The following is a 230,686-nucleotide window of genomic DNA, read 5'->3' on the forward strand; positions in this document are numbered from 1 at the left end:
CTACTTTACAAGTTTTTAACATAATTTTTAATTCTAAAGTGAAAGTCAGATTGCGAATGTAATATAAATCAAATATCAGCTTTTCCTTCGGCGTCATATCGTAACCGCCGTTCACTTGAGCCCAGCCGCTCAATCCCGGTTTAACAGCCAGACGCTGTGTAAAGCCTGGAATCTCATTCTGGAATTTTTCCGTAAATACGGGCCGTTCCGGACGAGGGCCAATCATACTCATATCGCCTTTCAGCACATTAAACAGCTGAGGAAGCTCGTCAATTCTCGTTCTTCTGATAAAAGCTCCGATCCTTGTCACCCGCGGATCTTGCTTCTGTGCCCAAACCGCTCCAGACTTCTCGGCATCTATTTTCATGGAACGAAGCTTATAAAGCTTAAATGGTTTCCCGCCTTTCCCTACGCGTTCCTGCGTATAAATGGCAGGCCCCGGCGTCTCCAAACAAATCAAAATTGAAAATACCGCAATCATTGGCAGCGCAATCGCCAACCCAATGAGCGCAAACCAAATATCCATTACGCGCTTTATTGCCAAATAACGAGCCGTCTTTTCAGATAATGTAAAAGAATGTATTTGCTGAACTGAGAATTCACGACTCACATTCATGCTTTTCTCTGCACTCACTGACACACACCTCACGATTTGTTTGGGATGTTATGATGACCTATGCCAGTCAGTTTAGCAGACGGATGTTAATTGGATGTAAATGGTATGTTAAGAAGTGTGAATTTGTTATTTTTTCTGACATTTATCCGTAAACTTTTTATTGTTTTAGACACTTTTTTTAAAAATTAAGCATAATGTTAAAAAAAGAGACAAATCATTTTACTGATTTGTCTCTTTTCGTTGTGAAGCACTTAATATTGAAAATAAAACTTTGATTTAGAGGTTAACAGCTTGTATTGAACCTCAACCATTTTACTAAAGAATAACATGGATTTTCGTTCCACATTCCTTGTGTCCAAGACAATTGCTTGGTTATCCACTTTTGCACTGATTTTATTTTGAGAAGTGTTTATCGCAAATTCAATTAATCGCTCTTTCTTTACATGAGCTAGCTGTTCAAGCAAACTCTGCACGTTTACCGTCAATTTTGTGCAATTAGGCTCTAACTCTATACGTTTTACCGGTAATGAGATTTCAGACTGTCCGGTATTCACAATCATTTTTGAATGATTTGGCAAACAGATTTGCTTATCTTTAAAAATAAATGATAAATCTTTTGATTCAGTTTCATATGAAAGTTCTGCTTCTGTATAGGCATGTTTCTTTATATCAATCGAAAGATTATCGTAGTTCATTGTGAAATATGGTCTTGCACTGAAGACAAACAACGCATTATGCCCTAAATACATCGTGTTTGTTGAATACTTATACGCAGCACGATTGTTTCCGATTCTCGCCCTTAATTTATAGCCATCTATTGACGATTCAATAAAGAAATCCCAAACGCCTAAATCTTCTTCTGCAGATGCCAGTTCATCAAACTTGCACTCAAATGTAAATGTTGAATTTTCATACTTAGCCGGCGCAATATATTTTTCCGCCTTTGTATCGCGATGAACAAATATTCCTGTCAGAGATTGATTTTGATTCGTTTCATCATCCAACAATTTGTGTTTAATGGTTCCTTGAATGCTGAGGCTGTGATCGCTAAATTCAATATTCTGCAGATAATGTTCAAGCTTATTTTTATAATTTACTTTTAATAACTCTTCAGAAATTGGATAGCGTTCTAAGCTCGGATAACGTGCAATTAAATCCCCATTATTTACAACACAGAACTTTTTAATGTCTTGTTCTTCACGCTCATACTGGGTTAACCCCTGCAAATCATTATTCCGAATAAACAGCAGCCGCAATTTGATATGCGGAAGCACAAATTGGTCAGCCTCTTCAGGTACTGCATGAATAAATGAGGACAAATATTTAAACCATTCAGCTCTTTCTTCATCTGTCTTCATTTTTATTGTGACATTTTTTGTCCGCGAAAAATCGAAATGCCTGTTTAAAAATACTGCCATCAGTTTCGTTTTTCTTGCTTCTTCCAGATCACTAGCCTTGATAGCAGAGATAATATCTTCCATTGCTCCATAAAAGTTCTCTGGGGGAACATAAGCAACACTCATATGTTCACCGTCTCTTTTGACCAGATAGTAATAATCATAGTCAGCTGAAACAGAAATCTTCTTTGCTTTTAAATAAGCGTTCATTGTGAAGACTTGATCTTCCGCTGCTTTTATGTGAGTAGGGAAGATGATTTGATTTTCTTTTAAAAGTGAGGCTTTAAACAGTTTTTGGGGTCCCAATGTGAAAACAATTTTGGAATCAACCAAATCAACATCTGGGTTTGTTTGCTTAAACATTGATTTGGGAACACCTCGGCCGTTTATCCCTTTTAACTTACCTAAAGTAATATCTGAATCATTCTCTTTTGAGAAATTGTACCATCTTAACAATGCTTCATTGCCTAGATAGTCATCGGAATCAACAAACAGGATGTATTCACCTTTGGCAATTTTTATTGCATCATTCCGCGGCGCACCTGGACCGCCTGAATTTACGGTTCTTTCAACAACAACAATATTGTCATATTTCTTTTTATAGCGATTCAAAATGTCTAAAGATGAATCCGTAGATTTATCATCGACACATATAATCTCATAATCCTCTTTTGGCATCGTTTGGTTAACTAAGCTATCAAGACATTCGGAAATAAGATCTTCTGAATTATATACAGGGATAACAATGCTTATTTTCATCGATTACCTCACTACCCTAATGGATCGGTTATATTTTTGCCTGATAATTATATCAAAAACATCTGTCAATAAGAATAGGCCTAACCTTAAATTTTGTTAAACTTTTACATAGCATATGTGGTTTAAAATTTTTCTCATTTTATCGTATAAAAAAGCTTGCCGGCAATTCCTGATGGGTTCTGCCGGCAAGCCGCTGTTGATGTCTACTAATTTAATCCCCTAATAATATCCAATGATTCCTTCATATATTGCTTGAGCTGCTTTTTCTTGATACAAAGCACTCTTTAACTTACTTGCGTCGTTCGCATTCGAAATGAACGCCAGCTCTGCTAAACTGCTCGGCATCGTTGATTCTCTGATGACATGGAAATTCCCGATTTTCACGCCGCGGTTTTGAGTATTGAGTGCTTTATAGAGTCTGTTTTGTATTTCTGTCGCAAGCCGTTTGCTGTTTTCTGACTCATATTTTGTATAATAGTAGGTTTCAGTACCGGTTGCTGCTGGGCTCGCTGAATTGGCGTGAATACTCACAAACAGGTTTGCATTATTGCTTTTTGCTTTTGCAACCCGCTCTGAAAGCTCTAAGAAAACATCTGTAGATCTGGCCATAATCGGAATGGCTCCACCATTGGAAAGTTTGCTGTTTACAAGCTTAGCAACGGCAAGGTTAACATCTTTCTCTTTTAAACCATTACCGACCGCGCCGCTGTCATAACCACCGTGTCCTGCATCCACAAATACCTTTTTGCCTACAATTACATTTTTAAGTTGGTTCACGACATTTGTTGTCACTGAAATAGTTCCCCCAAGAACTGTGAAGGTATTCTTGCTATTTGATCCGATGACTGTTCTTGTCGCAGTCGGCAATGAACCGGCGTCAGTAAATAGCATTGGGCGATTTTGCTTCGCCGCCAGCACAGAACCCGCTAAAGCATCTGCATATTGATAGCCATTGCTGACAAATGCAGCTTTTGATGAAGAATAATACTTTTTCGCTATGTTGGCAGCCACTTCAAAACGGCTGTTCCCGCCGATTCTTGTTGGTGATGGCAACTGGCTGTAAACGCTTTTTGAGACACTGATTTCTCCCCCGACCACAATAGTCGATGTTGTTCCTTTGCTGTTCATCGCATTTTTCGTTGGTTCGGGAATAGAGCTTGCAGTAGTCAGTAAAATTGGAATACCATTACGAGCAGCATAAGAACCGATCGCCAGACTGTCAGCATATGCCGTGCCATTTGCGATTACCGCTTTTGAATTTGAAGACAATTTTTTAGAAATATTTTGGGCAACTTCATAGCGGCTTCTTCCGCCGATTCGTTCCACATTGGAAATACCCAATTTTTTAATGTCACTTACAACGTTGTTAGAAACACTTATTGTTCCGCCAATGACGATAACCTTGCTCGGTTTAAGCTGGCTGATTCTGTCTTTCGTCGGCGTAGTCAGTTTAGATGATTCCGTCAATAAAATCGGGGCATTGTATTTATAAGCTAGAGGAGCAGCAGTTAATACATCTGCATAAGCTGTTCCGTTTGCCACAACAACCGTGCCCGCACTGCTCCAGCCTTGTTTTGAAACATTCACAGCAACCTCATATCTGCTTGCTCCATCCAGCCTTGTAACAGAGTTTGCCGCAAACGCATTTGGTACAAATAACACGACTCCTAGTATCAGCATAGGTATGCTTTTAAGAAAGATCCGCAAAGATAGTCCCTCCAAAGATTCATAATGATTCATAAATCAAATAACGAACAAAGGAGGCATATCGCCTCCTTTGACTCTAACAATCTTTTAATAGCTTGATAGAGTTGTTCCCGGATAGTAAAAACTTAAAATTGTTGTATAAGATTGTCCGGCAGCTGCTCTGGCATTGGCTCCGTACTGACTCATGCCTATGCCGTGTCCGTATCCTTTACCGCTAATGAGAAAGGCGTTTGTATTGCTTGAGACAGAAGCATATGTACTCTTCATATTGGAAGCGCCAAGCATCGTTCTCAGCTCTGTTGCAGGTACAGTAATTGTTGCTGTTTTTTCACTGAGGCTTCCATTTGACAGGATATAGCCATTTGATTTTTCTTTCACGAAATATGAGAATGTGACGCTTGCTGTTTCCGGCCGCTGACCGGCAGTTTTCTCCGTGCTGAATTTCACACTGGATATTTTCGTGATTTTGATAGACTCGGCATTGCTGTATTTATTTTTAATAAACCAGCTTTTCAAACCGCTCAAATATGATGAGTTTGTTTCATTTTTAGAGCTCCACCATGAATCCGGGCTTTTCAGATTCAGACTGCTCTTATCAAGCTGGGTTTTATTTAAAGACAGAGACCAGCTGATTTGCGGGTCGTACGTATCTTTTTTGGCGATTAAATAAGGAAGCTGGCTGCTCCACACCTCACCGCTCGCTTCTGTGTAGCCGCCGTTGCTTGAGGAATACGTAGCAGAAATCAAATTCCCATTGTATTTCAAAACTTTTCCTTTTGTAGCTTCGACCACTTCTGAAGTTTTTGAATTCCAGTCATATCCGCCATATACCTGAAAAGCGGTGGTGTCTTGTACTTCTTTTCCGGCCGAACTGATGGAATAAGTTCTCGCTGCGACAGCTTGGGCTTTAAGCGCTTCTTTCTGCCAGCTGGCCGGCATTTCATGAGGAACAACACCCTTTAAATAATCTTCAAAGGGGATATTCACATTGATTGGCCGAACATATTTGCCTGACTCTATTGTAAATTTCATGTTTCCGAGATATGGCGTTCCGTTCAAACTGATAGAATTTGTAGTTGCATATTTTTTAGGCTGTGCTGTAAAAGACGTTCCAAGCGACTTGATTGCAGTACTGTTTTTATAAAGCACTAGGTTTCCGCCGGTTAACTTGACTGTATATCCAGTTCCTGCAAAAGTATCTGCCAGTTTGTTCTTTAGCGTATCACTGATGGAAATGCTTCCTCCAAGCAGCGCAAATGACTGAGTTCCTTTTGACGCTACTACATCAGCGACTGGTGACGGCAGGCTGCCTGATTCAACCAGCAGTAAAGGGCTTCCCTGCTTTGCTGCAAGCACAGATCCCGTCAATGCATCCGCGAATGTTTGGCCGTTTGACATAAATACCTTTGTTGCTTTCATATTTAATTCTTTAACGATATTGGCAGATACCTCATATCGGGAAACGCCGCCAATCCGTTTCACAGTTGCCTTCTTTTTTAATGCAGCTTCCACACCAGTGCTGACACTCAACGGACCGCCGACAATTGTAACCTTGCTTGGAATTTTGTAATCACTGCGGATGTTATTGTCTCCCGCAAGTAAAATCGGATAACCGTTCATTGCAGCATATGGCGCGATTGACAGGGCATCCGTAAAGACCATGCCTGTGGCCACTACTGCCTGGCTGTAATTCCCCATCCGATCGGCTATGTTTTTAGAAACCTCGTAACGGGTTGCTCCGCCAATCCGATCGATAGAACCATATTTTTTTAATGTATTTTCTACATTTTTAGAAACACTGATTGTCCCGCCAATGATGAGAATATTGTCAGGATTTAATTTTGCAATTTCGCTTTCTGTTTTTGGTGTTAGCGAATCTGCGTCTGTTAATAAAATCGGTGCATCGTACTTTTTGGCAAGCGGGGTTGCTGAGAGCGCATCGGCAAAAGCGTCCCGATTCACAATGACCACAGTCGTTGGATTTGTCCATCCGGCAGAGGCGACATTATTGGCAACATCAAAACGGGTTGCTCCTCCATATCGCTCCGTATCCGCAATTCTTGAGCCGGGAATTTCATATCCGCCTGTGATATCGACATCCAAACTTGATTTGCTGCCTACATAATTACTCAGCTTAACCGAAATGGTTTTATCAGCGGCTTTCGCAGTCTGCATAAACGCCGGACATGCTACAGCCGCCGCAGTGACTGACGATAGAAGCAAGAGCTTCATTTTTTTCAAAACATGGAACCCCCTAAGAGTTTTTTATTACTTTGTCTCAAGATCCTTAAGCATTAAAGCGCCATTTGAATCTTTTGTATATTTGACAACAACTTTTTGCCCTTCTGAAATGCTGTTCATTTTGTCCTGAAGGTCTGAACCAACCTGAATCGACGTCTCTTTATCATCAATAGTGACTGCAATTGTATGGCTGTCTGCCAAACCGGCAAAAGTGCCTTCCTTCGTTACTGTCTCTTCTGCAGCTGCATCCTGGCTGTCTGAATTTGTTTCTGCTCCTGATGAGTTCTGAGCTGTGCCGCACGCAGACAAAAGAAGCAGCATTGAGAACATTAAAATAGCAATTTTTTTCATTCCTATATCACCTCTCCACTTTTTATCGACAATTTTAAGCTTATTTTAAGATTTCTTTCAAAACAACGAAAAATTTTTGCGGATTTTCTTAAAATACCGAAACATTTGTTACAAGGAGCCGTCTATTGTAAAGAATCAGACAAATTTTAGTTGTTTTCAAATATTAAGAAACTTATAATCGTACTAGATTACAAAAAAGCGAGGACTTTATTATGAGAGCTGAAAAAAGAAAGAAAAAAAGAAAGGCATTACTTGTCATTTTAGCCATTGTGGCCGTATTTGTACTCGGAACTGGCGGCTATGCATACTACTTATGGCATAAAGCAGCATCAACCGTGGCAAGTATTCATGAAAGCATTGATAAATCGAAAAAGAGGGATAAAGAGGTCAGTATCAATAAAAAAGATCCTTTTTCCGTCTTAATCATGGGTGTGGATGAACGCGACGGCGATAAGGGCCGTGCCGATACGCTCATTTATATGACCGTTAACCCAAAAACGAATACAACCGACATGGTCAGCATTCCGCGTGACACGTATACAAAAATTATCGGAAAAGGCACAATGGATAAAATCAACCATTCATACGCTTTCGGCGGCACGCAGATGACGGTAGACACTGTTGAGAACTTCCTCGATGTCCCGGTTGATTATTTTGTGAAAGTGAACATGGAAAGCTTTAGAGACGTTGTTGATACACTTGGCGGCATTACAGTTAACAGCACATTCGCGTTCAGTTATGACGGTTATTCGTTCGGCAAAGGAGAAATCACGCTGAACGGAAAAGAAGCGCTCGCTTATACCCGGATGAGAAAAGAAGATCCGAGAGGCGACTTCGGACGCCAGGACCGCCAGCGCCAAGTCATCCAAGGTATTATTAATAAAGGCGCTAATATTTCTTCCATCACGAAATTCGGAGATATGTTTAAAGTTGTTGAAGATAATGTGAAAACGAACTTGACCTTCGATAACATGTGGGATATCCAGTCCGATTACAAAGGTGCGCGAAAACATATTAAACAGCACGAACTAAAAGGTACAGGCACGAAAATCAATGGAATTTACTACTACCAAGCTGATGAAAGCGCCCTTTCCGATATTACAAAAGAGCTGAAGGACAGCCTCGAAAAGTAAAACAAAAAGAAGCTTCGCACAATGTGCAAAGCTTCTTTTTTATTTGCCTGTAAATGAATCCGGTTGTTCTTTCCGGTACCCATAATGAAACAGCAATTCTTCCACAATCCGGCGGGAAGCCTCTCCATCTCCATACGGATTAGAAGCCTGGGACATTTTCTTGTACTCATCAGGATCAGTTAACAGCTGTTTTGCCAGCTGATAAATGTTTTCCTCATCCGTCCCTGCAAGTTTCAGCGTTCCCGCTTCCACTCCTTCAGGCCGTTCCGTCGTATCACGCAGAACAAGAACCGGTTTCCCGAGAGATGGGGCTTCCTCCTGCACGCCGCCCGAATCTGTCAATATAAAATGCGATTTCGCTGCAAAGTTATGGAAATCAATCACCTCTAAAGGTTCAATCAGATGCACTCTGTCAGAATCACCAAAATGCTTCTGAGCCGCTTCCCGGACAACAGGATTCAGGTGCACAGGGTAAACGACTTGTACATCTTCAAATTCCTCTACAATTCTGCGGATGGCCTTGAACATGTTTTCCATTGGCTCACCCAAATTTTCCCGGCGGTGAGCGGTCAAGAGAATCATTTTATCCTCACCCACCTGATCGAGAACAGGATGTGAGTAACCATCCCTAACCGTTGTGTTGAGTGCGTCAATCGCTGTATTGCCCGTTACAAAAATAGAGTCGGCCTTTTTGTTTTCTTTTAATAAATTGTCTTTCGCCTGGCCTGTCGGAGCAAAATGCAAATCAGCAATCGCCCCTGTCATCTGTCGATTGAGCTCTTCCGGAAACGGGGAATACTTATTCCCTGTACGGAGCCCCGCCTCCACATGACCGACAGCAATTTGATGGTAAAAAGCGGCTAGGCTTCCGGCAAACGTCGTCGTCGTATCACCATGGACAAGCACAATATCGGGTTTGATATCTTTAAACAACTCATCCAATCTTACAAGTGCGTTAGACGTAATCTCTGCCAGTGTCTGCCGCTCCTTCATAATGTTCAAATCGAAGTCAGGCTTGATGTGAAACGCATCTAACACCTGATCGAGCATCTGTCTGTGCTGTGCAGTTACCGTTACATAGGAATCTATTTCAGGATATTTTTTCAATTCAAGCACAAGCGGTGCCATCTTGATCGCTTCAGGCCTGGTTCCGAAAACGGTCATCACTTTTAGTTTTTTCATATTTGTCACCTGGTTTCTTTGTTTAACGGGCTGTTAGATAGAATTTCGATTGGTCCGATTGTATAAATAGATCTACTTTCTTCTTTATTTTAAAGCACCATAGCTTTTTTTCAATATTTTTACTGCAAAAGTACACACTGACATCCTTTTTCGGAACCAATGTGGTTTTATAAGAATTAATGGATAAAACAATATTGGTGTTTTGTAAATAAGCCGGAGCAAACTTTTGCTGAACGAGATTCCGATCAACCTGTATCACTGTCCCATCAGCTGAACTGATTTGATTTTTTATTGGTATTAAAAACTCTTGGTTATTGCATTCGAGCAATAATAAAGATTGCTTCGGGAAAAACAATTGGCTTCCAGGAAATACGAACGTTAAATGCTGGTCCGAATCATTATCTCTGAATTCGACTTTCAGAACTTCCTGCTTTCTGATATCCACCGACAAATTATCATAGGTTTTAGTAAAGTACGGCCGTGCGCTGAAAGCATATTCCCCGTTATTCCCAATATATTTAGCATGTTTGGAATAAGGATACGGTTCTCTGCTGCTGCCAATTCGGACGCGTTTTTTATAGCCGTCTATCCCCGATTCAATAAAGAAATCCCAAACACCAATATCTTCTTCATGAATAGCCAAATCAGTAAACTTCGTGAGAAATTCAAATTCTCCGTCCTTGGAATACACTGGAGAAATGATTTTTTCAGTTTTTCTATCACGGTGCACCCAAATGCCGTATAAAGTTTGCATAGCTTGATGCTCTGGTTGTAAAGCCGTGTGGGTAACCGACCCTCTTAATGTGAAAGTGTTGTCCTTCATTTGAAATTCGCTCACGTAATGACTGATTTTGTTTCTGTCATCAACAATCCGTTCATTCTCTGCCAAATGATATGAGATAAGGCTGGGATAGTTTGCTATGATATGACCATTTTTAACTGACGTATATTGGGCCATATTTTCTTTATCAGCTTCAAACTGCTTTAAGCCCTTTAGGTCATTATGGCGTACAAAGTGTAATTTTAACCGCGTATGAGAATGAACAAGTTTATCAATTTCCCGTGGTATATTTTGTTCAACAAAATGATGCAGCTCTGTCATCCATGTTTGCTGCTCCCGTTCGTCCTCGATTGTTACGGTAAAGTCCGTTGTTCTGGAAAAATCAAAATGACGATTCAAAAATTTCGCCATAAACTTCATTTTGCGATTATGTGAAAGACGGCTATTACGAATCATATCTATGATTACCTTCATTGCGCCATAGTAGCTTTGGGGCGCAACCAACGTATGCAAACGTCATATGCTCGCCGTCATGCTGTACAGCATAGTAATAATCATAATCGGCCAAGACAGAAATTTTGTCCGCTTCTAAATAAGCCTGCATGACAAATACCTGATCCTCTGTAGCCTGTATATTAGAGGGGAAATATATGTCATGCATTCTAAGCAGTGAAACTTTAAAAAGTTTTGTCGGTCCTATTGAGTAAACAAGCGGAGATTTTACAAGATCCGCCTCAGGTTTCGTTTCCTTAAAAATAGCTTGCGGGACCGATCTGCCGTTTACACCGACCATTTTCCCAAGCACAATATCTGAATCATGCTGTTTTGCAAATTGATACATTCTCTCGAACGCTTCGATTCCTACATAATCATCGGAATCAATAAAAAAAATGTATTCACCGTTCGCAGCACGTATCGCTTGGTTTCGCGGCTCCCCCGGCCCTCCCGAATTTTTTTCTCGTTCTATAATCGTTATATTAGAATACTGTTCACTGTACTTTTTTAATATTGAAACCGTGCCATCCTGTGAACAATCATCTACACAAATAATTTCGTACTCATTATTCGGCATGGTTTGTTGAACCAGACTATCCAGGCAGCGGGAGATAAAATGTTCTGAGTTGTATGTGGGTACTGCTGCAGTGATTTTCACCATGACACCTCTATCCTTATCCGCTTCTATTTCATTCGCAAAAGCTCATATAATGAACAAAAATGGTGCAAAAACGTACTATTTCGTTATTTCAAATACTTCTTCCCATCTTTCAAATAATCGGGCTTCACTATATTCAGTATCCATTAAGTTCTTTGCGTTTTTTCCATATTGAATGGCTCTCTCAGGGTTGTCGTACAAATAAATGATACTTTCAGCAAGCATGTCAATATTATCAGGTTCTACAAGCATTCCCGTTTCGTGTTCTTTTATGAGCTCCCTCGGGCTGTATTTCACATCAAAACTGATAACAGGGGTTGCGCACGAAAACGATTCACAAATCGCGAGACTAAACCCCTCAAATTTTGATGTTAATAATGTAGCAAGCGCCTGCTGATAAAATGGAGCGGGATTTGCGACATACCCTTTTAAATGTACATTATCTAACTTAAGATCATCGATCAATTGCTGGTATTCCTCATAGCTGGGACCGCTGCCATATATATTCAGGACAATATCCGGCCGGGATTTTTTTACGATTCCCATTGCTTTTATGACCTTATCGATCCCTTTTTCCTCATGATATCTGGCCACCATGACAAACTCGTTTTTCTTTTTTTCATACGTTTGTAATTTTTCAAGCCTTCTTGGTGCATGAGGAATAACAAAAATATTATTGTTCGACTCAAAATCCTTCATGATATCTTCTTTTTGTTCATTCGTTAATACGATCAGCCCGTCATAATCCTTAATATGCTCCATCGCATATTGATGATTGTTTCGAACTTTGCTGCCTAACGTATAAGGATAATCTAAATGATTTGAGTGAACACAGTAAAATCGTTTTGCCAATCCTGCACGCATTTCATTTACTTTTGAAGCACTTCCGACTCCATCACAGATGATAATAGGGTCCTTTTCTTTCTCACATAACGTTTCAAGCCAATGTGTATGAAACTGGTGCTTGTTTTTGAAAAATACAGCTTCCTTTTCATCACGGCCAAACAGCATAACTCCTTGACTGGCTCCTGTTTTAAAATGGTACCATTCTGTTAAATAACAGAAACCGTCGGGTGCTGTGTAGTGAATTTGATTGATTTTTCCGCTTCTTGTATCGAAAATCACAGTTTTATTTACATAACCGCCATGAAAGAATTCTCGCTTTGTCATTTGCATATTTTCATTGAAATGATCTACATATAAAAGATTATCCGACTCATCCCATTTTTTCTTTTTTATATATAAGCCATTCTTGAAGTATTCCGTTTCTAATTTTTCCTCATTATGATACGCAGCATATGGTTCTTCAAAGCGATTACGATTTTGATCATAGTAACTTTGCTGCACTTCTCCAATTTTTATATGCTTATGCTGATTTTTATAGTCATCATAAATATTGAGGATATTTACATCAGCATGCAGCCTTCCAGCGCTCTTCAACACTTGCTCAATTTGATCATAATTTTCTTTATAATCAAGTGTAACCAAATCGATTTTATGGCCGCGCTCCGCAAATGTAAAAGATCTTGACATCATAGAGCTTGTAATGCCGCCTTTTTCAATGTCTATTTCATATATAAGTGAAAAGATCCTTCTCATCTTCAAGCTCCTTCTTCTGGTAAAACCTTGTCTGCTATTTTTTTACAAACAGCCGTTTCATTAATTTTCTCCGAAATCCCTCGGCAGTCTGAACACGCAAATAATTATTTTCTTTTTCTAAAGTAACTTGCCAGCCTGAAATACTTTGTTCTGATAATGGAATTTCCTTTGAATCGGTTATTCGCACACCTGATGCAAAGAAGCTATTATCCCACTCGGAACAGAGATACAATTCAATGGTGGACAACTGATCTAATACAGAGTGAACACGAAGTGTACCGCTTACGGTAAATATTAGTTCTTCCTCGCTGTTTACTTTTGCGTTAAACGTGCTTTCAGTGCCGCTCTTTTTATTTTTTAACTTCCAATACATTTTATGGCGGCCAACAGAATGGGGAGGAATGCAGCCTTTAAATTCAACCTTGGCTGACAAATATAAATTGGATTTTGATTGCCATTCTGCCATTAACAGCTCAACATTCATATCCTTCAATTGATTATTAAATGGCACCTGATCTATTAGTTTGTCCACAAAACGCTTGCGGGTAAACGGCTCTTCAGAAACGTAATAAATATTTGTGCGAGGCCCCGTATTTTTAATTATGTCATGATATCTCTTCAAGGAAGGAACCACGAAAGCATCAAGGTGGCCTATTTCCTTTTCAGGGTTCTCCAACATCTCATTCGTCTCTATAAAACCTAGATACATGGAAGAATATTCAACTGAAAGAGATTTTAATGTAGTATATAACTCAACTTCAGAAGTCATAAATAAATAATCCGCTTCCTTTATCAAGCGGCTCAGAAAATAACGGGCAAGTTCATTTTCTGAATACAATACACTGACTATATTCTCTTTTTCGTCAAAAATGACAATTTTTTCAGTTGTTCCATCATTCTTATACCATTTTGTCATATAACAAGTGCCATCTGCCCTTAAATAAAGATGCTGCTTCGGTTTGTTAGTGTCCAGATCCATGTACATTAAGCTGTGTACATATCCAGACAAATCATATTCTTCCCTTTTAAATCTTTGCCTGCTTTCATTAAAGTAATCAATGACAGCAAGTTCTCCTGATGCTGTAAACCTTTGATATTTAATATAACGTCCATTATTGTAATAACGATAAATTGGCTTATTTGGTTCTTGAATATATGTTAAACCGTCTTGTTCAATCGGATGCTTGATTTTATCTTTCTGAGGTTCAGAACCTTTAAAGTAGCTGTACATATTAATAACAGCAGTATCTTTAAAAGAAGAAGGCCCATTGGGCTCATGATGTAAAGTGACAATTTCCATTGGATAATTCCAATCGATCGTATTGATACTAAACTTTTTTGCAGCATTCAGCTCTTGACAAACAAATGCTAATTTTGGAGTAGAAACCTTAATCGTCATCATCTATTTATTACCTTTCGAATAAATTCGTACAGTCACATTTTCAGAACTACATTATATCACTTTTGCTGAGCAGGCTCTAGAGATGAAGAAGCTGTTATGTTTCTTGAAATACCGGATCAGGTGAAACTGTTTTATCTATCAATTAATGATATTTTTTTGTATTTCCTCGACCCCAAAGTCACTGAATTGACTCTTGTTTAATATTGGTTTTTCTTATATGATTAAATGTGTTTAACAGAATGAAAATAGGGTATTGATGAGAAAAGAAACTCAAACATTTTAAATACTCAGCATTCAAAAGAGTGACCCTAAATCTGTTCTTAAGGAAGGTGCTTTGAAATTGAAAAAAGTACGTAAAGCCATAATCCCTGCCGCAGGTCTCGGAACGAGATTCTTGCCGGCTACGAAAGCAATGCCGAAAGAAATGCTTCCTATCGTTGATAAACCTACCATTCAATACATAATTGAAGAAGCTGTTGAAGCCGGTATTGAAGATATTATTATCGTAACAGGAAAAAGCAAGCGTGCGATTGAGGATCATTTTGATTACTCTCCTGAGCTTGAAAGAAACCTAGAAGAAAAAGGAAAAACTGAGCTGCTTGAAAAAGTGAAAAAGGCTTCTAACCTTGCTGACATTCACTATATCCGCCAAAAAGAACCTAAAGGTCTCGGACATGCTGTCTGGTGCGCGCGCAACTTTATCGGCGATGAGCCGTTTGCGGTACTGCTTGGGGACGATATTGTTCAGGCTGAAACACCAGGGTTGCGCCAATTAATGGATGAATATGAAAAAACACTTTCTTCTATTATCGGTGTTCAGCAGGTGCCTGAAGAAGAAACACACCGCTACGGCATTATTGACCCGCTGACAAGTGAAGGCCGCCGTTATCAGGTGAAAAACTTCGTTGAAAAACCGCCTAAAGGCACAGCACCTTCTAATCTTGCCATCTTAGGCCGTTACGTATTCACGCCTGAGATCTTCATGTATTTAGAAGAGCAGCAGGTTGGCGCCGGCGGAGAAATTCAGCTCACAGATGCCATTCAAAAACTGAATGAAATTCAAAGAGTGTTTGCTTACGACTTTGAAGGCAAGCGTTATGATGTTGGTGAAAAGCTCGGCTTTATCACAACAACTCTAGAATTTGCGATGCAGGATAAAGAGCTTCGCGATCAGCTCGTTCCATTTATGGAAGGTTTACTAAACAAAGAAGAAATCTAAACAAAAAGGCTATTGGACATTCATCCAATAGCCTTTTTTTATTTCAACATCAAAGTCAGTGTATGCTCTTCATTATCAACTGCAAAAACCTGATCATCTGTATTCACAAGAAAACGCTTCTTACTGCTGTCATACAATACATAGCTATCACTTAAGGATAGTGACGCCGGGTTGATAGGAGAAATGTTATGAAAAATAAGCTCTGTTGCTTTATCATTCTCCAGCACATAGCTGATTTTTTCATAATCAAAATCTAACGTTTTTCTGCCGTCAGCCGTATCCCCTTCAGTATATCCATTCAATTTGGATTGAATGCTGGTTCTGCTGTCTCCCAGGAATTTCAGAAAGTATTCATAGGAAGATGCTGCGTTTTGCGAGACATAAGACGTAAATGCAGCAGCATGCAATTCAGCATGTTTCATGTTAGTTGCAACAGCGCTCTTTTTCACAAAATAAGACTGTCCGTTAAACTTTATTTTCGCTGCTTGTTTGCCTTTTGCAGCTACTGTCACCTCGGTACCGAATGGCAGTGTAACGTCAGCTTTCTGTTTCAAATCCTGGTCCTTATAAACAAACGCTTTTTCATCTGCTATAAACCCTTGCTTATTGACTGCAGTTAATTGTTCCTCTGTCTTGCCCTTTGCATCGCCATGATGGTTCTTCACTTCATTTTGCGGAATAGCGCCAAACGAAGCAATTGTACGAAGCGGGGCATTAAAGAACATCGTTCCTGCCATGAATACAGTCAGGATAGACAAAATAGCAATTTGAACCGCATTAGCCAATGATTTCGGCTTTTTCTTCTTATTGCGGAAACGGGCAAACACTTCAGGATCTTCTTTCTTCCTCTCTTCCGTCTGCTCTTTTTTATATGCCTCTTTTTCTTTTTTAGACAGCTTATTAAACCAGTCGATAAACGCTTTATACTCTTTCACAACCGTTTTTGTTTCATCAAACATACGAAGCTCGCCATAGTGCATCCAAGCAACACGGTCACACATCTTTTCAATCTGACCGATTGAGTGGCTGACAAAGAAAATCGTTTTTCCTTGCTTTTTAAACTCATTTATTCTGTCTACACACTTCTGATAAAACGTTTGGTCCCCCACAGAAAGCGCTTCGTCAATAATTAAAATGTCAGGGTCAATATGCACGGAAATCGCAAAACCGAGACGTGATTTCATCCCGCTGGAATAGTTTTTAACCGGCTGATTAATAAAATCGCCAATCTCTGCAAACTCAACGATACTGTCATACATATCATCAATTTCTTTATTGGTTAACCCCATCATCAAACACTTGAGCCGGACATTGTCCCGGCCCGTTAATTGGTTATTTAAACCGGCAGCAATCGCAATCAGCGACGGCTGGCCGTTCATTTCAATTTCACCGCTGGTCGGCGGAATAATTTTAGCCAGCAGGTTAGACATGGTTGATTTCCCTGATCCGTTTATCCCTACAAAGCCGATTGTCTCTCCCTCATACACGTCAAAGGAGACATTCCGCACAGCAAAAAAACCATTATCCTTAGCCGGAAAAAACAACCCTTTAATCTTGTCCGATTGTTTTTTATACAAATGATATTGCTTTGAAACATTTCGAAACGAAACTTTTAGTTTCATCGTACAATCTCCTTACGTATTAAAGAAAGTCAACAAACTTGTCTCTGAATTTCATATGCAGAATAGAACCCACTAATAATAAAAGGAATGTGAACAGCCAGAAATACAGCGTGTATTTCATATCTTGGAAAAACCATTTTCCGTCTAAGAAGCTGTTCCTAAATCCTTCTATCAGATAAAAAATCGGATTCAGCTTAAGCACAGGCAGAAGATTCGGGTGATTTTTCCCGAGCTGCTCTGAGATATTCCAAAAAATCGGAAGTAAAAAGAACAATAATCTGGTTACGGCCTGCAGCAGAAATTGATAATCTCTGACAAGCACACTGATTGTAGAGTTAAACAAACTAAATGAAAACATAAACACAATCATGCAGATTAAATAGTAAATATATTGTATCCAATGCAAGCTAGGGTAAACACCGCTTGCTAAAAGGACAATGACATAAACACCCATCATTACAAAATAACTAAATAAATTTGAAGCAATCACGACAGAAGGCAGTGAACTAATCGGAAAATTCATTTTCGCAACCATATTGATCCGTTTAAATACACTGTTTGATCCATCCAGAATCGTCGGGCTAATAAAAAACCACGGGATCAAACCAGCCAGCATCCAAACAATAAAAGGCACTTCTCCAATACCTGTTATGACTGGCTTGCTGTTACGAATCCCCATACCAAATACAAACCAATACGCCAGCATTTGAATGAGAGGATTGAGAAACTGCCATAATACGCCAAGATAATTCATCTGATACTGAGACTTTGTCTCATACGAAGCTAAGCGCAAAATTAAAGGAAACGATGTCACTTGCTCTTTTACGATTCTTACTAATGCATTCATTGTTTATCTTCCTTAGACTTAAATGATTTTTTGGATCTTTCGGTTAAAGAAATTTGAAAGCACCGGTGAATATTGTAACAGATATTCATTCATTTTTCATGTAATAGTCGACAGACCCACTTGTTAATTTAAAAATCCAATATACAACTAATATAAAAAGAATAGTTCTAAAAAAAGATAAGATAACAACAACCTTATTTTAGAACTATTCATGTAATTAATTTTTCATTTGGTCTTCTGATGTGATTTTTAATAATCTGTTAAAAAATTCTCTGTAGTAATCTGATTCATAATGAGAATAAGATAAACCATAAGGATATCTTTCATCTCCTATAAACTTTGTATCAGACAAATCTATTACCTTTGCTGAAGGGGCAATAGACAGGAAATAATTATCTAATTTATCCCAAAAGTAATTATTTCTCCTTATCATTGGAATATCATCAAATGTTTTTATTTTACCATCCATTCCATAATATGTTTCGGTAAATCTGCCCTTATTCAATATAATTTTATCTTCAGGAATAATGGTTTTTAACTTATCAAGAAATTTACCAATATTTTTCTTCCAAAGCTCAAAATACTTCTGATTTTCATGATGATTTATGATGTGTATGTTATCCCAATTTGATAAGAACTTACTTACTTCAATAAAATAGTTACAAGTCACATAATTATTTTCCTGAGTTCTAATGACCGGCTTACTCGCGTCGCAATAAAAATCAATAATAATGTAATCCGGTTTTGCTTCTTTCAACTTTACAAAGAAGTCTTTTTTAAAATCCGTTTCTACCCATGGCCGATCACTTTCTTTAACATCATTATATTGATTAAAATCTATATCTACAGGATCAGACATCAAACTGATGACTGATGAATGGAATTGTGTATAACAACATTTATAAAATTTTTTGTAATCAGGGTTAAAAAATGATGACGAATTGAATGCATTTCTGCTAAAACAAGTACCTAAAACAGCTATATTAAGTGTATCTGCATCTTTATTTGAGTCAAAAAGCATATACAAAGATAATCGATTTCCACCATTTTTAAAGAACTTCACTTTATATCCATCAGCTATATTAAAATAATCAGTCTCAATATTTTCATTACAGCTAATATAAACATAGTCTTTACTATCAATTAAAATGAACACGTCCCATACACTCGCATGATCTTTTCTTAGCAATTTTAACAAATTTTCTTTGTCTATCTCACAAAAAAATCGATCACCGTTATTTAGAAGACTGTATTCTTGAGAAAAATAATATTCGAAACCATTTCCTTTTTTCTCTCTTTTTCTAAAAACTACTTTACATTGTGAATTTATCTTAGTATTTATCTTAATATAAAGCCTTACAATCTTGTCATTTTCTTCAAATGAGGTTAATTGAGCAATATTTGTATCTTTTCGATATGTGTGCAGAGATAATGAGTTGCTTCCTGTTTTGTTTAATTTGACATAATGAAATGGGTGGCTTCTCAGTGCACTTAATTTATCAAGAGAACTTGGCAATTCTTTATCAACTAAACAAGAAAGCAAAATAGATTCAGAATTATTGTCTAATTTGATATAAAAATCCCAAATGTTTGAATCGTCAACAATAATATTATCCGGAAGATTATATAAATCAAGGTCAACCTCAAAGTGGTCATCAGCTTGAGACAGTTTTCCAAGTTCTATTTGTTCTTCATGAAACTGATAAAGGGTTCCATGTGGCCTACGTGAAAGAACGAATAATAAATCGTTGTTTTCAAATAATTTATGCTTCTCTCCCTTTATTTGAAGTTTCAAATGAAACTTGTCAGGTGAATTACCCTCTTCAATACTAAATATACTAAATTTTGCATTGTCAGGCTGTACTGTAATGACTAATTTATTATTCACTAATGAGCAGGCCCCAAAATACAAAGAATCTGGTTGCTTTATTTCTTGTTTGTGTTGACCATCGAGACAGCTAATTAGTAATTGGGCATCTTGGTTTAATACTGTCAATTCCCACTCATTAGAGAAGGCGAGTTTTTTCGACTTTATTATATGAGCAAATTTCACTTCACATAAGAAATAACCTTCCTTATGCATATAAGAATAAGGAAGCTTTATCTGAATAGGCTGCTCAAAGGCTATGTTATTAGTCTTTAATGTTAAAGCCAGGCCCTCAAATTCCTCGATTCTGTGTGTATGACCAAAGATTATCCACCCATCATTTTTAAGATTTACAGAAATGTTCATTATCTCAATTTTCACGATGAATCCTCCGTATACTATTTATTTAAAGACTGAGTTTTTTAACTGGTCCAAAAAATTGGTATAGTAATCCATTGTATAATGAACATAAAATTTGCCCCATGGATGGTTTTCATATGAATTATATTTTTTATTTTCGAATAAACTTATTGCCTCTACATCACTGAAGCTGTCTAACACGTACGCATCAAATTTGCTCCAAACACTATTATAATAATCAACATCAATTATCTTGATGTTTCCTCCATTAATAAGCAACTTTTTCTTATCTTCTTTATCAAAAAAATGATGAACATTTCTTGCACTATTTAAGATAATTTTGATATCGGGACAATTTAATTTCACATAGTTATAAAAAAGATTAAACTTTTGTTTCCATAGTGAAAAATACTTTTCAAAATGATCTTCAATATTAAAGCTTTGCTTTTTATTTTGAATTGAAAGTTTATAATAATTTGTTTTAGGAAGTGTCCACCTGTTATTTGTAATATACTGATTGCTAGAAATTTCTACGTAACCAAAATGCACATCTGCAAAAAAATCTAAAATTAATATATCTGGCTGAACAGATTTAATCTCGGTTAGAAAGCTATTCTCAAAATCCGTCTTTAAAGTGTTTTTTTCATGATTAGACATGTTCTCATTATCAATAACAATGTAGTTAGGTTTACTCATTGTTGAAATAATGGACGATTGGTTTTGGGTCAATACACAATCAAAAAAATTTTTATAATCAGCATTAAATTGAGAGTTAAAATTATCCCGTGTAACACAACTACCGTAAACCGCTACTTTTTTCATTTCTTTATTCCCTCTTTAATATTAGTTCCTAGACTAATAATTTGTTGATAAACACGTTTACAGTTTTCTTTATCCGTATACTTATAAAATTGATTTACTCTATCAATATATTTGGCATCCATTATACAATCGTTTTCCATACAATTTATCAGCTTATCAACTAAAGTATCTTTATCAGCAATTACTTCTCCAAACCCCATTGAATTGTAATCAAAATACCCTTTTTCCAAGTGATTTTTTTCGTATTGGAAGTAAAAAACAGGTTTTTTAAGATAAGCAAAGTCAAATGCAACGGATGAATAATCTGTAACTAAAATCGCACTATTATTGAAATGATCTCGATAACTTTCATTAATGTCCGCAATCCTCACTGAACTATTTTTGTTGAAATCTTTCAACTGCTGAACAATATTTGGATGCGGGAAGAATACGATCTCGTATCCTTTTTCATTAGCCTCATTAATAAGTTTAGCATCATTTAATAAATTATTAAGTTCATTAAAATAAACTGAGTTTTTAAAGAGTGGTGAGTAATCTCTTTTCCCTGTTTGCGGATTTATTTTTCCTACTAAATGATTTCTCCATGTTGGCATAATTAATATCTTTTTATGATTATGATTAACAAGCTTATCAAATCTAGGAAATCCAGTTAGAATTACTTCTCTTTTTGAATAATTATAATGACCATTAATTATAGACTCATACTCAGGTTGAGCGGCTGTTATAAATAGTCTAATATTTTTCTTATACTTATTAAGCCATCCCGAAATATCATCTTTCGTAATTCCATGTTGCAGAAAAACAAAGTTAAATTTAAATAAGTCCTTATAATATTTCCTCATATTCACAAACGGGTTGACTACATAATCATCTGCATGTGAAGAGATAATTTCATCGGCAAGTAAATGTAAAAATTTGTGCTTAGGTGACCCGTATGCAACAACTGGTCCTATTTTTTTCAGCCTGTTATAATCTGGACTATCTTTACTGATAATAAAATATTTTTTGATGCCGTCATTCTGCTGCATTGCATATTCAAATAATGCTTCAGCATTATCATCTGCCTTGTTGATTCTATCCATAAAAAGCCATACTCTTTTATTTTTCTTTATTTTATAGAGGTGTTCCATAATCTTTCTTACATTTGATGCTTTCTCAGCACCTATTTTATTAAAGGTCTTAAAACGTCTTTGAGCCCGCTTTTCTTTTGCTCTAATAATCTGATTTTTATCTTTTAGAACTACTAAATTATTAAGTTTATGATCGAAATAAATCCCTATACCATTTTTGGTATAGAAATCAACTATATGTTTATCCAGCGGGAATAATCGTCCAAAGTTAATTTTTACTTTTATTAGTTTTCCATTTGATGAAATCATCATTTCAATATTCGAGTTATTTGCAAGCTCACCAACTGGGATATCAACCTTAAAGCCCAGGTACTCTTTAACTGGCTTATTTAAGCAATATAAGTTGTGTACTGTTCTATCAATTTTTTCGGCATGATATATTTTGTCATTGACACATGCTTTCACTTCTAATTCTGCGGCATCAAATAATGAACCAAAATTACCTTCAAGGGTTAAAATCCCCTTTTCAATGCTTAATAGCTCCATTGTTATAGCTTCATATCTCATAGAATTAATTAATTTCTCTTTAAAATATAAATTCACATTACGATTCAAAAAGATCTTTTTAAATACATTTTTTTTATTTCGATATTTCAATTTGATTAAAAAATATTTTCTGTGCAAGTTTAGAGATTTTTGTTCAAAGATTATGTCGTCATCTATAAATGCAAGTATTCTTTCTAGCAAGTCAAAAAACTCTTCAACTTCCTTATCCGTCAAAACATCAGTTCTGTCTTCTATATTTATTCGCCACTGCAAGTCATAGGCAATCATATACTGAATGTATCTTGGAACGTATCCTAATGTTGTAATACTATGATTAATTAATTCTCGAGAGAAATTCTTCAAATAATCTACATACCATTTTTTATCATTTTTACCTGTTTGAGTTGCAGATGACGCATCTTCTCTTCGTCGATAATTATATTGTCCTTCTGACACAATACCGTATACTTGGCGCTTCAGTATAATTTTAGTCAGCCATTCACTATCTTCAGCGTAGGCCATATCTTCATTAAAAAAGTGATTTTTAACAGCTTCTTTTTTCACGAATGAACTTGGTGCTGATAATTGAATTCCTGTATGTTCTTTCAAGATATGAACTAGCCTAGTTTTATCAAATTTATAATTTAATAAGTGTGGACCACTTGTTTTACCAAACATCATCATTGGAATAGAAACTACATCGACTTTAGAATAATTCTTTTCAAAAAAATCATATACTTTTAAAAGGGTTGAAGGGGACAATGTATCATCAGGATCTAAGAAATTAATATATTTACCTTTGGCATATTTTAAACCCTCATTACGCGCACTACTTGCTCCGCCATTCTCCTTATCGATAAAGACTATATTTTCTGGATACGCTTCTTTATACTTTAAGCAAATTTCCCCTGATGCATCAACACTTCCATCGTTGACTAAAATCAACTGTATATGATGCTCAAAATCAAGTGCCTGATCAATTATGCTTGTTATTGCTTCATCTAAAAATTCTTCAACATTGTAGATTGCCATTATAATAGAAAAGAAAAAATTCTTTTGTTCCAAGTTTTCATTCTCCTTTTGAATTTTGTTTTATAGAAAAGTATTAGATTCGTATTAACCTCTTAAATAATTTATTTAAAACATTGACTTTTTGGAGATAAACATAATGATTATCTTTTTCAACTATAAACCTAAAAAAAATAACTCCTAAAGGAATTTTTAATTGGTAAGAAGAATATTTTCTATCTCTAACAGTAGTTTTCCAAATAACAATATTTTTTTGTGTTTGTTCGTTTAACTTGGCCCTTATGAATTTTTTTCCATAAGAGATGTAAACATTATTTTCATCTTTAATTGCAGATTCTTCATTACTCAAACTCACAGTTAGCTCAATAGAAAATTTATTGACTCTCCATGAAGTAATTACAACTTTTTCGTTTTCAATTTTTCCTATTTGAATAAGTTTATTAACAGGATAACCCCATCGTTTAAATGAAATCAGATACTCTTTTAAGTATGTTTTCATTTTTTGGTTGATAATTAACTTTTCATCCATATATTTTAAAATTTTATATAATTCTCTGAAGAATTCCAGCTGTTCTGTCTCATCTAGTACTTCATAAATCAAGTTATTGTTTTTTTGAATAATAAATAACTTTACATGATTTAGAATTAAGCATTGAATATAAGGTATTACCTCACCGTATTCCTCTAATGATCTTTTGATCATTTCCTCATAACCATTTTTAAGTAAAAAAGTATACCTATTTTTTTTATACCATGAAGTGTCTACGAGAGAATTTTCCTCTTTTCTTTTTCTATAGAAATACTTAGCATCAGGAATAAGACCATATTTTTGTTCTTTAATTAAAAAAGTATTAATAAATAAAACATCTTCCCAAAAATCCATCTGTTCATTAAAAGAAATTCCTAAACGATCTATTGCTTTTTTCCGAAAAAATGTTCCACCAATGTGATAGTGAACAGAAGAGTAATTCTCAGTTATGTTTACAATGTTTTTATTACTTTTAAATCTATAATTAAGTGAATGCTCTCCATTTTTATTGTCAAAGAAAAATAGCGGCAGCACCGCTAAATTAATATCGGTATGTTTTTTAAAAAACTTTAATACTTCTGCAATAGCATTTGGTGAAATTTTGTCGTCTGAATCAATAAAGGCTATAAATTCACTATTTTCACAAAATTTTAATCCATTATTTCTTGCTAAACTGACATTTGGTGTATCTTGATAAATAATTTTTATATTATTCGGAAATGCTGTTGCATATTTTTCACATATGTTTTTCGAATTGTCGATACTATTATTTTCAATTAATATAATTTCGATGTTTTCTTCAAAATTAAAAGTTTGATCAATGATACTGTCAATGGCTTCACTTAGATATAATCCCGAATTATAAACAGGCATTACAATTGAAAACAACATTTCAAGTACTCCTTTAAAAGAAAATGTTTTTATCCAAGTATTTCTTCAACAACTTTTTTAGATGAATCACCTTTTTCCAAATAACAAAATTGATCATAAAACGAAGTAAGGTTTTCATCCTGCTTATAGTGCTTTGTTTTGTGTATAGCTTCAATTACTTTTTCTGTTGTTTTAAGAAGAGGTCCCGGAGCACATTTTTCAAAATCATAGTAAAAGCCTCTAAGTTTATCTCTATAAAATTCAATATCAGGAACATAAAAAAGGATCGGCCTATTTAAACCGGCAAAATCAAAAAACACCGAAGAATAATCTGTTATTAATATATCTGATATTAAATATAGCTCTCTAATATCATTATGATTTGAAAAATCATAAGCAAAACCCTTGTACGCAGTTAAGTTAATATTCTCAGATACAAGATAGTGCATCCTTAAAATAAGAATATATTCATCACTTAATTGGTCTTTAAGACTTTCTAAATCTAAAACCATATTAAATTTATATTTACCTTTAGCATAAAATGAGTTATCTCTCCAAGTTGGGGCATACAAAATAATTTTCTTATCTCTATCAATACCTAATCTGTCTTTTATTTTTAGCATTTCTTCATATTTATTTTCTTTATGTAAAAAGTCATTCCTCGGATAGCCAGATTCAATAAAGGTTCTTTTAAACTGAAAAGCACTTCTAAAAATCTCCGTAGAGTATGCATTAGGGGAAATGAGATAATCCCATTTACTAGCTTCTTTCAGGAAGTTTTTTTTATATTGTTCAGTCGTCGTGCCGGGCATATGTACTTCGTCCATGTCATTTGCAAGTTTTTTTAGGGGAGTTCCGTGCCAAGTCTGCACATATGTGGTTTTTCTCGGTTTTGGGATCCATAACGGCAAGCGGCTGTTTGTTATCCAATATTTCGCTGTAGCCATATACCATAGCCATTTGAGAGAGAATCTTTTTAAATATTTCACATCTAAATTATCAAATAAATCTTTGTTTCTTTTATCTATACTCCAGATTAATCGGTAATCATATTTATCTTTATTTTCCTCAAGATACTCAAAAATTGCTCGTGGATTACAGCTGAATTGTTTGCCGGAATAGCTTTCGAAGATGATTAATTTTTCATTCCTGGGCAAAAGCCCAATTATTCTAAAAGCAATTGAGTATACTCTGACCAATAGACTTCTATATTTCATTAAAATCTTTGATTTCATCTTAGACTCCTTAAATGTTCGAACAATTAAATACTTATCTCAGCAAACAAGAAAAAAAGAAGCAACTGAATTACTTCAAGCCTCTTTAAGTTAGTGCTTCTATAAACTAGCCATGTCTTTTTTGATTTTGGTAGTTGAAATGCCTTCTGTTCTCGGAAGGTAAATGACCTCACAATATTCCTTTAAGAAGTCAAACTTCCCTTTCCAATCATCGCCGATCACAAATGTATCTATATCGTACTTTTGAATATCTGAGATTTTTTGTTCCCAGTTTTTTTCGGGAATCACTTCATCCACAAAATCAATTGTTTCTAAAATGAATTTTCGATGTTCATAGGAATGATGCGATTTTTTTTGTTTTTGAAGATTAAATTCATCTGTAGATAATCCTACGATTAAGTAATCACCCAGATTTTTTGCTCTTTGCAGCAGCTTCATGTGTCCATAATGAAATAAATCAAATGTTCCGTACGTTATCACTTTCTTCATCAGATAACATCACCTTCCAACCGTTTTCAACTGAGAGTACCAGAAAAAAACCACAAACCTTAACAGATTGTTTATAATTTCGACACATTTTTTACGTACCATTAATATTGAACAATAATAGCATAAGTTCCTATAAAAGTTAAGGCTCTTTAAAAATGTCAATCATCAGCATTTTTTGGTATCATCGTTGTATTGATGTATAATTTTTACAGATCTAATGTCTTATCCATACCCATTATAACAAGTTTTCTTTTTCGAAAAAATCGGATCTTTTGTCGCGTTTTTAAGTGAAACGATTTTCTTTCTGCTGCGTCATTTATTTTGTACGCCCTCCTCATATTAATTCATCGTCAAAACGTGAAGGAATTGTAATGTGAATGTTAAAAGTTCCTAAAGATTTTTGTGGTAAGATAGAGTAAAATGTTTTCAGACAAAGAGTCTTTAATCAAACTATACGAATGACACGTGTTTTTTATAGACATATAGATGAAAAGGAGGGTTGATACGATGCAAACGAAACCCATTAATCAATTAGATTTTGTAGACGGTGAACTGACTTCATTTGTATCACATTTAGAAACGTCATTTTTGGATCAGAATAAAGGTGCGTTCATCGTAACAGCGAATCCTGAAATCGGATTTGAAGCGATGCAAAATCCGCGTTATGAAGCGGTTCTTTCATCTGCTGATTTTATTTTGCCGGATGGCATTGGTGTTGTGTTGGTTTCCAAGCTAATTGGTAAGCCGCTTCAATCCAGAATCGCCGGTTATGATTTGTTTACGTCTTTGCTTGAGAAGGCTGATCAAAAGAAAAAACGGGTTTTCTTTTACGGTGCAGCTAAGCATGTGATTGCTCAGACAATCGAGCGAGTCGAACGTGATTATCCTGGGATTGAAATTGCCGGATATTCTGACGGTTATGTGAAAAATCAACGTGAGGTGGCAGACAAGATCGCAGCCTCAAATCCTGACATGGTATTTGTTGCTTTAGGTTATCCTAATCAGGAGTTCTTTATCCATAAATACCGACATCTATTCCCTCAGGCTGTTTCTGTAGGGCTGGGCGGAAGCTTTGATGTGTTCAGCGGCAATGTCAAAAGAGCGCCCTCATTTTTTATCCGTTTTCACCTTGAATGGATGTACAGGCTGATCACAAACCCTGCGCGCTGGAGAAGAATGCTTAGCATTCCTAAGTATGTTACAGCCGTGCTGAAACATGAACGAACTTCAGCAAAGCCGCAATATACGGGACAGGTCAAAGATCAATCACGCCATCTGTAATGGGCCTTAAAGGAGCTATGGTATGTAATGAAATGCATGAATCTTTCACTGTGCCTGCCGACAATCCGTGGCAGCCGTTTTGAGCTGATGACAGATTGAAATCCTGGTTTGCGTTTTTTTACTATGTGTTCATCAAAGTCATCGGCGCATTGCTGTTTTGGGTCAAACCGGGAAGTCAAGTGACCCTTCTTGTTTCCTTTCCTGATAATGCCCGGGCAATATTAAAGGAATATCAGATGGGACACTACTCATTTCCCATTCATGTACTTCTGACCCAGCATGCCAAATCGCTGGAAACAGAATTTCCTGAGCTTACTGTTTCAGTTATTAACGAAAAACACCCGCTTCATATATATAAAGCGGTCTTTTCTATGCTGAGCAGTAAAGCTGTGATTGTTGATAACTATTTTGTTTTGACAACCGTTTTGACCTGCAGACCTGATATCGAGTGTATCCAAGTTTGGCATGCGAATGGAGCGTTTAAACGATTTGGGTTAAAGGATATCAACACACAGAATCGTTCGCGGGCTGACGTGAGACGCTTTCGCAAAGTATATGCTTCATTTGACCGGATTGTCGTCGGTTCTGAACATATGGCTGACATATTCAAGGAATTCTTCGATATAAAAGGTGATAAATTTCTTCGGTTTGGCGTGCCTTTAACCGATGCTTACTATGAGGTGAAGGAAAACAGCAATGACCTTAAAAGCAAATATCACCTGCCGGCAGAGAAAAAAATCATCCTGTATGCGCCAACCTTTAGGGATCATCAGTTTGAAAGCTTTTCGCTGCCGTTTTCAGAAAAACAGCTGCAGCATGATTTAAAAGGAGAATATTTACTTGCAGTAAAACTTCATCCTGTTATGAAGCAATCTGCTCAATTGCATGGGGATAGTGCGTGGATAAAAGACGTATCAGATCTCCCGCTTGCAGACCTTTTAAAAATGAGTGATCTGTTAATATCAGATTATTCTTCTGTCCCTTTTGAATTTGCTTTGCTGGACAAACCCATTTTGTTTTATACGTATGATATGGAGGCTTACAACAGAACCCGCGGTTTAATCCGTCATTATACAGAGGTAATCCCCGGGGTTCCTTGCCGTGATTCAGGAATGCTCTTGGACCAGCTGAAAGATATGAACAGGCTTCAAGCTGAAGTGGAGCGCTTTTCACGTGAATGGAATCTGTACTCGAGAGGGAATGCCAGCAAGCTGCTTTTAAGCTATGTAAATGAGAAATCAAGCTGATCTTTATATATAATAGAGATCGGTATTGCAAATAATATGAAAACCTTTTATAAAACATTATGAGTTGTAGTAAGGAAGGAGTCATTTTATGATTTATGCTGAGATTCTAGCCGGTGGAAAAGGTTCCCGCATGGGGAACGTCAATATGCCAAAACAGTTTTTGCCGTTAAATAAACGCCCAATTATCATTCATACGGTTGAAAAGTTTTTATTAAATGACCGTTTCGATAAGATTTTAATCGTCTCCCCTAAAGAGTGGATTAACCATACAAAAGACATTTTAAAGAAATTTATCGGGCAGGATGATCGCCTGATTGTCGTTGAAGGCGGCAGCGACCGTAATGAATCTATTATGAGCGGCATCCGCTATATTGAAAAAGAATTCGGTATTCAGGATGATGACGTGATCATCACTCACGATTCTGTGCGTCCGTTTCTCACTCATCGCATTATCGATGAAAACATTGATGCTGTTCTTCAATACGGCGCGGTTGATACTGTTATCTCAGCCATTGATACAATTATTGCTTCAGAAGACCAGGAATTTATTTCTGATATCCCTGTCCGCGATAACATGTATCAGGGGCAAACACCGCAAAGCTTCCGGATCAGCAAATTGGTCGAGCTTTATAATAAACTGTCCGATGAGCAAAAAGCTGTCCTTACTGACGCTTGCAAGATCTGCTCGTTAGCAGGTGAAAAAGTGAAGCTGGTCCGCGGTGAAGTCTTTAACATTAAAGTAACGACACCATATGACTTAAAAGTGGCTAATGCCATTTTACAGGAGCGAATTTCACAATGATTAATCAAACATATCGTTTAGTTTCTGCCCGACAATTTGAAGTGACATATAAAGATAAAGTTGTCCATTCAGATAAGGTCGTCGTCCGTCCTACCCATTTATCCATCTGTGCTGCAGACCAGCGTTATTATACTGGCTCACGCGGCAAAGAAGCGATGGACAAAAAACTGCCGATGGCTCTGATCCATGAAGGGATCGGAAAAGTCATGTTTGATCCGACAGGCACATTTAAAGTCGGAACCCGGGTTGTTATGGTGCCAAATACACCGGTTGAAGAGCATGAAGTCATCGCGGAGAATTACCTGCGGTCCAGCAGATTCCGTTCAAGCGGTTATGATGGATTTATGCAGGATTATATGTTCATGGCGCCTGATCGGCTTGTTGAGCTTCCAGACAGCATTAATCCGCATGTCGCAGCCTTCACTGAGCTTATTACAATTGCAGTTCACGCGCTTTCCCGCTTTGAGCGCATGGCGCATAAGAAGCGTGACACATTCGGTGTCTGGGGGGACGGAAATCTCGGATTTATCATGACGCTTCTACTGAAGAAAAAATATCCAGACAGCAAGGTGTTTATTTTCGGAAAAACACCTTACAAGCTTGATCATTTTTCTTTTGTTGATGCAGCTTATCAAATTAACGACATTCCTGAAGATGTCAGAATCGATCATGCCTTTGAATGCGTGGGCGGACGCGGCAGTGAAAGCGCAATTGAACAGATCATTGCCCATGTCCATCCTGAAGCGTGTGTAGCGCTCCTAGGCGTGTCTGAATACCCTGTTGAAATTGAAACAAGAATGGTGCTTGAAAAAGGGATTACGCTGATCGGCAGCAGCCGGAGCGGACGCGAGGATTTTGCCCGTACTGTAGACTTTTTAGCTCAATACCCTGAAGTCGTTGATTATTTAGAAACATTAGTTGGCGGACGCTTCCCGGTACGCAGTATTGAGGAAATTACAAACGCGTTTGAAGCAGATTTGACTTCATCTTGGGGAAAAACTGTTATTGAATGGGAAATTTAAACAGTGAAAACATTCCTTACGCGAATTGTAAAAGGAGTATTCGGCACTGCTTATAAACTATTGAGCGCTTTATTACCAGTACAGCACAACAAAATTGTCATAGCTTCCTATCGTGAGGATCATTTAAGTGATAATTTTAAAGGTGTCTATGAAAAGCTGAAGCAAGACCCGTCTCTTCGCATCACCCTGCTGTTCCGCAAGATGGATAAGGGGCTGATCGGACGAGCTGCATATTTGCTTCATCTTTTCAGCTCGTTATATCACCTTGCAACATGCCGCGTGCTTTTGTTGGATGATTATTATTTTCCTTTGTATGTTGTGCCAAAACGAAAGGAAACTGTTGCCATCCAGCTTTGGCATGCTTGCGGCGCGTTTAAAAAATTTGGCTACAGCATTGTGAACAAGCCGTTCGGCCCTTCTTCTGATTATTTGAAGATTGTTCCCGTGCATTCAAACTATGATTATGCCATTGTCAGTGCACCCGCTGCCGTTCCGCATTTCGCCGAAGCCTTTCAAATAGAGCAAAAGCAGATTTTGCCGCTCGGCATTCCAAGAACGGATTATTTTTATCATAAGGAACATATTCGCACTGTACTGGATGAGTTTCATCGGGTTTATCCTGAACTGAAGCATAAAAAAAAGCTTTTGTATGCTCCTACTTTTCGAGGCAGCGGACATCATCAAGAGGGTGACGCTATACCGCTTGATCTGCTACAATTAAAATCGGCGCTAAACCATAAAGATTATGTCGTGATCCTCCATCTTCATCCGTATATGCGCAAACATGCGCAAACGGAAGAGGATGATTTTGTGCTGGATTTAACTGATTCGTACTCTTTGTACGATTTGATGGCAATCTCTGATGGGCTGATAACCGATTATTCTTCAGTTATTTTCGAGTACAGCCTGCTGAAACGTCCGATGTATTTTTACTGCCCGGATTTAGAAGACTACTTGGAAGAACGTGATTTCTACTACCCGTTTGAATCGTTTGTACCCGGGCCGATTTCGAAAGACGTTCCATCGCTTGTACACGATATCGAGAGTGATCACGAGGCTGATACGAAACGTATTGAAGATTTTTCACAGGCATTTATCACCCATCAGGACGGCAAATCTTCAGAGCGGGTGGCCGATTTTATTTCATCATTTTTAACATCTGGTGCCGATTAGGAGAAAGTGAGGTACAAAGTGAAGCTGGCAAGAAAGATTAAGAACAGACTTTTCAGATCAAAAAAGAAAACGCAAAAAGAAAATGCAGCTGTCATTGTCCATCCAGCTGATAACAGGGTTTTTTCTCTATTTGATAAAACGAAGCGAATTGAAGAAAACCAGCAAGTCCCTGTCAGAAAGATTTCTGAGTTTTCTTGGAATGGGTCAATTCTAAAAATTGCGGGTTATATGTATATCAAGGGCCTGCCGCTTCAAAAAGAGGATCAGGTTCGAAAACGTTTATTATTGGTGAACAACGGTGTTTTATTTACAGCTGTTTCACTGCGGGATGTTCCGGTAGATAAGCTGTCAATTGATACTTCAAATGTGCCTGGAGCCTATAAGTGGGCAGGATTTTCACAGCAGATTAACTTTTCTAAGCTGATGAATGACAAGCCTCTTCCGCAGGGCGAGTATAAGCTGTTTCTCGAGATTGAAGCTGTAGATGACCAAAATGTAAAACATCAGGAAGTGCATACAGTTGGAAATGTCAGTAATTTCCTCTCTAATGATGTGTATGCCACAAAAATGGAATTTCATTCTGCTAAAAAGCTGATGAAGTTCAATTTGATCGTTAATTATGATGAGGGCGAAAAGACGATTAATTTGTCTTGCAACAAACTGCAGGAAATTGATCCAAGCCTTTTGGAGCTGGATACTGGAAAAGAGGCAAACCGCTTTTTGCGCAAGCTGAATACAAGCTTATTCCATTTTGCTTATGATGTATTCCGCCTGCTTCCAATTAAGTCTAATAAAATTGTCTTTGCTTCTGACAGCCGGCTTGATATGACAGGAAACTTCGAATTTGTTTATGAAGAGCTGCTGAAACGTGAAGAAAATTTTGATTTCAAATTTTTCTTAAAGAGCAGCATTCGAGATAGAAAAAGCCTGTCTGAACTGATGTCGATGGCTTATCATTTTGCGACAAGCAAAATCATTTTTATAGATGATTTTTATCCGATTATTTATCCGTTAAAAATCCGTAAAAATGCGGACCTTGTCCAGCTGTGGCATGCTGTCGGCGCCTTTAAGACATTCGGCTACAGCCGAATCGGTCTGCCGGGAGGACCGTCACCGCATTCGAAAAACCATAGAAACTACACGAAGGTTATTGTCAGCTCTGAAAATATACGGAAGCACTACGCAGAGGGCTTTGGGGTAGACATTGAGAACGTCATTGCTACGGGCGTACCGCGAACAGACTTTTTCTTTGATGAAGCGAAGAAGGCATTTGTAAAAGAACGCCTTTACACGGAATATCCGTTTCTAAAGGACAAAAAGGTCATTCTTTTTGCTCCAACCTTCCGCGGAAACGGTCAGCAATCAGCTCATTATCCTTTTGAAGTGCTTGATTTTGACCGTCTGTATCGTGAGTTAAAGGATGAATATATCTTCTTATTCAAAATTCATCCATTCGTACGAAACGATGCCAATATACCTTATCAGTACAGCGATTTCTTTTATGATTTCTCTTCGTTCAGGGAAATTAACGAGCTATTGCTCGTAACAGATATTCTGATAACGGATTACTCTTCTGTTTGCTTTGAGTATGCTTTATTAAATAAACCAATGATCTTCTTCAGCTATGATGTAGATGATTATATTCGCAAACGTGATTTCTATTACGATTACTTTGACTTTATTCCTGGCCCTCTTGCGAAAACGTCTGAGCAAATGATTTCGATCATTAAAGAAGAGAAGTATAACTTTGAGCAAATTGATTCATTTGTTCATTATTTCTTCGATGATCTTGATGGAAAAGCAAGTGAGCGAGTCGTCGATCAAATTGTTTTCCCTCAGGAAGAAGAGCCATCAGAGGATAAAGTTCTTAAAAGATAAATCAAAAACACCTTTTGCAGCCGCAAAAGGTGTTTTTTTTATTGATATTCCGGAACATCAAAGTAAAGTGTATAGCCGTCCAGCAATGAATACAGGCTGTACATGCGGTTTACTTGTTTGTACGCCCAGCCGATGTCTGTTGCGTATTGGTGTGTCGCTGTAGCTGACCATCTCATTTTGTACAGTGTGTCTTGATTGTAAGCTGTGTTGTGGATATACGATGAGCCTATGAATTTAGCTCCGCCGATAATGGCCGCTTCAGGTGTGAACCAGCCCTGCTCGTACGCATATTTGGCTCCGTAGTAATTCGGGTTGCTGTCGTATGCTCCAATTCCATACATGTTGTATACGGTTTTTCCGTTATAGGTTAAGCCATTGGCTAAGGCAGATGTCCCATTTCCTGTTTCAAGAAGTGCGTGTGAGATTAAATACAGTTCGTTGATGCTATATTGATTGGCGGCATCGATAAATGCCTTTGCTCTCCCTGTCAGGATGCCTTTACCCGCAAGCACTTTCTGATTGACCTCAGTAACGCTGAGGCCCGCTGTCTGTGACAGCTTGAGAAATTGGAAGTAGTATTTGCTGTCTCTGGAAAAGTTATTTGGATCCACATATTGAACTACTTCATCACTGCTTGCGTTTCGCCAGCCCAAATTGATCTTAGCCCAGCCGTTTATCTGTCCGATGATTTTCACTTTATCGCCTTTTTTAAATTGGCCGATCACGTTTGTCGGGCTGACTTCCGGCGTTGACCGGATATTTAGTACATCAGCCGTAACGGTTGATGTTGCTGTATTAATGTACGTGAGCGATACGTAAGCCGCTCCGTCTGTTTGCGGACTTACTGTCATTTGTTTTTGGACCATATCACGAAGCGAGAGATTGTAGTTTGTTTTCATGATTTGCGGGCCGTTTTTGATCTTCACGATAGATGATGTCCATCCGTATAATTGTTTTAGCTTCGTTGATGCCGCAGCAGCTGTATCATTGCCTGTGAACTGCTCATTTACGCTGATTTTATAAAGCGTATTGCTTTTCGTTGTGTAGCTCGGGGTTACACTTTTCGATTTAAGATAGGTTAACCCATTGTTCAATGCTGTTTTGCTGCTGAGCTCTGTTGTCACGATTTTGTATTGTGTATATGCAGTCTGGCCTGTTTTTGATGTTGTGACTGCGATTTTATTCTGTTTGAAAAATGTTAAAACGCGGTCAATCTCTTCTTGGCTGATGATAGCTTCAGTTGTGATTTGATAGCTGCTCGCAGCTGTCTGACCGGTTTTCTGGCTTGCTGCTGATATATGATTCGATTTGAAAAACGTGAGCGCCTGATTGACTTTCGTTTGGTCAAGCAGAGATTCGGTTGTGATTTTAAACGTGTCAGCTATTTGTTTTTTGACGGATTTCGCAGAAGCACTCAGCTGATTTTTCTTTAATATGTTCAAACCCTTTGTGACTTTTGCTTGATCTGATGTTTCTTCTGAGATGAGCTGATATTGATTTTCTGCTGTTGATCCAGCTGCTGTTTTTGCAGCTTTTACTTTTTTCTGAGCAAAGAAGGCTGCTGCTTTATTTGCTTGCTGCTCGCCTAAAATCTTTGCCGACGTGATTTGATAAGCTGCAGACGTTGTCGTTTTTTTGACGCTGGATGACGTGTAATGCCATTTTTTCTTTTTAAAGAAGGTGTCTACTTTTTGAAGCTGCTGTTTTGTTATACCCTTCATATTCACGGTATATGATGTGCTTTTTCCAACCTGTTGATAACTGCCGGATACGCCGGTGTTTTTCTTGATTTGGCTGATGGCGTCCTTAACTGTATTCAGCCCTTTGAAATAAGCTGATTGGACATTGTATGACTCAACGGTTGTTTTTTGATTGATGGACTTGTAGCTGCCTGTGATGCCAGTGCTCTGTTTCAGCTGCTGCAATAGAGTCTTGGCATTCGCTTCACCTGAAATGGCGGCAGTTGTGAACGTATAATAGGCTTGTCCTTTCACCGTTTCCTTTAATGATGCCTGCAGCCCCGATTCCTTTTGAAAGGCGTTTTTGATCTGCGCTGCTCTGCTGTCTCCCACGATTGTGCCAGACTGTATTGTTGTGACAGACACCGTGTGTGTGATGGGCTGATACGAGCTTTTAATCCCCGTTTGCTTAGCAAGGCTCTGGATAAGCGCCTTGACTTTGGTCTCATCAGCAATATCTGATGTCATGACATTCATATAGGGCTGAGCTGCTCCGTAAGTTTTTACAGCGCCAGCCACTCCCGTCTCCTGTTTCAGCTTTGCTAGGATAGTGTTGGCCTGTTTTTCTCCGGAGATGGCACCTGACGAGATGGTGACATATGGCTGTTTGCTTCCAACAGGACTTGACGTTCCTGTAATCGATGTCTGTTTGGCGAGTCCGCTCAGTATTGCTTTCGCTTCTGATTCGCTATGAAAGCCTGAGGCGGAAATTTGGTAGGTCGTTGTTGTGCCTGAAGCCTGGTAGGATGCATCCCAGCCAGTATCTTTTTCCAGTTTGGCGACAGCTTGTGAGGCTTGGCTTTCTGTACTGAACGTATTCGACGGCTCTACTTTATATAGTGAGTAGTCGGTATACGCGGCTGCCTGGGCAGAACCAGATATGGCAAAAAAGGCAAGGGACGCGGCGGATAGAAGCATAGGTGCGATTAGTCTCTTTTTCATTCCTTCTCCTCTTTCTTATTCTATAAGTATATAAAACTAGTTTATTTATCGGCACGCACTTGCTTCATTTATAGGTGAATCACTTCCATTTTCTAATAAAAAAACTTAATCTCGAAGTGAGATTAAGTTTAAATATGAGACACGATAAGGGTACAAGTTCCTTTTATCGTAAAATCGGGCATTTGAGCCGGCAAAATAAAGTGATCGCCTTTTTTGAGCGGACATGTTTTGTCCTCATACATGAGCAAACCGCTTCCTTCTATCACGCTGCAAATCAGAAAGGATTCATCCTGAGCCATTTCAGCTTCGCCATTGATGTCCCATTTATACACCGAAAAATATTCCCCTTGGACAAACGTTTTAATGGTTATGCCTTTTCTTGATTCGGTCGATTCATCTATATACCCGTCCACATGGGGAACGGTGGCCGCATTGACCGCTTTGGCAAAATGAAGCTCTCTTGGCTTCCCGTTGTCATCAACCCGGTCATAATCGTACACCCGGTATGTGGCATCTGAATTTTGCTGAGTCTCTAAAACAAGGGCCCCCTTGCACAATGCATGCAGCGTTCCGCTCGGCACATAATAGAAATCACCCGGTTTAATTTTGATTCTTCGCAGCAGGCCCTCCCAGTCACCGCTGTTGATCATTGTGACAAGTTCGGTTTTTGAGCGGGCCGTATGCCCGTAAATGATTTCTGCGTTTTCCTTACAGTCGATAATGTACCAGCATTCCGTCTTGCCGAGTTCTCCCTCTTCGTTTTCTCCGGCATAGTAATCATCAGGGTGAACTTTAATTGACGTACCTTCCTTCACATCCAGCAGCTTTGTCAGAAGCGGGAACCGATCCCCCTCTACACCGCCGAATACTTCACGGTGCTCTTCCCAAAGCTCGATCAATGTCTTTCCTTTATACGGGCCATTTGCAACAGTGCTCGGTCCTTTTGGATGAGCGGAAATGGCCCAGCATTCCCCCGTTGATTCTGAAGGAATACTGTATCCAAATCTATCTCGTAAAGCGGTTCCGCCCCAGATTTTTTCTTTAAACACAGGCGTTAGAAAAATCGGTGATTGCGTCATGATCCGTACCCCTCCCCTGTAAATAACTGATCATCATTTTCCCGGTGCGCCCCTCTTACAAACGCCCGTATAAGCTGTCTTTTTCCGATGACAACATATGTACAAAGCATATCTTTTCATTACCCCTTCAAAGAAAACGCTTCCTATCTATTATATCACGTCGAAAAGAAGCTTTGTTTCAGCCTTTTCCTTGATAAGAATAATTCTCCTTTTTTGATACAAATTAATAAAAACCGTCAATCTGTTTACTAAGGAGAGAAACTATGCAAATCGACTCTGATCTCCAGAACAATTTAGACACACTGAAAAAAACATTGGGACAAAACGACGATATGATGTTTTATACATTTGCTTTCGGAGATAGCAGACAAAAGGCGTGTTTACTGTATATTGACGGTCTGACAGAGAATAAAATGCTGGCGCAATACGTCATTTCTCCTTTACAAAAAGAGGCGTTAGCCCATAAGGAAAGCTCGATTGAAGACTTATCCGCCTTTTTTTTCGGCTTTCACCACAGCGTTGTTTCTACAATGAAAGAAATAGAGCAGCTCGTTTTTTCAGGGCAAGCCATTTTGCTCGCTGATGGCTATCGCGGGGGATTAGCTTTCGACACAAAGTCAGTCGCAACACGCAGTCTTGATGAACCCTCCTCCGAAGTCGTGGAATGCGGCCCTAAAATAGGATTTATTGAAAAACTGCGGACAAACACGGCGCTTTTACGTCTCGTCATCAAAGAAATGACACTCGGAAAAAGGACCAAAAAGAAAATCGCTGTCGCTTATATTCAGGATATCGCCCCAGATTATGTCGTCAAAGAAGTGTTTAAAAGGCTGAAATCAGTCAATATAGATAATTTGCCGGAATCGGGGACGCTTGAACAGCTGATTGAAGACGAACCATTTTCAATTTTCCCCACGATTTTAAGCACAGAACGACCAGATCGTGTAGAGGCTGCTCTATTAGAAGGACGAGTGTCCATACTAGTGGATGATACGCCGTTTGCTTTGATTGTACCGGCTACGGTTGACGAATTTATTCATTCGCCCGATGATTACAGCCAGCGCTGGATCCCAATGTCACTTGTACGCCTTCTTCGTTATTCCAGCATCCTGATCACCATTTATTTGCCCGGTCTGTATATTTCTCTCGTTTCTTTTCACACCGGGCTATTGCCGACTAGAATGGCCATTTCCATTGCAGGCAGCAGGCTTAACGTACCGTTCCCGCCTTTTATAGAGGCCTTTATCATGATCTTTACGATCGATTTGATTCGAGAAGCCGGATTAAGGCTGCCTAAGCCGATTGGACAGACAATTGGCCTTATCGGCGGGGTCGTCATCGGACAGGCAGCTGTTCAGGCGCAAATTGTCAGTGCGCTTATGGTCATTGTCGTTTCTGTCACAGCACTGGCATCCTTTACCGTTCCTTCATACGCCTATAACTTTCCGCTGCGGATCATTCGGATCGGGGTTATGATAAGTGCAACAGCGCTTGGCATGTATGGTGTTATAATGGTTTATCTGTTTGTGATTGGCCATCTCATGCGCCTGAAAAGCTTTGGACAGGATTACATTATCCCGATCATGGCGCAGCCTGGACAGGATTTGAAAGACACAGTCATCCGTATTCCCACGATGTTTTTAAAAAGAAGACCGACACGAAACGATCCTGAAGATAACATCAGACAAAGGTGATGGCTATGAGGAAATCAGAGCATAAACTGACATTTATGCAGACGCTCATTATGATCAGCAGCACACTGATCGGTGCCGGGGTCCTAACCCTTCCCCGCTCAGCTGCCGAAACCGGCAGTCCGAGCGGATGGCTTATGATACTGCTGCAGGGCGTTATTTTTATTATCATCGTTCTGCTTTTTTTGCCTTTCCTTCAAAAAAACAGCGAAAAAACTCTTTTTAAGCTCAACAGCATTGTAGCTGGAACATTCATCGGCTTTCTATTGAATCTATATATCTGTCTATATTTCATTGGGATTGTTTGCTTTCAAGCTCGGATTTTGGGAGAGATTGTCGGATTCTTTTTGTTGAAAAATACGCCAATGGCAGTTGTGGTGTTTATATTTCTTGCAGTTGCCATCTATCATGTGGGCGGAGGCGTTTATTCAATTGCAAAGGTATACGCTTATATTTTTCCTATAACCCTTATTATTTTTATGATGCTTCTGATGTTCAGCTTTCGCTTGTTCCAGTTCGATTTTATCCGGCCTGTTTTTGAGGGAGGCTATCAAAGTTTTTTCTCTTTATTCCCAAAAACACTTTTATATTTCTCAGGATTTGAAATCATCTTTTATCTCGTCCCATTTATGAGAGATCCGAAGCAAGCGAAAAAGGCTGTTGCTTTTGGGATCGGGACTTCTACAGTGTTCTACAGCATTACTTTGTTCATTGTGATTGGCTGTATGACTGTGGCTGAGGCAAAAACGGTGACATGGCCGACCATTTCCCTCATCCACGCATTAGAGGTTCCGGGTATTTTTATTGAACGATTTGATCTGTTTTTACAGCTGACCTGGACAGCTCAGCAATTTGCCTGTATGCTCGGATCCTTCAAAGGCGCCCATATCGGGTTAACGGAAATCTTTCATCTAAAAAATAAAAACAATGCTTGGCTGCTGACTGCAATGCTGGTTGCGACGTTTTTCATAACGATGTATCCCAAGGACTTGAATGACGTGTTTTATTACGGGACGCTTCTTGGATATGCTTTCTTAATTGTGATTGCAATTCCATTCTTCGTCTGGCTTTTAAGCTGGGTACAGAAAAAATTGGGAGGAGTCAGCTGCAATGAAAACAGCAACAAAACTCGCAGTCATGTTTCTTATGCTGCTGGTCCTCTGCGGGTGCTGGGATGTCAAAGATATCGAGCAACTATCCTTCGCCAGAGGGCTGGCGATCGATGAGACAGATGATCACCAGTACAAACTGACGTATCAAAACCTTCTTCCCCAAAGCGAAGACAGCCAAGCATCCGGAAAACCCGAATTTGTCAATGTGACGTCCCACGGGAAAACGATTCTGGAAGCAGTCAGTGATGTATCCATCAAGGACCCTCCTGTTTATAGCGATCATTTAAAAGTCATTCTTCTGGGAGAAAAACTGATGAGGAATCAAAATGTAGACCAAGTCCTCAACCACTTTATCCGGGATGATGAGCTGCGGCGAAGCAGCTATTTGATGGCAGCCAGAGGGAATGTAGCTGATGTTTTCACAAAAGGAAACCCCAATCAGCAGCAGCCGATGCCCTCAGAAAAACTGATTGATTTGACAACTCACAGCGGATATAACGGTAAGATTATGATACCGCTGCGCATCGGCAGAGCATCTATATACTCTCAGAACGGGTACAGTTATCTTATTCAAGCCGTGAAAAACCAAAAGGGAAAAGCCAAGTATGACGGAGCAGGCATTATCAAAAGGGGCAGCAATAAACTCGTTGGGTTTCTTTCAGCTGATGAAACCCAAACACTGACATGGGTCATGGGGACGATCCAAGGCGGTGTCATGCCAACGACAGATAAAGGACATCCGATTACGTTTGAAATTAAAAAGTCGAAAACGAAAATTAAGCCGGTCATTGAAAACGGAAAGCCGGTCTTTCATATTTCTGTTAAAACGAAGGGCATCCTGACAGAAGACCAAAACCCGAATGAAAACTCGTTCAGCAAAAGTTATTTGCACAGGCTGGAAAACATTTTTGAAAAAAAGCTTGAACGAGATGTAAAGCAGGTGATGGATAAACTGCAGCACGAGTATAAAACCGATCCGGTCTTTTTATCAGACCACATAAGGATTCAACACCCTGACTACTGGAATAAAGTAAAAGGGCATTGGGATGAAATATTTTCTGAGGCTGATTTTAAGTACGATATTTCTTTTAAAATCATTAACTTTGGCACGGTGGGAAAGTAAGCAATCAAAAGGGTGCGCATGATCGCGCACCCTTTTTTATGTTCCGACAGTCTGCTGTTTTCCGGCTGATCCTCCCTGTCCGTTTTTGTCCCGTAAATCCTGCTCAATTTCTTCAAGGCTTTTTCCCTTTGTCTCTGTCACTTTAAATCGGACAAATAAGAACGCCATGATACCGATCGCGGCATAAATCAGGAATAAATAACTGATTCCGATCGCTTCCATTAATATTGGATAGGTTAGTGAAACAATCAGTGTCCCAACGTGCAACATTAAGGTCGAAACACCGGTCCCGATTCCTCTGACATGAAGCGGGAACAATTCAGGAAGCATCACCCATACAACCGGTCCCCAGCTGACCGCAAAGACAACGATAAACACGCCTAAACAAATGACGGTCGTCCATGAGGCAGCCGGAGTGTTATCGAAAAAGAGATTTACTAAAGCGAGAACGATCAAGCTGATCACCATTCCCGCATTCCCGAATAGCAGTAAAGGCTTTCTTCCAATCTTGTCGATGATTTTAATCGCTACTAATGTCATGACAACATTGACTGTGCCGATTCCGACCGTTCCTAAAATTGAAGCGGAGTTTCCGAATCCGACGTTTGTAAAGGTTTTTGGCGCATAGTAGATGATCGTATTCGTTCCGATAAATTGCTGCAAAAATGCCAATCCCAAACCGGCAATCAGGGCTGGGCGCACCCATGGATCGAACAGCTCCTTCAGGCCGCCTTCATCCTGCTTTTCCGCTTCTTTTATATCATGTATTTCCTGATCAATATCTGTTGTGCCACGCAACTTTTCAAGAATTTTCTTCGCTTTGTTTTCTTCGCCATTCGTGAACAGCCACCGCGGGCTCTCCGGCATAAACAAAATGCCAATGAGCAGGAGCAGTGACGGTACAGCAGCCAATCCAAGCATCCAGCGCCACGCTTCAGCATCGGCAAATATGTAATTGACAATATAAGAAAGAAGGATGCCGACCGTGATCATCAGCTGATTCAGTGATGACAGCGCCCCGCGCTTATGCTTTGGCGCCAGTTCAGATAAATAAAGCGGCACGATTGTTGTAGATGTTCCGACTGCAAGTCCCAAAATGATGCGAAACAGCACCATGACTCCCGTATTTGGGGCCAGTGCCACACCAAGACCGCCTATACAAAACAACAGCGCGGCCGTCATAATTGCTTTTTTTCTTCCGAAACGGTCAGTCAGCTTGCCGGCCGCTCCCGAGCCTAGTATCGCCCCAACCAGTAAGGAGCTGACAACAAGACCTTCTGTAAACGCATTCAATCCTAACTCCTTTTTCATAAATAAAATAGCTCCGGAAATCACTCCGGTATCATAGCCATATAACGCGCCTCCAAGAGCTCCGAAAAAATAAAGCCATATATTTGACTGCTTTTTCATAAAAATGACTCCCTTTCTCCATCAGCTGCAATGACATTGTCTGTGGGATTTTTTTAGAAATCTTTTAGCCTCTTTTTCTGGTCATTAAACCTTTTTATTTTGTTGATCATGAGTTTTCCAATCATTTACTTATATTTTTTCAATGTCGCCGAAACATTTTACCTGCTGCGGCGTCCAATATAAGGTGATTCAGCACATCATCGTTATCAATTTTCAAAAACAAGAACTTATAAATATAGGAATATTTATCGAAAAATGTCTTTCGAGTAGTTGCCCCATGGCAAATAGAATGGTACGCTTCAAATATTAAAGAAACGTGAGGTATTGATATATGGAAGAACGATCACAGCGCAGAAAGAAAAAGAGAAAACTAAAAAAATGGGTGAAAGTTGTTGCCGGATTAATGGCTTTTTTAGTCATTGCGGCAGGCTCTGTCGGCGCCTATGCTTTTGTAAAGCTGAACAATGCTTCTAAGGAAGCTCACGTCAGCCTTGCACGCGGAGAACAATCTGTAAAACGGATCAAAGAATTTGATCCTGGAAAAGATTCTTTTTCTGTATTGCTCTTAGGAATTGATGCCAGGGAGAAAAACGGCGAGACCGTCGATCAGGCAAGAAGTGACGCGAATGTGCTGGTTACATTTAATCGGAAAGAAAAAACAGCTAAAATGCTGAGCATTCCGCGTGACGCCTATGTAAACATTCCAGGCCACGGGTATGATAAATTCACACATGCTCACGCTTACGGCGGTGTTGACTTGACTGTGAAAACAGTTGAAGAAATGCTGGATATTCCCGTCGATTATGTCGTAGAAAGCAATTTCACGGCTTTTGAAGACGTCGTAAACGAATTAAATGGCGTCAAAGTAACAGTAAAAAGCGATAAAGTCATTCAGCAAATCAAAAAAGATACAAAAGGTAAAGTCGTTCTTCAAAAAGGAACACATACGCTTGATGGGGAAGAAGCGCTCGCTTACGTAAGAACACGTAAAGCGGACAGTGACCTTTTACGCGGGCAAAGACAAATGGAAGTGCTGAGCGCCATTATAGATAAATCAAAATCATTAAGCTCAATTCCGGCTTATGATGATATTGTGGATACGATGGGGCAAAATTTAAAAATGAACTTATCCCTTAAAGATGCCATCGGCCTGTTCCCGTTCATCACTTCATTGAAATCAGTTGAGTCTATTCAGCTGACGGGTTATGATTATGAACCTGCCGGAGTCTATTATTTCAAATTGAATCAGCAAAAGCTGCAGGAAGTTAAAAAAGAGCTGCAAAACGATTTAGGTGTATAATGAACGGGATGGCGATTACGCCATCCCGTTTTACATATTTCCTTGTTGAAAATTATCAAAGTAACGTTTAGCCTTAATTTATATGGATTATGTTTCACAGGCAAGCTGAACATACTACACGAAGCAGCTTCATTTTTAAGGAGGTTCCCCTACATATGAAATGTATTGCGATTGATCTAGACGGAACATTACTGAATAAAGAAAGCGTCATTTCTGCGGAAAACAGAGAGGCGATCAAGCGGGCCGTTGATGCCGGCATCCTCGTCACCATTTGCACGGGAAGAGCGACATTTGATGTAAAAGCGCTGCTGGATGACTTGGACATCCCTATCATTGCAGCTAATGGCGGTACGATCCACGACACGGGTTACCGTTTGATCAGCCGGACATTAATGGATCAGGAAGCCGGTAAAGCGATTGCTGATTACTTACTTTCAAAAAACATTTACTTTGAGGTATATACAGATGACCATCTGCTATCTCCTTTTGACGGCGAAGCTAAGCTGCACGCGGAGCTTGACATTCTAAAGAGCGCAAACCCAAACAAGCAGACGGATGACTTGTGGCAAGGAGCCATGACTCAATTCAAACAGTTTGGCATTAAACCAATTCCTCATATCGAATCGGTTTTTGACGGCGGTGAAAACATTTATAAGCTTCTTTGCTTCTCCTTTGATATGGACAAGCTGAAACAAGCGAAGGAAGAACTGAAGCATCATAAAAAACTGGCGCAAACCTCTTCAGGAAAACATATTATCGAAATCCTGCCGGCCTCGTCAGGAAAAGGACGCGCGTTAACAAAGCTGGCGGACATATACGGAATTGAAACACAGGATATCTATGCGATCGGCGATAGTCCAAACGATTTGTCCATGTTTGAAGTCGCCGGACACCGTATCGCCATGGAAAATGCGATTGATGAATTAAAAGAAAAAAGCACCTTTGTCACAAAAAGCAATGATGAAAATGGTGTGGCCTACTTTATAGACCAGCTTCTTTCAGGACAATATGCATAAAGAAAAGACTCCAGAGATGGTCTTACCCCTGTCAAGTAGACAGCCATAAAAAGCCTAAGCAACCAGTGTGTTACGGTATTCTACCGGAGCACACTGGTTTAATTTTTTCTGGAATCGTTCGTGATTATAGAACTGGATGTAATCTTTAATGCTTTTGTGGAGCTCTTTTTCAGTTTGGCATGAAGAAAAGTATGTATTCTCTGTTTTGAGGTGCGAGAAAAATGATTCGATACAGGCGTTATCCAGGCAGTTTCCCTTACGGGAATGGCTGCCCTTCAAACCAACGGTTTCAAGTCGCTTTTGATATGCTTTTGTTGTGTATTGGAATCCTTGATCAGAGTGGAGAATGGCCCCTTGGACATCCCGTTGAGCTGTTAAACTTTCCACTGTTTTCATCACCAGTTCAAGATCATTTCGCTTTGACAGTTTCCATGCGACAACCTCATTGTTGTAAAGATCTTGTACTGCAGAAAGATAATAGAATCGTTGTCCGCAAGCAATATAGGTAATATCGGTTACATATAACTGATTAGGCTGATTGGTTTGAAATTCTCGGTTAAGCCGGTTTGGCAGGACAACCGATGCCTTTCTTCCAAAATAACGACGCTTTTTTCGAATAATCGAGTGGATGTTCATCTCTCTCATCAATCTGTAAACACGCTTATGGTTGACGCAGAAACCTTCTTTCTTTAAAGCGACAGTAATCCGAGGATAGCCATAGAAAGGGCGTGAATGATGAATCGCCATGATGTGCTCTTTTATGATCTGATCTCTCTGTTGCCTTGCCATTCGAAACCTTTGAGCCTTGCGCCATTTATAGTACCCTGACCGTGACACTTTGGCGATACATACCAGCCATGTAATCGGATAACGGTCCTTCAATTCGTGAACAGCTTCAAATCGTGCTGCCTTCAAAATCCGTCCTCCCCATGCAGATTTGGATAGCGCTTTTTTAGGTATTCGACCTGTGCCTTTAAATAATCTCGTTCTTCCTCAACACTTTTAAACGTTGTTTTAGGGCGTCCAATAAAAGGATTGTCTGACTTTGTATCTTTTCCCCTTTGATCATCAAAAGACTTGCCTTCCCGATATGTTTTCACCCAATTTTTGAGCTGGGTTGAACTTCGAAGCCCTAATTCTTCAGCTAACGTGTTATAGCTTTTGTTTCCTTCCTCGTACATTTTGACAGCTTTCATCTTAAATTCTTTCGTATAGTGCTGAAAGTGTTGCCCTTTTCTCGCCATAAAAAATCCCCTCCACGTATAGTGTAACAGCCACTTTTGAAAAGCGGGCTTTTTACACTGTCTACTTAGAGGGGATAATATCAAGATTGGAGTCTTTTTCTTTTATTGCACCCGTATACTTCCTGCGTATTTATCCTTCCAATATGTGCTCGTGTTCATATTGGTGATGGTCACGCCGTTTGATAATGTGACATGAACAACTTGTCCGTTTCCGATATAGATGGAGGGATTTAAGCTTGTTGATTGAAAGAACACAATGTCTCCCGGCTTCAGGTCCGCCTTCTCAATCTTAGTTCCGGCATTGTACTGGCTTGTTGCGTATCGAGGCAGTGAAATACCAGCTGCTTTCTGGTAGACATATTGGACAAATCCAGCTGTATCAAATCCTGTCTCAGGTGTTACTCCGCCCTGTTTGTAAGGCACTTCTCCGACATAAAGCGTCGCTTCGGAAACAATCGGATTTTCTTTCGGGATTGTCAGGTTGTCAAATCGGCGAATACCCGTCATCTTCGATTTCCAGTAATCCTCTGACAAATAGGAAATGGTTACTTTTTCTGACCGGCTTGCCTGGATGAACCTGCCTGCGCCCGCATAAATGCCTGCATGTGAAATTCCCGTTTTATACGTATTGCTGAAATAGACGACATCACCAGGCTTTATGTTCTGAGGGGCTACCTTCTCGCCCACTGCCCACTGCTGTTCTGCTGATCGCGGCAGATAAATGCCAAGTGCCTGTTGAAACACATATTGCACAAGCCCCGAGCAATCAAAGCCCTCTGACGGCGTGCTTCCGCCAAACACATATGGGACACCGATATATTTTTCGGCCTCCTGAACGACAGGAACATCAGCCGTTGCCGGATCGGCAGCGATTCGTCTCGCCCCGATATAAGTTCCGCTCCAATAGCTGCTTTTTTTGTAATTGGTGATGATAACCCCTTTTGACTGTGTACTGTGAACCATTTGGCCGTCTCCGATATAAAGGGCGTCATGTGTCGGAACAGTGCCGGTGCTTCCCTCTTTCTTGAAAAACAAAATATCACCCGGCTTCAGGTTTTCCGGCTTTACAGCTGTTCCGATTTTATACTGGTCGTTTACAGATCTCGGCAGATGAATATCAGCCTTACTGAACACATATTGTATCAATCCTGATGGATCGAAACCCTCTTTCGGCGTTTCCCCGCCATATTTATACTGATATCCAAGCAGGTTTTTTGCTTCGCTGACAATCAATTCTGATGATGTATCAGCTTCCGCAATCTCCGCTTTTGTCATAATTGGAACCAAAAAACAAATGATAACCGCCACAAGCAAAAACTTCTTCCAGTTTGCCAGTGTGTTCACTTTTATTATCTCCTCCTCTTTTTGCAGTTTTAACATCGGTATTTTTTTGAATATGTTAAGAGACTTTTTAATATTTTTACAGAATGAATATGCTGGGCAAATAAAAAGAGAGTGTCTCCTCAGACACTCTCTTTTTTGAATTATTTATTGGCGTTTACCGGTTCTTCCTGCTGTTGGATTTTATTCATTTCCATATCAATCTTCTGTTTTTCCTGATCTGTCAGCTGATCATTGAATTTAAAAGCTGACATAAACATGAACACGATGGCTACGGCAACAAACGGCCAGATGGCTTTGACAAATTTCATCTTTATCACTCCGATTATTTAGATTTTAGTTTGTCACTATGATCAATATCAAACGTCAGTTTTCCGTCTTCTACTTTCCAAGCGAAATTAGAGTCTTTCGTCAGTTCGCGAATAATGGTTTTCTTTTTAAGGCTGTCTTTTTTCACAGGCACAGGTGTCGCTTCATGGATATCGATCGGTGTCACTTCAAAGCGTCCTGTTCCATTTTTCTTCAGGTGATACTGAACCAGTGCACTGTCTCTTGTTCTCGTCCAGCCCTGGTCAAAGACAAAGTTGCCGAGGCTGTAGAAAATGACGGTTCCGTTATATACTTCAATCGGTTCTAAGACGTGCGGGTGATGGCCGACGATGATGTCAGCTCCCGCATCAGACATGGCTCTTGCAAGCTGGCGCTGGCGGTCATTTGGATCATTGTCATACTCTTGTCCCCAGTGTGACTGCACAACAACAATGTCCGCATGTTTTTTCGCTTCTGAAATCATAGGGATGAAGATTTCAGGATCTGCGGGCAGCACGCCCGGCGTATTCTTTTTAGCCGCGAAACCTTTCCCGGACACATCGGTAAAGCCAAGCGTCGCAATCGTTACCCCGTTGACTTTCTGGTACGAAATTTTCTTTTTCGCATCACTTAAGCTGTATCCCGCTCCAACGATATCAAGATTTTGCTTCGCAAATTCTCCAAGCGTATCTTTCATGCCCTGAACGCCGTAATCCATTGCGTGGTTGTTGGCGCTGTTGAGAACCGTGAAATTCATATCCTTCAAGACTTTCACTGATTCCTTATTCGTCTGCAGATGAATCTCTTTATCTGCTTGTTTATAATTCTTTTGATAGGTTACCGGGTTTTCAAAGTTTCCTGCTACATAATCCGAGGCTCTAAAGATCGGTTCAACATATTGAAAAATACTGTCTGCCCCTTTTTGCTCCGTTACTTTTTCAACATAGCGTCCCATCATAATATCGCCTACAAATGAGGCTGAGAGTACGTCGTCAGAATACGTTTTGACCTTCGGCGTTTCCGCTTTTCCCGCCCACATGAAAGCGAACATAAGGACAAAAACGATCGGAATGGCAATAAATACGTGCTTATTGGTTTTCTTTTTTTGCTGTTTTGTCAGCTTTAGCAGCTTTTCATGAAAGCTCAGTTCTTTTTTCATCGTTTGACACACCTTACATTAAATTAAGTAGTAAACAAACATGATAGCAAAGGTCGCTCCGCTCAATAGCAGCGTGCTTCCGAACGTAATGGTTAAACCTTGTTTCTGAATGGTATTGGCAATTAAACCTGGCACGATGATGCCGATTCCTCGAAATTCTGCGATTTCAAATGGTACAATCGGGTATAGAAAATCAAACGCGATTTTTAGGACGATCCCTGTTATCAGCATGGCAGCGAATTTTCTGCGTCCGTACAAAATCATAAATTTGGATAAACCGTATTTCACAATAACATAAGTGAGCAAGCTCACTAGCAAAACAAGTAAAATAAAGACCGGCTGATTAAACACAAGTCCTAAATATCCCGGTACAACAAGTCCTGCCGGCACGATCCCTGTTTTTTCCGCAAAAATTAAACTGAGTAGTACACCTAAAATTAGTGCGATGTATAAATCTGATCCGAACATGTTTGCATTTCCCCCTAGCTTACGAGCTGCTTTACCTTGTATTCGTGGATTTTTTCAATTAAAGGCTCTGCGGCACCATGAATATTGCCGACCCCATATATGACACGGTTGTGCATTCTTTTCTTTAACAATTCCATAATTTCATCTGTTGACTTATACTCTAGATCATGCAGTTTGTCTGCAGGAATTTTGCCTTCTTCGTAGGCTTTTACGATCGGTTCTGTTGTTTCACCGATTAAGATCAGTTCACTTGCTTCAATATAAGGCAATACGTCATTTGCGAATTGCTGTGTCCGATCGACACGGTCTGCGCGGCAGTTCATGATGATGATCGGATCATCGGTCGGGTAACCGATTTCTTTTACACGTTTCCATATATTCAAAGTAGAAGAAGCGTCGTTTGCGGCAAACCCATTAACAAAGTGCCCAGGCTCGCTCGGACTGATCAGCGGAAGAATTCTCATTGCTCCCGGATCTGGCGGCGCATTCAGCATTCCCTTAAATGCTGTTTCTTCGTCAATGCCGAGTGCTTGAGCCACACCCAGCGCCAAAGAAGCGTTATCAGGGAATACCATGTATTCAAATTTACGTAAATACTCATCTGTAATTTTTGAGTTATCAGCAATGATGACTTTTGTGTTTCGTTCTTTTGCTTTTTGTTTAAAGAACTCGGTATATTCACTATCTGTAATGACAAGATGGCCATTATAAGGAATTGTAGCGGTAAACGCTTCTGCAATTTCATCAAGCGTCGGCCCCATGACATCCATATGGTCTTCTAAAACATTCACAATGACGCCGATATTGGCCTGCAGAAGTTCTTCCTGAAAGATGATTTGATAATCTGGGTTAACAGCCATGCATTCACTGACAATCGCGTTAGCCCCTCTTTCTACTGTTTCTCTCATGACTTCTTTTTGCTCTCCGATATTCGGCCCCTGAGGTTTCCGTTTAATCGGCTTTTCCTCCGGTGTGTCCCAGTAAATCATTCTTGCATCTGTTCCTGTTGTTTTTCCAACAGTCTTGTAACCGGCTTCTATTAATATTCCGGTTGTCAGCCTTGTCACAGTCGATTTTCCGCGGATGCCGTTAATATTCACCCGAACAGGGAGGGCATCAATGTTTTTCTGATGTCGTCGTTTTTCTAATATTCCGATGACCAGTATGACAGCACAGGCTATAATGAGTAACCACATTGCTTTTCGACATCTCCTTCTATATTGTTGTAAATTCATTCATCAGTATATAGAATCACTATGAATTCTCAATCGGCATTATGTAACATAATCTTCCCTAATCGACTAAGCCAAACTTCTCTTTTGAAAGAGATTTTATACCTACAAACTGTTTTCTATTTTTGGAAAACAGCAGGACTTATACCTTATCACTTTTAAAAAAAATCAAAGAGAATGCGCTTTCATTTTTCTCCTGATATCCTTCTGGACGTATAGTCACACCCTGCTGTTTGTATTTAATATGCATTTCAAATCAATCTTTTTTTCAGCCTGTGTTATCAAGCATTTCCTGCTATCATGCGTGTTTCCGGTTCTTATGAACACAAAATAATTTTATCCTGTCTTAAGGACAAGGTCATAATGTCATCCTTTCTGCATGGAATAAGCAATATTAGGCCCATTCCAAAATGACTAAGGAGGTTCGAGATGAAAACGCTAAACATACGAGTCCGAATTCTCTAACATAATTAAACATTTTCTGGGATGATAGTCTTTTCTGTTTCTCACCATTTACAGGTCTAAACGCATGACTTTGAAACAATTTTAATAAAACTTAATATTTGTTCAAGAAATCTTCATCCATATTTGTGAAGACTTTGTCAAAAAAAGAGTGAAAACCTTAATTTTTTCAATTATATATACAATTTACAATTAGATTTCTTTTGATATTTTTATTGCTAACTTCGGATTGTTCATGATATTAAAGATGTCGCCGGAGCGGCGGGCGTTTCAGTTGCGACGGTTTCCCGCGTCCTGAATGATAACGGCTATGTACACGAAGAAACGCGAACGCGTGTCATAGCGGCGATGGCGAAGCTGAACTATTACCCGAATGAAGTCGCCAGATCTCTATATAAAAGAGAATCCCGACTGATCGGACTTTTGCTCCCGGATATCACAAACCCTTTCTTCCCTCAGCTTGCCCGCGGTGCGGAGGATGAATTGAACCGGGAAGGCTATCGCCTTATTTTCGGCAACAGTGACGAGGAATTGAAAAAAGAACTTGAATACCTTCAAACCTTTAAGCAAAATCATGTCGCAGGCATTATTGCCGCAACGAATTACCCGGATCTCGAGGAATACAGCGGCATGAATTATCCAGTTGTTTTTCTGGACAGAACACTTGAAGGGGCTCCTTCTGTGTCCAGTGACGGCTATACAGGAGGAAAGTTAGCCGCCCAGGCTATCATTCACGGAAAAAGCCAGCGCATTACGCTCTTGAGAGGACCCGCTCACCTGCCGACTGCTCAAGACCGCTTTAATGGCGCTTTGGAAATCTTAAAGCAGGCTGAAGTTGAGTTTCAGGTCATTGAGACCGCTTCATTTTCTATTAAAGATGCACAATCGATGGCGAAGGAGCTGTTTGCCGCTTATCCAGCGACAGATGGTGTAATTGCGAGTAATGATATTCAAGCCGCTGCCGTTTTACATGAAGCATTGCGGCGCGGAAAAAACGTGCCGGAGGACATTCAAATTATCGGCTATGATGACATTCCGCAAAGCGGACTTCTGTTCCCGCCACTTTCTACAATTAAACAGCCCGCATATGATATGGGGAAAGAAGCTGCCAAACTGCTTTTGGGTATCATCAAAAAACAGCCGCTGGCAGAAACGGCAATTCAAATGCCTGTCACCTATATAGGAAGAAAGACGACAAGAAAGGAAGATTAAGATGCGTAATATTTGTGTGATTGGTAGCTGTTCTATGGATTTAGTGGTCACCTCGGACAAACGCCCAAAAGCCGGTGAAACGGTTCTTGGCAAGTCATTTCAGACTGTGCCGGGCGGCAAAGGAGCAAATCAGGCCGTTGCCGCAGCCAGACTTGGGGCGCAAGTGTTTATGGTCGGCAAGGTTGGAGACGATCATTATGGAACAGCTATTTTGAATAATCTCAAAGCTAACGGCGTTCGCACTGACTATATGGAACCGGTTACACATACGGAAAGCGGAACCGCTCATATTGTGCTTGCTGAAGGCGACAACAGCATTGTCGTTGTCAAAGGCGCGAACGATGACATCACCCCAGCGTATGCGTTAAAAGCGCTTGAACAGATTGAAAAGGTCGATATGGTGCTGATTCAGCAGGAAATCCCAGAAGAAACGGTTGATGAGGTGTGCAAATACTGCCATTCTCTCGATATCCCGATCATGCTAAACCCGGCACCGGCCCGCCCGCTCAAGCAGGAAACCATTGATCACGCCACCTATCTGACGCCGAATGAACATGAGGCTTCGATTTTATTCCCTGAGCTTACCATTTCTGAAGCTCTGGCGATTTATCCGGCAAAGCTCTTTATTACGGAAGGAAAACAAGGCGTCCGCTATTCAGCTGGCAGCAAAGAAGTGCTCATCCCGTCCTTCCCTGTTGAGCCCGTTGATACAACCGGAGCCGGTGATACGTTTAACGCAGCATTTGCCGTGGCCCTGGCTGAGGGAAAAGACATTGAAGCCGCATTGCGGTTTGCCAATCGTGCCGCTTCCCTTTCTGTCTGCTCCTTCAGTGCCCAAGGCGGAATGCCGACAAGAAATAAAGTAGAGGAGCTGCTGTCATGAAAAAACACGGTATACTGAACAGCCATCTTGCCAAGATTTTAGCCGACCTTGGCCACACTGATAAAATTGTCATCGCGGATGCCGGACTGCCGGTTCCTGACGGCGTTTTGAAAATTGATCTTTCACTGAAGCCGGGCCTTCCGGCTTTCCAAGATACAGCGGCAGTGCTCGCTGACGAGATGGTCATCGAAAAAGTCATTGCTGCAGCTGAAATAAAAGCATCCAATCAGGAGAATGCGAGATTTCTAGAAAATCTTTTCTCTGAACAAAAGATTGAATACCTTTCTCACGAGGAATTTAAGCTGCTGACAAAAGAAGCAAAGGCAGTCATAAGAACAGGAGAATTCACACCATATGCCAACTGCATCCTGCAGGCGGGTGTGCTTTTCTAGAAAGGAGGACGAAACATGCAGATTGAAATGAAAGACATTCATAAAGCATTCGGAAAAAACCAGGTGCTGTCAGGCGTTTCCTTTCAGCTCATGCCTGGCGAGGTTCACGCGTTAATGGGAGAAAACGGCGCCGGCAAGTCCACGCTTATGAACATTTTAACAGGCCTGCACAAAGCAGATAAAGGTCAAATCAGCATAAACGGAAACGAAACGTATTTTTCCAATCCAAAAGAATCGGAACAGCATGGAATAGCCTTTATCCATCAGGAATTGAATATCTGGCCGGAAATGACCGTTCTTGAGAATCTATTTATCGGTAAAGAGATATCCTCCAAGCTGGGCGTCTTACAAACAAGAAAAATGAAAGCGCTAGCAAAAGAGCAATTTGACAAACTCTCCGTCTCTCTTTCTCTTGATCAAGAAGCCGGCGAATGTTCCGTCGGACAGCAGCAAATGATCGAAATCGCAAAGGCGCTTATGACAAATGCCGAGGTCATCATTATGGATGAACCGACCGCAGCGTTGACTGAACGTGAAATCAGCAAGCTCTTTGAGATTATTACAGCGTTAAAAAAGAACGGCGTCTCCATTGTCTATATTTCGCATCGCATGGAAGAAATTTTTGCAATTTGCGACAGAATTACCATCATGCGTGACGGAAAAACGGTAGATACAACAAACATCTCAGAAACTGATTTTGATGACGTCGTCAAAAAAATGGTTGGACGCGAGCTGACTGAACGATATCCAAAACGCACTCCTTCTCTCGGTGACAAAGTATTCGAGGTGAAAAATGCCTCCGTAAAAGGGAGTTTTGAGGATGTCAGCTTCTATGTGCGTTCCGGTGAGATCGTCGGTGTTTCAGGATTAATGGGAGCCGGCCGGACAGAAATGATGAAAGCGCTGTTCGGCGTTGACAGGCTGGACACGGGTGAGATATGGATCGCTGGGAAAAAAACGGCTATTAAGAACCCGCAGGAAGCCGTGAAAAAAGGTCTCGGCTTTATTACAGAGAATCGCAAGGATGAAGGGCTCCTGCTCGACACCTCGATCCGCGAAAATATTGCCCTGCCCAATCTGTCCAGCTTCTCACCAAAGGGGCTCATTGATCACAAGCGGGAGGCTGAGTTTGTCGATCTGTTAATTAAACGCCTCACTATCAAAACAGCATCACCGGAAACGCACGCACGCCATTTGTCAGGTGGAAACCAGCAAAAAGTGGTGATAGCCAAGTGGATCGGCATCGGACCGAAAGTGCTTATCTTGGATGAGCCAACCAGAGGTGTGGATGTTGGCGCCAAACGAGAGATTTATACGCTGATGAATGAGCTGACCGAACGCGGCGTCGCTATCATCATGGTGTCATCAGAGCTGCCTGAAATTCTGGGAATGAGCGATCGGATTATCGTTGTCCATGAAGGCAGAATCAGCGGAGAAATCCATGCGCGAGAAGCAACACAAGAACGAATTATGACACTTGCCACGGGAGGGCGGTAATATGAAAACGGAACAACTGCAAACAGAACAAAAACGGATTCACTTCGACGGAGTCATGCAAAAACTCGGCCCGTTTCTTGGTTTATTTATTCTCGTTATCATTGTATCTATTTTAAATCCAAGCTTTCTTGAACCGCTGAATATTTTAAACCTGCTTCGACAGGTCGCCATTAACGGATTAATCGCGTTCGGGATGACCTTTGTCATTTTGACAGGCGGCATTGATCTTTCTGTCGGCGCTATTCTTGCCCTGTCAAGTGCTTTAGTTGCGGGAATGATTGTATCCGGTGTTGATCCGGTTCTCGCGATCATCCTTGGCTGTATCATTGGTGCCGTACTAGGCATGATCAACGGATTATTGATTACTAAAGGAAAAATGGCGCCCTTTATCGCCACGCTTGCGACCATGACTGTGTTTCGCGGACTGACGCTAGTGTATACAGATGGAAATCCGATTACCGGACTTGGCACAAACTACGCTTTTCAGATGTTCGGACGCGGTTACTTTTTAGGCATTCCTGTACCGGCGATTACGATGGTTCTTGCCTTTGTCATCCTTTGGGTGCTTCTTCATAAAACACCATTCGGCCGCCGAACGTACGCTATCGGCGGCAACGAAAAAGCCGCTCTCATTTCAGGCATCAAAGTGACGCGCGTGAAAGTGATGATCTATTCTTTAGCCGGGCTTTTATCCGCTCTTGCAGGTGCCATATTGACTTCCCGCCTGCATTCGGCCCAGCCGACTGCGGGGGAATCGTACGAACTTGATGCTATCGCGGCAGTCGTCTTAGGCGGAACAAGTCTTTCCGGCGGCCGAGGACGCATTGTTGGCACGTTAATCGGGGTGCTGATCATCGGCACACTTAATAACGGGCTTAATCTGCTTGGCGTCTCATCATTTTATCAGCTGGTTGTCAAAGGGATTGTCATCTTAATTGCGGTATTGTTAGACCGCAAGAAGTCAGCATAGGAGGGTTTTCACATGAAAAAGGCTGTATCCGTCATTTTAACGTTATCATTATTTTTGTTAACCGCCTGTTCGCTTGAGCCGCCCCAATGGGCAAAGCCGTCAAACTCGGGGAACAAAAAGGAATTCACCATTGGCTTGTCCGTCTCAACGCTTAATAATCCTTTTTTTGTCTCATTAAAAAAGGGTATCGAAAAAGAAGCTGAAAAACGTGGAATGAAAGTGATCATTGTTGATGCACAAAATGATTCATCGAAACAGACGAGTGACGTGGAAGATTTAATTCAGCAAGGTGTTGATGCATTATTAATCAACCCGACTGATTCTTCGGCGATCTCAACGGCAGTAGAATCTGCAAACGCAGTCGGTGTGCCCGTCGTAACAATCGATCGATCTGCCGAACAAGGAAAAGTTGAAACCTTGCTTCCGATAATGTAAAAGGCGGTGAAATGGCCGCGGCGTTTATTGCCGACAAACTTGGAAAAGGAGCAAAGGTGGCAGAGCTTGAAGGCGTCCCCGGCGCATCTGCCACACGGGAACGCGGCTCAGGATTCCATAACATCGCAGACCAAAAGCTCCATGTTGTCACAAAACAATCAGCTGACTTTGACCGCACGAAAGGCCTGACTGTCATGGAAAACCTGCTGCAGGGACATCCTGATATCCAAGCTGTTTTTGCTCACAACGATGAAATGGCGCTCGGTGCTCTCGAGGCAATTAACAGCTCGGGGAAAGACATATTGGTGATCGGTTTTGACGGCAATAAAGACGCGCTCGCTTCCATTAAAGACGGAAAGCTGTCAGCAACCGTCGCTCAACAGCCTGAGTTAATCGGTAAACTGGCTACAGAAGCAGCAGATGATATTTTGCACGAAAAAAAAGTGCAAAAAACAATATCCGCGCCTCTCAAACTAGAAACAAAAAAATAATTGTCTGATATTTAGGAACCTGCGATAACGTGAATAGAGATATAGAATGAATTATTTCTCTTACGTGAGGAGAGGAACGGCATGAACAAACCAACAAAACTATTTTCAACATTAGCACTTGCGGCTGGAATGACTGCGGCTACGGCAGGCGGCGCTGGAACGATCTATGCCCAACAGCCAGAAACAACGGTAAGCATTGATGGTTTATACAGTTATCCGAATGATTCTTATTTGGTATCAGCAGAGGCTCTAAATGTCAGAACGAAGCCTTCCGCATCAAGCCAGAAAGCCGATACGCTGCACTTAGGAGATAGCCTAAAGCTGATTTCCTTCTCAAATGCTGACTGGGCAAAGGTTCATTATAAAAACGGAAAAACAGGCTTTGTCTCCACTCATTATATTGTAAAAGCAGCAACAACAGTAAAAACCAAAACAAAAACGAAAGTATACACATCCGCTGACGGAAAGAGCATTAAGACTCTTCCAGCAGACACAAGCGTTTCTTTTTTAGGCTGGAGTAAAACGAATAAAGGCGGTTTTGATTTTGATTGGGTATTCGTTGATTACGGCGGTGCGACAGGTTATATGAAAACAAAGGATTTACACATGACAAAATAACTGAGAGGGATTCCGCATTTATGCGGAATCCCTTTTATTATGAATTGATTTGTCACATTCCCAAGATATTTCTCAGGAAATATTGTCGTATGCTGTGTCGAAACCTTACATGATCATCAACATTTTTGTTCACGCTAAAAAGCGGAGGTGTAAATATGGATCAATTTGAAGCAGCATATGAATCGTATAAAGCCCGGCAAACAACTGTCGATCAAGAAAATGTTCCATCTGGAAAAGAAGAAATTATTGCGGTTAGAAGAAATGAGGAAGACAATATTATCGCAGTGAAAACCAATACAGGAAGAGAGCTCGACTATCCTACTGCGCTGTCAGAAGCAAAATCAGGAAAACTCGCTCATGTTGATGTCTTCCATAAATACGGGCGTGACATTTTGCGAAGTGAACCGGACGGCATCAAGGAAAATAACCTGTCTGAGCTGCCGGATTTTTAAACAAATACAGCCCTGCCGTATGTTCGACAGGGCTGTATTTTAAACAAAAGGCTGCTGGATGTATTCGGCTAACCGTTTTGCACTGTGAGAAATATCCCCTGCAGCTGCATAATTCACGCCATAGAACACATATGGAGGCAGATACTTCATGCCGATCAGATTACTCGTGGCCTGAAATGGTTTCAATAGCTCACTGATCGAGTAATGATTTGCTCCGCCCGCTTGATATTTTTCCGCTTCGCTCCCTGTTGATACAGCCAGCATCAGCTCCTTGCCATGCAAGGCATTTCCTTCTGAACCAAAAGCCCAGCCGTAAGTCAGCACAAGATCCTGCCATTTTTTCAAGAGCGGCGGAGAGCTGTACCAATATAGCGGGAATTGAAAGACAATCCGATCGTATTCCTCGCACAGCTGCTGTTCCTTCGCAACATCTATTTCTTCATCCGGGTATTCCTTATAAAGATCACGTACTGTGATATTGTCGTGTTTACTCAATTCCTCAGCCCACGCCTTATTGACAACTGAGGTCTCCATATGAGGATGAACTGCCAAAACCAATATTTTCATCAGACCACACCTTTACTGTTTTGATGTTATTTTATCTAAAATCAGGAAAAGAGCCAAATAAAAAGAAAGCCCTGTAAAAGGGGCTTTCTTTTTTTCTTTTATTCAGGGCTTCCTTCAGTTGTTTCGATATCTTTCGCAAAATCAGGGTTATCCAGATTCGCATTAAAGAAATCCGCTGTGTTCGGAAGTCTGAGATTCATGTTCATTTTTTGAGAAATCGTAACCGTGCAATCCTCAAGCACATAGTCAAAAACGTGTCCGCCTGAATTGCGTCCTTCGTCAATGAAGTGCAGGTGATAGCCTGAAACGGCGATTCCGTTTGCATAAGCTGGTGTCAAGAAACCTACGATTGTTCCTCTCACGTTGTCGAAGTTGAAAATCGGCTGTGTTTTGACCGCTTCAACCATTGGCACGTAAGGTTTTTCTTGAAGTTCTACCGTTCTTGTCTGCACCTTTTTAAACAATCCGTCAATACGAATTGCATAAAATAAGTTTCTGCTTGGCAGCATGCTGTTGATCTCTTTTTCAAAGTCTTCGCGTGTCATTTTCACATCAATTTTGTGCGTCATGTCCGGTGTAAAGAACGTAAATGAACAGAACGGTGAACGGTCTCCTTTTTGGACCGGTGTCGCGGTTCCGTCTGAGCGAAGACGGTAAAATTCGCCGTCAAACCCAATCAGCTCTCCGTCAAGCTTGTTAAAGGTTCCGATACCGAAGTCTCCATATTTCGGAATCTCTGACAGTTCAAAATCTCCGTCATATACTCCGTCTAATAGAGAAGTCATTGTTGATACTTGATAAATCTGGCTCACAGGCTGATCTTTTTGACCACGGCTGAGCACTTGAATGTTGCTTTCTCGTTTCATATTTCCCTTCACTCCTTTTATTTAGTGCTGTTCATAAAACAGTGTCGTGATGCGCAGAGTGCTAGAGAGCTTTCGTTTTCATGAGTTCCCCGAATTCTTTCGGAAGCTTGTCACTTGCTAAATTAATGTTATCACTGTAGTCAACCGGGACATCGATGATGACAGGACCTTCAGCGTTCATGCCTTGACGCAGAACATCTGCCAGCTGGTCTGGTGATTCTACGCGCAAGCCAGTTGCTCCGAAGCTTTCCGCATATTTCACGATATCGATATTTCCGAAATCGACCGCAGATGTACGGTTATATTTTTTCAATTGCTGGAATGCAACCATGTCATATGTGCTGTCGTTCCATACAATGTGTACAATTGGTGCTTTTAGTCGTACCGCTGTCTCTAATTCCATTGCTGAGAATAAGAAACCGCCGTCACCTGAGACAGAAACCACTTTTTCTCCCGGTTTCACCAATGAAGCGCCGATTGCCCAAGGAAGCGCAACGCCGAGTGTTTGCATACCGTTACTGATCATTAATGTTAACGGCTCGTAGCTGCGGAAATAACGTGACATCCAAATGGCGTGCGAACCGATATCGCAAGTTACTGTAACATGATCATCGACTGCATTACGCAACTCTTTAACGATTTCAAGAGGGTGCGCTCTGTCTGATTTCCAATCTGCAGGCACCTGCTCATCTTTATGCATATATTGTTTTAAATCAGAAAGGATTTTCTGCTCACGCTCTGCAAATTCTACTTTCACAGCATCGTGTTCGATATGATTGATCGCGGACGGAATATCACCGATCAATTCAAGATCAGGCTGGTAAGCATGATCAATGTCAGCGATAATCTCGTCTAAATGGATAATTGTCCGGTCTCCATTGACGTTCCAGAATTTCGGATCATATTCAATCGGGTCATAGCCGATCGTCAGAACAACATCCGCCTGCTCTAGCAGTAAATCGCCAGGCTGGTTGCGGAACAAACCGATGCGGCCAAAATACTGATCCTCTAAATCTCTAGAAAGGGTACCGGCAGCCTGATATGTTTCAACAAATGGAAGCTGAACCTTTTTCAAAAGCTTGCGAACCGCTTTAATCGCTTCCGGTCTTCCGCCTTTCATGCCGACTAATATGACAGGAAGTTTTGCTGTTTGGATTTTTGCTATGGCCGCACTGATTGCATCATCTGCTGCAGGACCGAGTTTTGGCGCTGCAACAGCACGCACGTTTTTCGTATTTGTGACTTCATTCACAACATCTTGCGGAAAGCTCACAAAAGCGGCCCCAGCCTGCCCTGCTGACGCTATCCTAAATGCATTTGTAACAGCTTCCGGTATATTTTTTACATCTTGAACTTCTACACTGTATTTTGTAATCGGCTGGAATAGCGCCGCATTATCCAAAGATTGATGTGTCCGTTTTAAACGATCTGCACGGATCACGTTTCCAGCAAGCGCAACGACAGGGTCTCCTTCAGTGTTCGCTGTCAGCAGGCCTGTTGCCAAGTTAGAGGCACCCGGTCCTGATGTGACTAACACGACTCCCGGTTTTCCAGTTAAACGGCCGACTGCTTGGGCCATGAATGCTGCGTTTTGTTCGTGCCGGGCAACGATAATTTCAGGTCCTTTATCTTGTAAAGCGTCAAATACCGCATCAATTTTTGCACCTGGAATGCCAAATACATGTGTGACACCTTGCTCCACTAAGCAATCAACAACAAGCTCCGCCCCTCTGTTTTTCACAAGGGATTTTTGTTCTTTTGTTGCTTTTGTCAACACCCTCACTCCTTATTATGCATTTTAAACGTAAAATTTTAAATATCTTGTGATAAGTTTCACTATACACTCTTTGGAAATTGACCTCCAATATCGATTCGCCTTATGATTAATATGTAATACGAATTATTAACCTATGGAAAGGAATGCATATTGAATGGAGCTTCGCCATCTTCAATACTTTATCGCAGTAGCCGAAGAGCTTCATTTCGGAAAGGCTGCCCGGCGGCTGAACATGACGCAGCCTCCTCTCAGCCAGCAGATCAAACAGCTGGAGGAAGAAGTCGGAGTTACGCTTCTGAAAAGGACAAAACGATTTGTCGAGCTTACCGCAGCAGGAGAAATCTTTTTAAATCATTGCCGGATGGCATTGATGCAAATCGGACAAGGAATTGAACTGGCACAGCGGACGGCCCGCGGCGAGCAAGGCCTTCTCGTAATTGGTTTTGTCGGATCAGCTACATATGAATTTCTGCCGCCGATTGTCCGGGAATATCGTAAAAAATTCCCATCTGTGAAAATAGAACTGCGTGAAATATCCTCGTCTAGGCAGCAGGAGGAGCTACTAAAGGGCAACATTGATATTGGTATACTTCATCCTCCCTTACAGCATACAGCTTTACATATCGAAACCGCCCAAAGCAGCCCTTGTGTTTTAGCTTTGCCTAAGCAACACCCATTGACTTCTAAGGAATCAATTACGATTGAGGATTTAAGAGATGAACCAATTATTACTGTTGCTAAAGAAGCATGGCCTACTCTATACATGGATTTTATTCAGTTCTGTGAACAAGCAGGCTTCAGACCCAACATTGTCCAGGAAGCCACAGAATATCAAATGGTGATTGGTTTAGTCAGTGCCGGAATTGGTATGACATTTGTTCCTTCCTCAGCCAAAAAATTATTTAATTTGGATGTTACTTATCGAAAAATGGACCAAATACAGCTTAATGCCGAATGGGTTATCGCTTACCGCAAAGACAATCATAATCCGCTTATAAAGCATTTTATTCATATTTCAAATTGTCAGCAGACAAGAACTAAAGAGAGTGATGCAGGTACATGAACGATACTTGCAATCTCTTTTTTCTTTTGGGTTTCTTATGGAAATTTTATTAATTTAATATAATCGCTTAGTACAACTTTATATCAGTATACGTATACATACAGTACAAATAGTTGGCAAGGACATTAGTAAGCGCAGGACATTAGTTTGATTTTAAAAATGAAAGATAGAGAGGTGAAGTAAATTATTGAGTTCACCGGCATATTCACATTGCTCGCTTTTTTCGTAACAATGATTTTTATTTTCTGGAGACCAAAAGGACTAAATGAAGCTATCCCCGCCACATTTGGCGCTTTAATGGTTTTATTGTGCGGAAGTGTGTCATTGGCAGACTTAGGGGAAATCGGAACAAAAGTCACGGGTGCATCGGTTACAATCCTTGCCACTATGATTATGGCCATTGCACTAGAAAGCTTTGGTTTCTTTTATTGGGTGGCTGCAAAACTGCTCCAACAATCCAAGGGTTCAGGCATCAAGCTTTTTTGGCTAACCAATTTGCTCTGCTTTCTCATGACCATTTTCCTGAATAATGATGGGAGCATTTTGATCACAACTCCAATCCTTTTGCTTGTACTAAAATATTTAGGTTTAAAAAAACATCAAAAAGCCCCATATTTATTAAGCGGTGTTTTAATAGCCACAGCCTCTAGCGCACCGATTGGCGTAAGTAATATTGTTAATTTAATTTCTCTCAAAATCATTGGAATGGATCTATATCTTCACACCGCCATGATGTTTGTCCCTAGTATGATGGGACTCATTTTTATGACTTGTCTACTGTTTATGTTCTTTTATAAACGTCTTCCCAAAAGCCTGCCAGATATACCGGGCCATTTTCAGTCTCTGCGGCATAGAAGGTACCATCCTCTTCATTCGCCATCAGCTCCTTTACCAGAACGAAATCAAACAAAAATCATGTTGTTTGTGCTTGCATTTGTTTTTCTCGTCAGGATGAGTCTATTTGCAGCATCATATACCGGTATTTCTGTTCCTCTAGTCGCTGTCATCGGATCTTTTATCCTGTTAAGCTGGAGATGGATTTCAAAACCTCCCCAAGAGACTTGTTATATAAATCGCCTTGGCACATTTTTATATTCGCTTTTACTATGTATGTCTTAATTTATGGTCTGCATAATATTGGATTCACAGAGTTACTTGTGAATTATTTTGAACCTGTGGTTTCTGGAAGCCTCGCCCATGCAACTTTCGCATCAGGTATCTCTACTTCTGTTTTTTCTAATCTCTTTAACAACCATCCAGCATTAATGATCAGTACTTTTACCTTAACTGAAATGACCCTGAATCCTTCAACAACAAAAATCATCTACTTGGCAAATATTATCGGCAGTGATATCGGTTCATTATTATTACCTATGGGAACCTTAGCAACGCTTATTTGGATGCATATATTAAAACAGCATGATGAAAGTATTTCATGGGGCGAATATATAAAAACGACCATTATCATCATTCCGCTGACTGTTCTTTTTACGTTAACATGTTTATATTTTTGGATCAGTTGGTTATTTCTTTAGCACAGTATGAAACGAAAAACTGCCTTCTGCTATTCAAGAGGGCAGTTTGTATACACTAGGGAAGATGCATTGTCTTTAGATGATTTAACTTCCAAATGACTGGCTCTCCACTTGCGTTAATAAGCTCAATGATATTATTAGAGACATCCTTTAATAGACCAACTTTTTCTGGCACCTCTCCCATATCAAATATGACCAATTCACCAATATTTTTTTGATCTGCTCCTCAAAATTACGCACAAGAGGAACTTTGGAAGGCACGACAGGCAATTGTGAGTTGTCAAGAGTATACGGTGTTTGTTCAGTTGAATAAGGGGTAAACCATTTTAAATGATGCATAGATATAAAAAGTATTTTAAATACAGGTGAGAAAAATACAATATAATCGTTTAAAACATTTGTAACATACCCATGGATCGATCGATCCCCAGTTACATAAACTTCAATAAACTGGCCTTTGACCTTGTTTAATGTATTTCTATATGAAAAAGCTTGAGTTTCTGCCTCTATCATTGGATCTTCCGGATTGATCAAAAATGGCTTCTCAGTACTGGTCATTATTTTCGCCTTGTTTATTTGATGAAGATGCAACAAGGGAATATAAAGATAATTGCAGCCATCAAAAATAACAAAAATATCCTGTCCGATATCTATGAGGGTGCCGACAAACCTTGTATCTCCTGAAATGACAACCTCAACATCTGTGTTAAGGAATTGATTCAAACCTTTCACGATTCTCCTCCTTTAACTGAAAAAGGGCATCACTTAATCTGATGCTCCTCCATTATCTATTAAAATTTACGTTTCCAGTGATAGTCTATCGTTCTGACAAACGTTTCATAGCTATAATCTTCCTTTTGTTTTCCTGAACTTTTTAAGGAACTTGAATAACCTGATGATCTTGATGATTGATAATCTGATGATCTTAGTGATCGTTTAGATGATTTTGATGAACTCTTTGAATCTGATGAGCTGTATGATTTTGATGATTGATAATCTGATGATTTTAGTGATCGTTTAGATGATTTTGATGAGCTATATGATTTTGAAGAAATGAATGAATTGCTGTCCTTATCATTATTGTCTTCCTGGCTTTGTTCATTTTTTTGATCCTCTTTTTTGTACGACCCTTTTGGGCCTAAGCTGATGCTTTTTATGTGAAAAGGATAGATGCGAAGCACCTCTTGATTTTTCACTATAGTATAATGGCCGTCGGCATTATCTACAAGGATACCCTCAATGGCTTCCGGACCTCCACGATATACAGTAACAATTTTATCTTTCATTGAATGCAAAAAGTTATAATAAGATATTTCATCATTTGAATGATACTTCATTCTCCTCTTGCTCATTCAAGTTCCTCCTAGTCACTTATACATAGATGATAAACATATTGCATATATACGTGTCACGTTTATTTGTTGAACTAATTCAATAGCCTAATTGTCGCTTTTTCAGCAGAATACCTATTTTCACACATTCATAAAATACTTAAATTATTTTTGAGGTATTGTGAACGGTTTTTAATATATTCACAAATCACATCTGGCTCACGGTCAAAACGCTCAACATCATTCTTTTTATATGGGTCCATCAAGATAAAAGGCCTAATCCGCTCATACATCGCCATGATTTTCGGTTCCATATATTCTATCGTAAAAAGAGATTGGAGCGTTTTTTCTAACAAGCGCTTGTAGGACTTGCGAAACTCGGATTCATCCAATATCCGGGCGGTTAGTGTATTAAATCCTTGAATTCTTACATAATCGGCAGCCATCCGATCTCCATGGATATCCCTGCCCCAGGTCGCATCATAATCCCAAGGAATCACCTCAAATAATCCGGTTTCCCCGCTTCTGTATAATGCGTAGTTGTGGACAAACCCGTCATAGTTCGAGGTGAATACAATACCGGCAAGCCAGCGCAAATACTTATCGACATCCACGTGTTTTGTCACTTCTGACTTAAACTGAGCTTTAGGGACAGTATTAATTTTAAAAATCATATCCTGTAAATAAAAATCATCTTCCACAGTCCCTGTCTTCTTTTCATATCCAAGCTCCAGCGACGTCTTCGTTTCCTTTTCCAAATCGCTCATCAGAGAAAAGTTAGCATCATCATCCACCGCGTAAAAAATCGCGCCATCAGCCAGCTTCCTTTTCGCCAAATAATATTCATCTACGGATTCAAGTTCAAGATAAACCCCTTCATTCTTCCCGTTCACCTTTACAAACACAAACTCTGCCTTTGGAGACAGTGTCCCTAGCTCCGAGAAAAAATCCAGAGACAATTTGTTTCTCATCAAGGAAGGGTCTTTATACTCCGCATTTAAGTGAATCTCTCGCGCGCCGCGGAATGTTTTCGGCTGATAAAAGGAAATATGGTATGACTTCTTTTTGAAGTCTCTGATATGTGATCCCCGATAAGCGATATCAATATCCAGCCTTTTTTGATTTACCTTCATCACAGCTGGCACCGAATCATCGTCCCATATATCCTTTTTTAATTCACGCAAATCTTTTGGATGAACAAACAGCTGATAAAGCGGTAAATTGGATTGATTCTTCATCCATAATCCTCCTTACAAATATTAGGCTTTTATTTTTATAAGATCTCAGCGGAACACTTATACACTTTTTAAAACCGCGCGTACTATGAGGGTAGTAAGGATCTTCATCCTTAACATCATTTTTAAAAGGAGGATTTCAAATTGGGCCACTATTCCCATTCTGACATCAAAGAAGCGGTGAAATCCGCAAAAAAAGAAGGTTTAAAGGATTATTTATACCAAGAGCCTCATGGAAAAAAACGCAGTCATAAAAAGTCGCACCGCACTCACAAAAAATCTCGCAGCCATAAAAAATCATACTGCTCTCACAAAAAATCTCGCAGTCACAAAAAATCATTCTGTTCTCACAAAAAATCTCGCAGCCACAAAAAATCATACTGCTCTCACAAGAAATCTCGCAGCCACAAAAAATCGTACCGTTCTCACAAAAAATCTCGCAGCTATAAAAAATCTTACCGTTCTTACAAAAAATCTCGCAGCTACAAAAAGTCATACTGTTCTCACAAGAAAAAATCTCGCAGCTATAAAAAGTCATGCCGCACACACAAAAAATCTTATCGTTCCCATAAGAAATACTACAAAAAACCGTACCACCACTGCGACGACTACAAAAGACACGATGATTATGACAGCAAAAAAGAATACTGGAAAGATGGCAATTGCTGGGTAGTCAAAAAGAAATACAAATAATCTAAGTTTTCATTGTTTCAATAGGCTGCCGGCGGAGGTACGGAAGCCTATTTTTTATTTGCCCTGTATTAGATATATGTCATGACATAACATATGCAACCCGCATCATTTGGTTTCCTTTAAACCATTTCGTTATAATCAAGGTATCCTAACGATAAAGGCGGTTGTTGCTATGTACATATTTCAAGCTGATCAGCTTAGTGCCAAAGACACATACAAGCTATTGTCAGGTACCGTTATTCCCCGCCCCATTGCATTTGTGACAACACTTTCTTCAGAAGGAGCGGTCAATGCCGCGCCTTTCAGTTTTTATAACGTCGTCAGCTCAGATCCTCCGCTTCTCAGTATTTCTGTTAACAGGACGGAAGGACGCCAAAAAGATACAGCGCGAAACGCAGTGGAGAACGGAGAATTTGTCGTTCATGTCAGTGATGAAGCCACCATTGAAGATATCAATGAAACAGCTGCAAGCTTAAGGCCAGATGAAAGCGAGCTTACACGCACCTCGCTTCATCCTGTTGAAAGCAAAGCTGTTTCAGTTCCCGGCATTAAGGAAGCCCGCGTTCGCTTTGAGTGCAAATTAGAGCGCCATATTACCTTTGACAATGATCAAGGCGTCACTACAGCAGATCTGCTCATCGGAAGAGTTGTCTGCTTCCACCTAGATGAAAAGGTGTATGATGCAGAAAAGGGATATATTTTAACGGATGAATTAAAACCTGCCTCACGATTGGCGGGAAATCACTATGCCAAACTGGGGGAAGAATTCACACTGATTCGTCCCAGCTGAAGAGAAGGACTATTTAAATAGAAGAAACTAGTCAAAAAGACCTTATGATTACAAAATATCGCCTGTTAATACTGAAAAAATATCAAAAAAAAAGAACACCCAGAGTAAGCTCGGGGTGTTCTTTTTGAAACGTTTTTTCTTTTTCTTCGTATAAAGGTAGATTAGGAGGAATTGGAATGACAAACTTTTGGATTTTAATGCTGATCGCTATTACCATCAGTCTCGCCTCTCAATTTTTTATAAAGAAAATATACGGTATTGATAAATCCGGCTGGCGATATAAGCATGTCAGCAATACACACAAATGGATCGAAATCACTTTACTTATTTTGTTTGTGGTTTCACTCTCCTTTTTTCCAGTTGAATATTTGCTTCTTTTATTTTTTATTGTGATTGACTCAATACGAATTTTTATGGAGTGGCATTATAGACCTGAAGATAAACAGTATATGTACCACATTGTAGAGGTCTCCCTTATGTTTATGCTTTTGATTTATATTTGTACCCTATAGTTATTTAAATCCCCACAGCCGCTCCGTCTCCCCGAGGATCGGCTCCGCCTTGGAGAAAGCCTTCTTCATCAACTTTGATTGCAGCCGCGTGTCCCATCAGCGGATCATAGTCACCGACAACCTCCACGAGATGCCCGCTGTCTTTCAGTTTTTGGATTGTTTTGTCTGTGAATCTGCCCTCGACTCTGAGACCTTCGTATTCCTCTCCCCACGTTCTGCCCCATACCCAGCGCGGTTCGCTGATTGCCTGTTGTGGATGCATTTCGTAGTCCAGCATTCGGGTAATGATGGCCGTCTGGGTCTGCGGCTGGCCTTCGCCGCCTTGTGTGCCGTACAGAATTTTTGGCTTTCCGCCTTTACAGACCATAGCCGGCATCAGCGTATGGAAGGTGCGCTTTCTCGGTTCAAGCGTGTTGACATGATTTTCATCCAGTGAGAAAAATGATCCGCGGTTTTGCAGTAATATGCCTGTATCACCCGCAGTGACTGCCGAGCCAAATTCAAAGTACAGGCTTTGAATGAATGACACTGCGTTGCCATCCGCATCGATTACGGCCGCATATGCCGTATCACTTCCCACCGGCCTGCTTTCTGCCAGTTCTGCCAAATAGCCGATTTCTCCCGCCAATCGTTTTGCATAATTTTTATCCAAAAGCCTTTCAAGCGGAATGTCAGCAAACGCAGGGTCAGTCAAAAAGGCATTCCGATCTACAAAACTCTTTTTCAGCGCCTCCACAAGCACATGATAATACTCAAATGAACCGTGCTCGATTTGGGTGAAATCATAGTTTTCCAAAATGTTCAGTGTTAATAAACCGGTAAATCCCTGAGAATTCGGCGGCGCCTGATACACACTGTATCCTCGATAATCACTTGATACAGGCGCTACCCACTCACCCCGATGCGCTTTAAAATCATCGATTGTCATGTAACTGCCGTTATTCTGTAAATGTGAGACAATCCGCTGAGCGAGATCTCCTTCATAAAATGCGCTTCTTCCTTTTTCAGCAATCAAGTTCAGACTGTCTGCAAGCTCTTTTTGCACAAACCGCTCTCCCGGGACAGGTGCTTTGCCCCTTCTCGTGAAGATATCAGCCGTATAAGGCGTGGAAGCCAGCAATTCAATATTCTTTTCTGTGTGATGACACTGATCAGCTGATACAGGAAACCCATTTTGGGCATAATCGCGTGCGGGCTCCAATACATCTGCAAGAGACAGACACCCGTACTCCTTCAGGACCGCATCCCAGCTATCAACCATTCCCGGTACGGTAATGGCACTGTCAATTCCCCGAAGCGGAATCGCTCTTTTTCCCTTATATACATCTCTCGTTACGTTTTTTCCTGAACGGCCGCTGCCATTGTAGACTTTTACTGCCTTTGTTTCCTGGTGAAAGGTCAGCCAAAAGGAATCCCCGCCAAGTCCGGTCATATGCGGGTACACAACCGCAAGACAAGCACTCACCGCAACAGCGGCGTCAAACGCGTTGCCTCCCTTATCCAGTATGCGGTTTCCGGCTTGAGAAGCGAGGTAATGCGGACTGACGACCATTTGCTTTGTACCGATGACAGATTTGTTCATCACAAGTCCCCTTTTTTAAGAAATTTTCTTCAGTATAGGGAGCCTGATTTTTCACATCTACTGATCCGGCAGAAAAACTGACGAACTTTCTTCTTTTCGCAAATAATAAGATATTTTTGCATTCATTTCGAAAACAAATAAAAAATTATTATTTCGATACGTAACTTTTATGATAAAATGATTGCTAAAAGGCTACGAAAGCAGGTGGAGCAATTGAGTCATGAATATCAAATCCCCAACCTTGTACTTGATGAGACTGATAAACAAATTCTCACGATTTTGCATGAAGAAGGCAGAATTTCTTATACGGATCTTGGCAAAAGAGTCGATTTGTCACGGGTCGCCGTTCAGGCCCGTATCAACCAATTAATTGAAGCCGGTGTTATTGAAAAATTCACCGCTGTCATCAATCCCGCTAAAATCGGCATTCATGTTTCCGTGTTTTTCAATGTCGAGGTAGAACCGCAATTTTTAGAAGAGGTCGCTCTTAAGCTTGAGGAAGAGCCTGCGGTCACCAGCCTTTATCACATGACAGGCCCGAGCAAGCTGCATATGCATGGGATCTTTGCCAACGATCAAGAAATGGAAGAATTTTTAACAAAACGGCTGTATCCATTGCGAGGCGTCGTCAGTGTTGATTGCCAGATGCTGATCAAACGATACAAAAGCCGTATGGGAATGAAGCTGTAAAGGAGAGAAACGAATGAAAAACCATCCTTATCGGGATATGACGGCCGCAATGATTCGCACCGGCATATTAGGTTTCGGCGGCGGACCTTCCGTGATTCCGCTGATCCGCCATGAAGCGGTCAATAAATATAAATGGATTGACGATGATGAATTCGGAGAAATATTAGCAATAGCTAATGCGCTTCCCGGACCGATTGCCACCAAAATGGCTGCTTATCTGGGCTTTAAGCTAAAAGGCACATTAGGTGCAATTGTGGCGACCCTCGCCCACATTCTGCCTACATGTTTTGCGATGGTGGGCTTGTTTGCGGCTGTAAATGTATTAAGCCATTCAGCAATTGTTGCAGGTATGATTGGTGCCGTCACGCCGGTAATTGCGGTAATGCTCGGAATCATGGCGTACGAGTTTGGCCAAAAAGCGCTTAAAGGTTTCGGCTGGGTCACCGGCATCCTGTTTTTTATCATCGCTTTTATCGGCCTGCAAACTTTACAGATTAATCCCGGCCTTGTCATTATCATTTTCTTAGCGTACGGGGCGTTTCATTTTAAACTGAAAAACAAAATCACAAATAAACATTCAAAAGATAAAGGAATGTCAGCCTCATGATATCGATCTATTTATTTATGGCGTTTTTTATCGCAAACCTACTGGGATATGGCGGCGGACCTGCGTCTATCCCGCTAATGTTTGAAGAAGTCGTAAACAGATACAGCTGGCTCTCAAACGATCAATTCTCAAATATGCTCGCACTTGCGAACTCATTGCCGGGCCCGATCGCCACGAAAATCGCTGCGTATGTCGGCTACAGCGCAGGCGGGTGGCCCGGCTTCCTAATTGCCCTGATCGCAACCGTCGTACCGTCGGCGCTCGCATTGATCGTCCTGCTGCGCATCATCCAGCGCTTCCGCCAATCACCTGTCATCAAAGGCATGACGCTGTCCGTCCAGCCTGTCATCGCGGTCATGATGCTCATTCTTACCTGGCAAATCGGCGCAGACGGCATCAAAGCGATCGGCTGGGTCCAATCGATCGTGATTGCGGGAATTTCGCTCCTTGCCATGACAAAATTCAAAATGCATCCGGCATTTTTGATTATCGCGGCGTTTTTATATGGGGGCCTTGTGATCCCTCATTTATAGAAAAAAGCACCTTGACAGGTGCTTTTTTTATTTTGGCCCAGAAATGCCGTTTGATATGACAGCTGTTTCTTCTCCTGCGTCACTCTTGATGATGTGCTTGACTTGCAGCGTGGTTCCTGCCATTCTTACATATTGCTTCAACTGGGACGAATTGGTTTCAACTTGTATCCAAACAGGAGGCTGGACCTTCCAAAATAAAAAGAATGCAAGAATCAGCATGCCAGCAACGACCGACAGCAAAAACTTCATATCGCATCGCTTCTTTTCAGTAAGCGGCTCGCAGCGGATAGCGCCTGATGATCACGAAGAATATCGCCTGGACGATTGCCTTCTCCCAGCACATAGCCTTTAAAGGGCATTCCCATAAAATGAAAAATATGTTCGAATTGCTGAATCAGCGGCAGCCCTTTTATTTTTGGATTGTCTCCGCCCACTGCTATTACATATGCCTGTTTCACTGACATTTGCTGTTTAAAATCAGGAAATCTCGGATCTCTCAATGTCTGTGACCAGCGATCAATAAACAGCTTTAATGTCCCTGACATGCCAAACCAATAAATTGGGGTGGCGAATACAAGAATATGGCACTGCAATATCCGTTCAATGATAGAATCGTAGTCATCTTGAACAGGACGAAAGCCGCCTTGGGCGTGACGCAGATCTTCAATTGGCCGAATTCGATATTTCTGCAAATAAATGTGCTCCGCATCGAATCCTTGAACAGCCTTCTCCGCAAGAACATCCGTATTTCCGCCAGACCGAGTTCCGCCGTTAATAACCGCAATTTTCATGATGCATCTGCTCCTTTGTTTACGAATGATTTTCTTCATTTTATAATGGATTCATCAATCAATACAGATGATTATTTCGATTAATCCAATCGCTAAAACCGATTTAGAAAGGAAGAGAACAAGTGGAATTGAAGCAGCTGATCACCTTTATTACGGCGGCAGAACATGTAAACTTCACCTTAACCGCCAAAATGCTTAATTATGCACAATCAAGCGTTACCTCTCAGATCAAATCACTTGAAGAAGAAATTGGGACGCCTTTATTTGAACGGCTCGGCAAGCGGCTTATCTTGACAGAAGCAGGAAAAACGTTCAAATCTTATGCACAGAAGATCATTGCGTTAACAGAAGAAGCGAAAATGGCCGCAAATCAAGTAAGAGAAACAACCGGAACCTTAAAAATCGGGGCGACGGAAAGCCAGTGCACATACCGCCTGCCCCCTATCATAAAAGAATTTAAACAGGCTTTTCCCCAAGTAAAGCTCATATTCAAACCATATATCTCCAATGAACAAGCGAAAGAACAGCTCTTACAGGGCCAGCTTGATATCACCTTCATCTTGGATGTAAACCGGATGGAAGACGCACTGCACGTTGAATCTTTGATTCAGGATGAGATCAAAATGGTGGCTGCTAATGACCATCCTTTTCCTGCGGATTTACCAGTAACATTGAAGGATCTTCAAAACGAAACTCTTCTGCTGACAGAGGACGGCTGCTCGTACCGCACGCTCTTTGAGAACAATTTGCATGACTCCGGTGTCTATCCTAACAAATTGGAATTCGTCAGCATAGAAGCCATCAAACAATGCGTAATGGCCGGACTTGGGATTGGAATCTTGCCTGAAATGACAGTAAAAGATGATATTGCAGCAGGCCGGATGAAAGAACTCAATTGGCAGAGCGATTGCCCCGTTTTCACTCAATTAGCATGGCATAAGGACAAGTGGATGTCTGCGCCATTAAAGGCTTTTATTGATTTGACACGGAAAACATTCAAATAAAACCTCTCCACAAGGACGACAAGGTTTTTGAGACCAGGAAAGCACACACATACAAAAAAACACTTGATGACTTAGAGCACCAAGTGTTACATGTGATTTTTCTGATAAAACGTTCGCAAAACATGCGTCTCAAGGTCAGCCAGGCGGACAGGGATCGGCAGCCTGCTTTCTTGATTGATCAAGCTCATCGTGATCTGATAGCTGCTGTCTAAATCAATATAATTACCGCAAGACAAGAAAATAGGCTTCACGTCCCGCCGCGTTCGCAGCGCCCGTCCATATACCTCGCCGTCAATGATAATATCGGTGTATGCGCCTACTTCATTTTCAGGCGTCACGAAATCGCAGCCTTTGATTTTGAGATAGGTTTTCGCAATCCCAATCGTCGGCTTACCCAGAAAAAAAGCCGCATGGGTGGCAACGCCCATATGATTGTAATGCAGATATCCGTTGCCATCAAACAAGAAGACATCCGGCTCCGTCTCCAGCTTTTTCGCCGCCTCGATGATCAAAGGTAGCTCGCGAAACGCAAGAAAACCGGAAACATACGGCACGCTGATTCTCCCCATGCTGTGCACTTTTTCAATGACTTCTTTTGTATCAGCGTCAATCACGATAATACTGCACACTCCGTATGGTTCTCCGTTCTGCTCCCAATAGGCGAGATCGACGCCTGCGCAGGTGTTGATGGAGTCTAGGTTGATGGAGGTGGATAGGTTGATACGATTTTTAAGGGATTGTTGTGTTTGAACAAAATCCGATTCATCTTTTAGATGAAAATCGTGAATTTGATGTATTTCCATTTTACTTGTTTCCCTCTCTTCGCGCTCAATTGTCCTGCATGTCGAATCTAGCAATGACACCAAATTATATCATTGAAAAAAGCAGATAGTATAATCTGCTTTTTTATTAATATTCATTTTTCATTTCTTTCATAAAAATATAATCCAATTGTTTAATTAATTCTTTAAGTTCAGTACACATAATATCCTCTAAAGGAATTTCCCAATCTTCGTTTTTTATCAGTTCAATCCCATAGCTTCCGGCTGGATCACCTTCTGGGTACCACCCTACGTCAAGCAGCAAATTTTTTGTCTTATGAGAAATCTGCAGGAGATCTTGATTAAAGTCAAATAACCAAGCATCGTCATTTGCCTCTAGCGTCTTAGATCAGTATCCTTTAATGTAATATAATCAACAGTCCAATCAGCCGGTATCTTTAGCCTTAAAAAATTGGGAATCTGTTGGCTTAGTGGCTGCAAACCCTCTAAAACCCCGCTTCCCACACTCCAGATTTGATATTCTAACTCTTCTAATAATTGTTCTATCTCATTAAAAGACTCATCTTCATAAATCTTATCTGTTTTTAAGCCAGCTACTTTGATATGGTATTGATTATTTTCATATACTGCCTTCATAACAGCATTACGTTTTTCATTTTGTAGTATTAGTAATTCACATTTTTCTTGCATTCTTTTTTCTGAACATAAATTGTTCTGTACTACAGACCAGCCATTGCAGATTTTTAATGGCTGCAGTTGAGAAATATGGTCTCTTTCCATCCCGCTTCTCCTTGCACTCCATATTGTTATACTATCTATAAAAAAACATGCCGATGACAACACGGCAAGTTTTTAACTATAGCAATTCTAATACATCAGTAAACAAGGCATCTCCTAATATTAATCTCCTGTTGAAAGGCTGTATATGCGGCAATTCACTCCACTCATACACAGTATCGTAGTAATCATATAAATAACTGAGTTCAATAAACCCTTTCTCTTGCATTATTTTATTAATATAGTTCGTTCCCTGAATGAATTCTAAAGATTCAGCGGTGCCTACAATATCATAAACGCCATCGATTAAATCGTGTCTTAGGGAATAACTATAATCTAATACATAAACAGGAACCAATTTAGATACTTTCATATTGATTTGCTGTTCTAAATGAAAACCATTTTCCCCAGAAAGATCTTGCAAGTGGATATTGATTTCTCCTGAAGGATTGTTTAAATCTCTAACTTCAATTTTTTTCAAACCTTTTATTTGATTAAATTCATCAGGTACTTTTATTTTCCCTGCGCATTTGTTCTTGTACCATTCGTCTAATTCCCTATTCACAAATAGACGATGAAGCACTTCACCGATTTCAGGGTATTCATTAATAAATCTGATTCCATGTTCCATAAATAGTAACCATTCCATCCTTTAATCAAGAAAATCTAAACTTCATTCCACCAAGTAGTTGTTACTTGTTTTAAATGATATTCAATATATAAAATCACTTTTTTATAGTCATCTGATGAAAATTCTTTAATAGGATCTTCCCAATCATTATCTTTGACTAGTAAAACCAGATAATTACCTTCAGGAGAAATGTCAGGAACCCAGCCTAAATCAAGCGTTATTGAGGATTGTTCATGATAAAGCTGCAACAAACTGTCTGTGAACATAAACCAGGAATCATCATTCGGTTCTAAAGTTCTTGGATCTATTTCAACAAAATGATTATAATTTACTTTCCAACCTTGTGTTATTCTTAAGGGATGTATATTAGCTTTTGGAACATCTAATTTAATATGTTTTCTCATTTATATAACCTCTTTAGAGAGCCGTTATTCTTAAAGTCTGTTTTTAGATAACTTGTCAACCAACTATTTGAGTGGGAGACCTGAAAGGTGAAAATGTAGATTATGGATAATATTTACTTAGCTGTACAAACTTCATTTTACAAGGCTGCCTCTTGCATCTATATTCATCTTACTAATTATCTTATAGATCAGTTTCAATGCAAAAATTTTAAGTATAAAAAACCTCGAGAGGCAAGCGCCAATCGAGGGAAGGTTAGTTTTTTCTACTTACTTGTAAAAGGATTAAAACTGATATTCTTCCAGAAAAACGTTATGAGAACATTAGCTGCATCTCATATTATCTTTCCTCTCTGCACAAGTGATTATATTCACCAAATTTAGGGAAATCATCCCAGTTGCTCTTAAGGTTGTCGCTAGTCTCACGCTCTTCGACCGAACCGGTCTTGAAATCTGTCTTCTCCATTGCTATATGACCATCTTCGCGAAAGCCTAAAATCAAACTGCTAACTTCATTATCAGTTGCATCATCATATTCCCAATACATTGCTGTTCTTAAGAAGATTTTACCATCACTTATAACTTCAAAATCATAATTCAGATACTTACGAGTCAAGTCATCATAAAAACCCACTGAAACCCATTCATTTGTTACATTTACAACATATTTAGGTTTTTCGCCTTCGGTTAATACCGCAGTATATGGTTCATGTTTTTGGTGATGTAAGTATGCGGTACAATCATCAAGAATATTCCAAGGCTGTTTTTTTATGTCCGACCATTCATCACAATAATAAACTTTCATAGTCAATTATACACCTTCCCATTTATATCCCTAATAATAATCCTATTTTTTGTTGCTTCATCAAGAATTTTTTGTGGAATAGCTTTATTTTGAACAGGTACTTCTAATATCAATTCACCTTTCAGTCGTCCGCCTTTAAGAGCTTTTGGATTAAAAGGACCATTTGATATTTTAGACCCTGAAGAATATTTTTTAGTAATCTCGTTCAAGTAACTCAGTGCTGTCTTTTCTTGAACGTCACTAAGTTGAGTATACTTCCTGGAAACTATCTCCTTATTTGGAGAATATGAATCAACTACGTACTTTTTGCCGCCTGCTTCTTTTGCTTCTAGCTCTACTTCATTATAAGGGTAACGGGGGCGATTTTCCTTATTGAAATTATTTCCTGCTTCCCACCGTTCTTTAAGCCAAGACGGTAATGGATTCTTATTAGATGACTTACCCGTACCCTTAATACCTTTACCACTATTAACCATCTTCACAATCCCAAGATCCTTAACAGCCGTCTTTTCCACATCTACACGTACTGTCGGGATTCCGAATGTGAAGCCCTCCGGAGTTACTGGGCGTTCTGCGTACACGCGGACGTTTGTTGGGACTTTGAATTGTTTTACTTTCTCTAGTGTTTTGTTTGCTTTTTGGACTTTTGAATGGGTTGCAAGCGGGATGCCTTTATCAATATGTTTCGCCAATGCACCGGCTCCAACCAAGCTCAATGCCGCTTCGAGCGCCCCTTGCTTCCGCTTCTCCTCAGACACTTTGTTTCCGAACATATCCCGGCCTGTGACGGCTTCTGAGAATCCGTTTGACGCTACAAGGCCGTATGCACCCATTTCTGTCATTTTGAGAATGTCTAAGGATTTGCCTGTTTTGTAGGCATCTAAAGCGTGTTCAGCCGCGATAGCAGCTTTTCCGGTTTTGTAGATGGCTTTTCCGCCTTTGAAGGCGCGGCCTGCCCAGCCGACGACTGGTATAAATCCGGCTGCGGCCATAGCTCCTGCTGTCACACGTTCTGCGGTGGAGAGTTTTTCTCCGGTAACCGGATCAACGCCTTCAGTTGCTCTTTTATAATCATAATAGCCAGTGACTTCTCCAGTAAAGTTGCAAACTCCATCCCATGTTTTTTCGTACCATGGTTTGTTTGCTTCTTCCTCGGCTTTTTCCTGGAGACGTCTTGCTTCTGCTTGCTGGGATTTTGCATCAATATAGGTTGTTCCTTGATTTTCTACTTCAATCACGCTTTTGTAAACTTCATTGCTGTGGAAGGCTTTTTTGTCATAGTACATAGGGGATGCGCTCTTCCCATTGCTGGTGGCCTGCATGAGAATAGAATATTTGGTGAGCACTGCGTTGTCCAGAGATTCTAAATTTTGATATTCAGTGGTCAGGGATTCATCAAGCTTATCGACAGCTGTGATCGTGTCACGTCTGACTTTTTGGGCATCGCCCATCTTATCTGCATACTCGTCAAGCGTGTACATGTCGAGATCAATAATATCGCTGATGCCTGACAAAATAGAATCGATTTCTTCTTTATGAGCGGAGACTATCTCTGAGGCTTTCAGGTCTCCATTGGGCAGCTCATGATCCAAAAATGAAGTTTCCACATATGAATCATTCAGTTCTTGATCTTTAATATCGCCTGAAATGCCGTTTAAAAATGCAATTTGAGCAGAGACAAGCGTCAGCCAGCTTTCGACGATTTCCGCCTGTCCCTGAAAGAAATCTTTAATATTGTCCGCACCTTTTCCTTTAAAATTATCGCCTAAATCTGCAACTCCCTGAAACGCTTTTTTCAGCGTATTCAGCTGCTCCTCAAGCGTCTCATATTGCTTTTTTCTGCTCTTCGCTTCTTCGATTAAAGATTTTGATTCAAATACTTTACTCATCGCACTGCCCTTTCTGTTCTATTTTACCGCTATCGCCTCGTCCTGCTCTTTAAGTGAATCTACGTTATCCTTTGTATCCTCGATATTTTTCTGTACCGCTTTTTTGTAATCTCCGAGCATGGTTTTGATGTTCTCCTCACGCTCATGATATTTTTTCGTATAATCGAGTTTATTTTTTCCATTGGACCCCGCGGCGCCGATTGATACGTCAGCAAGCGCATCTTTGACAGACTCTAATGTTTTGATTACAGCATCGTATTTCAATTTAATTTCTGACATAAAAAAGATCACCACAATTTAATAGATTTAATTTGATTAACAGCATCCTCCAAGAATTCTTCACCCTTAGCAAGAGTATGACCAGCAAAATTCGCTAGCTTTAATTCTTTGTCATAGAGAAATTTCATAGATTCCAACTGAATAATCTCCATCTGAATCGAAGCCATATACTCGTTATATTTATCATTCACAATCTTAGATGCTTCCGATTTCGCCTCTTCTCTTCCCTTGTCGAAATCATCGGCTTTTGTTCCCGTCCAATGCTTGCCCAATTCCGGTTTTACAATTTCTTTGATTTCAGTGATTGCCTCTTCTTGCAGCGTGTCTATGTCCTTTTTTGCTTTTTTCAGCTTTTCGATCTTGTCTTCCACGTCGGAAATTTTTCCGTTGAGCGAACTTTTGATATCCGCCAGCATACTTTCATAACCCATCTGAATCACCTCTTAATACTCAAAAAGTCGTATGGAGGGGCTGATGAAGATAGACTTTTCCATACTTTATTTCCATATATCATATTTTAAAATAGCCAGAAGGCGGCTTAAATAGGGTAAATGGCTTAATTTAGGCATATAACGCTCTTGAAATGTAGGTATTTGATCTTGTTTTTGTTCGTTATACAGTTAATAAAAGCGTTTTATCAAATAGAAATACCTAATGTCATAGTTATAAAGGCACTTGAAAGAGGCAGATGTTGTTGATCTGTCTCTTCTTATTTTATGGTAATTACTGTAAAATGGTATAGGGTGATGATAGTGAGTTTTTTCAGTCCGATGATTTTTTTGTTGTCATTCCTTTTCTGTCCTTCTTTGTTTTCGGTATTGCAGCCACATTGCTATTTAATAAGTCAATACCTCTTACGGTGCTGGCTTATTGGCATCATGTGTGACCCTTTGGATCAAAAGCTTGTATTAGCTGCAGTCCCAGTTGTACAGAACGTTTGAAAAGTCTTTTTTCCTTAGATCGTCAGGTGTGATGAAAAAATTGGCGATGCCGACGTCTCCCCACATTGAATCGATATCATCGTCTGAATCAATTTGTAAAAGCATGATGGTGTGTTCTTTATATGCGTATTCCCGTGGATCATGCTGGGTAAAAGAAGCGTATCCGCCGATTTTATGGCCAAATCCGTTTTCAGCCAGTTCATTATAAATGTCTTCTTCATCCTCGCCGAACTGACCAAAGAACTCCATTGTTTCCATGCCCGTATACTGCTCAAATTGAAAATCTGTAGGCAGCACCCATTCCGAAGATTTCACAGGCTCGACTGCCGCTTCTGATAAAATCGGAAAATCACATTCGCCTGTGCCAATAAATGAAAAATCAGAAACAAGCTCGTCTTCGTTTTCTATGATATTTTCAAAATAGATCACTCTGAAATCCTTTTGTTCACATCGATCGTCAAAATTCAATCCATAGACGTCATCATGAACAGAAATGTAGAACTGCAGGATACCTGAAGAAGGGTAGCCGTCAAGCTGGGGAATGTGCGAGAAATAATCTGTGACAGAAGCTTCATCGGCTGTCCATTTTCATCAGTCGGGTATGTTTCATGCTTGGGGAAATAGGGATCACCGGCAATTTTGCTGTCATATCGTCCTGTTTTCTCTTTTCGGACATTCAATTTCACGTATTCTTTCGCTGATTTCTCCAGCAAGTCGCGGTACGGTCTCATTTTTTCGGGCAGATGATTCATCAGATTCTCTCCTTTTCCGGCATCTCCAATTATTTTTGAAAGGTTTTATTTTCTGGTTTTCTTCGTTTCTTCTAATGTTTTTCAAACGATTGTTTAAAGAAGCCCTACTTCTGTATAATTTTCCAAACAATAGTTAAATAGTAGCAAATGTATTCAGCACCCCGCAATAGATGAAAAAAAGACTGGTGCGCAACCAGCCTTTCTTTTTCATCTATTGAATTGCACCTGACGGAACAACCGCCTTCCGACCGACAGAATAATACTCCACTCCTGAAGCCGCAGCTTCATCCAATGTGTAGCAGTTTCTGCCGTCAAATATGAGCGGCGATTCCATCAAATCCTGATAAGCCGCTAACGGAAATTGTTTAATGTCAGCCCAGTCGGTTAAAATCATGACGGCGTCAGAACCTTTGACAGCTTCCTCGATCGTCTCTTTATATTCAACAGCTTGCGGGAGAACATGCTTTGCATGACCAACTGCAATGGGATCGTAGGCTCTGATACGGGCGTCGAGCGCAGCGAGACGGTCTGCAATAACAATTGACGGCGCTTCTCTCATATCGTCCGTATTCGGTTTAAATGACAGGCCTAAAAGGGCAATCGTTTTTCCCGTCACCCCGCCGAGCCTGTTCAGCGCTTTATCAACCAGCATCGCCTGCTGATTGTTATTGACTTTGATAACCGATTTCAGCAGTTCAAAATCATGCTCGACATTGCCGGCAATTTGCACGAGGGCGTTTGTGTCCTTTGGAAAACAAGAGCCGCCGTAGCCTATACCCGCTTTTAAAAACTGGCTCCCGATCCGCTTATCCTGTCCCATCCCGTATGCGACTGCTTCAATATCGGCGCCGACCTTTTCACATATATTCGAAATTTCGTTTATAAAACTGATCTTAGTGGCCAGAAAAGCATTTGAGGCATATTTGATCATCTCGGCGCTTCTGATATCCGTTTGGTAAATCGGGATTTGAAACGGACGGAAGAGCTCCTCCAGCGTATTTGCTGTTTTCTCATCGGCCGTCCCGATCACGATCCTGTCACCATGAAAGGTATCATAGATCGCCGACCCCTCACGCAAAAATTCCGGATTGGATGCAACCGAAATACTGACAGGCTCCGCTAGATGTTCAGTGATCAGTCCATTAATCAAATCGTTTGTCCCAACGGGCACTGTGCTTTTCGTTACCACGACTGTATCTCGTTTGACATGCTTTGCGATGCGTTTGGCCGCATCTGTAATTTGCTCCAGATTGGCGTGCCCATCGCTTTTCTGCGGTGTGCCGACCGCTATAAAAATGATGTCTGCCTGTGCCAAGCCTTTCTCATAGCTTTTTTCAAAGTTCAGCCGTCCATCAGCTGTATTTTTTCTCATCAGCTCTTCAAGACCTGGTTCAAATATGGGGGAAATGCCCTTTCTCATTTCATCAATCTTGTGAGCGTCAATATCAATGCAGGTTACATGATGTCCAATCTCAGAAAGAGAAACACCTGTCACAAGACCGACATAGCCTGTTCCGATGACTGTTATATTCATTGTTTCCCTCCAACAGTTAAATTGCTGCTTTGCAGCTTCCGTAATATCGTATGAGAACATCCTATCATGAATGCGAATGATCTCCCGCATAGCCTGTCGGGTACAGCCTGTACAGATTTCTGAAATGTGATTCAACCATACAATACACTATTATATCGCTCTCAAAAAGAAAGTGGTGAAATGAGAATCGGCTGTTAAAAAAGACCAAACAATTTTCTTCTTTTGACCGGCTGCGGAGGCTGTCTGAAGATGGTCTGATTCCGCAGGAGAAGCTCTGCATTTTCCGTCAGCATATAAGGAAGTTCCGAGCCGAATTCTTTCTCTAGAACATAAAGGGCCTCTTGAGTGTGAAAATTTCTCGTTTTCACATTATGGGCATCTGAGGCTACGAAATGGATCAAATTGGCTTCAACCAGCCGGAGAGAAAATGCTTTCAGCTGCTTGCCGAAGGTCCCCGCAAGACTTCCTGAAGTAATCTGAGATGCTGCTCCTTTTTCCACAAGATGATACAGCAAGGACGGGTTTTCGCGAATTTCCCTGTTGCGTTCAGGATGGGCGATAACCGGAATATATCCTTTCAGCTGCAAATCATAAAAAAGCTGCTCCGCATATCGGGGAACGTGATCAAACGGAAACTCAATCAAGATGTGTTTTGTATCATTCAGCGAAAGCAGCTGCTGTTTGGCAAGGTCTTGTTCCACCTCGCCGTAGATTCTGATTTCCTGTCCCGGAAGCACATGTAAAGGAATGTCTTCTTTGATTAAACGTTTGTTTAACTGATCTGCTGCTTCTCTGACTGCAGCTGGCTCGTTTTTATACACACCGTTGTTATGATGAGGTGTCGCAATGATCGTCCGGATTCCCTGACGAACAGCGGCTCTTGCCATTTCTATGCTGTCGGCCGAATCACCTGCCCCGTCATCCATTGCGGGAAGAATGTGACAGTGAATATCGATCATGTCCTAGCCCCCTTTTTTCGCAAAAATAAATAACGGGCACGATGCACGTTATTTATTTTGCATGAAATTGTCCTTGTTTCCGTAATATCCGTATTCAGAGTGCTTCGAAAGCTTTTTGCCGTTCATAATCGCCCCAAGAAGCTTGCTTTTGCACGTTTCAAGCGCCTCTTTCGCTTTTGCGGCTTGTTCTTTTTCTGTTTTCCCGCTTGAAATAACCAGAACAGAACCGTCTGCCACGTTGCCTAAAATCTGTGCATCTGCTACGGCAAGAATAGGCGGCGTATCAAAAATGACCATATCATATGCCGCACACGCTTCGTATGCAAGCTCCTTCATCCACTTCGAGGAGAGAAGCTCGGCCGGGTTTGGCGGGATCGGGCCGCTCGTCAGCACGTCAAGATGTTTTTCATTCGATGCCTGTACAGCCTGCTCCATAGAGCTTTTCTTTAATAAAACAGATGTTAAGCCAACCGTATTTTCAAGAAAAAAGGCCGTATGTACTGTTGGTTTTCGCAAATCAGCATCAATCAGGAGCACTTTTTTTCCCTGCTGGGCGAATACGACAGCCAGGTTGGCGGCCGTTGTTGATTTTCCTTCTCCGGGACAAGCCGATGTGATCATCACTGATTTCATCTGGCGGTCCACTGAAGCAAATTCTATATTCGTGCGAATCGTCCGATATTGTTCAGAGTTCAAGGATTTCGGCTCTGTCATTGCAATGACATTTCTCCGCATCCGCGAGTCTCTGCTTTTTCTAAGCGCCAAAATGTCCACTCCCCGTTTTTTCAGATTGGAAACCCTGTAAGGTCTTTGCTGTTTTCTGCTCATTCGCAATGGTGGAAACTGTCCCTAAAACAGGTATGTCCAGCAAGGATTCGAGCTGCTCTTCCGATTTGATCGTATTATCCAAATGCTCGAGCAGGAAGGCCAGTCCGATGCTTCCCGCCAATCCGGCTGCAAACGCGATGGCAATGTTTAGTAGCGGCTTTGGCGATACAGGGGACGGATGTTCTGAAACCTCGGCTTTTGACAGAATGCTGACATTGTCAACATTCATAATGGATGTGATTTTGTCTTGAAAAACAGATGCTATAGTATTGGCAATATGAGCCGCTGTTTCCGCGTTTTCATCCCTGACTGATATGTTGACCACTTGGGAGTCCTGTTCGCTGGATACGGTAATTTTGTCATTCAGTTCTTGGGATGTCATCGACAGGCCCATTTCTTTAATGACTTCATCTAAGATGGCAGGACTTTTAATGATGACATTGTACGTATTGATTAACTGAAGATTGGTTTGGACATCGTTAAATTGAACTTCTTTTCGTTCATTTTTCGATTGGTTGACCAGAATCTGAGTTGAATTTTCATAGATGGGTGTAAGTGCGAAGAAACTAATGAGTCCGCCGGCAGCAGTGGCAGCTGCGGTTACAATCATAATCAAAAGTATGCGTTTTGTTAACGTTGATAATATCTCTTTTAAGCTTGTAGATTCTCCCATGATACCTCCAAATCTCTTATAACATCCTTTTCCATCTACGATTATACAACGTTGAAACCGCATTTCTCCAGCTTTTCACGTGACATAATTCGACATTTTTTCACAAAACGAAATGTTACTCTTTTTTATGTAAGCGCTATATTTACTGTGTTGACAGCGCTGTCTCATTTTCTCTTATTTCGTGCAGTCACGTAACCTCGCATAAAAAAATCCCGCAAAAGGCGTGCGGGATTTTTATGTTGCATATCCATTTTTAATATGAGAAATCAAATTTTCAAGCATTTCCTTCGTCGTCATCTCAGATGACTGCTCACCAATTTCATGTGCATGCATCAAAATTTTCAGAAATTCTTCTTGATTCAATTTCTTTTCACTCATCTTTTTTTTCCTTTCAGCTTCCATTAAGTTGAAAACACGATTATTATATGATGCTGGTTATCAATTTGCAATCTCTAATACATCATTCGACACATCCCATTTTTTATGTCCTTTTTTAGGAAAAACTTTTTAAGGCCGATGTGTTGCGATATAATAGAGAAATTGGATCTTTTTATTACGTGACTCGGTTAGGAGCGATAATCATGCTTCAGAATATGATTTCCAAAGACGATGTGCTGGCATATGCTGAACAGTTAAAAGAACTTCTTCCTTACAATGAGGAAAATGTTCAGCTGATCAAAAAAGCCCTTATTTTATATCGGCAGGATTCAGTCTATCGTTTACAAGCAGTGAGTCCGACGGAAGTTACGGCTTACGTGCAGGATGTTGTGCCTGTGCGGGTCACATTGAACTTGTTTGTCATAGTCAAAAGCGGCTGTTCATGTCCGTCCGGAAGAATCTGCCGCCATATGCTGGCTGTGTTTTTATATGTATATGCAATGTTCGAGCGAGTGGGTACTTTTACAGAGTATTGGCTCGAGAGGGAAAAGCTTGAGGAAAGCAAAGAGCTCGTCCGCCGCCAGTTTCAGGAAAAGGTGCTGCCTAATGAAGAATCGCTTTCAAGCTGGCTTGCTTTTTTTGATTCAGAGTTTTCTCTCTGGCAGGCACGTACGCCGGAAGGCAGCCAAAACATGCAGGGCCTCTATTACGGCTACCTGTCCGCATTAAAAAAACATGCGCCGAACAAGCCGGAGCTGAAAAGCCTGTACCAGATTCATTCCGCGATTGCGGTTTGGCTTCGCATGTTCACATTGATTGAAGCGGGCAAGCTGAACCCCGAACAAGATTTTTATTCCCTCAATCCGTACGTTGAACAGCTGATGGATACAATCTACAGCTCTATTGATAAATTAAAAACGTACGCGCTGTCTTTTGCGCTTGATCCGTTTTTGGATAAAACACCGGATGTTATCCGACCTTTGCTGTTGAAAGAAGAAATTTTCCAATATGAACGCATCCGCGTCTTCGGTGAAATTTGGAGTGCGCTGCTGTCGCGGCCAAAATGGGTGGCACGTGAACAGGAGATATTGAAAAAAGAAGCAGGACGGCGTTTTTCTCCCGAATTGCAATTCGGGCGCCTGCATTTGGAATTCCTGCAAAAGAATGATGACGTTATTTTTGCGGAAGCGGATCAATTCCCGCCGGAAGCGCTCCCTTATACGTTCCAATGGCTGAGTGAAATGACTGCCAAGAAGGACTGGAAACGGCTTAAAACATGGTACCAGCAAATTGAGCCAATTGCGATGGGTTATACGAAGCTGGATAAGCCGTTTAAAGAGATTCGCGATGTGATCGGCGAGCTGTTCCTTCTGTTGAATGCCTATGTGCAGCAAACCAATGATCAAGCGCTGTTTGAGCGCTTTGCCGCGGGCTGTCTGCCGTATACGTTCACAGAATACAGCCATCATTTATATGAAAAAAAACGCTATGCCGAGTGGATTGAAATTCATAGCCTTGTCGGCTTTTCCATCAATGAAATGGATAAAATGATGCTCAAGGAAATTGCAGCGAGCGACCCTGAGGCGCTTATACCGGCTTACCATAGAGAAGTGGCTTTTTTCATTGATCAGAAGAACCGCAGCTCGTACAAGGAAGCCGCCCGGTATTTGAAAAAATTGCGCACCCTGTACAAAAAAGCGAAAAAGCAGAAGGTGTGGGAGCGGTATATTCAGCTGCTGAGCTCGCATTACAAGCGCCTGCGTGCGCTTCAAGAAGAACTGCAGAAAGGAAAGTTGATTGATGGCGAGTCTTAAAGAAATTCTCATCCACGTCGAACAAATGGAAGATGGGTCATTTACGCTCTCAGCCTTTGATGAGAATGAGCAGCCTCTTCCCTACAACCATATGAAAAAGCATTTGTTCCAATGGCATGAATCCTCATTTTACGGAACCTTTCTAGAGGATGTCAGCTTCATCGGGACGACTGCTGTCCTGCTATCTCCATGGATGACTGTAGAGCTTCTCGGCAAAAACTCGTTCAACTCATTCAGCTCCGTGCAGCTTACAGAAGAAACAGAGCCGCTGATCGAGGCGGCCTCGACCATCTATGAATTTATCGCGGACGGCGATTTTCTGCCTGACTATGACGCATGGACAAACGGTGTTTTTCGCTGGAAGGACCGCGATAATATACTGGAGGGCTTTACTGCGGAATGGTTTTCCGCTGCCGTACAGGATTACATCCAATACGACGATGAACTGCGGGAGAAATGGGAACATATCAAGGAGAAATCGCCTGCGGTTACGTCATTCCGCGGCCATTTTCTTGATGAAGAGGATTTTCTGGAAGGCATTGGCTGGATTGACGACCAATCTCCATTTACTGTCGGCTTGCGCTTAAATGAACCGGACTTTGACGGAGACGATTGGAAAATTGAGATGTTTTTACGTGATAAAAAGAGCGGTGCTGTAGAATTTTTTGACAGGCTGAAGAGCCTCAAAAAATCGTGGCAGGCATACAGCGATAAAATCGCGCGTGAGCAGGACCGCTTTCACAGAACGGTTCCGTGGCTGTCATTTGATTCCGGGACAACGCTGATCTCGGAGGAAGAAGCCTGGATCTTCCTGTCAGAAGCAAGTGAGACGCTTGTCGATATGGGGGTAGAAATCCTCCTGCCGTCCTGGTGGCAGATTGTCAGAGACAGCAACATGATGCTGAAAGCAAAGGTGTCTTCCTCCCCGCGTGGAGAGTCATTTGTCGGCATGAATGCACTGCTTGATTTCAACTGGCGGTTTGCGACAAATGGAATTGAACTGACTGAGGATGAATTTAATGAGCTTGTCGCCAGCAACAGGCGCCTTGTTAATATCCGCGGGCAATGGGTTAAAATCGATCCGCAGTTTATCAAACAGATGAAACGCCTGATGGAAAAAGCAGAATCAGAGGGACTCCACATGTCTGATATTCTGGCGCGCGAGCTAATGGATCAGCAGGATGGCGGACTTGAGGATTCGGATCTGATTGATACATCCGCTTTCGCCGGCATTCAGTTTGATCTGTCTAAACAGCTCAGGTCACTGATTCGAAAGCTCACTGCCGCGGAAAACCTGCCGGAGCACGAAGTCAGTCCTTCTTTCAAAGGAACGCTCCGCCCTTATCAGAAATACGGCATGAACTGGCTGCTGTTTCTGCGGGAAAGCGGTTTTGGCGCCTGTCTGGCTGACGATATGGGGCTTGGGAAAACGATTCAAATGATCGCCTATTTCCTTCACGTGAAGGAAAGCGGCCGGCAAAAAACGCCTCATTTGATTATTGCGCCGACATCCGTACTTGGCAACTGGCAGCGGGAGCTTCAAACCTTTGCCCCTGATCTGTCTGTCGCGCTCCATTATGGGCCGCGTCGGCCAAAGGGGGATGATTTCGCCGCGCATTATGAAAACGCAGACGTGGTGCTCACTTCATACGGTCTGTCACATGCAGATACTGAAGAGCTTTCTTCTGTGACATGGAACACGATCTGCCTTGATGAAGCGCAAAATATTAAAAACGCGCATACGAAGCAATCACGCGCAATCAGGAAGCTGAAGGGGCTTCACCATATCGCGCTGAGCGGCACGCCGATGGAAAACCGGCTGACTGAGCTGTGGTCCATTTTTGACTTCATGAATAAAGGCTATCTCGGCAGTTTGACCGGCTTCCATAAACGCTATGTGCTGCCGATCGAAAAAGACCGGGACGAAAAGAGAATCGGACAGCTTCAGCAATTAATCCGGCCATTCCTTCTCCGCCGGACGAAACGGGATGAAGAGGTCGCGCTTAATCTTCCTGAGAAGCTGGAAGAAAAAGAATTTATCCCGCTGTCAGCCGAGCAGGCATCCCTTTATGAGCAGCTCGTCAAAGACACTTTTGACCATATGACATCACTGACCGGCATGCAGCGAAAAGCGCTGATCCTCAGCATGCTTGGACGGCTCAAGCAAATATGCGATCATCCCGCGCTTTATTTAAAGGAAGAGCAAACCGAGCTGCTGGCCGGCAGATCAGTCAAGCTCGAAAAATTGCTGGAACTGATGACAGCGATCCGCGCCCAAAACGAAAGCTGCCTGATTTTCACGCAATACATTCAGATGGGGAACATGATGAAGCGGCTGCTTGAAAAAACGTTCGGGGAACCTGTGCAATTTTTAAATGGGAGTCTCTCCAAGCAAGAGCGGGATACACTCGTTGAGAAATTTCAAAGGAAAGAATATCCGACACTGATTCTTTCACTCAAAGCTGGAGGCACCGGACTTAATTTGACCGCCGCCAATCACGTCATCCATTATGACAGATGGTGGAACCCGGCGGTTGAAAATCAAGCGACTGACCGTGCATACCGCATAGGCCAGGAGCGCTTTGTCCACGTTCATAAAATGATTACGACGGGAACAATCGAGGAAAAAATTGATGTCATGCTTGAATCCAAGCAAACCCTGAACGATCAAATTATCCAAAGTGAAAACTGGATTACCGAGCTTTCCACACAGGAGCTTGAAGAACTGTTTACATTAAGCGCAACAGCGCAATAATCATGACTAAAAAAGCTGGCTCTGAAAGAGCCAGCTTTTTTCCGTTCATAGCCGTCACGCCGAATTTCCAAAAAATCCGTTACGCCGGTTATCAACAGGATGCGCTTTTGTGGCAGCACATATACCTACAGCAAATGTTTCATCATATGTGCGACACCATGTTCGTCATTGGTTAAGGTGACAGCATCGGCTATCGATTTGATGTCTTCCCGGGCATTGCCCATCGCTACACCTTTTCCCGCAGCCTCCAGCATCGATTTGTCATTTAAACTGTCACCTACAGCAGCGGTTTCCTCGAGCGGAATATTCAGCTGTTTTGCAAGCCTCTTCAGCGCCTGCCCCTTGGAAGCTTTTCGGGAAGAAAGCTCAAAGTTGTGCTCAGCCGAACTGACAAGCGTCAAATCTTCGGCATGCTCATATCTTTTCCAGCCTGCCTCAAGCTTTTCTTTGAAGAAAGAAAAGCCGAGAATATTATAAAAATCGATTGGCTGATCGGCTTCAAACAGCTCTTGAAAGGAGTTAATGTAAGCAAAGCCCGATTGGCTGTATTGCACCTCGGCCGCCTGCTTAAGGACAGAAAGATCCGCTTCCGGATTTGCGCTTCTGAATCTGTCGAGCTCAACATCAAGAAGTTCTCTGCCGTTTTGCGGTGTATAAATCGCTGAACCTGTGAATACCTCATAATAATAGTTTTCCGACTCAAGCCATGAGAGAATGTCATACGCCCGTTTCTTATCAATCGTTTCGTGATGATAAAGCCTGCCGTCGGGATCGTGAATGACGGCGCCGTTTGCACTGATGACCCATGTTTTGATCCCCAGCGGTTCAAAGATTGACATGACGTCAAAATGAGCGCGCCCAGTTGACACCACCACTTCAATGCCATCCCGCTGCGCCTGCCGCAGTGCGTTTTCATTTTCCAAGCTTACCTGATGCTTGCTGTTGAGTAAGGTTCCATCTAAGTCAATCGCAATTAATTTCACGTTTGTCAGTCCTTTCCTTCATCCTGTTCTGTCACGAGAAGCTCAACGCCGTTTCGGTCAAGCAAGTCACAAAATGCCTGATTCGGCAGCCTGTCTGTAATCAAGAGGTCGATTTCATTCAGCTCCGCATACTGATAAAAACTGGTGCTGCCCAGCTTAGAATGGTCTGCAAGCGCGATTACCTGCTTTGCCTGCTGTATCATTTTCCGCTTCACCATGCCATCCTCTTCATGCGCAATTGTAATGCCATGTTCGGAAATGCCGACCACACCAATCAGCGCTTTATCAACATGGTAGCTTGAGAGCTTTTCAATCACAGAGGACCCGTACAGAAAGCGGTGCTCCTTTTCCAGCTTGCCTCCCAGCAGATAAATTTCAATTCCCTCTTTATCGGACAGCACATCCGCAAGATTAATCGAATTGGTGATTACGGTACAATCAACCGCATTCAAATGCTTTGCACATGCCTGAACAGTTGTAGAGGCGTCTAAAATCACCCGGTCTCCATCATGAATAAGCGATGCTGCAAGCCTGCCGATCTTATTTTTTTCCTCAGACACTGTTTTCAGGCGGCCGGAATAGCTTTGAATTTTCTGATGCACAGTCGGCAAAATGGCGCCGCCTCTTGTGCGGATGATGGCATTCTGTTCCTCAAGTTTCACAAGATCTCGCCGCGCTGTATCCCTTGACACTTGCAGGAGCGTACAGATCTGCTCCGTTGTAATTCGGTTATGCTGTTTTAAAAAATCCAAAATCGCTACTAATCTTTCTTCTTGGTACACGCCCTCATTCCTTTTCTCAGCAATCATTTATAAGTAATTATAAGTTTTTGTTTAATTTTATTCAACATTAATAAGTGATTTTAAGTAAAAATGCGTCGAGAGAACCAATTTTTCCTATGTAGACAAAAAGAAAGAACCAGTCTGGTCGACTGGTCAATTTTGAGGGGATGATGCGAAGATTCGGATAATGGTGAATGGAAAGATAACGGGAGGAGCAAGGGGTGTCAATCAGCAGCTTTTTCCCGGGGTTTAGGGTCCATAAAACGAACAGTGTCAGCCAACACTTCTGTTACATACACGTTAACGCCTTCCTCGTTTTCATAGCTTCTTGTCTGAATCCGTCCGCTTACGCCGACGAGAGAACCTTTTTGGCAATACAACGCCGTGTTTTCAGCTGTTTTTCTCCAAAGTGTGCAATTGACGTAATCAGCTTCGATTTCACCTGAAGCATTCTTGAAGCTGCGGTTCACCGCGAGCGTAACATGTGCAACTGCCGCACCGGCGGAAGTGTAGCGAAGATCAGGATCTTTTGTAAGACGTCCGACAAGCATGACCTGATTGAACATGCGATTCCTCCTCTCCTTGCGGTTGTATGTATTGTAAATGATGCAACAAGAAAAGAAAAACGCTTAAAAATGGCTTTCAGCCTCTGTTTTTATCTTTCGTTTTCATTTTTCCTTCAGCTAAAAACATCTTTTGCTTTTTTCCTTTGAAGAAATATGTACTTTTTAAAAAACAGAAAAAGATTTGCTTTGTCAGCCAGTTTTGCGTATTCATGCGCACATAGGAAGAGCCATCCCACGCAAACCACTGAAAGCTCAATTTTTTTCCGGCATTGACAGCTTGATTTTATACTGCTCCATGCCATCTTGTGTTTCGTATAAAAAACTTATTCTTCCTTTTTTGTTCAGATGAACCTCAAACACTTCTTTACGGCTTAACATATATGTTACTTCCTTTTGAATCAAATGGCTTTCAGAAGGAGCGCCGTCAATATAAATTTCTTTTAAACGAAATTGATTCATACCACATCTCTCCGTAATCCATAGTCAGTTACAGTATAATGAAAAAATAGAAATTATTAAATGTTTCGCTCATACAAAATTCTTTAGCCCCAGCATTGCAGGATTTTTTCCTCGAAAACGTTTATGTTATAATGGAAGGCAAGAAAACTTTGGAAGTAATCGGGGTGAGAAGAAATGAAAACCTTTAAACTGGTTGACCTGAATGTGGAACGAGTGGACAAGGAAGAACAATCAATCGAACAGTTTCCCCTTATTGACGGACTGATTATAAATAAAGAAGACGGTGAAAATCACTGGCTGATTGAGGCGCTTGTACAGAAAGAACATCTGTCTTTTTTTGAACAGCTTCAAAACAGCCAATCTGAAGCCAAAGTATTTGTAACGATCACGAAAAAAAGCAATCGCCCCGCCCAGCTGACAGCAGCAGTGAAAAATATCGTCAAGCTGGAAGAAAGCATTCAGGTTTTACTCTACGGACAAATGGTCACAAGAAAACAGCAGGGCACTGAAACCATTCTCGAGTCCCTTGTAAAAGAGGGCTATACAGGAACAAAACTCATTGAGGCATTTAAGCAAAAATTATAAATATGAGGGGGCATGTTCCCCAAAACAGACTCAGAACCGAAGAGCATCACAATAGGGGAGTGTAATATTAACTGTGTAAGTAAGGAATGCGTACGGTTCCTTACTCACACAGTTTTTTATTTGATAGAATAATAAGTATAAAGCTAAAGGAGTGGTTTCAGTGGGGAAATTGAAAAGAGATCCGAACTCCGTAGAATTAGCTAACAAGATTATCGAACAGTATCAGCCTAAATCAGTAGAAGATATGCAAGAAGCATTAAAAGACATATTTGGTCCCATGTTTGAGTCAATGCTAAAAGGTGAAATGAATCACCATTTGGGCTATGAATCCAATGACAAGGGAGAAAAAGAAACAAGAAATAGAAGAAATGGATATGGCAAAAAGATCGTGAAAACAACGGCAGGAGAAGTTGAAATTGCAGTCCCCCGTGATCGTGATGGTTCATTTGAACCGCAGTTGATTCCAAAGCGTAAAAGAGATGTATCCTCTATAGAGGATAAGGTCATTTCGATGTATGCCAGAGGAATGTCACAACGAGACATTTCTTCCACGATAGAAGACATCTATGGCTTTTCTGTATCTCATGAAATGGTATCCGACATTACGGATACTGTACTTCCTAATTTAGAAGAGTGGCAAAATCGTCCCTTAAGTAACTGTTACCCTTTTGTGTTTGTCGATTGTCTTTACACAACCATTCGTAATGACTATGAAACGAAGAAGTATGCCGTTTACACAATACTAGGATATACCATAGAAGGTAAAAAGGACATTCTAGGTTTGTGGTTGAATGAAACGGAAAGTAAACATAAATGGATGCAAATTTTTGATGAAATCAAATCTCGTGGTGTAGAAGATATCTTCTTTCTCTCAATGGATGGCGTTAGTGGTCTGGAAGAAGGAGCACGTGCGATTTTTCCTGATGTGACCGTACAGAGATGTATTGTTCATTTAATTCGAAATTCGATTAAGTATATACCAAGTAAAGACTACAAGCCTTTTACTGCTGCCTTAAAGAAAGTGTATGGAGCTCCAAGCCTTAAGGCTTGTCACAGTGCATTTGAATCTTTTGAAAAGCAGTGGTCTACGTACCCTGGAGCTGTAGACGTATGGAAACGAAACTTTTCTCATGTGGAACAACTTTTCGATTATGGTGGTAATATTCGTAAAATCATGTACACTACAAATGCCGTTGAAAGTATCCACTCTAGCTTTCGAAAAGTCACGAAAAAAGGAGCATTCCCCCATGAGAATGCCCTATTAAAAATATTGTTTTTACGAACAAAAGAATTAGAAAAGAAATGGGATGGTGGACGCATCCAGCAATGGGCTATGGTCATGAATCAACTATTAGTTCATGACCACCTAAAGGAACGTGTGAAGAAATATCTAGAATAACTTACACACTTTTCTTGACAAGCCCAAAAAAGCTGCCGTTTTGAACGGCAGCTTTTCTCTGCGTGCTTTCACTCTTGCATATATGGCCAAAAGAATCAACCAATTCCCCTTTCACAACGAGGCGCCCTTCGGTTTTGACCGCCTTGTCACATGTGATTAACGTAATCTCCTTTTTGTTTGTCTCCTCAACTACATCTGCATCCATTTCCGATATGATGTCTTTCGATGTTACAGAATAGATATAATCCTTTTTAAAATCCGTGATGACAATTTGGGCACCTGTTTTTATGTTTTCCAGAGGTCCGAACAGAAGATTCTTTTGCTTCAAATGATGGCCCGCCAACGGATAATTTCCCTCACCCATTTTTTGATCCCGGCGCATTGTTGCCGCCCCTATCAAAAGATTTTCATTGGTTGTGCCTTTTACGATCGGAAGCTCCAGATCGACACTTTTAATTGTTATCCGCCGCCTTGATTGTGAAGTAAAAATAAGTATATTTCACGTGCTTTCGACGTTCTCCACTTGACTGGAATGCTTTAATGGCGATCCCGGCATCTGTAGCTTCAGGCTTTCCTTCAGAGGAATCAGAAATCTCAAACTCTATTTTCTCAGTGTTCAGCACATAACCGGCTGGCGCTTTCGTTTCAACAAAAGCGTATTGTCCCGGTGCAAGGCCTGAAGCTGTGACTTGATGATGCCGGATATGACTGGTTTCGAAGTCTGTATGAAAATTCGCGAACGATTCAGCATGGTTGATCTTCCGGTTCTGATCATTACAGCTGCCATTATCGGCCATGACAAATACAAGGCTTTTCATGCCGGAGCGAATGACATTTTGCAAAAACCCTATCATTACTCTGAATTTATGGCGCGTATTCAAAACCTGATAATGATGAAACATACAGCAAATCAAGCCACAAGAATGGAAATGGCGTTTCTCCAGTCGCAAATCAAGCCTCATTTTCTTTATAATGTATTAAACACGATTATTTCTCTCACTCATTTGGATATTGAAAAGGCCCGGGAGGTAACAGAGGAATTTACCAACTATTTAAGAATGAGTTTTGACTTTCAAAATACATCAGCCATCAGTTCCTTCAGACATGAGCTTTCGATTATCAATTCCTATCTTTCTATAGAAAAGACGCGATTCGGTAATCGGCTTGAGGTTCTTTTCGATATAGATGAAGACATTGACTTTATCCTTCCGCCTTTAATGATTCAGCCCTTGGTGGAAAATGCCGTTCTTCACGGTGTCAGCAAGAAAAGAGGCGGAGGATGGATCAAACTGACAGCTAAAAAACAAAGCAAAAATGAGTATCACATCAAAGTAGAGGATAACGGTCCCGGGATAACTCCGGAAAAACAAATAGATCTCTTATCAACGGATTTTGATCGCAGCGTCGGATTGAAAAATATCAATCAGCGGCTGAAACATTTTTGCGGAAGCGAGTTGATGATCAGCAGCACTCCGGATGCAGGCACCTCTGTCTCAATGCTCATTCATCTCGCTGAAACAACAGGAAGCCCTAAAGAACTGAAGGACACAGAACGAACCTAAACGAAAATTGAGATAAAAAAAGACACCGTTTCTAACGGCATCTTTTTTATTCCGGCGACTTTGCTTGCTGCTTCAGCAGGTCTCTGATTTCTTTCAGCAGCTCCTCCTGCGCATCCACCGCTTCCTCCGCAGCCTCTTCTTCTGCTGCTTCTTTTTTGCGCCTTAACCCATTCAAAGTCCGAATGACGATAAAAATGGAGAACGATATAATTAAGAAGTTCACAATCGTCTGTATAAAGCTGCCATACTTCACTACAGCATCGCCAAACGTAAACGACAGGCCTGAAAAGTCAAGCCCTCCCAGCAGCAAACCGACCAAAGGCATAATGATATCATTTACTAGAGATGTGACGATCTTTCCGAAAGCGCCGCCTATCACAACACCAATCGCAAGGTCTACGATATTCCCCCGCATGGCAAAGGCTTTAAATTCATTCCACATACAATCACCTGCTTTTCTATATTTGTAAAGAAAAAAAGACAAATGTGCCGCTGGCCATCTGCCTTTTTTCAATTATTCTCCGAGGGCAAAAGTCAGTTCTACTTCGCAAACGACTTCGCCATCAACTGTGGCAACGCCTTTTCCGCGCCCGATTGTGCCGCGGGCACGAATGATTTCAACCTCAAGGTGAAGCTGGTCACCAGGCTTGACTTGTTTTTTAAAGCGGCAGTTATCAATGCCTGCAAAAAAAGCCAGTCTGCCGCGGTTTTCTTCTTTAATCAGCATCGCAACAGCTCCGACTTGAGCGAGTGCTTCTACGATTAATACGCCGGGCATAACCGGGTACTGAGGAAAATGTCCGTTAAAGAACTCTTCATTAGCGGTTACATTTTTATAGCCTTTTGCCCGTTTGCCCTCTTCAACTTCCGTAATCCGATCCACAAGCAAAAACGGATAACGGTGAGGAATAATTTCTTTAATTTGCTGAGTATCAAGCATTGTCTTGACATCTCCTTCATCTGCATTAGTATGTATAGCAATCATCAAAGATCCAATCTGTACATTTGAAAAGTATATTATGAATTAATCTCTTTTTCAACCGCGCTAAAATGTAACCAACTGTCAATGAGAGCCGTCAAAAGTTATGATATGATAATTATAGATTTTACCAATAGCAAAGAGGTAGGAAAATGATTTCGAAGTTTATTGAAAAAAGAATGCTAAACATGTTAGACGAGTGGTATTCCGCAATGAGCAAACGCAAAATGAATCACGTTTGCACACTGAAAGAGAAAATTGACCAACGCCTTCCGAAGATCAAAAAGAACACAAAACTTTGGATGCGTTATCAATTGTTTCAGGCCCGCCATCAGCTGCTTTTTGAAAACCAGAACGGACTCGATTCATTGTTCGATGACCTATATGGCCTGGAAGACAAAATGGATGATGAATTGAAATATTATCTGTATTTTTTCTCTGGGTTATACGAGATGGTAAAAACAGCTCCGAAACATGCAGTACATCATTTTAAAAAAGCTGAACAGTACCTGGCCGCCATTCAAAATACGTTTGAAGCCGCTGATTTATATTATCAAACCGCCGGCGCCTATTACTTGATGAAATCACCGCCGCTTTCCATCCAATACGTCAAAAAGGCATTACACATCTATTTGCACCAATTCGGCTATATCAAAAAGGTAATCACCTGTAAACTTTTGCTCGCCGTGAATTATATTGATCAAGAACGCTATGAAAAAGCTGAACAGCTTTTCAAAGAAATCATTAAGAAAACCCAGCAACTACATGACGAAAACCTGCTATGCCATGCTTATTATAACCTTGGCTTTTTAAAAGCGACCGAGAAAAAAGACCAGGAAGCGCTTCTTTACTTTAGGAAAGTATTAAAGAATCAAGAATTTGAAATGAATTCACCAGTCTCATATCTTCATTGTGTGTACGAGTCTGTCAGAGCGCTTTTTAAAACAGGGAACATCACAGAAGCTAAAGCCGTCCTTCAAAAAGGAAAAGAATTATCTGAAAAGGTAGACATTCAAACCATTTATTTAAAATTAAAAACGCTTGAAGCCCTCTACACATCAGCCGAAGACCCTTATGAGCAGCTGCTCGAATATGTGCTTGAATTAGAAAAAATCGAGGCGTGGGTGGATTTAGAAGTGCTGTTAGAAGATATTACGGAATACTACAAAAAAAAGGACGATTTCGAAAAAGCCGCTTTTTTTATCATGCGCGGCTGATTGAAAAACGCCCATTTTCTTATTATCTGACTGAATTGATTAAACCGAGCATTTGATCTCCCATTGTGATCGTTCTGCTGTTCAGCTGATATGAACGCTGGGACGTGATCAAATCTGTCATTTGTTCTGAAATATCGACATTGGACATCTCAAGTGAGCCCTGCTGCATGCCGATGTTTTGTCTATTAGCGCCGTTTAGCTCTTCAAAAGCTGCCGCATTATCAATAGAGAAAAGGTTATTCCCTTCGGATTTCAGCTCTTGAGGGTTATTCACTTGGACAACGCCAAGATTAAACCGCTGAACCGCGTTTCCGTCAGATGCGGTTAAGGTGCCGTTCTTATTGATGGTGATATTCTTCATTGAGCTGTCGATGTTCACTGTATTGCCGTTCTCATCAAGTACGGGATACCCATTTCCAGTGACGAGCTGCAGCTGGTTGGCATTCGCAGCAGACGGCGTTACATACAGCGCCCCGTCCCTCGTATACTGGCGGTTTCCATTTACATTTACCTGAAGATACTGGTATGGAGACGTAAATGCGATATCCAGATCGCGATCGGTCTTCTGAATGCTTCCTTGATCAGAGACCAGGCGTGAATTCATCATCGCTCCGACGCCAAGGCGTAAGCCGGGCGGCGTTTTTCGGGCTTTTGCCACTTCCTCGTTTTTTTCATCAACCTGATCGAATTGCTGTCTGACAAGCTCAGAAAAATTCGTATCTTTTGCCTTATAGCCGGTTGTGTTGCTGTTTGAAAGGTTGCTGCTGATTGTGTCAATCTGCTGCTGCAGCTGGTTTAAGGTTGTTGATGCCGTTAGCATTGACCTGAGCATAGTTGATGTCCCCCGTTTTTTCTTCCGTTATCTTAAATTTTTCCAATTTCATTTGCTGCTTTATCCATACTTTTATCGTAAGCCTGAATAACCTTCTGATTCGCCTCAAACGATCTGTACGCTTCAGTCATTTCTGTATAGGCGCTTGTCACATCCACGTTTGAAAGCTCTGAGACGCCTTGTTTTAATGAATAGGCTACCTGATTATTTCCGGCTGCGCTTGGCAGATCATTACCGTCCGCCGTGCTGTACAAATCATTTCCGTCCCGTTTGAGATTGCGGACATCTTCCGCCATTCTGACATCAATCTGGCCGGCTGTGCGTCCGTTCGTTGTCACAGTACCGTTTTCAGACACAGTGAAATTCTCATTATCAACAGTGATTGGCTGGCGATCCGTCGATAAAATAGGGCGTCCGTTGATCGTCAGCTGATTGTTCTCGTTTAGTGAAAATGTGCTGCTTTTTGAATAACGGATTCCATCCGCTGTTTGAACAGGATAAAAAAGAGCAGCTTTTTCATTGGTTTCCGCATTCATCGGAACTTGATTTTCAACCAATGCAATGTCTGTAGGCTGGTCTGTGGACTTCAGGCTTCCCTGTGTAAAGAGAGGCTTAAGCTCTTGCATATATACTCCGGTATTCACGGAACCGATTTCCGTCCTCGATGTCCCGGCCGGAGATTTTGATTCTATTCTGCTGAGCAGCATCTCAGGGAACGCGCGCATCGAGCCTTGATCAGCTTTATATCCTGATGTATTTGCGTTAGCAATATTATTTGAAAGCATTTCCGTTCTTCGCTGCTGGGCAATCATAGCGGATGTTGCTGTATATAATCCTTTTAACAAATTTCCCACCTCTAAAAATGGCATTTTTTCCAGTTGTCATATAGGAACATTCGTTCTATAATAAAAACTCAGTATTTTATCCTATTATCGTCATTTAACATCTTTTCGTGAAGGCTTTTTCATAAAAAAACCTCATTCTTTTTCAGAATGAGGTTTGTGAAATCAGCTTAGTTTGCGTTTAGGAAGCTTGTCCATATTATCAAGCATGACACCTGTGCCGATGGCTACGCAATCCATAGGATTTTCAGCAACGAGGACCGGTACCTTCAGCTCTTCAGCAAGCAGCTGGTCAAGGCCGTTTAAGAGCGCGCCTCCGCCGGTAATAATAACGCCGCGGTCAATAATATCAGCAGAAAGTTCAGGCGGTGTTCTTTCGAGCACTTGTTTCGCAGCCTGAACAATAACAGCGACAGATTCACGAAGGGCTTCTTCAACTTCTTTACTGTTTACTGTAATTGTTCTTGGAAGACCGGAAACCATGTCCCGTCCGCGAATGGAAATTTCCTCGTGACGTGCGTCTGGGAAAACAGTTGCGACTTTAATCTTAATATCCTCCGCAGTACGTTCGCCGATCAGCAGCTTGTACTCGCGTTTGATATAATTTAAGATTTCCATGTCAAACTTGTCCCCAGCCATTTTAATAGAAGAGGAGGTGACAATATCGCCCATTGAAATAACCGCGATATCCGTCGTCCCGCCTCCGATGTCTACAACCATGTTACCGCTTGGCTGGAATATTTCCATACCCGCGCCGATAGCGGCAACTTTAGGTTCTTCTTCAAGGTACACATGTTTCCCGCCGCTTTTTTCTGCAGCTTCTTTGATTGCTTTTTGCTCAACGGATGTAATATTCGTCGGGCAGCAAATGAGCATGCGCGGCTTTGAGAACAGGCCTTTTACATTCAGCTTGTTAATAAAATGTTTCAGCATTGCTTCTGTTACTTCAAAGTCAGCAATAACTCCGTCTTTCAGCGGGCGAATCGCAACAATATTCCCAGGTGTACGTCCAACCATTCGTCTTGCCTCTTCGCCAACCGCCAGCACTTTGCCGCTGTTTTTATCAAGTGCAACAACGGAAGGTTCATTCAGAACAATTCCTTTACCTTTAACATGGATCAGTACATTTGCAGTACCGAGGTCAATACCAATATCCCTTGCAAACATCTATTTATATCCTCCTTGAAAATCTGTTTCACAGTAAATATCCACATTGTGCCCTAATTATATATATTATCATAAAATATAGAAAAAAAGTTGGAAGCACAATAAGTTCTTTACAAATTTTTGCGGATGTTTTATGAACGATTTCAAGAAGGCAATGCCAGGTGATTACGATTGCTGAACAGGCTCTCCTTCGAGAATTTCATCTTTTTTATATTTGAGCTTTGTCGCTTCTCCTCCTCTTAAATGCCTGATGGATTTATGATAATCGAGTATTTCTTTCACTTCGTTTGCCAAGTCGGGGTTAATTTCAGGCAGACGCTCTGTTAAATCCTTGTGTACTGTACTTTTGGAAACACCAAATTCCTTCGCAATGACACGAACGGTTTTCTTTGTCTCCACGATGTACTTCCCTATCTTGATTGTTCGCTCTTTGATGTAATCGTGCACACCACTCGACCTCCCTAAAATGGATGTGAGAAGTGTGAAATGAGATCCGTATTCTGTAAAGAGTCGTTCATTATGCCGCTTCTTCGTTGTATGGTTTTAAAAGTAAGTTTGTGAAATATGCCCACGATCCCTCACCTCAAACACTCTCTTTGTTAGGTTTGTAACAGTGTATTAGCATTCTTTTGGGAATATGCTAAAAACTCAATAAGGACAAGGGGTGAAACGAACTTTTTCAGATTCAGCAAACTATTTCGCGTCACTAAATTTTCATCTTTACAACTATCGATCGCTCCTGTAAAATGAAATAAGCAATTAGTTACTTAGGTAAGTTTTTTAGAAGGAGACCGACATGTCCTACGTCAACAGACACCTCATTCATCAAATCAACCAAAGCGCCCGCCTGATTGCCAAGAAAGCCAATGAACAGCTAGAGCCATTCGGCCTTTATTCATCTCAATGGTCAGTTTTATATTGTTTGCGTACGATCGGACCAATGACTCAAAAAGAGATTTGGTCCTATTTAAATGTGGAAGCGCCGACTGTGACTCGGACGATCAAACGCCTGGAGGAGAACGGCTGGGTTCAGAGACGGCAAGGTGAAGACAAACGGGAAAAACTTGTTGTCCTCACAAAAGAAGCCGAGAAAAAATACGAAGAAATCAATGTGAAAATGCTGAAATTCGAGGAAGAGCTGCTTGCAGATTTCCGGGATGAAGATAAAGAAGCTTTTTCTCATTTATTCCGCATGTTTTTACAACAATGAAAATAAGGAAGTGACATACATTTGAAAAAAGCGGATGCGATATGGACCAAGGATTTTATTATGGTCCTGCTTGTCAATTTATTTGTGTTTGTGTTCTTTTATACATTTTTAACTGTATTGCCGATCTATACACTGCAAGAGCTTGGCGGCACAGAATCACAAGGCGGGCTTTTAATCAGCCTGTTCCTTCTGTCTGCGATCATTACACGGCCTTTCTCCGGAGCCATCGTTGAGCGTTTCGGGAAGAAAAGAATGGCGATTGTATCAATGGCGCTCTTCGCCCTATCATCTTTTCTGTATATGCCGATTCATAACTTTTCCCTGCTGCTCGGATTGCGGTTCTTCCAAGGGATTTGGTTCAGCATTTTAACGACTGTTACAGGTGCAATTGCCGCTGATATTATTCCAGCCAAACGGCGCGGTGAAGGGCTTGGATACTTTGCCATGTCTATGAACCTCGCTATGGCGATCGGGCCTTTCCTTGGCCTGAATTTGATGAGAGTGGTAAGCTTTCCTGTATTCTTTACAGCCTTTGCGCTGTTTATGGTTGCGGGCTTACTTGTTTCGTTCTTGATAAAAGTGCCGCAAAGTAAGGACAGCGGCACGACTGTATTCCGTTTTGCGTTCTCGGATATGTTTGAAAAGGGCGCACTCAAAATTGCGACGGTCGGTTTGTTTATTTCTTTCTGTTATTCAACAGTCACATCATATCTGTCTGTATTCGCCAAATCAGTTGACCTTTCGGATATCAGCGGATATTTCTTTGTTTGTTTTGCGGTGACAATGATGATTGCACGCCCGTTCACAGGGAAATTGTTCGACAAAGTCGGACCGGGCATTGTCATTTATCCATCAATCCTGATTTTCTCTGTCGGACTCTGCATGCTGTCCTTCACACATAGCGGCTTAATGCTTCTGCTTTCAGGGGCGGTTATCGGTCTTGGCTACGGATCAATCGTTCCTTGCATGCAAACATTGGCGATTCAGAAATCTCCGGCTCACCGCTCCGGTTTTGCGACGGCAACGTTCTTTACCTTCTTTGACAGCGGAATTGCTGTAGGATCGTATGTATTCGGATTGTTTGTAGCATCTGCCGGCTTCTCTGCCATTTATTTAACAGCGGGGCTGTTCGTTTTAATTGCTCTGCTTCTCTACACGTGGAGCCAGAAAAAACCTGCAGAGGCTGAAGGAAAAGTGTCTATTGCAGAATAACTTGTCAGACTGCCGGGAAATCCCGGCAGTCTTTTTTCCATTAAAACACGGCGCCCTCTCGGTTGAACGAGAGAACGCCGCTTATAGCAATTATTCAATGACAGGCCGCGCAGGTGAATCAGGATCTAACGAAAAATCATAGGACGCTTCATCACGAAACATCGGATCGGCATATATGGATTGCTGATCGTTTTTTGTTGCTTTTCGATACGAAGAAAATGAATCATATTCTTTCTTTTTCCACATCCATATGCCGTCTTGATCCGCTTCCTTGTGGTACACGTTATGATTGACCGTATTACCTTCGTTTTCTGTAAAGTCGTTTCCGATAAATAATCTGGAATCACCGGCCGTCAATATATTCTTTTCAATTGTGTTGTTTTTCGTATCGTACTGCAGCAGCAGCTGTCCGCCGTACAGTCCCTTTGTGTCATTCCGGTACATAATATTGCGTGCAATCAGAGAATTGCTGGTGCCGCCCCGCTTTTTGTCATATCCTCCGATTGAAATACCGGTGTACGCATTGTTGTACACTTTGTTGTCTGTGATCTGAATGGCATTTGCATACTTTCCTTTGTGTTCAGACGTTGCTTCAATCCCAATATCGTTATCGTAAACTGTGTTGTTCTTAATTTCGATATCGTGTCCTCCATCGACATAAATCCCGCCCGCTGAGTATTCATCTCCATAAGCAGGATTGCCGTAAGTCGAGTTTTGATAAACTGTATTGTTTTCTACGACTCCGTTTCGCACGTAATCGTTTTTATCCGCGGTTCCCTCATAACCAATTAGATCAATCCCGATGTTATTATTGTTGCGGACCACATTGCCTGCAACTGTGAAGCCGTCGATATTACCGTTCAGCACAACTGCTTCACTCGCTCCAAGCGTCAGTTTCTCAACTGTATTGTCCTCGATTCGGATGTCTTTCATGCTGCCTGTCCCATAAACTGCGATTCCGTGAGCATTTCCTTCATCCGCTGTTGTCTTAATCCCCCGGATGTGATTATCCTTAATGGCGATATGACTGCTGGACCCTGATACATAAACCCCTATAGCAGTTGCTTCCTCAGATGAAACAGAAAGATCTTGAATTGTTAAACCGCTGATGGCAATGTCATGTTTATCGTGAATACGAATAAGCGGTGTTTCATATTCAGCGTTCGCAACGGATTCACCGCTAATCACGACGTTTTCATTTTCATAGTTTCGGAATGTGATAGGCTTTCCGTCCGTACCGCTGTGCTTTACATCAAGGGTCTCATGATACGTGCCCTCCCGAATCATGACAGTTGTGCCGGCAGCAGCCTTCTCAGATGCGTGTGCCAATGTACGAAACGGCTTTTCTTTTGTTCCTTCATTTTGATCACTGCCATTTGGCGAAACATACAGATAATCCCCAGATCCTTCCTCATTCGCTTTTGTCTTATCATAAACGAAAGCGAGGATGACAGACGTTAAAACACCCGCCAAAAGAATAAAATACCATTTTCTCATTTTCGATTCCCATTTCGTTTTAGAATAGATTTCTAAAACCATTATAAATGTTCTATTTATGGAAAACCATTTCAAAAATATGAAAATATACCGTCTAAATAGATCTTATTCAGCCTGGCGGACCTGCGCATGTTCAACTGTTTCAATTGCCAATGATGCAGGCGGGTGAACACGCATCAGAACAATGTAGAAAAGAAAGGAAATCAGCACACCTACAAACCAAGAAATATCGTATAAGCTCTTCAATACAGGAACATACATGCCAATCAGCGAAATCAGCGCTCCTAACATTGTGGCTGCAAACGCACGGTAATTGTAGCCCTTCCAATACACATACCGTCCTGTTTCGGAATACAGGTCATCTACCGAGAGCTCACGTTTGCGAATGATAAAATAGTCGGCCATCATCACGCCTGCCACCGGTCCAAGCATGCCGCCTATTAAGCCAAGAAACGCATACACGCTTGTCGCGCTCTCCATCAGCTTCCACGGAACCGTAAATAAAGCGAGCAACGCTGTGATAAAGCTGCCACGTTTGAAATTGATATATTTCGGCAGGGCATTCGCTATATCATAAGCGGGTGATACGATATTCGCCGCGACATTTACAGAGATCGTGGCGATGCAGAGTGTGATCACGGACAAGACGATGACATAAGGGTTATCAAACCGCGCCAAAATATCGACAACATCCCAAATCGGCTCTCCGAACGCGACCTGCGAGCCGGAGGTCACCGTAATACTTGCGAATGCGAACAGCGCAAACGTTCCCGGCAAACCGTAAAATTGTCCTTTGATTTGCTCTTTTTGTGTTTCAGCAAACCGTGTAAAATCAGGTATATTTAAGATCAATGTCGCCCAGATGCCGATGATGCCAGTAACTCCGGCAGCAAACGGCCAGAATGTTTCTGAAAACGTATGAAACTTTCCTGGTTGAGAGTATATCGGGCCCAATCCTCCGGCAATATCAACGGCCCACCATACCATGCCGCCAAATACCAGATACACTAAAGGCCCTGCCCACACCTCAAAACGTTTAATCGACTCCATGCCGTGATGCAATACGAGTAAATGAATGGCCCAAAAGAATACAAAGGAAAGCAAACCGGACAAGTGAATGCCGAGAATGTTCCACTCGCCGCCAATTTCTCCCCAACCTGGCCACATATTCAAAAGCAAAATGTTCAGTGCCGTGCTACCCGCAAAGGTCTGGATGCCAAGCCACATGATAGCTGTAAACGCCCTTAGAAGCGCGGGGATATTCGCGCCGTATATCCCGTAAGAAGCCCGAATGATCACTGGAAACGGCAGCCCGTATTTTGTCCCCGCATGGCCGTTTAAGGCAAGAGCGCCAAATAGGATAAGTGATGCCGTAATAATGATCGCCAGCATCTGCCAAGGCGAAAGGCCGATCGCAATTAATCCTCCCACGGTCGCGTAGGTCGGTATGTTATGTATACATCCCATCCAAATGGAGGCAAAGTTCATTGCTTTCCACGTCCGTTTTTCCTGTCCCAAAGGCACCAGATCTTCATTGCTCAGCCTGTTGGATTGCTGCTGACTCTCTTTTAATTTCATAGCCGGCTCCCCTTTCCATATTGTCTATATGTCGTCACACGTTATGTTTTTTGACATTAGATGTCACTTAATATAACTGAAGAGTCAGACAATAACACTGGCTATGATATACAATTTTCCCGTTTGTATTTGAACAGCTTAAACAAGAAAAAGAGACAGACCTCAGAGCCCGTCTCTTTCTTAAGATGCAGTTTTCATTAATGCAGCAAATCTCACAGCCATTAACAGGCTTGCTCCGCCCGCTATAATCATAATGATTCCCATCATATCAAAATGGGCTGCCGTGATTTCTTTACCAAAAAGAATGCCAAGGATCACCGAAGACAAAATCGATCCTAGGTAACGGCAGGTTTGAAACAGGCCTGAAGTCGTTCCTACCATGTTGGAAGGACTCGTTTCCAGCATCGCTGCCTGAAGCGCGACATTGCCCAGTCCGTAGCCTATACCCAAGAGCGACAGAATGAGGCCTTTACCGATGGTCTGGACATTGATAAAAAAGATGGTTAAGAGCACGGCTCCAGCCGTCATCAAAAGCGCTCCCGCAAAGATCGGCTTGACGACACCAGATCGGTCGATCCATTTGCCGGTTAGAGGTGACACAACGATGCTCATTCCAGACATAAACAGCATAAACAGGCCGCTCGTTTGAACAGAAAGATGCATTTCATCCTGAAAGTAACTTGGCAAACCAAAAAATAAACAATAGAAGAAAACATTCAATAAAATAAACTGAACATACACGGCTGACAGGTTTCGCTGTGTTTTAAACAGACGGACATCAATAAACGGCTTATCCGTTTTCAGCTCGCGCCAGACAAACGCACAGAGCAGAAGCAAGCCAAGCACACCTTCAACCGCATGCGGCGACGTGCTGAACGACAGCAAAAAGGATAGAAGGAAAATGATTCCCCCGGCAAATAAAACAATTCCAAGAATATCGAGCTGCCGAATAATGGTTTTGATTCCTGCCCCTTTTTTCTGATCTTTCGGGAACATATACAGGCCCAATAAGAAGCTGAGGATAATAAACGGCAAATTAACGATAAAGATCGCCGGCCAGCCTCCCCATACAATCAAAAACCCGCCGGCTGTCGGCCCCAGCGCCGTCATGGCGGACGCAAAAATAGAGAGTACAGCCAAGGCTGAAGCTTGGCGCTCATGAATATGATTCCGAATCAAGCCGACACCTGACGGATAAATCGCACTGCTCCCCACCGATTGAAACAGCCGCATGACCAATAATGTCATAAACGTCGGCGCAAACGGCGCCCCGATGGCAGAAACCGCAACAAGAATAAGCCCGAATAAAAACAAGCGTTTCCGCCCAATCAAATCACCGAGCTTTCCCGTTACGGGCTGCGCTACGGCACTCGCCAAGTAAAACGAGGAAATCAGCCAGGAAACCGTTGTAAACGAGAGGTGAAACTCATGCTGGATGCTATGGAGCGCAAGAGAGATCATAGACGAGTTCAGCGGATTCAGCATTGTTCCCGAAGCCACCGCTGTTAAAAAAACAGCCCGGCTTTTTTTCGACAACATCATTTCACTTGTTCCAGAAACTCTTCCGTCGTTCGCGATTTACCGATTCTCGGGAAAATAAAGCGCAGTGTGGCTTCATGCTCTTCATCGCTAAATGTGGACATGGCATCTGTAATAAAAATCTGCTGATAGCCAAGCTGAAATGCCTCCCGTGCTGTGCTTTCCACCCCGATATTCGTTGCGATGCCGCACAATACAATCGTATCAATGCCGCGCCGTCTCAGCTGCAAGTCTAAATCTGTGCCAAAAAAAGCACCCCATTGCCGTTTTGTCACAGTATAATCGCCATCCTGCACACCCATTTCCGGAACAAATTCAGCCCAGTCCGCCGGCATTTCCCCTGAACCTCCCTGCGCAGGCTCATCCGTTTGCGGCTTCAGTGCGTCCGCTCCATCATGAAAGGCTACATTTACAAAGCTGATGAACCCGTTATGTTTCCGAAATTTATCTACGAGCTTTTTCGCGTTCGGGACAACCTGGCCGCTTTGATCAATCGGCACAATTCCCTTTTGTAAATCAATGATAACCAATGCTGTTTTTTGAAAATCAATGTTGAGTGTATTCATCATACGTCTCCTCCTGATACTGTTAGTGTTTCTCACATTGCATATTTTACTCTTCACAATGCCTAAGTTCTTTTATGATGCTTGTGAAATTCTCAGAAGGAGCGTTTTCTCATGATTTTTCTTTTATGTAGTAGTAACAGGTTGTGCATACGAACAAACCGGCAAGCACTGTAATCATAAGGGGCGTCATCGCTTCATCACCTGCCTGCTGTCTATCGGTTCCTGCCTGAAAATGCCTATGAATTTGCGGCGGTCCATCCAAAGCAGGATAAGACACATAACCATTAATATCGTGCTAAGATCCTGCACGCCAATATCAAAACAATAGTTAATCAAGACGATGTTCACAATAATGGGCATAAAAATAACCGCCCCTAATGCAGCCGTTCGCGGAATCAGTAATAAAACAGCTGCCAGGATTTCACCAAAACCTATAAATAGTTCATAGACATGAGAATAACCGAAAAATGTCCACGCGATCGTAAACCCCTTCCCGGCAGCCGCCTCGATTTCAGGCGTCACCTCGCCAAACTGGCCAATCACCACTTTCGCCAGACCGTACACGAAAAAATTAAAGGCTAAAAACAATCGGAACGTCGCGGGAATCGACTTGCGTACCGCTTTCCTCAGCCTGCCGCCTTTATTCATCATACATCCCCCTCAGTGTATTATTTGATGTAGTACACTTAATACAGTATAGAGTATTCTAATTAATGTCAATTCCCTTTTCCGCCCATATGAATAGCTTCTTTTATAGATATAAAGTCTTATATTGTAAAAAATGCCGTTCTCCTTTCTTTCCGTCCCTCGATAACATTTCTTAAAAACCATGTCAGGAAATCTTACATGAAAATGTTTTATCATTCTTTTTTCTCTATAATGAAGAAATATAATAATTGCTTTTTATTCTGAAAGATACGGAGGAATGAGACATGCAAATGGGCGATACAGTTTTTATGTTCTTTTGCGCTTTACTCGTGTGGCTGATGACCCCGGGATTAGCGTTATTTTATGGAGGAATGGTAAAGAGCAAAAATGTGCTGAGTACTGCCATGCACAGTTTCTCTTCCATTGCCATCGTTTCCATCGTTTGGGTGCTGTTCGGATATACACTTGCCTTCGCACCAGGCAATTCAATCATCGGCGGGCTGGAGTGGGCCGGCCTCAAAGGGGTCGGATTTGATCCGGGAGATTACAGCGATACCATCCCCCACTCGTTATTTATGATGTTCCAAATGACGTTCGCCGTTCTGACTACAGCGATTATTTCCGGGGCTTTCGCAGAGCGGATGCGATTCGGCGCTTTTCTTTTATTCTCGGTTTTATGGGCCTCTTTGGTTTACACACCCGTAGCGCACTGGGTATGGGGCGGCGGCTGGATCGGCCAGCTTGGAGCGCTCGATTTCGCCGGCGGCAATGTTGTTCATATTTCCTCCGGTGTGGCAGGACTTGTTCTTGCCATTGTGCTAGGCAAACGGAAAGACGGCACAGCGTCTTCTCCGCATAACCTCATTTACACCTTCTTAGGAGGAGCTTTGATTTGGTTCGGCTGGTTCGGCTTTAACGTCGGCAGCGCTTTGACTTTAGATGGTGTAGCCATGTACGCGTTCATCAACACAAACACCGCGGCTGCAGCCGGGATCGCCGGCTGGATCGTAGTAGAATGGATCATTAACAAAAAACCGACAATGCTCGGAGCGGTATCTGGCGCAATCGCCGGGCTTGTCGCCATTACGCCGGCTGCCGGATTTGTCACACCGTTCGCTTCCATTATTATCGGCATCATCGGCGGAGCTGTTTGTTTCTGGGGAGTATTCTCGCTTAAAAAGAAATTCGGATACGACGACGCGCTTGACGCCTTTGGCCTGCACGGGATCGGCGGCACATGGGGCGGAATCGCAACAGGATTATTCGCAACAACCTCTGTTAACTCAGCGGGCGCAGATGGGTTATTTTACGGTGATGCAAGCTTAATCTGGAAACAAATCGTCGCCATCGCCGCCACTTATGTTTTTGTATTTATTGTCACTTTCGTTATTATTAAAATTGTAAGCCTCTTCCTTCCCCTTCGCGCAACCGAAGAAGAAGAGTCACTTGGGCTTGACTTAACGATGCACGGGGAAAAAGCATATCAAGATTCTATGTGAGGAGTGACGCTATGAGCGGTCAAATGTTCAAGGTAGAAATTGTAACGCGTCCGGCAAATTTTGAAAAGCTGAAGCAGGAACTCGGAAAAATCGGAGTGACCTCTCTGACTTTCTCCAATGTACACGGCTGCGGCCTTCAAAAAGCACATACGGAGCTCTATCGAGGGGTAAAAATAGAAAGCAATGTATACGAGCGTTTAAAAATAGAAATTGTGGTCAGCAAGGTTCCTGTTGATCAAGTGACTGAGACCGCTAAAAGGGTGCTGAAAACGGGATCACCGGGTGACGGTAAAATATTTGTCTATGAAATCAGCAATACGATCAACATCCGCACAGGCGAAGAAGGACCTGAAGCACTTTAATATCGGTACGAGATTCGGACACTCCGGATCTCTTTTTTTGTGCACAGAATCCCCCCCAGAAACCGCGATTCCTCTTCGAATTCTCTTCAAGCGCCGTTATTTCAGACAATCTCTATTTTTATTTGAAACTTTTCATGAGTAAGATTAGTCTACTAAATATAAAAATGTAAAAGGTGATTATTTGAACTACGAAATTTTTAAAGCAATCCATGGACTATCTCATCACAATTCAGTTCTCGATTCCATTATGGTCTTCATCACGGAATATGCCATTGTCGCCTATGCCCTTATCCTATTGGCAATCTGGCTGTTTGGGAACACACAAAGCAGAAAACATGTGCTATACGCAGGCATCACAGGAATTGCAGGCCTTGTGATCAACTATTTGATTACGCTTGTTTATTTCGAACCGCGCCCGTTCGTTGCGCATACAGTGCATACACTGATTCCGCATGCTGCGGATGCTTCATTTCCAAGTGACCACACGACAGGTGCATTAGCGATTTCTATTGCGATGCTTTTCAGAAACCGCAAAATCGGCTGGCCGCTTGTCATTTTTGGACTTTTGACAGGCTTTTCGAGAATTTGGGTGGGACATCACTATCCGGTAGATGTATTGGGCAGCCTCGTTGTCGCCATCATTATCGGGTTCCTTTTCTTTAGATTTTCAGATCTGCTTCGCCCGTTCGTCGATTTGGTCGTGAGGATCTATGAAGCTATTATCAATAAACTGACGAAAAAACCAACCGATCAAAATTTCTAAGAAAAACAAAAGCCGGCGTCTTTAACCAAGACAGCCGGCTTTAATATTTCTCATACATCTCTTGTTTTCTTCGCTTCGCCAACACATATAAACCATAAAACAATCCAATACCAACAGCATCGATGAGCACATCCCGAATACAACCGTTCCTGCTGAAGAAGAGCTGAAGAACTTCTGTAAAAAAAGCAAACGCAAATGAGCCGGCTGAAGCTGATCTTATGCTGCCCCGCTGTTTCCACAGCAAATATGTCAGCACAAAGAAGGAAAACGCATGTCCGATTTTTTGAATTAGCGCCCCAGGTAAAGTTTATTCAGCTCTTTGGTCAGAAGTGCTAAAATCCAAAATATCTTTGCTATGGTCCATTGAAAATGCTTATATAAATTGTTATTGATTTCTACTAATTCCCTTTGATGTTAGTACTCTCTATTTAGTTGTTTTTTCTTTACATATAAGTTAACTTACTTTCATTTATCAAATTCAACGACTTATGTTTATCTACATCATCTTAAATTTTATAAGGAATTAGCTAAAAAAGGACTTCTTAAAAAAGAAGTCCCCTCACTGTATATGTGTTTATATATTTTCTCAATCCTGCATCAGTATATAAATTCTTTAAAGCACTTATCAAAAGCATATTTTTCTAGGTTGTTTATTTTAGACTTAATGAAATTTGATCATAATTTTTGATATTATTTTCTTCGTTTATGCTCTTATCACTTGTAGATTTATTATCACTACCCCGTCTAAAATCATCATCGATCCATAACCCATTTTTCTTACGTAACTCCTTAATCCTATCAGGGAACAGTTTATTCTTTTCTTCATAAACCTTATCAAACAGTTTTTTATCTTTTTCTTTATTCACAAGGCGTTCTTTAATTATCTCACAATTTCCTAACTCAAAGCCTATCCATTTACGACCTAACAATTCACTGACAGCAAATGTTGTGCCACTTCCACCGAATGGATCTAAAACAACATCGCCTTCATTTGTACTCAGACTGATTATGCGGTCAAGTAATTTAATGGATAGTTCGTTAAACTTTCTGTTCTTTGAACTGTTATGTCTGACAGGATAAATATCTGACCAAACGTCAGATAGAGTTACACCCTTAGGGTTCATTTTATTTTTGTAACCACCATAATCTTTTATCTCCCTACCACAATGAGGACACGTCTGTAACGGTATTCTTTGTACATTAAAAGTCTTAGGTTTATCACCTTTTACATAATATAAAAGGCTGTAATTAGCTGGATAGAGCCTACCTTGAATAGGAAGCCCAAACTTCATATCAACTGTTATCCAGTTCCTAAAATTCATTCTTCCATTTAGGAACTCAGAGAGATAAGTGTTCCATTTTGGGATATTATAAATGAATAAAGAACCACCCGGTTTTAAAACTCTAATACATTCTTCAATCCACTTATAGTACCAATCTAAATACCCACTAAAGGAATTTTTATCAGTTACACCCTCATCATATTCTTTATCAAGGTTAAATGGGGGATCAGCAAAAATAGTGTCCACACTTTCATTAGGAACTTGCTTAAACAGTTCTATACAATCCCCATTGTATAACTTACCTAAATCTGATGAGTAGTATGGTTGAACTGGGGAGATAGAAATTTCTTTTTGTTGTTGATTTACAATATTTTTCTCCTCAAGCATTTTAGCTATTTCCTTTGTACTATTTGAGAATACTTCTTCAAAACCAGTGGGTATTCTTCCTAATTTCAATTCTAATTCCACTCTAGACATATCCAGATAATTCAGTATTCCACTTAGTACTTTTTCATCTGTAGGAATAATCCCACTGTCTTTATAAGCAAGTAAATCTTTTTTATTTATTTTTTCTTTCTTTAAATTAGCATACATTTCATTTTCTGAATGGCCTAACTGATCAGCTTTATTTTTAACGATGTCAAAAACAGTAAAAAATCGCAATCTCACACACCTCGTGTAACTTATAGTCTGTAGACCTATAGTCTACATGATTCTATCATTTCCATGAAACAATCGTCAAATGTATAGGAGGCAATATGGCTAATATTAGATCCTTATTTGGTCAAAGAGTTCGTCAAATACGATTGTCCAAAATCAATATGTCACAGGAAAAATTAGCTTTCGACTGTGACCTCCATAGAACCTATATCTCTGACATAGAACGAGGAACAAGAAACGTTTCTTTAGACAATATCGAGAAAATTGCTAAAGCACTTCAGGTTCAGCCAAAGGACTTATTTGATTTTACTACAATCAATGAGATGCGACAAAGTTAAATCACAAGGGAGGCTGGAATTAAATTGAAAATAAAACAGGGAATAATTCTTATTGACAAAGTAGATGCAAAAGAAAAAAAAGAATTTATTGATCCTCTAAGAGAACAAGTTATTGATTCCATTTTAAAACTTAGATGGCCCGATGACGCAGACGGATTTTATTTTCATCCTAAAAGCAGAACATACACTAAAGACGGTAAAAAAGTTGGTGGAAATGGAGTAAAACCAATTAAAGAACCCTTTATTGAAAATTTAAAAAACCTTTATGGATGGAAAAAAGAATTTCCGGCGTTTTCTTCTGAGGAACGCGTGTTTAAAATTAAGGTACTAAAAAACTTTGGAAAAAGCGGTAATCTTATTTATGGTAGAGTTGTCGCAATAGATAGAGATAATGAAAAAATAATATATACTGATCGCAAAGGCAATAAACAAGAAAAACTCCTTTATTACGATTTTGAATCGCCCTTAAAAGACGATGAACTAAAAAACAAAATTGTCTCAATGACTACTGCTAAACCTGGGGCACTAGATGCTTGTAAAAAAGCTGGTGATAAACTATTTGTTGTTGAATGGGAAACTGGCAATATTTCTTCAAGTCATCGTGCACTTAATAAAATGGCACTTCTACTTTTAAACGGACATATTTCTGCTGGAATACTTATAGTTCCAACTAGAAAAATGTATCCTTACCTTACAGATCGTATTGGTAACTATGATGAGTTACTTCCTTACTTTAACTTATGGAAAAATGTGGATGTCGATAAAGGTTATTTAGAAATAATTCCAATAGAACACGATGATCTTTGTGAACTAGCACCTATTATTCCAAAAGGGACGGATGGTAATGCTAAAAAACCCGAACCAGCAAAGACTCTTTAAGTGAAATGTAATTGCTATGAGTAAGTTTTTAAATAATTAATTACAGGCTTCCTTTCGGAAGTCTTTTTCAATAACGGGAATTGAAAAAAATCTTTAATAATTATTTAACTCTATTAGAAAAAAGGCCGTCTTTCAAAGTATTTATAATAAATTTCCTCATCTTTGAATTGAAAACTATATAATTTCCTATTATGGCTGGGTTTTCTTCTGATAAATCATTTAACTCACCTAAAATCAAAAAGACTGTTTAGAACTCTTGATTGTAATTTAGGGATAATATATTGACATCATATTGCTAACAGTGTGCCATAATGATACACGTTATAAATGTCTTGTTATAATAAAACTTTGCTTTTATTTCCTAGCTAAAATTACAATTCGACCATAATACAAACCTTTGTTTTTTTATCTTTTAGAGCTATAAATTCATTAATATCATCAAATAGCTTTAATTGATTGTCATCTCTAGAATATCAGGAACCATTTCCTTCTTCTTCGTAAAGAGTCCTTCCCTGCGAGCAATAGGCGGTTCATGACATAACCTCCTTTATAACGTACGTGCCTACATGTAACTACATAGACGGTAAAACAAAGCAAAAAGTAACAGAAAAAAACGCCCATCACAAGGATAGACGTTTTCTTCATTAAGACTGTTCAGTGTCTTCTGTTGTGCTGCTTTCTTTGGAACCAGATTTGTCAGTTGAATCATCTTTTTTCTCACCGGATTTTTCTTCTGTTCCTTTTTCAGTTGATCCGTCCTTTTTCTCGGAAGATTGCTGAATGGATTCTTCTGTTTCTTGGGTGGCAGCTTTTTCTTCAGCAGCTGCTGCTTTTTCAATAGAAGAAACTGGTTTGTCCATAAAGTTTAACGGATTCATTGCGACCCCATCTTTACGGATTTCAAAGTGTACGTGGTTTCCGCTGTCTTCACTGTAAAGGTTCTTGCCAGATTTTCCGATCACTTGATTTTGTTTTACTTTGTCACCTTGCTCAACGCTTACTTCGGAAAGAGATTGATACACAGTCGATAAACCGTCGGCATGTTCTACTTCCACAACATATCCCAGCACTGGATCTTTTTCAGCTTTAACAACCGTACCGCTCAGAGAAGCAGAAACATCGAAATCTTTTCCGTCTTTCTCAGCTAAGTCAATTCCTTTGCTTAGGCTGTACGTGTTATTATAGGTAACGAGTGCTGCTTCTTTCTCTTCTTTTGCGGCATCGGTTTCATAGAACTTTTTCACAACAGAAACGTTTTCAGAATCAACAACTGGCATTGCAACATTTTCCATTGACTTTCCTACTTCAACTGCATCGTCGTTGTTGTCATATGCGGAGTTTCCGCCGTTATCAGCCAACTGATCCTTTACCTCATCATTTGATACTGATTGATACCAAAGGACAGCTGTTAAAATGACGGCCGCACTGACTAAGTAAATTGCAGGGAACACCCAGCGTTTACGAAAAAACTGCTGAAGTTTTTTGACTTGAGAAGTTTTCTTTTCTTCCTCTCTCATTGTTTCATCACCTCAGCAACATTCTGAACACTTTTCTGAAAATATATACAACCTATCCAAAAAAACTTTTTTAGATGTAGTTTGCACAGACTGAACGAAAATATGTATTTTTTTGAGAGGAGTGCCAAAAACATATGAACATGACATTGCGTCTTGCTGAACATAAAGACTTGGAGGCTGTTGTGGCGATTTATAATTCAACGATTGCTTCTCGAATGGTAACAGCCGATACCGAACCGGTAACTCCTGAAGACCGGATGGAATGGTTTTTGGGACATACAGAGTCACGCCCGCTCTATGTTGCCGAGGACGAAAACGGAAACGTCGCTGCCTGGATCAGCTTTGAAACATTTTATGGAAGGCCAGCCTATAATAAAACAGCGGAGGTCAGCATATACATTGACGAAGCATGCCGCGGCAAAGGTATTGGATCATATTTGCTTCAAGAAGCGCTCCGCATTGCCCCGAATCTTGGCATTCGCTCACTTATGGCCTTCATTTTCGGGCATAATAAACCAAGCCTGAAGCTGTTTGAAAAGCACGGGTTTGCAGAATGGGGACTATTCCCCGGCATCGCCGAAATGGACGGAAAAAGATACGATTTAAAAATTTTAGGGAGAGAGCTTTCATGATTAGTCTGGATAAAGATGAAAACGAAATTGAAAATCATAATGAAGAAAATAGCCTCGTTGAAGAGGAGACTGCACCTGTTGAACAGGAGACCCGCCAGCTGAGCGCCTCTGCTGTCAAGTCGCTATCCGACATTGCCAAGTGGGGCAAAATTTCTGGCATCTTGTTAATCATTATGGGATCGCTTGTCACTCTGTCTGCTTTGATGACAGTGATTGGCGCCATCCCGGGCGTACTGCTCATTATATCAGGCGTATTTTTGATGCGCTCAGCAAAAGCAGCCGCGGAAGCCGAAGGAAATCTAGCCGGCAGCGCTGGCGAAAGCATGCTTGAAAATTACGGGACATTTATAAAAATGCAGCTGTTTTATGCAGCATCCAGTATCGTTACTGTCCTGATCGGGATCATTGTAGCCATTTTCGTGCTGGTGGTAATCGGCATTGCTGCTTTTGAGAACACGCCTTCGTATGATGATCCAGATTCTTATTATTATGAGGATGATCCGGTGTTTGAATAATGAAGAGACAGTACAGGGCATGAGTTCCATATAAACGGAACCATGCCTATTTTATTTGACTATTCAAAGCAGGCCGGCGTAAACACCAAATCCTGAAGCAAGCATACAATAGACATCTCTAGTAGAGGAAATCAACAAAGCAACGCTGTTACCCAGAAATGAATATCAAAAAAACGGATGAAGTCGGAATCAATCCGAAACCGCACTTTTTATTTCGGGTGTCTGCATGCAAAAAAACACACCCGGATCGTCTGGAAAATCTCAACAATCCGGGTGCAGCTCTTCTTTAATACATTTTTTTGCGTCTGTCTTCCTCAGTCAAAAATTCAACAAAACTCCGCATCGCAAAAGACTCTTCCTTTATTTGTCGTGCGTAGGAGCTTTTCCGCTCTTCTGAAAGGATTTCGCTCTTTTTGATCCTGTTCAGCATATAGATGTGAACCGTTTTTTGGATTTGTTTATGCTGATAGCCTGCCTCTTTAAAAAATGCGAGCCCGAGCGCCGCCAAAAGGGCGAATATGCCTGCGCTGATCAGGGACTCCCTGTCAGCTGAAGCATGAAATAAAAAAGCAGCTAAATTAAAGAGAGAGAATGCAGCAAGCGGAATAGCAAGAAAACGGTAAATGACGGTTTTTTTCATGAAAGGCTGTACGGCCTTTTGAATTTTTTGCATTTCTGTTTTGATGAACCCCGGCATTTGTTCGACTCTGTAAAAGTTCATGTAATCCTCCCCCTTTATTTGGTGTTTCAAGCTTCACGAACGTTATCATATGTGTTTATTTTAACGCAGGTGCAAGCTGGTTTTAAAGAAATCTGCCCGTATTTTTCACGAAGAATCTGGATCGCCGCTCTTTATTCTTTTAAAATGTGAGTGTTATAATTTGTAATGGGAATCAGATCACTGTTATTCATGGAATACTAATGGCAATCTTCTTGATAAATATGAATGAGCGGGGTTACAAAGTGAGTATTTCTTCCATCCTTTTATCACTTTTTTTCATTTTAAATATTCTTTTGGCCATCATTGTCATCTTCAAAGAACGGCGCGATGCCAGTGCATCTTGGGCGTGGCTGCTTGTTCTTTTCTTTATTCCCGTTTTAGGCTTTATTTTATACTTATTATTCGGCCATAATCTCAGACGCAAGCATTTGTTTCAATGGGAAGACCGGAAAAAGATTGGAATTGAAAGGCTGCTGAAGCATCAGCTTGAAGATTTAGAAACCAAGCAATTTCAGTTTAACAACCGGGCAACGTTTGATAACAAAGATTTAATTTATATGCTGATTATGAATAACCATGCTGTGTTTACAGAGGATAATTCAGTTGAAGTCATTACAGATGGACGGGATAAATTTCAGCGGCTGCTGAGTGACATTTCAAAGGCTAAGGATCATATCCATTTACAGTATTATATTTATAAAGGCGATGAATTAGGCAAAAAATTGCGGGACGCTCTCATCCAAAAGGCGAAGGAAGGTGTTCAGGTCAGAGTGCTTTATGATGAACTCGGGTCCAGAACGCTGAGAAAAAAGTTTTTTAAAGAGCTTCGCGAGGCTGGCGGGCATGTGGAGGTCTTTTTCCCGTCAAAGCTCAGGCCGATTAACCTGCGGCTGAATTACCGAAACCATCGAAAGCTTGTGATCATAGACGGAATGACCGGTTATGTCGGAGGCTTTAACGTCGGAGATGAGTATCTAGGGCTTAATCCGAAATTCGGTTATTGGCGGGATACGCATATCCGGCTGCAAGGAACGGCCGTGCACGCCATCCAAACACGGTTCATCCTTGACTGGAACCAAGCTTCTCATCACCATACGCTGACATATATTCCAAATCACTTTCCTGATTACGGCCCAAAAGGCAACGTCGGGATGCAGATTGTCACAAGCGGCCCTGATTCGGAATGGGAACAAATTAAAAATGGCTACATCAAAATGATTTCGAACGCCAAGCGTTCCATTTTGATACAAACACCTTATTTTATCCCAGATGCAAGCCTGCTGGATGCTTTAAGGATCGCTTGCCTTTCGGGCATTGACGTTAACATTATGATTCCGAACAAGCCCGATCACGCCTTTGTATACTGGGCGACACTTTCGTATATCGGCGATCTGCTGAAAGCCGGAGCCACTGTCTATATTTACGATAACGGCTTTATTCACGCGAAAACCATCGTGGTGGATGACGAAATCGCTTCAGTCGGCACAGCGAACATTGATGTCCGAAGCTTCAGGCTGAATTTTGAGGTTAATGCATTTATTTACGATATCACCATTGCTAAAAAACTGGTTTCAACTTTTAAAGAAGATTTGCTAGTATCCAGAAAATTCACCTATGAGGAGTATCTGCAGCGCCCGTTGTGGATTCGAATAAAAGAATCCGTCTCGCGGCTGTTGTCGCCGATCTTATAAGATGCGAAAACCCCCAGCCTTTACGGCCGGGGGTTTTCCTGATGGTCACAGTAAATGATGATCGCCTCCCGCAAAAAAGCGGCAAGACCTTCTCCATATTGATTGATTGAATCGGTAAATCGCTCGTCAGTGATATACACTTCCCCGAGTCCTCTGAAAATGTCGAGTGTGCAATCGTAATGATATTGGCAAATATGATCGCGAAATGCCCCCACTGCGGCCTGAACCTCTGCATCATCGGGCCCATGCTTCATTCGCGCCGCAATTCGTCTGTAAATCGAATCAAATTCAGCCATGATCGAGCGCCAATCATCTGCCGAGTATGCAGATGTCCTTTTCTCTGTTTCTTCTGCGATTTCCTTTCCATACAGCTTTCTGACTTCATCAGCGTATGTCTGCTGGTGCTCTTCAATGTCTTTCATGCTTAATCCGGCAAATAAATCTCTCTTATTCATCGTTTCCCCTCCATCAACGGACAAAAGCGTCCTGTCAATTGTTTGAATCATCTCATCCATTCTTTGTTTTTTCTTCATCAATATCTCCTTTTGCGACTGAAGTGCCGCTTTCCGGTCAAAATTCGGATGATCCAGCATCTCTTTAATTTCATCCAAACGAAACCCGATTTCCTTGAAAAATAAAATCTGCTGCAGTCTTTCCAGGTCTGCGTCACTGTACAAACGATACCCAGCATCAGTAAGCGCTGAAGGATTCAGAAGCCTAATATTGTCATAGTGATGAAGCGTCCGAATGCTAACGCCTGATATCTCCGCCACTTGTTTAACTTGATATTTCATACATAACACCTCCTCTTTTTTATCGTAAACAATCACGCAACGTTAGGGTCAATCCCCAAAATGTTATTTTCTATATACAAAACTTCTCACAAATAGTGTATAAAAGAAAAGTGAGTATTTTTTTGTAAAGGGGAGCCAGTATACATGAATCCTGAAACAATGAACAAAACCCTCATCAGCATTTCGAAATGGGGAAAAGCTACAGGCATTTTATTTATTATTATGGGCGCAATTACCGCGCTTTCAGGCGCGTTCATTTTTCTAATCGGTGCCGTGCCAGGCGTACTGCAAATTATTTCCGGTATCTTTTTGATGAGGTCAGCTAGGGAAGCAGGCCAAATGGCTGAACACAATAGCGGACAGTCTGAAGACTTAATGCTGGAGAATTACGCGAAATTCGTAAAGATGCAAGGGATTTATTTGATCGTAAGCATTGCTGTATCCATTCTTGCGATTATCGCCTTCTTCATCTTTTTAATGCTTGGGATTGCTGACGGCCTTTTCAGCGATACGTACAGCACTTATTAATGAGAAAAACCCGGAGCTGGCTCCGGGTTTTTTATTATTCCGCTTCGCTTACCACTGTGAAGCGTTCATTTTTGTGTTCGGGATGTTCAAGCTCGTCCAACACGGCAATGGCATAATCTGCATAGCTGATATAGCTGTCGCCTTTTGCATTTACGATGACATTGTCTTTTCCTTTTTGGTAAGAGCCAGTCCGTTTTCCTGCCGGATCAAAAAATGCCGCAGGACTGAGGAACGTCCAGGAAATGGAGTCTGTCTGCTGCAAATCTTTCAGGTTCTCGCCTTGATTTGATGCAGTTGGCAAATATTCTTTCGGAAATTCCGGTGTATCCATTAAACGGGTTGTTTTGGCTTCATCAACAAACAGGCTTCCCGCTCCTCCAACAACAAGCAATCTTGTGCGCTTCGCGTCCTTTAAGATGCTGATTAGTGCTCTTCCTGCTTCAACATGAAGATGTTCCTGGCCGGGTGCTGCTCCAAAAGCGTTTACGACCGCGTCGAAAGGCTTGATGTCTTCCGCAGTCAGTTCAAACACATCTTTTTCCAAAACCGCTACGTCCTGCCCCTGCACTTTTGAAGCGTTTCTGACGATGGCTGTCACTTCATGGCCTCTTGTTTTCGCTTCTTTCAAAATCTCGTTTCCCGCTTTCCCGCTTGCGCCTATAATACCAATTTTCATTTTTCATTTCCTCCTTATTTGTAACAATTTTAGTTACATGTTAGCAGTGAGAAGTCATCCCTTTTGATTAAAAGAGATGATTCATAACATCTTTTAATGACTTGCTCGCCAGTTCATTTTCCATCGCTCTTTGCACACTTTCAAACGTTTCATCCAGAGCGTTCTGAATTTTTTTCCCTACCGGACATTTCGGATTCGGGTTTTCATGAACCGCAAAGAGTTCTTCCTGCTTTTGGACAGCCCGGTACACTTCTAAAAGAGAAATATCAGCAGGATCTTTTTTAAGGCTTGCACCCGGCACCCCTGCGCGTGAGGTGAGAATATCAGCTTTTTTCAGCAGGCTGATCATTCTTCGCACGACTACTGGATTCGTGTTGACACTGTCTGCAATGATTTCTGAAGATGTTTTTTCATCCATCGAGATGAGGGATAAAATATGAATGGCAACAGCAAGACGGCTGTTAATCATGTTTTTTCACCACCGTTGTAACTATAATAGTTACATTTGATTCGTTTGTCAACATCTAATATACACTAAATACACGGGTTTTGTGCACCGTTTTTAGTCAATAGAACGGCCGGATGCACTCCGGCCGCGTCTTATCAGAATAAGAAATATCTTTGTCCAAGCGGGACATAATCGACAGGCTGGCAAGACAATTCCTCCCCGTCAGCAAAGACCTGATAGGTTTTTGGATCAATCTCAATCTTCGGCAAAGCCGAATTCAGCTTCATATCCAGCTTGCTCAGCTTTCTGATATTTTTGACTGGAGAAATCCTTTTTTCCAGCCCTAAGCTTTCTGCCACACCACGCTCTATGCTTGCCTGAGACATAAATGTAATCGAGGTTGAGCGGTTGGCTTTTCCGTAAGACGCATACATTTGACGCATGAAAACCGGTTCAGGAGTCGGGATGGACGCGTTCGGATCTCCCATTTGCGCACGTGCAATCATGCCGCCCTTTAAGACCAGTTCCGGTTTTACGCCGAAAAATACCGGGTCCCACAGAACGAGATCAGCAAGCTTCCCTTTTTCCACCGAGCCGACTTCATGGCTGAGCCCGTGCGTAATTGCCGGATTAATCGTGTATTTGGCAATGTACCGTTTTGCGCGCACATTGTCATTTCCGTTTTCGCCGGCAAGAGCGCCGCGCTGTTTTTTCATTTTATCGGCTACCTGCCATGTTCGGATGATCACTTCACCGACCCGCCCCATCGCTTGGGAATCCGATGATGTCATGCTGATCGCACCGATATCATGGAGAATATCCTCCGCGGCAATCGTCGCAGCCCTGATTCTGGAATGGCTGAACGCCACATCTTCAGGCACTTTCGCATCTAAATGGTGGCAGACCATCATCATGTCAAGATGCTCATCCATCGTATTAACGGTATAAGGAATGGTTGGCGTTGTAGATGACGGCAGAATGTTCGCGTAAGAAGCGAGCTTCATAATATCCGGGGCATGGCCGCCGCCTGCACCTTCAATGTGATAAGTATGAATGACCCGGTCCCCGATCGCGTCGAGCGTGTTTTCCAAAAAGCCCGCTTCGTTAAGCGTATCGGTATGGATGGCAACTTGAATATCAGTCTCGTCCACGACTTCCATACACGTTTTAATGGCGCTTGGCGTCGTGCCCCAGTCTTCATGAAGCTTAAGGCCGATGGCGCCTGCTTCCACCTGCTCGATCAGCGGCGCTTTATCGGATGCATTCCCTTTTCCTAAGAAGCCGACATTGATCGGAAACTCCTCGGCCGCTTCCAGCATCCTTGCCATATACCACGCGCCGGATGTACATGTTGTCGCTTTGCTGCCTGTTGCGGGTCCTGTTCCGCCTCCCAAAAGGGTTGTCACACCTGAAGAAAGCGCAACTTCCATCTGCTGAGGACAAATAAAATGAATGTGCGTGTCCACTCCCCCGGCTGTTAAAATTTTGCCTTCACCGGAAATCACCTCTGTCCCCGCTCCGATGACCATGTGCGGATCGACTCCATCCATGATATCAGGATTTCCGCTTTTTCCGACACCGACAATCCGGCCGTCTTTCACACCGACATCCGCTTTGACAATGCCTGTGTAATCCAATAGCACGACGTTGGTGATAACTAAATCCAAAGCGCCGTCCTTCCCTGTGATTCTGCCGTTTTGGCCCATGCCGTCGCGGATTGTTTTTCCGCCGCCAAAGATCATTTCTTCACCGTATACTGTGAAATCCTTTTCGACTTCGATCCATAAATCCGTGTCGCCCAATCTGATTTTATCGCCCGTTGTCGGGCCAAACAGTTCCGCATATTCCTCCCGTGACATTTTCATCGGATTACACCCTCCATCCAGCCGGCTTGTTTTAAGTTGGCCAACGTTTTTTCTTTGCCGCGTTCATCGATAAACGTGTCGGCCATTCCGTTCAGCCCTTTAATTGTCTTGCGTCCTCTGATTTCCACTAGTGAGACCGTTTTCTGCTCTCCCGGCTCAAAACGGACCGACGTGCCTGATGGAACATCAAGACGCATGCCGATCGCCAGCTCACGGTCAAATAATAAAGCCCCGTTGGCCTCCGCAAAATGAAAATGCGAACCGACTTGAATGGAGCGTGATCCGGTGTTTTTTACCGTTACCTCCCGTATCTCACGCCCTTCATTAATCGTAATGGCTCCCTCAGCAATTTGAAATGCTCCCGGCTTCATGACTTCACCTCCGCAGAAATTGGCTGATGTACCGTAACAAGCTTTACTCCATCCGGAAATGTGGCCTCCACCTGAATGCTGTCAAGCATCTCAGGGACACCCTCCATCACATCTTTTTCCGTTAATACATGGCGGCCGACTTCCATCAGCTCTGCTACTCCCTTCCCATCACGTGCGCCTTCCATAATAAAGCAGGTGATATAAGCAGCAGCCTCAGGATAGTTCAGCAGAACGCCCCGCGCCTTTCGCTGTTTGGCTAATTCCCCCGCTGCAAAAATGAGCAATTTTTCTTGTTCAACCGGTGTCAGTTTCATCTGTAGTCCTCCTTCTTTTGTCATATAAAGCAGATGCGGCTACTACGAATTTGCGGAACAGTCAGGCGGGACATCACCTCCCTTTCTTCGAGACTGGGGGTCATACGGTAAGATGCCTTTCAAAGCGGCATGCCGTTTCTTCATCAGCCTTGCCATGGTCAACAACCGTTCCCCTGTCGATTACAGAAAGATAGCCAGCACAGATTAACGCGTTTTCCAGACTGCGCTCGACTAAGATAACAAATGTCTTTTTTTCTGGAAATTTCTATAATAACTTGTCTGACTAGTTCGACAATTAAAATCTGAATTCCTTCCAATTGTTTATTAAGTAAAATATTTTTCAGATTTACCATCAGCGCTCTGGCGATTGCAAGCTGCTGTTGGCCGCCTTTTCGCTTTGAACAAACGTTTGATTAAAATAAATAGCCCCCCTGTTTAGCCGGAAGCAGGCCTATGGAGTGGATGGCCGACTCCATTTCGGCCTAATACAGCGACAATCTGCCCCGGGTGAACCTCCATGCTAAGGCTGTGCTAAACCATCGATTGATCATAACCAGACGTTACATTCCTGATGGCAGCCCGTTGTTTTGCTCCGCAATCGGAAGCATGGCATGGAGGCCAGTCTGAGGCGCCGTCCTCCACGATACCGAGAACCCGACTATTGCCATTAACTCCGCATCATGGACGGTCACTTCGCTGATCGCCACCGTTCCTCTTAATGAGTGAAGAATTCCGGCCTTCACTGAATCCCCGCTTGTGTCGATATCAACTGTTTTCTCGCACTCCCGTGGCTTCCGACACTTTCTTCGGTGCAGTACATTCCGTCATCAAAACCCCTTTGTTTGATTTCTTCAAATGATGTTATAAAAGTTTACAACTTATGTCATCATTATATAGAAGAGGCCTATTAATTCAAAGAATATTTAAAAAATTTAGTTACCTTGACCAAATCAGCTTCTTTTTTTGTTATATTTATTCACATCAGAAAAAGCGAAAAAAAAAGACAAGAAACATTTCGTTTCCTGCCTCTTCCGTACGATTAATCTTTATCTGAAAATTTATCCTTGGCTTTCCCGATATCCTTTTGGATTTCGCCTTTTGCCTTATCTTTTTTGCCTTCAGCCTGCATGTCCGTTCTGTCAGCCATATTTCCGACTTTATCCTTCACTTCTCCTTTGGCTTTATTGAAGCCGCCCTTCATTTTGTCTTTTACACTATCGTTACCCATGTTAATTCTCCCCTCTCAATTATGTGTGTACTTGTTAACTTCCCGATCTGAGAGGCAATAAACATTCTAATGTTATTTATCGATTTCGTAGCGCTCTCCGTAACGGAGCACCTTGTATATCGCCAGCCCGTCTGATGACTTTTTCTCCGAATATCGGACCGGCAGCAGGGCAAAAAACACATAATACGTAGAAAAATAGACAAACTGATAGAAAAACACATTCGGCTTTAATACACTGTGTATAATCAGCAGATTGATTGCAAAAATCGTGATGAGGTTAAACAAGCAGCCCCCTGCATACACGAGTGCATTTGAGAATCGATTGTCAATTTTCAACTCCCCGTACCGGCAAAAAGAATCGATAAAATAAATCGTTCTGAACCGTATGGGTCCAATTTTAAGCAGCGTTTTTCCCATGCCTATATCCAACGATCCCTTTCCGCCAAAAATAAAAGCCATAAAGCTGTGCCCTGAAACATGTATAATCTGTACAAGCGGCAGAACAATGAGGAAAGACCACAGAAACTTCACCATATCATTAAAACCAAACATTGAATTCCCCCTCACGTGCAGATCTGCATCCCAAAACGGCTTTTGTTCAAAAAACAGTGCTGTAGCGATTTTTCCTGTTCTCCCCGGAAATAAACGTTCCGATGCTCCCCTTTTTTTGCATAAAAAAAAACCATCTGCCAGCAGATGGTTTTGTCTCATACTTCATATAAACAATCGTTCCTTTGAATCATCTCTCTCATGCTGACCGCTTTTTCATAAAAATACACCGCTTCTTTATATTGTTCGCGATGACTGAAATAAGAGGCAGCATCTAAAGCAAATTCTTCAATATATACATACAGGCCCTTTTCTTCCATATAATCAAATACTTCTTGAATCATATTCAAATTGACAGATTCCACATATAATGCCTGCAGAAATTTATATTTTGCCAGACTGAAGAAGTCGTTTCGTTTTTGGGCAATGGCAATCCCTTTTTCATAGTACCGTATCGCGGCTTCGCTATCTTGTTTTTTGAAAAGAACGCGAGTCAGGCTGAAGAGCGCTTTTGGAAGCTGTTCCAGCTGATAATCCTCGAAGACAGGAAGCGCTTTTTCAAAGTATTCGGCGGCCTGATCCAGCTCCCCCTTGTCATCATAGCAATTACCAATATTATAAAGGGCTGATCCGATCAAACGGGGCTGTCCTTCCAATAAAGCAAGGCGATACGCGTCATCTAAATGTTCAAGCGCTTTTTCATAATTTCTGTAGTCAATGTAGTTTCCTGATATGACGAAATGGCATTGAATTCTTCTGACTCTGTAAAAATCGTGAGCCTTATACGTCTCCAGCGCCTGTACGGCATGGTTCATGGAAAAGTGCGTCTGCTTCATAATATAAAAGACTTCCGCCACTTTAAAATGAAATTCCGCTCTTTCAATTTCATCTTCTACAAACGCAAGCATCTTCTCAGCTTTCCGATAAAAGGATATAGCCGAGATGTAATTGTTCTGTTCAAATTCGTACATTCCTCTAAACAAGTGAAAATAATACTCAGATAATCCGGAGATGCTGTCCTGATTGCTTTCCAGCGTTTTGATCAATTCACGATATTGAAGCTGAGATTCCTCGTGCAGGTCAGGCTTTACATAATCCAGCATAATTTGGTGCCGGTAGCTGATCAGCTGATAATACAGGAGAAGCAGCTGATCCTCTTCCATCTGTTCGATATCTAGATCAATTTCTTCTTTCAGCTTTACGGCATCAGCCACTTGAAATGCTAAAATGTGCTTATACCACTTATTGATTTTCACTCCTACTTGAGATGACGGGATCTCGTACGCGGCCATGCCCCTCCAACCCTTTCTATTTTCTAATTGGTTATATTTTATCATAATGTATGGCTTTGGAATTAAATTTTCTTACAATGATTCCTTCTTTATGCCTATCCTTATATATTTCGGTTTTTCTACGTATTTTTTGCACTCGGATTCTAATAAAAAAGCTTACCGGACAGTGCCGATAAGCTTTTGACTTCAAATTAACCGCCAATATAAGACATTTCCACTTTCTTTTTGCCAGATGCTTTTGATAGCGTACGATCGACTGAATACTGATCGATCCGATTTTTCCATACTGTCCCGATCATTTCTGATAGTTCGTCATCACTTAATTCCTGGCGAACCGGAGCTCTGAGGTCAAATCCGCTTGAAGCGAATAAGCAGGTAAACAGCTCTCCTCTCGCAGAAAGACGGGCTCTGTTGCAAGATCCGCAGAATGCATCAGATACAGATGATATGACGCCAATTTCTCCGGAGCCGTCCAAGTAGCGGAATCTGGAAGCCACTTCGCCTATATAATTAGGCGCTATCGGCTCAACCGGCATGTGTTTATTGATCAAATCTATGATTTCCGCCTTTGTCATGACGTCTTTCTTTTCCCATTGGTTGGTGTTGCCTACGTCCATAAATTCAATGAATCTCAGGATATGCCCTTTTTCTTTAAAATAACGGGCCATAGGCAGTATATCTTTTTCATTGACGCCCTTTTGAACGACCATATTGATTTTAACACCGAGCCCCGCTTGCTTCGCCGCTTCAATGCCTTCCAGCACCTTGCTGACAGAAACACCGCGCCCGTTTATCTTCTTAAAACGCTCGTCTTCTAAAGAATCAAGGCTGATCGTAACCCTTTTCAGCCCAGCCTCCTTGAGCCTCTTAGCATAAACAGGCAGCAGTGATCCGTTTGTCGTCATCGCGATGTCACGAATACCCGGTATGCGGGCCAGTTTTTTGATTAATTCCGGCATATCCTTTCTCATGAGGGGCTCTCCGCCGGTCAGGCGGATTTTTTCAACGCCAAATCTTGTGACAAACAATGTCGCAAGCCGTTCCAGCTCCTCAAATGAAAGCAGCTCCTCTTTCTTTAAAAAAGGATAATCCGGGCCGAATAATTCGGCGGGCATACAGTACGTGCATCGGAAGTTGCAGCGGTCTGTAACAGAAATGCGAAGGTCTCTCAGCGGTCTGTTTCTTTTATCCAACATCTGACGCGACTCTGTAATCATAGCTACAGCCCCTTCCTATCCCCTGATTCTCTCAGGGTGTGTATATACATTAAATGATCCGTTTCTGACAAATCCAATCGCTGTGATATTCAATTCTTCAGCCATTTGAACCGCAAGCTCCGTCGGGGCCGATTTGGAAATGACAATCGACACGCCGATTTTGGCCGCTTTTAACAGGACCTCTGATGAGATTCTGCCGCTGAACACAATCAGTTTGTCACGTACGGACATCCCGTTTAGAAGGCAGTGTCCGTATAGTTTATCAAGTGCGTTGTGCCGACCGATATCGGTGCGCATCAACAGAAGCTTCTCTGTGTCGCAAAGCGCCGCATTATGGACGCCTCCCGTATCCTGAAACGTCCCGCTCCCTTGCTGCATGTCTTTCATAAGCGCCAAACATGCCTCAGGCGATATCTTGATTTGGCTGACAGCCGTCTTGGCTGTTTTGACATCCTGCTGAAAATAAAAATGACGGCCCTTTCCGCAGCATGAGCCGATCACCCGTTTCGTATAATCCTTTTGATCCAATGTCTCAGGGTGAACGAGGTCGACATATACAAAACCGAGACTTTCATCTATTGTAAACCTTTTAATTTCTTTTTGAAATCGTATAACACCCTCTGATGCGAGAAATCCGATGACAAGCTCTTCGATATGCTCAGGCGTACAAACGAGCGTCACAAATTCACTGCCATTCAGTATCACTGTCAAAGGGAATTCCGTCACCATCCGGTCTTCTACTTTGCTTATTTCCCCTTGTTCATAGCGCCATACATCCCTGACCGCAGTTACTTTATCGTTCAATGTCTCTTCCCCTCCGCAATGTTCCTGCCTTTATATTTTTTCACACTCCTCGGATTTTGTCGAATTCTGAGACACAAAAAGAGCCCTCTATATAAAGGGCTTTCACAGGATGTGATGACGGCGGTGTTTAGGCAGGGCGCCTAAGCATTTAGCCGCCGTTCCTTTTACCAATGTGCATTGACAACGAACGCGGGGTTTGTCGACACGCTGAGAGCCCTCTATATAAAGGACTCTATGTTTGATTATGCTGATTCTTTTTCAGAACCGTAAACAGCACAATAGCTGCGATCAAGGTGAGAATGCTGACAAAAAAGAAGGCTGCCAGTTTTAGAAGAACACCAAGCAATATGAATGCAACGGTGGCTATAAGAAAAATCATTCCGAATAATTTCATATGTTCAACCCCTTTTTAGGGTATCATTCCCGCCCAAATTGTTTTTAAACCAATAAAAAAAGGCGCCTGGGGGAGCGCCTGATCTTTAGGTTCCTTACTCAGTAAATTTTTGTGCTTCTTTTTCCCAAGCCTGTTCGAACTCATCCGCACTGTTCGCTGAAATATATTCTCCGCCGCCAGCGACAGCTGCTTGTTTCATCTCTTCATTACCCTTGACATCAAAGTTGAAGCCAATGATGTTTACAATCGTATCCACATTTGATGCACGGAGCTTTTCGATTTCTGCCGCAGGGTCTCCGCCGCACGTTTCTTCACCGTCAGTGATTAAATACACCACGTTTTTCCCGTCTGCGTCAAATGCTTCAAATTCTTTTCTTGTGTCTGCAAGTGCTTTGGCAATCGGTGTCCATCCAGTCGGCTTGAGCTCACTCAATGAATTGTCAAACAGAGACCCTTCATATGGATGAAGGCCGTAAATGGTTTCCGTCGTACTGCACGAAAGGGCTTTACCGGACAGTTTATTGTTCCCTGCATGCCCGAAAACGCGAAGCATAAGATTTGTATCCTTCGGAAGGAGTTCGGCAAAAGATTTTACTGATTTTTTGGCAATGTCTATTTTGCGCTCTCCTCCTGTTTTTTGAACCATGCTTCCGCTTCCGTCAAACAAAACAGCTACATTTGAATCAGCCTGTTTCTCAGCGGCAAAAGACGGGGAGGCAATGGAAACAGTCAACAATCCAATGATACCGGCAGCCAGCAATTTTTTCATATGATTACTTCCTTTATTTTTCGTATTTTCCAACTATATGTTGGATTCTTCTTTATGCTAGAATACGAAAATGCAAAAAGATATAGGACATGCTGCCTTTTATGCTGCTTTCACGATCTGTCCAAAATCGCTTGAAATGCCGTTCATTTTTAGCCATTTCCGCCCAGAAAGCATAAACAGATTGTGTGATCATTCATTCTTTTTTCGCCTTGATTATGACAGAAAAACGGAAATCTGCTACTATGCTACAGGCAGACAGCTAATTAGTTTTGAAGTTTTTGTTACATACAAAAAGAGGCTGACCATCACCAGCCTCTTTTTTCTTATTTAGATAACATTAGTGATTGCTGAGTGAAAATTTTCTCAACATCTTTTTGGGTATAAGCCGGGAAGTATTCACCGCCGCCTACTTTCGCAATTGCGTTCAGCTGGCCTTTGTATCCCTCTTTATAATCAAAGCCGATCACATTAACAGTGATATTCTCTTTTTGCAGTTCCTTTGCTGTTTTAATCGGGTTTCCTCCGCACGTTTCCTCACCGTCTGTCAACAGATACACCACTTTTTCCCCTTTTGCATCAAGCTGGTCAAAAGAAGATTTCGCCTCGTTCAGCGCTTTGGCAATTGGCGTCCAGCCAGTCGGCCCAATTGTATTGAGAGAATTGAGGAAACTTTGCTCGTTAAAGCTTTGGAAGCCGTATACGTTGCGAATGGCTTCACATGACTGAACTTTTCCGGAATTTTTATTGTTTCCTTCAGAGCCAAACACGCTCATTTTCACCTGAGTTCCTTCTGGCAGTGAGCTCGCAAACTTTGAAATTTCTTTTTTGGCTGAATTAAATTTAGATACACCATCTATTCTTTTCGCCATACTTCCGCTGGCATCAAGCAAGACCGCCACGTTCGCCGGCGCTTTAGCCTCCGTTTCTGTCTTTTCAGCTGCAAAAGCAGGTGAAGTTAATCCAAAAAGCAATCCTGTCATCATGATCAGTGAAAGTCTTTTCTTCATGTTCGTACCCCTTTACCAATTTGTTTCTGCGTGCAGATGTTCAACGCTGAACATAATCTATCGTAATCAACAAAAACCGAGAAATAAATAGGGCGGGCTTCCCCATTGCTGTTGTTTACTTTTGCATAGAAACCTATGTTTTTATTAGTGATTTCCACCTAACGCCCCTATGAAAAGAGAAGATTGTCCGCCTTTCGGCTTTCGTTATATGAGTCTGTCGAAGTCTGTCGACAAATGTGGATGACTTTACCACAATCTCAAAGCCTGAAATCAGGAAAAAAGGACTGATCCTTAAAGACGGTCAGAAGCTCCTCTAAACCGTTGCAGCTGCTCTTAGATAAATGACATTCAAGAACAGAAAAAGACGCCCAAAGAGCGCCTTTTTCTACTTTTTCGCCATATATTTATTCAAAAACGCATCTGCCTCAGAAATTTGTGTGCCTTGGTAATAGTACTTTACAATGTCATCAACCGTTTTGCCTTCTTTGGCCATAAAATTCGCTCCGTATTGGCTCATCCCCACACCGTGGCCAAATCCTCTCGTCGTGACTGTAATTGTGTCTCCATTTCGCTTCCATTCAAAATCGGCGGAGTTGAGACCCAGCTTTTCACGTATGTCTCTTCCTTTCAGCGTCTTGCCGTTAATGACGGCAGTTGCGACCTGGTGGCCCGGTGTCTCGCCGGTAATCTTCCCTACTGCGCTAGATCCATCCAGCTTGACGCCAAGCTTTTGCTGAAATTCTGCCGCTGTAAAGGTTTTCGTTGCCTTATATTTCGGAGACTTTTTATCCCATGGGCTTTTGACGCTTTTTAAATATGGGATAGCACTTGTCCAATAAGCTTCTGCATTCTCTGTGTAGCCGTTGCTTGTGGAGAAAAAGGATGCTTCAATCGGCTGGTTGTTGTACGTTAAGATTTTGCCTTGCGTACTGGTTACCGCATCTGTGATTTTCTTCAGTTTTGTCTCATAGCTTGTGCCCCACTGTTTTTTCAGCTCCGCTTTGCTTTTATACACCTGGAACATCTGTGTATCATCCACCAGTGAGCCTTTAGGAGCTTCTACCGCTGAATTTGACACCATCAGTCTGACAATAAATGTTCTGGCGGCAAGCGCCTGGGCTTTCAGTGCTTCAGGTTTAAAGGTTGCCGGCATTTCGGAGGCGACGACTCCAATCACATACTCTTCAAGCGGAATGTTTTCTACGGATTGATTTGCGGTTCGATAGACGGGAATAGAAACAGGTGATGCTTTCAATGTTTCTGCTCCTTTCGATGCTGGTTTCGTGCTGACTGCTGTCTTTTCTGATTCTACGCTGGCCCCCGCTTCCTTATTATGCTGGAATGGTATAACCAAGAGTGTGGGAACCAAGAGAATCAATGCACATAGTACGGATAGTGTGATTGCGAATTGTTTCATATTCAGCTGCCTCCTGCTCGGGATTCGACTCTAGTCTAGTCTATGGGCAGGGACAAGCTAATATGACTCTCGTTTTGGACAGAAACTTTATTTGTCATTTACGTATTCTTTTTTGCTATTTTGCGCATAATGATGATAATACACAAAAAATAAAAAACCAGTATGCCAGAGTGACATACTGATTTTCAAGTAAGTTTATGCATTTAAGTCAGAAACGACTTCTTTATTCTCTTGCTCAGAAGCAGACTCATCATTTACACGTTCGATGTCTGCGCCCAGAGCGGCAAGCTTCTGATGGAAATCAACGTAACCGCGGTCTAAGTGCTTCAATTCAGTAACACGTGTGTGACCTTCAGCCACTAACCCCGCAAGAATCAGCGCTGCACCTGCACGCAAATCAGTCGCTGCAACTTCAGCTCCCTGAAGCTGTACAGGACCGTTAATGATGACAGAACGTCCTTCAATCTTGATATCACCATTCATACGGCGGAATTCTTCCGCATGCATAAAACGGTTTTCAAAAACGGTTTCTGTAATCATGCTTGTGCCGCTTGCACGAAGCAGAAGCGCCATCATTTGTGACTGCATATCAGTCGGGAAGCCCGGGTGAGGCATTGTTTTGATGTCAATCGGTTTAAGTTCTTTCGGGCCGATGACACGCAGACCTTCACCTTCATCCTTAATTGTTACACCCATCTCTTCCATTTTTGCAATTAAAGAGGTGAGGTGTTCAGGAACGGCTCCTTTTACTAATACGTTTCCTTCAGTGATTGCAGCAGCAACCATAAATGTGCCCGCTTCAATGCGGTCAGGAATAATATGGTGTTTTACGCCGTGAAGCTTTTCGACTCCTTCAATTTTGATGGTGCCGGTGCCAGCTCCGCGGATTTTTCCGCCCATGCCGTTGATATAGTTTGCTAAATCAACGATTTCGGGTTCTTTTGCCACGTTTTCCAGCGTTGTTGTTCCTTCAGCTAGAGCGGCTGCCATAATCAGGTTCTCTGTAGCTCCTACACTTGGGAAGTCCAGATAAATTTTTGCGCCTTGCAGTCGGCCTTTTACTTCAGCTTCAATGAAGCCATTACCAACTTTGATTTCTGCGCCCATTGCTTCAAAACCTTTTAAATGCTGATCAATCGGTCTGGAACCAATTGCGCATCCGCCCGGAAGTGCAACTCTTGCATGACCTGTACGCGCAAGAAGCGGCCCCATGACAAGCACAGACGCACGCATTTTACGAACATATTCAAAAGGTGCTTCAGTTTGCAAAGCGTATGAAGCATTTACAGTCACTTCATTATTTTCAAAATGCACATCTGCTCCTAAATGACGCAACACTTCGTTAATTGTATATACATCGGAGAGCGTAGGTACATCACAAATTACGCTTTTTTCTTCACTTGCTAATAAAGATGCAGCGATAACAGGTAAAACGGCATTTTTAGCGCCTTCAACTTTGACTGTGCCGTTTAACTTCTGACCGCCGCGGACGATGATTTTTTCCAAGGTATTCCCCTCCGCGTCCCTAAATTCTCTATATTAATATTCAGTCGTAACGATTGGTGTGCCAACCGTAACGGTATGTTTTCCGCCCATTTCTGCACTTCTAAGTGCAATTTGCAAATTCATTTTATGTTTCGAGGTCATAATGTACTCTTCCCACTCATCTGTAAACGCAGAAATAGAAACGAAATTTGGCTCAACTACATGTTCTACTGATCTTGCTTGAAATTCATTTAATAACTGATTTGCTTTTTTTTGCAAAACAATATTCATATTATCATCTAAGTGACCATTTAGACAAGTAAAAATAACTACTTTTTCTTGGAATATCCCAAGTGTCTCCCGTTCAAACTGTTCATATGTATCATTCCAGCTATCCGGTGTCTCTAGACTCATTTGCTCATATAATAAATACGAAGTTGGATTGTGTTTTTTGAGGGTTGTGACAAGCTGCAGTCTAAAAGAAGTACGATTTTTTTTGTCAGTATATGTGCCAATTGCCTTTATCATTTTATCTTCCCGTGCAATCACCCAATCATATTGACGATACTCTGATTTTAAACGTTGCACTTTTTGATAAAATTCTTTTTCGGTCAGTGACATGTTTTGTTTTGCATGCAATGTCCACTTATCTATTGACACATCTTGGCGTTCCATCCCCTCTGCCATCTGTGCTAACGGCGTTAATTCACTCGCGTGAATGGTATGGAAAACAGCAATGACGAAGCTTAACATGACGGAAATGATAATAGCGTGGCTTACTTGTTTTTTCTTCATGTTCATCTCTCCCCCTTATCCCCAGTTTTACCGGAGGCAAGAGGCGCCATACGTAAAAATCTTCGTCAAAACTCGAGCTATTCGCTTCAACCCGCTTCTCCCAACCATTTAATGATAATGTTCAAAACCTATTAAAATAGATAGGGAAGCTGCTGTGAATAATTGAGATAATCTAAAAAGAAATTGGCAACGGCCGTTCCAATGGCGATTGTCAGCAAAATCATCAGGAGTCTAGCCTGCACGACTTTGCCTTTTTTGATTAACGGATCTATATTGACGGCTTGCAACGCCCACCAAGTCACTGCTATAAAAATCAGGTGAACGACAATGCCGATTGCAGCCTGCTGTCCCAATACACTCATCTATTACACTCCTTTCTCTGCGTTTATACCCTTTCTTATTATATAAGAAGCACAGATAAAGATGATACATTTTATACAGAACGGAATAATCAGCCAAATCTAGGGCTAATCCCCGCTTAAAGTGCGATTCTTTTACATGGTATACTTTATTGGAAAGGAGCTGGCAAATGTGAATCATTCTTTTTTTCAGCCTGAAAAGCAATATGGTGAGGACCTGCCAATTTTTGATCAGGAATGGGAAGCAATTGCATTCTATTATGATTATAGACAGTCACAGATTGAAGAACTGAATGAATTGTGTCAGTTTTTTAACATTTCTCTTACCTATACGAGAGAAAGCCTTGAAGAGCTTGAAAACCTTTATTTTCAAAGTATACAAGAGCTTTTGCTTGCTGATTGGAATCTTCCTATTGAAGAATTCGAGAAAATGATCAGTGTTTATCTTATAGATTGCGTGATTGCCCGCCATGAAGATGCTGAATGGGTTGTAAAACCTTATCCCTATAAAGACGGCGCTTATACACTTGGCTTTAGAAGACATCGCAAATCGTGGCATACAATGAATGCCTGTGATGGTTTATACCTTCGCCAAGAAGAGGATCGCCCGCTGCTGTCGCTGTTTGATTCTCTTGTTCGTTCATAAAAAAATCCTTCTCATAAAGAGAAGGATTTTTTCTTATTTCCCTGCTACATCCAATCTGTTCAAAGCCCGCTGTAACGCAAGCTCAGCCCGACGAATGTCAGTATCATCTGATTGAGAATTCAAACGCTCCTGCGCCCGCTGGCGTGCAGCTTCAGCGCGCTCTTTATCGATGCCTTCCGCTGTCTCGGCAGCCTGGGCAAGGATGGTGACCTGATCAGGACGGACTTCTACAAAACCGCCGCTGACGGCAACCATTTCAGTCTGCCCGTCTTTTTTCAGACGGACAGCGCCGATTTTAAGAGGAGCCACGGTTGGAATATGGCCTGGCAAAATACCGAGATCGCCGCTTTCGGCTCTCACACTCACCATTTCGATATCCGCATCGTATACTGGGCCGTCGGGAGTAACGATATTGACTTTAACGGTCTTCATGCTTTTACCCTCCTAGGACCAGATTAAACTTCTACACCCATTTCTTTTGCTTTCTCAACAACTTCTTCGATACGGCCTACAAGACGGAACGCATCTTCTGGAAGATGGTCATATTTACCGGCTAAGATTTCTTTGAAGCCTTGTACCGTCTCTTTTACAGGCACGTAAGAACCTTTTTGTCCAGTGAACTGTTCAGCCACGTGGAAGTTCTGAGAAAGGAAGAACTGGATACGGCGTGCGCGGTGAACGACAAGTTTGTCTTCCTCGCCTAATTCATCCATACCGAGAATCGCAATGATATCTTGAAGCTCTTTGTAACGCTGAAGCGTTGACTGTACTTCACGCGCAACCGCATAATGCTCTTCTCCGACAATTTCAGGAGCAAGGGCGCGTGATGTAGATGCCAACGGATCAACCGCAGGGTAAATACCCATTTCAGTTAATTTACGCTCAAGGTTTGTTGTCGCATCCAAGTGAGCGAACGTTGTCGCCGGCGCCGGGTCAGTGTAGTCATCGGCAGGCACGTAGATCGCCTGGATAGATGTAACTGATCCAACGTTCGTAGACGTGATACGCTCTTGGAGCTGACCCATCTCAGTTGCAAGCGTCGGCTGATAACCAACCGCTGAAGGCATACGGCCAAGAAGGGCTGAAACCTCTGAACCCGCTTGTGTGAAACGGAAAATGTTATCGATAAAGAACAGTACGTCCTGTCCTTGTACATCACGGAAGTGCTCAGCCATTGTAAGGCCTGTCAAAGCAACACGCATACGTGCGCCCGGCGGCTCGTTCATTTGTCCGAATACCATGGCTGTTTTGTTGATTACGCCAGAGTCACTCATTTCGTAGAAAAGGTCGTTTCCTTCACGAGTACGCTCTCCTACGCCGGCGAATACAGAGATACCGCCGTGCTCTTGCGCGATGTTGTTGATTAATTCCTGGATTAATACGGTTTTACCTACACCGGCACCACCGAACAATCCGATTTTACCACCCTTAATGTAAGGAGCAAGCAAATCAACAACTTTAATACCTGTTTCAAGAATTTCAACTTCTGTTGAAAGCTGATCGAATGAAGGCGCCTGTCTGTGAATCGGATCCTTTTTCGCATCCGCAGGAACCGGCTCATTCAAATCAATATTTTCTCCGAGAACGTTAAATACACGTCCAAGTGTTACATCACCAACCGGTACTGAGATTGGCGCTCCTGTATCTACAGCTTCCATACCGCGCTGAACACCATCCGTAGATGCCATTGCGATTGTACGGACTGTATCATCACCTAAATGAAGAGCGACCTCAAGCGTTAAATCAATACCTACTTCGTTTTCACTTGCAGCTGGCTGTGAAATTTTAATCGCATTATAAATTTCAGGCAAGTGACCGTCTTCAAAACGCACGTCGACGACCGGTCCTAATACCTGGCTAACGCGTCCTTTCTTCATCGCTATCCCTCCTGACAAAATCTTTCTATTCTAAAGCGGCTGCTCCGCCGACAATTTCCGTAATTTCTTGTGTGATGGCTGCTTGGCGAGCGCGGTTGTAAGAAAGCGAAAGTGAATCGATAAGTTCCTTCGCGTTGTCTGTCGCATTTTTCATCGCCGTCATTCTTGCAGCGTGCTCACTTGCTTTACTGTCAAGAAGCGCACCGAAGATTAAGCTTTCTGCATATTGAGGAAGCAAAACCTCCAGAACCTCCTCTTCAGATGGTTCAAATTCATAAGACGCCGTTCTTTTTCCGCCGCCGCTGCCCAAATCAGATAACGGCAGAAGTTTTTTCTCCGTTACTTCTTGAGTAATGGCGCTGACAAAATGGTTATAAACAAGGTGCAATTCATCAAACGCACCGTCTATAAACATTTGGATCGTTTGACGGGCAAGATCTTTAATTTCTGTAAACGTTACTTCATCCCCAAGTCCTGTTAACTCGGAAATGATCGGAATCTCCCGTTTCTTAAAGAAATCACGGCCCACTCTTCCGATGGCAATCACCGCATACTCATCCTTAGACTGATGACGTTCTTGCATGGCCTGATAAGCACTCCGTAAAACCGAACTGTTAAAAGCGCCGGCAAGACCGCGGTCAGACGTAATGACAAGGTATGCCGTTTTTTTCACTTCTCTGCTGAGAAGCATCGGGTGCTTCACGTTGCCGGAAACTCTTCCGACGTTTGACACAACCTCTTGGATTTTATCCATATATGGCACAAATGATTTTGCATTGTTTTCAGCACGATTCAGCTTAGCCGCAGATACCATCTGCATGGCTTTTGTAATCTGACTTGTTTTTTTCGTTGACGTGATCCTTGACTTAATATCGCGTAATGAGGCCAAAGATTTCACCACCTTTTCTCTTCATCTGCGTAAAAAGAGAGAAAAAGAGAACCTTTTTCTCTCATCAGCATTCGAGTTAGTTGCTTGGTGCAAATGTGCGTTTGAAGCCTTCGATTGCAGCTTTGAAGTCTTCATCAGCAGGAAGGTTTCCTGTTTTCGCAATTCCGTCAAGCAGGTCTTTATGGTTTTGGTCAAGGTACATGTAGTACTCTTCTTCAAAACGTCTGATATCCGCCACAGGAATATCATCGAGATATCCTTTTGTCAGCGCATAAAGAATGGCTACTTGCTTTTCAACCGGAAGCGGCTTGTTCAGATCCTGCTTCAGCACTTCAACTGTACGCGCACCGCGGTTCAGTTTTGCCTGAGTCGCTTGGTCGAGGTCAGAACCGAATTGAGCGAATGCTTCCAGCTCACGGTATGACGCAAGGTCAAGACGCAAAGTACCTGATACTTTTTTCATCGCTTTGATTTGCGCTGAGCCGCCGACACGGGATACAGACAATCCGGCGTTGATCGCTGGACGTACGCCTGAGAAGAACAAATCAGATTGCAGGAAGATCTGTCCGTCGGTGATGGAAATGACGTTCGTCGGAATATAAGCAGAGATATCTCCGGCTTGTGTTTCTACGAACGGCAGAGCTGTAATTGATCCTGCGCCTTTCGCGTCGCTAAGCTTTGCTGCACGCTCAAGCAGACGGGAATGAAGATAGAATACATCCCCAGGGAACGCTTCACGGCCTGGCGGACGGCGAAGAAGCAAGGACAGCTCACGGTAAGCGGCAGCTTGTTTAGAAAGATCATCGTATACAACAAGAACGTGCTTGCCGCTGTACATAAATTCTTCTGCCATTGTAACCCCAGCATACGGTGCCAGGTACAGAAGCGGTGCCGGCTGTGACGCAGACGCCGTTACAACAATTGTATAATCAAGCGCGCCGTGTTTACGCAATGTTTCTACTACGCCGCGGACTGTTGATTCTTTTTGGCCGATCGCAACATATACGCAGATCATGTCTTGGTCTTTTTGGTTCAGAATCGCATCGATCGCAACAGATGTTTTACCTGTTTGACGGTCACCGATGATCAGCTCACGCTGGCCGCGGCCGATTGGAATCAGTGCATCGATCGCTTTGATACCGGTTTGAAGCGGTTCATGAACTGATTTACGGTCCATAACGCCTGGTGCAGGGCTTTCGATCGGACGAGTTTTGCTTGTCAGAATCGGGCCTAGTCCGTCAACCGGCTGGCCTAGCGGGTTTACAATACGGCCGATTAACTCTTCACCAACAGGAACCTCCATGATGCGGCCTGTTCTTTTTACTTCGTCTCCCTCACGGATCTCACTGAAAGGTCCTAAGATGACGATACCTACGTTTGATTCCTCAAGGTTTTGAGCCATACCCAAAACACCGTTTGAAAATTCGACAAGTTCACCGGCCATACAGTTGTCAAGGCCGTGCACACGTGCAATACCGTCACCGACTTGGATGACTGTACCTACGTCTTGAACTTCAATATCAGATTGATAATTTTGTATTTGCTGTTTTATCAGCGTGCTAATCTCTTCAGCTTTGATGCTCACTTAGGTTTCACCCCTTCTATCGATTTTCCCCGGCTAATTGACGTTCAATGCGCTGAAGCTTCCCGCTTACGCTGCCGTCATAAATCCGGTTTCCAATGCGGACTTTAATGCCGCCTATTAAATCCGTCTGCACTTCATTTCTGATTCTCAGTGAAGCGACTCCGGCCTTTTTTGCAAACACTTGTGATAATGGTAACATTTCAGCATCCGTCAGCGGTTTCACTGAATATACGATTGCGTCTTCTGTTTGACGGGCCTCATTTGCGAGTTTGATAAACTCATCTGTGAGCTCAAGCACAATCGCGGCACGATGGCGGTCAATCAAAAGAAAAATCGTATTAAGCACGGACTGTGACAAAGAGCCAAATGCATTTTGGATCAGCTCTTTTTTCTTCGCAGCCGGCATCTTCGGATGGTTCAACACATCATTAAGCGCTTTTTCATTTTGAAATACTTGTTTTACAACAGTTAGCTCTTCTTCTACTTGATTCAGCTGAGCGGACTCATTGGCTATATCAAAAAGAGCTGATGCATATCGTTTAGAGACAGCTGATCCACTCATCGGCTTTCTCCTACCTCTTTAAGATAGTCCTGGATCAATTTCTCTTGCGCTTGTTCATCCAGTTCTTTTTCGATCACTTTCGACGCAATCATGACAGAAAGAGACGCTACTTGCTCACGGAGAGCAGAAACCGCCTGTTCTTTTTCCTTCACGATTTCAGTTCTTGCTGCTTCTTTCAGACGTTCAGATTCTGCACGTGCAGCCTGAATAATCTCTTCTTTTTGCTTCTCTCCCAGTTTCTTTGCGTTTTCGATAAGAGTTTGGGATTCCTGTCTTGCTTCTTTTAAAAGAACGCGCTGCTCTTCAATAAGCTGCTGCGCTTCTTTATTTTTTTCTTCAGCAGACGTAATTTCTCCAGCGATGTGGTCTTCACGCTGTTTCATTATGTTTAATAGCGGCCCTAAAGCGTATTTCTTCAGAAGCGCTAATAAGATTAACATAGCTAACAGTTGGAACAGGATATCTCCGCCGTTAAACGACAATCCTAGTTCAAGTGGTAATTGAGACATCTACTACGGCAACTCCCTTCTGCAGGTTTTTCTTTGCTGATCCAGCAGCCGCACTTGTCTCTTTTCAGCCGGCAAGGCGGGATGCTTATCAGACATAAAGCAATGGCGAAGGTTCTCTTGGAATGATCTTCGCCATTTTTAGTTCATATAAGGCTTTTATGCTTAGCCAAAGAACGCTAAGAATGCGATAACGACAGCGATAATAGGAAGGGCTTCAACTAATGCGATACCCATGAACATAAGAGTTCTCAGTTCTTTACCTGCTTCCGGCTGACGGGCAATCCCCTCTACCGTACGTGAAACAATCAAACCGTTACCAATACCTGCACCAAGTGCGCCTAAACCAATTGCAATCGCAGCTGCTATTAAATTCATGAAAAAGTTCCTCCTTTAAAATGTTATCCGTTTGGATATAATGTTTTAATGATCATGACTGATTTTATGAGACATGTACACCATCGTCAGCATTGTAAAAATAAATGCCTGGATGGCACCAATAAATAAACTGAATGCTTGCCATGCCAGCATCGGCAGAATGGCACCGATTGTACCGACAAGACCGAGAGCCACGCTTTGCGAATAGTGGCTTGTCGCTAATCCCGCAAGCAGGCCGAGAAGAATCTCACCGGCGAAGATGTTACCATACAGCCGTAAACCTAGAGTCAGCGTATTCGCAAACTCTTCGATGATTTTCATCGGGAGCATGAATGGAACAGGTCTTAAATAGTCTTTGGAATATTCCTTGAGCCCTTTCATCTTCACACCATAGTAGTGGGTTAAAGCAACAACCATCACGGCTAGCGTTAATGTAATGGCAGGATCGGCTGTCGGAGACTTCCACCAGAGCTCATGTCCGATTGTAATAGAGAACGGCAGCCCCAGCATATTCGACACAAATATGTACATCAGCAATGTGACACCAAGTGCCAAGAAGTTAGCCCCTGTTTTTAAATCCATTGTACTGCCAATAATATTGCGTACGAAATCAACAATCCATTCCATAAAGTTCTGGGCTTTTCCGGGACGGATCGAAAGCGTTCTTGTCGTCAATATAGCAATCAATAAAACAATCACACTCGCCACAGTAATCATCAGAATGTTTGTCAGATTAAAAGTAAGACCTAGAAATTCTATAGTTCTGTAACCATGATTCAAAGGGTTTTCACCTCTCTTCCATTGATGAACGTTTAAGCTGGATAAAGGAATCTATCATAATGACAGGGTATATTGTCATTAATCCAATAACTGTACTTGCCATATGAAAGTATTCGGGATTTTTATAGGCAACAGCCACAGCAAGAATCGCATTGCACCACCGCGCTGCGCTCCCGAGAGATCGTATGGACTTTCCTTTCTCAACAGCTCTGTCAAAAGCATTCATTCTTCTGACGAGCAGTAAAAAATTAAACAAACTGAAAACAGTTCCCAGAATAAGGCCTAAAAAAACGGTTTTATACGCTGTTAAACCATAACCCAGTACATACACTGCCAAAATGAACAATAAATATTTGCGTTGTCTGCTAAATGTAAGCTTGGGATCGTCCATCAATTATCTGTCTCCTGATGAAAAAATAATGTATAGCTTGGATACGGCAAAAATCAGCGGTTAACCCTTAGTAGAAGACCTTTTTTGACCGGCAAAACGGGCCTGTTCGAAAAAATCATTCATCCGCAAGCCTTGCAGGGATGCTGTTTCATTCGCTTAAATAAATCCTCATAATACGGGTTTTCTAAGAGGATTTACATTGAGGATGAGGACTATAATGAAAGCTATGAAAACCTTCTCATAATACCCTCGTTTAGCATACAATAGCCCCTAACATGTGTCAATCTGTTTAAAGTTAAAAAACTTTTTATACTTTACGTCTCCACAGAATGTTCACATTTTCACCTATAATTGTATACAGATTCACCGAATAGCAAAAAACTGGATAAAAAATGAAACCCCCTTTTGGGGATTTCATTTTTTATTTTGTTCCAAACATGCGGTCACCCGCATCTCCGAGACCTGGAACAATATAACCTTTTTCGTTTAATTTTTCATCTAGCGCCGCAATGTAAATATCAACGTCCGAATGATGCTTCTGCAATTCTTCCACACCCTCCGGCGCTGCTACAAGACACATGAAACGGATATTTTTCGCACCGCGTTTTTTAAGGCTGTGAATGGCTTCAACTGCGGAACCGCCTGTAGCGAGCATCGGGTCAACCACGATGAATTCACGCTCTTCCACATCAGAAGGAAGCTTGACATAGTATTCCACGGGTTTTAAGGTTTCTGGATCACGGTAAAGGCCGACATGTCCCACTTTTGCCGCAGGAATCAGCTTTAAAATGCCGTCAACCATTCCCAATCCTGCTCTGAGGATAGGAACCACTCCGAGTTTTTTCCCTGAGATGACTTTCGACTGCGCAGCCTGAACCGGTGTATTGATATCCACTTCTTCCAGAGGAAGATCGCGGGTAATTTCAAATGCCATGAGTGTAGCCACTTCATCTACTAACTCTCTAAAATCCTTCGTACCTGTATTTTCATTCCGTATATATGTCAGCTTGTGCTGAATTAAAGGATGATCAAATACATAAACCTTTCCCATACTGTGTTTCAGCTCCTTTTTTATTGTCCCATCAACAATTACACACTTCTATTGATTCTACAAAAAAAGACATTGAGTTTCAAGAACATCGTCAAAAAACCCGCCGGGCATAAGCCCAAGCGGGTTTTAGGATCTTAATAATCTAATTCTTTATATAAAGGAAATTTATCAGTCAGAGCAGCTACACGCTGTCTTGCTTCTTCAAGTTTTCCTTCGTCTTCGTGGTTTTTCAATGCAAGCGCAATGATAGCACCGACTTCTTCTAATGCGTCTCCGTCAAAACCACGGCTGGTTACAGCAGCTGTCCCAAGACGGATGCCGCTTGTTACGAAAGGTTTTTCAGGATCATATGGAATCGCGTTTTTGTTAGACGTAATACCGATTTCATCAAGTACATGCTCCGCAACCTTACCAGTCAGTCCGAGCGAACGAAGATCAACAAGGATAAGGTGGTTGTCTGTTCCGCCTGAAACGAGCTGGATGCCCTCTTTCGTTAAGGCTTCAGCCAGACGTTTCGCGTTTGAAATGACGTTTTGTGCATATGTTTTGAAATCGTCCTGCAATACTTCACCGAATGAAACAGCTTTTGCGGCAATAACGTGCATCAGAGGGCCGCCTTGAATTCCAGGGAAGATCGATTTATCAATTTTCTTGCCAAACTCTTCACGGCAAAGGATCATACCGCCTCGAGGACCGCGAAGTGTTTTATGTGTTGTTGTTGTAACGAAATCAGCGTAAGGAACCGGGTTTGGATGAAGGCCTGCCGCAACAAGTCCTGCGATATGTGCCATATCCACCATGAAGTAAGCGCCGACTTCATCAGCAATTTCACGGAATTTCTTAAAGTCGATTGTACGAGGATACGCACTTGCTCCTGCTACGATAAGCTTCGGTTTATGAGCGAGGGCTTTTTCACGCACGTCATCGTAATCAATATATTGAGTTTCTTTATCTACGCCGTACTCAACAAAGTTATATTGAACACCGCTGAAGTTGACTGGGCTTCCGTGTGTTAAATGGCCGCCGTGGGAGAGGTTCATCCCAAGTACAGTATCGCCTTGCTCCAAAATCGTGAAGTACACTGCCATGTTTGCTTGTGCGCCTGAATGAGGCTGAACGTTTACATGCTCCGCTCCAAAGATTTCCTTCGCGCGGTCACGGGCGATATCTTCAACGACATCGACGTGCTCGCATCCGCCGTAGTAGCGTTTGCCCGGATATCCTTCTGCGTACTTATTTGTCAAAACAGATCCTTGTGCTTCCATAACTGCTTCACTTACAAAGTTCTCAGAAGCAATCAATTCGATCTTAGTCTGTTGGCGTTCACGCTCATTTTTAATGGCGTTAAACACTTGTTCGTCTTGCGCAGGTAAATGTTTCATCAGCGAGATCCTCTCCTATCCGTATCCTGTTCTTTGTTTTTACCATCACTATTGTACATGGTTTTTAAGGCCGATGTAAAAGATTATTTTTAAAAAATCTAAATTTTTATTGGTAAAAACGAATATTAATAACTTAAATTTAATTTAAAGTTCGGAATTTATTTCACTATCTTAAAATAAAAGAAAAGACTGGCTATGCAGTCCTTTCATTCGCACTCATAAACCGCCCGCACTCCGCCGATTAGTTTCGGCCGTGTACGCGCCAATGTCACATGAGCTGAACCGAGGCTGTTTTGAGAGACACGCACAGGGACAGCCACCGGTTTCAGATGCATGCCGATAAACGTATCGCCTATATCAATTCCGGCGTCAGCCTGAATGGTTTCAACAAGAACAGGAGACTTCATCTGCTTAAACGCATAAGACGCCATCGCTCCGCCCGCTTTTGGAACGGGCACGGCAGAAACGGTTGGAAGCCTGAACAGCTTGGCTGTTTCTGCTTCGACGACAAGCGCTCTGTTTAAATGCTCGCAGCATTGAAACGCCAGATGGATTCCCGTTTTTTCCCGGAGCTCAGCAAGTCCGCTGTAGATGCTTTCAGCGATATCTACACTGCCCGATGTGCCGATCCGGCTGCCGGCCACTTCGCTCGTGCTGCATCCAAGGACGAAGAGCTGATCTTGTTTCAATTCCGCTTGGTCCTGAAACTCAGACAGCATCGTCTTCCACGTTTGTTTCAACTCATTCATTAAACAGCACCCCTACAGGTTTTTCTCTTCATAATCTGAGATTTTTCCAATACGCGTTTGGTGTCTTCCCCCGGTAAACTCAGTAGTCAGCCAGATTTTTGCGATTTCCCGAGCCAAACCAGGTCCGATCACCCGTTCACCCATCGCAAGGATGTTTGTGTCATTATGCTCCCTCGTCGCCTTCGCGCTGAAGGTATCGTGCGCCAGCGCGCAGCGAATCCCTTTTACTTTATTAGCGGAAATGCTCATGCCGATGCCTGTCCCGCAAATTAAAATGCCTCTGTCAACTTCGCCGCTAACCACTTTTTCGGCCACCGGAAAAGCATAATCCGGATAATCGACAGAGCCGCTGCCGCAGTCACAGCCCATATCTATATATTCAATTTGCAATTCGTCCATTAACTCTTTGATTTCATTTCGAATGTGAACGCCGCCATGATCCGATGCAATGGCTACTTTCATCTGCTTTTCCTCCCAGCGTGTGTGATGCGGCCCGCCCGCTTTATTGACCGCGCAGCCTGTCCGCTCTTTGATTTACACCATATGATGTGCTTTTCACTATATTCTACTCCTTCACGCGGGATTTGCAAATGACCTGTTTGCAGATTTTCTGACAACTTATCTGCGGTCTTTTTTCAGCTGTTTTGCCAGCTGCCGAAGAAGCTCTTCAAGCTCATCTCGCGTTTGTTTATAGATGTCAATTGAGCCGCCGAACGGATCGATGACATCACCATGGCTGCCTGTAACATATTCTTTTAACGTAAACACTTTATCACGATAACGTCCAAATTGGCTGGCAATGATCTGTTTGTGCTGATGGGTCATAGCCAGAACCAAATCAGCCGATTCCATAAGTTCTTCAGTTAATGGAGAAGACACATGATTAAGGGCAATGTGTTTTTCAAACAGCGCTTCGACTGCATGAGGCGTCGCTTTCCCATTAGGTGAAGCAAACACGCCTGCCGAGCGGACATTGACATTCAGCCCTTCCATTTCTGCAATTGATTTAAAAAGCGCCTCAGCCATTGGGCTGCGGCACGTATTTCCAGTACAGACAAAAATAATATCCATGTCAGTCACCCCTTATTTTTCTCTATTATATATGAAGAAAAAAGAAACGGCGACTTCGTTTCTTTTTTTGGTATATTAAATTGGCAAAAGCAGCTTTAGTCCAAACACGATTAATATGATGCCCCCGAGCGCTTCGCTGTATGTGCCAAGCCATGACTGCACTTGTTTTCCGACCAGCAGGCCCAGCCATGTCAACATCATGCTGAACAGCCCGAACAGGGTAATTGTGAGGAGCGGATGCGAGCCGTATATCCCCAAGCTCAAGCCGACGGAAAAGCTGTCAAGGCTGACGCCGATGGCAAACAGCAATAAGCCCGGCCCTGCCGGTGACATGAATCGTTCATCTGACTGTTTAAAAGAGGCCATAAGCATTTGAACCCCAAGAACAAAAAGCAGCGCCCCACCGATATAAACCGCTAACACGCCGAGGAGCCCTGACAGCATGTTACCGGCCGCCATCCCTGCGAGAGGCATGATGACGTGAAAGAGGCCGATGATGAAACCAATATAGAATATCTGCTTCTTTCTAAGTTTGACCATGCCCATTCCAAGGCCGACAGAAAAAGCATCCATCCCTAAAGCAAACGCCATGATGCTTAATGTAATCAGTTCGCCTATAAACAAATCCGACATACATAAATAACCCCCTTGGACACGCCCCGCTTTTTTAGCCTATGCGTGTCCAAAAAGGGTTAGAACATCTGACTGCTTTCAGCGAATCACTCTTCCTCCGGCGGCTTTCATCAGCCTGTTCATAATAGCAAGACCGACACCTGTGTCCGGAAAGGATTCCGCAATAATGAAATCCACCTTATTCTCATCAAAGCTGCGCAAAGCATCATACAGCCCTGCCGCAACAGTCTCAAGCTGAGCCCGTCTTCCGCAGCTCTTCACATAATCAGCGGAATAAACGCCCGCGTTTTCTTCTGTCGTCAGGACACCGACCCTTCTTCCGCCCTGTTGATATTCTTGAATGAGGTGCTGAATGCGCTCTGGGCTGCCTTCGCAAATGGCAAGCGGCGCTGTCGGCGCATAATGTGTATATTTCATCCCTGGAGAAATCGGCTTCTCGTTTTGATCGCTGAGCCCTTTATCCACATGGATCGGCCCGATCACCGCTTCAATTTGTTCCTTCGTAATGCCGCCCGGACGCAGGAGAACAGGGATGTCGTCCGCACATGAAAGCACGGTTGATTCGACCCCGATTCCGGTAGGACCTCCATCCATAATACCGGCTATGCGGCCATCCAAGTCGTGTGCCACATGCTCCGCTTTTGTGGGACTTGGCTTGCCTGATAGATTGGCGCTCGGTGCTGCAATCGGCAGTCCCGATTCGCGAATCAATGCAAGGGCAAGCGGATGATCCGGCATTCTAATGGCAACCGTTTCAAGACCTGCCGTTACACGAGGTGAAAGCGCACCAGGTTTGCAAGGCAGAATGAGCGTAAGTGCTCCCGGCCAAAACCGTTTCATCAATGTTTTCGCCCTTTCCGGCGCTGGGCCCGTTAAATCCTCAAGCTGGCTGATATCCGCAATGTGGACAATCAGGGGATTATCGCTCGGCCGCCCTTTCGCCTCATATATTTTTTTGACGGCATCCGTACTTTTTGCGTTTGCGCCTAGGCCATATACTGTTTCTGTCGGAAAGGCAACGACCTCATTTTCTCGGAGCAAAGCGGCTGCTTGTGTAATTTGTGGATCATTTGTGGATAACTCGTCAGTTACATCCACAAACCATCTTTTCGTTTTCATTTCTGACCAAACTCCTTATTCACAACAATAAAACGATTGTTTTACGCGTGTAATCCTTTTGAAAGTATAAAAGATGTCCTGTAATAAAACAAGCGTTATCCACAAATTGTGGACAACACTAATAAAGAAGTGGATAAGTATGTGTATAAACTGCACTTATCCAGACGCTTTTTTCATCAAAACGGCTCCTTCTGTTTGCCGCGATTCACAGAAGTGATCAGAAGAAAACAGCTCCTCCGGTACACTATCAGCTCTTTCAAAACCCATGGCCGTCAGAAAATCCGCAGAGGAATGCTGATTTGCTACTAGGTACACGGTTTTGATCTGATGCTTTTCGCACAGCACCTCCATGCTTTGAAAAAGCGTGACGATATGGCCTTGGTGAAGCTTGTCCGATATGACAAGTGATCGCAGCAGCCCCTGGTCACAGCTTATTTTTTCAATACCGAGGCATCCGGCAATGTTTTTCTCACTGTCCTCCAGCATAAGAAATTGAGTGAAGCCTTCTTTCACACCTTCATAGCTGGTTTTCGCCTGTTTTAAAAATGCCTCGAGCACATCTCCGTCTTTTTCCCTTGCCACCCGCAGTTGATAAAACATCCGTTCACCCCGTTTTTGCGTTCTTTCTTCCAATCTATGAGGCAAATCTATTTTTAGACCAGATGATTAGGAAAAAAGGTCGGAAATCCATTCGACTAAAAAGAATTTCACTTCTGTGCCGTCTTCTTTCTCTTCGTTCTCTTCTTTTTTGGCTTTTTCCGCTTTAGCGGTTACGTCCTCAAGCACTTTTTCAGTCTGCTTTTTTGAGGCTTCTTTATCTTCTTGTTCTTTGACGGCTTCCCCGTTAGAAAAATCGAGAAAGCAGAGGGGCGGGAACAGCACACACCACCAGTTGGCGCCGTCTCCGTTTCCAAGCGTAATCAAAATCGCTTCATACTCACCGGCAGGATATACCATGTTGCCGTAAAGCTTTGTCGGAAACGAGATTTTGTCAAAATCAACGGATATCGACTGATTCGCTCCTTCTTTCTCCATTGTTTCCTTTGCAATTGCTTTGATTTCAGGCAGCTTTGAACGAATCACGCGACGCGCTTCTTCAATAGAAGTAATATCCTTTACCCAAGTTGTGATTTCTTTATTCACCGCGTCTCTTATATGACGTTTTAATTGCTGGTCTTGGTCACTATCGCTATTTGCCAATATTCTCAAACGAATCGCCTGATCCGGTATGACCACCGGCTGATTTTCCGATTTCTGTGCCGTCTCTTCTTTTGCCAGCCCTACGAGCGCTCCAGATAGTAAAAGAAAGATATATATACAAATGATTACTGTTTTTTTCATCGGTCCCCACCGTTCCTCTCCGTGCTTTGTTTCTAGCCCTATTATGGACAAGGAGAGCCGGGGGTAAACGTGCAGGGTGAAAAAAATCTAGCAAGCTGTTAATCTTATTTATGGTACGATAGTGTTTTAGGAGGTTTAAGATGAAATACAATTATACAGTGCTGTTATCAGCATTCACGATGTCCGTTCTTTATTCAGTAATTTATATTCATTCATTTATCATTGCCGCTCTCATCACAATGGCATTTTATTTTCTGTTTCCTTATTTGATCTTCGCACTGCCGCTTCAAATCATGATGAATAAAAAGCCGAAACGGTTCAGCCCTTTGTATCTGCTGTATTACCTTGCCGCTGCTTTTATTGCTAACGCGATCATTTTCGGCGTGCTTCAGCCTTCGGGACAATCTCTGTTTCAAAATACAGCCTTTTATCTTTTCGCTGTATTAACAGCTCTTATCTATTGGATATGGGACTCTGTTTTACTGCAAAAAAAGGAAGCCTAAGAGGCTTCCTTTTTTATTAAAACAAAATCGTCAGCAAATAACATAGAATGGAAGGTATCGCCGCAACAAAGAAAGCGGCCGCCATTTTCATGCGAGATGTACGGCCTTCTTTGGTTTCTGAATGGTAGTTTGCCCGCTGATCGCTTCCGCTTACAGCCAAACCCGATGTAATGATCGCGAGCCCCACTAAAACGAGAGACGCAACGCCAAAAATCGCTTCATATGAAAGAGCCTGCGGAAAAATGGTGCCAATCATGCTCTCAATCGCAATGAGCAGGATTCCTGCTGTCAGGGCCTTTTTCATGTTTACATCCCCTTTGCTGGTGTTAAACAGCTTGATCCATTCACTCGCCAGCAAGCTGCTTATTTATTTTTATGAATCAGAGCGCATATGGTTCTGTCTTTTCCATTAATATCTTTCAGCACTTCCACTTCCGCTCCCTTAAATGCCTTGAGGATCAGGTCTTTGACCGCCGCTCCCTGTTTCCAGCCGATTTCAAAAACGACAAATACTTTATCCTTCATAACAAGCGGAATGTCTTCCATAAACCGCTTATAAAATTTCAGCCCGTCTCCGCCATCGGTGAGTGCGTGCAGCGGCTCATGAAAACGGACAATTTCCGATAAATCAGCCATTTCTTCCTCTGAAATATATGGCGGGTTTGAGACAATGATATCCGCTTTTTTTCCCGCCTTAATAAAAGGCTCAAGCAGATCGCCCTGATAAAAGCGCACATTCGCTCCGAGTTTTTCTGCATTGGCAGAGGCGACTTGCAGCGCCTCTTTCGAAATATCGACCGCCGACACAGAAAAGCTTTGGTTTTCAAGCGCAAGCGTGACGGCTATTGCGCCGCTCCCTGTACCAACGTCAACAACTTCGAGCTTGCCGTCTTCAGAAAAAACACTCCGATATTTTTCAAGCAAATGAAAGACAACTTCTTCAGTTTCCGGCCGCGGGATCAGCACATCATCATTCACCATAAATTCCCGTCCATAAAAAAACTCTTTTCCTATAATGTATTGAACCGGCACGCCCTCTTTATGCATCTCAACGTGACGCTTAAAGCGATACAGTTCGTCTTCACCAATCGGTTCCTGTAAGCTTGCGAGCAGCTTGCTTCTCTCCATTCCGGTATCATAAAGCAATAGGAGCTCGGCCGCATTTTCTTCTCTTCCCGCTTCGGTTAAATAAGAAGAAGCCCATTTCAGGGCTTCGAATATCGTCTTCATCTTAACCTTCCGACTGCTGAAGCTTGCTTGCCTGATCTTCAACAATCAGCGCTTCAACCACTTCGTCAAGTTTTCCTTCAAGAATCTGATCAAGCTTTTGAATCGTCAAACCGATTCTGTGATCCGTCACACGGTTTTGCGGGAAGTTGTATGTGCGGATACGTTCAGAGCGGTCACCAGATCCGACTGCTGATTTCCGTGTTTGATCATATTCAGCCTGGGCTTCCTGCTGAAATTTATCATAGATTCTGGCACGGAGAACCTTCATTGCTTTTTCTTTGTTCTTAATTTGAGATTTTTCATCCTGGCATGATACAACAACACCTGTCGGCAAGTGAGTCAGACGAACCGCAGACATTGTTGTGTTAACGCTTTGTCCGCCCGGTCCGCTTGAAGCAAATGTATCGACACGGATATCCTTCTCATGGATGTCGACCTCTACCTCTTCTGCCTCAGGAAGACATGCCACTGTTGCAGTGGATGTATGGATGCGTCCGCCTGATTCTGTTTCCGGAACACGCTGTACGCGGTGGGCGCCGTTTTCATATTTGAGTTTAGAATACGCGCCGCTTCCTGTAATCATAAAGATGATCTCTTTGTAGCCGCCCGTTCCGGTTACATTCGCTTCCATGACCTCTGTTTTCCAGCCCTGAAGCTCAGCATAACGGGAATACATTCTGTACAGATTGCCCGCGAATAAAGCGGCTTCCTCGCCTCCCGCAGCCCCGCGGATCTCCATGATAACGTTTTTGTCGTCATTAGGATCTTTCGGGATCAGGAGCACCTTCAGCCGTTCTGACAGTGTTTCCGTTTCCTTCTGAAGTTCAGAAATCTCTTCCTTCACCATGTCGCGCATCTCAGCATCCAGCTTCTCTTCAAGCATCGCTTTTGCATCAGCCAGCTGTTCTGACGCATCTCTGTATTGTCTATATACGTCAACTGTTTCTTGTATATCAGATTGCTCTTTTGAATATTCTCTTAGCTTTTTCGGATCGTTGACTACTTCTGGATCGCTCAAAAGCTCATTTAATTTCTCGTATCGTTCTTCAATTGATTTTAAACGGTCTAACACGGTCTTCACCTCTGTTTTCCTGTGCGTAACATTCTCATTATAGTATAGTGATTAACCCCAGTCAAAAGCATTTCAATCCCAGCTGGAAAAGCTCCCTCTGCTATACTGGAATTCGAGGAGGGATGATGTTGCTGAAATCCATACATCATATTGCAATCATATGTTCAGATTACGAAAAGTCGAAAGCTTTCTACGTACATAAGCTTGGTTTTCAGGTGATTCAAGAAACGTACCGCGAAGAGCGCGGCTCCTATAAGCTTGATTTGTCGCTTAACGGCTCGTATGTCATTGAGCTGTTCTCGTTTCCCGATCCGCCCGAACGACAAACCCGGCCTGAAGCCGCAGGCCTGCGCCACCTCGCCTTTACAGTCGGCAGCTTGGATAAAGCGGTTCAAGAGCTTCATGAAAAAGGAATCGAAACAGAGCCAATCAGAACAGATCCGCTGACCGGCAAGCGTTTCACCTTCTTTTTTGATCCTGACCAGCTTCCATTAGAACTGTATGAACAATAACAGTTTTTGAAGAAAAAAGGAGATACCCACTTTCTTTGCCGAATCTTTTCTTGTTTTGTCTAACGGGAAGGGAACCGCATTCTATGGTCGAATACCTAGCTTAAAAGGAGGTATGGGACCATGAATACAAATATGGTAGCAAGTGAACTCGGCGTCTCCGCAAAAACGGTGCAGCGGTGGGTGAAGCAGCTGAATCTTCCGGCCGAACGCAATGAGCTCGGACACTATTCGTTCACGGCAGAAGACGTGAAGGTTCTAAAATCCGTTCAAAAACAAATCTCTGAAGGCACGGCGATTCAGGATATTCATCTGCCGAAAAGCGCTAAAAAGCGCACAGGCTTCCTTGTCCAAAAAACAAGTAGCGACACAGAACGAAGAATCGAGCAGCTTGAACAAAAGCTGGACACCCTTTTACAGCAAAGGCAGGACGAAAGCGAATTGATGGCAAGGATGTCGGAACTGGAACGCCAGCTGAAACAAAAAGCCGATGAAGGTGTATCTTACCAGCTGCTTCAGCACCGCAGAGAAATCGATGATATTCTTGCAGATCTGCAATCAATGACCTCACAAATGAAAGAATTCACCGCTCAGCCGATCCCCGAGACTGCTGCTGCTTCTGAAAAAACCAAAACGAGAAAAAAACCGCTGCTGTCACTGTTCAAATTTCAAACCTAAAGCAAAAAGCTCCCGTAAAGGGAGCTTTTTTGTTACGCAGTAAGCGCGATAATGATTGGAAGTGAAATCAATGACAGAATCGCACTGACCACAAACGCAGTTGCAGTTTCTTCTTCTTGTTTCTCGAAACGAGTCGCAATCATGGCTGCAACGGCAGAACCAGGGAATGCAACAAGAAGGATTGCTTTTGTTGTTTGGTCAGCCGGAAGTCCGATAGCAAGAGCAATCAGGAACATTAACGCAGGCTGAACCGCAACTTTTAGTAACGCAATACCGATAGCCGGCATACTGAGTTTAATTTTACGAATACCAACGGTAACACCAACAGCGAAGAGAGCAACACCAGATGTTGTGCTTCCAAGCTGATCAAGCATTTTAACACCCAGCTCAGGAAGAGTGAAATTGAAAACCAGCACCAAGATCATACTGATTAACGGAGCAGCTGCAAGCGGCTCACAAAGACCATGCAGGATTGATTTTCCTGTCATCTTCCAGAAGCTGTCGCCACTCTCTTCGTTTTTCTTAGAAGACTCACCAACAGTAGCGATAATGATCGCGAGCGGATCAAGAATCGCGTTAACCACGATACCTGTGACCGCGATCGGAATCGCAACTTCATTCGCTCCGAATAAGCTTCCCAATACCGGGATACCCATAAATGCGAATGTCGGCTGTGCAGAGTTCAAAGAAAATACAGATGAGTTCGTTAAATCATACTTGAAAATAAATCTGCAAACCAAAAGAATGATGATATAGAAACCAACAATCCCAATAATTAAAGAAATCATTAAAGGTACTTGTGATAAAAATTCACTTCTGGAAGTTGTCAAAATACCAGCGATAAAGTGAGCTGGAAGTGCGTATTTCGTTACTAACGTACTTACCCCTTTTGCCGACTTGGCATCATAACTTCCAAAATGTCCTGCAAACCAACCCAGCACGATAACAAAGAAGATCGGCGCCAGGAGGATTAAGATATCTAAGATGCTCAAAATATTCTCCTCCAAATCCTATGTCCGTATACTTTAGCTTTACAAAAAGCTTTCCCTCGGACAGAAAAATTTACTCGCTAATTATTTCGCGATGACTTTTTTGTATTCAGGTGTCCACATTGCATCAAGTACCGCTTGTTTCACATCTTCAGGCTGACGATTTGCCACGCCGTCTTTAATTGCTGCTTCAGCAACGGCAATCGCAACTTGGATAGAAACCTCTTGAAGCTTATCAATGCTTGGAAGCAATCCTGCTCCAGGTGTTTCAAGATCAACCATTTCAGCAATCGCATCAGCAGTTGCAGCAAACATAGCAGGTGTAATGATACGCGCTTCAGCTACAATTGAACCAAGTCCAAGACCAGGGAACGCGAATGCGTTGTTAGATTGTCCGATTTCATAAGAAACACCGTTGTATTCTACATTGTCAAATGGGCTTCCTGTTGCAATAAGCACTTTTCCGTCAGTCCATTTGAACAGATCTTCAGGAACAGCTTCAGCAAGGTGAGTCGGGTTAGACATCGGCATGATAACCGGACGGTCTACGTGAGATGCCATTTCTTTTACAATTTCCTCTGTGAATGCACCTGAAACCCCTGAAGTACCAATCAAGATTGTTGGTTTCGCTTGACGAACCACTTCATCGAATGGAATTTGACCTTTTTCATCGCGCTTCCAGTCTTTCACTTCATCCGCATTGCGAAGGTAAGGTTTTTGGAAATCAAGGATGCCTTCGATGTCTTCAGTCAGCAAGCCTCTGTAATCAAGTGTGTAGAAACGTTTGTTAGCTTCTTCTTCAGATAATCCGGCTAGCACCATTGTGTCACGGATTTGGTCAGCAATACCGATACCAGCAGAACCGGCACCGAAGATAACAACACGCTGATCTTTAATAGAAGCGCCGGTTTTCTTCATAGCGGCAAGCACACCTGCAAGTGTAATCGCGCCAGTACCTTGAATATCATCATTAAATGTCAGGATTTCATGATTGTATTTTTTCATGATGTTGCGTGCATTTTTGTTGCCAAGGTCTTCCCAGTGAAGAAGCGCTTTAGGGAAGAATTTCAATGCAGCTTTTACATAAGCGTCAATGAAAGCTTCGTAGCGTTCACCTTGAACACGTTCATGCTTGTTACCAATATATAAAGGATCGTTTAGAAGTTTTTCGTTGTTCGTACCGACATCAAGCACAACCGGGATAACACGGCTAGGGTCAATACCAGCTGCAGCAGTATAAACAGCCAATTTACCGATTGCGATATTAATACCGCCTACACCCCAGTCACCGATACCGAGAATGCTTTCGGAGTCAGTAGCAACGATAAGATCAATATCGCCTGCTGTCGCATGAAGGTTTTCAAACGCTTTTTCAATACCGTCAATGTTGTCGATTGACAAGTAGATTCCTTGAGGTCTTCTATATTCATGGCTGTATTCCTGAATCGCTTCACCAACTGTTGGCGTGTACACAACAGGAAGCATTTCGCGAAGATGGTTTTTCAGCAATTTATAGAAAAGAACTTCGTTACGGTTTGCAAGATCACTTAAGTAAACATTTTGACGAAGGCGGTCAGGCTGCGCTTGGAATTGCTCGTACGCGCGTTGTGCTTGTTGATCAAGAGAAAGTACAGTTGGCGGCAGAAGCCCTTCTAAGCCGAGTTCTTGTCTTTCTTCTAGTGAAAAAGCAACGCCTTTATTTAAAGTAGGAATAGATAAAACTTCTTTTCCTCTAAGAGTTGTTTCTAAGTGGCCTTCTTTCGTTTTTTTTATGTTATTCAAGCAAATCTCCTTCTTTCTTGAAATAGTTAACCAAGTTAAGTAATAACCCATCTAAAATATGACCGATCATGATCTTTATGCGACTTTGTGACAATTATTCGAACAATGTCTCAAAACTATTTACATTACGTAAGCTATTGTATGCCTGTCAAAATCAAAATTCAAGGGAAGAAAATTACTTAATTTTTTAATATACTTATTTAAATTTTTTAATTGAATATTATCAGAATATAAAAAAAACACCGGTGTTTTTAGCCGGTGCATTCTATCTTTATACCCATGTTTTGGACTATTTTTTAGATTTACCTGGGACTTCGTGATGATGTCTGCATCTTGCTTCATATGATTCAGATGCACCAACCAAAATGACCGGATCATCGTAAGAAGCAGGTTTGCCGTCAATGAGGCGCTGTGTTCTGCTCGCCGGTGATCCGCAAACAGAACAGACGGCTTGCAGCTTTGTCACACTTTCCGCAATCGCCATGATATTCGGGACGACACCGAACGGCTCTCCCCTAAAATCCATATCAAGGCCTGCTGCTATCACACGGTAGCCTTTATCGGCAAGAGATGATAAAACCTCAACAATTTCCTGATCAAAAAACTGCACTTCATCAACCGCAATCACATCTGTACTTTCACTGATGTGATCCCAAATGTCCGAAGCAGACGAAATGGCATAGCTCGTCATCGATGTTCCATTATGGGAGACAACAGCAGCTTCGCTGTATCGGTTATCAATTACAGGCTTAAATACCCTGACTTCCTGCTTGGCATAAGTTGCTCTCTTCACTCTTCTGATCAGCTCTTCAGATTTCCCCGAGAACATGCTGCCGCAAATCAGCTCAAGCCACCCGCTTTGTTTCATTATGTACATAGGCTTCGCTCCCCTCTCTCTGCCAGCTGTGTTTTAGACAATATAAAAAACAGGCAAGACTGCTGCTTGCCTGTTGAGAAATCTATTATTACTTAAGACCGTATTTTTTGTTAAAGCGATCAACACGACCATCAGCAGAAGCGAATTTTTGACGGCCAGTGTAGAATGGGTGGCATTCAGAGCAAATCTCAACGCGTACCTCTTCTTTTACTGAGCCTGTTTCAAATTCATTTCCGCAAGCGCATTTAACTGTTGCTTTTTTGAAATTAGGATGAATTCCTGCTTTCATTGTATCCATCTCCTTCCGCCCTGAATCCCGTGTGGAAACAGAGTTATTATTTCGGAGCATTGTCCGAAACGCATATGAGAAAATTATATCAGTGATTTACTTCTTTTGCAAATACAATTTACCTTCTTGCAGATGATAGATTTGCCTGTTTCCATTCTTGATTGAGAATATCGAAAAATTCCTGGTTTGTTTTGGTTTTTTTCATTTTTCTCATGAACTTTTCTGCGAAATCAGGTGAATCAGACATCGTTTTGCGGATAGACCATAAACGATCAAGATGCTCTTTAGGCACAAGCAGCTCTTCTTTGCGCGTTCCTGAACGGCGGATATCGATGGCAGGGAAGATGCGGCGCTCGGCAAGAGAGCGGTCAAGATGGAGCTCCATGTTGCCTGTTCCCTTGAATTCTTCATAAATGACATCATCCATACGTGAACCAGTATCAACCAGAGCCGTAGCAAGGATGGTTAAGCTGCCGCCCTCTTCGATATTTCTCGCAGCCCCGAAGAAGCGTTTCGGACGGTGGAACGCCGCTGGGTCAATCCCCCCGGAAAGCGTTCTTCCACTTGGCGGAATCACTAAGTTGTAGGCGCGGGCAAGCCGTGTGATGCTGTCCATCAGGATAATGACGTCTTTTTTGTGTTCCACGAGACGCATCGCACGTTCAAGCACAAGCTCGGCCACTTTGATATGGTTTTCCGGCACTTCATCAAACGTTGAGCTGACGACATCCCCAGCTACAGAGCGCTCGATATCGGTTACTTCCTCAGGTCTTTCGTCAATTAAAAGCACGATCAGCTCTGCTTCAGGCTGGTTCGCTGTAATGCTGTTGGCAATTTCCTTCAGCAGCATCGTTTTTCCGGCTTTCGGCGGCGCAACAATCAATCCGCGCTGCCCAAATCCAACCGGCGCCATCATGTCCATAATTCTTGTAGACAAGAAGTTCGGCTTTGTTTCAAGCACCATTTGACGATCCGGATAAAGTGGCGTAAGAGCCGGGAAATGCACACGCTCTTTTGCAGATTCGGGATCATCCCCATTTACTGCTTCAACGTGCAAAAGTCCATAGTAACGCTCATTTTCTTTTGGCGGGCGAACCTTGCCAGATACTTTGTCTCCGTTCCGCAAATCGAAACGGCGGATTTGTGAAGCTGAGATGTAAATGTCTTCTGAGCTTGGAGAGTAGTTGATCGGTCTCAGGAATCCGAAACCTTCAGACTGGATGATCTCGAGAACGCCTTCCATAAACAGCAGATCTTCCTGTTCTGCATTCGCTTTCAGAATGGCGAAAATGAGTTCTTTTTTTGTCAGTTTGCTGTAATAGGAGATTTTATAATGTCTTGCAAGTTCATAAAGCTCTTTCAATTTCATATTTTCCAAAGAGGAAATAGATACGTCTTTCATAAAAACACCACGCTTTTCATAGTCAATATCTTACTCTGAACATGTCATCTGCTGCTTTTGCACAACATCCGCCAAAGCACATTCTTTTTTTAACATAAAGGAACTTCTATCGGTAACACTTCCACCCATGATCGGCGCTTTTGTTAAAAGGATTGTCTTAATGAGTTTTGAAGGAAGCGAGGACAAAAACATGAGAAGATCAATACTTATATCGTCTGTATGCGGTAGAAATTGAAACTTTCCTAGTGCTTAAAAGAAGGTATTACGCAGTAAAATTCGCAGCACTCTTTATTTTTACCTTATTTCAAAAAATTATTCAACTGAAATAAGGTTTTGACACGGAATTGATAGAGTTGACGCTTTTCTGCAAAAGTTAAAGCGGGCTCACACCCGCTCAGCTTGTAGAGAAAACGCGTTTTTTCTACAAGCTTTTTTGTTTTATACAGTTTCTTTAGATATTCATCAGGTTTCAGATGCAGAAAAAGCGCTCCCACATGCCTAGCCCTGCTTGGCTAGGTATGTGGCAATTTTCTTCATGTTCTGGCATGCGGCTGTGAGGAGAACTTGTTCACTCACATTTCGTTTTCCCCTCAACCTGCAATAGCGAAGCCCATGCAGCTGTTTTGAATCTGCAAAGCTTCGCTCTATTTTTTCTTTTCTTTTTTTGTAGAGGTTTTTTCCTGAAACAGACAAGCGATTTTGTCTGACCTTTTCTTTATGATCTTCCCATACATGTCGAGTAATCACTTTCTGCCGATTCTTTGATTTTGTACAGTTTTCAAGCAGTGGGCATGAGGAACATATTTCAGGATTTGATTTATATGACCGGTAGCCTTTTCGGTCAGTTGTTGAGTATGTAAGTGTTTGGTGATTTGGACAAATGTATCTGTCTTGTTCACTGTCATAATGAAATTTCCATTTTGGAAACAAGCCTCGGATAGGGTGATAACGTCTATGTGCGATGACACCAAAGATTTGGCGGTCAGATAATCCTTTACAGATCGGAGTCGTTAAATATCCGGAATCAAGGGCGACGGCTTCTACTTGAAAACCAAATCGTGCGATTTGGTGGTCTAATCGGTCAAGATAAGGCACAGAATCATGGACATTTCCAGGTGTGACGTAGGCATCGGTGATAATGTTGTATTTCATATCTGTTGTGCGGTGATCTAAATAGAAAAAACCTTCTGGTTTGTTTTCACGATACAGATAGCCACTTTCCGGATCGGTTGTACTGTGGCGGATCTCTTTTTCAGCTTTCACCTCCTCTTTGGCTGTTAATGGCTTTTTTCCGTGTTCCTCCCGATCCTCTTGAATGGCTTCATTTAAATCCTTGATATAGTTTTGGGTATCCTGCGCAATTGTTTTTCTTGTGTATTTATGCTTGTTGGCATTGGCTTTAAGGTGTGTGGAGTCGGTGAATAGGACTCGTCCGCCCACCATGTCATGATTGATGGCCTGAAGAACGATCTCATCAAAAATGTCTTGGAAGATGGTTGTATCTTTAAAGCGTGTGCGTCTGTTCCAGCTGATGGTGGAGTGGTGTGGAACCGGGTCGTTTATGTTCAATCCGAGAAACCATCTGTACGCCATATTGTAGTAAATTTCTTTTTCAAGCTGTCTTTCTGAACGGATACCATAGAGGTATCCGATAAACATCATTTTAAATAAAATAAGCGGATCAAGTGAGGGGCGGCCTTTGTTTTCACTGTAGTAAGGTTTCACCTTTTCAATGATGAAAGAGAAGTCTATGTGTTTATCAATTTTCCGAAGCAGGTGATCCTCTTCAACGAGTTGGTCAAGCAGAACAAATTCGGCTGTGTTTTGAGAAGAGTTTCTTGTGTGGAACATGAGAAAGACACCGTCCTTTTAAGTCTTTCTTTTATTTTATTACAGAAGAATGGATATTTTAAGGAAAAATAAAGGCTGTCGAGATTTTCTCGACAGCCTGAGCGGGCTCACACCCGCTTTTTCTGTGTGTTATGGACGGATTACAAGATTTGGTTTCTTTTTCAAGCTGTGTCTGCCATCAACGAAACGAACAGTGCCCGATTTTGCGCGGATAACTAAGCTTTCAGTTGTACCGACAGAGCCTTTGAATTGAACTCCTTTTAACAGCTCGCCGTCAGTAACCCCTGTAGCTGCAAAAATCGCGTCATCACCCTTCACAAGGTCTTCCATGCGAAGGACTTTGCTTAAATCAAGGCCCATTTTGTGACAGCGAGTGATTTCTTCTTCGCTTTGCGGAAGAAGTTTACCAATGATTTCTCCTCCGAGTGCTTTTAGCGCAACAGCGGAAAGCACACCCTCAGGAGCGCCGCCTGATCCGAACAGGATATCAACGCCCGTGTGGTCGAAAGCCGTGTTGATGGCGCCTGCGACATCGCCGTCATTGATCAATTTGATTCTGGCGCCGGCCTCACGAAGCTCGGAAATGATTTTTGCGTGTCTTTCACGGTTTAAAATTGTGGCAACGACGTCCTCAACGTCCTTGTTTTTCGCTTTTGCCACCGCTTTAAGGTTGTCAATGACAGGTGCTTCGATGTCAATGCAGCCCACCGCTTCCGGACCGACTGCGATTTTTTGCATATACATGTCAGGAGCATTCAGAAGCGTGCCATGGTCTGCGACCGCGATAACCGTCAGCGCGTTCCAGCCGCCGCTTGCTAAGATGTTTGTGCCTTCAAGAGGGTCAACTGCGACATCAACGCGAGGGCCGTACCCGTTTCCGAGTTTTTCCCCGATATACAGCATTGGCGCTTCGTCCATTTCCCCTTCACCGATTACAACGGTCCCTTTCATCGGCACTGTATCAAAAACGTCTCTCATTGCACTTGTTGCCGCTTCATCAGCCTCATCTTTTTTTCCCCGGCCCATCCATCTTGCTGATGCCAATGCCGCAGCTTCTGTCACACGTACCAATTCCATTGATAAACTTCTTTCCATTTCAACACGATCTCCTCTCACAAGAAACCATTATGAATTTTGAAGCTGTTCTATTTCTTCGTCAGTCATTCTTTCACGCCAAATTGTCGCTCCAAGCCCCTCAAGCTTCTTCTCAAGGCTGCTGTATCCTCGGTCAATATGCTCCAGTCCCGTAATTTCCGTGACGCCATCAGCCATCAGTCCAGCTACCACCAAGCAGGCTCCGGCACGCAGATCACTCGCCTTCACTTTTGCGCCTTGAAGCTCGACAGGACCTGTGATGATGGCAGATCTGCCTTCTACTTTCATATTGGCACCCATTCGTCTCAGCTCATCAATGTGCTTGAATCTTGCCGAGTAGATGGTGTCTGTGACGACACTCGTCCCTTTCGCCCTTGTCAGGAGCGCCGTCATCGGCTGCTGTAAATCAGTCGGAAACCCCGGGTATACGAGGGTTTTGACGTCAACCGGCTTTAAGTTCTTCTGCCCGCCGACAATGAGGAGCTGGTCGTCGCTTGTTTCGATATGATAGCCCATTTCTCTCAGCTTTGCCGTTAACGACTCAAGATGAGTAGGGATGACGTTATCGATAATGACTTCCTTGCCCATTGCAGCCCCTGCAATCATAAATGTCCCGGCTTCAATTCTGTCCGGAATGATCGTATGCTTGCAGCCGTGCAGTTCCTTCACGCCGTCGATTCGAATCACATTGGTGCCCGCACCTTTGATTTTGGCGCCCATGCTGGTAAGCAATGTCGCGACGTCAATGATCTCAGGCTCCTTGGCAGCGTTTTCGATGATCGTTTTCCCTTCTGCCAAAACAGCGGCGAGCATAATGTTAATCGTTGCCCCAACGCTTACGACATCTAAATAAATCCGTGCGCCTCTCAGCCTTTCAGCTCGCAAATAAATGGCGCCTTGTTCATTGGTTACTTCAGCTCCGAGTGCTTCAAAGCCTTTGATATGCTGATCAATCGGACGGGGCCCTAAGTGACAGCCGCCAGGCAATCCAATGACCGCCTGCTTGAAGCGGCCGAGCATCGCCCCCATTAAATAATATGACGCGCGAAGCTTTTTTACTTTCCCGTTAGGAAGCGGCATGCTGATCATCGACGTAGGGTCAACAACCATTTCCCCATTCTCAAAATGCACGTTGCCGCCGATTTCCTTTAACAGGTCACGCAGCGTTTCAATATCTGAAATCTCTGGAAGCCCTTCAATTGTCACCTCGGAATTTGCCAAAATGGTTGCAGGTATTAACGCAACAGCGCTGTTTTTAGCGCCGCTGATATGTACTGTACCGTTCAACGAGTCATCGCCGGCAATATTCAACTTTTCCATGATAGTCTCCTTCCATAAGAAGATAGCTGCGGAGCTAAATAAAATGTCATTTTATTCTGTCTCTGCAAATAAAGCTCATGTCCAAAATCTAGCCAATTCGAAGAGAAAGAATACAACACATTGTAAAATATCAGGTAGAAAATAGCGAAGCTTTGGGGGGTACAGGTTTCAAAAGATGCACAGAGACCCGCCGGCTCGAGAGACATCGTCGTCATCCGGCAAAAGCAGTACGCATACCCTTCATTCCGATATCAGCTTCTGCAGCCCAATGATTCCTTCTCTGTAAAGCGGCGTCAGCATCTGAAGATCCGCTGTATCAGGTCGGTGAAATACAAAGGCCGCGGCAAACAGGCATAAAGCTGTTTGCCGCCCCTTTCATTATTTGTTCCAGTCTGCCAGGAATTGTTCGATTCCTTTGTCTGTTAACGGGTGTTTAGTGAGCGCATGAATGACTTTCAGCGGCATTGTGCCGATATGAGCCCCTCTAAGAGCGGCTTCTGTCACGTGCTGCGGGTGGCGGATTGACGCGGCAATGATTTGCGTGTCAAGGCCGTGAATATCAAAAATCTGTTTAACTTCTGAAATCAGGTCAAGCCCGTTGTGGCCGATGTCATCTAAACGTCCCAGGAATGGAGATACATATGTTGCCCCCGCTCTGGCAGCAAGAAGCGCCTGGTTTGCATTGAAGATCAATGTGACGTTTGTTTTGATGCCTAAGTCAGTAAGTGCTCTTACCGCTTTTAAACCGTCAGACGTCATCGGGATTTTCACCGTAATGTTCGGTGCGATCTTCGCCAGTTCTTTTCCTTCCTCGATCATTTCCTCAGCTTTCAAAGAAATAACCTCTGCACTTACAGAGCCTTTCACGACGTCTGTGATCTCGCGAAGACGGTCGTGGAATGATACATTAGCTTCCTTTGCTACTAAACTAGGATTCGTCGTTACACCGGCGAGAATTCCTAATTCATTCGCTTCTCTAATTTCATCGATATTGGCTGTATCAACAAAGAATAACATTTTCAAAAAGCCTCCCTGATTAAGAAATTTTCTGAACTGCGAATATGATTGCGCTTTCTAAAGATAGACGGAAAACCGCCTGTCAAGCTGTCAGGCGGCTATAAAAAGTTCCAATTGAATTAAGCTTGGTTTGAAGAACCAAATTCACGCATTTTACCGATAACTGTTTCTTTGATCGCTTCACGAGCTGGTCCAAGGTATTTACGTGGATCGTACTCGTCAGGCTTAGCTGCCAATGTTTCGCGAACAGCTTTTGCAGAAGAAATTTGGTTTTCAGTATTCACGTTGATTTTAGCTGTACCAAGTGAAATTGATTTTTTGATGTCAGCAGTCGGAATTCCAGTACCGCCGTGAAGAACTAGCGGAAGACCAGTTGATTTTCCGATCTCTTCCATTTCTTTGAAGCCAAGGTTTGGCTCACCTTTGTAAGGGCCGTGAACAGAACCTAATGCTGGTGCAAGGCAGTCGATGCCAGTGCGCTCAACAAGCTCTTGGCACTCTTTAGGATCAGCGTAGATTACGCCTTCAGCGATAACGTCATCTTCTTGTCCGCCTACTGTTCCAAGCTCAGCTTCTACAGATACTCCGTGGAAATGAGCAAGCTCAACAACTTTAGCAGTTGTTGCTACGTTTTCTTCAAATGGATGGTGAGAAGCGTCGATCATTACAGATGTGAAACCTGCATGAATCGCTTTCGCACAAGATTCAAAGCTTGAACCGTGGTCTAAGTGAATCGCAACAGGAACTGTCACTTTGTACTCTTCCATAAGTGCTTTTACCATAGCAACGACTGTTTTGAAGCCGCCCATGTAGCGTCCCGCACCTTCGGAAACACCAAGGATCACTGGAGATTTTTCTTCTTCAGCTGCTTGTAAAATCGCTTGAGTAAACTCAAGGTTGTTTAAGTTAAATTGTCCTACAGCGTACCCTTTTTCTTTAGCTGTATTCAACATTTCCGTCATAGAAACTAAAGGCATGTCGAATGTCCTCCTTATGTAGCCTGATTGTCTTCTAGCGAAAAAAGCTTTCCACCCTAGCATGACCCATATATTGCTGTCATATGTAAATACTCAGATCGCTTTTTCTCCATAACTAGGATACCAACTTTTCGACAAATCGGCAACATAATGACATGATTCATTTGTTTCTTCTTTTTGTCAGTTAGACTTCAGGGGCAGATATTTTTTGACGGCGTCTCTGATTTCGTCGATGTCAAACGGCTTTGCAAAGTGCGTCAGAGCGCCCAATTCCTTCGATTCCTGGATCATGTCGAGCTCTCCGTATGCCGTCATGATAATGACCCGGATGTTTTCGTCAATGACCTTCATCCGTTTTAAGATTTCGATTCCGTCCATGCCGGGAATTTTCATGTCCAAAAGCACAAGGTCGGGCCGTTCTTTTGTCACAATGTCAAGCGCCTGCAGGCCGTTCGCAGCCTGAAACGTCTGGTAGCCTTCTTTATTGAACACTTCATTTAGCAAAATACGAATGCCGTATTGATCATCAACGATTAAAATTTTTTCATTCATCATTTTACACCCCAATATTATGATTTTCGTCAAAAGTAAGCAGTATTGTATGTATTCTGTTTGATTTTCCTATTTCCTTTAATTATAATAGTCTACTTTACGACATTTTCTGAGCATTTTCTCTTTTGTTGTATACTGATATTGTACGTTATAAAGGAGGATTCACTTATGTTGAAAATATTCACGACGCAGTTAACAGGTATTTTTTCCCGCATTCAGGATAAGGAATCTGACGCGATTGAAGATGGGGCGCGGCTGCTTGCTCAAGCGGTAATCAGCGGGCATTCCATTTATTTATACGGAGCGAATGAGCTTCAGGGCGTCTTTTTTGAGGCCACTGAAAGCAAAGAACCCTTCCCATCTGTCAAAGCCTTTCCAGAAAGCGCTGAGGAAGTGACAGAAAGCGACAGGGTGCTGATGTTTTGCTCAGGGACGGGCACAGCCGAAGAACAGGCGCTCGCAAAAGAGCTTTATGAAAAAGGGGCGGGAGTCGTATGCGTATCACCCGCAGCCAAAGACAGTGCGGGAATAGAACAGTATTGTGATGTGCATATTGATTCTAAATTAAAAATGCCGCTTGTTCCCGATGAAGACGGCACCCGTTATGGGTTTCCCTCTTTAATGACAGCACTGTATGTCTATCACGCTTTATCGTTTACACTAAAAGAAATTCTGCAAGAGTATGCATAATATCTTATTGTACATGCTGGAACTTGCCGGAAACAAATAAAAAAGACTTGCCCGCTTTTGACAAACTGGTCTTACCCCTGTCAAGTAGACAGCCATAAAAAGCCTAAGCAACCAGTGTGTTACGGTATTCTACCGGAGCACACTGGTTTAATTTTTTCTGGAATCGTTCGTGATTATAGAACTGGATGTAATCTTTAATGCTTTTGTGGAGCTCTTTTTCAGTTTGGCATGAAGAAAAGTATGTATTCTCTGTTTTGAGGTGCGAGAAAAATGATTCGATACAGGCGTTATCCAGGCAGTTTCCCTTACGGGAATGGCTGCCCTTCAAACCAACGGTTTCAAGTCGCTTTTGATATGCTTTTGTTGTGTATTGGAATCCTTGATCAGAGTGGAGAATGGCCCCTTGGACATCCCGTTGAGCTGTTAAACTTTCCACTGTTTTCATCACCAGTTCAAGATCATTTCGCTTTGACAGTTTCCATGCGACAACCTCATTGTTGTAAAGATCTTGTACTGCAGAAAGATAATAGAATCGTTGTCCGCAAGCAATATAGGTAATATCGGTTACATATAACTGATTAGGCTGATTGGTTTGAAATTCTCGGTTAAGCCGGTTTGGCAGGACAACCGATGCCTTTCTTCCAAAATAACGACGCTTTTTTCGAATAATCGAGTGGATGTTCATCTCTCTCATCAATCTGTAAACACGCTTATGGTTGACGCAGAAACCTTCTTTCTTTAAAGCGACAGTAATCCGAGGATAGCCATAGAAAGGGCGTGAATGATGAATCGCCATGATGTGCTCTTTTATGATCTGATCTCTCTGTTGCCTTGCCATTCGAAACCTTTGAGCCTTGCGCCATTTATAGTACCCTGACCGTGACACTTTGGCGATACATACCAGCCATGTAATCGGATAACGGTCCTTCAATTCGTGAACAGCTTCAAATCGTGCTGCCTTCAAAATCCGTCCTCCCCATGCAGATTTGGATAGCGCTTTTTTAGGTATTCGACCTGTGCCTTTAAATAATCTCGTTCTTCCTCAACACTTTTAAACGTTGTTTTAGGGCGTCCAATAAAAGGATTGTCTGACTTTGTATCTTTTCCCCTTTGATCATCAAAAGACTTGCCTTCCCGATATGTTTTCACCCAATTTTTGAGCTGGGTTGAACTTCGAAGCCCTAATTCTTCAGCTAACGTGTTATAGCTTTTGTTTCCTTCCTCGTACATTTTGACAGCTTTCATCTTAAATTCTTTCGTATAGTTCTGAAAGTGTTGCCCTTTTCTCGCCATAAAAAATCCCCTCCACGTATAGTGTAACAGCCACTTTTGAAAAGCGGGCTTTTTACACTGTCTACTTAGAGGGGATAATATCAAACGGCAAGTCTTTTTTATTACTTCTGATTTGCAGCTTCGACAGACGCTCCGATAAAGCCTTTGAATAGAGGCTGAGGTCTTGTCGGTCTTGACTTGAACTCTGGATGGAACTGAGAAGCCACGAACCAAGGATGGTCTTTCAGCTCGATGATTTCAACAAGGCGTCCATCAGGGCTTGTGCCTGAGAATACGAAGCCTTGCTCTTCCATTTGCTGTCTGAATTCATTGTTAAACTCATAGCGGTGGCGGTGGCGCTCGTACACCACTTCATCCTGATACACTTCAAAGGCTTTCGTGCCTTCTTCAAGCTTACAAGGGTAAAGGCCGAGACGAAGCGTTCCTCCGAGATCCTCAACATCCTTCTGTTCAGGAAGAAGATCAATGATCGGGTATTGAGTTGACGGATCAATTTCCGCTGAGTGAGCGCCTTTTAAGCCCAATACGTTTCGTGCGTATTCAATAGACGCCACCTGCATGCCCAAGCAAATACCCAAGAACGGAATGTTGTTTTCGCGCGCGTATTTTGTCGCGACGATTTTGCCTTCAACACCGCGGTCTCCGAATCCGCCCGGCACAATGATGCCGTCTGTTCCGCTTGTGAGTTCTGCGATATTGTTTTCTGTCACTTCTTCCGCGTTGATCCACTTCACTTTTACATCTGTGTCAAACGCATAGCCCGCATGGCGGAGAGACTCGACAACAGAAATGTATGCGTCAGGAAGCTCAACGTATTTGCCGACAAGGCCGATTGTAATCGTTTGAGACAGGTTGCTGACTTTGTTAACAAGCTCTTTCCACTCGGACATTTCCGCTTCTTTGCATGCCAATTTCATGTGCTCGCAAACAAGCTTATCAAGCCCTTGTTTTTGAAGCTCCAGCGGAATGGAGTAAAGGTTGTCCGCATCTTCACATTCAATAACCGCTTTTGTATCGATGTCGCAGAAAAGCGCGATTTTATCTTTCATATCTTGAGAAATCGGCATTTCTGTACGAACGACGATGATGTTTGGCTGAATGCCCAAGCTGCGCAATTCTTTTACGCTGTGCTGTGTCGGTTTTGTTTTTAATTCGCCAGCAGCTTTAATGTAAGGTACGAGCGTACAGTGGATGTACATTACGTTTTCACGGCCGATGTCGCTCTTCATTTGGCGGATCGCTTCAAGGAATGGCAGTGATTCGATGTCTCCGACAGTACCGCCGATTTCTGTAATGACAACATCTGCGTTTGTCTCTTTCCCTGCGCGGTAAACACGGTCTTTCAATTCGTTTGTGATGTGCGGAATGACCTGTACGGTTCCTCCAAGGTAATCTCCGCGGCGTTCTTTTTTAAGAACTGTTGAATAGATTTTACCTGTTGTCACGTTGCTGAATTTATTCAGGTTAATGTCGATAAAACGCTCATAGTGACCAAGGTCCAAGTCTGTTTCAGCGCCGTCATCCGTTACGAATACTTCACCGTGCTGGTACGGGCTCATTGTTCCCGGGTCAACGTTGATGTATGGATCGAATTTTTGAATCGTCACGTTCAGTCCGCGGTTTTTCAGCAAACGCCCTAATGAAGCTGCTACAATACCCTTTCCAAGTGAGGATACAACTCCCCCGGTTACAAAAATATATTTCGTCATTTCTTTTGCTCCTCTCTTCGCTCTTAGCTACATTTTTAAAATGTACTATTTTATAAAAAATCATTTAGCCTTTTAAATGATTTATAAGAAAAATGAAGGGTGAAAATAAGAAAGCTCCCTTTCAATTTCTTGAAAGGGAGCATAACGTACTATGTTCTCTCTTCGTTTTTGAAGAGCCCAAAATACATACTACATAGTTCGACTATGAAAGTCAAGATCGTTTTGAAGATGAAATCTGATACTATTTAATTTCCTCTTCTTCATCATCTTCATCAACAATATCTTCTTCGATCTCAAGATCGTCGTCGTCTTCGTCAAGATCTTCATCGTCAAAATCGTCGGCTTCAAGATCGAGTTCTTCCTCAACTTCATCCAAATCAAGGTCGTCTTCGTCGATCTCTTCAAACTCGTCAAGATCAAGATCTTCTTCGACTGCTTTCTTCGCTTTTTTCTTTTTCGCCTTGACTGTCGGCTGAGTTTCTTCATCAAGCTGATCATACGGATACCAGCTGCGAAGCCCCCACGTCTGGTCAGAAAGCGCAAGGAAGCGGCCGTCAATGTTTAAATCTGTATAAAATTGAGCGATGCGGTCTCCAAGCTCTTCTTTTTTCACGCCGAGCAAAGATGCGATTTCATTTAAAAGCTCCTGAAAAGGAACTGGTTTTTTATGTTCTTCAAATAATTCATGAGCGATTTCAACTAAAGCCATTTCCTTTAGCTCTTCCTGTGAATATTGTTTGATACCCAAGGTCGGACACTCCCTTTCTATTACTTATATGTATCTGTTTTATCAATAATGAAAGCGATTTTGTATCGTTCTTATACAAACCATACCTCTCATTATAAACAAAATAAAACAGAATATGCTACCCTTAACAGCGTTAATTTAAATAATTTTACAAGAGTGATCCGACTGAGAGATGTTTTCCGTTAATCCGCGAGCATTCTGGAGATGACCAGTCTTTGAATTTCTTGAGTGCCTTCATAGATTTGCGTGATTTTTGCATCACGCATATAGCGTTCTACCGGATAATCTTTTGTATAGCCGTAGCCGCCGAAAATCTGCACGGCTTCGGTCGTTACCTTCATCGCCGTATCCCCAGCCATCAGTTTGGACATGGCGGAAGCTTTTCCATATGGAAGACCCGATGATTCTAACCACGCAGCCTGATAGGTCAATAGCCTTGAAGCTTCTATCATTGTCGCCATATCCGCGAGTTTAAAAGCGATGCCCTGCTGCTCGCCGATCGATTTTCCGAATTGCTTTCGCTCTTTTGCATATAGAAGCGCCGCATCAAGCGCTCCTTGGGCGATGCCTACGGCTTGTGCAGCTATGCCGTTTCTGCCTCCGTCAAGCGTCTTCATCGCGATTTTGAAGCCTTCTCCTTCTTCTCCGAGACGCTTTGATGCGGGCACTACACAATCTTCGAACATGATTTCCGTTGTCGGTGAAGAACGGATGCCCAGCTTCTTTTGTTTCTTGCCTGTAAAAAATCCTTCAAAATCCTTTTCTACTATAAAAGCGGTAATGCCTTTTTTCTTTTTCTCGGGATCGGTGACGGCAAAAACAATGTAAATATCAGCAACGCCGCCGTTTGTGATAAACACTTTGGAACCATTTAACACATAGTCATCGCCGATTCGTTCAGCAGTTGTTTTCATGCTGCCGGCGTCAGATCCAGACCGTGCTTCGGTCAATGCGAATGCGCCGATTTTCTCTCCGAGGGCCAGTTGTGTTAAGTACTCTGTCTTCTGTTCCTCCGTCCCAAAGGCAAACAGCGGCCAGCTGCAAAGAGAGATATGGGCGGAAAGCGTCACTCCGGTGGAGGCGCACACTTTTGACAGCTCCTCCACCGCGATGACGTAGGCCAAATAGTCACTTCCGATTCCGCCGTAATCTTCAGGCCATGGAATTCCCGTCAGCCCCAGATTTGCCATTTCCCGAAACAGCTCGCGATCGAAGCGTTCTTGTTCGTCCCGTTCTGCCGCTGTCGGGGCCACCTCATGCTTCGCAAAATCGCGCACCAATTTTCGTATCATCTCATGTTCTTCTGATAATGAAAAATTCATTGCTTCTCCCCCATTTTCAGATCAGCGCCTAAAACGGATTGATCCAGAAGCTCGACGACGTCGTACGTTTTGACTTGGTCTTCGGCTTCCTTCGCCTTTGTTCCGTCCCCAAGCATTGTGAGACAGTACGGACAGCCGGAACTGATCACCGATGGGTTGACTGCGAGCGCTTGCTCTGTCCTGGCGACGTTAATCCTGTTGCCTGTTTCTTCCTCCATCCACATTAATCCCCCGCCAGCTCCGCAGCACATGCCGGTTTCCCGGTTTCTCTCCATTTCAACAAGCTGCACGCCCGGAATGCCTTTCAAAATCTCTCTCGGCGGATCATAGACTTCATTGTACCGGCCCAAATAGCATGAATCATGGAAGGTAATCGTCTCATGAAGCGGGTGCTGCGGCTTTAATTTTCCGTTTTTCACAAGCTCGGCCAGCACTTCTGTATGATGATAAACCTCGCCTTCAAATCCGAAATCCGGATATTCGTTTTTAAATAAATTGTATGCATGGGGATCGATCGTAACGATTTTTTTGACATCATTTTTTTCAAATTCAGAAATATTCTTCTCAGCCAGCTCTTGGAACAAAAATTCATTTCCGAGGCGGCGCGGCGTGTCTCCTGAATTTTTTTCTTTATTGCCGAGGATCGCGAAGGACACGCCCGCGTGATTGAGCAGCTTGGCAAAGGAAATTGCGATTTTCTGGCTTCTGTTGTCGTAAGACCCCATGGAGCCTACCCAGAAAAGGTACTCAAATTCTTTTCCTTCTTTTTTCATTTCTTTTACAGTCGGAATCTCAGCATCCGGCGCCTCATCACGCCAATTTTCACGTTCCTTGCGGTTGAGTCCCCACGGATTCCCCTGCCGCTCAATACTTGTCATTGCGCGCTGGGCGTCACTGTCCATTTTTCCTTCTGTCAGTACGAGGTAGCGGCGGAGGTCGATGATTTTATCCACGTGCTCATTCATGACCGGGCATTGATCCTCACAGTTTCGGCAAGTGGTGCATGCCCAAATTTCTTCCTCTGTGATGACGTCGCCGATCAAGCTTGGATTGTAATCAAGCGCCGTTGCGGCTTCCTGCGATCCGCTGCCCGCTGACGCCGCAGCCAGCTGATTGCCTCTCGTATGCCGAAACGCTGCTGCGGGCACCCATGGGGAGCGCGAGGTGACGGCAGCGCCTTTTTCCGTGAGATGGTCTCTGAGACGTAAAATCAAGTCCATCGGAGACAGCATTTTTCCGGTGCCTGTTGCAGGGCACATATTGGTACAGCGGCCGCACTCGACACACGCGTACAGATCAAGCAGCTGAGACTGCCTGAAATCCTCAATTTTTCCCGCTCCGTAGCTTTCTTTCGTTTCGTCGGTAAAATCAATTTTTTCAAGTTTTCCGGCAGATTCCATTCTATTGAAAAAGACGTTTGCCGGGCCGGCGATTAAATGGGCATGCTTAGACTGAGGCACGTACACTAAAAAGCTAAGCAAGAACAGAAGATGGATCCACCATGCGATATAGAAAATCACCGCCGCACCTGTTTTCCCGACTCCGCTAAGCATAAACGCAATACCTGAGGCAATTGGCTCGCTCCAAGAAAGCCCATGCTCATGCCAAATCAGATTCATCCCGTTCCCAAGCAGAACGGTCAGCATTAAACCTCCGATAAAAATGAGAACGAGTCCGGCTTTGAAACCGCGTTTCAGCCTCACGAGCTTTTCGATGTAACGTCTGTAGAATGCCCACCCAACAGCAATTAAAATGAGAAACGTAACAATTTCCTGAAAAAAGGTGAAGGCGGGATAGACCGGGCCAAGCGGCAGATTCCGGCCGGGAGCCAGTCCTTTAATGATAAAGTCAATTGCTCCGAACTGAACCAATATAAATCCGTAGAAAAACATGACGTGAATGATTCCGCTTTTCTTGTCCTTGAGCAGTTTTTTCTGTCCGAATACATTCACCCATATGTCGTGAAGCCGTTCCTTGAACCGTTGATCAAATTGTTCTTTCTGGCCGAGCTTGATGTAGGCCAGTCTCGTTTTGACCAAATACACAAACAAATAGACAGCGTAAGCGGTTACAATCAGAAATAATAATGTATTTGCGATGAGAAAGCCGCTCATTCCAATTCCCCCTTTTTACTGATAAAGACCGCGATCCTCTACCCCCGAATCTGTATAAGATTATCTTTATGATAAATAATGAATGAGTGTTCAGTCAATAATTAAATTCCTGCTGTTCGGGCACACTACCTTTACTACGGAAAGGAGTGCCGGTATGAAAGTATTTATCGTGATTATGATCATTGTCGTTATTTTCTTTGCCTTGATTCTGCTTGATATCTTCATGGGCCGTGCCGGATACAGAAAAAAGGCGTACGAGCCTGTTTTTTCAAAAAAGAAGAGTGACATCGAATTGATCCACTGCGGCGCTGATCTCGTTGAGCGGATGATGAAGGATATTCGCCAGGCCGCCTCTTCTGTTCACATGATGTTTTTTATTATGAAAAATGATGAGGTCAGCCACAATATGTATACCTTGCTGAAAACAAAAGCCCAAGCTGGCGTATCCGTTTATTTGCTTCTGGATTGGGCGGGCTGCCGGGCAATTAAAAAAACGGCGCTGCAGACGATGAAAAATGCCGGCGTCCATGTCCATGTGATGAATCGTCCCCGTTTTCCTTTTTTCTTTTTTCACATGCAAAAACGGAATCACCGGAAGATTACGGTGATAGACGGAAAAATCGGTTATATCGGCGGGTTTAACATCGCCGAAGAATATCTTGGAAAGAAGGCGAAGTTCGGCAATTGGGAGGATTATCATCTGCGCATGATGGGAGAAGGCGTACATGATCTTCAAACGCTTTTTGCTTCTGATCTAAAACGAAATACCGGAATCGAACTGGGTTCGGATGTTTGGCCAAAGCTTCAGCAAGGGGCTATTTCTCACAAGATATATGCGACCGACGGTTATTCCCTTGAAAACATATACTTGGCCAACATTGCACAAGCGAAGAATCGCCTTACGGTTTGCACGCCTTATTACATTCCATCAAAACCGCTTCAAGAGGCCCTTATTAATGCAAGAAAAAACGGCGTATCCGTGAGAATCATTGTACCGATGAAATCAGACCATCCGCTGGTACGAGAAGCAGCTTTTACGTATTATTCGGAGCTCTTGGATGCCGGCTGTCTTATTTATCGTTATTATCAAGGATTTTATCATGTAAAAGCCCTCATCATAGACGACCATCTCAGCATAATCGGATCAGCCAACTTCGATAAACGGAGCCTGTTTTTAAATGAAGAGGTGAATGTCGAAATTGATGACGAAGCGTTTACAAGTGAAGTCTATGCCACGATTGAGGAGGATATGAAAAAGTCGGAGCGGCTGACCATGGAGGATTTCAGCAAGCGCACATTCAGGCAGCGCCCGGCGGAATGGCTCGGCAGGGCATTATCTTATTTCTTATAAAGGAGAGTTCCTATGATTTTCAGATTCGGGTTCGTTTCAAATGCGATGAGCCTTTGGGATGCGTCTCCCGCTAAAACATTGACATTCGCGCGTTATTCAAAGCTTTCAAAGACTGAAAGAAAAGAAGCGCTTCTGACTGTGACAAAAGCCAATTTGCGCAATACGATGAGAACCCTTCACTATATCATCGGCCACGGCATTCCTTTGTACCGTTTTTCCAGTTCGATTGTGCCGCTGGCTACGCATCCCGACGTGATGTGGGATTTTGTAACACCGTTTCAAAAAGAGTTTCGGGAGATTGGAGAGCTTGTTAAAACACATCAACTGCGAACAAGCTTTCATCCAAATCAATTCACTCTGTTTACGAGCCCGAAGGAATCCGTCACAAAAAATGCGGTAACCGACATGGCGTATCACTACCGCATGCTTGAGGCCATGGGCATTGCTGATCGCTCCGTTATCAACATTCATATTGGCGGCGCTTACGGAAATAAAGACACCGCCACTGCACAATTTCATCAAAATATAAAACAGCTGCCGCAGGAGATCAAAGAGCGGATGACGCTTGAAAATGATGATAAAACATATACAACGGAAGAAACGCTTCAGGTCTGTGAGCAGGAGGATGTTCCGTTTGTCTTTGACTTTCATCATTTTTACGCCAATCCAGACGATCACGCCGACCTGAATGTAGCACTGCCCCGCATGATCAAAACGTGGGAGCGGATCGGCCTTCAGCCAAAGGTTCACTTGTCTTCCCCAAAATCGGAGCAAGCTATACGCAGCCATGCCGATTATGTTGAAGCCAACTTTTTACTGCCGCTGTTGGAACGCTTTAGGCAATGGGGAACTAATATTGATTTCATGATTGAAGCAAAGCAGAAAGACAAGGCGCTTCTCCGCTTGATGGATGAATTAAGCTCCATCCGCGGTGTCAAACGCATCGGGGGCGGTGCGCTGCAATGGAAGTCATAAATGTGCAAAAATAGGTTTACGACTTGTCAGCTTTGGGAACTTAGGCTATATAAGACAACAATCGATGGAGGAGAAAGATCATGAAAAATATCAAGTCTCTGAAAGTAGCCGCACAGGCCTTTACTTTAAGAAATTTGATTCATCTTTATAAAATGTGCCATTCCGGAAGCCACGAGGTTTATATTTATTCAAAGAAAACGATGTGCAAAATCAAAAGCTTAATTGAGCTTGAAACGTTCCGCATGGCTCATAATGAAAAGGAATATCTGATCGTAGTTGAAGGAACAAAAGCATCACAACTCATTGAAAAATTCCAAAATCTCATCGAGCCTGCTGAGAGAGAAGCGCTCTAACTTACATACAAAAAAGGATAGACATCTGTCTATCCTTTTTCTTATGCTCTTACATAATGGAGCTGAACCGCTTGTCCAAATTGTTTTGTCCCTTTTAACCGCAGTTTTGTTTCATTTGTTAGTTCATGAAACAGCGGGATGCCGCTTCCTAAAACGACGGGAATAACAGTGATGATGAATTCATCGATGGCATCTTCTTTCATAAAGGCATTCACCAGCTCTGCCCCGCCAGCTATCCAGATGTTTGAGCCTTTTTCCTGTTTCAAACGGGCAGTGAAGGTTCTGGCTCCCTCATTGATAAACGTCACATGCTCATCTTGATAACTGTCGGGCGATCCTGTAAAAACGTAGCAGGTTTTATCCTGATACGGGAAAACCGGTGTTAGCACTTTAACGTGCTCATATGTGCTCCGCCCTAGAATGACTGTATCAACAGTCTGATAAAAATCACTGTAGCCGTTGTCGCCTTCACCTTCAAATTCATCCAGCCAATCGGTGCTTCCATCTTCTTTTGCGATCATCCCGTCCAATGAAACAGCAATGTACAGCACAGTTTTTCTTTCCATGTTCTCCTCCTATCGATGCACCATTTGCCCGAATTGCGCTTGATGCAGCCTGCTGTATAGGCCTCCGGCTTCGATCAGGTCTTGATGACGGCCTTTTTCTTCAATACCGTTGTTTGTGACGACTACAATTCTGTCCGCGTCTTTGATCGTTGCCAGCCTGTGGGCGATGACAAGCGTCGTACGCCCCTCAGACAACTCTTGAAGCGCCTTTTGGATCGCCGCTTCCGTCTCTGTATCAAGAGCTGAGGTGGCTTCGTCGAGAATCAAGATCGACGGATTTTTCAAGAACATCCTTGCAATTGACAGACGCTGTTTTTGCCCGCCGGAAAGCTTCACGCCGCGTTCGCCAATCATAGTATCCAACCCATCGGGCATGTTATAGACGAGCTCTTCCAGATGCGCCTGCTTCACAACTTGCCAAATGTCTTCTTCTGATGCGCCTAATCGGCCGTAGGCGATATTTTCTCTAAGCGTGCCCGAGAATAAGAAAACATCCTGCTGCACGACGCCAATCTGCCCGCGCAACGAAGAAAGCGTCATGTCTTTTATACTGATGCCGTCAATCGTAATGTCGCCCTCCGATGCTTCATAAAAACGCGGAAGCAGACTGCAAAGCGTTGATTTCCCCGCACCTGACGGACCGACGAACGCCACCGTTTCCCCCGCTTGAATGGATAGGTTGATGTCATTGAGGACATTGTGATGGTCATCATAGCCAAACGAAACATGTTTATAGCGGATATTGCCCTTCAGGCCGGAAACATCTCTCGCATCAGGTGAATCCTGAATGTCCGGCTCTGTCTCCATGAGCTCCATATAGCTTTTGAAACCGGCGATCCCCCTCGGATACATTTCGATAATGGCATTAATTTTGTCAATAGGCCTGAACAGCACATTTGTCAGGAGCACAAACGCCACAAATTCCCCGTACGATAAGGAGCCGCGAATGACAAACCACGTCCCGCACAAAAGGACAAACAGCGTGACAAACCGGGTCAGCATATAGCTGATTGACCCGTTTTTCGCCATGATTTTGTAGGAAGAAAGCTTTGTGGAACGAAAACGCTGGTTGTTGACGGCGAAGCGTTCTTTTTCAAACGCTTCATTTCCGAACGCCTGCACAAGCCGGATGCCGCCGATGTTATTTTCTACACGCGCGCTGAAGTCTCCGATATCCTTGTTCAGCGTGGTAAATGCTTTGGTCATTTTTTTGTTGAAATAAAGCGCTAGCCAAATGACGATCGGCATAATGATAAACGTTAATAAAGCAAGCTGCCAGTTAATAAACAGCATCACTCCGAACGCCCCGAGAATGGTCATGACCGCAATGAATAAGTCTTCCGGACCGTGATGGGCGACTTCACCGATATACATTAAATCGTTCGTGAGCTTCGACATCAGCGTTCCCGTCTTGTTGTTGTCGTAAAATTTGAACGAGAGCTTTTGCAAATGGTCAAAAAGCGACTTTCTCATATCAGTCTCAATATTGATACCAAGCATGTGTCCCCAGTAGGTCACGATATACTGAAGAGCCGAGCTGAGCGCGTACACCGCAAATAACCCGATTGAGGTCGCGATGATCAGCCCCCAGTCCCTGCCCGGCAGCAAGGTATCAATAAAATAATTGACAATCAAAGGAAAACTCAGCTCCATTAAACCTCCCGCGATCGCTGAGAAAAAGTCGAGAAAGAACAACGTTTTATATGGTTTATAATATGAAAAAAATTGCCGCAGCACCCTATCTTCCCCCAATGTATAAATAACTGATAATGTTTCTCAATTATACTATACACGGGCTGTTTTGAAAGATCAGATTTCTTTTTTCTTACAGAACACCTGAAAACAGGCGGGCAAATGACTCTTTTGTCCGGTCAGCCACGCCTCTTTTATAAAAGCCGACAGGGCTGAGCTTTTCACTTTCCTGCATATCCTCTTCAAAATGGGTCTCAAGGGTTCGGATCGCTTCGGCATCCGTGAAGAACACATTCACTTCAAAGTTGAGCTGAAAGCTGCGCATGTCCATATTCGCGGTGCCGACGGAGGCGAGATCGCCATCAATGATCATGACTTTTTGATGCATGAAGCCTTTTTGGTAGGAGTACACTTCAATGCCCTCAAGAAGCAGCTCCGGGAAATAGGACCTCGACGCGTATTGGGTCAAAAAGCTGTCGTTCTTCTCCGGCACCATAACCCTTACCTCTACCCCCTTTGTCGCCGCTGCTTTTAGCGCCGTGCGAATGGATTCATTGGGGACAAAATAGGGCGTGGCGATCCATATTGATTTCTGCGCTGAAGAAATCATTTCATAATAAAGGTCGCTCATGCTTTCCTTCATGTCAGGGCCTGTCGCGACAATTTGATAAATGCCTCCTCCTTCCACGGGAACCGGGGTATTGTACTCCTCTTGATCAATTAGCACTTCATTGGAGACGTATTCCCAATCCAGCATAAAGATAGCGTGGAGCGTTTGCACAATTTCCCCCTCAAGCCGCAGGTGTGTATCTCTCCAAAATCCGATGTACGGATCTCTGCTGATATATTCCTTTCCAACATTTAATCCGCCCACAAAACCGGTTTTCCCATCGATGATCACGATTTTCCGGTGATTTCTGAAATTCAGCTTCTGGTTGAAAAACCCGTATTTCAGCGGAGAAAACGGGACGATGTCCACCCCCGCTTGTTTCATTCTCATAATATCTCTTCTTGCCAGCTTCATGCTTCCTGCCGCATCGTATAAAAACCTCACCTCGACACCCTGGCGCGCTTTCTCCATCATAATATCCATCATGCCGCGTCCGAGCATGTCAGATTTAAACATATAGTATTCAATATGTATGTAAGATTCCGCTTTTCTCATTGCTTTGAAAATGTCCGGGAAGGTTTCTTCGCCGTTTTTCAGCACTTTGATGTTGCTTTTCGTATTGATATTCATATGGGCAGCCCTGATGGAATATGTAAAGAACCTCTCTTGATTGTCCTTCAGCCCTGTCACTTCGAGCGTTTCCTCCTTGTCAAACAGCTTCCTGAGCTTTTCCCTGTTGTACATTCGTTTTGTCTTAAACAGCTTTCCCTTTACATAAAGCTGTCCCGAAAACAGATAAAACACGTAGCCGGCGATTGGAAAAAAGACAAGAATATGGATCCATAGCAGCGTGTGCTGCGAGGTGCGGTTTTCAAGAATTAATGAATAGATGCTGAACAAAATAATGCTTATATAGCAAAGCAATCCTCCGTAAAACTCAAGTCTGGAAACCGGAAAAAACCAAATGACATATGCCCCGATGAGCATCATATATAAAAAGAAAAATTCCAGTCTCCTTTTCAGCATCCTGATTCTCTCCAATCTGATTCAATTACCTCTGTATTACCTCTTTTTTCTAATCGATAAACCTTGTAAGCAAAAAACCTCTCCGCCAAAGGAGGAGAGGTTTAGAGAAAACTAATTGTCAAGGGGTTCATCCGCATCGTTTCTGCAGAAATAAAGCAAGACTATTGGCAACGCCGAGTGAAGCCTGATGCTACAACATGAACGGCAGGCCGAACCCGCTCAGCACTCCGGCACGCGCCGAAAAAGAGGCGGCGCTGTGACTGCAAATACGGTGGATAGAGTGAATTTGATACCCATTCTGATGAGAGAAAATATATAAAACGGGATATTGATCAGAAAGATATAAGGAGCTAGTCAGGCTGAGTCATAATCTGCTGTTCCGCCGGTTTAAAATGAATAAAATCCTTGATGTTATTTCCAAATACAAACACAACAGGATTCCCGGCCGCCCAGCCATTACCTTGGCAGAAGATATCTTATGTTTTCATCAAGATAAAAAAATCCCCCTCTTGCAAGGGGGATTTTCACGAGCGTTTCCGATATACAACGTAGCTGCGGGTCAGATACTTGAGCGGCAGACTGAACACATGAACTAATCTTGTAAACGGCCACAGGATAAAAACGACGTAGCCTATCACAATATGAAACTTAAACCATAGCGGGACACTCTCCATCAACGAGGGGTCAGGCCGGAACAAAGCGATTTCCCTGAACCACGGCCCGACTGTTGTCCGGTAATCGAAGCCTTTCGAATCAATGTTGAGAAACGTGGCCGCAACGCCTGACAGCATCATGAACAGCAGCAGGAGGAGCGTAAGGATATCGGATGGCGAGCTCGTTTTGCGGATCCTTTTGTCAAACAGCCTTCTGTACGTCAGGATGACAAGTCCGGTACATGCCGCAATGCCCGCCGGCAAGCCAGCGCCAATCGCCATTTTGTGATACATATGCTCTGAAATGCCAAGGGAAGCATACACGCCTTCCGGGATCAGAATCCCCATGACATGCCCGCCGACAACGCACAGCAGTCCCCAGTGAAAAAGTGTGCTGCCCGCCGCAAGTTTTTTCTTTTCTAACATCTCGCTTGATTTCGCCGTCCAGCCAAATTGGTCATGCTGGTAGCGGTAAATATGGCCGCCGATAAAGATTGTCAATACAATGTATGGCATAATACCCCAGAGGATCTGCCCGCTCATGCCTGAACAGCCCCTTCAACGCTTTCACGTACGCCAATGTTTTCAAGCGCGGCCAGCAGCACGTGCAGCAGTTCAGCGTATATACTGTCATTTTTTTCGAGACGGGATGCCAGCTCCCTCACATTGGACAGATATTTCTCAAACACGCTTCTCGCCGCTTCAATTTCTGCAGCCGCAGCAAATTCCAGCATCAGCGGCAGATAATCAGGCAGCTCTTTCTCTGTCGGCAGAAAACCGGATTGCTCGTATGTGTTTTTTAAATGCAGCAATTCAACGCCGCGTTCCCTTTGCTCGCCCGAGTTAAAGTAGGTGACATACATATTTGTTTTTTTTCCAAAGTCGAACGTATAGACATAGTGTTCAATCAGCGCTTCCGGTGAAAAGCTGGCTGACGCCTCGAAAAAGTGCAGCAGCTTCTCTCGGATTTGCCGGTTGCCGATTTCATGGATAAGAGCCTTCCATTCGGGAATCTCGGCTCTCCACTCTTCATCCGGATAAGAGAGAAGAGAGGAAAGAGCGGAGAACGTAATTTGCCGGTCTGTGGTGTTCATCTTGTTACACCTCATTTATCAAAAGTTAGAAACAGGAGCCGGGGCCGCCTGAAAATGATAAGCCGCAGCTCCCTTGTTCAGCATATAAATCTGAAACTTCTTCTCGATGACTGCTCGGTATCACAAAGCGGTCATCATATTTGGCAATCGCAAGCAGCCGATACATATCTTCAATTTGCTGTTCTGTTAAGCCGACACTGGAGATCAGTTCCGGGTCGATTGATTTATTCGTCTGGATCGCTCTCATATACTGGCGCATGACAGACATTTTCTTCAACGTTGACCGAATATGATCCGTATCACCGGCTGTTAACAGCTGCGCCAAATAATCTATCGGGATTCTCATTTGGTCGATAGCCGGAAAAATATCTTCCGCGGATTGCCGGCTGCCTTTTCCTTCAAAGAGATTCATAATCGGGCTGAGCGGCGGAATGTACCACACCATTGGCAGGGTGCGGTACTCTGGATGAAGCGGCAGCGCAATCTTCCAGTCAATGATCATTTTATAAATCGGCGATTGCTGCGCAGCCTCTATCCAATCAGACGGAATGCCTTGTTCTTTTGCCAGCTTGGCAACCTCAGGATCATTTGGGTCAAGAAAAACGTCCAATTGTGAATGGTAGAGATCCTTTTCATTTTCAACAGATGCCGCTTCCTCCACTTTGTCCGCGTCATACAGCATGACGCCGAGGTAGCGGATTCTGCCAACACACGTCTCAGAGCAGATGGTTGGCAGTCCCGCCTCCAAACGCGGAAAGCAGAGTGTGCATTTTTCCGCTTTGTTCGTTTGCCAGTTAAAATAGACTTTTTTATAAGGACAGGATGAGACGCAATATCTCCATGAACGGCATGCGTTTTGATCCACAAGCACAATGCCGTCCTCCTCGCGTTTGTACATGGCGCCGGATGGACAGGATGAGACGCATGCCGGGTTGATGCAGTGCTCGCAAATACGGGGCAAATACATCATAAAGACGTCATCGAATTCTGTTTTGATCGATTCCTCCATCTTTTGTACGTTGGGATCTTCAAGTCCCGTAATGTGGCCGCCTGCGAGATCGTCCTCCCAGTTCGGTCCCCATTCGATATTCATGAAATCCCCCGTCAAGGACGATTTCGGGCGTGCTACCGGCTGGTGTTTTTTCTGCGGGCTGTTCGTTAATGTTTCATAATCATAGTTCCAAGGTTCATAGTAATCATCAATTGACGGCTGGTTCGGATTGTAGAAAAGGCCCGCAAGCCGGTTTGTTTTCGAGCCTGATTTCAGCTCGAGCTTTCCTTTTTTCAATGTCCAGCCGCCTTTATATTTGTCCTGGTCCTCCCATTGCTTCGGGTAGCCGATGCCCGGCTTTGTTTCTACATTATTGAAGTACATATATTCCGCACCGGAACGGTTTGTCCACGTGTTTTTGCAGGTGACGCTGCACGTGTGGCAGCCGATGCATTTATCCAAGTTCATGACCATACCGATTTGCGCTTTAATCTTCAAGCCAATCGACCTCCTTCAGCTTGCGGATGACGACGTTCAGGTCGCGCTGATTCCCCGTTGGACCGTAATAATTAAAGCCGTAGCTGAGCTGGGCGTAGCCCCCGATCATCTGTGTCGGCTTGACGTGAATCCTTGTCGGGCTGTTATGGGTGCCTCCGCGGTTATTCGTCAGCTTTGTTCCGGGCACGTTGATGTGGCGGTCCTGGGCATGGTGCATAAACGCCATTCCTTTAGGAATCCGATGAGACAAAACCGCTCTCGCGACGACAACACCGTTTCGGTTAAAGCATTCAATCCAATCGTTGTCTTTGATATCCGTGTCCTCTGCATCATCTTTATTCATCCACACGGTCGGCCCGCCGCGGAACAGCGTCAGCATCGGCAGAGAATCAAAATACATGCTGTGGACAGACCATTTATTATGCGGCGTCAAATAATTGAGGACGATTTCTTTTCCCTCTTGATCAGGCCGCTTGCTCAGAAACGGGCGATGCTGGAGGATCGGTTTGAATGTCGCCATCGTTTCACCGAATTCCATCATCAGTTCATGATCGACATAATAGGATTGTCTGCCTGTCAGCGTCCGCCACGGAATTAATTTTTCAACATTCGTTGTAAACGGCGAATACCTGCGCCCTCCTTTTTCAGAGCCGGAAAACGCTGGAGACGTGATCACCGTTTTCGGCTGGGCTGTAATTTGTTCGAACGTAAAGCATTCTTCCTCGCGTTCTTCCGCCAGGTCTTTCAGCTTCAGGTTCGTGATGTTTTCAAGTGATTCCCATGCTTTTACTGCGACCTTTCCATTCGAAGTGGATGATAGGGTTAAAATCGCTTCTGCCGCCTGCTTTGCTTCACTTATATTTGGACATCCCTTTGCGACGCTGTCCGAGGTGATTTCTCCCAGTCTCTGTTTGAGTGATTCATATTCATCGGCTATTGACCAGCTCATCCCTTTTGTTCCGCTCGGCTTTAAAGCAGCGTTCGGACCAAGTGCAGTCATTTTATGAAAAATGTGTTTGTAATCCCGTTCAACGACTTGGATGTTCGGCATCGTTTTTCCCGGAATGGCTTCACATTCGCCTTTGCTCCAGTCATTGATTTTGCCGAATGGCTGGGCCAATTCCTGCATGGTGTCGTGGAGGAGCGGCGTCGCAACCACTTCTTTCACGGGCTCCATATCGACTTCTTCTGCCAGATCGGAAACGGCTTTTGACAACGCCTTGAAAATATCCCAGTCTGACTTCGATTCCCACGGAGCCGAGATCGCAGGAGCAAATGGATGAATGAACGGATGCATATCTGTGCTGCTGAGATCGTGTTTTTCATACCATGTCGCCGCCGGCAGCACGATATCGGAATACAGCGCCGTACCGGCCATTCGGAAGTCAAGATTGATTAACAAGTCGAGCTTTCCTTCCGGCGCCTGCTCCCGCCATTTGATTTCTTCAGGGCGGATGCTGTCGCTGTCGTCATTCATCAAGCCGTTCGTCGTCCCTAACAAATGCTTGAGAAAATATTCATGCCCTTTTCCTGAGCTTGAGATCAGATTTGCCCGCCATACGAAGAGATTTCTTGGGAAATTCACTTCATTATCAGGATCTTCAATCGCGAATTTCAGTTTTTTCTCTTGAAGCTGTGAGGCCACGTACGCACCTACGTCTTCGGGTGTTACTGCCCCTGCTTTTTCAGCTTCTTTATACAGATCGATGCCATTTTGATTGAAAGTCGGGTAAGACGGAAGCCACCCCAGCCGCGCCGCCAGCACATTGTAATCAGCGTGGTGCTTGTAGCGGGATGACGCAGCAATCGGTGATGCCAAATCACTGATCGGCTGGTCCTCATAACGCCACTGATCTGTCGCAAAGTAGAAAAATGAAGTGCCGTTTTGCAGCTTGGGCACGCCCTCCCAGTCCTTTGCAGTTGCAATCGTCTGCCATCCTTCAGCAGGTCGGAGCTTTTCCTGCCCGACGTAATGGGCCCAGCCTCCGCCATTTACGCCTTGGGCGCCTACAAGCAAAACAAGATTTAACACTGCTCGGTAGATCGTGTCGGAGTTGAACCAGTGGTTAATGCCGGCTCCTACGATAATCATAGACCGGCCGTCTGTATCGATCGCATTTTGGGCAAACTCTCTGGCAATCTTAACGACAGCTTCTTTTTTGATTCCTGTCATTTGTTCCTGCCAGGCAGGCGTAAACGGCTCAGGATCATCATAGGAGACAGCTTGTTGTTCGCCGATGCCCCGATTTACGCCGTAGTTAGCCAGTATCAAGTCAAACACGGTCGTGACGTACGTCTCTTCACCGTTCAGGTTCATTTTTTTAATAGGAAGATCCCGCTCGAGCACTTTGTTTCCGTCATTTGAAAAATAAGGAATGCGCACCGTGCCGATTTCATCCTCTATTCCGAGCACAGAGAGACGGGGTTCAATCGGTTCCCCGGTTTCTTCATCAATCATGTGCAGGTTCCATTTCTGCTGCCCGTCCCAGCGCGAGCCCATTGTCCCTTGGGGTATGGCAAATGAACTTGTCTGTTCATCCCAAACCGCAGGCTTCCACTGATCATGCTTTGTCTTCCGCCCGATGTCCTTCGCATGCAGAAACCGTCCCGCTGTGTATACGCCATTTTCTTTTGACAGGGTGACGAGAAATGGAAAATCAGTGTATTGCTTCGCGTACTCAATAAAACGTTCAGTTTCTTGGTTCACGTAAAATTCCTGCAAAATGACGTGACCCATCGCCATCGCAAGCGCCCCGTCAGTCCCTTGGCGAATACTCAGCCAGTCATCCGCGAACTTTGAGGATTCCGCAAAATCCGGACTGATCGAAATGACCTTAGCGCCTTTATAGCGGGCCTCCGCCAAAAAATGCGCGTCAGGCGTTCTCGTTAACGGAACGTTGGAGCCCCATGTGATGATATAGCCGGAATTGTACCAATCACTGCTTTCCGGAACGTCCGTCTGGTCACCCCAAATTTGCGGGGATGCCGGAGGAAGATCCGCATACCAGTCATAAAAACTGAGCATAGGGCCTCCGATTAACGACATAAACCGGGAGCCTGATGCATGGCTGATCATGGACATGGCCGGAATCGGAGAAAAACCGACGTTTCTGTCAGGCCCGTATTTCATCACTGTATACAGCAGAGAGGCTGAAATCAGCTTCAGCACCTCCGGCCATTCAGCGCGCACAAAACCGCCTTTCCCTCTCGCCTGTTTATAGGACTTCGCTTTTTCAGGGTTTTCGACGATCGATTTCCAGGCTTCCAATGGATTTTGATGTTCTTGCAGTGCCTCCCGCCATAAATTAATCAGTACACCGCGCACGTATGGATATTTCACACGCAGCGGGCTGTAGATATACCATGAAAAACTGGCCCCCCGCGGGCAGCCTCTCGGTTCAAAATCAGGCATATCCGGGCCTGTTGATGGATAATTCAAATTTTGCCCTTCCCACGTGACAATTCCGTTTTTCACATAAATATTCCAGCTGCAAGACCCTGTACAGTTAACGCCGTGGGTGGAGCGAACGACTTTGTCGTACTGCCATCTGTTTCTGTATACATTCTCCCAATCGCGATCGTCGCGGGTGGTTTGGCTATGTTTATTTGAATGGTGTTCGATAGGAGAGAAATAATTCAATCTCCTAAACAACGGACTCCTTTTCTTTTTCTTCATGAGAGTTCACTCCTTCCGAGTCAGGTGATGCTAAGTTCACTATAAACAGAGACAGCGTGTTTCCTTGTGAACTATGTCACACACTCCGCTTTTTTCACAAAATGTTCACACAAAGGAGAAGGAAGGCTGCGTTCAGGCAGAACGCTTGGGTCATTAGCCGCCTTTCAAAGATCAAAAAAACCGGCTCTATTTAAGAACCGGGCTCGGCGTTTTCATCCTGTGATGTATGCAGATACCGCAAAAATAATTGATAGGAACAAAAAACATTTTGCTGAAGCATAGCCAAAAAGTTCATTTGCAGCTGCGGATGATAAGACATCATTTTCTTAAATATGTAATATGGGATGTTGAGAATCAGAATGTCTGAAGTGGCATTGACTGAGATAAAGGGCGATAAATAAAGCCCGCCTTTTTCATCAATCGGAAACACATCGCCTTTTTCCCACAGCGCAACGGTTTTCGACCCTTCAGGGAGCCTTGTGTCCATAAAACGGACACTGCCTTTTAATACAATATAAACAGATTGAGAATGAAGAAAAGATGGAGACTGATCACATGAACCGCGGATAAACGTGCCGTTTTTCAGCAAGGTTTCGACAATGGATAGAGGCACTTCATTAAACATAGGAAGTTGTTTCAGAAATAATAAATAGTCACACTGATTCATAGGAAAACCTCCTGTGCTAAGGATAGCTTTAGTGTAGCTCGACTGAGCCTGTACAGCAGTGATGTATTTCACAGCCTGTATGATGAATGTCACTTATCAGGAGGGTGAATGCATTTATAATGAAAGAAAAAAGGAGGATTTCGATGAAGGCGCTGATTCCGAAGCAGCACGGGGCGTGGGCGATGCTGCTGATCCCATTTTTACTCGGCATGGTCAAGGGAGGCCCCGTTATTTGGCATATTCCGCTCTTCCTTGGTTGGCTTTTCCTATACTTAGCGGTTTATCCCGTTACGCTTGCCTTAAAAAAGAAACAAAGCAAACCATATCAAAAGTGGATGTGTTATTACGGTTTTCCCGCCTGCTGCTTTTTGATGATCTCGGTCTTTCATAAGCCGCCTCTCATCTGGGTGGGCGTTTCTTTACTGCCGCTGTTTCTCATACATATGTATTTTGCCCGCAGAAAAAACGAACGAGCCTTATTGAATGATGTTGCAGGTGTCTTGTTCTTTTGTTCGGGCGGGTTTGCGAGCTGCTGGCTGGGGATGGGAACCCTTGACGGCTGGGCTTGGTTTATTTTCTTGCAGTCTGCTTTATTTTTTATCGGGAGTTCCTTTTATGTGAAATCGGTGATCCGCGAGAGAAAAAACAGGGCATTTGCATACTGGTCATGGGGATATCACCTGCTGCTCCCCTTTTTATCCGCTCTTTTCGGAGCAGGATGGGCGTTTCTCGCTTTTATCCCGAGCAGCTTGCGGGCATGGTTTTTTCATGGAAGGGATTGGCCCGTAAAAACGATTGGCATTCTGGAAATCGTGAATGCCTGCTTCTTTCTTGCCGTCATGTGCCTGTTTATCACAAGGTAAAAAAACAAGGACACCGCTGTCCTTGTTTTTTTCAGTCAATATTGCAAATCTCCAGCGGGCAATTTTCACACTCAATCTCACATCGTAAATAGTCCCGCTTGTGCAAAATAATTTTTCCGGATTCGTCTATCGAAATAACCCCTTTTTTGCGGAGATCTCCCAGCATACGGTTGATGCTTTCCCGTGCAGCCGCGCAAAACTTTGCCAAATCCTGATTTGTCAGGACAATGTTAATCAGAATGCCGTCGCTTCGCTCCACTCCGTAGCTGTTTGATAAACGGATAAGGGTAGAATAGAGCGCCCCCTTTTTGCCATGAAGAAGCAGATCCCTGATTTTGGACTGAATCTTCCGGAGGTGCGTGCTCATCCATTTCATGAACTCAAATGTTAAAGCGCCGTTTTGGATTAATTCTTTTTCCAGCTTATTTTTATTAATGACGAGCACCTCGCCATCCTCTAGCACTTTTGCACTGAGCATATACCTCGGTTCTTCAGTGAAAAGTGTTAATTCTCCGACGATATCATGCTTTTGGCAGATTCTAAGCGTCAGGTCTTTTCCGTCAGATGTCAGCTTGCCGATTTCAATGAGTCCTGATTGAATCAGATAAAGCTCTTCTGCATCCATTCCTTCTCGAAACAAATACGTGTGTTTTTCCATTTTTCTTTTCGTGCTGATCGATTCCAGCAGTTCATGCAGATCGCTGGATATAAGATCACTATCAGATGGTCGAACAGAGAGAAAATTCATGAGCTCACCTCGAAGAAAGTCACGTTGTGTGTTTATTGTAACGTGAATTGATTTGTACCCATCGAGAAAAAACTAACAATCTTGTGAATGCCCAGTGTTAGTTGATGCTCTGGCTGTTTCTCTCCGTGTGTGTTTTCATTCTTTCCTGCCAATACATCCATATGACAAGGACAAAACTGGCTAACGCCACCTCTGAAAGCGCCATAAACCCGATCGCGTACTGGCCTGTTGCCTGAAACACACTCGCCAATATGAGCGGAGGAAAAAAGCCGCCTAATCCGCCCATGGCAGACACAATCCCATTGGCAATCCCCGCTTGCTTCGAAAAATAGAAAGGCACCAGTTTAAAAACAGTCCCATTTCCTACGCCTGAGCAGACGGCCACAGTTAATGATCCAAACGTATAAAGGCCGATTGTCGGCGAGAACGATAGGATAATGCCTGATAATGTAAGCCCGGCAAAAACAAACATCAAGATGCGGAGCGGGCTCATTTTATCAGCCAGGAATCCGCCCGCAGGCCTGAGCAGCGTAGAAACCGCAATAAAGCCAGCCGTCCGCAAGCCGGCATCTGCAGGATTCAGCCCAAAATGCTCCACCAGAAAGTTCGGCAGATAGATAGTGAAGGCGACAAAGGCACCGAACGTAATAAAATAAAACAGGCTCAGAAACCATAGCACATGATTTCGGTAAACGGCTTTGATTTGAGTCTTAACAGAAACTTTGACCTTCTTCTCATGCCTGTCGCCAAACAAAACGTGCAGTAAGGCAAAGACAGCTAGCAAAACCAAATACATCTGCACGGTTGATTTCCACCCGACGGCTTGAGCGATAACCGGCGCTGCAAATGTCGTAACGGCTGTCCCGATATTTCCTGCACCGTAAATCCCATTGACGACACCGTGCTTTTCTTTCGGATAATATTTCGGGAGGGAGGTCACCCCAATGGAAAACACCGCTCCCCCGATCCCTAAGAAAAAGCCGCCGGCGATTAAATCAAACAGAGAATCCGCGATACTGATCCAAAATACAGGAAATAAAAGCAGGATGAAACTGATCATAAACATCAGCCGCGCGCCAAACCTGTTCGTTAAATACCCTAGAGGAATGCGAAGAAGCGACCCGAGGATAACGGGAATCGCCGTCACCAAAGAAATCTCGCCCTTGCTTAAATGAATATCTAATGTGATTTGGGAAATGAGTGATGAAATCAGCACCCAAACCATAAACCCTGCCACCAAGCTTAATGACTGTAACGATAATTGAATGTGTTGACGGTTGATCATTTGGCTTGCCCCTTTCAATGATTCAATAATCAGTCTTATCATACAAAAACTCGGCAAACAGGATTGTGAATTACATCACACGTTTTTCTCATAAAAAAAGGACAAAGCCCGAAGACTTTGTCCTTTTGTTCGTGATTACATTTTTTCCGGAGCCGATACGCCGATCAGCTGAAGCGCATTGTTCAGCGTAATTTGCGTTGCCTTCATTAAAGCCAGGCGCGCGCGGCTTTTCTCTTCATTTTCAGGGTCGATGACTTTCTCTGCGTTGTAGAAGCTGTGCAGAGCAGAAGCCAGATCATAAATATAGTTTGTGACACGGTGCGGAATTCGCTTTTCCGCTGCTTCCGCCACTGCCTCTGGGAAGCCGCCGATCGTTTTCAGCAGATCGTATTCTTTTTCTGATTGAATATGGCTGAAATCAAGATCCGCCGCCGGTTTAAGTCCCTGCTCTTCCCCTTGGCGAAGCATGCTGCAAATACGGGCATGCGCGTATTGTGCATAATACACAGGGTTTTCGTTAGATGTTGATACAGCAAGATCTAAGTCAAAATCCATATGGGTGTCCGCACTTCGCATCGCAAAGAAGTAACGAACGGCATCCAAGCCGACTTCTTCTATCAGGTCACGCATCGTTACGGCTTTACCGGTCCGTTTGCTCATTTTCATTTTCTCGCCGTTTTTGTAAAGGTGAACGAGCTGAATGATTTCTACTTCAAGCGTTCCTTTTTCATAGCCCAGCGCTTCGATTGCCGCTTTCATACGCGGGATGTAGCCGTGGTGATCGGCGCCCCAAACGTTGATCAGCTTATCAAAGCCGCGGTCAAGCTTGTCCTTATGATACGCGATATCAGGAAGCAGGTACGTGTACGTGCCGTCCTTCTTGATCAATACGCGGTCTTTATCATCGCCGAACGTCGTGGAACGGAACCAAGTCGCGCCGTCTTCTTCATAGACATGGCCTTTTTCGCGGAGCGCTTCAAGCGCCTTGTCGATTTTTCCATTTTGGTACAGTGAGGTTTCTGAATACCACACATCAAACGGCACACGGAAGTTTTCCAAGTCCTTGCGCAGCTTTTCCAGCTCGTATTTCAGGCCGTATTCACGGAAAAACGCGAGACGTTCACTTTCCTCTTCGTTAACGAAACGATCACCGTATTCCTCAGCGAGACGCTTTCCGATCGCAATGATATCCTCGCCGCGGTAGCCATCCTCCGGCATCGGTTTTTCCAATCCGAGTGCTTCAAAGTAACGGACTTCAACAGAGAGCGCCAGATTGTTGATTTGGTTTCCCGCATCGTTAATGTAGTATTCGCGGCTTACATCGTAACCCGCTTTTGAAAGCACGTTGCACAAGGAATCGCCGACAGCCGCCCCGCGCGCATGCCCGAGGTGAAGGTCTCCCGTCGGATTCGCTGATACGAATTCTACCTGAACTCGTTCACCGTTTCCGATGTTCGTTTCCCCGTATGCTTCCCCTGCTTCCAGTACAGACGGAATCAGCTTTGTTAAATACTGATTGTTCATATAGAAATTGATAAAACCCGGGCCGGCGATATCCAGTTTTTCAATCGAAGCCTTCCCTTTATCAAAATGGGCGACAATCTCTTCAGCGATTTGACGCGGCGCTTTTTTTGCCACTCTTGCCAGCTGCATCGCCATATTCGTTGAGTAGTCGCCGTGTGTTTTATCTTTCGGTGTTTCTAAAACAACATTGGGAATCTGGCTTTCTTCAGCCAGTCCCGCTTTCAGAACGGCCGCTTTGATTTCTTCTTTCAGCACGTCCTTCATTTGTTCCGCAATGTTCATGCGTGAGTTCCTCCCTCATACGTGATCGTCATATTATGTAAATGCTCCTGCTCGTCTCCGACATGCATGTCATATGCGATGCTGATACGGCCTTTTTCTTCATCGAGATCAGATTGAATCGATTTTGTGCTTGTTTTCAGCTCAAGCTCACCAAATGACATTTTATATTTAGCAATTGTGGAAGCTCCCGTTATGAAACGCTGATTCATTTTGACAGCCCCTGACCTCATGACCAGGACTTCGCCTTCGCTTACTTTCACAATCGTTTTGACTTTGCCTAAGTCGTGTTCTTCATAATAAGATAGATACACTTTATTTTGTTTTACATAGTAAAATCCGGTGGTGCGGAATTCGATGACTTCTTGGTTTCCGTCATCCTCGATCACAGACTTCACATGGAGTGTTATCGGTGTCTCTTGCTTCATTCTGACACGTCCTTTTCATCATTCCACTTTGACTTGAATAGTATAATCATTCGGTTTGTAAACTTCAACTGCTTCTATCTTACCATCATTGCTCATCAGATTTGAAGATAAACCTCATAAAAAGCATTTCCTTATATAGAAGAGAAAATCATATCACTAATTACCTTTAGGAAATGTTACATTTTTCCGAAATCTATCATTTCCTTTTCACATTTTTTTCAAAATATATGTATTGAATTAGTAATTTGATAGTTTTAAGATAAAAGTACAACATAGATCTGCTAGAAAAACAAAAAAAGGGAGGATTCAATTATGAAAAAAGCTGTCATTGTAGAAAACAAAGGTTGTGCAACATGCTCGATCGGAGCCGCTTGTCTAGTGGACGGTCCTATCCCTGATTTTGAAATTGCCGGTGCAACAGGTCTATTCGGTCTATGGGGGTAAGGATCTCCCAAAAGGGCATAGTCATTCTACTATGCCCTTTTTAAGTTACCTCTTGGATATACATACACAACCGTTTTTCATTTGAATCATATGTATAGGGGATGGTATTTTGTTTATAGAGCAGATGTTTCCATTTATTAATGAAAGTGTAAGAGTTCACCAGCTTCCTGAGGGCGGCGTGTTAGAAATCGACTACTTGCGCGATAATGTCTCCATTTCTGACTTTGAGTATTTGGATCTCAACAAAACAGCTTACGAGCTCTGCATGCGCATGGATGGCCAAAAAACAGCTGAGCAGATTTTAGCTGAGCAATGTGCAGTGTATGATGAATCACAGGAAGACCATAAAGATTGGTATTACGACATGCTCAACATGCTCCAGAACAAGCAGGTTATCCAGCTTGGAAACCGGGCCAGCCGCCATACCATCACCACGAGCGGAAGCAATGAATTTCCGATGCCCCTGCACGCCACCTTTGAACTGACGCACCGCTGTAATTTGAAATGCGCCCACTGTTATTTGGAGAGCTCACCTGAAGCGCTCGGCACCGTGTCGATTGAGCAATTCAAAAAAACGGCTGATATGCTGTTTGATAACGGTGTATTGACATGCGAAATCACGGGCGGAGAAATTTTTGTCCATCCAAACGCCAATGAGATTCTTGACTATGTGTGTAAAAAGTTCAAAAAAGTCGCTGTCTTAACAAACGGAACACTCATGCGAAAAGAGAGCCTGGAGCTTTTGAAGACTTACAAGCAAAAAATCATCGTCGGCATTTCTCTTGATAGTGTCAATTCCGAGGTCCATGACTCCTTTAGAGGGAGAAAAGGCTCTTTTGCCCAAACTTGTAAAACGATAAAATTGTTGAGTGACCACGGTATATTTGTCAGAGTCGCCATGTCTGTCTTCGAAAAAAACATGTGGGAAATCCACGATATGGCCCAAAAGGTTCGGGATCTCGGGGCGAAGGCATTTTCTTACAATTGGGTTGACGATTTCGGAAGAGGCAGGGATATTGTCCATCCAACGAAAGACGCCGAGCAGCACCGCAAGTTTATGGAATACGAGCAAAATGTGATTGATGAGTTTAAAGATCTGATTCCGATTATTCCCTATGAGAGAAAACGCGCGGCAAATTGCGGCGCTGGCTGGAAGTCCATTGTGATCAGCCCGTTCGGCGAAGTACGTCCTTGCGCCCTCTTTCCAAAGGAATTTTCATTGGGAAATATTTTTCATGATTCCTATGAAAGCATCTTTAACTCCCCTCTCGTCCATAAACTGTGGCAAGCGCAGGCGCCGCGCTTCAGTGAACATTGCATGAAAGACAAATGCCCGTTCAGCGGCTATTGCGGAGGCTGTTACTTAAAAGGGCTGAACTCTAACAAATATCACCGAAAAAACATTTGCTCTTGGGCGAAAAATGAACAATTAGAAGACGTGGTCCAGCTTATTTAGGAGGGAAACGATTTGTCACCAGCACAAAGAAGAATTTTACTGTATATCCTTTCATTTATCTTTGTCATCGGCGCAGTCGTCTATTTTGTCAAAAGCGATTATCTGTTTACGCTGATTTTCATTGCCATTGCCATTCTGTTCGGGATGCGCGCGCGGAAGGCTGACTCGCGATGAGCATTTTGGATATACACGATGTATCCGTTTGGTATGAACGGGACAACGTCATCTTAGAACAAGTAGATTTACATTTAGAAAAAGGCGCCGTTTACGGGTTGCTTGGGGTAAACGGCGCCGGAAAAACGACACTGATTAATACGCTGACAGGCGTGAACCGCAATTTCAGCGGGCGCTTTACACTGTGCGGAATTGAAGCGGAGGCCGGCATGCCGCAGAAAACATCAGATCAGCTGAAGACTCACCGTTACTTCGCCGCCGATTATCCGCTGCTATTTACAGAAATTACGGCGAAGGACTATGTGTCTTTCGTCCATTCGCTTTATCAAAAGGATTTTTCAGAGCAGCAGTTTGCCAGTTTGGCCGAGGCCTTTCATTTTTCGAAATACATCAACAGGAGAATTTCGGAGCTGTCCTTGGGGAACAGGCAAAAGGTTGTATTGATGACAGGCTTATTGCTGCGCGCTCCCCTATTTATTTTGGATGAGCCGCTCGTCGGTTTGGATGTGGAATCGATAGAGGTCTTTTATCAGAAAACGCGCGAGTACTGTGAAGCAGGCGGGACCATTTTGTTTTCTTCTCATCTGCTCGATGTCGTGCAAAGATTTTGTGATTACGCGGCTATTCTTGACAACAAACAGATCCAAAAGGTCATTCCGATTGGAGAGGAGACCGATCTGCGGCGGGAATTTTTCGAGGTGATCGGCCATGAATAACATAATCCCCATCATGTCTTTGCTGTTCAAACAGCTTTACAGCCGGCAAGGGAAAAAGGACGCCATCCGCATTGCCGCAGGCCTTGTCATTCTGGCCGTGTTTGAAATCGGGCTGATTCGCCAGGCCGGCATTGATGAATCGGTGTTGCGCAAAACGTATATCATACTCGCGCTTCTCTTAATGAACGCATATATGGTGTTTCTTTCTGTGACATCTCAATGGAAGGAATCTTATATGAAACTGAGCTGCCTGCTGCCGATTTCTTCACGGAGCTTTTGGCTCGCCCAGAGTGTCGTTTTGTTTGTCGATACCTGTTTGAGAAGAACTTTATTCTTTTTTATTTTACCGCTGTTCTTATTTGGAAACGGAACGCTGTCAGGGGCGCAAACATTGTTTTGGCTCGGCAGGTTTTCGTTTTTTACCGTTTACTCCATTATTTTCGGAGTTGTGCTAAGCAACCACTTCGTCAAAAAGAAGAACTTGATGTTTCTGCTGCATGCGGCGATATTCGCCTGTGTATGTATCAGCGCCGCTTTGATGCCGGCCGCCACGCTTCCGCTTTGCGCGGTGCATATGCTGTGGGCGGTGATCATTGACTTTCCTGTCTTTCTGCAGGCGCCTCCGCAGCAGAGCAAGATGCATTCATTTATGCGGCGATCTGAATTTTCGTTTTACAAAAGAGAATGGAACCGATTTATCTCTTCTAAAGCGATGCTGTTAAATTACGCGGTAATGGCGGCGTTCAGCGGCTTCTTTTCGTTCCAGATGATGAATACCGGCATCTTCAATCAGCAAGTGGTTTATATCGTGATTTCCGCGCTTTTGCTCATCTGCTCGCCGATCGCCCTTTTGTATTCGATTGAAAAAAATGACCGGATGCTGCTTATCACGCTTCCGATCAAGCGGAAAACGATGTTTTGGGCGAAATATCGCTTTTATTCAGGCCTATTGGCAGGCGGATTTCTCCTTGTCGTGATGATTGTGGGTTTCATCAGCGGCCGTCCGATTTCAGTTCTCACTTTTTTGCAGTGCATTGAGTTGCTGCTGGCGGGAGCTTTTATCAGGTTAACTGCGGATGAAAAAAGGCCCTCCTTCAGCTGGCAGACGGAGCAGCAGCTATGGAGCGGTTTCTCAAAATATCGGTCTTATCTGTTTTGTCTTCCCCTATTCTTAGCCACATTAGCCGGCACCGCTGTATCCTTGGCGGTCATTCCGATAGCCGGTCTGGTCATAGTCTATTACCTGCAAAAACAGGATGGTGGTTTCTTTGATACAAGCAAAAGAGAACGGCTTGGAAGTTAACCTGCTGAAGACTCATCAATTTTCAACTATTTCAATCGCCGCGAGCTTTCTGAAACCGATCGAAAGCGCGGCGGAACCTGAGGAAGAAACGATTTATTTTTACGGCGCCGCCGCATACCTGAAGGAGCAAATTATTGACGCTTTCGGTTGTGCTGCCGGCAGCCGTTTCATGTACTCAGCGAATCTCTTTTTTGATCAGCAGCTGAAAACCTGCGGGACCCGTTTGATTCACCCATTATATAACGGGAATCTTCATGTTGACGCCCTGCTGAAAACTTTTGCAGACTTGTCTTTCCCTTCTTCTCTTTCATTCGAAGCAGTTGAAAAGGCCAGGAATGAGCTGCTGCTGAGAATCGAAAAGAAATTCACTGATCCTTTCTCCTACTCGGCGGCGCGCTTGGCTGAGGAGGTCTTCGGAAACCCGATGTACGGCACAGGCATGTTTGGCCGGAAAGACAGGATAAAGGCGATTCATCCTAAACGGTTTCTCGACGCAACGGACTTTATCGTTGATTTAGTGTCCCAGCAAAAACAGCTGAACATATTGGGACAAGTACAAGCATGTGATGTTCGGGGACATGCCCCGCAAACGTCCGCTGTAACGTCCGAAAGAATACCCGTAAACCGGCATGTTTTTGAAACAGAGACACGCAGCGCTGCAGGTCCTTCCGTCTTGACACTCGGATTTGACTGCGGAGAGATGAAAGATGCCAGCGATTATATCAAAATACAGCTAATAGACGGATTACTGGGAAAGTACGGCCATTCCGCTTTATTCAAGCACTTCAGAGAGAAGGATCTGGCAGTCTATCACGTTATCACCCGTTACGATGTCATGAACAATTTGCTGCTTGTTTCAATATGTACAGATCAGCTTCATGAGATAGACATTCCCCCGCGCGTTTTGGAAGCTGTCTCAGCTTTTCATACAGATGAGCGGGAACTAGAACAGGCAAAGCAGTTTTTACGCAATGAATTGCTGCTGCAATTCGATTCTCCCGAAGGTCTATTGGCCTATATGGGGATCCTGCGCCGCTTCTCCTGCACGAAAGAAGCCTTGCTGGATGGCATCTCAGCGGTTACATGCCGTGATGTATTGCAATTCATAGCGACCATCAATTATATCGGAGCTCATGTAGTAAGGGGATGAAGAGATGGAAAATAAAGCCTTTTTTCAACAACTGGATGAACGAACCGATATCAGATACACAGACAGCGGACTAAAAATATTCAGATTGAAATTCCCCCGCGCCCACCTGCGGCTGTGCAATGTAAAAATCGATTTTGGAAGCCGGGATGTATGTATACGGGCAGAATCCGGTGATACACTGCTTCCGTATGGCACAGCGCATTTTTTAGAGCATCTTCTCTTCTGGCATAACGGCCGCAATCTGTACAGTGATTTTTTTGCGCATGGCGCGCTTTTAAACGCATTCACTACCTACACCGATACCAATTTCATGTTTACCTCATTACCGGATCGGCTCAGACAAACGATCCCCATCCTGCTTGATGCTTTATGGAACCACTCATTTGACAAGAAGATTGTCGCTCAGGAAAAAGCTGTGATTACAAGCGAAATTCAAACAGCACACCTTAACGATCAGCTCTCATATCATTATCAGCTGATCAGCATGCTTTCTCCCTCCTCACCAGCTGCCGTTTTCCCCGCAGGCAGAATCGAAGATATTGAGGCGCTGGACATCAGTGATTTACAAAAAGCCTATAAGGCTGCCTACCAAACCCATCGGATGACGCTGTTTTTGATTGGGGGCTCAGAAAATACAGAAACGCTTTTGCCTCCTCACCTCCAGCTGGAAAAGCGTCCGGATTATCATGCTGAAAGAAAAATCATCCCGGCATGCCCTCCAGCCCTCTCACAAAAAATGATGCTGGGTGATGAGGAGCGGATGGAAGATACATGGACCGGATTACAGATCGGCGCACTTCCCGGGCAAAACGATCTGTGGGTGATAAAGCTTTATTGGGATATCGCGGCTCGTATTCTATTTCAATTAGATTCACCGTTTTTTCAAGAGATTCAGCAAACGTACCGTCTGGAAATCGATCGCTTGTCAGCCGAGACTTATATATATGAGGATGGCGGTTTCTTGATCCTTCACAGTCAAGGGACCCATTCTTCAGCTTATATCGATGTGGCTTCATACTATGTCACACAGAAGAAAGAACAGGTTGCCGCCTGGCTTCAATACGGCAAGGACTCTTTGACAGACGCGATCATTTATGACAGCGATTATGTGCGTAAATGCTTCGAGTGGGCAGCCGAGTGTGACAGGTGCGATTGCTCGTTTCTTGACATGTACCACATCATTCAAGATATGGATGCGCAGGTTTTCTTGTCTCTCATTGATGCAATGGCATCTTCTAACAAAGCGATCATTCACGTTTCTCAGAAAGAGGCGATTAGACAATGAAAAAAAGCACTGTCTTTACCCTTTTATTGCTGCTTATAGGTATGGCGGCTTATTCCTTCGGATGGGTTCAGGCCGTTGCCGAAGCCGCCGCCCAATATGTACAGATGATCAACAATGATGCTGTTCGGCTCGGACTGCTGGCTTGTACCGCTGCCCTCCTGATGCTGCCTGCTTTTCTATATCTTCATTATGTCACCCAATCCGTGAAAAACATGACAGCAGCTTTTCAGAAACTCACACAGTCTCATCAAAGCTGCTGTGACTTTCAGCAACACAACTTGTGCAGCCGATATGCAGAAGACGTCAAATCGCTGCGTGACAGCTATAAAAACGTCCGCCAAACATACGTGATGGCTGCCGTGTTGTGCCAAGTCATCATATTCGGCTGCATGTTCGAAATCGTTAAAGCCGTCCCTTTCCGCCTTCACACGCCCCCTGCCCTTTCAATGGGACTTGCGATGCTACTGATTCTGTATTTATTGTTTTGCATGCGAACTTATTTGCGGCAGCTTTTCCGGCACGGCAGCCTGTTCAGAAAAGTGTTTGCGGGAGCGCTGGCAGCAGCCGGGATTTGGTGGATGCTCAGTTTCTCTATAAGTGAACTGCTGTTTCTGATTATCCTGGCTACCATTCAGCAAATCGGATCATTTATTTATAAACGATTCTCTTATCGCAGCACCGCTTCTCTTGATCTATAAAATAGCTACATCGCAATCGCAGACGGACCCGCGCCAACCGGAATCACCGTCACGGCTGTATAATCACTTGTGCGGTACACGGTCACAGCATTGTCGTTGGGCTGTGCCGCATAAATATACTGTTTGTCCGGCGTTACGGCGAGGTCAAAAGCGCCGGGGAGAGACACGTTTGCAATGATCCTCTGTCTGGCCGTATTAACTACATATAAGTTATTAATAAGAAACGGTTCACTATATGGCTCTAGAAAATAAGCTCTAGTGCTATCGAGAGAAAATACAATCGTCCTCAGCGTTTCAAATAAACGGCTGAAGTCCCCTCCCCTGCTTAATGGAGACAAACTAATCTCCGTTACACCTTTCGGCCACAGCTCACCATTCAACACGTACGCAAAATTTCCAGCGTAAGGAGTTGCAATTAAACTGGGAAATTCAAATGTATCTATGATACTTTCTACCAACTGCCCAGTATTTATATCATATTTATCAACCGACCAACTGCTTCCATTAGCGGTATAGACATACTGTCCATTCGGATCAAGAGCAAAGTCTAAAGCGCCGGGTATCGGAATGACATCAATGACCGATTGAGAGGCCGTGTTAATCACATATATAGATCCGGCGGCCATCACGTATGCGAACTCATCTTTTGGATCAAATTCGATCTTTCTCGGCCCTCCTCCAACAGTAATGGTATTTATGATGGTTAATGTTTTATTATCAATCACTGAGACAAGGTTGGTATTTCCATGGAGGACATACGTGAATGCTTTATCGAAAGTAACGCCTAGATTAGTTGGCACGTCAGAAAAAGGGATTGTTTTTACAACAGTGTTTAAATCTGCATCAATAACCGAAACCGTGCTGTCTCCAGTATTGGCAGTAAACACATACGATTGAGGGTCTGGTGATGGCGGTAAAACAAGTGTCCCGGTCACCGTAAGCGGACTGCCGTAGAAAGGCGGTACAATGAGCAGATCTTCCACTGTTATTTGACTGAAATCAGGACAGCGGCCAGACTGTGCTGCATAATAAACAACTTGATCAATCTCTTCGGTATGAATCACAGAAACCGCCCCATTGCCTTGTCCATATTGATTTCGCACAGGCGACACACTGACAAGAAGCGTAATGGTCCCTTGTACTCTCACAGCATATCGAACACCGATATCTTCTGGTTCCGGCCCAGTCTGGATTAAGCAAGGCTCACTGATACAGGACACATTGTCTGTACTCCATGTAACAGCCGCTGACGCTTCGGCCGAATCAACCTTGAAGCCCTCAGGGAAATCTATCGGCACTTGAAACGGCGCTTCCCGGCTAATTTCCTCATCACAAAAACAGAAACAATTTTCCTGTAAAGCAGAAAGATCATTCTTTTTCATGATTTCACGTCCTTTTAGAAATGCACAACATGCAGCGGTTAAATCGTAATGGCACCCGGTGAAACCCCAAGAGATATCACAGTTTCCTCAGAATAATCATCTGTGTTGTAAACAATGATGCTCTGCTCTATAAAACGAGTTGCATACAGAAAATCGCCATTCGGGGTAAACGCATAGTCTGTTGCTGATTGCGGAAGATTTCCAATTACACCTGCTCCATTTGGACTGACAGAATATAAATTGCCAGTGAAGCCGTCATATAAATACACCTCTGCTCCACTCGTAAACATTACATATAGCCCGTCAGGCTCCAGCTCTTGGGTATCCCTGATCGTAAACGTATTTAAATCAATAACCGTCAAATAATTGAATAAGAATTCTTGTTCTAATACATACGCATACCGCTCCGTAGAATCTGTTTCTATGGATGATACGATAAGCTCTCGTTCAATCGTTCCTAAGACTTCACCGGTAGATAAGTCCACTTTTTGCACTAACCCAAAATTAAGAACATAGGCGAACAACCCATTGGGGTCAATTGCAATATCAAAACCTTCTACAGGAATAGACCTCTCAACAGTCAACGTATCAATTCCAATCACATAAATGGCAGTACCGGTGAAAACATAAGCAAACTCATGATTAGGGATAAATCTAATCAATCGAGGCGGCTGATCCAGCAATATAGTTGCTGTCACTGTTAATGTGTCATAATCGATGACAGAAATCACATTATTGTTGGGATGTAAGACAAACACAGCGCTTTTATCTGGCGTAATTTCAATACCTGCCGGATTGTACGGAAGAGCAATCGTTGTCACAACAGTATGGGTGTTTGTATCAATCACAGAAACTGATTGATCATTTGGATTCGCTGTAAACGCGTAGACGGGTTCCGGCTCCGGTACAAGCACAATCGTCCCCGTCACCGATAAAGGACTGCCGTAAAACGGCGGAACAACAACAAGGTTCTCAATCGTGATGTCACTGATATCCGGGCAATCATCCGGTTCATCGGAATAATAGACGACTTGATCGATTTCTGCATTGTGAATGACGGAAACAGCCCCGTCCCCTTGTCCATATTGATTTCGCACAGGTGAGACACTGACGAGTAGCGTAACGGTTCCCTGCAGGCGCACTGCAAATTGAACACCGACCTCATCAGGCTCTGGCCCCGTTTGAATTAAGCAACGGTCACTGACACAAGAAAGGCTGTCTGCATTCCACGTCACGTTTGCAACAGCTTCAGCCGGATCAACGACAAATCCTTCAGATAATTCAATCGGCGCTTGAAACATGGCTTCTCGGCTTGCTTCTCCCTCACAAAAACATAAGCACTCTTCTTGTTCTGCTCCTGCTTTTTCTTTAAAGGAAAGCTTATTTTTTCTCATTCCTTCACTTCCTTTTCAGACATACACTGCTCACGCAGATATAACAGAATATGGAAGAGTAACGTGTTTGCTTGTACAAATTGCTGAGGGTAAACGCTTCTTTTTGAAAATATATCTCCAAACATGCGGTATAACGAAAGAAAAAATTGCGGTTTTTTTGCGCTTCTCACAAGAATGTTGATGATAAAATATGACATATATAGAATTATGAAGGGAGGGATTTGCAAAAGTGACAGGTGTCATATCTTCTTCTTCCATCGGAGAAAAGATTAACGAATGGTATATGTACATACGCCGATTTAGCATACCCGATGCAGAATATTTGCGACGAGAAATCAAGCAAGAGCTGGATCAAATGGAAGAAGATCAAGACCTTCATTTGTACTATTCACTGATGGAGTTTCGGCACAACCTGATGCTTGAGTACCTTGAACCGTTAGAAAAAATGAGGATTGAGGAACAGCCGAGACTGTCTGATCTGCTGCTTGAGATTGATAAAAAACAGGCTCGTTTAACTGGTCTGCTTGAGTACTATTTTAATTTCTTCAGAGGCATGTATGAGCTGGATCGCCGTGAATATGTATTAGCCATTCAATTCTTTAAAAAAGCTGAGAGCAAGCTGGTTTTTGTCAAAGATAAAATCGATAAAGCTGAATTCTTTTTCAAAATGTCAGAAGTCTATTATTATATGAAACAAACTTATGTCTCCATGGACTATGCACGTCAAGCATTCGAAATATACAGTGAACAGACTACATATGATATCAGAATGATTCAATGCCAGTCCTTATTCGGAGCCAACTTTTTGGATTTAAAACAATACGAAAAAGCAATTGCCCATTTTCAAAAAGCCTTTACACTTGCAAAAACAGAGCAGCAGCCCCAATTAATGGGAAGAACACTTTATAACATAGCACTCTGCAAGCAAAACCAAAACAGTTTTGAATCAGCGATAGAGTATGTAAAAAAATCTATTCAAGTATTTGAAGGATCTAAAATGCTTCCTTCATTGCCACAAGCTTTTTTCCTAATTACACAAATTTATTTTAAATTAGGTAAGATTGATAACGCCTGTGAATATCATAAAAAAGGAAAAGAGTATTCTGCAGCTGCGGGAGATACCGTGTATCTAACGGAGTTTGAATTTTTGGAATCTTTATACTTGTCTGGACCGGATGAGGAACGGATAGAAAAATGTTTTGTTTTTCTTGAAAGTAAAATGATGTATGCAGATATTGAGGACTTCGCACTTGATGTTGCTAAATATTATCATCAACAGGAAAATTACAAAAAAGCATCTCATTACTTTTTAAAGGTTGAAGAAGCAAGACAGCACATTCAAGGGGGGGTGAATTTATATGAAATGGAAGTATAAATTATTACTCGCTTGTTTAGCTGTGAGTGCTGTATTTATCACAGTCGAAGTATCAAATTCATCAACAGAACATTTTGATGTTGCGCAACGCGCCATGATCTAAACCGCCGTCCATCGGCGGTTTTTTTGTCCCCTCTTTACCCAGTCTCCCAATCCATGCTATGATTTTTTCAATAATCTTAAAAATAGTGGAAATGCAGCATGTCTCTAAAAAGTGTGAGAACCCACTTTACACAGTGGAATCGAGAAAATGATGTGACGGAGTTCGAGACGTCGAGCGCGACAGTGTTGAACAGACAGCTGAGACGATCGGCGTAAGCCCGACTAGAATCGCCAAGACCCTGTCCTTCAGAGGGGAAGGAGATCAGGCGATTCTGATTGTGGCAGCCGGCGATGCCAAGATTAATAACAAAAAGTTCAGGCAAACATTTGGCTTTAAAGCAAGAGTGCTCTCTCCTAATGAGGTACTGGAGCAGACAGGCCATGAAATTGGAGGTGTTTGCCCATTTGGGTTGGCTCATGATCTTGAGGTTTATCTAGATGTATCGCTGAAACGGTTTGAGACTGTTTTCCTCGCATGCGGCAGCAGAAACTCCGCTATTGAGGAGAATTATCCGAATTTTCTTTCTCAAAAGCATGGATTGATGTTTGTAAAGACTGGGAATAAAAAAACATCCAGACATCGTCTGGATGTTTACTTATTTCACAAACCCAAGCAGCATTTCACGGATGATTTTGCTGGCTGTGTTTGCCGTTTGCTCTGAGTGGTCGTATACCGGCGCGACTTCCACTAAATCAGCGCCCTTTACGTTTACCTCTGAACGCGCAATTTCATGGACGGATGCAAGCAGTTCTTTAGACGTGATGCCGCCGGCGTCAACCGTTCCTGTACCCGGTGCGTGTGCAGGGTCTAATACGTCAATGTCAATTGTGACATAAACCGGACGGCCCGCCAGCTTCGGAAGCACCTCTTTCAGCGGTTCAAGCACTTCAAATTTTGAGATGTGCATGCCGTTTTCCTTCGCCCATTCAAACTCTTCTTTCATGCCGGAACGGATTCCGAATGAATACACATTGTGCGGTCCGATTAATTCTGCCGCCTTACGGATCGGCGTGGAGTGAGAAAGCGGTTCTCCCTCATAATCAACTCGAAGATCTGTATGTGCGTCAAAATGGATAATCGCAAGGTCTGGGTATTTCTTGTACATCGCTTTAATGACAGGCCATGACACGAGGTGCTCCCCGCCCATACCCATTGGGAACTTCCCTTTTTCTAAAATGCTGTCCACGTACTCTTCAATCATATCCAGGCTTCGCTGCGGATTTCCGAACGGCAGCGGAATGTCGCCGGCGTCAAAGAAGTTCAAGTCAGCCAGATCGCGGTCTAAATATGGGCTGTATTCCTCAAGGCCGATTGATACCTCACGGATTCTGCTTGGACCAAAGCGTGAGCCCGGGCGATAGCTGACTGTCCAGTCCATCGGCATGCCGTAAAGAATGGCGTCCGCCTCTTCCCACTCGGGACGGCTCGCGATAAATACTTTTCCTGAATAAGCTTCATCAAATCTCATCTATAATACCCTCGCTTTCCTGTAAAAAAGCGCAAGATTCGCTCCTGCGCCATACCTTCATTATTTAATCAGGTCACTCACAAATTTCGGCAGAACAAACGCCGCTTTATGAATATCTTTTGTGTAATATTTCGTCTCAATATCGAAGAAACGGCTGTCTTCCACTGCAAGCGGATCATATTTTTTCGAGCCAATTGTAAATGTCCACAAACCGCTTGGATATGTCGGAATGTTCGCCGTATACAGCTTCGTAATCGGGAAGATTTCCTTCACGTCGCGCTGTACATTTGTGATTAATTCCGGTGTAAACCATGGGTTGTCCGTCTGCGCAACGAAAATACCGTCTTCTTTCAGCGCTTTTGCGATTCCTGCGTAGAATCCTTTTGTAAACAGGTTTACAGCCGGTCCGACTGGTTCAGTTGAATCTACCATGATGACATCGTATTGATTTTCAGATTTTGCAATGTGCATAAATCCGTCATCTACCTGCACGTCAACGCGCGGATCATCCAGTTTGCCTGCGATAGAAGGAAGGAACTTTTTAGAGTATTCGATCACCTTGCCGTCAATATCTACAAGTGTTGCCTTTTTCACGCTTGGGTGCTTCAGGATTTCTCTGATAACGCCGCCGTCACCGCCGCCGACTACGAGAACGTGCTCCGGATTTGGGTGCGTAAATAATGGCACATGCGCCACCATTTCGTGATAAACGAATTCGTCTTTTTCAGATGTCATCACCATGCCGTCTAAAAACAGCATGTTGCCGAACTCTTCTGTTTCCACCATTTCTAAATGCTGAAACTCCGTTTGTTCTGTATGTAACGTTTTGTTAACCTTCATCGTAATGCCAAAGTTTTTCGTCTGCTTCTCTGTGTACCAAAGTTCGCTCAATTGTCATCTCCCTTTCGAGGCTGTATTCATTTATTGTAAGCGTCTTATCAGCTTTTATTCTCGGTAGAAATCTCATTTTCACCTAAGGAAAAAGTATAGAGGATGGCGGGGAAAAAGTAAAGATGCGTCCTGTTCTGCGATGTTTAAAAACGATCTTTTTTTCTCATAATAGTAGAAACATAAAAAAAGGGGGAACCCGTTGTGGATGCAATGACAAATAAACGGCTGAGACTGACGCTGAAAACCGTTCGCGCCTTTATCTTTTTAGGGGCTTTTGCGGCCTTGGCGGCAGCTGCCGTGTTTATGACTGTCATTTTGATAGCCAAATACCAGGGCGCTCCCTCGGTGCAAGTGCCGCAATCCACGATTTTGTATGCGAGTGACGGCTCAAAGCTCGGGGAAACGAACTACGGCGAAAAGCGCTATTGGGTCCCCTTAAAGGACATGAATCCGACGATCGTAAAAGCGACAGTGGCGATTGAAGACCAGAATTTCTACGATCATCACGGCTTTGATTATAAACGCATGGCCGGCGCGGCGCTTGCTGACCTGAAAGCATTTGCCAAGGTTCAGGGTGCAAGCACCATCACCCAGCAATATGCGAGAAACTTATACCTTGAACACGACAAAACGTGGAAACGGAAATGGAATGAGGCGTTCTACACGATCCGTCTGGAACAAAACTATTCTAAGGACGAGATATTAGAAGGCTATTTAAATACGATTTACTACGGCCACGGCGCCTACGGCATTGAAGCAGCTTCCCGCCTGTATTTCGGCAAGCATGCCAAAAACCTGACGGATGCGGAGGCGGCGCTTTTGGCAGGAATCCCGAAAGGCCCTTCCGGCTATTCACCGTATGTCAATGAGACGAAGGCCAAGGAACGCCAGAAAACGATTGTGCGGATGATGGAAAAGCAGCAGATGATCAGCCAAAAGAAAGCGGATGAATTGATCAAGGAACCTCTTTCCTATCAGCCTTTGAATAAGCAAGTTTCCAAGAGAAAGGCTCCTTATTTCTATGACAATGCGATGAGAGAGCTGGAAAAAAAGCTCGGCATGACACGGGAGCAAATTGAAACGAGCGGGTTAAACGTCTATACAACGGTAGATAAACGGATGCAGCGCATCGCCGAGGAGACCATTACCGAAACGGTTAACGCGGGCTCTGACATTCAAGTCGGGTTTTCAGCCATTGATCCCCGCACCGGAAACGTTCTCGCCCTTGTCGGCGGCAGGGATTATCAAAAAAGCCCGTTTGACCGGACGACACAGGCGAAGCGCCAGCCTGCTTCGACGATCAAGCCGTTGCTGTACTATAAAGCGATTCAGAGCGGATTTACGCCAGTCACTTTGATGAAAAGCGAAGAAACCGAGTTTCAAATTGATGCAAAGGGAGAAACCTATTCTCCAAGCAACTATAACGGATACTATGCCAACAAGCCGATTACGCTTCTGCAGGCGCTGGCGCTTTCCGACAATATTTACGCTGTGAAAACGCATCTTTTTCTCGGCACGAACAAACTTGTAAAGACGGCAAAGGAATTCGGCATTACCGCCCATCTTCAAGCACTGCCGTCTCTGGCACTCGGCACCGAACCCGTACGTCCGATTGAGATGGTCAACGCCTATGCCATGCTCGCAAATGGCGGAAAGAAAATCGAACCGACTTTTATTTCAAGAGTAACGGACGCAGCCGGCCACGTGCTGTACGAAAACCCGAATCAGCATAAACAGGTGCTTGATGAAAAAGCCGCTTTTGTCACAGCGAGTATGATGACAGGCATGTTTGATACCGATTTAAATGGATATACGTCGGTTACGGGGCGAACGATAGCCAACCGCCTGACAAGAACGTATGCCGGAAAATCAGGAACCACCAGCGCAGACAGCTGGATGATTGGCTTCAATCCGAAGCTGGCCGCCGGTGTTTGGACCGGCTATGACAAAAACAGCACCATCGACTCGGTCGAAGAAAAAAGCTATGCTAAAACCATTTGGGCGGACTTCATGGAGGACGCGCTCAAAGGCGAACCGGAAACCGCGTTCAAGCCGCCAAAAGGCGTAACCGGTGTGTACATTGATCCGGAAACAGGCTACTCATCAGGTCCCGGCTGCGCCGCTAAGCATTACACATATTTTGTGAAAGGCACAGAACCAGCAAACGTGTGCTACGGGGCAGAACCCGCAAAACAAACAAAAGACCGGCTTCCATCCAAAGAAAAGCCCGCTTCCGAGAAAAAGTGGTGGGACAAATGGCTGGGGCGACATCATTGAAAATAACCCGGCTCCTCGGAGGCCGGGTTATTCGTATGGTTCCTTCATAATCGATGGAAGAATGTTAGACAATCGAGCTGAACAATCAGTTTTGGGATAAAGTGGTGAATTTCTCATTTCTTCGGCGCTGGCTTTCATCTCCCAGTCGCCGACTCATATCCCCCTAAAAATGAAAAACCCCGAGTCTTGTTTCGGCTCGGGATTTTCCATGTCCTATTTCTGTATCACCAGTTTACTCAATGTTCACGAAAAATATCTCAAATATTCTAAAAGTTCACAGAAAATTCACAAATTAATTGTCTTCCGGAAGCAGGCTCGTTTTTAACTCATCTGAGGAACGGTCCCATAGGCCCTGATCATGCTTTTTCAGAAATTCGCCTAGTACACGCTTCGAGCTGTCGTCCATTTTATCAACGATGATTTTCCGTTTCATGGATTTATCCATCAAATTCACATGCTCAGGCAGCGACTTGTAGCCTCTTCTGATGCTTCTGTCGACCGTCATTTCACAGGCTGTCACACCAGCGTAATAAGGCCCCTCTTCTTTTCTGTCAATCGTTACCCACACAAGCCAGTATGGTTTTCCGTTCGGCACTTCTTCTTTATTCGGGAGAAATTTAATTCCTTTTTCAACGGTGCTGCGGGCATGCATGGCGCCGATGTCTACGAACGCTTCTTTTTCTTCTACATCAACGAATACGGGAGAAATGTTATCAAGGCTGAGTGCCCCTACGCCAAAACCGCCGTGTCCGTCTGTCGGATCACTTTTGATAATATTAAACCCGATTGATTTTTTCTTTTTTTCTTCCATGAAGTTCTACCTCCTACAAAAGCGGTTGAAATATCGCTGAAAACAGCTTTAAAATCGAATCTCTTCCTGCATTGAGCATCGGCCACAGCACGTAAGATCCTAGCGGTGTCACAAACAGCACCAAAAATACGATAAAGCCGTAGCTCTCCGCCTGCGTCATTTTGGCACGCACGCCCGGCGGAACGAGATCTTCTATAATTCGATAGCCATCGAGCGGAGGAAGCGGCAGCAGATTAAATAAAAACAAGACAAGATTCAGCTGTATCCAAATAGAAAAAAACTGATCCAGCCCCGTGCTGAACGCCGCAAGCATTTCCATTCCGTACGCATGCATCAACACTAACAAAAAGAAACCAATAAACGCAAGAATCAGGTTACTGACGGGCCCGGCTATGGATACGAGCACACCGGCAAGCCGGGGTTTCTTAAAGAAGCGGCGATTCACGGGAATGGGGCGCGCCCACCCGAATCCGGCCACCAAAATCAAAATGGTTCCGAACGGATCAAGGTGCTTGATAGGATTCAGCGTCAGTCTTCCTTGTTTTTTCGCCGTATCGTCACCAAATTTGTATGCGACATAAGCATGGGCAAGCTCATGCATCGTAAACGACACAATTAGCGTGATGACGAGATATGGCATTAAAGATAACGGATAATATAAAAAACGGTCCAAGTGAGATATCCCTCTTTCTCAAAATGCAAGAATTTACTTTATTCAGTATACTATAAGAAGCCTCTTTTTCTAAAGAGAGGAAACGAGATAAAGGAGGATTCAGCACCCATGCCATACGTAACTGTCAAAATGCTCGAAGGCCGTACAGACGAGCAAAAACGCAATCTTGTCGAGAAAGTAACAGAAGCCGTAAAGGAAACAACCGGTGCTTCTGAAGAAAAAATTGTTGTCTTTATAGAAGAAATGAGAAAAGACCATTATGCCGTCGCAGGCAAACGCCTGAGCGATATGGAATAATCTCTATAAAGCCGGCGCTTCGCGCACCGGCTTTTATTATCCCTATTGAGCCAGCTTCGCAATAATCGCCAAGAACGTCTTTTTCTCTTCGGCTGTTAAACGTTCAAACATGCGGTCAATCAGCTGCTGGCGGTTTTCAATCATTTGTTCAGCCGCTCCCCGGCCCGATTCAGAAAGCGTAATCCATACAGTGCGGCGGTCATTATTATTTCTGGATCTCTCAATAAACCCTTCCTGCTCTAAATGATTCAGAGCTGTGGTCGTGGCAGAGGGAGACAGTGTGACCTCCTTCAAAATATCCTTTATGGTGCAGCTCCCATGTCTGTATATGATCCGCAGAATAAATCCTCTTACATTATTCACGTGTTTCGGAACGGTGGCTTCATCTAATTGCTTCGTGCTTTTCAAATATTTTGTAAGTGCGTGATCCAGCAAATTTGCTTCCAGTTTGTCATGGTCCATGTCAATTTCCCCATTTCGAGATGCATTCATAACATACGAACGATATGATTTACTTATTATTTTACTGATTCCGAATAGGGAAAGTCAAAAAAGCAAAATGTGAATTCACAGCTTTTATCCTACATGCCTCGATTTTCCACCTGTTTGACAAGTTTATCTTTAAAAGTTTGGAAAGGAACGTGTTCACTCTGCTGATCTCCGAATCGGCGGACGTTTACCGCATTCTCCTGCTCCTCATGATCTCCAAGCACCAGCACGTACGGAATTTTTTGCACCTGCGATTCTCTGATTTTATAGCCCAGCTTCTCATTGCACTCATCAATGCCGGCTCTTATCCCCGCCTGCTTCAGCTCCGCCTGCACTTTTCTGCAATAGTCTAAGTGAACGTGCGAAACCGGTATGATTTGAACCTGGACCGGTGCGAGCCAGACTGGAAAAGCCCCGCCGTAATGCTCGATCAAAATGCCGAAGAAACGGTCGATTGAGCCGAAAACCGCTCTGTGGATGACAACGGGACGAACCTTCTCATTGAGTTCGTTGATATATGTTAAATCAAATTTTTCCGGCATTTGAAAATCAAGCTGAATTGTCGCACATTGGTGGCTCCGTTTTAGAGCATCTTTTATATGGAAATCAATTTTCGGCCCGTAAAACGCCCCATCGCCTTCATTGATCTCATAAGAGAGGCCAAGCTCCTCAAGGACGCGTGCTAAGGCACGTTCCGACGCTTCCCAAAGGCTGTCATCGCCTAATGAATCCTCCGGGCGAGTCGAAAGCTCAACTGAATACTCGAAACCAAATGTCCGATATACCTCATCAATCAGCCGAATCGCTTCTTTGATCTCACTCTCAATCTGATCCTCCCGAACGAAAATATGGGCGTCATCCTGACAGAACGTCCGAACGCGAAGCATTCCGTTTAAAGCGCCGCTGTATTCATGGCGGTGCACCTGTCCGAATTCCGCCATGCGAATCGGCAGATCCCGATAAGAATACAGGCTGTTTTTAAAGATGAGCATGTGGCCGGGGCAATTCATCGGCTTCATTGCGAATCTTGTATCATCCACTTCTGAAAAGTACATATTGTCGCGATAATGGTCCCAATGGCCTGACTGCTCCCATAACCGCTGATTCATCATAAACGGCGTACGCACCTCATCGTAGCCGGCATTTGTTTGCAGCTCACGCGAGAAGCGCTCCAGCTCATTGCGGACAATCTGCCCTTTCGGCAAATAAAACGGCATCCCCGGCGCTTCTTCAGAAAACATAAACAGCCCTAACTGTTTGCCGAGCTTGCGATGGTCTCGTTTTGCCGCTTCTTCCAGCATATGCAGGTGCGCATCCAAATCTTTTTTCTTTTGAAACGCAACCCCGTACACCCGCTGCAGGACTTCATTTTTACTGTCTCCGCGCCAATAAGCGCCTGATACTCTTGTCAGTTTGAACGCCTTGATCATCCCTGTAGAAGGAAGATGCGGCCCGCGGCACAGGTCAACGAATTCCCCTTGCTGGTACAGTGTGATATCCTCCCCGCGCGGAATATCCTTTAAAATCTCAAGCTTGAGCCGCTCGTCTTTTTGTGCAAACAGCTCTTCAGCTTCTTCGTAAGAAACCTCTATACGTTTGATTTCAAGGTTCTCATTTATTATGTTTTTCATTTCTTTTTCGATGGCCCCTAAGTCTCCTGATGCCAAGCTTTTCCCCAGCTTCATGTCATAGTAGAAGCCGTCTAGAATCACAGGCCCTACCCCCAATGACACTTCGCCGTACAGCCGTTTTACTGCTTGGGCCAGCACGTGCGCTGTTGTGTGGCGAAGCACCTGCAAGCCTTCTTGTGAATCGAGTATGACAATCGAAAGCTCAGCATCCTCCTCCAGCTTGAAACTGAGATCAACAAGCTTGCCGTTGACCTGACCTGCGGCCGCCTTCTTTTGCAGACTGGAACTGATAGAACCAGCCGCTTCTTTGATTGTGATGCCTTTCGGATATTCCTGGATCTGTCCGTCCGGAAGCTGAATGTCTACATGTTTACTCATTTTAAAACACTCCTTATTCATTGTTGTATATAAAAAAACACACCCGTCCCGCAGATAGGGACGAGTGTGTGATTAACCCGTGGTTCCACCCAAGTTCCCGACAAATACGATATTGTCGGCTCGGTGCTGTAACGCAGCATAGACGGCATTGGTTACTTCAGTTCCCCAATGCTGCTCCAAGGCGGTAAATGATATTCCTAAGCTGGGAAGCTCTCACCTTTCCTTCCCTCTCTGAAAACCGTAACTATCATTCATGTCCTTTTCATCGCATGTATTCAATTCATAAAAAAACACACCCGTCCCGCAGATAGGGACGAGTGTGTGATTAACCCGTGGTTCCACCCAAGTTCCCGACAAATACGATATTGTCGGCTCGGTGCTGTAACGCAGCATAGACGGCATTGGTTACTTCAGTTCCCCAATGCTGCTCCAAGGCGGTAAATGATATTCCTAAGCTGGGAAGCTCTCACCTTTCCTTCCCTCTCTGAAAACCGTAACTATCATTCGTGTCCTTTTCAACGCATTTATGTAGTTCATATAAAAAAACACACCCATCCCTCTAAAAGGGACGAATGTGTTGATCATCCGTGGTTCCACCCAAATTCCCGATCAATTACACATGGTGATCGGCTTAAAGATGCTGTAACGCAGCATGACGGTATCAGATACTTGTTTTCCCCGATACGGCTCAAAGGCGGTAAGCTGCTTTCCCTGCGTTAGGAAGATCTCAGCTGTCCTTCCCTCTCTGGAAACCGTAAAAAGCATCTCGTGTCCTTATCAGTGCCTGTTGTTTCAATAATTTTTTATATCTTACTATATATTCCCACAAAGCGCAATCAGTGATTTACATTTTTTTCTGACGCGGCAGTCCCGTTATGGGCAGCCAGAAACAGCCATACAAGCAATGCAGCGAGGCTGTATGCCGCTCCCATCATCAAAAACGTAAACCCGGCACCGGCATACCAAGTGGCGGACAGATGAATGATCACCCCGGTTATCGCTACGCCGACCAAGGCTCCGATTTGCCGGTTTGCATTTAACGCCGCACCGGCGATATTCGCATGTCTTTGCCCGGCAGCCTGCATGATCACAGTTGTCATGGCAGGAACTGTAATACCGGTACAGAGGTTCATAACAGACATCAACACCGCCAGCTGCCAATAAGGAAAATCCGGAGAAATCAGCACAAACAACAGCAATGCAATGATACAGCTGACCGACATTGATACAAACATAAGCTGACCGGCTTCAAACCGATTCGCCAGACGGGCAAACAGCAGATTGCCGATCACGAAGACCGCCATCATCGGCAGCAGCTCCACTCCAGCCATAAAGGAACTTGTGCCTCCTGCTTCCTGCAAAAAAAGGCTGAGCATAAACATGCCGCCAAAAAGGGCGAAATTCAGCAAAAACCCGATAAATTGGGCAGCTGAGAAGCGGCCGTTTTTGTATAAGGACGCCGGCAGGATGGGTGCTTTTGCAGAAATTTCCCGCAGCAAAAACAGCACAAATGCCAAAATCGCTGCAGTAAATGCTGCAAGAATCACTGGCGAGCGCCAGCCCGCTGAAGGCCCCTGTATCAAAGCATAGGAAAGAAACCCGAGAGCCATCATGCCAAGCAGATGCCCGATGATGTTCACGCGGCTGCTTTTTCCCGGAACGCGGCTGAGGATTCGGTAAGCTGAAATGAGCGCAGCAGCCCCTATTGGCACATTGATTAGAAAAATACTCTGCCAGCCCGCCAACTCTACCAGCACGCCCCCGATAAAGGGCCCAAGGGCTGAAGCGGCGGAAACAAGCGCGGCCCACAGCCCAAACATTCTCGCCCGCGCCCGCTCATCAGGGTAAGAGGCAGCCAAAAGGCTGAGTGAGCTTGGCATAAACAAAGCTGCTCCAATTCCCTGTATGAGACGTCCGGCAATCAGCATCTGCCCATTTATAGATGCAGCGCATAGACAGGAGGCCAGAACAAAAACGGCTAGACCCAAGATATAGATCGTCTTCGAGCCGAAACGGTCACCCAAGGCTCCGCCCGCCAGCAGAAGCGACGCAAAAGTAAGAATGTACCCGTCCACAACCCACGTTACACCTGAAAGTGACATTGAAAGAGTGTTTTTCATATCAGCCATCGCCACATTCACAACGGTCACATCAAGAGTTGCCATGAGGAAACCAAGTGCGAGCACGATCAGCACGGATATGCCTGTTGATGATGTTGATTCTTGTATAGACCCGCTATTTTTCATTACAATTGCCCTTTCACTTGCTTGATTACCCAATCATCTATTTTTTCAAGATCATACAATTCCCCGACTCTGTCCATGACATGCTGCAAGGATTCTTCTCTCATAAGATTGGACCATTTATCCTCGATTTCCCCCATGACTGTCTCCAGCACACAGTGACTTTCACCCTCAAATACAGATTGCAGCAGGCCTTTCCCCTGATACATCGAACCTCTGCCTTCGACCGCTTGATAAACATCATAAAGCGTAATGTCCGCCAAAGGCTTCGTCAGGGTAAAACCGCCCTTCGTCCCTGGTAAGGATTCTGCCAAACCGGCTTGAACTAATGTTCTCATCAGCTTCTTCAAGTAAGACGGAGACACGCGCAATCGCTGGCTTATAGCCTCTGACGTCAAAGAAGCCTGTACAGGCAGCCGTGACAGTAACAGCAGCACAGAAACCGCCTGCTCCATTCCTGATTTCATTTTCATCCTATTCACTCCCGATTCATTATGGATAACTATTATCCATAATGAATCTCTTAGCAGCTTTTGTCAATAAAAAAAGCAAAAGAAACGATTCATTTCTTTTGCTTAGTATGGTTAACAAATCTGCTTCAGTTCCTCTATGTATTGAAGCGCTTCGTCATATTCTTCATTTGTATATTTTTGCTTGCTTTTGATGGTAAAGACTTTTTCTTTCTTTTCCTCATCCTCAAGCCCGTCAAAGTAAAGGATCGTGGAAACCAGCTCTAAAAACCGTGATGAACGGCTGTTTACACTGTCGATATAGCCTTTCATATCCGGCATGTCCAGATCAGCATGGTCTAAAAATGCGGAGCCTGTCTCAGTCAGCGAATACCGGTATTGAAAGTAGCCGCCCTTTTTTTCCTTCACCTCATGCAGAAATCCAAGGTTGCACAGCTCTTCAATCTGGAGCGTCAGTTCCTCCGAATACGGTCCATAAAAGTGAAAATCATATTTCTCATAGAAAGGAAACTGCATTTTCTTGGCGATATAAATCATTTTCTGCAGCTTCTTTCGCCCGATGATTTCTCCAGAATCCGAGAACACCTTCATCAGTTTTGCATGTTCTTTCAACAAATTCCCGACATCTCCTTTTTCCTTCTTTCCAATTTCTATGTCAGTCCCAGCAGCTGCCGGATTTTCATTTTCGCTTCCGGATGTTCAGAGCCGTCACAAATCAAGTCCTTTGGATAGTACAGCTTGTGGTCCGTCCGCCGTTTACCTGAGATGGATTCCACAATAGCCGACTGCCTGGACAGCTCTTTAATTTGGCCGTTTTGCGTCAAGAGATGGATCGGCAGACGCTCCTCTTCCTCTCCCGGTCGGTAAAAATCGTATGGCAGATCTGATGAAGAATCAACGACCAAATAATAGCTCGGATCGATTCCCGCCTCTTTGAACAATGAAGTCAGCTCAAAATAAGCCGACATTTCTTCATTCGGATTGAATTCAACGTATTGGAACAGCTGGCGGTTAATGAATCTGCGGCACAAGTCGGATAAAATCGCGTCTTCTTCATCCTCCCAGGCCTGGAAGTAATACAAAATAATAGATTCATCCAGCTTTACATAATCCTCCAGTGTCAATTTCCCTTCAAAAATAGAATAGAAATGAACCGGAGCGTGAGTGAAGACATAGCCTTCATCGTGCAGCTGCTTCGCCCTGTGAAGAATCTTCGTTAAAATGACCTCTGCACTTCTGGTCACAGGATGGAAGTAGACCTGCCAGTACATTTGGTAACGGCTCATGATATAGTCTTCGACAGCGTGCATTCCGCTTTCTTTAATGACGATCTGATCCTCGCGCGGCCGCATCACCCGAAGAATCCGCTCCATATCAAAATGGCCGTAGCTGACGCCCGTATAATATGCGTCGCGCTGGAGGTAATCCATGCGGTCTGCGTCAATCTGACTCGAAATCAGGCTGACCACTTGCTTGTTTTTATATGTTTTGGCAATGACTTCAGCAACATCCTGAGGGAAACCCGGGCTCACCTTTCTGAGCACCTGATTAACCTGCGTGTCTCCCAAAATGATACCTCTTGTAAAATCCTCGTGGTCAAGGTGAAAGACCTTTTCAAATGAATGCGAGAACGGCCCGTGCCCGAGGTCATGAAGCAGTGCCGCGGCCAAACAGAGTTCACGCTCACTGTCATCCCATTCAGGGCGGCCTTTAAAGACGTCATCAACCATTCTTCTGACAATTTCATAGACACCGAGAGAATGGTTGAACCGGCTGTGCTCAGCCCCATGGAACGTCAAATAGGTCGTGCCGAGCTGCTTAATTCTGCGGAGACGCTGAAATTCACGGGTTCCGATTAAATCCCATATCAGCTTGTCCCGAACATGAACATAGCGGTGCACCGGATCTTTAAACACTTTTTCTTCTGATAATTTTCCATTTGGATACGCCATCGTCATTCCCTCTTTTTTTTAGCCGTGTTTCTATTATATCGACTCTATTCTTTGAAAACATCCTTGAATTTGCCCGGCGATTTGTTCCATCTTCATGAAAAACACATCTTGTGAAGCAAAAAAGCCTGACCTGAGGGCCGAGGCTAAGAAAAAATATGTTTTTACTTTTTTATTTTCTTTTTTACTTTGTCAATCAGCTCATCCTCTGTCGGAGCTGACAGCGGGCGATTGTTCACAAAAGCAAATGATTTTTTCCGTCCGGGCCCGCAATAAGATTGGCATCCTACCTCAACCTTTGCGTCCGGGTCCACTTCTTTCAAACGCGGCAGCAATGTTTTGATATTAGTGGCTTGGCAATCATCACACACTCGAAATTCATTAGCCATGACGTACGCTTCCCTTCATTTCTATGTTCATCTATGTGAATAACCTAAAATCACGTTTCAAAAAAAATCACATCACTCTTCATTTTACAAGGATTCGACTGTTCCTGCAAGCCGCTCCATCCTTCGTATCTCCTATTCTTTCAGCCAATTTGTATAAATATTTTCCAACCTGGACATTCTAATACCATGAAAAGAAAAATGGGAGTTGAGATAAATGACAAAACAACGACAAGACGCTTGGTCAGAGGAAAACGATCTGCTTTTAGCCGAAACAGTGCTTCGGCATGTGAGAGAGGGCAGCACTCAATTGAATGCCTTTGAAGAAGTCGGCGATAAATTAAACCGGACATCCGCAGCCTGCGGATTCAGATGGAACGCGGTGGTCCGCCATCAATATGAAAAAGCGCTTCAGCTTGCGAAGAAACAGCGAAAACAGCGGATGAGAGCGCTTGGAAAAGGGCAGCCTGCGAAAAAAAGACTATTATATCAGCCTCCTGCCGTTGATCCTGAAATCATTCAAGAAACCGCTGCTGAGGAACCGGTCAAAACGGATGCTCCATCTGTCGAAAATGAGCAGCAGCCTTTAATGTCTGGCGAACATATGCCTTTTGTTGATGAAAGCTTTAAGGAAGAGTTAGCTAGTCTATCACACTTATTGTCTCCTCAAACGCCTGCAGCTGCGCCTGAGATGACGATGAATGATGTGATCCGCTTCCTGCAGAATTACGAAGGCAATAACGAGCAATCATCAGCATTAAAAATGGAAAACGAGCGTTTAAAGAAAGAAAATCAGGAATTGCAAAACAAAACAGAGCAGCTTGAGGCAGAAGTTCAAAAGCTTGAAAAAGACCAAAAAACGATCCAAGAAGATTATGAAACCTTGGTGAAAATTATGAACAGAGCCAGAAAGCTAGTTTTATTTGAAGAAGATGAACATGCCTCTCCGTCCTTCAAAATGGACCGGAACGGCAATTTAGAAAAATTAGCGGAATGACATAGAAAAATCCCAAAACGGGCAGCTGTTTTGGGATTTTCGCCATGTGCAAAATCCCCTTTTCTATTGAGAAAAGAGGATTTCCTCATTTTGCAGCCGGATCAGCTATTCTTGTAAAATGAGGCCAAGCTTATGTGAATCTATTAAGACATGTGAGCTGCCTCGGCCGTTTTATGTTTCCGAGGCGCAGCAGAAATGACCAAAAGCCCCAGCATCATAAGCGCAATGCCCAGCCACGAGGAAGGCGAAAGCATTTCTCCTATGAAAAACACGCCAAGCAATGAAGCAGTCAGAGGTTCAGCTAAAGACAGCGTGACCGCCGCCGAGGCCGGAACCCCGGTAAGCCCTTTCGCAAACAAAAAATATGCGGCACATGTTGCAATTAACCCGATGTAAAGGCTCGTTCCCAGTCCTCTAGGGGTCCATATCCACGAGATATCTGACTGCCATAGTAGCGGCGTCAGCAAGATGGCGCTGATCATGAATACAACGGCGGAAGTCGCTCGCGGAGGCTGGGTTTTCATCATCGCTTTACTGATGAGCGTATAGCCCGCAAAAGAAGCACCCGCTCCAAGCGCCATAAGAACACCACCCACATCAATCCGAACATTGGAACTGTCGGAAAACAGAAGCCAGCAGCCCGCTAAAGCCAGCACGGTCGCAATCCACCAGGAGTTTCGCGGGCGTTTCTTCAATACGGCCCATTCAAGGCTCCCGGCAATGATAGGCGCACTGCCGATGGCAATCACAGTTCCCACCGCAATTCCCGTTTCTTTAACAGCTGTGAAAAACAGCGGCTGGTAACACGCCATACATACAGCGGCTAAACATATGAGCGGCCATGACCAATTTTTCACGTGAAGCTCCCGGCTGATCCAAACCGCAAGCAGCATGGCGCTTCCTCCTATTAATAACCTGAACGCTCCAAATGCCAGCGGTGTGGCGCTTTCTGGAGCCAATGCCTGAACGGTTCCCGTGGTCCCCCAGAAAAAAGCCGCCATCAATACAAAAAGGCTGTAAATATTCCCTTTCATCTGCCTCTCCCCTTTAATATGGATGCTGATGTCATTTTATCGTTTTTCTTTTTGTCGTGGTTATCTGTATGTAAGAAGGATTTATCTGAAAATAAGATTATTGGGGTAAAATGCCGCTTGAGATAAAAAATGCATGCCGGCATATACAGCCGGCATGCGAAGAACGTTCACCCAAATACCTTTGCATTCCGCTCAGCCATCCGGACGAGGTTTTTCTCAAATTCCATTTCCTCATCAATGGACAGTCCGGCAGAGTAAAGATGAGTGCTTAACGCTTTTAATTCCGTCAATAAAGCGAACATTAAGTCTTGTACGGAGATGTCTTTTTGCAGAAGCTCACTTAAGGACGCCATCGTTTCCGGACGTATTTCCGGATAGACGCCTTTTTTATCGTTTTGTTTGTCTTTCAGCGCCGCTTGATAGAATCGTCTGATCAAGTCGGCCCTTTCACTGCCGCTTTTATCCGCACAGAGATAAATTTGAACAGCGACTCCGCCGCGAACGCGTCTCTGAGAGATGCCGGCGAACTTTTTGCCATTTATACTGAGGTCATAGCTGCCGGGACAATAAGACCCTTCAATTTCATAGGCTTCGATCTTTGCATTGTACGGTCTCAGCATTCGTCTCATCAGCTCGACCATCGCTTCATATCCTTTGTCTATATCGATGCCTTTCTTTTCGTCCTCGAATATGAGAGAGATATTTAAAACACCGTCATCCAATACGACGGCAAGACCGCCGGAATTGCGTACGATCACACGGTATCCTTCGCTCTCCAGCAAGGAGATGCCATCCTGCAAAAACGGGAGGCGTGTATCCTGTATTCCAAGGACAATTGTATCGTGGTGCACCCATGAGCGCGCTGTCGCCGGCGACACGCCTTTTCCGACGGACATGCACAGCGTATCATCCATTGCGAAGGATTGCTTCGCATCAAATAAAGGGCCGAGACTGGATTGGTCAATGACTCTCCATTTCGGCTGCATCAGTAAATCAATCGGTTGGTTTGCCATCTATGTAAAACCCTTTCATGTTAGGCTTATTGAACGAAAACTATTATATCATTTCAGCAGCTGTGATTGATAATTGCTTTTCAGCATCGTAATAAAAATTTCTTTATTTTTTGTATTCTCCATGAGAGGAGAATGAATGTAAGACAGCTTGCGCTTTAACGAGAAATCTTTAATATGCAGAATTGAGATTTCGCGGTGGATCAAATCCTTATGCAGTACGCTTCTGGATAGAACCGAAAGTCCCATGCCGTTAATCACCGCTTCCTTTACACCTTGATTGCTGCTGATGGTGAACATTGATTTCGGCCGAAGTCCATTTGAACTGAGTACATGATCGAGATATTCTCTCGTCCCGGAGCCTTTCTCTCTTGTCACCCACGCTTCGTTCTGCAAATCGCTGATCGAAATCTCTTTCCGCCCGGCGAGCGGATGCTGATTTGGAGCGGCAATGCACATTTCATCCTCCATGAACGGTTCAATTTCCAGCTCATTCTCGTTTGTATGTCCTTCAATCAGCCCGATATCAGCCTGAAGCATCCGCACACGCTCGCTGACCTCCTCTGTATTGCCAATCATGACATCTAGATTCAGCTCTGGATACAGCTTTTGCAGCTGGGCCAATAGCGGCGGAAGAATATACTCACCGATTGTAAAGCTTGCAGCTATTTTCAATTCACCCTTCACATAGTGATGATGCGCATAGATTTCAGCCTTGGCTTGTTCGTAGAGAAACACCATTTGCTTTGCTCTTTGATATAAAATGTCTCCTGTCGGCGTTGTCGTAAAGTGTTTTGGCGACCTGTTCAGAAGAGCCGTTTGAAATTCTTTCTCAAGATTTTTGATATGCAGACTGACGCTGGGCTGGGAGATCATCAGCTTTTCCGCCGCTTTTGTGAAGTTTTTTTCTTCTACCACCGCTATAAACGTTTTCAGCACGTCGTAATACAAAAACCCCACCCCTGTCATTAATGAAATATATGGTTATGATTAGTTTTCTTTATTGTACTCATATCATCCGTCTTGGTAAAGAAGGCTATACGGAAGCGCAAAAAGGCAGCCCTCGGTCGAGAGCTGCCATCGTCTTCATTTTTATTACAGTGCTTGCGCCGCTGTAATTAATGCGAGATTGTAAACATCTTCAGCGTTACATCCTCTTGAAAGGTCGTTTACAGGCATATTTAAACCTTGCAGGATTGGTCCTACCGCTTCAAAGTTGCCCAAACGCTGAGCGATTTTATAGCCGATGTTTCCTGCTTCAAGGCTTGGGAATACGAATACGTTAGCGTCCCCTTTGATCTCGGAATCCGGCGCTTTTTTCTCAGCTACAGATGGAACAAATGCAGCATCAAATTGGAATTCGCCGTCAAGTGTCAGTTCAGGCGCTTTTTCTTTCGCGATTTTCACTGCATCCGCTACTTTTTCTGTTTCATCAGATTTTGCTGAGCCTTTTGTAGAGAAGCTGAGCATTGCCACGCGAGGCTCAATGTCAAACATTTTTGCCGTATTGGCACTTTCGATCGCAATCTCGGCAAGGTCTTGGCTGTCAGGCGCAATGTTGATCGCGCAATCTGCGAATACGTATTGCTCTTCCCCGCGAGCCATGATGAACACGCCTGAAGTCTTTTTCACGCCTTCTTTTGTTTTGATGATTTGAAGAGCCGGGCGGACAGTGTCAGCTGTCGAGTGAGCAGCTCCGCTTACAAGTCCGTCTGCAAGGCCTTTATACACCAGCATTGTACCGAAGTAGTTCTCGTCTAATAACGCTTTGCGAGCCTGTTCTTCTGTCGCTTTGCCTTTGCGGCGTTCTACAAATGCTTGTACAAGGTCTTCCATGCCTTCATATGTATGAGGATCATAAATCTTAACGCCGTCCAGCGTAAGGTTCAATTCTTTTGCTTTTGCTTGGATCTCATTTTCATTGCCGATCACAATCGGATTCAGCACTTTGTTTCCCGCAAGCTTGCTGACCGCTTCTAAAATACGCTCGTCTAAGCCTTCAGGAAATACAATTTTAACGTCTTTTCCAGCTACTTTTTCTTGCACTGTTGAAAATAAATCTGCCACAATAAAACCTCCTCAAAAAGTTACAAAAACGCTTTCTTTTACTAGCATACTCTTCTTCCAATCAAATTCAAACAGCCAACTTTCATTATAGCGCTTTCATAAAAAAATCTTATTTTTCTAACTAATTTAAGTGACTCAATCTTCCCTTATAGGTTCTTCTATTTTGATGGAGTTATACGGAAGGGATGTTCAAGGTTTCTCCACAGTAGAATCGGATAAACTATGGTATAGTGAAGGCAATCATGAAAAGATAATGGGAGTGAAGATAAATGAGTGAACAGCAAATGACGAATGAAGCTGCAAAAACGCTTGACGGCTGGTATGCGCTTCATGATTTCCGCACAATGGATTGGACTTCCTGGAAGCTGCTGTCCAGTGATGAGCGCCAATCTATCATACATGAATTCACCGGGTTGCTTGAAAAATGGGGCGTAGCCCAAAAAGAAGGAAAAGGATCGCAAACTCTTTACAGCATCGTCGGCCAAAAAGCTGATTTTATGCTGATGATCCTTCGTCCTACAATGGAAGAATTAAATCAAATTGAGCTTGAATTCAACAAATCAAGACTTGCTGAGTTCACCATTCCGGCATACTCCTACGTATCAGTGGTAGAGCTGAGCAACTACTTGGCAAGCGGTGACGGCGATCCTTATGAAAATCCGCATGTGCGCGCTCGCCTTTACCCTGAACTGCCGGAATCAAAATATGTATGCTTCTATCCAATGGATAAAAGAAGATCCGGCAATGACAACTGGTATATGCTTTCAATGGAAGAACGCAGAAACTTGATGAGAAGCCACGGTTTAATCGGCCGCAGCTATGCGGGCAAAGTCAAACAGATCATCACCGGCTCTGTCGGCTTTGACGATTACGAGTGGGGCGTTACATTATTCAGCGATGATGTCCTTCAATTCAAGAAGTTAGTGTATGAAATGCGTTTTGACGAAGTCAGCGCTCGCTATGGCGAATTTGGTTCATTCTTTGTCGGCAATCACCTTTCGCTTGATACACTTCCTCAATTCCTATATGTATAATATCCCCTCCCGCCCTATCCGGCGGGAGTTTTTTAATCCTCCTTTATCAGAATTTAAATAAAATTTGTTATTTTCTTCTTTTTTTCTTACGATGTAGATAATAATCCAATTTTTTCTAAGGGGTGCAGTTATTTGTCAAAACGAACCGCATTTGTTATGGGAGCCAGTCAAGGGATCGGGAAAGCAATCGCGCAGACCAGCATTTTTCCCTCGTCATTAATTCACGAAATTTGGATAATATTGAATCTGTCAAAGAAGACATTTTGGCCAAGCATCCTGATGCGAGCGTCATTGCCCTTGCGGGGGATATGTCTGACCGGCATACGAGAGCGGGCATTTTTCAGGAAATCGAATCTCAATGCGGACGGCTTGATGTTCTGATTAATAATATCCCGGGCGGCGCGCCTGATACATTTGATAACTGCAATATAGACGATATGACGGCCACGTTCACTCAAAAGACCGTTGCCTATATTGACGCTATCAAGCGTGCTTCCTCACTGATGAAACAAAACGAGTTTGGCAGAATCATCAACATTGTCGGAAATCTGTGGAAAGAACCCGGCGCCAACATGTTCACAAACAGTATGATGAATGCCGCTTTAATTAACGCCAGTAAAAACATTTCCATCCAGCTTGCTCCTCACAACATTACAGTCAACTGCCTGAACCCTGGTTTTATCGCTACGGACCGTTATCATCAATTTGTGGAAAATGTGATGAAAAAAACAGCATATCCAAACAGGAAGCAGAGGAACAGGTCGCTTCCGGGATTCCGATGAAACGGGTCGGATCAGCCGAAGAAACCGCTGCGCTCGCCGCGTTTCTTGCCTCTGAGGAAGCCTCCTACATCACGGGGCAGCAAATTTCCGCTGACGGCGGCAGCATGAAAAGCATATAAAAAACATCCCGCTTAGCGGGATGCTTCTTGTAATGACCCGAACGGCAGGTTCAGCTTTTGAATCCGCGTGACAAATTCCCGCAGATCCTCCTGCTTCGACACCATTGAGATTCTGACATGCCTTTTTCCGTTGCTTCCAAAAATTTCGCCCGGTGTGACTACGACATGGGCATGCTCCAGCAAGTAATCGGAAAATTGGTGAGATGTCTCAAACGTATTCGGAATTTCAGCCCATACGTAAAAGGTTCCTTTTGGCTTTTCCATCTTCCAGCCCAGTTCCTTTTCGCAAAGCGCCGTAAAAAAGTCAATTCGTTCCTTATAAATTCGTTTCAACGATTCCGTATGCTCCGGATCTCCAGAAAGCGCCGCACTCGCTGCCTGCTGCAGCCCGCCGAACATGCCGACAAATACATGATCCTGAAATTCATTGACGGCCTGAATGATCCTTTCGTTCCCAACCGCAAACGCCATTCTCCAGCCGGCCATGTTAAATGTTTTTGAAAATGAATAAAGCTCTGCTCCGACAATTTTGGCATCCTCTGCCTCAAGAAAACTGGCCGGTTTTTGATCGAATTCAAACGCTCCGTATGCAAAATCATGAATCAAATGGATGTTATGCTCTTTCGCAAAAGCAGCAGCTCTTGCATAAAAAGCCGCATCAGCCACAGCTCCAGTGGGGTTGTTCGGGTAGTTTAAAAACATAAGCTTCGCTTTTTCCAGCACGGCTGGATCAATCTTTTCAAAATCCGGCAGATAGCCATTTTCTTCATACAGCGGCATTTCGTAAAGCTCAGCTCGCGCCATCGTAATCCCTGATAAATATTCAGGGTAGCCTGGATTCGGGACTAAAGCGATGTCTCCCGGATTGAGCAGGCATTGTGTCAGCACATACAAACCGGCTTTCCCGCCTCCGAAAAGCGCGACCTCCGTTTCAGGATTGATTGTCACGCCGTATTCTCTTTTATAGAAAGCAGCGATTGCTTCCTTCAAAAAAGGATAACCTCTGAATGGGCCGTATCCATGAAACGAAGGATTCAGAGACGCCTCCCGCAAAGCCTCGACAATATGCGGCGGAGTGGGAAGGTCAGGGTTCCCCTGTCCGAGATTAATGATATGGGCTCCCGTTTTTTCCATTTCCTTTACCTTTTGAAAAACGAGAGAAAACTCCTGCCTTGGAAGTGTCTTGATGACATCGGACGGTGTTATTTCCATCTAAAAGACTCCTTTTTGCTCCGTTTTGTTATCCCGTTCCAAAAACGATTTGTTGACGAGCTTCGTATGCAAAAACAAACCGCATACGATCACGACAATCAGCCCCATAATGACCGGAGCGCTTAGGATGTTAATGAACATTGAACCAATAGAAATGCATAATCCGATAGACGCTTCGGCCACTGAAAAAATGCGCCCTTGAATCTGGTTTGCCGCATTTTCCTGAACCTTCACTTTTGCAAGCACTTCCCCGTATTCCATCGCGATGAAAAAGAGGATCGCCGCGATGACAGAAACAGCGAATATCGGTGTGAATAAAAACAGCGCCAGCGAGACAATGGATAAAACGGTAAAGTACGTCAGGCCTCTATTGTTGTTAAAGCCCCATTTGCTGACAAGCGCCGCTCCGATAAAGCCGCCGAAGCCGATGCAGAACGTGAGAATAAAGTTGCCGATTTCCCCGTCACCCAGAAAGCGGCTGACAATCGGAAAATAGCTGTACACGACTCCCCACAGCAAAGCCATTGTAATCATCGTAAACATGGCGTTTAATACGAATGAATTGGTTTTGATTTCCTTGAGTCCTTCCTTAAAAGACTGAAAGGCCTCTTTAATGTTTTCAGATTGAATCGGCACAAATTGCAGCTTGATGCGGCTGATAAAAAATGCCGAAACCAAGTATGTCACACCGTTAAAGGCAACAGCCAGCTCTACAGATCCGCCTAACAGAAAGAGCCCTCCGGCAGCCGCCCCGACGATAATGGAGATGGTTGTCGCTTTTGCAAATAACGTGTTGATGCTTTTAATATCTGATTCCAAGGACGACATGACAGCGAGACGGGCAGGATTAAAAAACACGCCGCTTCCATAAGATATAAACAGCAGGGCCAGAAAAATCAGCGGATACTCGCCTTTTGGAAGAAATGTGAGCCCCAAAAAGATGATGCCTCTGATGATATCCGTCCACAGCATGATCTTAATTCTGTCTAACCGGTCGACCAGAACCCCCAAAAACGGCTGAAACACCATCGGAATGCTTCTGACCACGATGACCCCGGACGTCACCCAATAATCGTGATAATATGTAGACAAAATGAGCAGGGCTGGGAGAACACAATAGTCTCCCATAAACGATAGCGCCTGCCCGTAAAGCAAGTATTTAGAGTTGGGTTTCAGCTGTTTCATACTGGCAGCACATACTTTGCCGTCAGCTTCGCATGCTGCTGAATTTGTCTGATTGATTCAGCCACATCCTGTGAATTACTGCCTTTCAGTTCAAATGCAGCAATGGAATTGAAAGCTTCAAACAATGTCAAATCAACTGAAGTGCCTGGTGCTGCGGCCGAAAAAGAAAC

Annotated in this window: 225 protein-coding genes, 14 pseudogenes and 3 other annotated features (2 of these 242 cut by a window edge); of the genes and pseudogenes, 74 read left to right on the forward strand and 165 right to left on the reverse strand. The window is 43.1% G+C overall.

Translation table 11 applies throughout. The features are described 5' to 3' along the window. From NSQ09_RS02645 to NSQ09_RS02665, 5 genes are all read right to left on the reverse strand, one after another. A protein-coding gene (locus tag NSQ09_RS02645; protein WP_003242561.1) for a sugar transferase crosses the window boundary here: on the reverse strand, positions 1–634 show its 5' portion. 26 nt of this gene lie to the left of the window's left edge; the window shows 634 of its 660 coding nt (coding positions 1–634); its start codon is at positions 632–634; the stop codon falls past the left edge of the window. A gap of 233 nt (positions 635–867) precedes the next feature. Continuing rightward, positions 868–2,772: a (poly)ribitol-phosphate teichoic acid beta-D-glucosyltransferase TarQ gene (gene tarQ, locus NSQ09_RS02650; protein WP_129137971.1), complete on the reverse strand. Its 1,905-nt coding sequence runs from the start codon at positions 2,770–2,772 to the stop codon at positions 868–870. 219 nt (positions 2,773–2,991) lie between these two features. Further along, on the reverse strand, positions 2,992–4,479 hold the full coding sequence (locus NSQ09_RS02655) for an N-acetylmuramoyl-L-alanine amidase (protein ID WP_095843984.1): 1,488 nt from the start codon (positions 4,477–4,479) through the stop codon (positions 2,992–2,994). A gap of 87 nt (positions 4,480–4,566) precedes the next feature. Then, complete coding sequence (locus tag NSQ09_RS02660) at positions 4,567–6,720, reverse strand: SpoIID/LytB domain-containing protein (RefSeq protein ID WP_095843985.1); 2,154 nt, start codon at positions 6,718–6,720, stop codon at positions 4,567–4,569. A 27-nt stretch (positions 6,721–6,747) separates the two neighbouring features. Continuing rightward, positions 6,748–7,071 (reverse strand): hypothetical protein, encoded by a 324-nt coding sequence (locus NSQ09_RS02665; protein WP_015384797.1) that lies wholly within the window; start codon positions 7,069–7,071, stop codon positions 6,748–6,750. A gap of 212 nt (positions 7,072–7,283) precedes the next feature. On the opposite strand from NSQ09_RS02665, the gene tagU reads away from it, so the two are divergent. Then, the gene (gene tagU / locus NSQ09_RS02670) at positions 7,284–8,204 is read left to right on the forward strand and encodes a polyisoprenyl-teichoic acid--peptidoglycan teichoic acid transferase TagU (RefSeq protein WP_144500506.1); all 921 of its coding nucleotides are present in this window, start codon (positions 7,284–7,286) and stop codon (positions 8,202–8,204) included. Between the two features lie 39 nt (positions 8,205–8,243). Here tagU and wecB read toward each other — a convergent pair whose 3' ends face one another. From wecB to NSQ09_RS02695, 5 genes are all read right to left on the reverse strand, one after another. After that, positions 8,244–9,386, reverse strand: coding sequence for a non-hydrolyzing UDP-N-acetylglucosamine 2-epimerase (wecB, locus tag NSQ09_RS02675; protein ID WP_017695321.1), 1,143 nt, complete (start codon positions 9,384–9,386; stop codon positions 8,244–8,246). A gap of 22 nt (positions 9,387–9,408) precedes the next feature. Continuing rightward, the gene (locus NSQ09_RS02680) at positions 9,409–10,623 is read right to left on the reverse strand and encodes a hypothetical protein (protein WP_341030525.1); all 1,215 of its coding nucleotides are present in this window, start codon (positions 10,621–10,623) and stop codon (positions 9,409–9,411) included. Beyond that, positions 10,613–11,323 carry a glycosyltransferase family 2 protein gene (locus NSQ09_RS02685; protein ID WP_341030527.1) on the reverse strand — a complete coding sequence of 237 codons (711 nt, stop codon included), beginning with the start codon at positions 11,321–11,323 and terminating at the stop codon, positions 10,613–10,615. Before NSQ09_RS02685 ends, NSQ09_RS02680 begins: the two co-directional genes overlap by 11 nt. A gap of 75 nt (positions 11,324–11,398) precedes the next feature. Next, a complete protein-coding gene (locus NSQ09_RS02690) occupies positions 11,399–12,919 on the reverse strand; it encodes a glycosyltransferase (protein WP_129137973.1) in 1,521 nt (506 codons plus the stop codon). 34 nt (positions 12,920–12,953) lie between these two features. Next, on the reverse strand, positions 12,954–14,321 hold the full coding sequence (locus tag NSQ09_RS02695) for an alpha-glucosyltransferase N-terminal domain-containing protein (protein ID WP_129137974.1): 1,368 nt from the start codon (positions 14,319–14,321) through the stop codon (positions 12,954–12,956). Positions 14,322–14,661: 340 nt separating this feature from the next. Here NSQ09_RS02695 and galU point away from each other — a divergent pair, with 340 nt between their 5' ends. Then, positions 14,662–15,540: a UTP--glucose-1-phosphate uridylyltransferase GalU gene (gene galU, locus NSQ09_RS02700; protein ID WP_003227944.1), complete on the forward strand. Its 879-nt coding sequence runs from the start codon at positions 14,662–14,664 to the stop codon at positions 15,538–15,540. A 38-nt stretch (positions 15,541–15,578) separates the two neighbouring features. On the opposite strand, the gene tagH is transcribed toward galU, so the two are convergent. The 8 genes from tagH to tagD form a co-directional block, all read right to left on the reverse strand. Beyond that, the gene (gene tagH, locus NSQ09_RS02705) at positions 15,579–17,162 is read right to left on the reverse strand and encodes a teichoic acids export ABC transporter ATP-binding subunit TagH (RefSeq protein WP_095843989.1); all 1,584 of its coding nucleotides are present in this window, start codon (positions 17,160–17,162) and stop codon (positions 15,579–15,581) included. Positions 17,163–17,181: 19 nt separating this feature from the next. Continuing rightward, positions 17,182–18,009 carry a teichoic acids export ABC transporter permease subunit TagG gene (tagG, locus tag NSQ09_RS02710; protein WP_014665585.1) on the reverse strand — a complete coding sequence of 276 codons (828 nt, stop codon included), beginning with the start codon at positions 18,007–18,009 and terminating at the stop codon, positions 17,182–17,184. 217 nt (positions 18,010–18,226) lie between these two features. Then, complete coding sequence (locus NSQ09_RS02715; protein ID WP_341030534.1) at positions 18,227–20,257, reverse strand: DUF6270 domain-containing protein; 2,031 nt, start codon at positions 20,255–20,257, stop codon at positions 18,227–18,229. A 21-nt stretch (positions 20,258–20,278) separates the two neighbouring features. Continuing rightward, the gene (locus NSQ09_RS02720) at positions 20,279–21,058 is read right to left on the reverse strand and encodes a DUF6270 domain-containing protein (protein WP_042975194.1); all 780 of its coding nucleotides are present in this window, start codon (positions 21,056–21,058) and stop codon (positions 20,279–20,281) included. Continuing rightward, positions 21,055–23,739: a bifunctional glycosyltransferase/CDP-glycerol:glycerophosphate glycerophosphotransferase gene (locus tag NSQ09_RS02725; protein ID WP_129137975.1), complete on the reverse strand. Its 2,685-nt coding sequence runs from the start codon at positions 23,737–23,739 to the stop codon at positions 21,055–21,057. The genes NSQ09_RS02720 and NSQ09_RS02725 overlap by 4 nt, the downstream gene beginning before the upstream one ends. A gap of 40 nt (positions 23,740–23,779) precedes the next feature. Beyond that, a complete protein-coding gene (locus tag NSQ09_RS02730; RefSeq protein WP_129137976.1) occupies positions 23,780–25,123 on the reverse strand; it encodes a glycosyltransferase family 2 protein in 1,344 nt (447 codons plus the stop codon). Positions 25,124–25,152: 29 nt separating this feature from the next. Then, positions 25,153–26,337 carry a CDP-glycerol glycerophosphotransferase family protein gene (locus tag NSQ09_RS02735; RefSeq protein ID WP_129137977.1) on the reverse strand — a complete coding sequence of 395 codons (1,185 nt, stop codon included), beginning with the start codon at positions 26,335–26,337 and terminating at the stop codon, positions 25,153–25,155. Positions 26,338–26,436: 99 nt separating this feature from the next. Next, a complete protein-coding gene (gene tagD / locus NSQ09_RS02740; protein WP_024571912.1) occupies positions 26,437–26,826 on the reverse strand; it encodes a glycerol-3-phosphate cytidylyltransferase in 390 nt (129 codons plus the stop codon). 507 nt (positions 26,827–27,333) lie between these two features. Between tagD and NSQ09_RS02745 the strand changes: the two genes are divergently transcribed. The 6 genes from NSQ09_RS02745 to NSQ09_RS02770 all read left to right on the forward strand — a co-directional run bounded on the left by NSQ09_RS02745 (position 27,334) and on the right by NSQ09_RS02770 (position 34,229). After that, positions 27,334–28,107, forward strand: a complete 774-nt coding sequence (locus tag NSQ09_RS02745; RefSeq protein ID WP_015251089.1) for a WecB/TagA/CpsF family glycosyltransferase — start codon at positions 27,334–27,336, stop codon at positions 28,105–28,107. A 95-nt stretch (positions 28,108–28,202) separates the two neighbouring features. After that, complete coding sequence (locus NSQ09_RS02750; protein WP_129137978.1) at positions 28,203–29,354, forward strand: CDP-glycerol glycerophosphotransferase family protein; 1,152 nt, start codon at positions 28,203–28,205, stop codon at positions 29,352–29,354. An 88-nt stretch (positions 29,355–29,442) separates the two neighbouring features. Further along, positions 29,443–30,156: an IspD/TarI family cytidylyltransferase gene (locus NSQ09_RS02755; RefSeq protein WP_003235520.1), complete on the forward strand. Its 714-nt coding sequence runs from the start codon at positions 29,443–29,445 to the stop codon at positions 30,154–30,156. Next, positions 30,153–31,178: a ribitol-5-phosphate dehydrogenase gene (locus NSQ09_RS02760; protein WP_003235523.1), complete on the forward strand. Its 1,026-nt coding sequence runs from the start codon at positions 30,153–30,155 to the stop codon at positions 31,176–31,178. The genes NSQ09_RS02755 and NSQ09_RS02760 overlap by 4 nt, the downstream gene beginning before the upstream one ends. 3 nt (positions 31,179–31,181) lie before the next feature. Next, on the forward strand, positions 31,182–32,351 hold the full coding sequence (locus NSQ09_RS02765) for a CDP-glycerol glycerophosphotransferase family protein (protein ID WP_129137979.1): 1,170 nt from the start codon (positions 31,182–31,184) through the stop codon (positions 32,349–32,351). 18 nt (positions 32,352–32,369) lie between these two features. Further along, a complete protein-coding gene (locus NSQ09_RS02770; protein ID WP_015384814.1) occupies positions 32,370–34,229 on the forward strand; it encodes a CDP-glycerol glycerophosphotransferase family protein in 1,860 nt (619 codons plus the stop codon). Between the two features lie 38 nt (positions 34,230–34,267). Here NSQ09_RS02770 and lytD read toward each other — a convergent pair whose 3' ends face one another. Both lytD and manA read right to left on the reverse strand, forming a co-directional pair. Then, entirely contained in the window at positions 34,268–36,910 is a 2,643-nt protein-coding gene (lytD, locus tag NSQ09_RS02775) for a beta-N-acetylglucosaminidase LytD (RefSeq protein ID WP_341030540.1), read from the reverse strand. 128 nt (positions 36,911–37,038) lie between these two features. Beyond that, positions 37,039–37,989, reverse strand: a complete 951-nt coding sequence (manA, locus tag NSQ09_RS02780; protein ID WP_017697347.1) for a mannose-6-phosphate isomerase, class I — start codon at positions 37,987–37,989, stop codon at positions 37,039–37,041. Positions 37,990–38,252: 263 nt separating this feature from the next. On the opposite strand from manA, the gene gerBA reads away from it, so the two are divergent. The 3 genes and pseudogenes from gerBA (at position 38,253) to gerBC (ending at position 41,915) form a co-directional block, all read left to right on the forward strand. Then, on the forward strand, positions 38,253–39,683 hold the full coding sequence (gene gerBA, locus NSQ09_RS02785) for a spore germination protein GerBA (RefSeq protein ID WP_341030543.1): 1,431 nt from the start codon (positions 38,253–38,255) through the stop codon (positions 39,681–39,683). A 5-nt stretch (positions 39,684–39,688) separates the two neighbouring features. Beyond that, positions 39,689–40,777: pseudogene (gene gerBB / locus NSQ09_RS02790) on the forward strand (spore germination protein GerBB); the annotation flags it as partial. A 13-nt stretch (positions 40,778–40,790) separates the two neighbouring features. Further along, positions 40,791–41,915 (forward strand): spore germination protein GerBC, encoded by a 1,125-nt coding sequence (gene gerBC, locus NSQ09_RS02795; RefSeq protein ID WP_341030545.1) that lies wholly within the window; start codon positions 40,791–40,793, stop codon positions 41,913–41,915. 36 nt (positions 41,916–41,951) lie between these two features. Here the strand turns inward: gerBC and NSQ09_RS02800 are convergent, their stop codons facing one another. Beyond that, complete coding sequence (locus tag NSQ09_RS02800) at positions 41,952–43,325, reverse strand: sugar porter family MFS transporter (protein WP_017697351.1); 1,374 nt, start codon at positions 43,323–43,325, stop codon at positions 41,952–41,954. 331 nt (positions 43,326–43,656) lie between these two features. Here NSQ09_RS02800 and tagT point away from each other — a divergent pair, with 331 nt between their 5' ends. After that, a complete protein-coding gene (tagT, locus tag NSQ09_RS02805) occupies positions 43,657–44,625 on the forward strand; it encodes a polyisoprenyl-teichoic acid--peptidoglycan teichoic acid transferase TagT (protein WP_003243404.1) in 969 nt (322 codons plus the stop codon). Positions 44,626–44,780: 155 nt separating this feature from the next. Continuing rightward, positions 44,781–45,641 (forward strand): 5-amino-6-(5-phospho-D-ribitylamino)uracil phosphatase YwtE, encoded by an 861-nt coding sequence (ywtE, locus tag NSQ09_RS02810; RefSeq protein ID WP_017697353.1) that lies wholly within the window; start codon positions 44,781–44,783, stop codon positions 45,639–45,641. Positions 45,642–45,695: 54 nt separating this feature from the next. Here the strand turns inward: ywtE and NSQ09_RS02815 are convergent. The 6 genes from NSQ09_RS02815 to pgsB all read right to left on the reverse strand — a co-directional run bounded on the left by NSQ09_RS02815 (position 45,696) and on the right by pgsB (position 51,358). Then, positions 45,696–46,885 (reverse strand): IS3 family transposase gene (locus NSQ09_RS02815; RefSeq protein ID WP_087614167.1). Its coding sequence is split into 2 segments (ribosomal slippage): positions 45,696–46,585 and positions 46,585–46,885, totalling 1,191 coding nucleotides; the frame shifts between segments, so codons are not numbered across the junction. A 102-nt stretch (positions 46,886–46,987) separates the two neighbouring features. Further along, the gene (pgdS, locus tag NSQ09_RS02820) at positions 46,988–48,229 is read right to left on the reverse strand and encodes a gamma-DL-glutamyl hydrolase (protein ID WP_003242751.1); all 1,242 of its coding nucleotides are present in this window, start codon (positions 48,227–48,229) and stop codon (positions 46,988–46,990) included. A gap of 140 nt (positions 48,230–48,369) precedes the next feature. After that, on the reverse strand, positions 48,370–48,537 hold the full coding sequence (gene edmS, locus NSQ09_RS02825; RefSeq protein WP_003227896.1) for an extrachromosomal elements maintenance protein EdmS: 168 nt from the start codon (positions 48,535–48,537) through the stop codon (positions 48,370–48,372). A 14-nt stretch (positions 48,538–48,551) separates the two neighbouring features. Next, positions 48,552–49,694, reverse strand: coding sequence for a capsular polyglutamate synthetase PgsA (gene pgsA / locus NSQ09_RS02830; protein WP_017696605.1), 1,143 nt, complete (start codon positions 49,692–49,694; stop codon positions 48,552–48,554). A gap of 18 nt (positions 49,695–49,712) precedes the next feature. After that, the gene (gene pgsC, locus NSQ09_RS02835) at positions 49,713–50,162 is read right to left on the reverse strand and encodes a poly-gamma-glutamate biosynthesis protein PgsC (RefSeq protein ID WP_003227889.1); all 450 of its coding nucleotides are present in this window, start codon (positions 50,160–50,162) and stop codon (positions 49,713–49,715) included. 14 nt (positions 50,163–50,176) lie between these two features. Then, positions 50,177–51,358 (reverse strand): poly-gamma-glutamate synthase PgsB, encoded by a 1,182-nt coding sequence (gene pgsB / locus NSQ09_RS02840; RefSeq protein WP_003227883.1) that lies wholly within the window; start codon positions 51,356–51,358, stop codon positions 50,177–50,179. A gap of 738 nt (positions 51,359–52,096) precedes the next feature. On the opposite strand from pgsB, the gene NSQ09_RS02845 reads away from it, so the two are divergent. From NSQ09_RS02845 to NSQ09_RS02880, 8 genes and pseudogenes are all read left to right on the forward strand, one after another. Next, complete coding sequence (locus NSQ09_RS02845) at positions 52,097–53,068, forward strand: LacI family DNA-binding transcriptional regulator (protein WP_445291719.1); 972 nt, start codon at positions 52,097–52,099, stop codon at positions 53,066–53,068. Position 53,069: 1 nt separating this feature from the next. Continuing rightward, the gene (rbsK, locus tag NSQ09_RS02850) at positions 53,070–53,951 is read left to right on the forward strand and encodes a ribokinase (protein WP_017696603.1); all 882 of its coding nucleotides are present in this window, start codon (positions 53,070–53,072) and stop codon (positions 53,949–53,951) included. After that, on the forward strand, positions 53,948–54,343 hold the full coding sequence (gene rbsD / locus NSQ09_RS02855) for a D-ribose pyranase (protein WP_017696602.1): 396 nt from the start codon (positions 53,948–53,950) through the stop codon (positions 54,341–54,343). The genes rbsK and rbsD overlap by 4 nt, the downstream gene beginning before the upstream one ends. A gap of 15 nt (positions 54,344–54,358) precedes the next feature. Continuing rightward, on the forward strand, positions 54,359–55,840 hold the full coding sequence (gene rbsA / locus NSQ09_RS02860; protein WP_341030553.1) for a ribose ABC transporter ATP-binding protein RbsA: 1,482 nt from the start codon (positions 54,359–54,361) through the stop codon (positions 55,838–55,840). Between the two features lies 1 nt (position 55,841). Next, positions 55,842–56,810: a ribose ABC transporter permease RbsC gene (rbsC, locus tag NSQ09_RS02865; protein ID WP_003227873.1), complete on the forward strand. Its 969-nt coding sequence runs from the start codon at positions 55,842–55,844 to the stop codon at positions 56,808–56,810. 12 nt (positions 56,811–56,822) lie between these two features. Beyond that, positions 56,823–57,736, forward strand: a pseudogene (gene rbsB / locus NSQ09_RS02870) (ribose ABC transporter substrate-binding protein RbsB). 81 nt (positions 57,737–57,817) lie between these two features. Beyond that, positions 57,818–58,354, forward strand: coding sequence for an SH3 domain-containing protein (locus NSQ09_RS02875; protein WP_341030554.1), 537 nt, complete (start codon positions 57,818–57,820; stop codon positions 58,352–58,354). A gap of 155 nt (positions 58,355–58,509) precedes the next feature. Continuing rightward, a complete protein-coding gene (locus tag NSQ09_RS02880) occupies positions 58,510–58,806 on the forward strand; it encodes a DUF3892 domain-containing protein (RefSeq protein ID WP_003227867.1) in 297 nt (98 codons plus the stop codon). Between the two features lie 39 nt (positions 58,807–58,845). Here NSQ09_RS02880 and NSQ09_RS02885 read toward each other — a convergent pair whose 3' ends face one another. From NSQ09_RS02885 to alsS, 3 genes are all read right to left on the reverse strand, one after another. Further along, positions 58,846–59,373, reverse strand: a complete 528-nt coding sequence (locus tag NSQ09_RS02885) for an NAD(P)H-dependent oxidoreductase (protein ID WP_017696598.1) — start codon at positions 59,371–59,373, stop codon at positions 58,846–58,848. Between the two features lie 98 nt (positions 59,374–59,471). Continuing rightward, positions 59,472–60,239: an acetolactate decarboxylase gene (gene budA / locus NSQ09_RS02890; protein WP_017696597.1), complete on the reverse strand. Its 768-nt coding sequence runs from the start codon at positions 60,237–60,239 to the stop codon at positions 59,472–59,474. 61 nt (positions 60,240–60,300) lie between these two features. Then, the gene (alsS, locus tag NSQ09_RS02895) at positions 60,301–62,013 is read right to left on the reverse strand and encodes an acetolactate synthase AlsS (RefSeq protein ID WP_341030557.1); all 1,713 of its coding nucleotides are present in this window, start codon (positions 62,011–62,013) and stop codon (positions 60,301–60,303) included. A 157-nt stretch (positions 62,014–62,170) separates the two neighbouring features. On the opposite strand from alsS, the gene alsR reads away from it, so the two are divergent. Then, positions 62,171–63,079 carry an acetoin biosynthesis transcriptional regulator AlsR gene (gene alsR, locus NSQ09_RS02900; RefSeq protein ID WP_003227859.1) on the forward strand — a complete coding sequence of 303 codons (909 nt, stop codon included), beginning with the start codon at positions 62,171–62,173 and terminating at the stop codon, positions 63,077–63,079. 210 nt (positions 63,080–63,289) lie between these two features. Beyond that, positions 63,290–64,614: pseudogene (locus tag NSQ09_RS02905) on the forward strand (arsenic transporter). A gap of 55 nt (positions 64,615–64,669) precedes the next feature. Here the strand turns inward: NSQ09_RS02905 and NSQ09_RS02910 are convergent. The 3 genes and pseudogenes from NSQ09_RS02910 to cotH form a co-directional block, all read right to left on the reverse strand. Then, a pseudogene (locus NSQ09_RS02910) lies at positions 64,670–65,346 on the reverse strand (DUF2642 domain-containing protein). 59 nt (positions 65,347–65,405) lie between these two features. Then, positions 65,406–65,903 (reverse strand): annotated as a pseudogene (locus NSQ09_RS02915) (spore coat protein CotH); the annotation flags it as partial. Positions 65,904–66,094: 191 nt separating this feature from the next. Further along, the gene (gene cotH / locus NSQ09_RS02920; RefSeq protein ID WP_041055671.1) at positions 66,095–67,183 is read right to left on the reverse strand and encodes a spore coat protein CotH; all 1,089 of its coding nucleotides are present in this window, start codon (positions 67,181–67,183) and stop codon (positions 66,095–66,097) included. Positions 67,184–67,324: 141 nt separating this feature from the next. Between cotH and cotG the strand changes: the two genes are divergently transcribed. The 3 genes from cotG to NSQ09_RS02935 all read left to right on the forward strand — a co-directional run bounded on the left by cotG (position 67,325) and on the right by NSQ09_RS02935 (position 69,175). Then, the gene (cotG, locus tag NSQ09_RS02925; RefSeq protein ID WP_080333407.1) at positions 67,325–67,873 is read left to right on the forward strand and encodes a spore coat protein CotG; all 549 of its coding nucleotides are present in this window, start codon (positions 67,325–67,327) and stop codon (positions 67,871–67,873) included. Positions 67,874–68,045: 172 nt separating this feature from the next. Then, positions 68,046–68,663: a flavin reductase family protein gene (locus NSQ09_RS02930; protein ID WP_121591228.1), complete on the forward strand. Its 618-nt coding sequence runs from the start codon at positions 68,046–68,048 to the stop codon at positions 68,661–68,663. 176 nt (positions 68,664–68,839) lie between these two features. Further along, a complete protein-coding gene (locus NSQ09_RS02935; RefSeq protein ID WP_017696591.1) occupies positions 68,840–69,175 on the forward strand; it encodes a DUF4181 domain-containing protein in 336 nt (111 codons plus the stop codon). Positions 69,176–69,179: 4 nt separating this feature from the next. On the opposite strand, the gene ggt is transcribed toward NSQ09_RS02935, so the two are convergent. Further along, positions 69,180–70,757, reverse strand: a complete 1,578-nt coding sequence (ggt, locus tag NSQ09_RS02940) for a gamma-glutamyltransferase (RefSeq protein ID WP_017696590.1) — start codon at positions 70,755–70,757, stop codon at positions 69,180–69,182. Between the two features lie 213 nt (positions 70,758–70,970). Between ggt and chrS the strand changes: the two genes are divergently transcribed. From chrS to chrA, 3 genes are read left to right on the forward strand one after another with little or no spacing between them, the layout of a single operon-like run. Next, positions 70,971–71,447 carry a chromate efflux transcriptional regulator ChrS gene (gene chrS, locus NSQ09_RS02945; RefSeq protein WP_014478181.1) on the forward strand — a complete coding sequence of 159 codons (477 nt, stop codon included), beginning with the start codon at positions 70,971–70,973 and terminating at the stop codon, positions 71,445–71,447. 13 nt (positions 71,448–71,460) lie between these two features. Beyond that, positions 71,461–72,054: a chromate efflux transporter subunit ChrB gene (chrB, locus tag NSQ09_RS02950; RefSeq protein ID WP_095844001.1), complete on the forward strand. Its 594-nt coding sequence runs from the start codon at positions 71,461–71,463 to the stop codon at positions 72,052–72,054. Beyond that, positions 72,051–72,587, forward strand: coding sequence for a chromate resistance efflux protein ChrA (gene chrA / locus NSQ09_RS02955; protein WP_041351175.1), 537 nt, complete (start codon positions 72,051–72,053; stop codon positions 72,585–72,587). The genes chrB and chrA overlap by 4 nt, the downstream gene beginning before the upstream one ends. Positions 72,588–72,614: 27 nt before the next feature. On the opposite strand, the gene NSQ09_RS02960 is transcribed toward chrA, so the two are convergent. Beyond that, complete coding sequence (locus NSQ09_RS02960; RefSeq protein ID WP_024572835.1) at positions 72,615–72,836, reverse strand: hypothetical protein; 222 nt, start codon at positions 72,834–72,836, stop codon at positions 72,615–72,617. Beyond that, complete coding sequence (locus NSQ09_RS02965) at positions 72,833–73,378, reverse strand: flavodoxin family protein (protein ID WP_024572836.1); 546 nt, start codon at positions 73,376–73,378, stop codon at positions 72,833–72,835. Before NSQ09_RS02965 ends, NSQ09_RS02960 begins: the two co-directional genes overlap by 4 nt. Before the next feature lie 122 nt (positions 73,379–73,500). Between NSQ09_RS02965 and NSQ09_RS02970 the strand changes: the two genes are divergently transcribed. After that, the gene (locus tag NSQ09_RS02970; RefSeq protein ID WP_014481127.1) at positions 73,501–74,382 is read left to right on the forward strand and encodes a LysR family transcriptional regulator; all 882 of its coding nucleotides are present in this window, start codon (positions 73,501–73,503) and stop codon (positions 74,380–74,382) included. Between the two features lie 86 nt (positions 74,383–74,468). Here the strand turns inward: NSQ09_RS02970 and NSQ09_RS02975 are convergent, their stop codons facing one another. The 14 genes and pseudogenes from NSQ09_RS02975 to NSQ09_RS03040 form a co-directional block, all read right to left on the reverse strand. Continuing rightward, the gene (locus NSQ09_RS02975; protein WP_129137986.1) at positions 74,469–75,185 is read right to left on the reverse strand and encodes an endonuclease V; all 717 of its coding nucleotides are present in this window, start codon (positions 75,183–75,185) and stop codon (positions 74,469–74,471) included. Positions 75,186–75,291: 106 nt separating this feature from the next. Continuing rightward, positions 75,292–75,944: pseudogene (locus tag NSQ09_RS02980) on the reverse strand (hypothetical protein). 76 nt (positions 75,945–76,020) lie between these two features. After that, positions 76,021–76,572, reverse strand: coding sequence for a hypothetical protein (locus tag NSQ09_RS02985; RefSeq protein ID WP_129137987.1), 552 nt, complete (start codon positions 76,570–76,572; stop codon positions 76,021–76,023). 35 nt (positions 76,573–76,607) lie between these two features. Beyond that, positions 76,608–76,976, reverse strand: coding sequence for a hypothetical protein (locus NSQ09_RS02990; RefSeq protein WP_129137988.1), 369 nt, complete (start codon positions 76,974–76,976; stop codon positions 76,608–76,610). 337 nt (positions 76,977–77,313) lie between these two features. Further along, positions 77,314–77,778 carry a hypothetical protein gene (locus NSQ09_RS02995; protein ID WP_129138090.1) on the reverse strand — a complete coding sequence of 155 codons (465 nt, stop codon included), beginning with the start codon at positions 77,776–77,778 and terminating at the stop codon, positions 77,314–77,316. Positions 77,779–77,780: 2 nt separating this feature from the next. Then, positions 77,781–79,667 carry a ribonuclease YeeF family protein gene (locus NSQ09_RS03000; protein WP_341030566.1) on the reverse strand — a complete coding sequence of 629 codons (1,887 nt, stop codon included), beginning with the start codon at positions 79,665–79,667 and terminating at the stop codon, positions 77,781–77,783. 18 nt (positions 79,668–79,685) lie between these two features. Next, complete coding sequence (locus NSQ09_RS03005) at positions 79,686–79,946, reverse strand: YwqI/YxiC family protein (RefSeq protein WP_024572843.1); 261 nt, start codon at positions 79,944–79,946, stop codon at positions 79,686–79,688. 8 nt (positions 79,947–79,954) lie between these two features. Further along, on the reverse strand, positions 79,955–80,377 hold the full coding sequence (locus NSQ09_RS03010) for a YwqH-like family protein (protein WP_017696586.1): 423 nt from the start codon (positions 80,375–80,377) through the stop codon (positions 79,955–79,957). Between the two features lie 477 nt (positions 80,378–80,854). Next, positions 80,855–81,639 (reverse strand): annotated as a pseudogene (locus tag NSQ09_RS03015) (YwqG family protein). A 211-nt stretch (positions 81,640–81,850) separates the two neighbouring features. Then, positions 81,851–83,173: a UDP-glucose 6-dehydrogenase UglF gene (gene uglF, locus NSQ09_RS03020; RefSeq protein ID WP_017696585.1), complete on the reverse strand. Its 1,323-nt coding sequence runs from the start codon at positions 83,171–83,173 to the stop codon at positions 81,851–81,853. 194 nt (positions 83,174–83,367) lie between these two features. Beyond that, complete coding sequence (locus NSQ09_RS03025; protein ID WP_014481136.1) at positions 83,368–84,132, reverse strand: tyrosine-protein phosphatase; 765 nt, start codon at positions 84,130–84,132, stop codon at positions 83,368–83,370. Between the two features lie 48 nt (positions 84,133–84,180). Then, on the reverse strand, positions 84,181–84,897 hold the full coding sequence (gene ptkA / locus NSQ09_RS03030; protein WP_015714839.1) for a tyrosine-protein kinase PtkA: 717 nt from the start codon (positions 84,895–84,897) through the stop codon (positions 84,181–84,183). After that, complete coding sequence (gene tkmA / locus NSQ09_RS03035; protein ID WP_003227811.1) at positions 84,887–85,633, reverse strand: protein-tyrosine kinase activator TkmA; 747 nt, start codon at positions 85,631–85,633, stop codon at positions 84,887–84,889. The genes ptkA and tkmA overlap by 11 nt, the downstream gene beginning before the upstream one ends. Positions 85,634–85,867: 234 nt before the next feature. Further along, positions 85,868–86,011 (reverse strand): hypothetical protein, encoded by a 144-nt coding sequence (locus NSQ09_RS03040; RefSeq protein ID WP_003242876.1) that lies wholly within the window; start codon positions 86,009–86,011, stop codon positions 85,868–85,870. A 203-nt stretch (positions 86,012–86,214) separates the two neighbouring features. Between NSQ09_RS03040 and NSQ09_RS03045 the strand changes: the two genes are divergently transcribed. Next, a complete protein-coding gene (locus tag NSQ09_RS03045) occupies positions 86,215–87,825 on the forward strand; it encodes an SWIM zinc finger family protein (protein WP_017696584.1) in 1,611 nt (536 codons plus the stop codon). Next, the gene (locus NSQ09_RS03050; protein ID WP_014481139.1) at positions 87,812–90,580 is read left to right on the forward strand and encodes a DEAD/DEAH box helicase; all 2,769 of its coding nucleotides are present in this window, start codon (positions 87,812–87,814) and stop codon (positions 90,578–90,580) included. The genes NSQ09_RS03045 and NSQ09_RS03050 overlap by 14 nt, the downstream gene beginning before the upstream one ends. A gap of 125 nt (positions 90,581–90,705) precedes the next feature. On the opposite strand, the gene ywpJ is transcribed toward NSQ09_RS03050, so the two are convergent. The 4 genes and pseudogenes from ywpJ to ywpG form a co-directional block, all read right to left on the reverse strand. Continuing rightward, the gene (ywpJ, locus tag NSQ09_RS03055) at positions 90,706–91,563 is read right to left on the reverse strand and encodes a phosphatase YwpJ (protein WP_017696583.1); all 858 of its coding nucleotides are present in this window, start codon (positions 91,561–91,563) and stop codon (positions 90,706–90,708) included. Positions 91,564–91,568: 5 nt separating this feature from the next. Continuing rightward, complete coding sequence (glcR, locus tag NSQ09_RS03060; RefSeq protein WP_003244075.1) at positions 91,569–92,345, reverse strand: transcriptional regulator GlcR; 777 nt, start codon at positions 92,343–92,345, stop codon at positions 91,569–91,571. Between the two features lie 224 nt (positions 92,346–92,569). After that, positions 92,570–92,911, reverse strand: coding sequence for a single-stranded DNA-binding protein SsbB (gene ssbB / locus NSQ09_RS03065; protein WP_003227798.1), 342 nt, complete (start codon positions 92,909–92,911; stop codon positions 92,570–92,572). Positions 92,912–92,987: 76 nt separating this feature from the next. Continuing rightward, a pseudogene (gene ywpG, locus NSQ09_RS03070) lies at positions 92,988–93,370 on the reverse strand (DynA interaction protein YwpG). A 174-nt stretch (positions 93,371–93,544) separates the two neighbouring features. Here ywpG and NSQ09_RS03075 point away from each other — a divergent pair. Then, a complete protein-coding gene (locus NSQ09_RS03075; RefSeq protein ID WP_003227794.1) occupies positions 93,545–93,955 on the forward strand; it encodes a YwpF-like family protein in 411 nt (136 codons plus the stop codon). 151 nt (positions 93,956–94,106) lie between these two features. Next, positions 94,107–95,354: an IS256-like element ISBsu2 family transposase gene (locus tag NSQ09_RS03080; protein WP_031600262.1), complete on the forward strand. Its 1,248-nt coding sequence runs from the start codon at positions 94,107–94,109 to the stop codon at positions 95,352–95,354. A 1-nt stretch (position 95,355) separates the two neighbouring features. On the opposite strand, the pseudogene NSQ09_RS03085 reads toward NSQ09_RS03080, so the two are convergent. Further along, positions 95,356–95,820 (reverse strand): annotated as a pseudogene (locus NSQ09_RS03085) (class A sortase); the annotation flags it as partial. Positions 95,821–95,893: 73 nt separating this feature from the next. Further along, a pseudogene (locus tag NSQ09_RS23065) lies at positions 95,894–96,046 on the reverse strand (prealbumin-like fold domain-containing protein); the annotation flags it as partial. Positions 96,047–96,079: 33 nt separating this feature from the next. Between NSQ09_RS23065 and NSQ09_RS03095 the strand changes: the two are divergent. Continuing rightward, positions 96,080–96,916 carry a sensor histidine kinase gene (locus tag NSQ09_RS03095; RefSeq protein WP_026113665.1) on the forward strand — a complete coding sequence of 279 codons (837 nt, stop codon included), beginning with the start codon at positions 96,080–96,082 and terminating at the stop codon, positions 96,914–96,916. Positions 96,917–96,962: 46 nt separating this feature from the next. On the opposite strand, the gene mscL is transcribed toward NSQ09_RS03095, so the two are convergent. Beyond that, positions 96,963–97,358, reverse strand: a complete 396-nt coding sequence (gene mscL / locus NSQ09_RS03100; protein WP_021445844.1) for a large conductance mechanosensitive channel protein MscL — start codon at positions 97,356–97,358, stop codon at positions 96,963–96,965. Between the two features lie 72 nt (positions 97,359–97,430). Continuing rightward, positions 97,431–97,856 carry a 3-hydroxyacyl-ACP dehydratase FabZ gene (gene fabZ, locus NSQ09_RS03105; RefSeq protein WP_003221796.1) on the reverse strand — a complete coding sequence of 142 codons (426 nt, stop codon included), beginning with the start codon at positions 97,854–97,856 and terminating at the stop codon, positions 97,431–97,433. Between the two features lie 191 nt (positions 97,857–98,047). On the opposite strand from fabZ, the gene rapD reads away from it, so the two are divergent. After that, on the forward strand, positions 98,048–99,112 hold the full coding sequence (rapD, locus tag NSQ09_RS03110; RefSeq protein ID WP_341030567.1) for an aspartate phosphatase RapD: 1,065 nt from the start codon (positions 98,048–98,050) through the stop codon (positions 99,110–99,112). Between the two features lie 22 nt (positions 99,113–99,134). Here rapD and flhP read toward each other — a convergent pair whose 3' ends face one another. The 5 genes from flhP to NSQ09_RS03135 form a co-directional block, all read right to left on the reverse strand. Continuing rightward, positions 99,135–99,944 carry a flagellar hook-basal body complex protein FlhP gene (flhP, locus tag NSQ09_RS03115; RefSeq protein WP_014478212.1) on the reverse strand — a complete coding sequence of 270 codons (810 nt, stop codon included), beginning with the start codon at positions 99,942–99,944 and terminating at the stop codon, positions 99,135–99,137. A 32-nt stretch (positions 99,945–99,976) separates the two neighbouring features. Further along, positions 99,977–100,789, reverse strand: coding sequence for a flagellar hook-basal body complex protein FlhO (gene flhO / locus NSQ09_RS03120; protein WP_341030568.1), 813 nt, complete (start codon positions 100,787–100,789; stop codon positions 99,977–99,979). A gap of 162 nt (positions 100,790–100,951) precedes the next feature. Beyond that, complete coding sequence (gene mbl, locus NSQ09_RS03125; RefSeq protein ID WP_003227776.1) at positions 100,952–101,953, reverse strand: cell shape-determining protein Mbl; 1,002 nt, start codon at positions 101,951–101,953, stop codon at positions 100,952–100,954. 165 nt (positions 101,954–102,118) lie between these two features. Continuing rightward, on the reverse strand, positions 102,119–102,400 hold the full coding sequence (spoIIID, locus tag NSQ09_RS03130) for a sporulation transcriptional regulator SpoIIID (RefSeq protein ID WP_003221804.1): 282 nt from the start codon (positions 102,398–102,400) through the stop codon (positions 102,119–102,121). 14 nt (positions 102,401–102,414) lie between these two features. After that, on the reverse strand, positions 102,415–102,525 hold the full coding sequence (locus tag NSQ09_RS03135; RefSeq protein WP_010886628.1) for a protein usd: 111 nt from the start codon (positions 102,523–102,525) through the stop codon (positions 102,415–102,417). Positions 102,526–102,749: 224 nt separating this feature from the next. Between NSQ09_RS03135 and NSQ09_RS03140 the strand changes: the two genes are divergently transcribed. Further along, entirely contained in the window at positions 102,750–103,163 is a 414-nt protein-coding gene (locus tag NSQ09_RS03140; RefSeq protein WP_003227771.1) for a MarR family winged helix-turn-helix transcriptional regulator, read from the forward strand. 21 nt (positions 103,164–103,184) lie between these two features. Beyond that, positions 103,185–104,375, forward strand: coding sequence for an MFS transporter (locus NSQ09_RS03145; protein WP_003227769.1), 1,191 nt, complete (start codon positions 103,185–103,187; stop codon positions 104,373–104,375). 90 nt (positions 104,376–104,465) lie between these two features. On the opposite strand, the gene NSQ09_RS03150 is transcribed toward NSQ09_RS03145, so the two are convergent. The 5 genes from NSQ09_RS03150 to NSQ09_RS03170 all read right to left on the reverse strand — a co-directional run bounded on the left by NSQ09_RS03150 (position 104,466) and on the right by NSQ09_RS03170 (position 110,206). Continuing rightward, positions 104,466–105,872 carry a right-handed parallel beta-helix repeat-containing protein gene (locus NSQ09_RS03150; protein WP_341030569.1) on the reverse strand — a complete coding sequence of 469 codons (1,407 nt, stop codon included), beginning with the start codon at positions 105,870–105,872 and terminating at the stop codon, positions 104,466–104,468. A gap of 105 nt (positions 105,873–105,977) precedes the next feature. Beyond that, positions 105,978–107,450: an allantoin permease gene (gene pucI / locus NSQ09_RS03155; RefSeq protein ID WP_144453665.1), complete on the reverse strand. Its 1,473-nt coding sequence runs from the start codon at positions 107,448–107,450 to the stop codon at positions 105,978–105,980. Between the two features lie 180 nt (positions 107,451–107,630). Beyond that, positions 107,631–108,989, reverse strand: coding sequence for an MFS transporter (locus NSQ09_RS03160; RefSeq protein WP_003243939.1), 1,359 nt, complete (start codon positions 108,987–108,989; stop codon positions 107,631–107,633). Beyond that, complete coding sequence (locus tag NSQ09_RS03165) at positions 108,989–109,558, reverse strand: hydrolase (RefSeq protein ID WP_014481155.1); 570 nt, start codon at positions 109,556–109,558, stop codon at positions 108,989–108,991. The genes NSQ09_RS03160 and NSQ09_RS03165 overlap by 1 nt, the downstream gene beginning before the upstream one ends. Before the next feature lie 183 nt (positions 109,559–109,741). Further along, the gene (locus tag NSQ09_RS03170) at positions 109,742–110,206 is read right to left on the reverse strand and encodes a hypothetical protein (RefSeq protein ID WP_082090417.1); all 465 of its coding nucleotides are present in this window, start codon (positions 110,204–110,206) and stop codon (positions 109,742–109,744) included. A gap of 281 nt (positions 110,207–110,487) precedes the next feature. Between NSQ09_RS03170 and amtB the strand changes: the two genes are divergently transcribed. From amtB to bcrC, 3 genes are all read left to right on the forward strand, one after another. After that, complete coding sequence (amtB, locus tag NSQ09_RS03175) at positions 110,488–111,702, forward strand: ammonium transporter AmtB (RefSeq protein ID WP_341030570.1); 1,215 nt, start codon at positions 110,488–110,490, stop codon at positions 111,700–111,702. A gap of 11 nt (positions 111,703–111,713) precedes the next feature. Continuing rightward, complete coding sequence (locus NSQ09_RS03180; protein WP_003221829.1) at positions 111,714–112,064, forward strand: P-II family nitrogen regulator; 351 nt, start codon at positions 111,714–111,716, stop codon at positions 112,062–112,064. Between the two features lie 181 nt (positions 112,065–112,245). Further along, positions 112,246–112,827, forward strand: coding sequence for an undecaprenyl-diphosphate phosphatase BcrC (gene bcrC, locus NSQ09_RS03185; RefSeq protein WP_003243362.1), 582 nt, complete (start codon positions 112,246–112,248; stop codon positions 112,825–112,827). 40 nt (positions 112,828–112,867) lie between these two features. Here bcrC and NSQ09_RS03190 read toward each other — a convergent pair. Beyond that, a pseudogene (locus NSQ09_RS03190) lies at positions 112,868–113,134 on the reverse strand (VanZ family protein); the annotation flags it as partial. Between the two features lie 343 nt (positions 113,135–113,477). Further along, a complete protein-coding gene (locus tag NSQ09_RS03195) occupies positions 113,478–114,773 on the reverse strand; it encodes a DNA-methyltransferase (protein ID WP_129137996.1) in 1,296 nt (431 codons plus the stop codon). Positions 114,774–114,868: 95 nt separating this feature from the next. On the opposite strand from NSQ09_RS03195, the gene NSQ09_RS03200 reads away from it, so the two are divergent. Next, entirely contained in the window at positions 114,869–115,108 is a 240-nt protein-coding gene (locus tag NSQ09_RS03200) for a helix-turn-helix domain-containing protein (RefSeq protein WP_044052435.1), read from the forward strand. A 24-nt stretch (positions 115,109–115,132) separates the two neighbouring features. Then, entirely contained in the window at positions 115,133–115,987 is an 855-nt protein-coding gene (locus NSQ09_RS03205) for a Putative BamHI-like type II restriction endonuclease (protein WP_015251028.1), read from the forward strand. Positions 115,988–116,631: 644 nt separating this feature from the next. Here NSQ09_RS03205 and spoIIQ read toward each other — a convergent pair. After that, a complete protein-coding gene (spoIIQ, locus tag NSQ09_RS03210) occupies positions 116,632–117,504 on the reverse strand; it encodes a stage II sporulation protein spoIIQ (RefSeq protein WP_014481160.1) in 873 nt (290 codons plus the stop codon). 140 nt (positions 117,505–117,644) lie between these two features. On the opposite strand from spoIIQ, the gene NSQ09_RS03215 reads away from it, so the two are divergent. The 3 genes from NSQ09_RS03215 (at position 117,645) to NSQ09_RS03225 (ending at position 118,941) form a co-directional block, all read left to right on the forward strand. After that, positions 117,645–118,136, forward strand: coding sequence for a GNAT family N-acetyltransferase (locus NSQ09_RS03215; RefSeq protein WP_080333405.1), 492 nt, complete (start codon positions 117,645–117,647; stop codon positions 118,134–118,136). Beyond that, on the forward strand, positions 118,133–118,651 hold the full coding sequence (locus NSQ09_RS03220; protein WP_103330048.1) for a DUF5362 family protein: 519 nt from the start codon (positions 118,133–118,135) through the stop codon (positions 118,649–118,651). The genes NSQ09_RS03215 and NSQ09_RS03220 overlap by 4 nt, the downstream gene beginning before the upstream one ends. Before the next feature lie 158 nt (positions 118,652–118,809). Continuing rightward, a complete protein-coding gene (locus NSQ09_RS03225; protein ID WP_017696029.1) occupies positions 118,810–118,941 on the forward strand; it encodes a hypothetical protein in 132 nt (43 codons plus the stop codon). Here the strand turns inward: NSQ09_RS03225 and NSQ09_RS03230 are convergent. Further along, the gene (locus tag NSQ09_RS03230; RefSeq protein WP_017696028.1) at positions 118,938–119,372 is read right to left on the reverse strand and encodes a DUF5392 family protein; all 435 of its coding nucleotides are present in this window, start codon (positions 119,370–119,372) and stop codon (positions 118,938–118,940) included. The two genes, NSQ09_RS03225 and NSQ09_RS03230, sit on opposite strands and share 4 nt — an antisense overlap. A gap of 242 nt (positions 119,373–119,614) precedes the next feature. On the opposite strand from NSQ09_RS03230, the gene cls (NSQ09_RS03235) reads away from it, so the two are divergent. Then, positions 119,615–121,063 carry a cardiolipin synthase gene (gene cls, locus NSQ09_RS03235; protein WP_015714858.1) on the forward strand — a complete coding sequence of 483 codons (1,449 nt, stop codon included), beginning with the start codon at positions 119,615–119,617 and terminating at the stop codon, positions 121,061–121,063. A 20-nt stretch (positions 121,064–121,083) separates the two neighbouring features. Here cls (NSQ09_RS03235) and mta read toward each other — a convergent pair whose 3' ends face one another. Continuing rightward, a complete protein-coding gene (mta, locus tag NSQ09_RS03240) occupies positions 121,084–121,857 on the reverse strand; it encodes a transcriptional activator Mta (protein WP_041334739.1) in 774 nt (257 codons plus the stop codon). A 144-nt stretch (positions 121,858–122,001) separates the two neighbouring features. Here mta and NSQ09_RS03245 point away from each other — a divergent pair, with 144 nt between their 5' ends. Next, the gene (locus NSQ09_RS03245) at positions 122,002–122,385 is read left to right on the forward strand and encodes a DUF5362 family protein (protein WP_014478231.1); all 384 of its coding nucleotides are present in this window, start codon (positions 122,002–122,004) and stop codon (positions 122,383–122,385) included. A 34-nt stretch (positions 122,386–122,419) separates the two neighbouring features. On the opposite strand, the gene NSQ09_RS03250 is transcribed toward NSQ09_RS03245, so the two are convergent. From NSQ09_RS03250 to NSQ09_RS03345, 20 genes are all read right to left on the reverse strand, one after another. Then, on the reverse strand, positions 122,420–123,061 hold the full coding sequence (locus tag NSQ09_RS03250) for an NAD(P)-dependent oxidoreductase (protein ID WP_326131675.1): 642 nt from the start codon (positions 123,059–123,061) through the stop codon (positions 122,420–122,422). 67 nt (positions 123,062–123,128) lie between these two features. Beyond that, positions 123,129–123,530: an Rrf2 family transcriptional regulator gene (locus NSQ09_RS03255; RefSeq protein WP_003227734.1), complete on the reverse strand. Its 402-nt coding sequence runs from the start codon at positions 123,528–123,530 to the stop codon at positions 123,129–123,131. 134 nt (positions 123,531–123,664) lie between these two features. Beyond that, positions 123,665–125,374, reverse strand: a complete 1,710-nt coding sequence (ureC, locus tag NSQ09_RS03260) for an urease subunit alpha (protein WP_095844008.1) — start codon at positions 125,372–125,374, stop codon at positions 123,665–123,667. Beyond that, positions 125,371–125,745 carry an urease subunit beta gene (gene ureB, locus NSQ09_RS03265; protein ID WP_088327157.1) on the reverse strand — a complete coding sequence of 125 codons (375 nt, stop codon included), beginning with the start codon at positions 125,743–125,745 and terminating at the stop codon, positions 125,371–125,373. Before ureB ends, ureC begins: the two co-directional genes overlap by 4 nt. Beyond that, positions 125,742–126,059 carry an urease subunit gamma gene (ureA, locus tag NSQ09_RS03270; protein WP_242304427.1) on the reverse strand — a complete coding sequence of 106 codons (318 nt, stop codon included), beginning with the start codon at positions 126,057–126,059 and terminating at the stop codon, positions 125,742–125,744. The genes ureB and ureA overlap by 4 nt, the downstream gene beginning before the upstream one ends. 158 nt (positions 126,060–126,217) lie before the next feature. Continuing rightward, positions 126,218–126,412 carry a hypothetical protein gene (locus NSQ09_RS03275; protein WP_119899878.1) on the reverse strand — a complete coding sequence of 65 codons (195 nt, stop codon included), beginning with the start codon at positions 126,410–126,412 and terminating at the stop codon, positions 126,218–126,220. Positions 126,413–126,619: 207 nt separating this feature from the next. Next, positions 126,620–126,802 (reverse strand): transporter substrate-binding protein, encoded by a 183-nt coding sequence (locus NSQ09_RS23070; protein WP_144453657.1) that lies wholly within the window; start codon positions 126,800–126,802, stop codon positions 126,620–126,622. A 296-nt stretch (positions 126,803–127,098) separates the two neighbouring features. Then, positions 127,099–127,287, reverse strand: coding sequence for a stress response protein CsbD (gene csbD / locus NSQ09_RS03285; RefSeq protein ID WP_144453655.1), 189 nt, complete (start codon positions 127,285–127,287; stop codon positions 127,099–127,101). 72 nt (positions 127,288–127,359) lie between these two features. After that, positions 127,360–127,839 carry a hypothetical protein gene (locus NSQ09_RS03290; protein WP_003244390.1) on the reverse strand — a complete coding sequence of 160 codons (480 nt, stop codon included), beginning with the start codon at positions 127,837–127,839 and terminating at the stop codon, positions 127,360–127,362. Between the two features lie 155 nt (positions 127,840–127,994). Next, positions 127,995–129,128, reverse strand: a complete 1,134-nt coding sequence (gene rapB / locus NSQ09_RS03295) for a response regulator aspartate phosphatase RapB (protein WP_003227715.1) — start codon at positions 129,126–129,128, stop codon at positions 127,995–127,997. 191 nt (positions 129,129–129,319) lie between these two features. Further along, positions 129,320–130,345, reverse strand: coding sequence for a GTP 3',8-cyclase MoaA (gene moaA / locus NSQ09_RS03300; RefSeq protein WP_003243488.1), 1,026 nt, complete (start codon positions 130,343–130,345; stop codon positions 129,320–129,322). A gap of 15 nt (positions 130,346–130,360) precedes the next feature. Beyond that, on the reverse strand, positions 130,361–131,149 hold the full coding sequence (fdhD, locus tag NSQ09_RS03305; RefSeq protein ID WP_047183330.1) for a formate dehydrogenase accessory sulfurtransferase FdhD: 789 nt from the start codon (positions 131,147–131,149) through the stop codon (positions 130,361–130,363). 232 nt (positions 131,150–131,381) lie between these two features. Continuing rightward, positions 131,382–131,543: a hypothetical protein gene (locus NSQ09_RS03310; protein WP_003227706.1), complete on the reverse strand. Its 162-nt coding sequence runs from the start codon at positions 131,541–131,543 to the stop codon at positions 131,382–131,384. A gap of 94 nt (positions 131,544–131,637) precedes the next feature. Continuing rightward, positions 131,638–132,312, reverse strand: a complete 675-nt coding sequence (locus tag NSQ09_RS03315; protein WP_041334709.1) for a vWA domain-containing protein — start codon at positions 132,310–132,312, stop codon at positions 131,638–131,640. Between the two features lie 52 nt (positions 132,313–132,364). After that, positions 132,365–132,505 (reverse strand): hypothetical protein, encoded by a 141-nt coding sequence (locus NSQ09_RS03320; RefSeq protein WP_014481180.1) that lies wholly within the window; start codon positions 132,503–132,505, stop codon positions 132,365–132,367. Between the two features lie 130 nt (positions 132,506–132,635). Next, positions 132,636–133,319, reverse strand: a complete 684-nt coding sequence (locus NSQ09_RS03325; protein WP_041334706.1) for a vWA domain-containing protein — start codon at positions 133,317–133,319, stop codon at positions 132,636–132,638. A gap of 385 nt (positions 133,320–133,704) precedes the next feature. Continuing rightward, the gene (gene spoIID / locus NSQ09_RS03330; protein ID WP_014481182.1) at positions 133,705–134,736 is read right to left on the reverse strand and encodes a stage II sporulation protein D; all 1,032 of its coding nucleotides are present in this window, start codon (positions 134,734–134,736) and stop codon (positions 133,705–133,707) included. 195 nt (positions 134,737–134,931) lie between these two features. Continuing rightward, the gene (gene murA, locus NSQ09_RS03335; protein WP_003227695.1) at positions 134,932–136,242 is read right to left on the reverse strand and encodes a UDP-N-acetylglucosamine 1-carboxyvinyltransferase; all 1,311 of its coding nucleotides are present in this window, start codon (positions 136,240–136,242) and stop codon (positions 134,932–134,934) included. A gap of 33 nt (positions 136,243–136,275) precedes the next feature. Then, positions 136,276–137,016 carry a YwmB family TATA-box binding protein gene (locus NSQ09_RS03340; RefSeq protein ID WP_017696012.1) on the reverse strand — a complete coding sequence of 247 codons (741 nt, stop codon included), beginning with the start codon at positions 137,014–137,016 and terminating at the stop codon, positions 136,276–136,278. Positions 137,017–137,147: 131 nt separating this feature from the next. Next, positions 137,148–137,378, reverse strand: a complete 231-nt coding sequence (locus NSQ09_RS03345; protein ID WP_003227691.1) for a DUF1146 family protein — start codon at positions 137,376–137,378, stop codon at positions 137,148–137,150. Positions 137,379–137,547: 169 nt separating this feature from the next. On the opposite strand from NSQ09_RS03345, the gene NSQ09_RS03350 reads away from it, so the two are divergent. Continuing rightward, positions 137,548–138,021: a hypothetical protein gene (locus NSQ09_RS03350; protein WP_026113663.1), complete on the forward strand. Its 474-nt coding sequence runs from the start codon at positions 137,548–137,550 to the stop codon at positions 138,019–138,021. Positions 138,022–138,054: 33 nt separating this feature from the next. Here NSQ09_RS03350 and NSQ09_RS03355 read toward each other — a convergent pair whose 3' ends face one another. The 18 genes from NSQ09_RS03355 to spoIIR form a co-directional block, all read right to left on the reverse strand. Beyond that, on the reverse strand, positions 138,055–138,453 hold the full coding sequence (locus tag NSQ09_RS03355) for a F0F1 ATP synthase subunit epsilon (protein WP_014478254.1): 399 nt from the start codon (positions 138,451–138,453) through the stop codon (positions 138,055–138,057). Positions 138,454–138,476: 23 nt separating this feature from the next. Next, the gene (atpD, locus tag NSQ09_RS03360; RefSeq protein ID WP_003227686.1) at positions 138,477–139,898 is read right to left on the reverse strand and encodes a F0F1 ATP synthase subunit beta; all 1,422 of its coding nucleotides are present in this window, start codon (positions 139,896–139,898) and stop codon (positions 138,477–138,479) included. Between the two features lie 25 nt (positions 139,899–139,923). Beyond that, complete coding sequence (atpG, locus tag NSQ09_RS03365) at positions 139,924–140,787, reverse strand: ATP synthase F1 subunit gamma (RefSeq protein ID WP_003244388.1); 864 nt, start codon at positions 140,785–140,787, stop codon at positions 139,924–139,926. Positions 140,788–140,863: 76 nt separating this feature from the next. Further along, positions 140,864–142,372 carry a F0F1 ATP synthase subunit alpha gene (gene atpA, locus NSQ09_RS03370; protein WP_014478256.1) on the reverse strand — a complete coding sequence of 503 codons (1,509 nt, stop codon included), beginning with the start codon at positions 142,370–142,372 and terminating at the stop codon, positions 140,864–140,866. Positions 142,373–142,388: 16 nt separating this feature from the next. After that, complete coding sequence (locus tag NSQ09_RS03375; RefSeq protein ID WP_014481187.1) at positions 142,389–142,934, reverse strand: F0F1 ATP synthase subunit delta; 546 nt, start codon at positions 142,932–142,934, stop codon at positions 142,389–142,391. Further along, the gene (gene atpF, locus NSQ09_RS03380; RefSeq protein WP_003244051.1) at positions 142,931–143,443 is read right to left on the reverse strand and encodes a F0F1 ATP synthase subunit B; all 513 of its coding nucleotides are present in this window, start codon (positions 143,441–143,443) and stop codon (positions 142,931–142,933) included. Before atpF ends, NSQ09_RS03375 begins: the two co-directional genes overlap by 4 nt. Positions 143,444–143,605: 162 nt before the next feature. Continuing rightward, entirely contained in the window at positions 143,606–143,818 is a 213-nt protein-coding gene (gene atpE / locus NSQ09_RS03385) for a F0F1 ATP synthase subunit C (RefSeq protein WP_003151167.1), read from the reverse strand. 45 nt (positions 143,819–143,863) lie between these two features. Next, complete coding sequence (atpB, locus tag NSQ09_RS03390; protein ID WP_003242621.1) at positions 143,864–144,598, reverse strand: F0F1 ATP synthase subunit A; 735 nt, start codon at positions 144,596–144,598, stop codon at positions 143,864–143,866. 7 nt (positions 144,599–144,605) lie between these two features. Then, positions 144,606–144,989, reverse strand: coding sequence for an ATP synthase subunit I (gene atpI, locus NSQ09_RS03395; RefSeq protein WP_003243159.1), 384 nt, complete (start codon positions 144,987–144,989; stop codon positions 144,606–144,608). 421 nt (positions 144,990–145,410) lie between these two features. After that, positions 145,411–146,040 (reverse strand): uracil phosphoribosyltransferase, encoded by a 630-nt coding sequence (upp, locus tag NSQ09_RS03400; protein ID WP_017696009.1) that lies wholly within the window; start codon positions 146,038–146,040, stop codon positions 145,411–145,413. A 134-nt stretch (positions 146,041–146,174) separates the two neighbouring features. Then, positions 146,175–147,422: a serine hydroxymethyltransferase gene (glyA, locus tag NSQ09_RS03405; RefSeq protein ID WP_003227669.1), complete on the reverse strand. Its 1,248-nt coding sequence runs from the start codon at positions 147,420–147,422 to the stop codon at positions 146,175–146,177. 206 nt (positions 147,423–147,628) lie between these two features. Then, complete coding sequence (locus tag NSQ09_RS03410; protein ID WP_003227667.1) at positions 147,629–148,171, reverse strand: TIGR01440 family protein; 543 nt, start codon at positions 148,169–148,171, stop codon at positions 147,629–147,631. Positions 148,172–148,183: 12 nt separating this feature from the next. Beyond that, the gene (gene rpiB, locus NSQ09_RS03415; RefSeq protein WP_003221910.1) at positions 148,184–148,633 is read right to left on the reverse strand and encodes a ribose 5-phosphate isomerase B; all 450 of its coding nucleotides are present in this window, start codon (positions 148,631–148,633) and stop codon (positions 148,184–148,186) included. 156 nt (positions 148,634–148,789) lie between these two features. After that, complete coding sequence (gene prpB, locus NSQ09_RS03420) at positions 148,790–149,242, reverse strand: protein arginine phosphatase PrpB (protein WP_014481190.1); 453 nt, start codon at positions 149,240–149,242, stop codon at positions 148,790–148,792. Between the two features lie 75 nt (positions 149,243–149,317). Beyond that, on the reverse strand, positions 149,318–149,875 hold the full coding sequence (locus NSQ09_RS03425) for a manganese efflux pump MntP (protein WP_095844011.1): 558 nt from the start codon (positions 149,873–149,875) through the stop codon (positions 149,318–149,320). Positions 149,876–149,953: 78 nt separating this feature from the next. Beyond that, positions 149,954–150,994: an L-threonylcarbamoyladenylate synthase gene (locus NSQ09_RS03430; protein WP_106610790.1), complete on the reverse strand. Its 1,041-nt coding sequence runs from the start codon at positions 150,992–150,994 to the stop codon at positions 149,954–149,956. A 156-nt stretch (positions 150,995–151,150) separates the two neighbouring features. Further along, entirely contained in the window at positions 151,151–151,594 is a 444-nt protein-coding gene (locus tag NSQ09_RS03435) for a GNAT family N-acetyltransferase (RefSeq protein WP_015714871.1), read from the reverse strand. Between the two features lie 66 nt (positions 151,595–151,660). Then, entirely contained in the window at positions 151,661–152,335 is a 675-nt protein-coding gene (gene spoIIR / locus NSQ09_RS03440; RefSeq protein WP_003227654.1) for a stage II sporulation protein R, read from the reverse strand. A 140-nt stretch (positions 152,336–152,475) separates the two neighbouring features. On the opposite strand from spoIIR, the gene NSQ09_RS03445 reads away from it, so the two are divergent. After that, on the forward strand, positions 152,476–152,838 hold the full coding sequence (locus tag NSQ09_RS03445) for a UPF0715 family protein (RefSeq protein ID WP_014478265.1): 363 nt from the start codon (positions 152,476–152,478) through the stop codon (positions 152,836–152,838). Between the two features lie 16 nt (positions 152,839–152,854). On the opposite strand, the gene NSQ09_RS03450 is transcribed toward NSQ09_RS03445, so the two are convergent. From NSQ09_RS03450 to prfA, 3 genes are read right to left on the reverse strand one after another with little or no spacing between them, the layout of a single operon-like run. Continuing rightward, entirely contained in the window at positions 152,855–153,142 is a 288-nt protein-coding gene (locus tag NSQ09_RS03450) for a DUF5316 family protein (RefSeq protein ID WP_003244050.1), read from the reverse strand. Positions 153,143–153,201: 59 nt separating this feature from the next. Next, positions 153,202–154,068 carry a peptide chain release factor N(5)-glutamine methyltransferase gene (gene prmC / locus NSQ09_RS03455; RefSeq protein ID WP_003227647.1) on the reverse strand — a complete coding sequence of 289 codons (867 nt, stop codon included), beginning with the start codon at positions 154,066–154,068 and terminating at the stop codon, positions 153,202–153,204. A gap of 1 nt (position 154,069) precedes the next feature. Further along, positions 154,070–155,140: a peptide chain release factor 1 gene (gene prfA / locus NSQ09_RS03460; protein WP_003227645.1), complete on the reverse strand. Its 1,071-nt coding sequence runs from the start codon at positions 155,138–155,140 to the stop codon at positions 154,070–154,072. Between the two features lie 125 nt (positions 155,141–155,265). Here prfA and gloA2 point away from each other — a divergent pair, with 125 nt between their 5' ends. Both gloA2 and racA read left to right on the forward strand, forming a co-directional pair. After that, positions 155,266–155,652, forward strand: a complete 387-nt coding sequence (gene gloA2 / locus NSQ09_RS03465; RefSeq protein WP_003227644.1) for an SMU1112c/YaeR family gloxylase I-like metalloprotein — start codon at positions 155,266–155,268, stop codon at positions 155,650–155,652. 120 nt (positions 155,653–155,772) lie between these two features. After that, a complete protein-coding gene (racA, locus tag NSQ09_RS03470) occupies positions 155,773–156,327 on the forward strand; it encodes a chromosome-anchoring protein RacA (RefSeq protein ID WP_014481195.1) in 555 nt (184 codons plus the stop codon). 32 nt (positions 156,328–156,359) lie between these two features. On the opposite strand, the gene NSQ09_RS03475 is transcribed toward racA, so the two are convergent. The 12 genes from NSQ09_RS03475 to spo0F all read right to left on the reverse strand — a co-directional run bounded on the left by NSQ09_RS03475 (position 156,360) and on the right by spo0F (position 168,481). Continuing rightward, positions 156,360–157,319, reverse strand: coding sequence for an AEC family transporter (locus NSQ09_RS03475; RefSeq protein ID WP_003242497.1), 960 nt, complete (start codon positions 157,317–157,319; stop codon positions 156,360–156,362). 81 nt (positions 157,320–157,400) lie between these two features. Further along, positions 157,401–159,098, reverse strand: coding sequence for an oxaloacetate-decarboxylating malate dehydrogenase (malS, locus tag NSQ09_RS03480; protein WP_003244309.1), 1,698 nt, complete (start codon positions 159,096–159,098; stop codon positions 157,401–157,403). Between the two features lie 289 nt (positions 159,099–159,387). Continuing rightward, the gene (locus tag NSQ09_RS03485) at positions 159,388–159,975 is read right to left on the reverse strand and encodes a thymidine kinase (protein WP_017696004.1); all 588 of its coding nucleotides are present in this window, start codon (positions 159,973–159,975) and stop codon (positions 159,388–159,390) included. A gap of 88 nt (positions 159,976–160,063) precedes the next feature. Then, positions 160,064–160,264 (reverse strand): 50S ribosomal protein L31, encoded by a 201-nt coding sequence (gene rpmE / locus NSQ09_RS03490; RefSeq protein WP_003151132.1) that lies wholly within the window; start codon positions 160,262–160,264, stop codon positions 160,064–160,066. Positions 160,265–160,382: 118 nt separating this feature from the next. After that, a complete protein-coding gene (gene rho, locus NSQ09_RS03495; RefSeq protein ID WP_003221939.1) occupies positions 160,383–161,666 on the reverse strand; it encodes a transcription termination factor Rho in 1,284 nt (427 codons plus the stop codon). A gap of 30 nt (positions 161,667–161,696) precedes the next feature. Then, positions 161,697–161,858 carry a hypothetical protein gene (locus NSQ09_RS03500; protein WP_003227632.1) on the reverse strand — a complete coding sequence of 54 codons (162 nt, stop codon included), beginning with the start codon at positions 161,856–161,858 and terminating at the stop codon, positions 161,697–161,699. A 306-nt stretch (positions 161,859–162,164) separates the two neighbouring features. Next, entirely contained in the window at positions 162,165–163,517 is a 1,353-nt protein-coding gene (locus NSQ09_RS03505) for an IS1182 family transposase (RefSeq protein WP_014478984.1), read from the reverse strand. A gap of 129 nt (positions 163,518–163,646) precedes the next feature. Further along, entirely contained in the window at positions 163,647–164,612 is a 966-nt protein-coding gene (glpX, locus tag NSQ09_RS03510) for a class II fructose-bisphosphatase (RefSeq protein ID WP_003242962.1), read from the reverse strand. Positions 164,613–164,642: 30 nt separating this feature from the next. Continuing rightward, entirely contained in the window at positions 164,643–165,932 is a 1,290-nt protein-coding gene (locus NSQ09_RS03515; RefSeq protein WP_341030571.1) for a UDP-N-acetylglucosamine 1-carboxyvinyltransferase, read from the reverse strand. 378 nt (positions 165,933–166,310) lie between these two features. Then, a complete protein-coding gene (gene fsa / locus NSQ09_RS03520; RefSeq protein WP_003227626.1) occupies positions 166,311–166,949 on the reverse strand; it encodes a fructose-6-phosphate aldolase in 639 nt (212 codons plus the stop codon). Positions 166,950–167,068: 119 nt separating this feature from the next. After that, positions 167,069–167,926, reverse strand: a complete 858-nt coding sequence (locus NSQ09_RS03525) for a class II fructose-bisphosphate aldolase (protein ID WP_003243339.1) — start codon at positions 167,924–167,926, stop codon at positions 167,069–167,071. Between the two features lie 180 nt (positions 167,927–168,106). Continuing rightward, the gene (gene spo0F / locus NSQ09_RS03530; protein ID WP_003227621.1) at positions 168,107–168,481 is read right to left on the reverse strand and encodes a sporulation initiation phosphotransferase Spo0F; all 375 of its coding nucleotides are present in this window, start codon (positions 168,479–168,481) and stop codon (positions 168,107–168,109) included. A gap of 165 nt (positions 168,482–168,646) precedes the next feature. Between spo0F and NSQ09_RS03535 the strand changes: the two genes are divergently transcribed. Beyond that, positions 168,647–169,168, forward strand: a complete 522-nt coding sequence (locus tag NSQ09_RS03535; protein ID WP_014481199.1) for a DUF2529 domain-containing protein — start codon at positions 168,647–168,649, stop codon at positions 169,166–169,168. Between the two features lie 103 nt (positions 169,169–169,271). Here NSQ09_RS03535 and NSQ09_RS03540 read toward each other — a convergent pair. From NSQ09_RS03540 to NSQ09_RS03560, 5 genes are all read right to left on the reverse strand, one after another. Further along, positions 169,272–170,461, reverse strand: a protein-coding gene (locus NSQ09_RS03540) for an IS3 family transposase (protein ID WP_088272564.1) whose coding sequence is annotated in 2 segments (ribosomal slippage) — positions 169,272–170,161 and positions 170,161–170,461 — 1,191 coding nt in all. Because the reading frame shifts where the segments join, the coding sequence is not laid out codon by codon here. A gap of 101 nt (positions 170,462–170,562) precedes the next feature. Further along, positions 170,563–172,170 (reverse strand): glutamine hydrolyzing CTP synthase, encoded by a 1,608-nt coding sequence (pyrG, locus tag NSQ09_RS03545; RefSeq protein WP_003227612.1) that lies wholly within the window; start codon positions 172,168–172,170, stop codon positions 170,563–170,565. Positions 172,171–172,411: 241 nt separating this feature from the next. After that, positions 172,412–172,918 (reverse strand): DNA-directed RNA polymerase subunit delta, encoded by a 507-nt coding sequence (gene rpoE / locus NSQ09_RS03550; protein ID WP_014481200.1) that lies wholly within the window; start codon positions 172,916–172,918, stop codon positions 172,412–172,414. Positions 172,919–173,100: 182 nt separating this feature from the next. Beyond that, positions 173,101–174,240, reverse strand: coding sequence for an acyl-CoA dehydrogenase AcdA (gene acdA, locus NSQ09_RS03555; protein ID WP_129138001.1), 1,140 nt, complete (start codon positions 174,238–174,240; stop codon positions 173,101–173,103). Beyond that, positions 174,237–176,354, reverse strand: coding sequence for a heterodisulfide reductase-related iron-sulfur binding cluster (locus tag NSQ09_RS03560; RefSeq protein ID WP_341030572.1), 2,118 nt, complete (start codon positions 176,352–176,354; stop codon positions 174,237–174,239). The genes acdA and NSQ09_RS03560 overlap by 4 nt, the downstream gene beginning before the upstream one ends. A gap of 154 nt (positions 176,355–176,508) precedes the next feature. Here NSQ09_RS03560 and cls (NSQ09_RS03565) point away from each other — a divergent pair, with 154 nt between their 5' ends. From cls (NSQ09_RS03565) to NSQ09_RS03575, 3 genes are all read left to right on the forward strand, one after another. Beyond that, a complete protein-coding gene (cls, locus tag NSQ09_RS03565) occupies positions 176,509–177,705 on the forward strand; it encodes a cardiolipin synthase (RefSeq protein WP_041334673.1) in 1,197 nt (398 codons plus the stop codon). Between the two features lie 12 nt (positions 177,706–177,717). Continuing rightward, entirely contained in the window at positions 177,718–178,680 is a 963-nt protein-coding gene (uvsE, locus tag NSQ09_RS03570; protein ID WP_017696270.1) for a UV DNA damage repair endonuclease UvsE, read from the forward strand. Positions 178,681–178,760: 80 nt separating this feature from the next. After that, positions 178,761–179,033, forward strand: a complete 273-nt coding sequence (locus NSQ09_RS03575; protein WP_003227597.1) for a hypothetical protein — start codon at positions 178,761–178,763, stop codon at positions 179,031–179,033. A gap of 41 nt (positions 179,034–179,074) precedes the next feature. Here NSQ09_RS03575 and NSQ09_RS03580 read toward each other — a convergent pair whose 3' ends face one another. The 9 genes and pseudogenes from NSQ09_RS03580 to arfM form a co-directional block, all read right to left on the reverse strand. After that, on the reverse strand, positions 179,075–179,599 hold the full coding sequence (locus NSQ09_RS03580) for a dihydrofolate reductase family protein (RefSeq protein WP_026113674.1): 525 nt from the start codon (positions 179,597–179,599) through the stop codon (positions 179,075–179,077). 9 nt (positions 179,600–179,608) lie between these two features. Then, complete coding sequence (locus tag NSQ09_RS03585) at positions 179,609–181,336, reverse strand: ABC transporter ATP-binding protein (protein WP_041334670.1); 1,728 nt, start codon at positions 181,334–181,336, stop codon at positions 179,609–179,611. A gap of 88 nt (positions 181,337–181,424) precedes the next feature. Continuing rightward, entirely contained in the window at positions 181,425–182,927 is a 1,503-nt protein-coding gene (gene cls / locus NSQ09_RS03590) for a cardiolipin synthase (protein ID WP_017696268.1), read from the reverse strand. A gap of 130 nt (positions 182,928–183,057) precedes the next feature. Next, positions 183,058–183,266 (reverse strand): annotated as a pseudogene (locus NSQ09_RS03595) (YitT family protein); the annotation flags it as partial. A 185-nt stretch (positions 183,267–183,451) separates the two neighbouring features. Next, positions 183,452–184,123, reverse strand: a complete 672-nt coding sequence (gene narI / locus NSQ09_RS03600) for a respiratory nitrate reductase subunit gamma (RefSeq protein WP_017696267.1) — start codon at positions 184,121–184,123, stop codon at positions 183,452–183,454. After that, positions 184,120–184,674 carry a nitrate reductase molybdenum cofactor assembly chaperone gene (narJ, locus tag NSQ09_RS03605; RefSeq protein WP_095844018.1) on the reverse strand — a complete coding sequence of 185 codons (555 nt, stop codon included), beginning with the start codon at positions 184,672–184,674 and terminating at the stop codon, positions 184,120–184,122. The genes narI and narJ overlap by 4 nt, the downstream gene beginning before the upstream one ends. Positions 184,675–184,699: 25 nt before the next feature. Further along, positions 184,700–186,163, reverse strand: coding sequence for a nitrate reductase subunit beta (gene narH, locus NSQ09_RS03610; RefSeq protein ID WP_041850416.1), 1,464 nt, complete (start codon positions 186,161–186,163; stop codon positions 184,700–184,702). Continuing rightward, positions 186,153–189,839: a nitrate reductase subunit alpha gene (locus NSQ09_RS03615; RefSeq protein WP_341030573.1), complete on the reverse strand. Its 3,687-nt coding sequence runs from the start codon at positions 189,837–189,839 to the stop codon at positions 186,153–186,155. Before NSQ09_RS03615 ends, narH begins: the two co-directional genes overlap by 11 nt. 190 nt (positions 189,840–190,029) lie before the next feature. After that, the gene (gene arfM, locus NSQ09_RS03620; RefSeq protein ID WP_003243032.1) at positions 190,030–190,506 is read right to left on the reverse strand and encodes a Crp/Fnr family transcriptional regulator ArfM; all 477 of its coding nucleotides are present in this window, start codon (positions 190,504–190,506) and stop codon (positions 190,030–190,032) included. 143 nt (positions 190,507–190,649) lie between these two features. Here arfM and NSQ09_RS03625 point away from each other — a divergent pair, with 143 nt between their 5' ends. Next, positions 190,650–191,369, forward strand: a complete 720-nt coding sequence (locus tag NSQ09_RS03625) for a YwiC-like family protein (RefSeq protein ID WP_014481214.1) — start codon at positions 190,650–190,652, stop codon at positions 191,367–191,369. A gap of 31 nt (positions 191,370–191,400) precedes the next feature. Here the strand turns inward: NSQ09_RS03625 and fnr are convergent, their stop codons facing one another. From fnr to NSQ09_RS03645, 4 genes are all read right to left on the reverse strand, one after another. Beyond that, a complete protein-coding gene (gene fnr, locus NSQ09_RS03630) occupies positions 191,401–192,117 on the reverse strand; it encodes a fumarate/nitrate reduction transcriptional regulator Fnr (RefSeq protein ID WP_014481215.1) in 717 nt (238 codons plus the stop codon). Between the two features lie 97 nt (positions 192,118–192,214). Then, positions 192,215–193,402, reverse strand: a complete 1,188-nt coding sequence (narK, locus tag NSQ09_RS03635) for a nitrate transporter NarK (RefSeq protein WP_144453187.1) — start codon at positions 193,400–193,402, stop codon at positions 192,215–192,217. A 135-nt stretch (positions 193,403–193,537) separates the two neighbouring features. Then, on the reverse strand, positions 193,538–195,208 hold the full coding sequence (gene argS, locus NSQ09_RS03640) for an arginine--tRNA ligase (protein WP_003227570.1): 1,671 nt from the start codon (positions 195,206–195,208) through the stop codon (positions 193,538–193,540). Next, positions 195,205–195,633 (reverse strand): DUF1934 domain-containing protein, encoded by a 429-nt coding sequence (locus tag NSQ09_RS03645; protein WP_017696263.1) that lies wholly within the window; start codon positions 195,631–195,633, stop codon positions 195,205–195,207. Before NSQ09_RS03645 ends, argS begins: the two co-directional genes overlap by 4 nt. Before the next feature lie 312 nt (positions 195,634–195,945). On the opposite strand from NSQ09_RS03645, the gene sboA reads away from it, so the two are divergent. Genes sboA through albG form a run of 9 tightly spaced genes read left to right on the forward strand, consistent with a single transcriptional unit; the run spans position 195,946 to position 202,859 of the window. Then, positions 195,946–196,077 (forward strand): subtilosin A, encoded by a 132-nt coding sequence (gene sboA, locus NSQ09_RS03650; RefSeq protein WP_003222002.1) that lies wholly within the window; start codon positions 195,946–195,948, stop codon positions 196,075–196,077. Continuing rightward, positions 196,034–196,162, forward strand: coding sequence for a bacteriocin biosynthesis protein (locus NSQ09_RS03655; RefSeq protein ID WP_257986280.1), 129 nt, complete (start codon positions 196,034–196,036; stop codon positions 196,160–196,162). Before sboA ends, NSQ09_RS03655 begins: the two co-directional genes overlap by 44 nt. 24 nt (positions 196,163–196,186) lie before the next feature. After that, positions 196,187–197,533: a subtilosin maturase AlbA gene (albA, locus tag NSQ09_RS03660; RefSeq protein ID WP_341030574.1), complete on the forward strand. Its 1,347-nt coding sequence runs from the start codon at positions 196,187–196,189 to the stop codon at positions 197,531–197,533. Positions 197,534–197,545: 12 nt separating this feature from the next. After that, a complete protein-coding gene (gene albB, locus NSQ09_RS03665; protein ID WP_003222006.1) occupies positions 197,546–197,707 on the forward strand; it encodes an antilisterial bacteriocin subtilosin biosynthesis protein AlbB in 162 nt (53 codons plus the stop codon). Further along, positions 197,704–198,423, forward strand: a complete 720-nt coding sequence (locus NSQ09_RS03670; RefSeq protein ID WP_129093489.1) for an ATP-binding cassette domain-containing protein — start codon at positions 197,704–197,706, stop codon at positions 198,421–198,423. The genes albB and NSQ09_RS03670 overlap by 4 nt, the downstream gene beginning before the upstream one ends. After that, the gene (gene albD, locus NSQ09_RS03675; RefSeq protein WP_038829818.1) at positions 198,416–199,726 is read left to right on the forward strand and encodes an antilisterial bacteriocin subtilosin biosynthesis protein AlbD; all 1,311 of its coding nucleotides are present in this window, start codon (positions 198,416–198,418) and stop codon (positions 199,724–199,726) included. The genes NSQ09_RS03670 and albD overlap by 8 nt, the downstream gene beginning before the upstream one ends. Beyond that, on the forward strand, positions 199,716–200,876 hold the full coding sequence (gene albE, locus NSQ09_RS03680) for an antilisterial bacteriocin subtilosin biosynthesis protein AlbE (protein WP_080015532.1): 1,161 nt from the start codon (positions 199,716–199,718) through the stop codon (positions 200,874–200,876). The genes albD and albE overlap by 11 nt, the downstream gene beginning before the upstream one ends. Positions 200,877–200,880: 4 nt before the next feature. Continuing rightward, the gene (locus NSQ09_RS03685) at positions 200,881–202,161 is read left to right on the forward strand and encodes a M16 family metallopeptidase (protein ID WP_017696258.1); all 1,281 of its coding nucleotides are present in this window, start codon (positions 200,881–200,883) and stop codon (positions 202,159–202,161) included. Continuing rightward, the gene (gene albG / locus NSQ09_RS03690) at positions 202,158–202,859 is read left to right on the forward strand and encodes an antilisterial bacteriocin subtilosin biosynthesis protein AlbG (protein ID WP_029318695.1); all 702 of its coding nucleotides are present in this window, start codon (positions 202,158–202,160) and stop codon (positions 202,857–202,859) included. Before NSQ09_RS03685 ends, albG begins: the two co-directional genes overlap by 4 nt. 5 nt (positions 202,860–202,864) lie before the next feature. Here the strand turns inward: albG and NSQ09_RS03695 are convergent, their stop codons facing one another. Genes NSQ09_RS03695 through NSQ09_RS03705 form a run of 3 tightly spaced genes read right to left on the reverse strand, consistent with a single transcriptional unit; the run spans position 202,865 to position 205,862 of the window. Next, positions 202,865–204,241 carry a YncE family protein gene (locus NSQ09_RS03695; RefSeq protein ID WP_341030575.1) on the reverse strand — a complete coding sequence of 459 codons (1,377 nt, stop codon included), beginning with the start codon at positions 204,239–204,241 and terminating at the stop codon, positions 202,865–202,867. Positions 204,242–204,279: 38 nt separating this feature from the next. Next, positions 204,280–205,635 carry a YncE family protein gene (locus NSQ09_RS03700; protein WP_341030576.1) on the reverse strand — a complete coding sequence of 452 codons (1,356 nt, stop codon included), beginning with the start codon at positions 205,633–205,635 and terminating at the stop codon, positions 204,280–204,282. Further along, positions 205,632–205,862, reverse strand: coding sequence for a hypothetical protein (locus NSQ09_RS03705; protein WP_017696254.1), 231 nt, complete (start codon positions 205,860–205,862; stop codon positions 205,632–205,634). The genes NSQ09_RS03700 and NSQ09_RS03705 overlap by 4 nt, the downstream gene beginning before the upstream one ends. A gap of 2 nt (positions 205,863–205,864) precedes the next feature. Here NSQ09_RS03705 and NSQ09_RS03710 point away from each other — a divergent pair, with 2 nt between their 5' ends. The 3 genes and pseudogenes from NSQ09_RS03710 (at position 205,865) to NSQ09_RS03720 (ending at position 207,677) form a co-directional block, all read left to right on the forward strand. Then, on the forward strand, positions 205,865–207,010 hold the full coding sequence (locus NSQ09_RS03710; protein WP_017696253.1) for a response regulator aspartate phosphatase: 1,146 nt from the start codon (positions 205,865–205,867) through the stop codon (positions 207,008–207,010). Beyond that, a complete protein-coding gene (locus NSQ09_RS03715) occupies positions 206,994–207,113 on the forward strand; it encodes a PhrC/PhrF family phosphatase-inhibitory pheromone (protein WP_014665774.1) in 120 nt (39 codons plus the stop codon). The genes NSQ09_RS03710 and NSQ09_RS03715 overlap by 17 nt, the downstream gene beginning before the upstream one ends. Before the next feature lie 98 nt (positions 207,114–207,211). After that, positions 207,212–207,677, forward strand: a pseudogene (locus NSQ09_RS03720) (YbaK/EbsC family protein). 31 nt (positions 207,678–207,708) lie between these two features. Here NSQ09_RS03720 and speB read toward each other — a convergent pair. Both speB and speE read right to left on the reverse strand, forming a co-directional pair. Beyond that, the gene (gene speB, locus NSQ09_RS03725) at positions 207,709–208,581 is read right to left on the reverse strand and encodes an agmatinase (RefSeq protein WP_003227545.1); all 873 of its coding nucleotides are present in this window, start codon (positions 208,579–208,581) and stop codon (positions 207,709–207,711) included. Between the two features lie 60 nt (positions 208,582–208,641). Then, positions 208,642–209,472, reverse strand: a complete 831-nt coding sequence (gene speE / locus NSQ09_RS03730; RefSeq protein ID WP_003227543.1) for a spermidine synthase — start codon at positions 209,470–209,472, stop codon at positions 208,642–208,644. 201 nt (positions 209,473–209,673) lie between these two features. Between speE and NSQ09_RS03735 the strand changes: the two genes are divergently transcribed. After that, the gene (locus NSQ09_RS03735; protein WP_015384942.1) at positions 209,674–211,749 is read left to right on the forward strand and encodes a transglycosylase domain-containing protein; all 2,076 of its coding nucleotides are present in this window, start codon (positions 209,674–209,676) and stop codon (positions 211,747–211,749) included. A 292-nt stretch (positions 211,750–212,041) separates the two neighbouring features. On the opposite strand, the gene NSQ09_RS03740 is transcribed toward NSQ09_RS03735, so the two are convergent. Both NSQ09_RS03740 and NSQ09_RS03745 read right to left on the reverse strand, forming a co-directional pair. Beyond that, a complete protein-coding gene (locus tag NSQ09_RS03740) occupies positions 212,042–212,560 on the reverse strand; it encodes a YwhD family protein (RefSeq protein ID WP_015250981.1) in 519 nt (172 codons plus the stop codon). A 13-nt stretch (positions 212,561–212,573) separates the two neighbouring features. Further along, positions 212,574–213,233, reverse strand: a complete 660-nt coding sequence (locus NSQ09_RS03745; RefSeq protein WP_003243167.1) for a site-2 protease family protein — start codon at positions 213,231–213,233, stop codon at positions 212,574–212,576. Positions 213,234–213,341: 108 nt separating this feature from the next. Here NSQ09_RS03745 and NSQ09_RS03750 point away from each other — a divergent pair, with 108 nt between their 5' ends. Continuing rightward, the gene (locus NSQ09_RS03750; RefSeq protein WP_003222038.1) at positions 213,342–213,530 is read left to right on the forward strand and encodes a 2-hydroxymuconate tautomerase; all 189 of its coding nucleotides are present in this window, start codon (positions 213,342–213,344) and stop codon (positions 213,528–213,530) included. Positions 213,531–213,572: 42 nt separating this feature from the next. On the opposite strand, the gene NSQ09_RS03755 is transcribed toward NSQ09_RS03750, so the two are convergent. The 7 genes from NSQ09_RS03755 to NSQ09_RS03785 form a co-directional block, all read right to left on the reverse strand. Continuing rightward, on the reverse strand, positions 213,573–213,992 hold the full coding sequence (locus tag NSQ09_RS03755; protein WP_017696250.1) for a MarR family transcriptional regulator: 420 nt from the start codon (positions 213,990–213,992) through the stop codon (positions 213,573–213,575). 119 nt (positions 213,993–214,111) lie between these two features. After that, the gene (gene thrS, locus NSQ09_RS03760) at positions 214,112–216,028 is read right to left on the reverse strand and encodes a threonine--tRNA ligase (protein ID WP_341030577.1); all 1,917 of its coding nucleotides are present in this window, start codon (positions 216,026–216,028) and stop codon (positions 214,112–214,114) included. Between the two features lie 53 nt (positions 216,029–216,081). Next, positions 216,082–216,303 (reverse strand) — a binding site (T-box leader). 31 nt (positions 216,304–216,334) lie between these two features. Then, positions 216,335–216,556: a binding site (T-box leader), on the reverse strand. A 33-nt stretch (positions 216,557–216,589) separates the two neighbouring features. Beyond that, positions 216,590–216,818 (reverse strand) — a binding site (T-box leader). Between the two features lie 46 nt (positions 216,819–216,864). Beyond that, positions 216,865–218,274: an MFS transporter gene (locus NSQ09_RS03765; protein ID WP_341030578.1), complete on the reverse strand. Its 1,410-nt coding sequence runs from the start codon at positions 218,272–218,274 to the stop codon at positions 216,865–216,867. Next, complete coding sequence (locus NSQ09_RS03770; RefSeq protein ID WP_017696247.1) at positions 218,274–218,744, reverse strand: Rrf2 family transcriptional regulator; 471 nt, start codon at positions 218,742–218,744, stop codon at positions 218,274–218,276. The genes NSQ09_RS03765 and NSQ09_RS03770 overlap by 1 nt, the downstream gene beginning before the upstream one ends. A 111-nt stretch (positions 218,745–218,855) precedes the next feature. Beyond that, positions 218,856–219,356: a YwgA family protein gene (locus tag NSQ09_RS03775; RefSeq protein ID WP_003227524.1), complete on the reverse strand. Its 501-nt coding sequence runs from the start codon at positions 219,354–219,356 to the stop codon at positions 218,856–218,858. 35 nt (positions 219,357–219,391) lie between these two features. Further along, a complete protein-coding gene (locus NSQ09_RS03780; RefSeq protein WP_129093495.1) occupies positions 219,392–220,693 on the reverse strand; it encodes an HD domain-containing protein in 1,302 nt (433 codons plus the stop codon). Positions 220,694–220,854: 161 nt separating this feature from the next. Further along, the gene (locus tag NSQ09_RS03785) at positions 220,855–221,079 is read right to left on the reverse strand and encodes a DUF1450 domain-containing protein (protein WP_003222050.1); all 225 of its coding nucleotides are present in this window, start codon (positions 221,077–221,079) and stop codon (positions 220,855–220,857) included. Between the two features lie 214 nt (positions 221,080–221,293). Between NSQ09_RS03785 and rsfA the strand changes: the two genes are divergently transcribed. Beyond that, positions 221,294–222,073, forward strand: a complete 780-nt coding sequence (gene rsfA, locus NSQ09_RS03790; protein WP_144453174.1) for a prespore-specific transcription regulator RsfA — start codon at positions 221,294–221,296, stop codon at positions 222,071–222,073. Between the two features lie 143 nt (positions 222,074–222,216). On the opposite strand, the gene NSQ09_RS03795 is transcribed toward rsfA, so the two are convergent. The 4 genes from NSQ09_RS03795 to pta form a co-directional block, all read right to left on the reverse strand. After that, a complete protein-coding gene (locus NSQ09_RS03795) occupies positions 222,217–223,107 on the reverse strand; it encodes a carboxylate/amino acid/amine transporter (RefSeq protein WP_095844030.1) in 891 nt (296 codons plus the stop codon). 167 nt (positions 223,108–223,274) lie between these two features. Further along, on the reverse strand, positions 223,275–224,120 hold the full coding sequence (gene ywfL, locus NSQ09_RS03800; RefSeq protein ID WP_003227511.1) for an octanoyl-[GcvH]:protein N-octanoyltransferase: 846 nt from the start codon (positions 224,118–224,120) through the stop codon (positions 223,275–223,277). A gap of 48 nt (positions 224,121–224,168) precedes the next feature. Beyond that, complete coding sequence (cysL, locus tag NSQ09_RS03805) at positions 224,169–225,068, reverse strand: cysJI operon transcriptional regulator CysL (protein WP_014481233.1); 900 nt, start codon at positions 225,066–225,068, stop codon at positions 224,169–224,171. Positions 225,069–225,212: 144 nt separating this feature from the next. Beyond that, positions 225,213–226,184 carry a phosphate acetyltransferase gene (pta, locus tag NSQ09_RS03810; protein ID WP_003235941.1) on the reverse strand — a complete coding sequence of 324 codons (972 nt, stop codon included), beginning with the start codon at positions 226,182–226,184 and terminating at the stop codon, positions 225,213–225,215. A 269-nt stretch (positions 226,185–226,453) separates the two neighbouring features. Here pta and hemQ point away from each other — a divergent pair, with 269 nt between their 5' ends. Together hemQ and bacG are read left to right on the forward strand one after the other, a co-directional pair. Then, entirely contained in the window at positions 226,454–227,218 is a 765-nt protein-coding gene (hemQ, locus tag NSQ09_RS03815; protein WP_003227507.1) for a hydrogen peroxide-dependent heme synthase, read from the forward strand. A 132-nt stretch (positions 227,219–227,350) separates the two neighbouring features. Further along, a pseudogene (bacG, locus tag NSQ09_RS03820) lies at positions 227,351–228,119 on the forward strand (NADPH-dependent reductase BacG). Between the two features lie 12 nt (positions 228,120–228,131). On the opposite strand, the gene bacF reads toward bacG, so the two are convergent. The 3 genes in view from bacF to bacD are tightly spaced (each overlapping or abutting the next) and all read right to left on the reverse strand, a layout consistent with a single transcriptional unit that may run on beyond the window. Next, complete coding sequence (gene bacF / locus NSQ09_RS03825) at positions 228,132–229,331, reverse strand: transaminase BacF (RefSeq protein WP_095844032.1); 1,200 nt, start codon at positions 229,329–229,331, stop codon at positions 228,132–228,134. Next, positions 229,332–230,516 carry a bacilysin exporter BacE gene (bacE, locus tag NSQ09_RS03830; RefSeq protein ID WP_080529927.1) on the reverse strand — a complete coding sequence of 395 codons (1,185 nt, stop codon included), beginning with the start codon at positions 230,514–230,516 and terminating at the stop codon, positions 229,332–229,334. After that, positions 230,513–230,686 carry the end of an alanine--anticapsin ligase gene (bacD, locus tag NSQ09_RS03835; RefSeq protein WP_038427999.1) on the reverse strand. It continues 1,245 nt past the right edge of the window, so only the last 174 of its 1,419 coding nucleotides appear in the window; its start codon lies off the right edge, out of view — the gene reads right to left on this strand; it ends in the stop codon at positions 230,513–230,515. The genes bacE and bacD overlap by 4 nt, the downstream gene beginning before the upstream one ends.

Source organism: Bacillus sp. FSL W8-1202 (assembly GCF_038006165.1).
Classification (GTDB): Bacteria; Bacillota; Bacilli; order Bacillales; family Bacillaceae; genus Bacillus; species Bacillus subtilis.

What these genes read in the sequence shown, in the direction of transcription:
- tarQ (WP_129137971.1), bottom strand. Translation starts at nt 2,772, where the DNA reads ATGAAAATAAGCATTGTTATCCCTGTATATAATTCAGAAGATCTTATT.
- NSQ09_RS02665 (WP_015384797.1), bottom strand. Translation starts at nt 7,071, where the DNA reads ATGAAAAAAATTGCTATTTTAATGTTCTCAATGCTGCTTCTTTTGTCT.
- tagU (WP_144500506.1), top strand. Translation starts at nt 7,284, where the DNA reads ATGAGAGCTGAAAAAAGAAAGAAAAAAAGAAAGGCATTACTTGTCATT.
- wecB (WP_017695321.1), bottom strand. Translation starts at nt 9,386, where the DNA reads ATGAAAAAACTAAAAGTGATGACCGTTTTCGGAACCAGGCCTGAAGCG.
- NSQ09_RS02680 (WP_341030525.1), bottom strand. Translation starts at nt 10,623, where the DNA reads ATGATTCGTAATAGCCGTCTTTCACATAATCGCAAAATGAAGTTTATG.
- NSQ09_RS02685 (WP_341030527.1), bottom strand. Translation starts at nt 11,323, where the DNA reads ATGGTGAAAATCACTGCAGCAGTACCCACATACAACTCAGAACATTTT.
- NSQ09_RS02690 (WP_129137973.1), bottom strand. Translation starts at nt 12,919, where the DNA reads ATGAGAAGGATCTTTTCACTTATATATGAAATAGACATTGAAAAAGGC.
- NSQ09_RS02695 (WP_129137974.1), bottom strand. Translation starts at nt 14,321, where the DNA reads ATGATGACGATTAAGGTTTCTACTCCAAAATTAGCATTTGTTTGTCAA.
- tagH (WP_095843989.1), bottom strand. Translation starts at nt 17,162, where the DNA reads ATGAAACTAAAAGTTTCGTTTCGAAATGTTTCAAAGCAATATCATTTG.
- tagG (WP_014665585.1), bottom strand. Translation starts at nt 18,009, where the DNA reads ATGAATGCATTAGTAAGAATCGTAAAAGAGCAAGTGACATCGTTTCCT.
- NSQ09_RS02720 (WP_042975194.1), bottom strand. Translation starts at nt 21,058, where the DNA reads ATGAAAAAAGTAGCGGTTTACGGTAGTTGTGTTACACGGGATAATTTT.
- NSQ09_RS02730 (WP_129137976.1), bottom strand. Translation starts at nt 25,123, where the DNA reads ATGTTGTTTTCAATTGTAATGCCTGTTTATAATTCGGGATTATATCTA.
- NSQ09_RS02735 (WP_129137977.1), bottom strand. Translation starts at nt 26,337, where the DNA reads ATGAAATCAAAGATTTTAATGAAATATAGAAGTCTATTGGTCAGAGTA.
- tagD (WP_024571912.1), bottom strand. Translation starts at nt 26,826, where the DNA reads ATGAAGAAAGTGATAACGTACGGAACATTTGATTTATTTCATTATGGA.
- NSQ09_RS02745 (WP_015251089.1), top strand. Translation starts at nt 27,334, where the DNA reads ATGCAAACGAAACCCATTAATCAATTAGATTTTGTAGACGGTGAACTG.
- NSQ09_RS02755 (WP_003235520.1), top strand. Translation starts at nt 29,443, where the DNA reads ATGATTTATGCTGAGATTCTAGCCGGTGGAAAAGGTTCCCGCATGGGG.
- NSQ09_RS02760 (WP_003235523.1), top strand. Translation starts at nt 30,153, where the DNA reads ATGATTAATCAAACATATCGTTTAGTTTCTGCCCGACAATTTGAAGTG.
- lytD (WP_341030540.1), bottom strand. Translation starts at nt 36,910, where the DNA reads ATGAAAAAGAGACTAATCGCACCTATGCTTCTATCCGCCGCGTCCCTT.
- manA (WP_017697347.1), bottom strand. Translation starts at nt 37,989, where the DNA reads ATGACGCAATCACCGATTTTTCTAACGCCTGTGTTTAAAGAAAAAATC.
- gerBA (WP_341030543.1), top strand. Translation starts at nt 38,253, where the DNA reads ATGCAAATCGACTCTGATCTCCAGAACAATTTAGACACACTGAAAAAA.
- gerBC (WP_341030545.1), top strand. Translation starts at nt 40,791, where the DNA reads ATGAAAACAGCAACAAAACTCGCAGTCATGTTTCTTATGCTGCTGGTC.
- NSQ09_RS02800 (WP_017697351.1), bottom strand. Translation starts at nt 43,325, where the DNA reads ATGAAAAAGCAGTCAAATATATGGCTTTATTTTTTCGGAGCTCTTGGA.
- tagT (WP_003243404.1), top strand. Translation starts at nt 43,657, where the DNA reads ATGGAAGAACGATCACAGCGCAGAAAGAAAAAGAGAAAACTAAAAAAA.
- ywtE (WP_017697353.1), top strand. Translation starts at nt 44,781, where the DNA reads ATGAAATGTATTGCGATTGATCTAGACGGAACATTACTGAATAAAGAA.
- edmS (WP_003227896.1), bottom strand. Translation starts at nt 48,537, where the DNA reads ATGAAATTTGTCAAAGCCATCTGGCCGTTTGTTGCCGTAGCCATCGTG.
- pgsA (WP_017696605.1), bottom strand. Translation starts at nt 49,694, where the DNA reads ATGAAAAAAGAACTGAGCTTTCATGAAAAGCTGCTAAAGCTGACAAAA.
- pgsC (WP_003227889.1), bottom strand. Translation starts at nt 50,162, where the DNA reads ATGTTCGGATCAGATTTATACATCGCACTAATTTTAGGTGTACTACTC.
- pgsB (WP_003227883.1), bottom strand. Translation starts at nt 51,358, where the DNA reads ATGTGGTTACTCATTATAGCCTGTGCTGTCATACTGGTCATCGGAATA.
- rbsK (WP_017696603.1), top strand. Translation starts at nt 53,070, where the DNA reads ATGCGTAATATTTGTGTGATTGGTAGCTGTTCTATGGATTTAGTGGTC.
- rbsD (WP_017696602.1), top strand. Translation starts at nt 53,948, where the DNA reads ATGAAAAAACACGGTATACTGAACAGCCATCTTGCCAAGATTTTAGCC.
- rbsA (WP_341030553.1), top strand. Translation starts at nt 54,359, where the DNA reads ATGCAGATTGAAATGAAAGACATTCATAAAGCATTCGGAAAAAACCAG.
- rbsC (WP_003227873.1), top strand. Translation starts at nt 55,842, where the DNA reads ATGAAAACGGAACAACTGCAAACAGAACAAAAACGGATTCACTTCGAC.
- NSQ09_RS02875 (WP_341030554.1), top strand. Translation starts at nt 57,818, where the DNA reads ATGAACAAACCAACAAAACTATTTTCAACATTAGCACTTGCGGCTGGA.
- NSQ09_RS02880 (WP_003227867.1), top strand. Translation starts at nt 58,510, where the DNA reads ATGGATCAATTTGAAGCAGCATATGAATCGTATAAAGCCCGGCAAACA.
- NSQ09_RS02885 (WP_017696598.1), bottom strand. Translation starts at nt 59,373, where the DNA reads ATGAAAATATTGGTTTTGGCAGTTCATCCTCATATGGAGACCTCAGTT.
- budA (WP_017696597.1), bottom strand. Translation starts at nt 60,239, where the DNA reads ATGAAACGAGAAAGCAACATTCAAGTGCTCAGCCGTGGTCAAAAAGAT.
- alsR (WP_003227859.1), top strand. Translation starts at nt 62,171, where the DNA reads ATGGAGCTTCGCCATCTTCAATACTTTATCGCAGTAGCCGAAGAGCTT.
- cotH (WP_041055671.1), bottom strand. Translation starts at nt 67,183, where the DNA reads ATGAAGAATCAATCCAATTTACCGCTTTATCAGCTGTTTGTTCATCCA.
- NSQ09_RS02930 (WP_121591228.1), top strand. Translation starts at nt 68,046, where the DNA reads ATGTACATATTTCAAGCTGATCAGCTTAGTGCCAAAGACACATACAAG.
- NSQ09_RS02935 (WP_017696591.1), top strand. Translation starts at nt 68,840, where the DNA reads ATGACAAACTTTTGGATTTTAATGCTGATCGCTATTACCATCAGTCTC.
- ggt (WP_017696590.1), bottom strand. Translation starts at nt 70,757, where the DNA reads ATGAACAAATCTGTCATCGGTACAAAGCAAATGGTCGTCAGTCCGCAT.
- chrB (WP_095844001.1), top strand. Translation starts at nt 71,461, where the DNA reads ATGAAAAACCATCCTTATCGGGATATGACGGCCGCAATGATTCGCACC.
- chrA (WP_041351175.1), top strand. Translation starts at nt 72,051, where the DNA reads ATGATATCGATCTATTTATTTATGGCGTTTTTTATCGCAAACCTACTG.
- NSQ09_RS02960 (WP_024572835.1), bottom strand. Translation starts at nt 72,836, where the DNA reads ATGAAGTTTTTGCTGTCGGTCGTTGCTGGCATGCTGATTCTTGCATTC.
- NSQ09_RS02965 (WP_024572836.1), bottom strand. Translation starts at nt 73,378, where the DNA reads ATGAAAATTGCGGTTATTAACGGCGGAACTCGGTCTGGCGGAAATACG.
- NSQ09_RS02975 (WP_129137986.1), bottom strand. Translation starts at nt 75,185, where the DNA reads ATGGAAATACATCAAATTCACGATTTTCATCTAAAAGATGAATCGGAT.
- NSQ09_RS02985 (WP_129137987.1), bottom strand. Translation starts at nt 76,572, where the DNA reads ATGGAACATGGAATCAGATTTATTAATGAATACCCTGAAATCGGTGAA.
- NSQ09_RS02990 (WP_129137988.1), bottom strand. Translation starts at nt 76,976, where the DNA reads ATGAGAAAACATATTAAATTAGATGTTCCAAAAGCTAATATACATCCC.
- NSQ09_RS02995 (WP_129138090.1), bottom strand. Translation starts at nt 77,778, where the DNA reads ATGAAAGTTTATTATTGTGATGAATGGTCGGACATAAAAAAACAGCCT.
- NSQ09_RS03000 (WP_341030566.1), bottom strand. Translation starts at nt 79,667, where the DNA reads ATGAGTAAAGTATTTGAATCAAAATCTTTAATCGAAGAAGCGAAGAGC.
- NSQ09_RS03005 (WP_024572843.1), bottom strand. Translation starts at nt 79,946, where the DNA reads ATGTCAGAAATTAAATTGAAATACGATGCTGTAATCAAAACATTAGAG.
- NSQ09_RS03010 (WP_017696586.1), bottom strand. Translation starts at nt 80,377, where the DNA reads ATGGGTTATGAAAGTATGCTGGCGGATATCAAAAGTTCGCTCAACGGA.
- uglF (WP_017696585.1), bottom strand. Translation starts at nt 83,173, where the DNA reads ATGAATATAACAGTCATCGGAACAGGCTATGTCGGTCTTGTGACAGGT.
- NSQ09_RS03025 (WP_014481136.1), bottom strand. Translation starts at nt 84,132, where the DNA reads ATGATCGATATTCACTGTCACATTCTTCCCGCAATGGATGACGGGGCA.
- tkmA (WP_003227811.1), bottom strand. Translation starts at nt 85,633, where the DNA reads ATGGGAGAATCTACAAGCTTAAAAGAGATATTATCAACGTTAACAAAA.
- NSQ09_RS03040 (WP_003242876.1), bottom strand. Translation starts at nt 86,011, where the DNA reads ATGAGTGAAAAGAAATTGAATCAAGAAGAATTTCTGAAAATTTTGATG.
- NSQ09_RS03045 (WP_017696584.1), top strand. Translation starts at nt 86,215, where the DNA reads ATGCTTCAGAATATGATTTCCAAAGACGATGTGCTGGCATATGCTGAA.
- NSQ09_RS03050 (WP_014481139.1), top strand. Translation starts at nt 87,812, where the DNA reads ATGGCGAGTCTTAAAGAAATTCTCATCCACGTCGAACAAATGGAAGAT.
- ssbB (WP_003227798.1), bottom strand. Translation starts at nt 92,911, where the DNA reads ATGTTCAATCAGGTCATGCTTGTCGGACGTCTTACAAAAGATCCTGAT.
- NSQ09_RS03075 (WP_003227794.1), top strand. Translation starts at nt 93,545, where the DNA reads ATGAAAACCTTTAAACTGGTTGACCTGAATGTGGAACGAGTGGACAAG.
- NSQ09_RS03095 (WP_026113665.1), top strand. Translation starts at nt 96,080, where the DNA reads ATGAAAATTCGCGAACGATTCAGCATGGTTGATCTTCCGGTTCTGATC.
- mscL (WP_021445844.1), bottom strand. Translation starts at nt 97,358, where the DNA reads ATGTGGAATGAATTTAAAGCCTTTGCCATGCGGGGGAATATCGTAGAC.
- fabZ (WP_003221796.1), bottom strand. Translation starts at nt 97,856, where the DNA reads ATGCTTGATACTCAGCAAATTAAAGAAATTATTCCTCACCGTTATCCG.
- rapD (WP_341030567.1), top strand. Translation starts at nt 98,048, where the DNA reads ATGATTTCGAAGTTTATTGAAAAAAGAATGCTAAACATGTTAGACGAG.
- flhP (WP_014478212.1), bottom strand. Translation starts at nt 99,944, where the DNA reads ATGCTCAGGTCAATGCTAACGGCATCAACAACCTTAAACCAGCTGCAG.
- mbl (WP_003227776.1), bottom strand. Translation starts at nt 101,953, where the DNA reads ATGTTTGCAAGGGATATTGGTATTGACCTCGGTACTGCAAATGTACTG.
- NSQ09_RS03140 (WP_003227771.1), top strand. Translation starts at nt 102,750, where the DNA reads ATGTCCTACGTCAACAGACACCTCATTCATCAAATCAACCAAAGCGCC.
- NSQ09_RS03150 (WP_341030569.1), bottom strand. Translation starts at nt 105,872, where the DNA reads ATGAGAAAATGGTATTTTATTCTTTTGGCGGGTGTTTTAACGTCTGTC.
- pucI (WP_144453665.1), bottom strand. Translation starts at nt 107,450, where the DNA reads ATGAAATTAAAAGAGAGTCAGCAGCAATCCAACAGGCTGAGCAATGAA.
- NSQ09_RS03160 (WP_003243939.1), bottom strand. Translation starts at nt 108,989, where the DNA reads ATGTTGTCGAAAAAAAGCCGGGCTGTTTTTTTAACAGCGGTGGCTTCG.
- NSQ09_RS03165 (WP_014481155.1), bottom strand. Translation starts at nt 109,558, where the DNA reads ATGATGAATACACTCAACATTGATTTTCAAAAAACAGCATTGGTTATC.
- NSQ09_RS03170 (WP_082090417.1), bottom strand. Translation starts at nt 110,206, where the DNA reads ATGATGAATAAAGGCGGCAGGCTGAGGAAAGCGGTACGCAAGTCGATT.
- amtB (WP_341030570.1), top strand. Translation starts at nt 110,488, where the DNA reads ATGCAAATGGGCGATACAGTTTTTATGTTCTTTTGCGCTTTACTCGTG.
- NSQ09_RS03180 (WP_003221829.1), top strand. Translation starts at nt 111,714, where the DNA reads ATGAGCGGTCAAATGTTCAAGGTAGAAATTGTAACGCGTCCGGCAAAT.
- NSQ09_RS03200 (WP_044052435.1), top strand. Translation starts at nt 114,869, where the DNA reads ATGGCTAATATTAGATCCTTATTTGGTCAAAGAGTTCGTCAAATACGA.
- spoIIQ (WP_014481160.1), bottom strand. Translation starts at nt 117,504, where the DNA reads ATGAGAGAGGAAGAAAAGAAAACTTCTCAAGTCAAAAAACTTCAGCAG.
- NSQ09_RS03215 (WP_080333405.1), top strand. Translation starts at nt 117,645, where the DNA reads ATGACATTGCGTCTTGCTGAACATAAAGACTTGGAGGCTGTTGTGGCG.
- NSQ09_RS03220 (WP_103330048.1), top strand. Translation starts at nt 118,133, where the DNA reads ATGATTAGTCTGGATAAAGATGAAAACGAAATTGAAAATCATAATGAA.
- NSQ09_RS03225 (WP_017696029.1), top strand. Translation starts at nt 118,810, where the DNA reads ATGAATATCAAAAAAACGGATGAAGTCGGAATCAATCCGAAACCGCAC.
- NSQ09_RS03230 (WP_017696028.1), bottom strand. Translation starts at nt 119,372, where the DNA reads ATGAACTTTTACAGAGTCGAACAAATGCCGGGGTTCATCAAAACAGAA.
- mta (WP_041334739.1), bottom strand. Translation starts at nt 121,857, where the DNA reads ATGAAATATCAAGTTAAACAAGTGGCGGAGATATCAGGCGTTAGCATT.
- NSQ09_RS03245 (WP_014478231.1), top strand. Translation starts at nt 122,002, where the DNA reads ATGAATCCTGAAACAATGAACAAAACCCTCATCAGCATTTCGAAATGG.
- NSQ09_RS03250 (WP_326131675.1), bottom strand. Translation starts at nt 123,061, where the DNA reads ATGAAAATTGGTATTATAGGCGCAAGCGGGAAAGCGGGAAACGAGATT.
- NSQ09_RS03255 (WP_003227734.1), bottom strand. Translation starts at nt 123,530, where the DNA reads ATGATTAACAGCCGTCTTGCTGTTGCCATTCATATTTTATCCCTCATC.
- ureC (WP_095844008.1), bottom strand. Translation starts at nt 125,374, where the DNA reads ATGAAAATGTCACGGGAGGAATATGCGGAACTGTTTGGCCCGACAACG.
- ureB (WP_088327157.1), bottom strand. Translation starts at nt 125,745, where the DNA reads ATGAAGCCGGGAGCATTTCAAATTGCTGAGGGAGCCATTACGATTAAT.
- ureA (WP_242304427.1), bottom strand. Translation starts at nt 126,059, where the DNA reads ATGAAACTGACACCGGTTGAACAAGAAAAATTGCTCATTTTTGCAGCG.
- NSQ09_RS03275 (WP_119899878.1), bottom strand. Translation starts at nt 126,412, where the DNA reads ATGGTAAATCTGAAAAATATTTTACTTAATAAACAATTGGAAGGAATT.
- csbD (WP_144453655.1), bottom strand. Translation starts at nt 127,287, where the DNA reads ATGGGTAACGATAGTGTAAAAGACAAAATGAAGGGCGGCTTCAATAAA.
- NSQ09_RS03290 (WP_003244390.1), bottom strand. Translation starts at nt 127,839, where the DNA reads ATGTTTGGTTTTAATGATATGGTGAAGTTTCTGTGGTCTTTCCTCATT.
- rapB (WP_003227715.1), bottom strand. Translation starts at nt 129,128, where the DNA reads ATGGCCGCGTACGAGATCCCGTCATCTCAAGTAGGAGTGAAAATCAAT.
- moaA (WP_003243488.1), bottom strand. Translation starts at nt 130,345, where the DNA reads ATGATTACAGAGTCGCGTCAGATGTTGGATAAAAGAAACAGACCGCTG.
- NSQ09_RS03310 (WP_003227706.1), bottom strand. Translation starts at nt 131,543, where the DNA reads ATGAAATTATTCGGAATGATTTTTCTTATAGCCACCGTTGCATTCATA.
- NSQ09_RS03315 (WP_041334709.1), bottom strand. Translation starts at nt 132,312, where the DNA reads ATGAAAAAATTGCTGGCTGCCGGTATCATTGGATTGTTGACTGTTTCC.
- NSQ09_RS03320 (WP_014481180.1), bottom strand. Translation starts at nt 132,505, where the DNA reads ATGATCACACAATCTGTTTATGCTTTCTGGGCGGAAATGGCTAAAAAT.
- NSQ09_RS03325 (WP_041334706.1), bottom strand. Translation starts at nt 133,319, where the DNA reads ATGAAGAAAAGACTTTCACTGATCATGATGACAGGATTGCTTTTTGGA.
- spoIID (WP_014481182.1), bottom strand. Translation starts at nt 134,736, where the DNA reads ATGAAACAATTCGCAATCACACTATCCGTACTATGTGCATTGATTCTC.
- NSQ09_RS03340 (WP_017696012.1), bottom strand. Translation starts at nt 137,016, where the DNA reads ATGAAGAAAAAACAAGTAAGCCACGCTATTATCATTTCCGTCATGTTA.
- NSQ09_RS03345 (WP_003227691.1), bottom strand. Translation starts at nt 137,378, where the DNA reads ATGAGTGTATTGGGACAGCAGGCTGCAATCGGCATTGTCGTTCACCTG.
- NSQ09_RS03355 (WP_014478254.1), bottom strand. Translation starts at nt 138,453, where the DNA reads ATGAAGACCGTTAAAGTCAATATCGTTACTCCCGACGGCCCAGTATAC.
- atpD (WP_003227686.1), bottom strand. Translation starts at nt 139,898, where the DNA reads ATGAAGAAAGGACGCGTTAGCCAGGTATTAGGACCGGTCGTCGACGTG.
- NSQ09_RS03375 (WP_014481187.1), bottom strand. Translation starts at nt 142,934, where the DNA reads ATGAGTGGATCAGCTGTCTCTAAACGATATGCATCAGCTCTTTTTGAT.
- atpF (WP_003244051.1), bottom strand. Translation starts at nt 143,443, where the DNA reads ATGTCTCAATTACCACTTGAACTAGGATTGTCGTTTAACGGCGGAGAT.
- atpE (WP_003151167.1), bottom strand. Translation starts at nt 143,818, where the DNA reads ATGAATTTAATAGCAGCTGCGATTGCAATTGGTTTAGGCGCACTTGGT.
- atpI (WP_003243159.1), bottom strand. Translation starts at nt 144,989, where the DNA reads ATGGACGATCCCAAGCTTACATTTAGCAGACAACGCAAATATTTATTG.
- upp (WP_017696009.1), bottom strand. Translation starts at nt 146,040, where the DNA reads ATGGGAAAGGTTTATGTATTTGATCATCCTTTAATTCAGCACAAGCTG.
- glyA (WP_003227669.1), bottom strand. Translation starts at nt 147,422, where the DNA reads ATGAAACATTTACCTGCGCAAGACGAACAAGTGTTTAACGCCATTAAA.
- NSQ09_RS03410 (WP_003227667.1), bottom strand. Translation starts at nt 148,171, where the DNA reads ATGAATGAGTTGAAACAAACGTGGAAGACGATGCTGTCTGAGTTTCAG.
- rpiB (WP_003221910.1), bottom strand. Translation starts at nt 148,633, where the DNA reads ATGAAAGTAGCCATTGCATCGGATCATGGCGGCGTTCACATTCGAAAT.
- prpB (WP_014481190.1), bottom strand. Translation starts at nt 149,242, where the DNA reads ATGGATATTATTTTTGTCTGTACTGGAAATACGTGCCGCAGCCCAATG.
- NSQ09_RS03425 (WP_095844011.1), bottom strand. Translation starts at nt 149,875, where the DNA reads ATGTCGGATTTGTTTATAGGCGAACTGATTACATTAAGCATCATGGCG.
- NSQ09_RS03430 (WP_106610790.1), bottom strand. Translation starts at nt 150,994, where the DNA reads ATGAAAACGAAAAGATGGTTTGTGGATGTAACTGACGAGTTATCCACA.
- NSQ09_RS03435 (WP_015714871.1), bottom strand. Translation starts at nt 151,594, where the DNA reads ATGTTTTATCAACTGCGGGTGGCAAGGGAAAAAGACGGAGATGTGCTC.
- spoIIR (WP_003227654.1), bottom strand. Translation starts at nt 152,335, where the DNA reads ATGAAAAAAACAGTAATCATTTGTATATATATCTTTCTTTTACTATCT.
- NSQ09_RS03445 (WP_014478265.1), top strand. Translation starts at nt 152,476, where the DNA reads ATGAAATACAATTATACAGTGCTGTTATCAGCATTCACGATGTCCGTT.
- NSQ09_RS03450 (WP_003244050.1), bottom strand. Translation starts at nt 153,142, where the DNA reads ATGAAAAAGGCCCTGACAGCAGGAATCCTGCTCATTGCGATTGAGAGC.
- prmC (WP_003227647.1), bottom strand. Translation starts at nt 154,068, where the DNA reads ATGAAGACGATATTCGAAGCCCTGAAATGGGCTTCTTCTTATTTAACC.
- gloA2 (WP_003227644.1), top strand. Translation starts at nt 155,266, where the DNA reads ATGTTGCTGAAATCCATACATCATATTGCAATCATATGTTCAGATTAC.
- racA (WP_014481195.1), top strand. Translation starts at nt 155,773, where the DNA reads ATGAATACAAATATGGTAGCAAGTGAACTCGGCGTCTCCGCAAAAACG.
- NSQ09_RS03485 (WP_017696004.1), bottom strand. Translation starts at nt 159,975, where the DNA reads ATGTACATAATGAAACAAAGCGGGTGGCTTGAGCTGATTTGCGGCAGC.
- rpmE (WP_003151132.1), bottom strand. Translation starts at nt 160,264, where the DNA reads ATGAAAGCAGGAATTCATCCTAATTTCAAAAAAGCAACAGTTAAATGC.
- rho (WP_003221939.1), bottom strand. Translation starts at nt 161,666, where the DNA reads ATGAAAGACGTATCTATTTCCTCTTTGGAAAATATGAAATTGAAAGAG.
- NSQ09_RS03500 (WP_003227632.1), bottom strand. Translation starts at nt 161,858, where the DNA reads ATGTTTTTGTCCTCGCTTCCTTCAAAACTCATTAAGACAATCCTTTTA.
- NSQ09_RS03505 (WP_014478984.1), bottom strand. Translation starts at nt 163,517, where the DNA reads ATGTTCCACACAAGAAACTCTTCTCAAAACACAGCCGAATTTGTTCTG.
- glpX (WP_003242962.1), bottom strand. Translation starts at nt 164,612, where the DNA reads ATGGAAAGAAGTTTATCAATGGAATTGGTACGTGTGACAGAAGCTGCG.
- NSQ09_RS03515 (WP_341030571.1), bottom strand. Translation starts at nt 165,932, where the DNA reads ATGGAAAAGTTGAATATTGCCGGCGATGACTCGTTGAACGGTACAGTA.
- fsa (WP_003227626.1), bottom strand. Translation starts at nt 166,949, where the DNA reads ATGTTATTCTTTGTTGATACAGCCAATATCGATGAAATTAGAGAAGCG.
- NSQ09_RS03525 (WP_003243339.1), bottom strand. Translation starts at nt 167,926, where the DNA reads ATGCCTTTAGTTTCTATGACGGAAATGTTGAATACAGCTAAAGAAAAA.
- spo0F (WP_003227621.1), bottom strand. Translation starts at nt 168,481, where the DNA reads ATGATGAATGAAAAAATTTTAATCGTTGATGATCAATACGGCATTCGT.
- NSQ09_RS03535 (WP_014481199.1), top strand. Translation starts at nt 168,647, where the DNA reads ATGTTGAAAATATTCACGACGCAGTTAACAGGTATTTTTTCCCGCATT.
- pyrG (WP_003227612.1), bottom strand. Translation starts at nt 172,170, where the DNA reads ATGACGAAATATATTTTTGTAACCGGGGGAGTTGTATCCTCACTTGGA.
- acdA (WP_129138001.1), bottom strand. Translation starts at nt 174,240, where the DNA reads ATGAATTTTTCATTATCAGAAGAACATGAGATGATACGAAAATTGGTG.
- NSQ09_RS03560 (WP_341030572.1), bottom strand. Translation starts at nt 176,354, where the DNA reads ATGAGCGGCTTTCTCATCGCAAATACATTATTATTTCTGATTGTAACC.
- cls (WP_041334673.1), top strand. Translation starts at nt 176,509, where the DNA reads ATGAAAGTATTTATCGTGATTATGATCATTGTCGTTATTTTCTTTGCC.
- uvsE (WP_017696270.1), top strand. Translation starts at nt 177,718, where the DNA reads ATGATTTTCAGATTCGGGTTCGTTTCAAATGCGATGAGCCTTTGGGAT.
- NSQ09_RS03575 (WP_003227597.1), top strand. Translation starts at nt 178,761, where the DNA reads ATGAAAAATATCAAGTCTCTGAAAGTAGCCGCACAGGCCTTTACTTTA.
- NSQ09_RS03580 (WP_026113674.1), bottom strand. Translation starts at nt 179,599, where the DNA reads ATGGAAAGAAAAACTGTGCTGTACATTGCTGTTTCATTGGACGGGATG.
- cls (WP_017696268.1), bottom strand. Translation starts at nt 182,927, where the DNA reads ATGCTGAAAAGGAGACTGGAATTTTTCTTTTTATATATGATGCTCATC.
- narI (WP_017696267.1), bottom strand. Translation starts at nt 184,123, where the DNA reads ATGAGCGGGCAGATCCTCTGGGGTATTATGCCATACATTGTATTGACA.
- narJ (WP_095844018.1), bottom strand. Translation starts at nt 184,674, where the DNA reads ATGAACACCACAGACCGGCAAATTACGTTCTCCGCTCTTTCCTCTCTT.
- NSQ09_RS03615 (WP_341030573.1), bottom strand. Translation starts at nt 189,839, where the DNA reads ATGAAGAAAAAGAAAAGGAGTCCGTTGTTTAGGAGATTGAATTATTTC.
- arfM (WP_003243032.1), bottom strand. Translation starts at nt 190,506, where the DNA reads ATGAATCAGTGTGACTATTTATTATTTCTGAAACAACTTCCTATGTTT.
- NSQ09_RS03625 (WP_014481214.1), top strand. Translation starts at nt 190,650, where the DNA reads ATGAAGGCGCTGATTCCGAAGCAGCACGGGGCGTGGGCGATGCTGCTG.
- fnr (WP_014481215.1), bottom strand. Translation starts at nt 192,117, where the DNA reads ATGAATTTTCTCTCTGTTCGACCATCTGATAGTGATCTTATATCCAGC.
- narK (WP_144453187.1), bottom strand. Translation starts at nt 193,402, where the DNA reads ATGATCAACCGTCAACACATTCAATTATCGTTACAGTCATTAAGCTTG.
- argS (WP_003227570.1), bottom strand. Translation starts at nt 195,208, where the DNA reads ATGAACATTGCGGAACAAATGAAGGACGTGCTGAAAGAAGAAATCAAA.
- NSQ09_RS03645 (WP_017696263.1), bottom strand. Translation starts at nt 195,633, where the DNA reads ATGAAGCAAGAGACACCGATAACACTCCATGTGAAGTCTGTGATCGAG.
- sboA (WP_003222002.1), top strand. Translation starts at nt 195,946, where the DNA reads ATGAAAAAAGCTGTCATTGTAGAAAACAAAGGTTGTGCAACATGCTCG.
- NSQ09_RS03670 (WP_129093489.1), top strand. Translation starts at nt 197,704, where the DNA reads ATGAGCATTTTGGATATACACGATGTATCCGTTTGGTATGAACGGGAC.
- albD (WP_038829818.1), top strand. Translation starts at nt 198,416, where the DNA reads ATGAATAACATAATCCCCATCATGTCTTTGCTGTTCAAACAGCTTTAC.
- NSQ09_RS03685 (WP_017696258.1), top strand. Translation starts at nt 200,881, where the DNA reads ATGGAAAATAAAGCCTTTTTTCAACAACTGGATGAACGAACCGATATC.
- albG (WP_029318695.1), top strand. Translation starts at nt 202,158, where the DNA reads ATGAAAAAAAGCACTGTCTTTACCCTTTTATTGCTGCTTATAGGTATG.
- NSQ09_RS03695 (WP_341030575.1), bottom strand. Translation starts at nt 204,241, where the DNA reads ATGAAAAAGAATGATCTTTCTGCTTTACAGGAAAATTGTTTCTGTTTT.
- NSQ09_RS03700 (WP_341030576.1), bottom strand. Translation starts at nt 205,635, where the DNA reads ATGAGAAAAAATAAGCTTTCCTTTAAAGAAAAAGCAGGAGCAGAACAA.
- NSQ09_RS03715 (WP_014665774.1), top strand. Translation starts at nt 206,994, where the DNA reads ATGAAATGGAAGTATAAATTATTACTCGCTTGTTTAGCTGTGAGTGCT.
- speB (WP_003227545.1), bottom strand. Translation starts at nt 208,581, where the DNA reads ATGAGATTTGATGAAGCTTATTCAGGAAAAGTATTTATCGCGAGCCGT.
- NSQ09_RS03740 (WP_015250981.1), bottom strand. Translation starts at nt 212,560, where the DNA reads ATGGAAGAAAAAAAGAAAAAATCAATCGGGTTTAATATTATCAAAAGT.
- NSQ09_RS03750 (WP_003222038.1), top strand. Translation starts at nt 213,342, where the DNA reads ATGCCATACGTAACTGTCAAAATGCTCGAAGGCCGTACAGACGAGCAA.
- NSQ09_RS03755 (WP_017696250.1), bottom strand. Translation starts at nt 213,992, where the DNA reads ATGGACCATGACAAACTGGAAGCAAATTTGCTGGATCACGCACTTACA.
- thrS (WP_341030577.1), bottom strand. Translation starts at nt 216,028, where the DNA reads ATGAGTAAACATGTAGACATTCAGCTTCCGGACGGACAGATCCAGGAA.
- NSQ09_RS03765 (WP_341030578.1), bottom strand. Translation starts at nt 218,274, where the DNA reads ATGAAAAATAGCGGGTCTATACAAGAATCAACATCATCAACAGGCATA.
- NSQ09_RS03770 (WP_017696247.1), bottom strand. Translation starts at nt 218,744, where the DNA reads ATGAAAATGAAATCAGGAATGGAGCAGGCGGTTTCTGTGCTGCTGTTA.
- NSQ09_RS03780 (WP_129093495.1), bottom strand. Translation starts at nt 220,693, where the DNA reads ATGGCGTATCCAAATGGAAAATTATCAGAAGAAAAAGTGTTTAAAGAT.
- NSQ09_RS03785 (WP_003222050.1), bottom strand. Translation starts at nt 221,079, where the DNA reads ATGGCTAATGAATTTCGAGTGTGTGATGATTGCCAAGCCACTAATATC.
- rsfA (WP_144453174.1), top strand. Translation starts at nt 221,294, where the DNA reads ATGACAAAACAACGACAAGACGCTTGGTCAGAGGAAAACGATCTGCTT.
- NSQ09_RS03795 (WP_095844030.1), bottom strand. Translation starts at nt 223,107, where the DNA reads ATGAAAGGGAATATTTACAGCCTTTTTGTATTGATGGCGGCTTTTTTC.
- ywfL (WP_003227511.1), bottom strand. Translation starts at nt 224,120, where the DNA reads ATGGCAAACCAACCGATTGATTTACTGATGCAGCCGAAATGGAGAGTC.
- hemQ (WP_003227507.1), top strand. Translation starts at nt 226,454, where the DNA reads ATGAGTGAACAGCAAATGACGAATGAAGCTGCAAAAACGCTTGACGGC.
- bacF (WP_095844032.1), bottom strand. Translation starts at nt 229,331, where the DNA reads ATGGAAATAACACCGTCCGATGTCATCAAGACACTTCCAAGGCAGGAG.
- bacE (WP_080529927.1), bottom strand. Translation starts at nt 230,516, where the DNA reads ATGAAACAGCTGAAACCCAACTCTAAATACTTGCTTTACGGGCAGGCG.